At 60.7% G+C, this 205,610-nt stretch carries 194 protein-coding genes and 7 pseudogenes; 80 read left to right on the forward strand and 121 right to left on the reverse strand.

Translation table 11 applies throughout. From position 1 onward, the window contains the following. Window positions 1-202 precede the first annotated feature (202 nt). The 4 genes from pstS to M2401_RS27700 all read left to right on the forward strand — a co-directional run bounded on the left by pstS (window position 203) and on the right by M2401_RS27700 (window position 4,218). Window positions 203-1,237, forward strand: a complete 1,035-nt coding sequence (pstS, locus tag M2401_RS27685) for a phosphate ABC transporter substrate-binding protein PstS (RefSeq protein WP_259108519.1) — start codon at window positions 203-205, stop codon at window positions 1,235-1,237. A gap of 249 nt (window positions 1,238-1,486) precedes the next feature. Beyond that, entirely contained in the window at window positions 1,487-2,419 is a 933-nt protein-coding gene (locus tag M2401_RS27690) for a class I SAM-dependent methyltransferase (protein WP_259108521.1), read from the forward strand. A 286-nt stretch (window positions 2,420-2,705) separates the two neighbouring features. Continuing rightward, window positions 2,706-3,641 carry a chemotaxis protein CheV gene (locus M2401_RS27695; protein ID WP_259108523.1) on the forward strand — a complete coding sequence of 312 codons (936 nt, stop codon included), beginning with the start codon at window positions 2,706-2,708 and terminating at the stop codon, window positions 3,639-3,641. A 304-nt stretch (window positions 3,642-3,945) separates the two neighbouring features. Further along, window positions 3,946-4,218, forward strand: a complete 273-nt coding sequence (locus M2401_RS27700; protein ID WP_259108525.1) for a DUF2790 domain-containing protein — start codon at window positions 3,946-3,948, stop codon at window positions 4,216-4,218. A 215-nt stretch (window positions 4,219-4,433) separates the two neighbouring features. Here the strand turns inward: M2401_RS27700 and M2401_RS27705 are convergent, their stop codons facing one another. Next, window positions 4,434-5,336 carry a LysR family transcriptional regulator gene (locus M2401_RS27705; RefSeq protein WP_259108527.1) on the reverse strand — a complete coding sequence of 301 codons (903 nt, stop codon included), beginning with the start codon at window positions 5,334-5,336 and terminating at the stop codon, window positions 4,434-4,436. Window positions 5,337-5,435: 99 nt separating this feature from the next. Here M2401_RS27705 and M2401_RS27710 point away from each other — a divergent pair, with 99 nt between their 5' ends. From M2401_RS27710 to M2401_RS27720, 3 genes are all read left to right on the forward strand, one after another. Continuing rightward, a complete protein-coding gene (locus M2401_RS27710) occupies window positions 5,436-6,620 on the forward strand; it encodes an acetylornithine transaminase (RefSeq protein ID WP_259108537.1) in 1,185 nt (394 codons plus the stop codon). Between the two features lie 82 nt (window positions 6,621-6,702). Beyond that, window positions 6,703-7,440, forward strand: coding sequence for an ABC transporter substrate-binding protein (locus M2401_RS27715; RefSeq protein WP_259108539.1), 738 nt, complete (start codon window positions 6,703-6,705; stop codon window positions 7,438-7,440). Between the two features lie 344 nt (window positions 7,441-7,784). After that, window positions 7,785-8,045, forward strand: a complete 261-nt coding sequence (locus tag M2401_RS27720) for a DUF2790 domain-containing protein (RefSeq protein WP_259108541.1) — start codon at window positions 7,785-7,787, stop codon at window positions 8,043-8,045. Window positions 8,046-8,086: 41 nt separating this feature from the next. Here the strand turns inward: M2401_RS27720 and M2401_RS27725 are convergent, their stop codons facing one another. Then, window positions 8,087-8,959: a LysR family transcriptional regulator gene (locus M2401_RS27725; RefSeq protein ID WP_259108921.1), complete on the reverse strand. Its 873-nt coding sequence runs from the start codon at window positions 8,957-8,959 to the stop codon at window positions 8,087-8,089. A gap of 123 nt (window positions 8,960-9,082) precedes the next feature. Between M2401_RS27725 and M2401_RS27730 the strand changes: the two are divergent. Next, window positions 9,083-10,301: pseudogene (locus tag M2401_RS27730) on the forward strand (YbfB/YjiJ family MFS transporter). Window positions 10,302-10,404: 103 nt separating this feature from the next. Here M2401_RS27730 and ycaC read toward each other — a convergent pair. From ycaC to M2401_RS27775, 9 genes are all read right to left on the reverse strand, one after another. Beyond that, on the reverse strand, window positions 10,405-11,028 hold the full coding sequence (gene ycaC, locus M2401_RS27735) for an isochorismate family cysteine hydrolase YcaC (protein ID WP_259108543.1): 624 nt from the start codon (window positions 11,026-11,028) through the stop codon (window positions 10,405-10,407). Between the two features lie 72 nt (window positions 11,029-11,100). After that, window positions 11,101-12,939 (reverse strand): amidohydrolase, encoded by a 1,839-nt coding sequence (locus M2401_RS27740; protein WP_259108544.1) that lies wholly within the window; start codon window positions 12,937-12,939, stop codon window positions 11,101-11,103. A 39-nt stretch (window positions 12,940-12,978) separates the two neighbouring features. Continuing rightward, window positions 12,979-13,557, reverse strand: coding sequence for an antibiotic biosynthesis monooxygenase (locus M2401_RS27745; protein WP_259108546.1), 579 nt, complete (start codon window positions 13,555-13,557; stop codon window positions 12,979-12,981). After that, window positions 13,550-13,966, reverse strand: coding sequence for a DoxX family protein (locus tag M2401_RS27750; protein ID WP_259108548.1), 417 nt, complete (start codon window positions 13,964-13,966; stop codon window positions 13,550-13,552). Before M2401_RS27750 ends, M2401_RS27745 begins: the two co-directional genes overlap by 8 nt. A 259-nt stretch (window positions 13,967-14,225) precedes the next feature. Continuing rightward, a complete protein-coding gene (locus M2401_RS27755; RefSeq protein ID WP_259108556.1) occupies window positions 14,226-15,146 on the reverse strand; it encodes a LysR family transcriptional regulator in 921 nt (306 codons plus the stop codon). A gap of 248 nt (window positions 15,147-15,394) precedes the next feature. Next, window positions 15,395-15,808: a helix-turn-helix domain-containing protein gene (locus M2401_RS27760; RefSeq protein ID WP_259108558.1), complete on the reverse strand. Its 414-nt coding sequence runs from the start codon at window positions 15,806-15,808 to the stop codon at window positions 15,395-15,397. 138 nt (window positions 15,809-15,946) lie between these two features. Continuing rightward, entirely contained in the window at window positions 15,947-16,309 is a 363-nt protein-coding gene (locus tag M2401_RS27765) for a response regulator transcription factor (protein WP_409033994.1), read from the reverse strand. A 138-nt stretch (window positions 16,310-16,447) separates the two neighbouring features. Next, a complete protein-coding gene (locus tag M2401_RS27770; RefSeq protein ID WP_259108559.1) occupies window positions 16,448-17,062 on the reverse strand; it encodes a response regulator transcription factor in 615 nt (204 codons plus the stop codon). A gap of 23 nt (window positions 17,063-17,085) precedes the next feature. Next, the gene (locus tag M2401_RS27775) at window positions 17,086-18,600 is read right to left on the reverse strand and encodes a helix-turn-helix transcriptional regulator (RefSeq protein ID WP_259108561.1); all 1,515 of its coding nucleotides are present in this window, start codon (window positions 18,598-18,600) and stop codon (window positions 17,086-17,088) included. A gap of 344 nt (window positions 18,601-18,944) precedes the next feature. On the opposite strand from M2401_RS27775, the gene M2401_RS27780 reads away from it, so the two are divergent. Beyond that, window positions 18,945-20,153 carry an MFS transporter gene (locus tag M2401_RS27780; RefSeq protein ID WP_259108563.1) on the forward strand — a complete coding sequence of 403 codons (1,209 nt, stop codon included), beginning with the start codon at window positions 18,945-18,947 and terminating at the stop codon, window positions 20,151-20,153. A gap of 189 nt (window positions 20,154-20,342) precedes the next feature. On the opposite strand, the pseudogene M2401_RS27785 reads toward M2401_RS27780, so the two are convergent. From M2401_RS27785 to M2401_RS27805, 5 genes and pseudogenes are all read right to left on the reverse strand, one after another. Further along, window positions 20,343-22,600, reverse strand: a pseudogene (locus tag M2401_RS27785) (molybdopterin cofactor-binding domain-containing protein). Beyond that, entirely contained in the window at window positions 22,597-23,061 is a 465-nt protein-coding gene (locus M2401_RS27790; protein ID WP_259108565.1) for a (2Fe-2S)-binding protein, read from the reverse strand. Before M2401_RS27790 ends, M2401_RS27785 begins: the two are co-directional and overlap by 4 nt. Then, the gene (locus tag M2401_RS27795; protein ID WP_259108576.1) at window positions 23,058-24,335 is read right to left on the reverse strand and encodes a cytochrome c; all 1,278 of its coding nucleotides are present in this window, start codon (window positions 24,333-24,335) and stop codon (window positions 23,058-23,060) included. The genes M2401_RS27790 and M2401_RS27795 overlap by 4 nt, the downstream gene beginning before the upstream one ends. Before the next feature lie 239 nt (window positions 24,336-24,574). Beyond that, window positions 24,575-25,567: an MBL fold metallo-hydrolase gene (locus M2401_RS27800; protein ID WP_259108578.1), complete on the reverse strand. Its 993-nt coding sequence runs from the start codon at window positions 25,565-25,567 to the stop codon at window positions 24,575-24,577. A 432-nt stretch (window positions 25,568-25,999) separates the two neighbouring features. Next, the gene (locus tag M2401_RS27805) at window positions 26,000-26,887 is read right to left on the reverse strand and encodes a LysR family transcriptional regulator (protein ID WP_259108580.1); all 888 of its coding nucleotides are present in this window, start codon (window positions 26,885-26,887) and stop codon (window positions 26,000-26,002) included. Window positions 26,888-27,022: 135 nt separating this feature from the next. Here M2401_RS27805 and M2401_RS27810 point away from each other — a divergent pair, with 135 nt between their 5' ends. After that, entirely contained in the window at window positions 27,023-28,045 is a 1,023-nt protein-coding gene (locus M2401_RS27810; protein WP_259108589.1) for an alpha/beta hydrolase, read from the forward strand. Window positions 28,046-28,114: 69 nt separating this feature from the next. Beyond that, window positions 28,115-29,545, forward strand: a complete 1,431-nt coding sequence (locus M2401_RS27815) for a mechanosensitive ion channel family protein (RefSeq protein ID WP_259108591.1) — start codon at window positions 28,115-28,117, stop codon at window positions 29,543-29,545. Here M2401_RS27815 and M2401_RS27820 read toward each other — a convergent pair. Continuing rightward, on the reverse strand, window positions 29,542-30,441 hold the full coding sequence (locus M2401_RS27820) for a LysR family transcriptional regulator (protein WP_259108593.1): 900 nt from the start codon (window positions 30,439-30,441) through the stop codon (window positions 29,542-29,544). The genes M2401_RS27815 and M2401_RS27820 overlap by 4 nt on opposite strands. 125 nt (window positions 30,442-30,566) lie before the next feature. Here M2401_RS27820 and M2401_RS27825 point away from each other — a divergent pair, with 125 nt between their 5' ends. Then, window positions 30,567-31,547, forward strand: a complete 981-nt coding sequence (locus M2401_RS27825; protein ID WP_259108595.1) for an NAD(P)H-quinone oxidoreductase — start codon at window positions 30,567-30,569, stop codon at window positions 31,545-31,547. A 114-nt stretch (window positions 31,548-31,661) separates the two neighbouring features. Here M2401_RS27825 and M2401_RS27830 read toward each other — a convergent pair whose 3' ends face one another. The 3 genes from M2401_RS27830 to M2401_RS27840 all read right to left on the reverse strand — a co-directional run bounded on the left by M2401_RS27830 (window position 31,662) and on the right by M2401_RS27840 (window position 33,818). After that, on the reverse strand, window positions 31,662-32,438 hold the full coding sequence (locus M2401_RS27830) for an alpha/beta hydrolase (RefSeq protein ID WP_259108597.1): 777 nt from the start codon (window positions 32,436-32,438) through the stop codon (window positions 31,662-31,664). Window positions 32,439-32,587: 149 nt separating this feature from the next. After that, a complete protein-coding gene (locus M2401_RS27835) occupies window positions 32,588-33,310 on the reverse strand; it encodes a LuxR family transcriptional regulator (protein ID WP_259108599.1) in 723 nt (240 codons plus the stop codon). 244 nt (window positions 33,311-33,554) lie between these two features. After that, window positions 33,555-33,818, reverse strand: a complete 264-nt coding sequence (locus M2401_RS27840; protein ID WP_259108601.1) for a hypothetical protein — start codon at window positions 33,816-33,818, stop codon at window positions 33,555-33,557. Window positions 33,819-34,155: 337 nt separating this feature from the next. Between M2401_RS27840 and M2401_RS27845 the strand changes: the two genes are divergently transcribed. Next, window positions 34,156-34,596: a CBS domain-containing protein gene (locus tag M2401_RS27845; protein ID WP_259108602.1), complete on the forward strand. Its 441-nt coding sequence runs from the start codon at window positions 34,156-34,158 to the stop codon at window positions 34,594-34,596. 1 nt (window position 34,597) lies between these two features. On the opposite strand, the gene M2401_RS27850 is transcribed toward M2401_RS27845, so the two are convergent. From M2401_RS27850 to M2401_RS27860, 3 genes are all read right to left on the reverse strand, one after another. Further along, window positions 34,598-36,424: a CocE/NonD family hydrolase gene (locus M2401_RS27850; RefSeq protein ID WP_259108925.1), complete on the reverse strand. Its 1,827-nt coding sequence runs from the start codon at window positions 36,422-36,424 to the stop codon at window positions 34,598-34,600. Between the two features lie 52 nt (window positions 36,425-36,476). After that, window positions 36,477-37,931: a YfcC family protein gene (locus tag M2401_RS27855; RefSeq protein WP_259108604.1), complete on the reverse strand. Its 1,455-nt coding sequence runs from the start codon at window positions 37,929-37,931 to the stop codon at window positions 36,477-36,479. 265 nt (window positions 37,932-38,196) lie between these two features. Beyond that, the gene (locus M2401_RS27860; protein WP_259108606.1) at window positions 38,197-39,138 is read right to left on the reverse strand and encodes a LysR family transcriptional regulator; all 942 of its coding nucleotides are present in this window, start codon (window positions 39,136-39,138) and stop codon (window positions 38,197-38,199) included. A 199-nt stretch (window positions 39,139-39,337) separates the two neighbouring features. Between M2401_RS27860 and M2401_RS27865 the strand changes: the two genes are divergently transcribed. Then, window positions 39,338-40,564, forward strand: a complete 1,227-nt coding sequence (locus M2401_RS27865) for an OprD family porin (RefSeq protein WP_409033995.1) — start codon at window positions 39,338-39,340, stop codon at window positions 40,562-40,564. Between the two features lie 225 nt (window positions 40,565-40,789). Next, window positions 40,790-41,947 carry a class C beta-lactamase gene (ampC, locus tag M2401_RS27870; RefSeq protein WP_259108607.1) on the forward strand — a complete coding sequence of 386 codons (1,158 nt, stop codon included), beginning with the start codon at window positions 40,790-40,792 and terminating at the stop codon, window positions 41,945-41,947. Between the two features lie 69 nt (window positions 41,948-42,016). Here the strand turns inward: ampC and M2401_RS27875 are convergent, their stop codons facing one another. From M2401_RS27875 to M2401_RS27885, 3 genes are read right to left on the reverse strand one after another with little or no spacing between them, the layout of a single operon-like run. Then, complete coding sequence (locus tag M2401_RS27875) at window positions 42,017-42,403, reverse strand: hypothetical protein (RefSeq protein WP_259108609.1); 387 nt, start codon at window positions 42,401-42,403, stop codon at window positions 42,017-42,019. A 24-nt stretch (window positions 42,404-42,427) separates the two neighbouring features. Further along, window positions 42,428-43,351, reverse strand: a complete 924-nt coding sequence (gene dmeF, locus M2401_RS27880) for a CDF family Co(II)/Ni(II) efflux transporter DmeF (protein ID WP_259108619.1) — start codon at window positions 43,349-43,351, stop codon at window positions 42,428-42,430. A gap of 9 nt (window positions 43,352-43,360) precedes the next feature. Then, window positions 43,361-43,636 (reverse strand): metal/formaldehyde-sensitive transcriptional repressor, encoded by a 276-nt coding sequence (locus M2401_RS27885; protein ID WP_259108621.1) that lies wholly within the window; start codon window positions 43,634-43,636, stop codon window positions 43,361-43,363. A 221-nt stretch (window positions 43,637-43,857) separates the two neighbouring features. Here M2401_RS27885 and ehuB point away from each other — a divergent pair, with 221 nt between their 5' ends. From ehuB to M2401_RS27920, 7 genes are all read left to right on the forward strand, one after another. Continuing rightward, window positions 43,858-44,730 carry an ectoine/hydroxyectoine ABC transporter substrate-binding protein EhuB gene (ehuB, locus tag M2401_RS27890; protein ID WP_259108622.1) on the forward strand — a complete coding sequence of 291 codons (873 nt, stop codon included), beginning with the start codon at window positions 43,858-43,860 and terminating at the stop codon, window positions 44,728-44,730. Between the two features lie 223 nt (window positions 44,731-44,953). Beyond that, on the forward strand, window positions 44,954-45,637 hold the full coding sequence (ehuC, locus tag M2401_RS27895; protein WP_259108624.1) for an ectoine/hydroxyectoine ABC transporter permease subunit EhuC: 684 nt from the start codon (window positions 44,954-44,956) through the stop codon (window positions 45,635-45,637). Then, complete coding sequence (gene ehuD, locus M2401_RS27900; protein WP_259108626.1) at window positions 45,634-46,284, forward strand: ectoine/hydroxyectoine ABC transporter permease subunit EhuD; 651 nt, start codon at window positions 45,634-45,636, stop codon at window positions 46,282-46,284. The genes ehuC and ehuD overlap by 4 nt, the downstream gene beginning before the upstream one ends. Next, window positions 46,277-47,068, forward strand: a complete 792-nt coding sequence (locus tag M2401_RS27905; RefSeq protein ID WP_310504157.1) for an amino acid ABC transporter ATP-binding protein — start codon at window positions 46,277-46,279, stop codon at window positions 47,066-47,068. The genes ehuD and M2401_RS27905 overlap by 8 nt, the downstream gene beginning before the upstream one ends. Window positions 47,069-47,263: 195 nt before the next feature. After that, complete coding sequence (locus M2401_RS27910) at window positions 47,264-48,364, forward strand: alkene reductase (protein WP_259108628.1); 1,101 nt, start codon at window positions 47,264-47,266, stop codon at window positions 48,362-48,364. Between the two features lie 72 nt (window positions 48,365-48,436). Further along, the gene (locus M2401_RS27915) at window positions 48,437-49,771 is read left to right on the forward strand and encodes an LLM class flavin-dependent oxidoreductase (RefSeq protein WP_259108630.1); all 1,335 of its coding nucleotides are present in this window, start codon (window positions 48,437-48,439) and stop codon (window positions 49,769-49,771) included. Between the two features lie 108 nt (window positions 49,772-49,879). Next, on the forward strand, window positions 49,880-52,312 hold the full coding sequence (locus M2401_RS27920; protein ID WP_259108631.1) for a TonB-dependent siderophore receptor: 2,433 nt from the start codon (window positions 49,880-49,882) through the stop codon (window positions 52,310-52,312). Window positions 52,313-52,315: 3 nt separating this feature from the next. On the opposite strand, the gene M2401_RS27925 is transcribed toward M2401_RS27920, so the two are convergent. From M2401_RS27925 to M2401_RS27935, 4 genes are all read right to left on the reverse strand, one after another. Next, a complete protein-coding gene (locus M2401_RS27925) occupies window positions 52,316-52,687 on the reverse strand; it encodes a cytochrome c family protein (RefSeq protein ID WP_259108640.1) in 372 nt (123 codons plus the stop codon). A 387-nt stretch (window positions 52,688-53,074) separates the two neighbouring features. Continuing rightward, window positions 53,075-53,788, reverse strand: a complete 714-nt coding sequence (locus M2401_RS34780; RefSeq protein ID WP_409033996.1) for a methyl-accepting chemotaxis protein — start codon at window positions 53,786-53,788, stop codon at window positions 53,075-53,077. Continuing rightward, the gene (locus tag M2401_RS34785; RefSeq protein WP_409033997.1) at window positions 53,691-54,689 is read right to left on the reverse strand and encodes a HAMP domain-containing protein; all 999 of its coding nucleotides are present in this window, start codon (window positions 54,687-54,689) and stop codon (window positions 53,691-53,693) included. The genes M2401_RS34780 and M2401_RS34785 overlap by 98 nt, the downstream gene beginning before the upstream one ends. 308 nt (window positions 54,690-54,997) lie before the next feature. Continuing rightward, window positions 54,998-55,837 carry an IclR family transcriptional regulator gene (locus M2401_RS27935; RefSeq protein WP_259108642.1) on the reverse strand — a complete coding sequence of 280 codons (840 nt, stop codon included), beginning with the start codon at window positions 55,835-55,837 and terminating at the stop codon, window positions 54,998-55,000. Between the two features lie 241 nt (window positions 55,838-56,078). Between M2401_RS27935 and M2401_RS27940 the strand changes: the two genes are divergently transcribed. From M2401_RS27940 to M2401_RS27970, 7 genes are all read left to right on the forward strand, one after another. Continuing rightward, entirely contained in the window at window positions 56,079-57,107 is a 1,029-nt protein-coding gene (locus tag M2401_RS27940) for an ABC transporter ATP-binding protein (RefSeq protein WP_259108644.1), read from the forward strand. Beyond that, window positions 57,104-57,976, forward strand: a complete 873-nt coding sequence (locus M2401_RS27945; RefSeq protein ID WP_259108646.1) for an ABC transporter permease — start codon at window positions 57,104-57,106, stop codon at window positions 57,974-57,976. Before M2401_RS27940 ends, M2401_RS27945 begins: the two co-directional genes overlap by 4 nt. A gap of 2 nt (window positions 57,977-57,978) precedes the next feature. Next, window positions 57,979-58,773: an ABC transporter permease gene (locus M2401_RS27950; protein ID WP_259108648.1), complete on the forward strand. Its 795-nt coding sequence runs from the start codon at window positions 57,979-57,981 to the stop codon at window positions 58,771-58,773. Between the two features lie 9 nt (window positions 58,774-58,782). Continuing rightward, window positions 58,783-59,073 (forward strand): (2Fe-2S)-binding protein, encoded by a 291-nt coding sequence (locus M2401_RS27955; protein WP_259108649.1) that lies wholly within the window; start codon window positions 58,783-58,785, stop codon window positions 59,071-59,073. A gap of 195 nt (window positions 59,074-59,268) precedes the next feature. After that, on the forward strand, window positions 59,269-60,630 hold the full coding sequence (locus M2401_RS27960; RefSeq protein ID WP_259108651.1) for an NAD(P)/FAD-dependent oxidoreductase: 1,362 nt from the start codon (window positions 59,269-59,271) through the stop codon (window positions 60,628-60,630). Beyond that, on the forward strand, window positions 60,627-61,811 hold the full coding sequence (locus M2401_RS27965) for an FAD-binding oxidoreductase (RefSeq protein ID WP_259108653.1): 1,185 nt from the start codon (window positions 60,627-60,629) through the stop codon (window positions 61,809-61,811). The genes M2401_RS27960 and M2401_RS27965 overlap by 4 nt, the downstream gene beginning before the upstream one ends. After that, window positions 61,808-62,860, forward strand: coding sequence for an ABC transporter substrate-binding protein (locus M2401_RS27970; RefSeq protein WP_259108654.1), 1,053 nt, complete (start codon window positions 61,808-61,810; stop codon window positions 62,858-62,860). Before M2401_RS27965 ends, M2401_RS27970 begins: the two co-directional genes overlap by 4 nt. A 200-nt stretch (window positions 62,861-63,060) precedes the next feature. Here the strand turns inward: M2401_RS27970 and M2401_RS27975 are convergent, their stop codons facing one another. The 16 genes from M2401_RS27975 to phnC form a co-directional block, all read right to left on the reverse strand. Continuing rightward, window positions 63,061-63,336 carry a hypothetical protein gene (locus M2401_RS27975; protein ID WP_259108655.1) on the reverse strand — a complete coding sequence of 92 codons (276 nt, stop codon included), beginning with the start codon at window positions 63,334-63,336 and terminating at the stop codon, window positions 63,061-63,063. A 666-nt stretch (window positions 63,337-64,002) separates the two neighbouring features. Then, complete coding sequence (locus M2401_RS27980) at window positions 64,003-65,349, reverse strand: OprD family porin (RefSeq protein WP_259108656.1); 1,347 nt, start codon at window positions 65,347-65,349, stop codon at window positions 64,003-64,005. Window positions 65,350-65,510: 161 nt separating this feature from the next. Continuing rightward, on the reverse strand, window positions 65,511-65,735 hold the full coding sequence (locus tag M2401_RS27985) for a hypothetical protein (protein ID WP_259108657.1): 225 nt from the start codon (window positions 65,733-65,735) through the stop codon (window positions 65,511-65,513). A gap of 197 nt (window positions 65,736-65,932) precedes the next feature. Next, window positions 65,933-66,682: a phosphonate metabolism protein PhnP gene (gene phnP, locus M2401_RS27990; RefSeq protein WP_259108658.1), complete on the reverse strand. Its 750-nt coding sequence runs from the start codon at window positions 66,680-66,682 to the stop codon at window positions 65,933-65,935. After that, a complete protein-coding gene (phnN, locus tag M2401_RS27995; RefSeq protein WP_259108660.1) occupies window positions 66,673-67,239 on the reverse strand; it encodes a phosphonate metabolism protein/1,5-bisphosphokinase (PRPP-forming) PhnN in 567 nt (188 codons plus the stop codon). The genes phnP and phnN overlap by 10 nt, the downstream gene beginning before the upstream one ends. Beyond that, window positions 67,239-68,384, reverse strand: a complete 1,146-nt coding sequence (locus tag M2401_RS28000; protein WP_259108662.1) for an alpha-D-ribose 1-methylphosphonate 5-triphosphate diphosphatase — start codon at window positions 68,382-68,384, stop codon at window positions 67,239-67,241. Before M2401_RS28000 ends, phnN begins: the two co-directional genes overlap by 1 nt. Then, a complete protein-coding gene (phnL, locus tag M2401_RS28005) occupies window positions 68,378-69,085 on the reverse strand; it encodes a phosphonate C-P lyase system protein PhnL (RefSeq protein WP_259108664.1) in 708 nt (235 codons plus the stop codon). The genes M2401_RS28000 and phnL overlap by 7 nt, the downstream gene beginning before the upstream one ends. Before the next feature lie 22 nt (window positions 69,086-69,107). Beyond that, complete coding sequence (gene phnK, locus M2401_RS28010) at window positions 69,108-69,908, reverse strand: phosphonate C-P lyase system protein PhnK (RefSeq protein ID WP_259108666.1); 801 nt, start codon at window positions 69,906-69,908, stop codon at window positions 69,108-69,110. Beyond that, window positions 69,905-70,780, reverse strand: coding sequence for an alpha-D-ribose 1-methylphosphonate 5-phosphate C-P-lyase PhnJ (locus M2401_RS28015; RefSeq protein ID WP_259108668.1), 876 nt, complete (start codon window positions 70,778-70,780; stop codon window positions 69,905-69,907). Before M2401_RS28015 ends, phnK begins: the two co-directional genes overlap by 4 nt. After that, window positions 70,777-71,862 (reverse strand): carbon-phosphorus lyase complex subunit PhnI, encoded by a 1,086-nt coding sequence (locus tag M2401_RS28020; protein WP_259108678.1) that lies wholly within the window; start codon window positions 71,860-71,862, stop codon window positions 70,777-70,779. Before M2401_RS28020 ends, M2401_RS28015 begins: the two co-directional genes overlap by 4 nt. Beyond that, entirely contained in the window at window positions 71,862-72,458 is a 597-nt protein-coding gene (phnH, locus tag M2401_RS28025; protein ID WP_259108680.1) for a phosphonate C-P lyase system protein PhnH, read from the reverse strand. The genes M2401_RS28020 and phnH overlap by 1 nt, the downstream gene beginning before the upstream one ends. Further along, the gene (phnG, locus tag M2401_RS28030; protein ID WP_259108681.1) at window positions 72,458-72,913 is read right to left on the reverse strand and encodes a phosphonate C-P lyase system protein PhnG; all 456 of its coding nucleotides are present in this window, start codon (window positions 72,911-72,913) and stop codon (window positions 72,458-72,460) included. Before phnG ends, phnH begins: the two co-directional genes overlap by 1 nt. A 14-nt stretch (window positions 72,914-72,927) precedes the next feature. Then, on the reverse strand, window positions 72,928-73,632 hold the full coding sequence (gene phnF, locus M2401_RS28035; protein WP_259108683.1) for a phosphonate metabolism transcriptional regulator PhnF: 705 nt from the start codon (window positions 73,630-73,632) through the stop codon (window positions 72,928-72,930). Between the two features lie 44 nt (window positions 73,633-73,676). Further along, entirely contained in the window at window positions 73,677-74,465 is a 789-nt protein-coding gene (phnE, locus tag M2401_RS28040) for a phosphonate ABC transporter, permease protein PhnE (RefSeq protein WP_259108685.1), read from the reverse strand. Between the two features lie 212 nt (window positions 74,466-74,677). Then, the gene (phnD, locus tag M2401_RS28045; protein ID WP_259108687.1) at window positions 74,678-75,682 is read right to left on the reverse strand and encodes a phosphonate ABC transporter substrate-binding protein; all 1,005 of its coding nucleotides are present in this window, start codon (window positions 75,680-75,682) and stop codon (window positions 74,678-74,680) included. Window positions 75,683-75,726: 44 nt separating this feature from the next. Beyond that, on the reverse strand, window positions 75,727-76,560 hold the full coding sequence (gene phnC, locus M2401_RS28050) for a phosphonate ABC transporter ATP-binding protein (protein ID WP_259108689.1): 834 nt from the start codon (window positions 76,558-76,560) through the stop codon (window positions 75,727-75,729). A 306-nt stretch (window positions 76,561-76,866) separates the two neighbouring features. Here phnC and M2401_RS28055 point away from each other — a divergent pair, with 306 nt between their 5' ends. Then, the gene (locus M2401_RS28055; protein ID WP_259108691.1) at window positions 76,867-77,721 is read left to right on the forward strand and encodes an alpha/beta hydrolase; all 855 of its coding nucleotides are present in this window, start codon (window positions 76,867-76,869) and stop codon (window positions 77,719-77,721) included. Here M2401_RS28055 and M2401_RS28060 read toward each other — a convergent pair. The 10 genes from M2401_RS28060 to poxB form a co-directional block, all read right to left on the reverse strand. After that, window positions 77,718-79,610, reverse strand: a complete 1,893-nt coding sequence (locus M2401_RS28060) for a methyl-accepting chemotaxis protein (RefSeq protein WP_259108693.1) — start codon at window positions 79,608-79,610, stop codon at window positions 77,718-77,720. The genes M2401_RS28055 and M2401_RS28060 overlap by 4 nt on opposite strands. Window positions 79,611-80,004: 394 nt before the next feature. After that, entirely contained in the window at window positions 80,005-81,585 is a 1,581-nt protein-coding gene (locus M2401_RS28065; protein WP_259108695.1) for a sensor domain-containing diguanylate cyclase, read from the reverse strand. Window positions 81,586-81,937: 352 nt separating this feature from the next. Continuing rightward, a complete protein-coding gene (locus M2401_RS28070) occupies window positions 81,938-82,906 on the reverse strand; it encodes an oligopeptide/dipeptide ABC transporter ATP-binding protein (protein ID WP_259108697.1) in 969 nt (322 codons plus the stop codon). Then, window positions 82,903-83,889 (reverse strand): ABC transporter ATP-binding protein, encoded by a 987-nt coding sequence (locus tag M2401_RS28075; RefSeq protein ID WP_409033998.1) that lies wholly within the window; start codon window positions 83,887-83,889, stop codon window positions 82,903-82,905. Before M2401_RS28075 ends, M2401_RS28070 begins: the two co-directional genes overlap by 4 nt. Window positions 83,890-83,891: 2 nt before the next feature. Next, window positions 83,892-84,782, reverse strand: a complete 891-nt coding sequence (ddpC, locus tag M2401_RS28080; protein WP_259108701.1) for a D,D-dipeptide ABC transporter permease — start codon at window positions 84,780-84,782, stop codon at window positions 83,892-83,894. Between the two features lies 1 nt (window position 84,783). Then, on the reverse strand, window positions 84,784-85,800 hold the full coding sequence (locus tag M2401_RS28085; RefSeq protein ID WP_259108703.1) for an ABC transporter permease: 1,017 nt from the start codon (window positions 85,798-85,800) through the stop codon (window positions 84,784-84,786). Between the two features lie 81 nt (window positions 85,801-85,881). After that, entirely contained in the window at window positions 85,882-87,438 is a 1,557-nt protein-coding gene (locus tag M2401_RS28090; protein WP_259108705.1) for an ABC transporter substrate-binding protein, read from the reverse strand. Between the two features lie 174 nt (window positions 87,439-87,612). Next, window positions 87,613-88,173, reverse strand: coding sequence for a D-alanyl-D-alanine dipeptidase (gene ddpX / locus M2401_RS28095; protein WP_259108707.1), 561 nt, complete (start codon window positions 88,171-88,173; stop codon window positions 87,613-87,615). A 66-nt stretch (window positions 88,174-88,239) separates the two neighbouring features. Continuing rightward, the gene (locus M2401_RS28100) at window positions 88,240-89,100 is read right to left on the reverse strand and encodes a MurR/RpiR family transcriptional regulator (protein WP_259108709.1); all 861 of its coding nucleotides are present in this window, start codon (window positions 89,098-89,100) and stop codon (window positions 88,240-88,242) included. Window positions 89,101-89,435: 335 nt separating this feature from the next. Then, a complete protein-coding gene (gene poxB / locus M2401_RS28105) occupies window positions 89,436-91,154 on the reverse strand; it encodes a ubiquinone-dependent pyruvate dehydrogenase (RefSeq protein ID WP_259108711.1) in 1,719 nt (572 codons plus the stop codon). A 216-nt stretch (window positions 91,155-91,370) separates the two neighbouring features. Here poxB and M2401_RS34790 point away from each other — a divergent pair. The 3 pseudogenes from M2401_RS34790 to M2401_RS28115 form a co-directional block, all read left to right on the forward strand. Further along, window positions 91,371-92,501 (forward strand): annotated as a pseudogene (locus M2401_RS34790) (cache domain-containing protein); the annotation flags it as partial. A 270-nt stretch (window positions 92,502-92,771) separates the two neighbouring features. Beyond that, window positions 92,772-93,362, forward strand: a pseudogene (locus M2401_RS34795) (methyl-accepting chemotaxis protein); the annotation flags it as partial. Window positions 93,363-93,519: 157 nt separating this feature from the next. After that, window positions 93,520-94,290 (forward strand): annotated as a pseudogene (locus M2401_RS28115) (N-acetylmuramoyl-L-alanine amidase). 148 nt (window positions 94,291-94,438) lie between these two features. Here the strand turns inward: M2401_RS28115 and mrdA are convergent. Beyond that, window positions 94,439-96,331, reverse strand: a complete 1,893-nt coding sequence (mrdA, locus tag M2401_RS28120) for a penicillin-binding protein 2 (protein WP_259108715.1) — start codon at window positions 96,329-96,331, stop codon at window positions 94,439-94,441. Window positions 96,332-96,769: 438 nt separating this feature from the next. Between mrdA and M2401_RS28125 the strand changes: the two genes are divergently transcribed. The 7 genes from M2401_RS28125 to M2401_RS28155 all read left to right on the forward strand — a co-directional run bounded on the left by M2401_RS28125 (window position 96,770) and on the right by M2401_RS28155 (window position 104,923). Beyond that, on the forward strand, window positions 96,770-97,519 hold the full coding sequence (locus M2401_RS28125) for a gluconate 2-dehydrogenase subunit 3 family protein (RefSeq protein WP_259108717.1): 750 nt from the start codon (window positions 96,770-96,772) through the stop codon (window positions 97,517-97,519). A gap of 6 nt (window positions 97,520-97,525) precedes the next feature. Beyond that, window positions 97,526-99,289: a GMC family oxidoreductase gene (locus M2401_RS28130; protein WP_259108719.1), complete on the forward strand. Its 1,764-nt coding sequence runs from the start codon at window positions 97,526-97,528 to the stop codon at window positions 99,287-99,289. After that, entirely contained in the window at window positions 99,286-100,512 is a 1,227-nt protein-coding gene (locus tag M2401_RS28135) for a cytochrome c (protein ID WP_259108720.1), read from the forward strand. Before M2401_RS28130 ends, M2401_RS28135 begins: the two co-directional genes overlap by 4 nt. Window positions 100,513-100,883: 371 nt before the next feature. Continuing rightward, entirely contained in the window at window positions 100,884-101,792 is a 909-nt protein-coding gene (locus tag M2401_RS28140) for a LysR family transcriptional regulator (RefSeq protein ID WP_259108722.1), read from the forward strand. A gap of 108 nt (window positions 101,793-101,900) precedes the next feature. Beyond that, window positions 101,901-102,530: a DsbA family oxidoreductase gene (locus tag M2401_RS28145; protein WP_259108724.1), complete on the forward strand. Its 630-nt coding sequence runs from the start codon at window positions 101,901-101,903 to the stop codon at window positions 102,528-102,530. Window positions 102,531-102,654: 124 nt separating this feature from the next. Further along, window positions 102,655-103,767: an alkene reductase gene (locus tag M2401_RS28150; RefSeq protein WP_259108726.1), complete on the forward strand. Its 1,113-nt coding sequence runs from the start codon at window positions 102,655-102,657 to the stop codon at window positions 103,765-103,767. A gap of 10 nt (window positions 103,768-103,777) precedes the next feature. After that, window positions 103,778-104,923, forward strand: coding sequence for an FAD binding domain-containing protein (locus M2401_RS28155; protein WP_259108728.1), 1,146 nt, complete (start codon window positions 103,778-103,780; stop codon window positions 104,921-104,923). Window positions 104,924-104,926: 3 nt separating this feature from the next. Here M2401_RS28155 and M2401_RS28160 read toward each other — a convergent pair whose 3' ends face one another. Then, complete coding sequence (locus M2401_RS28160) at window positions 104,927-105,364, reverse strand: helix-turn-helix domain-containing protein (RefSeq protein ID WP_259108730.1); 438 nt, start codon at window positions 105,362-105,364, stop codon at window positions 104,927-104,929. Between the two features lie 88 nt (window positions 105,365-105,452). On the opposite strand from M2401_RS28160, the gene M2401_RS28165 reads away from it, so the two are divergent. Then, window positions 105,453-106,310, forward strand: a complete 858-nt coding sequence (locus M2401_RS28165) for an SDR family oxidoreductase (protein WP_259108732.1) — start codon at window positions 105,453-105,455, stop codon at window positions 106,308-106,310. A 235-nt stretch (window positions 106,311-106,545) separates the two neighbouring features. On the opposite strand, the gene M2401_RS28170 is transcribed toward M2401_RS28165, so the two are convergent. The 5 genes from M2401_RS28170 to M2401_RS28190 are packed head-to-tail and all read right to left on the reverse strand — an operon-like array spanning window position 106,546 to window position 111,002. Then, a complete protein-coding gene (locus tag M2401_RS28170) occupies window positions 106,546-107,286 on the reverse strand; it encodes an amino acid ABC transporter ATP-binding protein (protein WP_310504158.1) in 741 nt (246 codons plus the stop codon). Continuing rightward, window positions 107,283-108,785 carry an argininosuccinate lyase gene (gene argH / locus M2401_RS28175; protein WP_259108734.1) on the reverse strand — a complete coding sequence of 501 codons (1,503 nt, stop codon included), beginning with the start codon at window positions 108,783-108,785 and terminating at the stop codon, window positions 107,283-107,285. Before argH ends, M2401_RS28170 begins: the two co-directional genes overlap by 4 nt. Window positions 108,786-108,795: 10 nt before the next feature. Then, a complete protein-coding gene (locus M2401_RS28180; protein WP_259108736.1) occupies window positions 108,796-109,473 on the reverse strand; it encodes an amino acid ABC transporter permease in 678 nt (225 codons plus the stop codon). 7 nt (window positions 109,474-109,480) lie between these two features. Continuing rightward, window positions 109,481-110,143, reverse strand: a complete 663-nt coding sequence (locus M2401_RS28185; protein ID WP_259108738.1) for an amino acid ABC transporter permease — start codon at window positions 110,141-110,143, stop codon at window positions 109,481-109,483. A 13-nt stretch (window positions 110,144-110,156) separates the two neighbouring features. After that, complete coding sequence (locus tag M2401_RS28190) at window positions 110,157-111,002, reverse strand: transporter substrate-binding domain-containing protein (protein ID WP_259108741.1); 846 nt, start codon at window positions 111,000-111,002, stop codon at window positions 110,157-110,159. 226 nt (window positions 111,003-111,228) lie between these two features. Between M2401_RS28190 and M2401_RS28195 the strand changes: the two genes are divergently transcribed. Then, window positions 111,229-112,131 (forward strand): LysR substrate-binding domain-containing protein, encoded by a 903-nt coding sequence (locus M2401_RS28195; RefSeq protein ID WP_259108743.1) that lies wholly within the window; start codon window positions 111,229-111,231, stop codon window positions 112,129-112,131. A 201-nt stretch (window positions 112,132-112,332) separates the two neighbouring features. Further along, complete coding sequence (locus M2401_RS28200; protein WP_259108745.1) at window positions 112,333-112,644, forward strand: RcnB family protein; 312 nt, start codon at window positions 112,333-112,335, stop codon at window positions 112,642-112,644. A gap of 113 nt (window positions 112,645-112,757) precedes the next feature. Here M2401_RS28200 and M2401_RS28205 read toward each other — a convergent pair whose 3' ends face one another. Further along, the gene (locus tag M2401_RS28205) at window positions 112,758-113,516 is read right to left on the reverse strand and encodes an SDR family NAD(P)-dependent oxidoreductase (RefSeq protein ID WP_259108747.1); all 759 of its coding nucleotides are present in this window, start codon (window positions 113,514-113,516) and stop codon (window positions 112,758-112,760) included. 114 nt (window positions 113,517-113,630) lie between these two features. Here M2401_RS28205 and M2401_RS28210 point away from each other — a divergent pair, with 114 nt between their 5' ends. The 4 genes from M2401_RS28210 (at window position 113,631) to M2401_RS28225 (ending at window position 118,550) form a co-directional block, all read left to right on the forward strand. Then, entirely contained in the window at window positions 113,631-114,536 is a 906-nt protein-coding gene (locus tag M2401_RS28210; protein WP_259108749.1) for a LysR family transcriptional regulator, read from the forward strand. A 26-nt stretch (window positions 114,537-114,562) separates the two neighbouring features. Continuing rightward, window positions 114,563-115,996, forward strand: coding sequence for a PLP-dependent aminotransferase family protein (locus tag M2401_RS28215; protein ID WP_259108751.1), 1,434 nt, complete (start codon window positions 114,563-114,565; stop codon window positions 115,994-115,996). 39 nt (window positions 115,997-116,035) lie between these two features. Beyond that, a complete protein-coding gene (locus tag M2401_RS28220; protein WP_259108753.1) occupies window positions 116,036-116,869 on the forward strand; it encodes an AraC family transcriptional regulator in 834 nt (277 codons plus the stop codon). A 79-nt stretch (window positions 116,870-116,948) separates the two neighbouring features. Further along, window positions 116,949-118,550, forward strand: a complete 1,602-nt coding sequence (locus tag M2401_RS28225) for a hypothetical protein (RefSeq protein ID WP_259108755.1) — start codon at window positions 116,949-116,951, stop codon at window positions 118,548-118,550. Here M2401_RS28225 and M2401_RS28230 read toward each other — a convergent pair. Continuing rightward, window positions 118,501-119,088: a LysE family translocator gene (locus M2401_RS28230; protein WP_259108756.1), complete on the reverse strand. Its 588-nt coding sequence runs from the start codon at window positions 119,086-119,088 to the stop codon at window positions 118,501-118,503. The two genes, M2401_RS28225 and M2401_RS28230, sit on opposite strands and share 50 nt — an antisense overlap. Window positions 119,089-120,117: 1,029 nt before the next feature. Between M2401_RS28230 and M2401_RS34800 the strand changes: the two are divergent. The 3 genes and pseudogenes from M2401_RS34800 to M2401_RS28245 form a co-directional block, all read left to right on the forward strand. Continuing rightward, a pseudogene (locus M2401_RS34800) lies at window positions 120,118-120,594 on the forward strand (methyl-accepting chemotaxis protein); the annotation flags it as partial. Further along, window positions 120,591-121,187 (forward strand): hypothetical protein, encoded by a 597-nt coding sequence (locus M2401_RS28240; RefSeq protein WP_259108760.1) that lies wholly within the window; start codon window positions 120,591-120,593, stop codon window positions 121,185-121,187. The pseudogene M2401_RS34800 and the gene M2401_RS28240, both read left to right, overlap by 4 nt. Before the next feature lie 68 nt (window positions 121,188-121,255). Next, window positions 121,256-121,738: a DUF3828 domain-containing protein gene (locus M2401_RS28245; RefSeq protein ID WP_259108762.1), complete on the forward strand. Its 483-nt coding sequence runs from the start codon at window positions 121,256-121,258 to the stop codon at window positions 121,736-121,738. Between the two features lie 159 nt (window positions 121,739-121,897). Here the strand turns inward: M2401_RS28245 and M2401_RS34805 are convergent, their stop codons facing one another. Both M2401_RS34805 and M2401_RS34810 read right to left on the reverse strand, forming a co-directional pair. Then, window positions 121,898-122,353 (reverse strand): methyl-accepting chemotaxis protein, encoded by a 456-nt coding sequence (locus M2401_RS34805; protein WP_409034000.1) that lies wholly within the window; start codon window positions 122,351-122,353, stop codon window positions 121,898-121,900. A gap of 81 nt (window positions 122,354-122,434) precedes the next feature. Then, window positions 122,435-123,211 (reverse strand): annotated as a pseudogene (locus tag M2401_RS34810) (PAS domain-containing protein); the annotation flags it as partial. A 187-nt stretch (window positions 123,212-123,398) separates the two neighbouring features. Between M2401_RS34810 and M2401_RS28260 the strand changes: the two are divergent. Next, window positions 123,399-123,620 carry a hypothetical protein gene (locus tag M2401_RS28260; RefSeq protein WP_259108764.1) on the forward strand — a complete coding sequence of 74 codons (222 nt, stop codon included), beginning with the start codon at window positions 123,399-123,401 and terminating at the stop codon, window positions 123,618-123,620. A 63-nt stretch (window positions 123,621-123,683) separates the two neighbouring features. Here M2401_RS28260 and M2401_RS28265 read toward each other — a convergent pair whose 3' ends face one another. After that, window positions 123,684-124,325 (reverse strand): hydrolase, encoded by a 642-nt coding sequence (locus M2401_RS28265; protein ID WP_259108766.1) that lies wholly within the window; start codon window positions 124,323-124,325, stop codon window positions 123,684-123,686. 158 nt (window positions 124,326-124,483) lie between these two features. Here M2401_RS28265 and M2401_RS28270 point away from each other — a divergent pair, with 158 nt between their 5' ends. The 4 genes from M2401_RS28270 (at window position 124,484) to M2401_RS28285 (ending at window position 127,981) form a co-directional block, all read left to right on the forward strand. Beyond that, window positions 124,484-125,371, forward strand: coding sequence for a LysR family transcriptional regulator (locus tag M2401_RS28270; protein ID WP_259108768.1), 888 nt, complete (start codon window positions 124,484-124,486; stop codon window positions 125,369-125,371). A gap of 138 nt (window positions 125,372-125,509) precedes the next feature. Next, window positions 125,510-126,244 (forward strand): hypothetical protein, encoded by a 735-nt coding sequence (locus tag M2401_RS28275; RefSeq protein ID WP_259108770.1) that lies wholly within the window; start codon window positions 125,510-125,512, stop codon window positions 126,242-126,244. Further along, a complete protein-coding gene (locus tag M2401_RS28280; RefSeq protein WP_259108771.1) occupies window positions 126,244-127,134 on the forward strand; it encodes an XAC2610-related protein in 891 nt (296 codons plus the stop codon). The genes M2401_RS28275 and M2401_RS28280 overlap by 1 nt, the downstream gene beginning before the upstream one ends. Before the next feature lie 142 nt (window positions 127,135-127,276). Then, on the forward strand, window positions 127,277-127,981 hold the full coding sequence (locus M2401_RS28285; protein WP_259108773.1) for a hypothetical protein: 705 nt from the start codon (window positions 127,277-127,279) through the stop codon (window positions 127,979-127,981). A 137-nt stretch (window positions 127,982-128,118) separates the two neighbouring features. On the opposite strand, the gene pcaC is transcribed toward M2401_RS28285, so the two are convergent. The 7 genes from pcaC to M2401_RS28320 form a co-directional block, all read right to left on the reverse strand. Further along, window positions 128,119-128,514 carry a 4-carboxymuconolactone decarboxylase gene (gene pcaC, locus M2401_RS28290; RefSeq protein WP_259108775.1) on the reverse strand — a complete coding sequence of 132 codons (396 nt, stop codon included), beginning with the start codon at window positions 128,512-128,514 and terminating at the stop codon, window positions 128,119-128,121. Next, complete coding sequence (locus tag M2401_RS28295; RefSeq protein ID WP_259108777.1) at window positions 128,511-129,881, reverse strand: 3-carboxy-cis,cis-muconate cycloisomerase; 1,371 nt, start codon at window positions 129,879-129,881, stop codon at window positions 128,511-128,513. The genes pcaC and M2401_RS28295 overlap by 4 nt, the downstream gene beginning before the upstream one ends. A gap of 160 nt (window positions 129,882-130,041) precedes the next feature. Further along, window positions 130,042-130,629, reverse strand: a complete 588-nt coding sequence (pcaG, locus tag M2401_RS28300) for a protocatechuate 3,4-dioxygenase subunit alpha (protein WP_259108779.1) — start codon at window positions 130,627-130,629, stop codon at window positions 130,042-130,044. A 10-nt stretch (window positions 130,630-130,639) separates the two neighbouring features. Further along, complete coding sequence (gene pcaH / locus M2401_RS28305; RefSeq protein ID WP_259108787.1) at window positions 130,640-131,359, reverse strand: protocatechuate 3,4-dioxygenase subunit beta; 720 nt, start codon at window positions 131,357-131,359, stop codon at window positions 130,640-130,642. Between the two features lie 342 nt (window positions 131,360-131,701). Further along, window positions 131,702-132,616, reverse strand: coding sequence for a pca operon transcription factor PcaQ (gene pcaQ / locus M2401_RS28310; protein WP_259108789.1), 915 nt, complete (start codon window positions 132,614-132,616; stop codon window positions 131,702-131,704). Window positions 132,617-132,731: 115 nt separating this feature from the next. Continuing rightward, window positions 132,732-133,703: a nitrilase-related carbon-nitrogen hydrolase gene (locus M2401_RS28315; RefSeq protein ID WP_259108791.1), complete on the reverse strand. Its 972-nt coding sequence runs from the start codon at window positions 133,701-133,703 to the stop codon at window positions 132,732-132,734. A gap of 117 nt (window positions 133,704-133,820) precedes the next feature. Next, window positions 133,821-134,738, reverse strand: coding sequence for a GlxA family transcriptional regulator (locus tag M2401_RS28320; RefSeq protein ID WP_259108793.1), 918 nt, complete (start codon window positions 134,736-134,738; stop codon window positions 133,821-133,823). Between the two features lie 103 nt (window positions 134,739-134,841). Between M2401_RS28320 and M2401_RS28325 the strand changes: the two genes are divergently transcribed. After that, window positions 134,842-136,374 carry an MFS transporter gene (locus M2401_RS28325; RefSeq protein WP_259108795.1) on the forward strand — a complete coding sequence of 511 codons (1,533 nt, stop codon included), beginning with the start codon at window positions 134,842-134,844 and terminating at the stop codon, window positions 136,372-136,374. A gap of 2 nt (window positions 136,375-136,376) precedes the next feature. Here M2401_RS28325 and M2401_RS28330 read toward each other — a convergent pair whose 3' ends face one another. The 4 genes from M2401_RS28330 to M2401_RS28345 all read right to left on the reverse strand — a co-directional run bounded on the left by M2401_RS28330 (window position 136,377) and on the right by M2401_RS28345 (window position 139,599). Further along, window positions 136,377-137,309 carry a GlxA family transcriptional regulator gene (locus M2401_RS28330; RefSeq protein WP_259108796.1) on the reverse strand — a complete coding sequence of 311 codons (933 nt, stop codon included), beginning with the start codon at window positions 137,307-137,309 and terminating at the stop codon, window positions 136,377-136,379. Window positions 137,310-137,381: 72 nt separating this feature from the next. Beyond that, window positions 137,382-137,738, reverse strand: a complete 357-nt coding sequence (locus M2401_RS28335; RefSeq protein ID WP_259108798.1) for a hypothetical protein — start codon at window positions 137,736-137,738, stop codon at window positions 137,382-137,384. Window positions 137,739-137,912: 174 nt separating this feature from the next. After that, window positions 137,913-138,449 carry a carbonic anhydrase gene (locus tag M2401_RS28340; RefSeq protein ID WP_259108800.1) on the reverse strand — a complete coding sequence of 179 codons (537 nt, stop codon included), beginning with the start codon at window positions 138,447-138,449 and terminating at the stop codon, window positions 137,913-137,915. A gap of 214 nt (window positions 138,450-138,663) precedes the next feature. Next, the gene (locus M2401_RS28345; protein WP_259108802.1) at window positions 138,664-139,599 is read right to left on the reverse strand and encodes a LysR substrate-binding domain-containing protein; all 936 of its coding nucleotides are present in this window, start codon (window positions 139,597-139,599) and stop codon (window positions 138,664-138,666) included. Window positions 139,600-139,766: 167 nt separating this feature from the next. Here M2401_RS28345 and M2401_RS28350 point away from each other — a divergent pair, with 167 nt between their 5' ends. Beyond that, the gene (locus M2401_RS28350) at window positions 139,767-140,999 is read left to right on the forward strand and encodes an MFS transporter (protein ID WP_259108804.1); all 1,233 of its coding nucleotides are present in this window, start codon (window positions 139,767-139,769) and stop codon (window positions 140,997-140,999) included. Between the two features lie 144 nt (window positions 141,000-141,143). On the opposite strand, the gene M2401_RS28355 is transcribed toward M2401_RS28350, so the two are convergent. Both M2401_RS28355 and M2401_RS28360 read right to left on the reverse strand, forming a co-directional pair. Beyond that, complete coding sequence (locus M2401_RS28355) at window positions 141,144-141,416, reverse strand: alpha/beta hydrolase (RefSeq protein WP_259108806.1); 273 nt, start codon at window positions 141,414-141,416, stop codon at window positions 141,144-141,146. Next, window positions 141,406-141,693 (reverse strand): hypothetical protein, encoded by a 288-nt coding sequence (locus tag M2401_RS28360; RefSeq protein ID WP_259108808.1) that lies wholly within the window; start codon window positions 141,691-141,693, stop codon window positions 141,406-141,408. Before M2401_RS28360 ends, M2401_RS28355 begins: the two co-directional genes overlap by 11 nt. A 226-nt stretch (window positions 141,694-141,919) precedes the next feature. Here M2401_RS28360 and M2401_RS28365 point away from each other — a divergent pair, with 226 nt between their 5' ends. From M2401_RS28365 to M2401_RS28375, 3 genes are all read left to right on the forward strand, one after another. Then, on the forward strand, window positions 141,920-142,453 hold the full coding sequence (locus M2401_RS28365) for an NfeD family protein (RefSeq protein ID WP_259108810.1): 534 nt from the start codon (window positions 141,920-141,922) through the stop codon (window positions 142,451-142,453). A 20-nt stretch (window positions 142,454-142,473) separates the two neighbouring features. Further along, window positions 142,474-143,226 (forward strand): slipin family protein, encoded by a 753-nt coding sequence (locus M2401_RS28370; protein WP_409034001.1) that lies wholly within the window; start codon window positions 142,474-142,476, stop codon window positions 143,224-143,226. 181 nt (window positions 143,227-143,407) lie between these two features. Then, complete coding sequence (locus tag M2401_RS28375) at window positions 143,408-143,887, forward strand: VOC family protein (protein ID WP_259108812.1); 480 nt, start codon at window positions 143,408-143,410, stop codon at window positions 143,885-143,887. A gap of 19 nt (window positions 143,888-143,906) precedes the next feature. Here M2401_RS28375 and M2401_RS28380 read toward each other — a convergent pair whose 3' ends face one another. Together M2401_RS28380 and M2401_RS28385 are read right to left on the reverse strand one after the other, a co-directional pair. Next, a complete protein-coding gene (locus M2401_RS28380) occupies window positions 143,907-144,542 on the reverse strand; it encodes a LysE family translocator (RefSeq protein WP_259108814.1) in 636 nt (211 codons plus the stop codon). A 257-nt stretch (window positions 144,543-144,799) separates the two neighbouring features. Further along, window positions 144,800-145,624, reverse strand: coding sequence for a helix-turn-helix domain-containing protein (locus M2401_RS28385; RefSeq protein ID WP_259108816.1), 825 nt, complete (start codon window positions 145,622-145,624; stop codon window positions 144,800-144,802). A gap of 125 nt (window positions 145,625-145,749) precedes the next feature. Here M2401_RS28385 and M2401_RS28390 point away from each other — a divergent pair, with 125 nt between their 5' ends. Next, the gene (locus tag M2401_RS28390) at window positions 145,750-146,436 is read left to right on the forward strand and encodes an O-methyltransferase (protein ID WP_259108818.1); all 687 of its coding nucleotides are present in this window, start codon (window positions 145,750-145,752) and stop codon (window positions 146,434-146,436) included. Next, entirely contained in the window at window positions 146,433-147,158 is a 726-nt protein-coding gene (locus M2401_RS28395; protein ID WP_259108820.1) for a siderophore-interacting protein, read from the forward strand. Before M2401_RS28390 ends, M2401_RS28395 begins: the two co-directional genes overlap by 4 nt. 274 nt (window positions 147,159-147,432) lie before the next feature. Here the strand turns inward: M2401_RS28395 and M2401_RS28400 are convergent, their stop codons facing one another. Further along, a complete protein-coding gene (locus M2401_RS28400; protein ID WP_259108821.1) occupies window positions 147,433-148,587 on the reverse strand; it encodes a gamma-butyrobetaine dioxygenase in 1,155 nt (384 codons plus the stop codon). Beyond that, on the reverse strand, window positions 148,571-149,566 hold the full coding sequence (locus tag M2401_RS28405) for a DMT family transporter (protein ID WP_259108823.1): 996 nt from the start codon (window positions 149,564-149,566) through the stop codon (window positions 148,571-148,573). Before M2401_RS28405 ends, M2401_RS28400 begins: the two co-directional genes overlap by 17 nt. Window positions 149,567-149,669: 103 nt before the next feature. Between M2401_RS28405 and M2401_RS28410 the strand changes: the two genes are divergently transcribed. Then, a complete protein-coding gene (locus M2401_RS28410; RefSeq protein ID WP_259108826.1) occupies window positions 149,670-150,578 on the forward strand; it encodes a LysR substrate-binding domain-containing protein in 909 nt (302 codons plus the stop codon). Between the two features lie 165 nt (window positions 150,579-150,743). Here M2401_RS28410 and M2401_RS28415 read toward each other — a convergent pair whose 3' ends face one another. Continuing rightward, window positions 150,744-151,622, reverse strand: coding sequence for a DMT family transporter (locus M2401_RS28415; protein WP_259108828.1), 879 nt, complete (start codon window positions 151,620-151,622; stop codon window positions 150,744-150,746). A gap of 407 nt (window positions 151,623-152,029) precedes the next feature. Then, complete coding sequence (locus tag M2401_RS28420; protein WP_259108837.1) at window positions 152,030-152,656, reverse strand: LysE family translocator; 627 nt, start codon at window positions 152,654-152,656, stop codon at window positions 152,030-152,032. A gap of 124 nt (window positions 152,657-152,780) precedes the next feature. Between M2401_RS28420 and M2401_RS28425 the strand changes: the two genes are divergently transcribed. Continuing rightward, entirely contained in the window at window positions 152,781-153,119 is a 339-nt protein-coding gene (locus M2401_RS28425; protein WP_259108839.1) for a hypothetical protein, read from the forward strand. Between the two features lie 128 nt (window positions 153,120-153,247). Here the strand turns inward: M2401_RS28425 and M2401_RS28430 are convergent, their stop codons facing one another. Further along, window positions 153,248-153,976, reverse strand: coding sequence for an SDR family oxidoreductase (locus M2401_RS28430; RefSeq protein WP_259108841.1), 729 nt, complete (start codon window positions 153,974-153,976; stop codon window positions 153,248-153,250). Window positions 153,977-154,076: 100 nt separating this feature from the next. Between M2401_RS28430 and M2401_RS28435 the strand changes: the two genes are divergently transcribed. Both M2401_RS28435 and M2401_RS28440 read left to right on the forward strand, forming a co-directional pair. Next, window positions 154,077-154,997 carry an AraC family transcriptional regulator gene (locus M2401_RS28435; RefSeq protein WP_259108843.1) on the forward strand — a complete coding sequence of 307 codons (921 nt, stop codon included), beginning with the start codon at window positions 154,077-154,079 and terminating at the stop codon, window positions 154,995-154,997. Between the two features lie 2 nt (window positions 154,998-154,999). Beyond that, entirely contained in the window at window positions 155,000-155,206 is a 207-nt protein-coding gene (locus M2401_RS28440; RefSeq protein ID WP_259108936.1) for a hypothetical protein, read from the forward strand. A gap of 110 nt (window positions 155,207-155,316) precedes the next feature. Here M2401_RS28440 and M2401_RS28445 read toward each other — a convergent pair whose 3' ends face one another. Then, window positions 155,317-155,928, reverse strand: coding sequence for a TetR/AcrR family transcriptional regulator (locus tag M2401_RS28445; RefSeq protein WP_259108845.1), 612 nt, complete (start codon window positions 155,926-155,928; stop codon window positions 155,317-155,319). 187 nt (window positions 155,929-156,115) lie between these two features. Between M2401_RS28445 and M2401_RS28450 the strand changes: the two genes are divergently transcribed. Beyond that, on the forward strand, window positions 156,116-157,264 hold the full coding sequence (locus tag M2401_RS28450; RefSeq protein ID WP_259108938.1) for an MFS transporter: 1,149 nt from the start codon (window positions 156,116-156,118) through the stop codon (window positions 157,262-157,264). 6 nt (window positions 157,265-157,270) lie between these two features. On the opposite strand, the gene M2401_RS28455 is transcribed toward M2401_RS28450, so the two are convergent. After that, window positions 157,271-157,960 (reverse strand): CerR family C-terminal domain-containing protein, encoded by a 690-nt coding sequence (locus M2401_RS28455; RefSeq protein ID WP_259108847.1) that lies wholly within the window; start codon window positions 157,958-157,960, stop codon window positions 157,271-157,273. 98 nt (window positions 157,961-158,058) lie between these two features. On the opposite strand from M2401_RS28455, the gene M2401_RS28460 reads away from it, so the two are divergent. Genes M2401_RS28460 through M2401_RS28470 form a run of 3 tightly spaced genes read left to right on the forward strand, consistent with a single transcriptional unit; the run spans window position 158,059 to window position 162,168 of the window. Beyond that, complete coding sequence (locus M2401_RS28460; RefSeq protein ID WP_259108849.1) at window positions 158,059-159,168, forward strand: HlyD family secretion protein; 1,110 nt, start codon at window positions 158,059-158,061, stop codon at window positions 159,166-159,168. Next, a complete protein-coding gene (locus M2401_RS28465; RefSeq protein WP_259108851.1) occupies window positions 159,161-160,741 on the forward strand; it encodes a DHA2 family efflux MFS transporter permease subunit in 1,581 nt (526 codons plus the stop codon). The genes M2401_RS28460 and M2401_RS28465 overlap by 8 nt, the downstream gene beginning before the upstream one ends. Beyond that, on the forward strand, window positions 160,738-162,168 hold the full coding sequence (locus M2401_RS28470; protein ID WP_259108853.1) for an efflux transporter outer membrane subunit: 1,431 nt from the start codon (window positions 160,738-160,740) through the stop codon (window positions 162,166-162,168). The genes M2401_RS28465 and M2401_RS28470 overlap by 4 nt, the downstream gene beginning before the upstream one ends. Window positions 162,169-162,304: 136 nt before the next feature. Here the strand turns inward: M2401_RS28470 and M2401_RS28475 are convergent, their stop codons facing one another. The 8 genes from M2401_RS28475 to M2401_RS28510 all read right to left on the reverse strand — a co-directional run bounded on the left by M2401_RS28475 (window position 162,305) and on the right by M2401_RS28510 (window position 171,340). Next, window positions 162,305-163,462, reverse strand: coding sequence for an OmpP1/FadL family transporter (locus M2401_RS28475; RefSeq protein WP_259108855.1), 1,158 nt, complete (start codon window positions 163,460-163,462; stop codon window positions 162,305-162,307). Window positions 163,463-163,618: 156 nt separating this feature from the next. Next, window positions 163,619-164,536: an SMP-30/gluconolactonase/LRE family protein gene (locus tag M2401_RS28480; protein ID WP_259108857.1), complete on the reverse strand. Its 918-nt coding sequence runs from the start codon at window positions 164,534-164,536 to the stop codon at window positions 163,619-163,621. 124 nt (window positions 164,537-164,660) lie between these two features. Beyond that, window positions 164,661-165,845 carry an acetyl-CoA C-acyltransferase gene (locus M2401_RS28485; RefSeq protein ID WP_259108858.1) on the reverse strand — a complete coding sequence of 395 codons (1,185 nt, stop codon included), beginning with the start codon at window positions 165,843-165,845 and terminating at the stop codon, window positions 164,661-164,663. After that, entirely contained in the window at window positions 165,838-166,302 is a 465-nt protein-coding gene (locus M2401_RS28490) for a thioesterase family protein (RefSeq protein WP_259108860.1), read from the reverse strand. Before M2401_RS28490 ends, M2401_RS28485 begins: the two co-directional genes overlap by 8 nt. Next, on the reverse strand, window positions 166,299-167,459 hold the full coding sequence (locus M2401_RS28495) for an FAD-dependent monooxygenase (protein WP_259108862.1): 1,161 nt from the start codon (window positions 167,457-167,459) through the stop codon (window positions 166,299-166,301). The genes M2401_RS28490 and M2401_RS28495 overlap by 4 nt, the downstream gene beginning before the upstream one ends. Beyond that, window positions 167,456-168,304 (reverse strand): VOC family protein, encoded by an 849-nt coding sequence (locus M2401_RS28500; protein ID WP_259108864.1) that lies wholly within the window; start codon window positions 168,302-168,304, stop codon window positions 167,456-167,458. The genes M2401_RS28495 and M2401_RS28500 overlap by 4 nt, the downstream gene beginning before the upstream one ends. A gap of 25 nt (window positions 168,305-168,329) precedes the next feature. Beyond that, window positions 168,330-170,069, reverse strand: coding sequence for an AMP-binding protein (locus tag M2401_RS28505; RefSeq protein ID WP_259108866.1), 1,740 nt, complete (start codon window positions 170,067-170,069; stop codon window positions 168,330-168,332). Window positions 170,070-170,089: 20 nt separating this feature from the next. After that, the gene (locus M2401_RS28510; RefSeq protein ID WP_259108868.1) at window positions 170,090-171,340 is read right to left on the reverse strand and encodes an alpha/beta hydrolase; all 1,251 of its coding nucleotides are present in this window, start codon (window positions 171,338-171,340) and stop codon (window positions 170,090-170,092) included. A 193-nt stretch (window positions 171,341-171,533) separates the two neighbouring features. Between M2401_RS28510 and M2401_RS28515 the strand changes: the two genes are divergently transcribed. The 4 genes from M2401_RS28515 to M2401_RS28530 all read left to right on the forward strand — a co-directional run bounded on the left by M2401_RS28515 (window position 171,534) and on the right by M2401_RS28530 (window position 176,293). After that, the gene (locus M2401_RS28515) at window positions 171,534-172,280 is read left to right on the forward strand and encodes a TetR/AcrR family transcriptional regulator (protein ID WP_259108870.1); all 747 of its coding nucleotides are present in this window, start codon (window positions 171,534-171,536) and stop codon (window positions 172,278-172,280) included. A gap of 348 nt (window positions 172,281-172,628) precedes the next feature. After that, a complete protein-coding gene (locus tag M2401_RS28520; RefSeq protein ID WP_259108873.1) occupies window positions 172,629-173,309 on the forward strand; it encodes a hypothetical protein in 681 nt (226 codons plus the stop codon). A 307-nt stretch (window positions 173,310-173,616) separates the two neighbouring features. Then, entirely contained in the window at window positions 173,617-175,677 is a 2,061-nt protein-coding gene (locus tag M2401_RS28525; RefSeq protein ID WP_409033999.1) for an ATP-binding protein, read from the forward strand. Between the two features lie 103 nt (window positions 175,678-175,780). Beyond that, window positions 175,781-176,293: a GNAT family N-acetyltransferase gene (locus tag M2401_RS28530; RefSeq protein WP_259108875.1), complete on the forward strand. Its 513-nt coding sequence runs from the start codon at window positions 175,781-175,783 to the stop codon at window positions 176,291-176,293. A 9-nt stretch (window positions 176,294-176,302) separates the two neighbouring features. Here the strand turns inward: M2401_RS28530 and M2401_RS28535 are convergent, their stop codons facing one another. Continuing rightward, window positions 176,303-176,566 (reverse strand): DUF2798 domain-containing protein, encoded by a 264-nt coding sequence (locus M2401_RS28535; protein ID WP_259108877.1) that lies wholly within the window; start codon window positions 176,564-176,566, stop codon window positions 176,303-176,305. Between the two features lie 128 nt (window positions 176,567-176,694). Between M2401_RS28535 and M2401_RS28540 the strand changes: the two genes are divergently transcribed. Next, entirely contained in the window at window positions 176,695-177,606 is a 912-nt protein-coding gene (locus M2401_RS28540) for a LysR family transcriptional regulator (protein ID WP_259108879.1), read from the forward strand. A gap of 15 nt (window positions 177,607-177,621) precedes the next feature. Here the strand turns inward: M2401_RS28540 and M2401_RS28545 are convergent, their stop codons facing one another. Next, complete coding sequence (locus M2401_RS28545; protein ID WP_259108881.1) at window positions 177,622-178,485, reverse strand: NAD(P)-dependent oxidoreductase; 864 nt, start codon at window positions 178,483-178,485, stop codon at window positions 177,622-177,624. Between the two features lie 308 nt (window positions 178,486-178,793). Between M2401_RS28545 and M2401_RS28550 the strand changes: the two genes are divergently transcribed. Further along, entirely contained in the window at window positions 178,794-179,489 is a 696-nt protein-coding gene (locus M2401_RS28550; protein WP_259108883.1) for a tRNA (adenine(22)-N(1))-methyltransferase TrmK, read from the forward strand. Between the two features lie 33 nt (window positions 179,490-179,522). Here M2401_RS28550 and M2401_RS28555 read toward each other — a convergent pair whose 3' ends face one another. The 5 genes from M2401_RS28555 to M2401_RS28575 all read right to left on the reverse strand — a co-directional run bounded on the left by M2401_RS28555 (window position 179,523) and on the right by M2401_RS28575 (window position 184,159). Further along, entirely contained in the window at window positions 179,523-181,064 is a 1,542-nt protein-coding gene (locus M2401_RS28555) for a class I SAM-dependent methyltransferase (RefSeq protein ID WP_259108885.1), read from the reverse strand. A gap of 96 nt (window positions 181,065-181,160) precedes the next feature. Continuing rightward, window positions 181,161-181,601, reverse strand: a complete 441-nt coding sequence (locus tag M2401_RS28560) for a hypothetical protein (protein ID WP_259108887.1) — start codon at window positions 181,599-181,601, stop codon at window positions 181,161-181,163. Then, window positions 181,598-182,134, reverse strand: a complete 537-nt coding sequence (locus M2401_RS28565; protein WP_259108889.1) for a DUF6891 domain-containing protein — start codon at window positions 182,132-182,134, stop codon at window positions 181,598-181,600. Before M2401_RS28565 ends, M2401_RS28560 begins: the two co-directional genes overlap by 4 nt. Before the next feature lie 142 nt (window positions 182,135-182,276). After that, a complete protein-coding gene (locus M2401_RS28570) occupies window positions 182,277-183,518 on the reverse strand; it encodes a DUF1835 domain-containing protein (RefSeq protein WP_259108891.1) in 1,242 nt (413 codons plus the stop codon). 161 nt (window positions 183,519-183,679) lie between these two features. Then, the gene (locus M2401_RS28575) at window positions 183,680-184,159 is read right to left on the reverse strand and encodes an isochorismatase family cysteine hydrolase (protein WP_259108894.1); all 480 of its coding nucleotides are present in this window, start codon (window positions 184,157-184,159) and stop codon (window positions 183,680-183,682) included. Between the two features lie 156 nt (window positions 184,160-184,315). On the opposite strand from M2401_RS28575, the gene M2401_RS28580 reads away from it, so the two are divergent. Then, window positions 184,316-184,681: a VOC family protein gene (locus tag M2401_RS28580; RefSeq protein ID WP_259108895.1), complete on the forward strand. Its 366-nt coding sequence runs from the start codon at window positions 184,316-184,318 to the stop codon at window positions 184,679-184,681. Window positions 184,682-184,707: 26 nt separating this feature from the next. Here the strand turns inward: M2401_RS28580 and M2401_RS28585 are convergent, their stop codons facing one another. After that, window positions 184,708-185,634, reverse strand: coding sequence for an AraC family transcriptional regulator (locus tag M2401_RS28585; RefSeq protein WP_259108897.1), 927 nt, complete (start codon window positions 185,632-185,634; stop codon window positions 184,708-184,710). Between the two features lie 295 nt (window positions 185,635-185,929). On the opposite strand from M2401_RS28585, the gene M2401_RS28590 reads away from it, so the two are divergent. Together M2401_RS28590 and M2401_RS28595 are read left to right on the forward strand one after the other, a co-directional pair. Further along, window positions 185,930-187,240, forward strand: coding sequence for a sugar ABC transporter substrate-binding protein (locus M2401_RS28590; protein ID WP_259108899.1), 1,311 nt, complete (start codon window positions 185,930-185,932; stop codon window positions 187,238-187,240). 63 nt (window positions 187,241-187,303) lie between these two features. Next, window positions 187,304-188,077 carry an L-iditol 2-dehydrogenase gene (locus M2401_RS28595; protein WP_259108901.1) on the forward strand — a complete coding sequence of 258 codons (774 nt, stop codon included), beginning with the start codon at window positions 187,304-187,306 and terminating at the stop codon, window positions 188,075-188,077. 19 nt (window positions 188,078-188,096) lie between these two features. Here the strand turns inward: M2401_RS28595 and M2401_RS28600 are convergent, their stop codons facing one another. Next, the gene (locus M2401_RS28600) at window positions 188,097-188,423 is read right to left on the reverse strand and encodes a hypothetical protein (RefSeq protein WP_259108902.1); all 327 of its coding nucleotides are present in this window, start codon (window positions 188,421-188,423) and stop codon (window positions 188,097-188,099) included. A 238-nt stretch (window positions 188,424-188,661) separates the two neighbouring features. On the opposite strand from M2401_RS28600, the gene M2401_RS28605 reads away from it, so the two are divergent. After that, window positions 188,662-188,994: a hypothetical protein gene (locus M2401_RS28605; protein ID WP_259108904.1), complete on the forward strand. Its 333-nt coding sequence runs from the start codon at window positions 188,662-188,664 to the stop codon at window positions 188,992-188,994. A gap of 140 nt (window positions 188,995-189,134) precedes the next feature. Here M2401_RS28605 and M2401_RS28610 read toward each other — a convergent pair whose 3' ends face one another. The 14 genes from M2401_RS28610 to M2401_RS28675 form a co-directional block, all read right to left on the reverse strand. After that, on the reverse strand, window positions 189,135-189,596 hold the full coding sequence (locus M2401_RS28610; protein WP_259108905.1) for a hypothetical protein: 462 nt from the start codon (window positions 189,594-189,596) through the stop codon (window positions 189,135-189,137). Between the two features lie 141 nt (window positions 189,597-189,737). Continuing rightward, window positions 189,738-190,640 (reverse strand): FecR family protein, encoded by a 903-nt coding sequence (locus M2401_RS28615; protein WP_259108940.1) that lies wholly within the window; start codon window positions 190,638-190,640, stop codon window positions 189,738-189,740. A 16-nt stretch (window positions 190,641-190,656) separates the two neighbouring features. Continuing rightward, window positions 190,657-192,918, reverse strand: coding sequence for a filamentous hemagglutinin N-terminal domain-containing protein (locus M2401_RS28620; RefSeq protein WP_259108906.1), 2,262 nt, complete (start codon window positions 192,916-192,918; stop codon window positions 190,657-190,659). A gap of 7 nt (window positions 192,919-192,925) precedes the next feature. Beyond that, window positions 192,926-194,521, reverse strand: coding sequence for a ShlB/FhaC/HecB family hemolysin secretion/activation protein (locus tag M2401_RS28625; RefSeq protein ID WP_259108907.1), 1,596 nt, complete (start codon window positions 194,519-194,521; stop codon window positions 192,926-192,928). A gap of 239 nt (window positions 194,522-194,760) precedes the next feature. Then, window positions 194,761-196,956 carry an OsmC domain/YcaO domain-containing protein gene (locus tag M2401_RS28630; protein WP_259108908.1) on the reverse strand — a complete coding sequence of 732 codons (2,196 nt, stop codon included), beginning with the start codon at window positions 196,954-196,956 and terminating at the stop codon, window positions 194,761-194,763. 298 nt (window positions 196,957-197,254) lie between these two features. Then, window positions 197,255-197,410, reverse strand: a complete 156-nt coding sequence (locus M2401_RS28635) for a hypothetical protein (protein WP_259108909.1) — start codon at window positions 197,408-197,410, stop codon at window positions 197,255-197,257. Window positions 197,411-197,437: 27 nt separating this feature from the next. After that, on the reverse strand, window positions 197,438-198,574 hold the full coding sequence (locus M2401_RS28640; RefSeq protein ID WP_259108910.1) for a hypothetical protein: 1,137 nt from the start codon (window positions 198,572-198,574) through the stop codon (window positions 197,438-197,440). Continuing rightward, window positions 198,571-199,713: a hypothetical protein gene (locus M2401_RS28645; protein ID WP_259108911.1), complete on the reverse strand. Its 1,143-nt coding sequence runs from the start codon at window positions 199,711-199,713 to the stop codon at window positions 198,571-198,573. Before M2401_RS28645 ends, M2401_RS28640 begins: the two co-directional genes overlap by 4 nt. Continuing rightward, window positions 199,710-199,967: a PAAR domain-containing protein gene (locus tag M2401_RS28650; protein WP_259108912.1), complete on the reverse strand. Its 258-nt coding sequence runs from the start codon at window positions 199,965-199,967 to the stop codon at window positions 199,710-199,712. Before M2401_RS28650 ends, M2401_RS28645 begins: the two co-directional genes overlap by 4 nt. After that, window positions 199,964-200,491, reverse strand: coding sequence for a DUF3304 domain-containing protein (locus M2401_RS28655; protein ID WP_259108942.1), 528 nt, complete (start codon window positions 200,489-200,491; stop codon window positions 199,964-199,966). The genes M2401_RS28650 and M2401_RS28655 overlap by 4 nt, the downstream gene beginning before the upstream one ends. Before the next feature lie 46 nt (window positions 200,492-200,537). After that, window positions 200,538-202,886: a DUF2235 domain-containing protein gene (locus M2401_RS28660; RefSeq protein ID WP_259108913.1), complete on the reverse strand. Its 2,349-nt coding sequence runs from the start codon at window positions 202,884-202,886 to the stop codon at window positions 200,538-200,540. Next, window positions 202,874-203,395, reverse strand: a complete 522-nt coding sequence (locus M2401_RS28665) for a DUF3304 domain-containing protein (RefSeq protein ID WP_259108915.1) — start codon at window positions 203,393-203,395, stop codon at window positions 202,874-202,876. Before M2401_RS28665 ends, M2401_RS28660 begins: the two co-directional genes overlap by 13 nt. Next, entirely contained in the window at window positions 203,388-204,161 is a 774-nt protein-coding gene (locus tag M2401_RS28670) for a DUF4123 domain-containing protein (RefSeq protein WP_259108917.1), read from the reverse strand. Before M2401_RS28670 ends, M2401_RS28665 begins: the two co-directional genes overlap by 8 nt. Next, window positions 204,158-205,610 (reverse strand): type VI secretion system Vgr family protein (locus tag M2401_RS28675; RefSeq protein WP_259108919.1); only part of this gene is annotated, 1,453 nt, incomplete at its 5' end. The genes M2401_RS28670 and M2401_RS28675, both read right to left, overlap by 4 nt.

A 205,610-nucleotide genomic window follows, 5' to 3' on the forward strand; every position in this document is an offset into this window, starting at 1 on the left:
CCCGCCGCCCCCGCCCCCCCCCCCCCCCACCCCCCCCCCCCACCCCCCCACCCCCCCCCCCCCCCCCCCCCCCCCCCCCACCCCACCCCCCCCCCCCCCCCCCCCCCCCCCCGCTCCCACTGACAAATCCAGTGGCGGGCAAGCGAGACCGCCCGCCCCTATTTATCCCCTTTGCCTATATTGACCGACCGGGAGTCGTCGCATGTTCGAGTTTTCCAAAACACTGATGGCCGCAAGCCTGGGCCTGGTGTTGAGTCTCACCCTTGTCAACCAGGCCAGCGCCGTAGAAGAAGTGACCGGAGCCGGATCAACTTTCGTTTATCCAATCCTCTCCAAGTGGGCGGCAGACTATAACCAGAAGACCGGCAAGCGCATCAACTACCAGGCCATCGGCTCCGGCGGCGGTATTGCCCAGATCAAGGCCGATGCCGTGGACTTCGGCGCCAGTGACATGCCGCTCAAGTCCGAAGAACTGGCCAGCCACGGCCTGGGTCAATTTCCACTGGTGATTGGCGGCGTCGTCCCGGTCATGAACCTGAGTGGTATTGCCCCGGGCACTCTGAAGTTCAGCGGCGCCGTAATGGCCGATATTTTCATGGGCAAGATCAAACAGTGGAATGACCCGGCGATCGTTGCACTCAATCCCGGCGTTACGTTGCCGAACAAGAAGATAGTCGTGGTCTACCGCTCCGATGATTCGGGCACTACTTATAACTGGGTCAACTACCTGTCCAGTGTCAGCCCAGCGTGGCAAGGCACTATCGGCAGCGGCGTGTCAGTGAAGTGGCCAACCGGTTTCGGCGCCAAGGGCAGTGAAGGCGTAGCCACTTACATCAAGCAGATGCCTGACTCCATCAGTTATCTGGAATACGCCTATATCAAACAGAACAACCTGAACTTCGGTCTGCTGCAAAACAAGGCGGGGAACTTCGTACCGCCCACCGTGGCCAGTTTCCAGGCCGCAGCGGCGGCAGCCAACTGGGACAGCGCCCAGGACTTCAATACCTCGATGATCAATGCGGCGGGTGACAATGCCTATCCGGTAACGGCGACCACCTTCGTGGTCATGCCGAAACTGGCCAAGGATCCGGAGCGGCGCAAACTGGTACTGGACTTCTTCAAGTGGTCCCTGGAAGACGGCAAGGCCCAGACCAACGCCCTTAACTTTGTGCCGCTGCCCGATGCGCTGACCCAACAGGTCGAAGCCTATTGGACAGAGAACAAGATGAGGCCGTAAATACAGTCCGAACGGCCGCGCCCATTAAGCCAGGCTGTCTAATTTCAGACAGAGGACTCGTGGGAGCCGCCTTGGTGGCGATCGAGTGCGAAGCGCTCGCAACAATGCCGGTGACCTCACCGACGCCATCGCCAGCAAGCCGGCTCCCACCCTTCATTCCAATTCATTCTGTTGGTTTATCGCAGGCCGAAGCACAAGCCGCCCGATAGGTTTAGAATGCCGCGCTCTTTTATCGACTGATGCGCCTTCATGAACTCCGAAGCACTCGCGACCCTGCACCAGCACCTGATCAGCGCCCTGATCACACCCCCTGAGGAAACCCGCCGCCTGTTCCACGGCCGTGGGCGACTGTGGGCCGGGCTTGAGCAGATCACCGTCGACTGGATGGAAGGCGTGGTGCTGGTGTCGCTGTTCCGTGAGCCGCCTGCCGACGAACTGCTCGCGTTGAAAGCGTTGCTGATGGAGCTGAGCATCTCGCAGACCTGGCGCCAGGCTCAGGCCCACACCCTGCTGTTGCAGCATCGCTATTTGCCAGACAGCACTACCGAGTGGCTGTGCGGTGAAGTGGTCAATGAATGGCTGATTCATGAGAGCGGCCTGACCTATAAGGTCGACTTCGGTAAAAAACAGAACTCCGGGCTGTTCCTCGATATGCGCTACGGCCGCGACTGGGTCCGCGCCCAGGCTCAGGGCAAGCGCATCCTCAACCTGTTCGCTTATACCTGCGGGTTTTCCGTGGCGGCCATTGCCGGTGGCGCGGAACAGGTACTGAATCTGGACATGGCCCGTGGCGCGCTGAACCGCGGTCGCGGCAACCATCGCCTGAACGACCACGATCTGAGCCGCGTCGGTTTCATGGGACATGACCTGTTCAAGTCATGGGGCATGGTGAAGAAATCCGGCCCCTATGATCTGGTAATCATCGATCCACCCTCGTTCCAGAAAGGCAGCTTCGAACTCGACAAGGATTACCGGCGTGTCCTGCGCCGCCTGCCGGAGTTGCTCACTGCCGACGGCTGCGTGCTCGCCTGCATGAACGATCCCAGCGTCGGCCCGGACTTTCTCATTGAACAGATGGCGATTGAGGCGCCCGGGCTGCATTTCGAACAACGCCTGGATAATCCGCCAGAATTTATCGACGCCGATAGTAACGGTGGCCTGAAAGCGTTGATATTTCGGTAAAAAAGCCTTTGATCCGATTATGGATAGCGCGAATAGACTTTCGCGCGATTACCAAATGCACGGGAATTCAGGAGGATTTGGATCCAAATTAATGTTTATTTTTCGCTCAATGTTTTTTTCCCGACGAATCACCTACTCTGGCCTTAACAACAGCGAAAGCGTGCCGATACACGCTAGAGTGAGCTGAAATAACTCACCTGCACACGGACCCGTGCCGCTCACCAGTGCCTGCACCTGATGCCATGATCAGCGGGCCCTGCTCACTTGAATACTGTCAGAGGTACCTATGGCCGGGATAATGGACGCTGTTAATAGTCGCACTCAATTGGTCGGCCAGAACCGCCTCGAACTATTGCTATTCAAGTTCAATGAACATCAACTCTATGGCATCAACGTATTCAAGGTCCGGGAAGTCCTTAAATGCCCGCACCTGTCCCTGATCCCAGGCTCTAACTCAAACATCTGCGGCGTTGCCAATATTCGCGGTGTGTCTATCCCGATCCTCGACCTGGCCCTGGCCACCGGCCTGCCCGGTCTCGCGGATCCGGCGTCGGCCTACGTCATCATCACCGAATACAACCGCAAGACCCAGGGCTTCCTGGTCTACTCGGTCGAGCATATCGTCAACCTCAACTGGGAAGACATCCACTCGCCACCTCGCGGCAGCGGCACCAACAACTACCTGACTGCCGTGACCAAGGTGAACGACAAACTGGTGGAAATCATCGACGTGGAGAAAGTCCTGGCCAAGGTGTCTCCTGTGGCCGAGGAAATCTCCGCCGGCGTTATCGATGAGCAGGTACAGGAAAAGGCCAAGACCATTCGCGTGCTCACCGTCGACGACTCCTCCGTGGCGCGTAAGCAGGTCAGCCGTTGCCTGGAAAAGATCGGCGTCGAAGTAGTCGCCCTGAACGACGGGCGTCAGGCCCTGGAATATCTCAAGGCCATGGTGGACGAAGGCAAGAAGCCCACCGAAGAGTTCCTGATGATGATTTCCGATATCGAGATGCCGGAAATGGACGGCTATACCCTGACTGCCGAAGTGCGCAATGACTCACGCATGCATGGCTTGCATATTGTCCTGCACAGTTCGCTGTCCGGGGTATTCAACCAGGCCATGGTGAAGAAAGTCGGGGCCAATGATTTTCTCGCCAAGTTCCACCCGGATGACTTGGCACAACGGGTAATTGATCACATGAACCTGCGCTTTCCAAACCAGTAATCAAACAGCGTCGTGGATAATCGAGCCATAAAGGGTCGATTATCCATTTCTTAAAAACCGAAGTGTCGACCAAAGTCTACTATCCCGCCCTTTCTCTCGGCTGATGCGAATAACCCACTCGGGATTGTTGCAGCTTTTGCAAAAAGTGTTTATCAAAAACACCTCTACCCCTCTTTCTTTCGGCGCCCTACCATTCGCGCCATGAAAACGCCTGACGACAAAAGACCCTCTCAGAATAAAACAGACAACTAACAGTCTCGTCACTTGCGCGACCGATTTATTATCACTGCCAAGGAAAACTGTAATGAACGTTAACGCCCTGCTGATCGCGGCCGCTGTCTCCTGCCTAAGTATTTCCGCCATGGCCGATGACACAACAGCGCATCAGCCAGTGCAGGATGTTGTTGCGCAAGACTATACCTACGGTATGAACCTGGATATTCATAAAGTTATTTCAACCACGGAAGTGGCCAATGTCTGCGCCGTTGTCCCAATGGAAATGACTTACGAGGATTCCCGGGGCCAGCGTCATATCCTCAAGTATCAAGTCATGGGCAATGGCTGTTCGAACGGCTGAACACCGGTGAGAAAGAATAAGCTACCGCTCTTTATGCCCTGAATAATATGCACGACGAGAGCGAACCTTGTGCAGGGCGAACCTTGTGGGAGCGAATTCATTCGCGAATGCGGTATTTCAGACGATGACTGTCTATCGGATGTACCGGCCTCTTCGCGAATGAATTCGCTCCCACGAAATCGCTCCCACAATGTTCGCTCCCATACACACCCAGCTTACTTGCCCCACAAACTCATCGCATGATCAACAAAGTGTTTGAGTTTGGGCAGCCGATAACGATCCGGCGAATACACCAGATGCATGGGTCGGCTGGGCGGCTGATAGCCCGGCAGTAGATCGATCAAACGCCCCTCGCGTATATCCGGCAATACCAGCGCATCCGGCAGCATCACCACGCCCATCCCGGCCAGGGCTGCCCGATGCAGGCCCGCCGAGCTATTGATTACTAGCGATCCATTGACCGGCACGAAGATATCGCCGTCAGGACTGCTGAACTGCCATTGCTTGATCACCGAACTCCAGTCATCTCCCGCCGGGTAGGCAAAGGCCAGGCAGTTATGTTCCTGCAGGTCCTCGGGGTGGCTGGGCGTGCCGTTGCGTTGCAGGTATTCGGGTGAGGCGCAGATCTTCAGGACGTAGTCCTCCAGCGGCCGGGCAATCAGCCCCGGTGCTTCCACGGCGCCAAGGCGCACCGCCACATCGAAGCTGTTACCGATCAGATCCGGGCGCTGGTTAGTCAGCACCACGTCCAGTTTGACCTGAGGATAGCGTTGGGAATATTCGCTCAGGGCCGGGGCCAGACGCTCCGAGCCGAAGGTCAGTGGCGCGGTGATGCGCAACGTGCCCTGGGGCTCGCCCTGCTGCTGTTCGGCAAGACGCTCGGAGTCCGCCACCAGTCCAAGCACTTCCTGACAACGCTGGTAATACGCGGTGCCGAACTCTGTCAGGCTTTGCCGCCGGGTGGTGCGATTCAACAGGCTGACGCCCAGACGCTGCTCCAGCGCCCGCAGATGATTGCCCACCATGGTCGTGGACATCCCGCAGTGCTGGGCCGCTGCAGTCATGCTGCCGCCCTCCACCACTTTTATGTAAACCGTCATCGCCTGGAACAGATCCATTATCAATCCTGGATTTAAAATGTTTGAACAATACCAGTGTTTATCCATCATGACTGGCTAACGATACTGCAAGCTCACATCCTCAAGGAGCTTGATCCCATGTCCACCGCCTGCCTGATGACCACTTACCAACCTCTGCCGCTGTGCTTCGAGCGCGGTCTGGGCAGCCGTCTGTGGGATCAGGACGGCCGTGAATACCTGGACGCCGTGGCTGGCGTGGCGGTGACCAATGTCGGCCACAGCCATCCCGACGTGGTCGAAGCGATCCGCGATCAGGCCGGCCTACTGTTGCACACCTCCAATCTGTACAGCATTGACTGGCAGCAACGGCTTGCGCAAAAGCTGACCGAACTGTCCGGCATGGAACGGGCGTTCTTCAATAACTCGGGGGCCGAAGCCAATGAAACCGCGTTGAAACTGGCGCGGCTGTTTGCCTGGCATAAAGGTGTCGAGAAGCCGCTGATCGTGGTCATGGGCAATGCTTTCCATGGCCGCACCCTGGGTACGCTGTCGGCCAGCGACGGCCCGGCGGTGCGGGTGGGTTTCAACTCACTGCCGGGGGACTTCCTGAAAGTGCCGTTCGGTGATCTGGACGCCCTGGACCACGCCTGTGAAACCTGGGGCTCGCGCATCGTCGCCGTACTGCTGGAACCGATCCAGGGCGAGAGCGGCGTGCAGACCGCGCCCGCCGGTTACCTCAAGGCCCTGCGCGAGCGTTGCAACCGGCGCAACTGGCTGCTGATGCTCGATGAAATCCAGACCGGTCTGGGCCGAACCGGCCAGTGGTTTGCCTTTCAACATGAAGGGGTAGTGCCGGACGTGATGACCCTGGCCAAAGGCCTGGGCAACGGCATCCCCATCGGTGCGTGCCTGGCCAGGGGCAAGGCCGCGCAATTGTTTACCCCCGGCAGTCACGGCAGCACCTTCGGCGGCAACCCCTTCGCCTGCCGTGTGGCCTGCACCGTACTGGATGTGATCGAACGGCAAGGTCTGGTTGATAATGCCCGGATTCAGGGCGAACGGCTGCTCAGCGGTCTGCAGGCGGCATTGGCTGAACATCCTGGGGTGGTGGCAATTCGGGGTCAGGGCTTGATGATCGGCATCGAATTGGGCAAGCCCTGTCGCGATCTGGCACTGATTGCAGCACGCGACCATGGGCTGCTGATCAATATTACCCGCAGCACGACCATTCGCCTGTTGCCGCCGCTGATCATCGATGAACAGGACGTCGACAGCATCATCAGCGGCGTCTGCAAGACCCTGGAAACAGCCTGGGGTGCCTGAAAACGGGCAAAGTGTGCGGCACTGCTTCATGGCGGTTACAGGTTGCGCTAACCTGCCCTCACGATTTCTATGAGGGGACACCATGAGTCAAGTGCCAGCCACTTCCCGGATGCTGTATGAACTGGCCCCGAGCGGGACTTTGCGGGTAGCGATCAACCTTGGTAACCCGGTGCTTGCTCAGCCCGGCCCGGTCGGTGGCGACCCGCTTGGCGTCTCGGTGGAGCTGGCCCGGGCCCTGGCCAAGCAATTGGGCCTGCCTCTGCGTCTGATCACCTTTGACGCAGCGGGCAAGGTCTTCGCCGCGCTCAGCCAGGACCAATGGGACCTGGCCTTTCTCGCGATTGAGCCCGAACGCGCCGAGCAACTGGCGTTCTCCAGACCCTACGTGACCATCGAAGGCACTTATCTCGTTCGCCGCGAAAGTCCTGACCAACATACTCGTGACCTCGATCAGCCGGGGCGACGCATCGCCGTCGGCCACGGTGCCGCTTATGATCTCTTTCTGTCACGCACGCTGGCCCACGCCGACCTGATTCGCGGCCCGACCTCCGCCGCCGCCGTGGACCTGTTCCTCGAACGCGCCCTTGATGCCGCTGCCGGCGTACGCCAGCCGCTGGAACAGATCGCCAAGGCCCACCCGCAAGTCAGGGTGCTGGCGGACAGTTTTACCGAGATCCGCCAGGCCATGGCCGTGCCCAGGGAGCGTGAGCTGGCTGCTGCTTATATCGACAGCTTTGTCGAGGAACAGATTCGCAATGGCTTTGTGGCCAAGGGCCTGGAGTTCAGTGGTCAGAGGGATGTGCAGGTGCCTGCGCCGTAATCCTCCCGCGTTTTCGGCGCAACAAACACAGGACCGTAGGACCGGCTTTAGCCGGGAGGAAGCTCTCGCGGCTAAAGCCGCTCCTATGGAAAAAGAGAGGTATCGGCCGTACCAAAGTCCTCCTGACTAAAGCCAGTCCTACATTATTGCCCGGCATCAATTAAACTTGTTTCATGAACTAAAGTTTAACCCTCCTATCCCGCTGCCTTACAAAGAAAAATCATTTATAAAATAATGTTTATCAGTTTATAAAACTTAATCCGATAGACACTTCCAACGCTCAGTCCTAGCCTGTTTCTACGCACTGTTAATTATCAACTTCCCGCGCAGAATGAGGTGTCACCATGAAAAAGTTCCTGTTCGCCACTGCAATGATCTTTGCCGCCGGCCATGCCATGGCTGCCGAATCAACTAATAACAGCACGCCTGTTACCGAGCCGTACCACTACGGCACCCATCTGGATATCGCCAAGGTGATTTCCGTCAGCCGCAGCCATAACGACTGCGAAGTGGGCACCCAGCGCATGGTCTATGTCGACTCCCAGGGCGCGGAGCACGCCATTCGTTATGACGTGGTGGATAACGGCAACGGCTGCAATAGCTGAGAACAAATGGATGGCGTGCCCGCGTCATGGGCACGCCCCAGTCAGATCAAAGCACCAAAGGCTTCAACGATCTTGTCGATCACCACCCGCACCCGTGCGGTATGGCGCAGATCCTGATGGGTCACCAGCCAGACATCGTAGGTCGTCCCCCGGCTGCGTTCCGGCCACAGTCGCAGCAAGCCATCCAGTTCGCCCAGACGCACCGGCAGTTCACCGACACCGACGCCCGCAGCGATGGCCCGACGCATCATCAGGCCCGAGCTTACGGTTGCCGCAATGCGCCCACGGGTGATTGGCTCGGCCGCCAGCGTCACCGGCTTGCCACTGTCCAGATAGGGCTGATAAATCACCATATCGTGCCCGGCAAAAGCCTCTCCCTGCACCGGCTCACCATATTGTTCGACATAACCCGGCGCGGCATACAGCGCCAACGGCCATTTAGCGATACAGCGTGCCACCAGGTCGGGGTTCTCCGGCTTCTGGTTGCGGATGGCGATATCTGCTTCACGTCGCGAAAGGCTTAAAATCTGTGATGAAGCATCCAGACGTACCCGCACATCCGGGTGTTCTCGATGGACACTGGCAATGGCCGGAATCACGAAGTCCACGGCCAGGGAGTCGGTGGTAGTGATCCGCACCTCGCCACTGAGGCGGTTGTCCAGGCCCTGGATCTGCCGCTGCAATTCCAGGGCTGCGCCTTCCATCAACTGCGCCGAGGCGTAGGCCGCTTCCCCCGGTGCGGTCAGCACATAGCCTTCGGAGGTGCGCAGGAACAGGGTGGTGCCCAGGTCCTTTTCCAGGGCATTGATGCGGCGCCCGACGGTGGCCTGATCCACCCCCAGCAGGCGCCCGGCGCCGCGCAGTGTCGCCTGGCGGCAGACCGCCAGAAAGATTCGCGTATCGTCCCAGTTCATAAATTCCCTGCGATGCATTTCTGCATCCCTGAAGCGTGAATTAACAGCGAGCCTGCATCATCGATCATGGTTAACCTGATGCCAATCCGTCGTTTTCAACGACCACTCTTTGGACATCGAACCATGACTCCGAAAACCGCTCCTCTGGCCGCCTCGCGCAATGCGATGTGGCTGCATATATTCGCTGGCCTGTGTGCCAGTCTGGTCAGTATCGGCCTGGCGCGCTTTGCCTATACGCCGTTGATTCCTTCGCTGATCCAGGCCCACTGGTTTTCCGCTGCCGACGTGATCTACCTCGGTGCCGCCAACCTGATCGGCTATCTGATCGGCGCCCTCACCGGCCGACCCATCGCCAAACGGCTGTCCAACAGCCACACACTGCGCCTGATGATGTTGTTGGTCACGGCGTCGTTCTTTGCCTGTGCCTTTCCCCTGTCGATCAGCTGGTTCTTCGGCTGGCGTCTGGTGTCCGGCATCGCCGGTGGCGCGATCATGGTACTGGTGGCCGCGACCGTGATTCCCCATGTGCCTGCGGCCCGTAAAGGCCTGGCCAGTGGCGCGATCTTCCTCGGTGTCGGCGTCGGCATTGCCGGTTCCGGGACCATAGTGCCCCTGCTGTTGTCCCTGGGACTGCACGATGCCTGGATCGGCCTTGGCTTTGTCGCCCTGCTGCTGACCGCCCTGAGCTGGTTCGGCTGGCCCTCCCGTGAAGCGGCCGCAGCCGTTGCCACACCGGCCCCGGAAAAAACTGAAAAGGTACAACCGCTGGGCGCGGCCATGTACCTGCTGTTCGGTCAGTATGCCTTGATGGCGGTGGGCCTGGTGCCGGCCATGGTCTTTCTGGTGGATTACATCACCCGTGGCCTGGGCGCCAGTGCCCATGTCGGGGCGCTGATCTGGATCATGTACGGCGTCGGCTCGATCCTTGGCCCGGTGGTATATGGCTGGCTCGCCGACCGTTTCGGCGCGCGCCCTTCGATTCGTCTGGTATTGCTGGTGCAAGCGATAGCCGTGAGCCTGCTCTGCGTGAGTTCGTCTTATTGGGTATTGGCCTTGCTGGCCGTGATCATCGGTTCGTTCCCGCCGGGCATCGTGCCCCTGGCCCTGGCGCGGGTGCATGAGCTGGTGCCGCATCATCACCAGCAGCAACTGGCCTGGAGCCGTGCCACCGTATCGTTCGCCACCTTTCAGGCGCTGGCCGGGTATGCCAGTTCGGCGATCTTCAACGCTACAGGGGGGTCAGCATGTGCTGTTGTTCGTGATGGCGAGTGTGGCGATTGTCATCGCCCTGGTGGCGGACCTGATCATGCCGCTGCGGGCGCGGCAGACGCAGACCGCGTAAAGACCGGCATACCGCGTCAAGACGTTCGCGGGCAAGCCTCGCTCCAACGGGATAACTCAGATCCGTTGGAGCGAGGCTTGCCCGCGAAGCATCCGGACTGTTGTTACTTATTGAACGCCGAGTAGCTGTTCATCAGGTTGCGGTAGTTCGGAATGCGCGGCGACAGCAGGTTGGCCAGGCCTTCCATGTCGTTGCGCCAGTCAACCTGCAGCTCGCAGGCAACCGAGAACCAGTTGACCAGTTGCGCACCGGCAGCGCTCATGCGAGCCCAGGAAGCGCGCTGTACGGTCTCGTTGAAGGTGCCGGAAGCGTCAGTCACGACAAACACTTCGAAACCTTCAGCCAGGGCCGACAGGGTTGGGAACGCCACGCAGACGTCAGTCACGACACCGGCGATGATCAGTTGCTTGCGACCGGTCGCTTTAACAGCCTTGACGAAATCTTCGTTGTCCCAGGCGTTGATCTGGCCAGGGCGCGGGATGTACGGCGCATCCGGGAACAGCTCTTTGAGCTCTGGAACCAGCGGGCCGTTGGGGCCGGTTTCGAAGCTGGTGGTGAGGATGGTCGGCAGCTTGAAGAACTTGGCAAGATCCGCCAGGGCCAGCACGTTGTTCTTGAACTCGTTGGGCGAGAAGTCCTGCACCAGGGAGATCAGGCCGGTCTGGTGATCGACCAACAGAACGACGGCGTCATCTTTGTTGATACGCTTCCAAGGGGTGAGGCTCATGGTTTTCTCCTTTCGAGGGGTCTTGCAAATGACGCCGCCACACGCAAGGCGACAGCGTCAGGTGGGTAACAATCAGAATGCGAAACAGGAACAGCCAAACGCGCCCCAGAAACCCTGGAAGTCGCTGACCGGCACACTCGACATGCGCGCCTTGTCATGGCTGTGGGAGTGCACGCCGCAGGGACCGCTGCACTGGTGAACCTGGGCCTGCATAGGCGAGGAAGCACGCCAGTGACCTGGCACCTTGACCACCGGCGACCAGTCCGGCAGCACCGGCAATGCGGTCGGCGCCAGGTTCTCGAAATCGCCGTCGCCGTAGACCACACGGCCATTGACCACGGTGAGCACCGACTCGATGCCCTTGATGTCTTCTTCGGCCACGGTGAAATAGTCCGCCGACAGCGCCACCACATCGGCCAGTTGACCGACCTTGATCTGGCCTTTCTTGCCTTGCTCCGACGAGAACCAGGCGCTGCCGTGGGTGTACAGCTCCAGCGCGGTGGCGCGGGACAGGCCTTCCGGATACAGGGCCAGGCCACCGACGGTGCGACCGCTGACCATCCAGTACAGCGAAGTCCAGGGGTTGTAACTCGACACTCGGGTGGCGTCTGTACCGGCGCCCACCGGTACGCCTTCGGCGAGCATGCGTTTGATCGGTGGCGTGTGTTCAGCGGCTTTCTTGCCGTAGCGATCGACGAAGTACTCACCCTGGAACGCCATACGGTCCTGAATGGCAATGCCGCCGCCCAGCGCTTTTACGCGCTCGATGTTCTTCGGCGTGATGGTTTCGCAATGGTCGAAGAACCACGGCAGACCGGCGAACGGAATGTCCAGGTTGACCTTCTCGAACACGTCGAGCATGCGCGAGATGGATTCGTCATAGGTGGCGTGCAGGCGGAACGGCCAGCGATGCTCGACCAGATGACGCACCACAGGCTCCAGATCCTGCTCCATACCGGCAGGCAGGTCCGGGCGCGGCTCGAGGAAGTCTTCGAAGTCGGCAGCCGAAAAGGTCAGCATCTCGCCCGCGCCGTTGTGGCGCAGGAAGTCGTCGCCCTGATGCAGGGTGACGGTGCTGGTCCAGTTCTTGAAATCGGTGAGTTCTTCTTTCGGCTTTTGGGTAAACAGGTTGTAGGCGATGCGTACGGTCAGTTGCTTTTCCTTGGCCAACTGCTCGATCACCGCATAGTCATCGGGGTAGTTCTGGAAACCGCCGCCGGCGTCGATGGCACTGGTCACGCCCAGGCGATTGAGCTCACGCATGAACTGGCGAGTGGAGTTGACTTGATATTCCAGCGGCAACTTAGGCCCCTTGGCCAGGGTCGAGTACAGAATCATCGCGTTGGGCTTGGCCACCAGCATGCCGGTCGGATCGCCATTGGCATCACGCTGGATCTCGCCGCCCGGCGGGTTCGGCGTATCGCGGGTATAACCGGCCACGCGCAAGGCGGCGCGGTTAAGCAGCGCACGGTCGTACAGGTGCAAAACGAAAACCGGAGTATCGGGCGCAGCCTGGTTCAGTTCTTCCAGGGTCGGCATGCGCTTTTCAGCAAACTGAAATTCGTTCCAGCCGCCCACCACACGTACCCATTGCGGGGTCGGCGTACGGTCGGCCTGGGCCTTGAGCATGCGCAGGGCATCGGCCAGGGACGGCACGCCTTCCCAGCGCAGTTCCAGGTTATAGTTCAGACCGCCGCGAATCAGGTGCAGGTGCGAGTCGTTGAGACCCGGAATCACCCGGCGGCCCTTGAGGTCGATGACCTGGGTCGCACTGCCGCGCAGGGCCATGACTTCGGCTTCGGTGCCGACGGCAATGAAACGGCCGTCGCTGATGGCAACCGCGTCAGCCTTGGGTTTTTCGCGGTCGACCGTATGAAAATTACCGTTAAACAGAATCAGCTCAGCATTCATGACAGTTCCTTCGACTGGAGTGAAAAGACAGAAACAGCATCATTGGTCCTGGCGCGCCGTCAGCCAGGGCGCAAACAGACGCGTGGCCAGGGGCATGCACAGGTAGACCACCAGCAGGACAATGGTCGCGGTGATCAGGATGTTGCTGACCAGGTAGCTGGACAGGATGGCGTGCAGAGAAAACACCGGCCCCCAGAGCAGCGGGATCAGCATGCTCAGGGGCAGGATCACCAGGAAACTCACCACGGCCTGCTTCCAGCGCGGCGGCTGTGGCGCGTCTTCACTTGGGTTGAACCAGAACTGGCTGTCGGTGTTGACCTCGGTGACATCGCCATCGGCAAGTAAAGGCGCCACTTCTTTGATCAACTCTCGACGTTCGTCGGAATCGAGCCAGCGTTGCATGGCCTCAGTGGTACTGAAGCGCAGCACACTGGTGAACAGATGCAGGCCACCGGCCTTGCCCCGTACCACGTCGACGCCCAGATGGCCGTGATAACCCGCAGCGATACCGACGACCCGGCGCAGCCAGGCTTCATATTGGTCCTCGGAGCCAGCCCTGATCCGGTGCTTGATCAGCAGCGTGACCGTTTCCTGATTGAACGGCGTGGTGTCAGACATTGCGAAGCACTCCGGGCAAACGTGCGTTGAGGGCGAACCGACCCGGCCCGGCGATCAACAAAGTGGTAAAAACCATCAGCAGCAGCCAGCCGAACTGGCCCTGCTCCAGACTCCACTCCGGATGCACCACCCACAACGCAACCCCGAGAAGAAACAGAATAGGCAAGCAGGACAATCGCGCCAGCAGGCCGACAGCGATAAACAGCGGACAAATGACTTCGGCGAAAATCGCCAGGATCAGGGTGAGATTGGCACCCAGATGGAAAGGGTCTTCGATGCTCAGTAACTGATTACTGTAGTCCAGCAACTTGGGCAGGCCGTGGACCTTAAGCAGAAACAGCGCGCCGCTGAGCCGAAGAAACAACAGGCCCAGGTCATGGGCCATGGCTGTTGATGGGGAGTCTTTCATTGCGCACCCGTCTGTCCTTGAGGCCCGCTCCTTTCAGAGCGGACTTATTTTCAGACTCGATTGTGCAAGGGGTGGGCATGGGGAGATTGAATGGTTGTGCTTTTTCAGAGACCTGGCGAGCGAGCATCCTGACACCACCCACCTGTGGGACCGGCTTTAGCCGGGAAGACATTGGTGCGGGCGCTAGAAATTTATCGATCTTACCTACGCCTTCCCGGCTAACGCCGGTCCCACATTAGGGCTGCGAATACAATTGGAATCAGGCCTGGTCAACCAAGGCTCCGGACATGAACTGGCTGATCCGCGAGCGCAGCCAGCGTTCGGCCGGGTCGTTGTCATGCACCCCGCTCCAGACCATGGACAACTCGGCAGCGACAATTGGAAACGGCGGTTCGTCGGCACGCAGGGCGCAGCCTTCGACCAGGGCACAGGCGGCATAATCCGGCACGGTAGCGATCAGTTCGGTGCCCGCCAGCAAGGCGCGCAGACCGTTGAACTGCGGTACACCCAACACCACCTTGCGCGAACGGCCGACCTTGGCCAGATCCAGGTCGATATTGCCGCTCAGATCACCAGAGAACGAGACCATGGCGTGGGGGCGTTCGCAGTATTCATCCAGGGTCAGGGCGCCGGGCCGGGAGTCACCGCGCAGCACCTTGCAGGTGATATCGCGCAGCTTCTTGCGCTTGGCATTGGCGGGCAGATCGGTGGTGTAGCTGACACCCACGGAAATTTCCCCGGAGGCCAGCATGGACGGCATCAGCAGGTAGTTGGCCCGGCGCACGACGATAATGATATTGGGCGCCTCTTCACGCAGCTGTGTCAGCAGCGGCGGTAACAGGCCGAATTCGGCGTCATCGGACAGACCGATGCGAAAGACCTCGCAACTGGTCGAGGGATCGAAATCCTTGGCCCGGCTCACCGCGCCGGAAATGGTATCCAGGGCGGGCTGGATTTCCTTGAGGATATCCAGCGCCCGCGCCGTCGGCTCCATACCCCGGCCATTGCGCAGCAACAGCGGATCGTCGAACAGATCACGCAGACGGGCCAGCGCGGCACTGACCGCTGGCTGCCCCATGAACAGCTTCTCGGCGACACGGGTCAGATTGCGCTCGAACATCAGCGCTTCAAAGATCACCAGCAGGTTGAGGTCGACACGGCGCAGATCGTTGCGGTTCATGGAGAGGTCCAGGTCTGAAAGATGTGAAGGCAAACCGTGAAAACTGTGGCGGTGAATCTTGTGGGAGCAAACGGTGGAAGCAGATTCTGTGGGAGCGAATTCATTCGCGAAAGCGATATTTCAGCACTACGCATGCGCCGAATGTACCGACCTCTTCGCGAATGAATTCGCTCCCACATACTTCGCTACATAAGAATCGCTCCTACAGGGCCCCCTGTAAGGCTGCTTCAACAGGGCAAGCTCCGGTCTCACGCCAGTAAAGCACGGCGCCAGCTGAAAGGTGTCGAACCGATGATACGGGTAAATACCCGGGTGAAATGGGACTGATCAGCAAAACCGCAGTCCAAGCTGATACGGGAGATGCTCAAATCGGACTCGGTCAACAGGCGCTTGGCCTTTTCCAGGCGAATGCGCAAAAACCAGTCCCTCGGCGAAACACCGGTGTTCTTCTTGAATGCCCGGGAAAAATGACTGCGCGACAGCGAGCACTCACTGGCGATACGGGCGATCGACAGGCCGCGACCCATATGGCTGGCCATGATTTCCTTGGCCCGGCGCTCCTGCCAGGGTGACAGCGCAACCCGTTCGAGGGCTTGCGGTTCGATCATGACAAGGGCTGGCAAAGTAACGCGATGCAACGAAGACGAACTGACAGTATTCATTCCTGGCTCTCCTGTTCAGAGGGGATGACACACTGCAAGTCTGGATCGAGCGCTTCCTTAAAGTCCTTTGCCGGGTATTAATCGTTCTTAAATCGACACTAAATTCCGCATTTTCGCTACAGGGTTATTTAGTGAAACTCATATCACAATGCCAGCCAACTCCAGCGCATCGATTAATTGCTCCTCACAGAATGGCTTGGCGAGAAAGGCCAGGGCTCCGGCAACCATTACTCTGGAGACCGTCTGTTGGTCGCCGTGAGCGGACATGCACACCACCGGTGGATGCGGGTCACTGGCACGCAGATGCCGCAAGACGTCGAGCCCTTGCATGCCCTGCATACGCAAATCGAGCAGGACACAGGCGGCCTGACTGACTTCGCTGGAGGCCAGAAACGCTTCCCCCGAAGCGAAACCAACGCTGTGACAGCCCAGGGATTTGAGCAGGTTGCCAAGACTGCTGCGCATAGACACGTCGTCGTCGACAACGCAGATCAGAACCATAAGCTGAACTTCTTGGCCTTTGGGTAGTTAGAAAAGTAGCGTACGCGCAACAGCGCGGAACGGGGATTGACTCTATGTATAGTTGTGCCGCTCGCCGTCATTTGTAGAACTTTTGTACGAAAAACCTCACGCATGGAGTTATTCGACGGCATTCAACCGATCAGCCATTTTCACCAGATCAATCAGGGTTCGCGCCTGCATCTTGGTCATTAAATGGCGTTTGTGAACTTTGGCGGTAATCTCACTGGTGCCCAGTTCATGGGCAATCTGCTTGATCATCTTGCCGGTGATCGCCAGGGCCATGACTTCCCGTTCGCGGGGCGTCAGGGTATCGAAGCGGCGGCGACAGCTTTCGGTCTCCAGGCGCCGGATCAGATTGCCACGATCCTGCTCCAGAGCCTGACCGATCAGGTCCAGCAGATAGTCGGGCTCGAAGGGTTTGGTCAGGAACTCATGGGCACCGGCCTTGATGGCCCGCACCGACATGGGAATGGTGCCGTAGCCGGTCATGAAAATGATCGGGAAATGCAGGCCCCGGCGCATCAGTTCACTCTGCACGTCGAAACCGCTATCTGCCGCCAGGTTGACGTCCAGCAGCAGGCAGGTCGGCCGCTCGATGAAGTTTTCCTGCAAGAAGTCCTGGGCCGAGGCAAAGCTCTTGCTGACCAGGTCGGCCGAACTGAGCAGGCGGGTCAGCGACGTGCACATCGTCGGCTCGTCATCGACCACATAAACCACGGGTGTTGCGCTCATAAATCGGTTATCCGTAAACCCGGCTACTGGCTGGTGGCCAGAATCCGTTGATGATGCAGGTGATAGATATCGGGCAGTGTCGCCTCGACAGAGCCCTTGGCACGCAGATCGCTCAGGGAAACACCGAGCGCACGCGGTGCGGAAGCCTCAGGACTGCGTAACAACGGGACCTTGCCCGTACGTTGCAGAATGCACAGGCGGGTCACGTCGAGCAAGCGATAGAACTTGAACGGACCTTCGGCGGTGACCACCAGCAGCGACTTCAGCGCCAGGCCAACGATGCAGTCCATCACCTGGGTGCGGGATATGCCTGGCAATATGGCCACCTCGCAGGCCTGATACAGCGTGAAGCGCCCTTGCAGCTCGGCAATCCGCCGCAGCACCGCCTTTTCATCGCTGCTGAGCAGACGGTAACTCCATTGCAACGAAGCTTCCAGGCTCTGATGGCGATCCGGCGCGGTGCGCAGGCCGGCGCCAAGCAGATGCAGGTGCTCCTGCAGGTTGCTCGCCAGCTCGAACAGCCCCAGGGTCGAGGCCCGTGCCGCAGCCATTTCCAGCGCCAGGGGAATACCATCGAGGCGACGGCAGACCTCCCCGACCAGGGCCACGCTCTGATCATCCAGGGCCGCGCCGTCGTTCTGCGGGAAGAACCAGTCCAGCGCCCGCAAGCGCTTGAGGAATAGCTGCGCCGAAGTGCTACGCAACACGGTCTGGCGATCCGCGCCCTCCGGCGCCAGCGCCAAAGGCGGCACTACCATGCTGCGTTCGCCATTGATACGCAGCGATTCGCGACTGGTAGCGAGGAAGGTCGACGCAGGACAGGCCTGAATCAAGCATTCGCCCAGCGCGGCTACCGCCTCGATGACGTGCTCACAGTTGTCGAGCACAACCAGTCGGGGCTTGCGGTTGAGTTCGTCGATAGTCGCTTCCAGCAACGAGGACGGCGCCGTGCAGCCGACACCCAGGCTGCAGGCCAGGGCGTCGAGCACACGCTCGGGGCAGGTCAGTTGCGCCAGGCAGACGAAGCTGACCGCCTGGGCATCATCGCGGCAATAGCGATGAGCCACAGCCACGGCCAGGGTGGTCTTGCCAATGCCTCCGGCACCGACCAGCGTCAACAACGTTGTGTCCTGCAGCGCCTGGCATATCTCATCGAGCAGGCTTTCGCGCCCCACCAGCGGCGTGGCATAGGGCAGGCGCGCCTGGCACGCCAGGGGCAACTGTTCGGCTTCTTCGGCCTCGGCGCCCTCCTCGGCCAGCATCAGCATGTAGCCGCGCCCGGGAATGGTACGGATCAGGTCACGGTCGGCACCCAAAGCCTTGCGCAAGGCCGAGATATGCACTTGCAGGTTGTTTTCCTCGACCACCGTATCCGGCCAGACCCGCTGCAGGATTTCATCCTTGCTCACCAGGCGGCCGGGACAGTTGACCAACAGTTCAAGAATATCGAACGCGCGGGTGCCGATACGCAGCGGCAGACCGCTCTTGAAAAGGTCTCTTAGTTCAAGGGAGACATGGACTTGGCCGAGGCTGATCATTGAATTCACTCTTTCCCTAAGTAGTGACAGGCGACTGCCGAACGGCGCTGGCAAAGCCTGGCAATGGGTTTCAACAATGGCTGTATTGACGCATCTAATCAGCTAAAGCCCTTAGCCGATATTATCTATAGGGATAGTCCGACTAATACGCACAGGTAAAAACTAACGCTTTGGTTTAGTCCACGCCGGCACAGGTCCCGTGCAGCGCTCTAAACCGGGGCCTTTGCCTTTTACGCAAGGCTACTTTGCAGCGTGGCGGGATACCCTTGGGCGGCGCGCTCCTCTAAGGTGGCGTCCATTGGCGAGCAACCCCACTGCCTCGCCCCTGACTTGAGCCCTTGCACATGACCCGGACAAGCACTGTATCCGTCGAAACACCACCCCATACCCTGACCCGCGGCCTGGTGCTGCTGTTCGCCTTTTGCTGTGGCGCCATCGTCGCCAATATTTATTACGCCCAGCCCATCGTCGAGCTGATCGCACCGGACATCGGTCTGTCGGCCCATAGCGCCAGCCTGATCGTATCCCTGACCCAGATCGGCTATGCCCTGGGCCTGCTGTTCCTGGTGCCATTGGCCGATCTGGTCGAGAACCGCAAATTGATGCTGGCTACCGCTGTGGTGGCTACCATCGCCCTGCTCTGCGCCGGCCTGGCCGAGCATGCCAACCTGTTTCTCGCCATCTCTCTGCTGATCGGCCTGAGTTCGGTCTCGGTACAGATGCTGATCCCCCTGGCCGCGCACCTGGCACCCGAGCAGACCCGCGGGCAAGTGGTCGGCAATATCATGGGCGGCCTGCTGCTCGGTATTCTCCTGGCCCGGCCACTGTCCAGTGTAGTGGCCGACCATTTCGGCTGGCGCGTGGTGTTCATGGGCGCTGCAGTGATTATGCTGGCGATTACCTTGGTCATGGCTTTGACCATTCCCGGCCGTACTCCGGACCATAAGGCCAGCTACGGGCAACTGCTCGGCTCGCTGTTTACCCTGCTGCGCAAACACCCGCTGCTGCGTCAGCGCGCGCTGTATCAGGGCCTGCTGTTCGCGGCCTTCAGCCTGTTCTGGACCTCGGCGCCGATTGAACTGGCGCGCCAGCACGGCCTGTCACAAAGCCAGATCGCGATCTTCGCCCTGGTCGGAGCCATCGGCGCCATCGCCGCGCCCTTCGCCGGTCGCCTGGCCGACGCCGGACACACCCAGCGCGCCTCCCTGGTAGCAATGATCCTGGCACCAGTGGCGTTCCTGATCGGCCTGACGTCGCCTGGCTATAGCGTGATCGGCCTGGCTGTCACGGGTATCCTGCTCGACTTCGCCGTGCAACTGAATATGGTTCTTGGCCAGCGTGCGGTCTACGCCCTCGACCCGGCCAGCCGTGGCCGCTTGAACGCGCTATACATGACCAGCATCTTCATCGGTGGCTCCATCGGCTCGGCCCTGGCCAGCAGCATTTACGAACAGGCTGGCTGGCACGGCGTGATCATGCTCGGCGCAGGCCTGCCCGCGATCGCCCTGGTGGTGTTCCTGATCGTTGAACGGGGCCTGAGCGTACGCGCCTGATCCCGACAGCAAAAACAAAGCCCCCGACCTTGCGGCCGGGGGCTTTTTTTATCTGTCGCACAGGGACCGCATGATCGGCCGTAGGGCCGGCTTTAGCCGGGAGAGCGTCATCAGCTTCAAAGACGCCCTCCCGGCTAAAGCCGGTCCTACAGAAAGCGCATATCTTCAGATGGCTATCTATCTACCACTCTACCCTTCCAACCCTTTCTGCCAGCCACTCCGGGCCAACGGCAGATCCAGCAGCCGCTTGCCCGTGGCATCGGCCATGGCATTACCCAGAGCCGCCGCCATCGGCCCCTGGACAATCTCGGCAGCGCCCAGGAAAGGCTGTCCCGGCTGATCGAGCAGATGCACTTCGACACTGCCCGGCACCGCCGGAAAGCGGATGATCGGGTAACCGCTCCAGTCAAAACTGCGTACTCCGGCCGGGTCGTACAGGACCTTTTCGTACAGTGTCCAACTGGCCGACTGGACGATCCCGCCCTCCACCTGATTGCGCAAGCCATCGGGGCTTACGATCTGCCCGCAATCCACCGCCGTCACCACCCGGTCGATGATCACTTCACCGGTCTGGCGCTGCACATGCAACTGCACGGCAATGGCACAGTAACCCATGACGTTCTTGTAGCGGGCAAACGCAAAGCCGATGCCGCTGCCCGGCCCCGTCGCCTTGTGCGGCCAGCCAAAGGCGCTGGCGGCGCTCTTGACCACGGCAATGGCCCGGGGATCGCTCAGGTGTTGCAGGCGGAACTGCACCGGATCTACACCGGCACGGGCCGCCAGTTCATCCAGGGCGCTTTCGATAGAGAACACATTGACATGAGCCCCCAGCGAGCGTTGCGCCGAGGTGCGAAATGGCATGGTCGTGACGAAGTTCATATCGATCTGCGTGTTGGCAATGTCATACAGCGGCACCGCATTGCGATCACCGTCGCCTTCGGGCTGGGCAATCGGCACCGAGGGCGCAGGGGTAAAGGGCCGGGCCAGCAACCACGCGGGCATCAGCCGTCCGGCATTGACGATACGTTCGTTATGGGGCGTGCTCCACAATTCGTATTTCCAGTTGCGTACCTTGCCTGACGCATCCAGGTCCGCTTGCACCTCGGTGAGCATTGCCGAGCTGTAAGGCTCCCAGAGGTTTTCCTGTTCGCGCATCCATTGCACCCGCACCGGCTGGCCCGGCAGCGCCATGGCTACCAGAGCGGCATCGGCCGCCGCATCGTCGGCACCGTTATGCCCGTAGCAACCGGAACCCTCGACATGAATGCAGCGCACTTTCGCCACCGGCAGCCCGAGCATCTCGGCAATCCCGGCACGCAACGGATAGACCCCTTGGGTGTGGGTCCAGACCGTCAGCAGGTCGTCCTTGTACCAGGCCACCGAGCAGGACGGCCCGATGGAGCCGTGCATCAGATATTGCTTGGTGACCCTGGCGCGATAGGCCTTGGTCGACGGTGCATCAAGGCTGCCCTTACTGCCCACCGGGTAGTGCTTTTTCGGCAGCCGAGTCAGCAGCTCATGAATATGCTTTTCATCCGGCAAGGCATTGCCTTCAGTCCAGCGTGCCGAGGCATAACCTTCGCGCATGGCCTTGACTGCCTGCCATTCATCCTTCGCCACCACGGCCAGATAACTGCCATTGCGTACCAGCTTGACCACCCCAGGCAGCTTTTCCAGGGCTGGCTGATCAACGTCGACAAGGTACTGCCGCGCCGGGGCGGACGGATCACCCGCGCATGGAGCATGCCCGGCAGGCGCATGTCCTGCACATAACTGGCGCCACCGCTGACCTTGGCCGGAATATCCAGGCGTGGCAACGAGTGACCGATCAGCTTGAACTGTGCGGGCTCGGCAACCGGTGACTGGACACTGGCGTAACGGTGCAGATCGACCCCGGCAATGGCTTCGGTGTAAGGCATGCTGCGGCCGTCAGCGGCAACTATCACTGCGTCCCGGGTGCTCAGGGTGGAGGGCTCCAGCTGCCACTGACGAGCCGCAGACTCGACCAGCAACTGGCGCACTTGCGCCGCCGCATTGAACAAGGCCGTACCGCTGTCGAGAATGGTATGGCTGCCAGCGGTATAGCCTTCATTGGGCGTCAGGGCGGTGTCAGCAGTGATGAAGTTGATCAGGCCAGGATTCACCTCAAGACGCTCGGCGGCGATCTGCAACAACGCCGTACGCACGCCGGTGCCCAATTCAACCTTGCCCGTATAGACAGTAACGCCGTGTTCCTTGTCGATTCGCACCCAGGCATCGAGAAAGGGTGTGGCGCGCAGGCTGCCGGGAAGATTCGGGTCCAGCACCACGGTGCCCAGGGTATCCACCTCGGTATCGGCAAAGGCCTGACGCGCGCCCGGCACCATGGCGAAACCCACCACCAGCGCGCCGCCGATGAGGAAGGAACGACGTCCCGGACCGACGGGCAAATCCTCTCGGCGCGTCATACCCGCACCCCGCTGGCGACCACAGACTGGATCGCTTCGATAATGCGCATATGGGTGCCGCAGCGGCACAGGTTGGGCGCCATATGCTCGCGAATCTGCTGTTCATCCGGCTGAGGGTTGTCTTGCAATAACGATTGAGCGCGCATGATCATACCGGCGATGCAGTAACCGCACTGGGCCGCCTGTTTGTCGATAAAGGCTTGTTGCAAAGGCCCCGGCGCCTGCTGGCTGCCCAGGCCTTCAACGGTACGAATGCTGCGCCCGGCCGCTGCCGAGCACGGCAACAGGCAGGAGAACACCGGTTTGTCGGCGACCATCACGGTACAGGCGCCACACTGGCCCAGGCCGCAGCCGTACTTGGCGCCATTGAGTTCAAGGTGGTTGCGCAAGGCGTACAGCAGCGGCATATCCGGGTCGATATCCAGGGCATGGTCACGACCATTGACGTTCAGGTTGATCATTTCGCGTGTCCCTCTTGGCGCAGGCTGCTGATGGTTTTATCCAGATCGGCCCAGGGACGGGCGGAACAGGTTTGCTCGCGCAGATAGCCGGCAATCGCCGCTATCTGGCTATCGTTCAGGCTATTGGCGAAGGCCGGCATGTAATGACTGGCGTCACCCCGTGACAACGGGATGCCGTCGAGCACGGTCTTGATCAGGTTGCGCGGGCTGTCGGCGCGCAGGGCCGAAGACTGCTCAAGGCCAGGCCGACCATCGACCATGCGCATCGGCGCTGCCGGGCCATGGCAGCCGGCGCAGGCCCCGGCAAATAGCGTGGCACCCTCACTCGCCACCGCGACCGCAGGTTGTGCCAGCGCGCAAGGCGCCGCCCTGGATTTGTCAGCGTCGGGCTTGAGGCTGAGAATGTAATCGGCAATCGCCTGCACATCAGCGCTGGGCAATTGCGCCAGGCTCAGGCTGACCGGCAGCATCGGCCCGGCCGCCGCGCCATGCCCCTCGGCGACCTGACCACGCAGATAGGCTTGCAGCTGCTCGGTATTCCAGGGGTGAGGGCCTTCGCTGAGGCCACGCAACGACGGTGCATCCCAGCCATCGACGACACCGCCATTGAACAGCTCGCTGCCCTTCTCGCCGCCGATGAAATTCAGCGGTGAATGGCAGGACGAACAATGCCCTGCGCCCTCCACCAGATAGCGCCCGCGATTCCATTGCGTCGATTGCCCGGCCACGTCCTGCAACGGCGCGCCATGCAGAAACAGCAGATTCCAGAACGCGACCAGCGGACGGAAATTCATCGGGAACATCATCTGGTTGGGCGGCGCATGGGCTTGGACAGGGTCCACGCTCATCAGGAAGGCGTAAGCATCGCGGATATCCCGCTCCGACATGCGGCTGTAATGCACATAAGGGAACGCCGGATAAAGCAGGTGCCCGTCGCGGGCGATGCCGTTGCGCATGGCGCGGATAAACGCCTCTTCCGGCCACAGGCCGATGCCGCTGGCAGGGTCCGGGGTGATATTGGTGGTGTACAGGGTGCCGAATGGCGTCACCAAAGGCAGACCACCTGCCATATAGGCGCCACCCGGACGGGTATGGCAGACCGCACAGTCGCCCTGCTCCACGACCCTGGCGCCGCGACGGATGCTTTCAGCGTCGTGACCGGCAATGGCTTGTGGCAATGGCGCAATCGCCGGGCGCCACATCAACGCAAAGGCAATCACCAGACCTGCGACGGCTAACGCAAGCCCGCCCTGAACAAGGGTTTTACGCCTCATGTACGCTCCTCGAAATGCGCACGTCCTGGTTGGAACCGTGCAAACACTTCACGTTAGGGGGAGCCCTGGATCGAGAGAATGTACCTGCGCCGCAACACTGATTTGCGCTTTGCACAACGCCCGTCCAAGGCCATGCCTTAACCTTAGAGTCCGTACGTGTATCAGGCTTGAATGGGCGTGCTCAAAAGAGGTCAATGCGGCGCTCAATAACACTCAACGCCGCAGTACAGAGGACGAGGTTATTCGAGCAGCGGTACTTTGGCCGCCCGTTGGTACGGGCCGTACTCAACCGGTATCCACTGGAAATGCTTGTCCTGTTGGCCGATGTGGCCCATGCCTGGAAATGGCAGGTGCGCCGCTGCAACCCAGATTTTGCTCTTCGCTGCAGCACTGAACACCTGCTCGCGACTGGCAATGGCCTCTTTACCACTGGTATCGAAGCCGATCGACACTTCCGGATGCTCGAACTGCACCGCCAGGTTATGGATCAGGTCGCCCATGAACAGAATGGTCTGGCCTTTGGACGTGAACTGATAGGTGGTGCTGCCTGGCGTGTGCCCGGCCTCCAGGGTGGTCTTCACCTCAGGCACTGGCGACTCGCCCGGCGTAAAGGTCTTGAAGTGCGCCGCCGCGATATAAGACGCGGTGGACTCCTGGGCGATCTTGAAAAAAATCCGGGCCGCTTCCGGCACCTTGTTCATGGCATCAGGATCCAGCCAGTAGTCAGCTTCCGGCTTGGCGGCATAGACCATGGCATTGGCGAATACCGGTTTCTTCTGGGCATCAACCAGTCCGCAGACGTGATCCAGGTGAAGGTGGGTCAGCAGGATGGTATCGACCTGCTCCGGCTGATAACCCGCCGCGCGGATATTCGCCGACAGCCAGCCGGCCGTTTCCCCCATGCATTGCCCGGCGCCGGTATCGACCAGAATCAGATGCTCGCCGGTATTGATCAGGAAAGCGTTGAACGCGGTCTGCACACCCGGCGAATCGATGTCGCGACGGGCAAGCAGCGCTCGAATCTTGCTTTGGGTCATGCCCTGGAGCAGCTTGGGCGACAGGTCGTTGTAACCATCAAATAGCGCAGTAACTTCGTAGTCGCCCACGGCCAGGCGGAAGTAACCGGGCACCTGGGTCTTCTGCTGTGCCGGTGCCTGTGCCATGGCGGCGCTGGAAGCCAGTAGCAGCGACAGGCCCAGCCCGCGAATGAGGGGAGATAAGGATAACGGCATGGCGTCCTCGCACTTGGATTCATCACCACACGCCGGGGTGGCGTGTGCATTGGCGGGGATCATGGCTGCGTGAGGACAACGGGGGATTGAATGGCTGTGCTGGTTTTGCGAGGTGATCGAATATTCGGTAGGAGCGAGGCTTGACCGCGAAGACATTGGTGCAGCCGCTACACCTGCTGCGCCTGATCCATAGCCTTCGCGGGCAAGCCTCGCTCTCATCAAACAACGCGTAACGTACTGAATGACAAAGACTCTGTGGGAGCGAATTCATTCGCGAAAGCGGTGTTCCCGGCGATGAAGATGCGTCGAATGTACCGGCCTCTTCGCGAATGAATTCGCTCCCACACGATTGGCCACCTACCCCGGTTAGTGTTTGCTGCGTGACAGCGCGGCGTCGTAGACGGGACGGGATCTCCCACAGTACAAGCAAACCTAGCCCAACTCGATAAGGTGCTCCTTGAGAAACTCGATCAACGCCTGCACCGGTCGCGAGCTTTGGCGGTGTTGCGGGTACACCGCCGACAGCACCAGTGGCTCGGTGCGGTATTCGTCCAACACCCGCACCAGGCGACCGTCCTTCAATTGCTCACCGACAATAAACAGTGGCAGGTAGGTAATGCCCAAACCAGCCACCGCGGCATCGCGCAGCAGGTCGCCGTTATTGGCGCGCATGCGTCCGCACAGGTTGATGGTCAGCGGCTTGCCGTTGCGTTCGAAGCGCCATTGCACCTGGCGGCTGTGGCCATAGGGCAGGCAGTCGTGATCCTTGAGTTCCTCAGGTGCCTGGGGCGCGCTGCGTGAGGCCAGGTAATCCGGGCTGCAGCAGTAGACCCGGTCGATCAGGGCGAGGCGGCGGGCAATAAGCGTCGAGTCTTCCAGCAGGCCGATACGCAGGGCCAGGTCATAGCCCTCCCCCAGCAAGTCCACCGAACGGTCGCTCAGGTCCAGCTCCACCGAGACCTCGGGATAACGTTGCAGAAACAACGGCAGCAGGCAGCCGAGATGAGCCATGGCAAAGGACAGCGGTGCGCTCAGGCGGATGGTGCCCCGTGGCTGCGCGTTCTGCCCGGCGATGCTCTGCTCGGCTTGCTCCACTTCGGCGACCAGGCGCAGGGCCGACTCGTAATAAGCCTGACCCAGTGGCGTGACATCCAGGCGGCGAGTGGAGCGGTTGAGCAGGCGCACGCCGAGGCGCTCTTCCAGCTGCATCAGGCGGCGGCTGATGAACTGCTTGGACAGGCCCAACTGATCGGCCGCTGCTGTGAAACTGCCCGACTCCATCACCTGGGCAAAAATACGCATATCTTCAAACTGATTCATTGTCACGCTCAGGTGGACAGTCAAACGCCTTTCAGCGGATTTATCACAGCATGGCAGCCCATTAATCTGTGTCCATCGCGCTGCAACAGCCAGCGCAACAAACCAGACAGATTATTTGCTCACAAGGAATTGCCCATGAACATCTTCAAGAAAGCCGCCACCGTAACCGTACTGGCACTGGCCATCAACTCGGCCTTCGCCTCGACGCCGACCACCCAGGTCGAACACCAGACCCAGACATTCCTCAATGCCCTGAACGCAGGTGGCGGTCGCCCTCTTGAAGAACTCAGCCCTGCCGATGCCCGCGCTGTGCTCACCGGTGCGCAAAAATCGGTGAAAGTCGATGTCTCCGGCACCGAAGTCAGCGACCGTACCATTCAGGTCGACGGTCAGTCGGTTGCCCTGAAAATCGTCCGTCCGGCCCACGTCAAAGGCAACCTGCCGGTGTTCATGTTCTTTCACGGTGGTGGCTGGGTTCTCGGCGACTACCCGACTCACGAACGCCTGATCCATGACCTGGTGGTGGGCTCTGGCGCAGTGGCGGTCTATGTCGGCTACACACCGTCGCCCGAAGCGCACTACCCGACAGCGATCAACCAGGCCTACGCCGCCACCCGCTGGGTCGCCGAGCATGGCAAGGAAATCGGTGTCGACGGCACTCGCCTGGCCGTGGCTGGCAACAGCGTCGGTGGCAATATGGCCGCCGTGGTCGCCCTGATGGCCAAGGAACAACACGCCCCGAATCTGCGCTTCCAGCTGCTGCTGTGGCCGGTGACCGATGCCAAATTCGATACCGCCTCGTACAACGAATTTGCCGACGGCCACTTCCTGACCAAGAACATGATGAAATGGTTCTGGGACAACTACACCACCGACGCCGGGCAACGTGCGCAGATCCATGCCTCGCCGTTGCAGGCGACTCTGGAGCAGTTGCAAGGCCTGCCACCTGCATTGGTACAGACCGCCGGTGCTGACGTGCTGCGTGACGAAGGCGAGGCCTATGCCCGTAAACTGGATGCCGCCGGTGTCGATGTCACTGCGGTGCGCTACAACGGTATGATCCACGACTACGGCCTGCTCAACCCCCTGAGCCAGATCCCCGAGGTCAAGGCGGCGATGCGTCAGGCGGCCGGCGAGCTCAAAGCCCACCTCAACTAAACGCACTAATGTTCAAGACAGCCCACGGTACGTGGGCTGTTCTGTATCAGCCCTTCAGGAAGATCAACCATGTCGTTCATTCAAAACTACCCGTTTGTTGCCAGCGTCATTGTTCTGTTGATCGACCTGTTGAGCTGGCAACTGCTGCCGTTCAAATACCGGATTTATAAAGTCGCGGCGCGCCTGGTGTTGTTTCTGGCCTATAGCGCCGTGATCGTCAGCGCCGGCATGAGCCCGCTGGATGCAGCGCCCTGGCCGGAGGACGGCCCACGTCACCTCGCCGCCATCGCCCTGAGCATTCTCTGGTGGCTGCTCGCGGCACGAACCCTGACCGGCGTGCTCGGCATTCTCCTGACCCGGCGCATCGGCCATAGCGGCCGCTTGTTGCAGGAAGTCATGGGCGCAGTGATTTTCCTCATTGCTGCCGTCGCCGCAGCGGGCTACGTCCTGCAACTGCCAGTGCAAGGCTTGCTCGCCACTTCGGGGGCCATGGCGATCATCGTCGGCCTGGCCTTGCAGAGCACTTTGAGCGATGTGTTTTCCGGCATCGTGCTCAATACCACCAAGCCCTATCAGGTGGACGACGTGGTCAGCATCGATGGCGTCGAAGGCAAGGTCGTCGATATCGACTGGCGCGCCACCCATTTGCTCACTGGCACCGGCAGTACTGCCGTGGTGCCCAACTCGGTGGCGGCCAAGGCCAAGATCGTCAACCTCAGCCGACCCAGTGATTGCTTCGGCATTTCCGTGACCATCATGGTCTCGCCGAATATCCGCCCGCGCAGGGTGCTCGACGCCCTTGAGCGCGCCCTGCAAGGCAGCAGTGCACTATTGCCGTCGCCCAAGCCAAGAGCCATGGTCAAGGAAGCCAGCCCGACCACAATCGAATACAGCATCACCGGCTCGATCCGTTCACTGGACAGCAAGATCGATGTACGCAACCTGCTGTTCGACCTGGCGTATCGTCATCTGGAAGCCGCCGGCATTGCCTGGCAGTCGGATATCAGCACCGATAACAGCATGTCCCGGGCCCGGGCCTTGCTGGAAGATGTGAAGATCTTCAAGTCGGTCAACGCCGAAGAGAAAAATCATCTGGCACAGAATCTGGTGCCCCACGAATATGCAGCCGACCAGGTGATTCTTGAAGCCGGGGAAGTCAGTGATAGTCTGTTGGTGATTGCCACAGGCGTGGTTTCGGCGACGGTTTCGGATGGCAATCGCTTTATCGAAGCCGGACGCATGGGGCCAACCGAGGTCATGGGCGAACAGAGCATCCTTGCCGATACACCGTCAAATGCGCGTTTTACCGCCCTCACCTCTTGCGTGGTCTATCGCCTGGAAAAATCCGTGGTGCGCAGTGCCATGGAGCATCAGGCGGAAATCACCCGGGCCCTGAAAAAGCTCCAGGCTGTGCGCCAGCATGGCAGTGAAAGCTTGCTGCTACAGAGGCCGACTGCCGTGCGCAAGGCCGGGTTCCTCGGCTGGCTGAAAACTCGCTAGAAGATTGGACGCTGCGCCATCATCACCTTTAACTCGTCGATGAACAGTCGCAGGTTAGGGGCTGGCTGGGCCAGGGCACGCAGGATATGGATACCGGTTTGCGCGCAGGGCCGCTGGGCCAGTTCGGGCAAAAGATGCACCAGGCTGCCGTCGAGCACATCGTCGCCGACCACCCAGTCCGGCAGGTAGGCAATCCCGCGCCCGCCAACGGCAGCCAGACGCATGGCTTCGAAATCATCGCAGCGCAATACCGCCTGTTCCACCGGCTGCCCCAGCACATCGCGCCAACCGAGCAGATCGGCGCCATGCAGCTTGTCGAGCAAGCGATGTTCGCTCAGTTGGGCGGTGGATTGCGGCGTCCCCATAACCCGCAGATAAGCAGGGCTGGCGCATAACAACCGCCGCTGCGTGGCGATGCGGGTAGCGATCAGCGAACTGTCGGCCAGCTCGCCAATGCGTACAACCGCGTCGAGACGATCAACCACCGGATCCTCGACCCGCTCGGTCAGGTCCAGCTCCACGCGCAGGGACGGATGCCTGTCGCTCAAGCGGCAGATCAGCGGAATTACGTAACGCTTGCCGAAAGTGGGGAAACAGGCCACCCGCAACAGGCCGCCCAGCTCGCCCTTCATCGAGGCGATTTCCTGCTGGGCGTCGTCCAGTTCGTCGAGGATGCGCCGCGCCCTGATCAATAAGGCACGACCACTGTCGGTCAGGCTCAGGGCCCGGGTCGAACGCTGGAACAACGTGGTGTCGAGTTGGGTTTCCAGGGCAGTGATCTGCCGCGCCACGGATGACGGCGCCACACCACGACGGCGCGCGGCGCCGGAAAAACTGCCCTCACGGGCTACTTCAGTGAAGATGCCGAGGAAATCGGCAAATCCTTCGATTCTCATCGTGCGCTCCACGCAAAGCTGTTTGGCGACTACAGTCGATTATCGACAGGAGCCAAAGTGTCTATGGTGTTCGCAACCTGCAACTTATGCAAACAGCGCACAGCTGCGACCTCAAGGAACACCTTATGCGAGCTATCCATTTCCCCGAATTCGGCGACGCCGACGTCCTGCAACTGCACGAACTGCCGGACCCGGTCCTGCGCCCCACCGATCTGCTGATCCGCAACCACGCCGTGGGCGTCAACCGCGCCGATATCACCCATCGCAAGGGTGGCTACGGGCGCTCAGACTTTGGCGACTCCACCCTGATGGGCCTGGAAGTGGCCGGCGAGGTGATCGATATCGGTGAGAGTGTGGTTGGTTTTCAGCGCGGCGACCGGGTCATGGCGATCGTTGGCGGCGGCGCCTATGCCGAACTGTCGCGCCTGGACTACCGCATGGCCATGCCGATTCCCCAGGGCCTGGACTATATCCAGGCGGCTGCGATTCCTGAAGTCTTTGTCACGGCGCATGAAGCGCTGATCCACCTGGGTCGCCTGCACAGCGGTGAAAGCGTGCTGATTCATGCTGCCGCAGGCGGCGTCGGTTCGGCCGCCGTGCAATTGGCCCATGCCAGCGGTGCCCGGGTATTCGCCACAGCGGGTACGCAAAAGCTGCAACAAGTGCGCGATCTCGGCGCTGATGAGGTGATTGATTACAAGCAGGAAGACTATGCCAAGGTTATTGAGCAAGCGACCGATGGCGAGGGCGTGGATGTGGTCATCGACTTTGTTGGAGCCCCGTATCTTGAGCGCAATATCCGCGCACTCAAGGCCGGTGGCCGGTTGATTCAGGTGGGGATTCTGGGTGGCACGAAAGACGCAATCCTGCCGCTGGAACAGGTGCTGTACAAACATTTGCAAATCATTGGCACGGTGATGAAATCACGCCCACAGGCGGTCAAGCAGGCCATGACCCAGCGTTTCCGTGATCGCTGGCTGGAAACCTTCACCGCCAGCGGTCTGAAGCCGATCATCGACAGCGTATTCCCCCTGGCCAGAGCCGCCGATGCGCATCGGCGTATGGAGTCGAACGAGAGTGTCGGCAAGATCATTCTGACGCCCTGATCCCTGCCACAGCCCTGCAAGGCAGGGAGAAAATCCCACAGAGTCTCTGTGATTCAGTGGGTTATGCGTTGATTTATAAGAGCGAGGCAAGCCTCGCTCCCAAAAATGCCGGTCTTATTTCCCGTCAAGCGCATGCTGCGCAGCCTGTTCGATCAGCGCCGCCACTTCTTTCGGATGGGACTCGTACACTGCATGGCTGGCGCCATCGATCTCGATGGTGTGGGCATTGGCGCGCTTGGCGTACATGCGCTCCAGGTCCGGGTTGATGATGCGGTCGGACTTGGCCACGGCATACCAGCTTGGCTTGGTTTTCCAGGCGGCATTGGTCGCGGCGGTAGTGAAGACCGAAGCCGAGGTCAGCGCCTGAGCGTTGGCTTCGAATTCAGCCTGGGCCTTGGGCAGGTCGGCGGCAAAGTCAGCCGGGTAGAACGCCGGATCCAGATAGAGGAAACCATCTGAGGTCTTCTTCACTGCCTTGGTGGCGTTGGGGAATTTCTTGCCGTTTTCGGCTTCGGTTTCACCGACATCCAGAGCGTGCGCGGCGATGTATACCAGGCCCGCAACGTGATCGTCAGTCCCGGCATCGGAAATCACCGCACCGCCATAGCTGTGCCCTACCAGAATGGTCGGGCCATCCTGCATCGCCAGAATGCGTTTGACCGCAGTCACGTCCTCGGCAAAGCCGGTCAGGGGATGCTGGGCAATAGAGACGTGATAACCGTCTTTTTGCAGAATGTCATACACCGGCTTCCAGCCTGCGCCGGTCACGAAGGCACCGTGTACCAGTACGATGTTGTGGATCGGTGCGGCAGGCGCGGCCTGGGCCATACCGGCGGCGAGCAGGGTCAGGGATGCGGCGGCAAACAAAGTGCGGGCGCTGAGCATTTTCATGGAATTCGTCTCGACAGAGTGATCGTTAAGGCCAGCCGATGTTGGCCAGTTGTGAGTCGGACGAACGCCGAAAAGACTTATTCCATGCCGATGAAATTATTTTGTGGCGCCGCGCGAAACGCCATGAATCGCCGCGAATCGCCGCTTACTCACTCCACTGCAATCAAGCCTCGGGCCATTGCCACACAGACGGCCTGACGACGATTGGTGGCACCGAGTTTGCGAATGGCATTGGCAATATGAAAATTGATGGTGCGCTCCGAACATCCGAGGATGCAGCTTATTTCCCAGGTGGTTTTGCCCGCACCGGACCATTTCAACACTTCAAACTCGCGCAGGGTCAGGTCGCTGTGGAATTCATCCGGATGACTCAGATGTTTGCGCGCGCCCTCCAGCATAAAGGGAATAAGCATAAACAGTTTACCGAGCGGGCCATCCAGATCCTGATCAAACTCATAGTCTGGCTTTATGCGTTGGACAACACTGAGTGATCCACTCATATCGTTGTAACGCAGTGGAATGCTCACCCCGTGGATAAGGCCATGTCGTTCGTAGGTACGCCAGAACCCCACGGATCCGCCGCGTGCACGCCTGCGCGCCGGGCCCCAGAACAAGGGGACGAAATGGCGGCGGCAATGCCTGAGTATCGGGTCTACGACAATAAGGTTTTCATCTTTATAACTACGGATCCATTCGACAGGATAATTGGTCACGGTATTATGGAAGGGATCATTGATCGTCGAAAATCCGGGATTCATCAGATAATGCTCATATCCGATTCGTTGTAACACTGCGCGCAATTGACTGTCCCAGTCACGCTTATATGCCGTCCGGGCAAGCACAGAGAAGTCGTCCAACATCTCTTTGTTCATTTTCATGCCTATGGGGAATGACACACGAAGGTCACCCGTGCAGGCGGCGATGATAACGTGTTCTCCAAGTTGAAATGTAAGGCCGAGATGACCAACGAAGTAAGATTTTTCCTACCTTAACGTATGAATTTGCGATAACGAATGCGCGAGCCATCTTGTTTTCCGGCAGCCTGGTTCGCAATCGCCAGACAGCAAAAAGCCCGGCAAGCCGGGCTTTTTTTTTCAACCGCATGGGCGGTCGCAATCAGTAGCGCTGGTACTGCGAACCGAACTCGCGACGGTTCTCGGCAACCAGGACCTTGCCCTGTTCCAGGGACTGGCTGAACGCTTTGTCACCAGTCTGGGCAACACGGACTTGCTTGCCATCGGCGTGGACACGATCAACCAGACGCAGGCTGCTCGCGGCGCTGGCCATCGAAGGCTGGCTGGTGACGGTTTGTGGGCTGGCCATGGCTGCAGTAGCGGTCAGGACAGAAAGGGCAAAACCAAAGGCAATGGCGCGTTTCATGATGTTTCTCCAAGAGGCTTGATGAAGTGGTGAGTCGCTAAGTGATGGGCCAAATCTACGGCCACTCACCCTCGATGAAAAACCACCCGTACGCATACCAACTATCGATAGCGCTGATCCACCCCCGCAAAGGCTCTAGCCCGATGATTGCGGGGCCAAGGGCTGACTCGCCATCCACTTAAGTCCAATTGGAAACCCGCATCATGACGTTTTCCCACTGCCCGATGCCGTATTCACGCTTGCTCTGCGGGCTTGTGTCTATGATTCTGTAGGAGCCCCCAGGCAATCAATAACAAGGGCACGCCGCCCCTATACAAAGCCACACCGGAGAATGCCCATGAAGACCGTTGCCCAGCTCCTCAAGCTCAAAGCCCTGGACCACCAGCAAGTCCATACCATCGGCCCCGACCAGATGGTTCTCGAAGCATTGCAGTTGATGGCCGAGAAAAACATCGGTGCCCTGCCGGTGGTACAAGGAGGCAAGGTCGTCGGTGTGGTCAGTGAGCGTGACTACGCGCGCAAGATGATTCTCAAGGGTCGTTCCTCCGTGGGTACGCCGGTCAGCGCGATCATGAGTTCGCCGGTTTTCACCGTCGACTCGGCCTACACCGTCGCGGCCTGCATGGAGTTAATGACCAACAAACACCTGCGCCACTTGCCGGTGGTGGACAACGACCAGTTGCTCGGCCTGCTGTCCATCGGTGACCTGGTCAAGGAAGCTATTGATGAACAAGCCAGCCTGATCAAGCAGATGGAGGGATACATTCGCGGCGAATGACCTACTCCTGGCGCCGCAGCACCCGCACCAGCAATCGCGACGGGCTCTGCGGCCCCAGGTGCAGGCTGTTGCGCGCCACCCGTCGTTGCACAGCCTGCCCCTCCGGCTCACCGCTGTTGGGGTTGACGTCGAAGTGCGGGAAATTGCTGCTGGCGATATCCAGGCGCAAACGATGGCCCTGTTTGAACAGATTGCAGGTGGCAAACGGCTCGATAGTGATCGCCACCTTGTGCCCTGGCTCCAGCAGGCTCGGCTGCTGCCATGAGTCCCGGTACCGGCAACGTAAAATGCCGTCGGTGATATTCATCGCGTAGCCCTGGGGATAGTCGCCACTGGGTGGGTAGACATCCACCAGCTTGGCAGTGAAATCAGTGTCCAGGCCATCGCTGTCGACCCACAACTGCACCGTCACCGGCCCGGCGATGATCAAATCCTCGGCCAGCGGCTCAGTCTGAAAACTCAATACGTCGCCCCGCTCGCACAACGCGCGGCCATCCCCCGCAGTGCCGAAGAACTCGGCAGTTTCGCGCTGATCGAAGGCACCGCCGGCAAAGATCGGCGCTCCAGAGGTCAGCGCACCACCGATGGTCGGCACCGGGTTATCGGGGTCACTGGTATAGCTCAACACCGCCTCAACTACTGGCGCCGCCGTATCCAGGCCAAGTTCGGGCTGCAGATAAAACCCGACCTCTTGGCTCTGCGGCAACGGCCATTGCGTTGCCTCGATCCACTTGCCGCCATGCTCCAGACGGCCTTGCCCATCACGCCGCCCCGTGCCACCGCCCATGAGGAACAGCTGCACCGCCGCACCCGGTTCTTCTGCGCCCGGTTCGCCCTTGAGATGCTGTTCGAACCACTTCAGGCGGCAGGCCAGCCAGTCGCTGTCCAGATGCCCATCGAAGGCTGCCGCCGGACCAAACTCGGCGTTGCCGCTATGGGTGATGTTACGGTCGCCGTGCAGCCAGGGGCCCATGATCAGCCGCTGCGGCGCCTTGCGCCCGTCCCTGAAGGCGGTGTAATTGGCCAGGGTCGAGCTGACATAGGCGTCATACCAGCTGGACATGAACAGCACCGGAATATCGGGAATCTGCGCGTAATGCCCCTCGGCATAGATGCCCAGTTGCTGCCAGTACTCATCGAAGCGCCCCCGGGACCATTGCTCCAGCAGATAGTCCTCGTACTCCGGCAGATGGCGCAGCGGCGAATGCCCGCTGCCCCAGGGCATGCGCTTGAACCAGGCATGGATATCCTCATCCTGCAGGGCTTGCAGAATGGCCGGATCAGCCTTGGCCGCCGGGCTTTCCATGGCCCGGCGATAAGCCCAGGTCGCCTGCTTGAGTTCGAAGGCGCCGCCCTGGCGCACGCCACACTGGTAGGCGTTATAGAAGCCGCCGGAGTCCAGCACCATGGTGGTCAGCCCCGGTGGGTTGAGGCAGGCCATGGCCAGTTGCGTATGGGCCGCGTAGGACAGGCCCATGCTGCCGACCCGACCATTGCACCATGGCTGTTCGATGATCCAGGCCAGGGTGTCGTAGCCGTCCTCGCCTTCATTAATGTACTTGGTAAAAGTGCCCTGAGAGCCGTGACGCCCACGGCAATCCTGGAAGATCACCACGAAACCGGCCAGGGTGAAGGCAGCGGCCATTTCCTCGCGAGTCAGATGATGACCGTCGAGGCGTTTTTCCGAGCGCGATGGCTGGCTTTTGTCGTAAGGCGTACGTTCGATAATCACCGGCCATGGACCGGGTTGCTTAGTCGGCAGGTAGATATCGGTTGCCAGTTGCACGCCATCGCGCAGGCACACGGCGACGTCGCGCAGCACCGTCATGGCTGCGCTGGAGTTGGAAATCATCATGACAAAACCTTGCAGGAAGTGAGTTTCAGTAACCAATCAGGACAGCGAGCATCAGCAATGCAATGGCGATCACCGAGAACACCAGCATCAGCGGCAGGATCATCCGCGCCCACTGCCCCCAGCCAACCTGGGCGGCGGCAAGCAATACCAGCAAGCCGCTGGAGGTGGGGCTGATCATGTTGGTCAGGCCATGGCCGAGCAGGAAGGCGTAGACCGTGGTCTGGGGCGTTACTCCGGACAACTGCGCCAACGGGCCGAAGATCGGCATGGTCACCGCCGCCTGCCCGGAGGTGGACGGGATCAGCAGTTCCAACAGCAACTGGCTGAAGAACATGCCCAAGGCCGAGACAAACGGGCCGTGGCTGCCAATCAGTTGCGCCAGCCAGTTGACGATGCTGTCGAGCACATCGCCAGTGGCGAGGATGATTTGCACCGCCGTGGCCAGACCGATCATCACCCCGGCGATCAGCACCTTCTGCATGCCTTCGATAAAAGCATTGGCCGCATCACTGGGACGCAAGCCAGCCACTGCCGCGAACAGCATGCCCAACACCAGGTAATAGGCCGACAGCGCCGGATAGTGCCAATGCCAGGTATTGGAGGCGTAGATCAGAAAGCCGATACCGGCACCCAACAGCAGCAGATTCAAAGCCTGGCGTACAGTCAGGCGACCGCCTTCGAACTGAGCGGCCACCGCCCGGTTGAAGCCGTAGCGACGCAACAGCAGAAACATGAAACCGGTGCCGACAATCAACAGGATCACATAGGCCAGCAAGCGCATGCCCATACCGCTGAATACCGGCAGGCCGACGATGGGCTGGGCCACCGACAATGCCACCGGGCTGGTCACCGAAGCGAGGTAGCCGATCTTCAGCGGCACCACTACCAAGGCCAGGCCGACAATATTCGGCAGGCCCATGCGATTCGCCAGGGCGACCATCAGGGGCACAATGACGATGTATTCCTTGGCCATGCCCATAAAGGTACTGCCTGCGGAAAACGCCAGCATCAGGCACGGCACCAGTACGTACACATTGCCCTTGGTCGCGCCCAGCAGGCGCTCAAGCCCTGCGGTGATGGTGCCGGTACGGCTGAGAATGCCGAGCATGCCGCCGATAAACAGCACCATGAAAATCAGCCCGACACTTTTCTCGATACCCTGAGGAATGGCGAGGAAGGCTTCGGTCAGGCTCACCGGACGCGCCGCCTTGTCTTCGGGTTTACGCTCTGCGGTAGACCACAGCTGGGCCGGGGAAGCGTCTTTTTCCAGGGTCTGGTAGGAACCAGGCACCACCAGAATACCTTTGCGCTGGTATTCACCCGAGGTCACGACATAGGTCATGAACATGGCCAGGAAGACGATCACCAGCAGGATGATCGCCGGGTTCAACTGGCGATGCTCCACTTGGTGATGCTTCGCCTGGCGTTTTGGCGTATCGACGCTGCCGACCGGCAACGTGGGGTTCAGGGATTCATTCATGTTTGGCGCTCTGGCAAATGTTGGAGTGGAGCTGGCCCGACGCAGACAACGCGCCCTGGCCGGTCAACGGCAGACACATACAAATGCGCCGGAAAACGGCGCCAGAACGACCTGGGTAACACATGCAGATAGCGACATGACAGGCTCTCGTCTTGTTCTTGTTGGTATTCGCCCGCTGCGCATTTTTTCACTGCGCAGAGCAGGCGATGGAGAACTTAAGACAACCGCACAGGGGCACACAACGTTATGCGTAAAGCGGGTAAGGCTAGCTGTTTTGTGAGTTGTGCAAGGCCGCGTCAGACGCTTCACGCAACTGCGCAACGATGAAGTCGGCGAAATGTTCCAGCATCAACGAGCGCGGCTGGCCGCTGCGAAAGATCAAGCCAAAGGCATGGGGCAGGCTCGGTAAGAACGGCCGGGTGACAATCGGCAGATCACGAAAATGGCTGACCAGGAACTCGTTGACGATGGACACTCCCACGCCCTCGGCGACAAAGGCACAGGCCGCACTGACCGAGTGCACCTCGACCCGCACCTGGGGCGCAACGCGGGCGCCGCGCATCAGCAGATCCAGCTCCGCACGCAAGGTGCGCTGGCGGCCAAGCATCACCAGCGGCACGCCGCGCAAGTCGGTGATGTCGATCACCTCCTTGGCGGTCAGCGGGTGCCCCACGGGCAACACGCAGACGCCATTGGCTTCCACTACCGGCACCACTTCCAGCCCGTCCAGTTCGGTGGGCAGGCGGACCAGGGCCAGATCCGCCGAATGCTCCAGCACCGCGCGTTCCAGGTAGCTGTTGGAGCCCGTCAGCAACTCCACCACCACCTCGTCCCGCTCGCGCAGATAGCTTGAGACCAGTCGCGGTATCAGCTGTTGGGTCATGCTTGGCGGTACGCCCAGTTTGAGCAGGGTCTTGCGCGAACGGCCCAGGCGCAACTGGTCGGCCATGCGTTGCACGCGCTGCATGCCATCGATCACGCCGGTGATATCGGCCAACAGTTCTTCGGCCTCCGGGGTCGCCGTCAGACGCCCGTTGCGGCGCAGGAACAGCGCCACTCCAAGGCTCTCTTCGAGCTGACCGAGCAAGCGGCTGACCGCCGATTGCGACAGCTCCATATGCGCCGCTGCGCCGATGGTCGACCCCGTCGCCATGATCGCCTTGAAGGCTTCCAACTGTTTGAAATTCAATATCTTTTCGCTCGCCATGCCACCCCCGCCACACCCCTGAAAACCGCCTTTTCGCATAGCCCGATGCGCCCTGCGCATAACGTTGTAAGGGCTTTTGCGAGCCGCTAGTGTCCGCCGCAAAGCAACCTGGCGTCCAGTTTCACGACTGTCCGAAGACCGGGGCTTTCTGCACTTTTTCCGCTGCCATAAAAACCCTTATCCCGTAGAGGACAGCGTCATGCGATACCTGTTTGCGACCTCACTGATTGCCTGCTCGAGCTTCGTTCCGCTTATGGGTAGCGACGCCCGCGCCGAAGGCTTTTTCAGTGACTCCCATGGCTCTCTGGAGCTGCATAACTACTACTTCAACGACGGCTATCGCGACGGTGGAGATGACCGCAAGGAGTGGGCCCAGGGCCTGCTGCTTGACGTGCAGTCCGGCTTTACGCCCGGACCGGTGGGCTTCGGCGTTGATGCCCTGGGCCTGCTCGGCATCAAGCTCGATTCCAGCCCGACTCACAATGACACTGGCCTGCTGCCGATCCACGACGACGGCCGGGCTGCCGACGAGTATGGCTCTCTGGGCCTGACGGCAAAGATTCGCTACGGCGATGCGCTTATCAAGAGTGGCACCCTGCTGACCAAAATCCCGGTACTGGTGTTCAACGATGGTCGCCTGGTACCGCAGACATTCCGCGGCACCCAGATCGAATACACCGGCGTCGACAATCTCTATCTGCATGCCGGGCATATCGACAAGAACAAGGTACGTAACTCCACCGACAGCGTGGACATGACGCCCAACGGCTACTCCGGCGACCAGGGCACTGATTTCGACTTTGCCGGAGCCACCTACAAGCTCACGCCAAACCTGAGCCTGACCGGCTACCACGGTGAGATGCGCGACTTCTATCGGCAGGAATTCATCGGTGCGGTGCACAAATGGAATCTTGGCGCGGGCAGCCTGACCACCGACCTGCGTTATTTCAGCAGCGCCGACAGCGGCCGCGCCATTGCCGGGCGCGTCGATGCCGACATGTTCAGCGGCCTGCTCACCTGGCGCCAGGGCGGTAGCGCCGTGGGTTTCGGCTACCAGAAACTGCATGGCGACACCGCCCTGCCCTACGTCACCGGCGGCTCGGTGTATTCCTTCAGCAACGCCAGCGTCGGCAAGTTCATTCAGGCCGGGGAAAAGACCTGGATGGCCCGTTATGACTACGATTTCGCTGCCGTGGGCGTACCCGGCCTGACCTTCATGACCCGCTACTACAAGGGCGACGACGGTATTTATAAAAACCGTCAGGCGCGGGAACACGAGACCAATACCAGTTTGAAATACGTGATCCAGGACGGTTATTTCAAAGGTCTGGGCACCCAGTTCAGCCATGCCATTTCGCGCTCAACCTATTCGGATGACCGGGATAACTACCGCATCTACCTGACCTATGAAATCGCTCTTTGGTAGATGAAGGCGTCACTCATTTGCCGATTCGCGGGCAAGCCTCGCTCCAACGAATGCGGATGATTGCGTGGGAGCGAGGCTTGCCCGCGAAGAACGATGACGCGGTGCACCTGACTCACCGCGTCACCCGACTCCAGGGCCAGCCCACCCCCAACAAGCGTATATTGTCCCATTGGAGCGAGCGCGAAAGTGGCGCTCGTGCAAATGAATCAATGGACCTTTTCATTCATGCAAACCCGTCTAAAAATCACCACAGGGATCTTCGCTGCCACCGCTTTGCTGCTGTCGCTCGGCGCCAGCGCCCAGACCCCGGACACCCTGCAAACCCTGGTCAGCCACGCCGTCCAGCCCACCATGAAAGCCCAGAATATCGCCGGCATGGCCGTCGCAGTGATCAAGGATGGCAAACCCCATTATTTCTATTTCGGCCTGAGTTCCCGGGACACCATGGAGCCCTTGAACCGTCATACCCTGTTCGAACTGGGCTCGATCAGCAAAACCTACACCGCCACTCTCGCCGGCTGGGCCCAGGCCCAAGGCAAGCTGCAATTGACCGACGTGGCGAGCCAGCACCTTCCTGCACTCAAGAACACGGCCTTCGCCGGCATCCGCCTGCTCAACCTGGCCACCTACACCGCTGGCGGCCTGCCGTTGCAGTTCCCGGACGCCTACGACAGTCACGACAAGATGCTCGACTACTTCACGATCTGGAAACCCACCGAAGCCGTGGGCGCCCGCCGCCAGTATTCAAACCCCAGCATCGGCCTGTTCGGCTACCTGGCGGCGCAAAGCCTGGGCAAGCCATTCAACGAGTTGATGGAAGGCAGCCTGTTTCCCGAACTGGGTTTGAAGAGCAGCTATATCGATGTGCCCCAGGACGAAATGAGCTTCTATGCCCAGGGCTACACCAAGACCGATCAGCCGACTCGCCTGAAGGGTGGCGCGCTGGATGCCGAGGCTTATGGCGTCAAGACCAACCTGGAAGACATGGCCCGCTTCCTTCAGCTCAACATGCAACCCACAGAGCTGCCCGCGCCTCTGCAACAGGCCATCGCCAGCACCCATGCCGGGTATTACCGTGTAGGCGAGATGAGCCAGGGTCTGGGCTGGGAATCCTATGCCTGGCCTGTGAACCTGGACACCCTGCAAACCGGCAATGCCCCGGAAATGGTCAGCCAGCCCCATGCGGTGCAATGGCTCAACCCGCCACAGGCACCGGAAGGTGACGTGCTGTTCAACAAGACTGGCTCAACCAACGGCTTCGGCAACTATGTGGCCTTCGTGCCGGGCAAGGGATTGGGCGTGGTGATACTGGCGAACAAGAATTACCCCAATGCCGATCGCGTGAAGATTGCTTACGAGCTCCTTGGCGCTGCAAGCCGCTAGCTTCACGCCTCAAGCTAAATGCGGTCTGCTTCTAACTCGCAGCTCATCGCTTGCCGCTTGCAACTGCTTTCAAGCATCCCTGAGCAAGTCATGGGCATTGAGCAGGGTGTAGGCGATTTCCGGCCGCTTCTCCATGCCCCGGCGAATCGCAGCGGGGATGGAGGCCCGGGTCTTGCGACACAGGCCCGGCAGTTCATGAATCTGGATCTGGATACCACGCATGCTGCGCACTTCGTTGAAACCGGGGGCGATTTCCAGGCGAATGCCCAGTTGCTCATAGAGCTTGCGCTGCATGTGTTCCAGATCCGGCAGGCTGCTGATGTTTTCCAGGCGCTCGAGCAGGCGCTTTTCCTCCTGCCGGGTGAGGCAGAGGATGCGCAGTTCGGCGCCTGACAGCTGTTCCCTTCCGCAGTCGCAGGCGCCGGGCGGACAAGGTTGACGAATGGGCTGGGTCATTCTGCCGATCATAGCCCAAGTCGATCAGATTGCCTGCAGGCGCCGATACTCGACAGTCAGGTGGGAAACCTCATGCACGGGCGCCAGGCGTCGACGAATGCTGTCGGCATCGCTGGCGGCATTGCCCAGCACGCTGACAATGGCCGCGCAGACACCGGGGCCGACCCGCCACACGTGCAGGTCGGTAATCCGCGCCTCCCCACCCGCCTCCACCAGCTCGCGAATTTCCTCGGCCACGTGGGCATCGGTACGATCCAGCAGCACCCCTGCGGTATCACGCATCAAGGTCATGGCCCAGCGCGCAATCACCAGGGCGCCGACAATGCCCATCGCCGGATCCAGCCACACCCAGCCCAGATAGCGCCCGGCCAGCAAAGCGGCGATGGCCAGGATCGAGGTCACGGCATCGGCCAGTACATGGACGTAGGCCGAGCGCAGGTTATTGTCATGGCCATGACTGTGCTCATGGTCATGATCATGCTCGTGATGATGCTGGTGATGGCCGCCGGACAGCAGCAGCGCACTGACGATATTGACCAGCAGCCCGACCACGGCGATCAGGGTCGCGGTGGCGAACTCGACCCGGGTAGGCTCAAACAGGCGCAGCAGCGACTCGATGCCGATGCCGATGGAAATCAGCCCGAGGATCAGCGCCGAAGCGAAGCCGCCCAGATCACCCACCTTGCCGGTGCCGAAGCTGAAAGCGCTGCTCGCCGCATGACGCCGGGCGTAGGCGTAGGCCGCTGCGGCAATCGCCAGGGCACCGGCGTGGGTGGCCATGTGAAAACCATCGGCCAACAGCGCCATGGAGCCGGTGAGATAACCGGCGGCAATCTCGCCGACCATCATCACCACGGTCAGGGCCACGACCCACAGCGTACGCTGGGCATTGGCGTCGTGGGCCTCGCCGAGGAAGACGTGGCTGTGGGTGCCAGTTGCATCAGTCATGTTGGTTTCCTATTTCGTGTAACGGCGAATGGCGGTGATCAACTCTTCAACGCCCTGGGCGCGCTCGGCGTCGCTCAAACCGGCTGCGGCGACATGCTCGCGGGCGTGGGCTTCGACGATTTCATCCATCAGGCCATTGATGGCGCCGCGAGTCGCGGCAACCAGATGCAGCGTCTTGGCACAGTCGTGCTCGCCCTCGATGGCCCGTTCGACGGCCTGAATCTGCCCGGCGATGCGTCTGACCCGCTTGAGCAATTCATCCTTGCCGTCTGTAATATGCGACATACCATACCCCCCCTACCTATATGGCGCGCATCTTTGCAGAATCGGTGCCGTGACGCAATCGGCACCGATTGCAGGCATATGCTTATTACCTAAAGATATTTAAATAAAAATTCTTATAGCCTTAAAGTCGACATCCAGTTCCGCGCAATGGTTTGCGTCCTGCTATCAGCAACGATCAGGTCCACTCCTCTCCTATTTCCCCGACCCTCCAGGCACCTGTGATGAAAGGCATTAAAGCGCTGTCGTTTTCCGCTGTTCTCGGTTCCGCCGTTCTGCTGAACGCGGTGTTCTCATTGTCGGCTTCGGCCGGGTTACTGGAGAAAGGTCGCAGCAGCGGCTTGACCGCCGGGATTGCCAATGAGCAGCCCTACGCCTACATCGGTACCGATGGCAAAGTCACCGGCGCCAATATCGAAGTCCTGCAGGCGATCCTCACGCCGCTGGGCATCAGCAAGATCGATACGCCGATCACCGATTTCGGCTCTCTGGTCCCCGGCCTTGCCGCCGGACGTTTCGATCTGATCGGCGCAGGCCTGTTCATCAACAGCGCCCGCTGCAAAGTGATTGGCTACTCCAACCCGGTGACCCGCTCCGGCGGCGCCTTTATCGTCAAGGCCGGTAACCCGCTGAAGCTGCACAGCCTCAAGGACGTGGCCAGCAACGGCAAGGCGCGCCTGGCCACCCAACCGGGCAGCAACCAGGTGCAGGAGGCCAAGGACAGCGGCATTGCCACCGCCAACGTGGTGCTGTTCGACAAGGACACCGAAGCCGTCGCCGCTCTGGAAGCCGGTCGCGTCGACGTGGTGTATTTTCCCGATGCCGAAATCATCAGCCTGGTGAAGAAAACCAATAGCCCGACCATCGAACGCGCCCTGCCCTTCGAGCAGATCCCCGATGCCGAAGGCAAGCCGAGCTGGAATTACCACGCCTACGGCCTGCCGAAAAACGACCCTGCGTTCATCGCGGCCTTCAACGAACAACTGGCCAAGCTGCGCGCGTCCGGCGAGCTGCTGAAAATCCTGCAAAAGTACGGCTACACCGAAAATGAGCTGCCTGCGGCAGATATCACTGCCGAGCAGCGTTGCGCGCGTTGAGGCAACCCTGGCGCCAATATGATTTGCTATGACAATGGGCAGGAGCTGCCGACGGCTGCGAAAGCGAGGTATAGGTTCGCCCCATTCGCAGCCTTCGGCAGCGCCTGGCTGAATGAAATGCTTTTCCCGCAGGAGTGGCTTCAGCCGCGAGGGCGTCCTCCCGGCTAAAGCCGGTCCCACATCCTGCACCTCCCACATGCCTTAACCCACACGAGTACAGGCCATGTTCTTCGATTCTCCGGCCATGGATACGGCCCGCTTTATCGCCAGTCAACTGGCGAGCGGTGCCTGGGTCACGCTGAAGATCACTTTCTTCGCCGAGCTGATTGTATTGCTGCTGTCCTTCGTCATCGCCTTGATGCGCCTGTCGCCGTGGCGGGTCGTGCGTTGGGTGGCGACGCTGTATGTCGAGGTCCTGCGCGGGATTTCCGCCCTGGTCCTGCTGTTCTACCTGTTCTTTATCCTGCCGCTGTTCGGTATCAGCCTGTCGCCCATGACCACCGGGATACTCGGCCTGGGCCTGACCTTCTCGGCCTATGGGTCGGAGATCGTCCGCTCGGCCCTGGTCAATGTCAGCCATGGCCAGCGTGATGCCGTGCGTGCCCTGGACTTCAGCCCGCTGACCGCTCTGCGCCGGATCATCCTGCCTCAGGCTCTGCCGTTCATGCTGCCACCGCTGGGTAACCAACTGGTGGAGCTGATGAAGACCACCTCGCTGGTCTCGCTGATTACCCTCACCGACCTGACCTTCTCCGGCGCGCAACTGGTCACCACCCTGGGCCAGCAGAGCCTGATCTGGAGCATCGTGCTGGTCTGCTACTTCGTCATGGCCTGGCCGCTGAGCTGGGCGGTACGCCGCTACGAACAACACATCAGCGCCTGGCGGCGTGCCGGGAGCAGCGCATGAATTTCGATTTCGCCTTTGCCTGGTCGATCGTCCCGGAACTGCTGCAAGGCCTGCTGGTGACAGTGCAAGTCGTGCTTCTCGGTTTTCTGCTGGCGGTACTGGTCGGCCTGCTGCTGGCGCTGGCACAACGCGCCCTCGGCAAGCTGCTGCCAAGGCTGTGCCGCGCCTACCTGAGCTTCTTTCGCAATACACCCTTGATGGTGCAACTCTACGTGCTGTTCTTCGCCCTGCCGCTTGCCGGTCTCACCTTGCCCGCCTTCAGCACCGGAGTCATCGGTCTGGGTCTGTATTACGGCGCCTACATTGCCGAAGCCTTTCGCGGCGCCATCGACGGTGTTCCCGCCGGGCAATGGCAAGCCGCCCGGGCATTGGACTTCGACCCTGCTACCACCTGGCGCCGGATCATCCTGCCGCAGACCGTCAAACCCATGCTGCCGATCCTCGGCAACTACCTAATCGGCATGTTCAAGGAAACGCCGCTGCTGGCGGTGATCACCATTCCCGAGCTGTTCCAGGCCGCCAAGCAGGTGGCAGGCATGACCTATCGCTACAACGAGCCCTACACCCTGATGGCGCTGATGTTCCTGCTGATCAGCGTGCCGACTTCCCTGTTCTTCAACTACCTGGAGCGCCGCCGCCATGTCTGATTTCGAACCCGTCCCGCGCATGGCACCCGCGCAGATCCAGCTGCACCAAGTGGTCAAGGATTTCGGTGCGACCAGGGTCATCGACCATCTCGACCTGAGCATCCCCCAGGGCCAGAAAGTCGCCCTGATCGGCCCCAGCGGCTCGGGCAAATCCACGGTCCTGCGCCTGATCAAGGGTCTGGAAAGCTACCAGCACGGCAGCATCGAAGTGGCCGGTGATCCGGTCCCGGCGCGTAAAAGCCGCTGGCGCTGGCCCGGCACGACCAAGCCTGCCGCGGTTCATCGGGTCGGCATGGTCTTTCAGCAATTCAACCTGTTCCCGCACCTGAGCGTGCGGGAAAACATCACCGAGGCGCCGCTTCAGGTACTGCAAGTCAGCCGTGAGGAAGCCCTGGATCGTGCCGCCCATTACCTGGGTCTGGTCGGGCTGGCGCACAAGGCCGATGCCTACCCCAGCCAGCTATCCGGCGGCCAACAGCAGCGTGTGGCCATCGCCCGCGCCCTGGCCATGCGTCCGCAAGTCATGCTGTTCGATGAAGTGACCTCGGCCCTCGATCCGGAACTGGTCGGCGAAGTACTGGCGGTGATCCGTGCCATCGCCCATGAGCAGCAGATGACCATGCTGCTGGTCACCCACGAGATGAAATTCGCCCAGGATATCGCCGACCGGGTGCTGTTCATGGAAGGCGGACGCATCGTTGCCGACGGTTCTGCAGAACAAATCCTGCTCAATCCGGACAACGAACGTACCCGGCGGTTTCTCAATCGTGTAGAGCAGCGTTGAGCGAAAAATCACACCATCTGAAATAATTATAAAAATATATGAATTTATTAAAACAATAAAATACGTTTAATTCATAATTAACTTATTCCAAAAAAGACTTTCACTCCAGTTTTTTATAGAGATATGTTCACTCCATAGAGACCGACCCCATGCCTGGCGGAGGCCGTAACCCAAGCCCCCCAGGAGCAATCCCTCATGAGTTCACCTCTGCACCAGAGCGCCGCCCTCGGCGCCCTTAGCCTGCCCAACCGCATCATCATGGCGCCGCTGGGCCGCGCCCGCTCCGACCACGATAATCGTCAGCCCCTGCCCCGCGTCCGCACTTACTACGAGCAGCGCGCCAGCGCCGGGCTAATCATCTCCGAAGCCACTCACGTATCCGCCGAAAGCGTCAGCCGCCCTGGTGGCTCGGCCATTCACGATGACGCTCAGGTCGAAGCCTGGAAGCCCGTCACGAAAGCGGTGCATGACGCAGGCGGGCGGATCTTCCAGCAACTGTTTCACCTAGGGCGCAAGGCGCACTCCTCGCGCCTGCCCGGCAACGCCCTGCCCGTCGCGCCTTCGGCCATTGCGGCCGTCGGTGAAGTACCGACCGCTGACGGCTTGCAACCCTTTCCCGTGCCGCGCGCCCTGAGCCGGGACGAAATCGCCCAACGGGTCAACGACTTCCGCCTGGCCGTACGCAACTCAGGCCGTGCCGGCTTCGATGGCGTGGAAATCCACGGCGCCAACGGCTACCTGATCGATCAGTTCCTGCGTGACGGCAGCAATCAGCGTGACGATGACTACGGTGGCTCGGTGGAGAATCGCGCGCGCTTTCTGCTGGAGATAGTCGACGGCGCGATTGCCGAGTTGGGTGCGGCCCGGGTCGGCGTGCGGATCTCGCCGCATTTCGCCGTGGACGGCATCAGTGATAGCGACCCCGTTGCGCTCTACAGCCACGTCGCCCGGGAATTACAGGCACGCGCGATTGCCTATCTGCACCTGATCGAACCGGACGCCATCGCCCCGCAAAAGCGTTTGGCGCCAAGGCTGCGCGAGCTGTTCAAGGGTGCGCTGATTCTCGCCGGAGAGTTTGACCAGGACAGCGCACAACGGGCTATCGAACAGGGTCGTGCCGACTTTGTTGCCTTCGGCCGGTTGTTTATCGCCAATCCGGATCTGGTCGCGCGTTTTCGTCAACGGGCAGCACTCAATAGCGCCGACGAAGCCAGTTTCTACGTCGGCGGTGACCAGGGCTATATCGATTATCCGTTTCTGCAAGACCTGCGCAGCAAACAGCCCCTCACAGCCTGACCCGGCTTAATTTCCAACGGGTCCGCGGACTTCCAACAGGCCTCAACACATCCACTCACGAAGGACATGAACATGAGCAAACGTCAGCTGCATTTCGGCGCCATCCTCACCGGCGTCGGCACCGATCAACAGGAATGGCTGCACCCGGAAATCCCCGGTGATGCCAGCATCAATATCGACTGGTACAAGCAACAGGCCCGGGCCGCCGAGGCCGCGCATTTTGACTTCGTGTTTATCGTCGACAGCCCCTACATCACGCCTGACTCGGCGCCGCACTTCCTCAATCGCCTGGAGCCCCTGACGCTGCTTTCGGCCCTGGCCGGGGCCACTGACAAGATCGGCCTGGTGGCGACCCTGACCACCTCCTACACCGAACCTTTCAACGTCGCCCGCCAGTTCGCCTCCCTGGACCAGATCAGCCACGGTCGCGCGGGCTGGAATGTGGTGACCACCGGGCTGGAAGGCGCGGCAGGCAACTTCGGCCGCGAGCAACATATCGATCACGGCGAGCGCTATCGCCGGGCTCTGGAGCATGTGCAGGTGGTTCAGGGCCTGTGGGACAGCTACGAGGACGACGCTTTTCCTCGCGACAAGGCCCACAAGCGCTTTATCGACCCGAGCAAGCAGCATCGCCTGAATCATCGCGGCGAGTTCTTCTCGGTCACCGGGCCGCTGAATATCTCCCGCTCGGCCCAGGGCCAGCCGGTGATTTTCCAGGCCGGGGTGTCTGAATCCGGGCGTAGCCTGGCAGCCAATATCGCCGAGGGAATTTTCGCCGGGGTCGATAACTTCGAGGACGCAAAGGAGTACTACGCCGACATCAAGAAGCGCACCGCCCAGGCTGGCCGCGATCCGGCGCAGGTTCTGCTGTTCCCCGGCATCAGCCCGATCATCGCCGATACCGATGAAGAGGCCCTGGCGATTCAGCGTGAGCGCGACGGCGAAATCGATCTAGGCAAAGCCTTGGTCCAACTGGGCCGCCCCTTCAACTACCACGATTTCAAGCAATACCAACTGGACGCCCCCTTCCCGGAACTGGGCGATCTGGGCAGTAACGGTTATCGCGGCCATGCCGAACGCATCAAGCGTGTCGCCAAAGAGAAAGGCCTGACCTTGCGCGAAACCGCGCTACGCTTTGCCCGGCCGTTTACCGGTTTTGCCGGCTCGCCCCTGACCGTGGCCAACGAGATCGAGCGCTGGTTTACCGAGGGCGCAGTGGACGGCTTCAATATCCGCATCGGCGCACCCAGCGAGTTCGCCCGTTTCACTGAGCAAGTCCTGCCGATCCTGCGCGAGCGCGGCCTGTTCCGCACTGAATACGAGACCAGCACCCTGCGCGGCCATCTGGGCATCGACGTCCCGCAGAACCGCCACAGCGTGCAGACGCTCCTGGCCGCCAGCGCCTGACACCCTCTGCTGCCCCTGAGCGGGGCAGCGCCTCACTGACTCTCACCTGACTTTGCCAGCTGTACCCGCACCAAGGGCCAGTGCCAGTTTTAATGGACTATTGCCGACATGCCCGACACTTTTACGCCTGCTGCACACAAGCCTTTCCCCTTTTCCGCCTTGACTGCTTCCCTGCTGCTGGCCGCCGCCTCGCCCTTCGCCGAAGCCGCCAGCGATGACACTCACCTGGATACCGTCACAGTGATTTCCACCGGTGTACGCGGCCAGCAGCGCACGGTGGCCGACAGCCCGGCGCCCATCGATGTGATCAACAGCGACCAGTTGCTCAAGACCGGCCGCGCCGAGTTGTCCGAGGCAATTTCCAAGCTGCTGCCCTCGTTCAACTTCGGCACCAATATCGCGGGCTATAACTCGGTGACCCGCCCCCTGAGCAACCGCAGCCTGGGTCCGGCCTACACATTGGTATTGGTCAACGGCAAGCGGCGACACAATGGCGCCACCGGCCAGCGTGGCTCTATCGATAATAGCGGCGCCAATGCCGTGGATATCGATCTGATTCCGGTCAGCGCGGTGGACCATATCGAAGTGCTCAAGGACAGCGCCGCCGCTCAATACGGCTCGGACGCCGTGGCCGGGGTGATCAATATCATCCTCAAGTCCGGCAGTTCCGGCGGTCATCTGGAAAGCACCTACGGCAAGCTGTTTTCCGGCCAGGGCGAGAGCATCAAGGTGGCCGGTGACGAAGGTTTCAAGCTGGGCGAAAGCGGCTATTTTCACTTCGCCGCCGATGCCCGCAAGCGCGGTGATGCCTCGTGGAACGGCAAGGCTGACAGCAGCGTCAAGGCCTTCAAGGACCCGGTCAAGGAAGCGGCCTGGGACCGGGTAGCGATCAAGAATGGCGACCCCGATCTCAAGGCCTTCAACCTGGCCTACAACGCCGAATTGCCGCTGGATAACCTGACCCTGTACTCCTTCTCCACCTACGGCGAACGCGATGCCGAGGCCGCCAACTATTTCCGCCTGCCCACCGGCACCGCAGCGGTGCCCGAGGTGTTCCCCGATGGTTACTACCCGCTGAACAATATCAAGGACCGCGACTACCAGTTCCTGTTTGGCGGCAAAGGTGAAGTGGCCGACTGGAACTGGGACCTGAGCACCACCTACGGGCGCAACAACGTTCATCACTCCAGCGACCTGAATATCAACCCGTCCCTGGGTACCGCGTCACCGACCAAATTCGATAACCTGGCAACCTTTCGCTTCGAGCAGTGGGTCAACAACCTCGACTTCACCCGTCGCTATGACAGCCTGTTCAACCTGACTTCACCGGTGCAGGTGTCGGCCGGGGTCGAGCATCGCTGGGAGCATTTCAGTACCTTTGCCGGGGAGCCGGACGCCTACATCACCGGCAGTTACCCGGCGGCGTCCGGCGCCCAGGCGGCAGTGACCATTCGCCCGGAAGATGAAGTCAGCCTGATCCGCAATAACTACGCGGGTTATCTGGACCTGGGTTTCGACCTCACTGAGCGCTGGTTCCTCGATGTGGCCGGGCGGGTCGAGCATTACGACGATGATTCCGGCAATACCTTCGGCCTGAAAGTGAACTCGCGCTATGAACTGACCGACAGCGTCGCCGTGCGCGGCACCGTCGGCACCGGTTTTCGTGCGCCTTCACTGACCCAGATCGGTTACACAGTGGCGGACAACCGGGTCGCCACCGACGTCAACGGCAACGTGGTCCCGGCTGTTACCCGCCTGACGCCCTCGGGCAGCAACCTGGCCAAGGCCCTCGGCGGCGATGACCTCAAGCCGGAGAAGTCGCGCAACGCCGGCCTGGGCCTGACCTGGCAACCGGCGCCACGCACCAGTATCACCGCCGATGCCTACCTGATCGATATCGACGACCGCATCGCCCTGACCAGCAATATCTACGACCAGGGCAATGGCGTGATCAACAGCATCCTGCGTGCCCAGGGCGTGCCCACCGGCACCTGGGTCAACTACTACACCAACGCCTTCGACACCCGCACCCGCGGCCTGGATATCGTCGCCGACCACAGCACGCCACTGGACGCCTGGGGCGATGTGCGCTGGAGCCTGGGTTTCAACTGGAACAAGACCACCATCGAAGGCGTGCGCGATACCCCGTCATCCCTGAGCAATTCCGGTGTGGTACTGGTCGGTCGTGACCGTGAAGGCGACCTCACCGAAGCGTCGCCCAAGACCAAATGGATTCTCGGCGCCAACTGGAAGCTCGACGACCTGGCGGTCAACCTGCAGACCAGCCGCTATGGCGCGGTCAAGACCCTGGCGGTCAACCCCACGGGCGACCGCAGCTTCGGCGCCAAATGGATCACCGACCTGGACGTCAGCTACACCTTCATCGACCATCTGACCGTCAGCCTCGGCGGCACCAATATCTTCGATGTACGCCCGGACAAACACGCGGTGTACAGCAACCTGGGCCTGGCGCCGTACGGCAACCCGCCGTTCTATCCGGGGGGTGGGTACTGGTATACGAAGATTGCCTATGATTTTTAACCGCTAAGGGTGATCCGCCTTCAAAAACTCCAGCAAGTCAGCAATCTTGTCATCGTCGCTGATGCCCCAGTAACTCATGCGCGTGCCAGGCACCACGGCGGTCGGGTCCTTGATAAAGGCTGGCAGGGTATCGGCGCCCCAGACAATGCCCGAGGCTTTCAATTGCGGGGTGTAGTTGTAGTCGGCGGTGCTCCCGGCCTTGCGCCCGAACAGACCGTTCAACTCCGGCCCGAATGCAGCGCGGGCTTCGGGGCCGACCTTGTGGCAACGATTGCAGATGCGCATGTAGGTCGCCTTGCCCGCCTCGAAATCGGCGGCATGGGAGGTGACGGTCAAGGCGGCCAGGGCCAGGGCGAACAGGGCCTTGGTTTTCATTGGGCAGATTCCGGACGTGCAAACTGGCAATGATGCCAGCTGTGGCGCAGGATTTCATTGATGCACGCTAATCTAATATTGTGGGAGCGAGGCTTGCCCGCGAAGAGGCCGGGACAGCTGCACAATTTCCTTCAACCGGAATATGGCTTTCGCGTGCAAGCCTCGCTCTCATCAAACAACGCGCACGTACTGAATGACAAAGACTCTGTGTGAGCGAATTCATTCGCGAAAGCGGTGTTCCAGGCGATGAAGATGCGTCGAATGTACCGCCCTCTTCGCGAATGAATTCGCTCCCACACGATTTGCCTCCTGCCCCGGTTGGTTTTTGCTGCGTGACAGCGCAGCGTCGTAGACGGGGCGGGATCTCCCACAAGGTCACACGGTGCTTTACGCACTCAACCGCGAAATCACATCATTCAAGCCCACCGACAATTCATGCAGGTCTCGACTGGCGCCCTGGGTGCGTTTGACGTTGTCCTGGTTGGTGCTGGCAATGGCGGTGATTTCGGTGAGGTTGCGCGAGATATCTTCGGCCACCGAGGTCTGTTCTTCGGCTGCCGTGGCGATCTGGCGGTTCATGTCGCGGATGGCTTCCACCGCCGTGGTGATGCGTTGCAGGGTGGTGCCGGCGTGGGTTACCTGTTCGACGCTTTCTTCGCTACGGCTCTGGCCGGTCTGGATGGCCAGGACCGCATCGGTGGCGCCGGTCTGTACCGAGTTGATGATCTGATTGATCTCGGCAGTCGACACCGCCGTGCGCTGGGCCAGGGTACGGACTTCGTCGGCGACCACGGCAAAACCGCGCCCGGCTTCACCGGCACGGGCCGCCTCGATGGCGGCGTTAAGGGCCAGCAGGTTGGTCTGCTCGGCGATGCCACGAATCACTTCCAGTACCTTGCCGATGCGCCCGCTGTCAGCTTCCAGACGTTGAATCACGTTGGCGGTATTGGTGATTTCGTTGCGCATCTGGGTGATGGTATGGATGGTCGCCTGCATCACTTTCTCACCGGCCTGAGCGCTGTGATCGGCTTCGTCCGCAGCCTTGGCCGCATCGGCGGCATGCCGGGCGACTTCCTGGGCGGTGGCGGACATTTCGGTCATGGCCGTGGCCACCTGATCGGTGCGCTCGAACTGCTCGACCCTGAGCCATGAGGCTGGCGATGGCATTCAGCTCGCCACCGGCGGTATCCAGGTCGGCGGTACTGCGTTTGAGCCGGGTAAAAGTGTCAGCGAGAAAATCGCGCAGGGTGTTGGCCGCCACGGCCAGGCGGCCCAGCTCATCCTGGCGGGTGACCTCGACACGGGCGCCGAACTTGCCTTCGCTCAGTTGCGCTACGTAGTCGATCAAGGCGCGAATCGGCGCAATCAGGTTGCGATTGACCATCCACAGGGTCAGCAGGCCGACCAGTACGGCCGACACCAGCATCACCAAAGTGCCGATCAGAATGGTGCGGTCCGCTTCGCTGCTGATGCTTTGCGACTGCGCGTTACTGTACTGGCGCAGCTGCTCGACCAATTGGGTCATCTGCTCACTGGCAGCGCGGTCCACGCCCTTGACCGCCTGATCACCGGCCACCGGGTCGCCACCGGCGGCAACGAACGCATCGCGGCCTTTGCGATAGGCGACACCGAGGGTGCGGTGCTCGTCACGCAGCATTTGCACCTTGCCCTTGAGCGCGGCATCGCTGCCCGCCATATCGGACAACTTGCCCAGGGCGTCCTGGACCAGGCGCTCCTGCTCTTCAAACTGGCCCCAGAACTTGTCGCGGTCGGCGGGCAGCTTGCCGCGCAGCAGCACGTTCTTCCACTCCTGGACCTGGATCTTGAACTGCAGGTTGGCCTCGTCGACCAGTTGCGACGCGTGCAACGGCCCGTCCAGCAAGCCGCGATAGGCCTGAACGTTATTGGACAGGAAGTGGAAGCAGGCCAGTGCAATCAGTAGCACCAGCACCAGGCTGCCGCTGAGCAGGCTCAGGATCTGAAGCCTCAGGGATCGGGACATAGGGGTGACCTCGGGAGCAGGAACTCAGAAGTTGGCGATGTAACTTCCCTGTCAGGTCGTATCGCGCGAGCACACGAATACAAGGCCATTACCTGATACATCGGCCTGGTTTTGCCCTTCTTTAAGTCCGCTTATCGGCAATACACCTGTCTTCGCGCCCCGTTGGAGCGAGGCTTGCCCGCGAATTGGGCGACGTGATAATCCAGGCTCACCGCGTCCAGATCTTCGCGGGCAAGCCTCGCTCCAACGGCTCAGTGTTTGCTACCCGACCGCGCAGTGTCAGAGGCGCTGCCAGATCTCAGACCAATTCAGAGCTCCTGCTGCCCAAACACCTGAGAAGGTCGCCGCAACAGTGGATCAAACGGGTTGATCCGCGCGCTGATGGTCAGTGCCTCGCGCTTGAGCATCTCCACCACGGTGGGCATGCGCTCCGGGTTGAGCCGGTCGCTGATGGTCGCCACACTCAGGGCGGCCACGGCGCGGCCTTCGCGGTCGAGGATCGGCACCGCCAGGCCGGCCATGCCCGGCAAAACCCCGGTATTGCGCGCGGCATAACCCAGGCGGCGCACATTATCGACTTCCGAGCGCAGGAACACTTCGTCATACAGATGAAAATCCCGCAGGCGCGGCAGGTTGTAGTGGATCACTGTTTCACGCTCGTCCTCGGGCAGGAAGGCGAGGATTGCCAGGCTGCCCTGGCCTACGCCCAACGCCACACGGCCGCCGATATCGCCGGTAAAGGTGCGGATTGGGTACGGCCCTTCGCTGCGATCCAGGCAGATCGCGTCAAAGCCACTGCGCGCCAGCAGAAACAGCGAATCCCCAAGCGACGCCGACAAACGTAACAGGCTCGGCCGCGCCAGTTCGCGCAGGTTACCGGCCTTGCCCGCGTTGGCCGCCAGGGCAAAGAACTCAAGGCTCAGACGATAACGTTTGCTGCGCTGATCCTGCTCGACCATGCCTTCTTCCATCAGGCTGCGCAGCAAGCGATGGGTGGTGGGCTGGGACAGGCCAACCTGCTGGGCCAGTTGCGTGACCCGTTCGCCGTCACCGCTGCCATTACCCAGGCTACGCAGCACGGCAAACAGACGAGAGACCGCACCAACGCCGACTTCTTTTACCTCTTCATTCCGGTCAGTGGAATTCATATGTACCTTTTTAACCTTTTAATTCACTCATCGAATGAAACTGAAAATACTCGTTGATTCAGTGAAATTCCCTCTTTCGCGCATCCTAGCCTTCGTCCTACTCTGCGTCCACAGGGGCGATTTGAACAATCATCGGCAGCCGTCACAGAACGAGCGCCAACGTCCAAAGCGGTAAGTCATTTCGCATCTGCCCATAACAAACGCACGCGTTGCCGTGCACGCAAAAAGGTGGAACGCAGCTATGGCTTTTCTGCAACTCGAACGTCTGGGCAAGCGCTATGGCGCAATCGACGCCGTGGTCGCCACTGGCCTGGCCGTGGACAAAGGCGAATTCGTTTCCCTGCTTGGCCCCTCCGGCTGCGGCAAGACCACCACCCTGCAAATGATCGCCGGCTTCGTCGAAGTCAGCAGCGGTCGCATCCTCCTCGATGGCCGTGACATCACCCACGCCAAACCCGCCAGCCGCGGCCTGGGCGTGGTGTTCCAGAGCTATGCCCTGTTCCCCCATATGACCGTGGCCGACAACGTCGCCTTCGGCCTGCGCATGCGCAAAGTCAGCGCAGCCGATATCCAGCAGCGCGTGGCCCGGGTGCTGAAACTGGTGCGTCTGGACATGCACGCCACCCGCTATCCCCGTGAACTGTCCGGCGGCCAGCGTCAGCGCGTGGCCCTGGCCCGGGCCCTGGTGATCGAGCCGCCGGTGCTGCTGCTCGACGAGCCGCTGTCCAACCTCGACGCCAACCTGCGCGAAGAAATGCAGTTCGAGATCCGCCGCATCCAGCGCGAAGTCGGCATCACCACCCTGATGGTCACTCACGATCAGGCCGAAGCCCTGTCCATCAGCGACCGGGTGGTGGTCATGCAGGCCGGGCGCATCACCCAGATAGACGCGCCCTACGACCTCTACGAACACCCGCGCACCGAGTTCATCTCCGGTTTCGTCGGCAAGGCCAACCTGTTGCAGGGCGACCACGACAGCGACGGCCGTGCGCAAGTCCGCCAGAGCAGCGGCACCGGCGCCCTGACCCTGAGCCTGCGCCCGGAGAAAATCGACCTGGTGCCTGCGGGCGAAGGCCGTTTGCAGGGCAAGGTATTGACCCGCTATTTCCTCGGCAGCCAATGGCTGTATCGCATCGACACCCTGATCGGCGAAGTCACCGTGGTGCGCCGCAACAATGGCGATGCCCCGTTGGCAGAAGGCATCGCCGTCGGCCTGGACTGGCCAGCGGAGCTGCTGCGCGTACTGGCCTCCGATGAGGCCCGGCCATGAGCATGATCACTGCCATGCGCCGGGGCGGGCGCGGTTATCTGCTGTCGGCTCCGGCGCTGATCCTGTTCGTCAGCCTGTTGGTGCTGCCGTTGGTGCTGACCCTGGTCCTGTCGTTCAACGTGTTCGACTACGACAAAGGGGTCAAGGACGGCGCCTACACCCTGGCCAACTACCTGGCCGTGGTCAGCGACTCTTACTTCTACGAGATTTTCTTCCGCACCTTCTGGATCAGCGCCCTGGTCACCCTGCTCTGCGTGGTGATCGGCGTGCCCGAGGCCTACATCCTCAGCCGCATGGGCACGCCCTGGCGTTCGATTTTCCTGATCCTGATCCTTACCCCGCTGCTGATCTCGGTGGTGGTGCGGGCCTTTGGCTGGAGCCTGTTGCTCGGCGCAGACGGCCTGATCAATCAGGCGATCCAGGCCCTGGGCGGCACTCCGGTGAAGCTGCTCTATACGCCGTTCGCCGTGGTGCTGGCGCTGGTCCATGTGATGCTGCCGTTCATGATCATTCCGGTATGGACCTCGCTGCAGAAGCTCGACCCTGCCGCCGAACAGGCCGCGCTGTCCCTCGGCGCCAGCCAGGCTCGGGTGATGCGCAGTGTTGTGCTGCCCCAGGTCATGCCCGGCGTGCTGTCCGGCACCCTGATCGTGTTCGGCCTGTCGGCCAGCTCCTTTGCCATCCCCGGCCTGCTCGGCGGACGACGGCTGAAGATGGTCGCCACGGTGGTCTACGACCAGTACCTCTCCGAACTGAACTGGCCCATGGGCGCGGCGATTGCCGTGGCCCTGTTGCTGATCAACCTGCTGGTCATGCTGTCATGGAACCGCATGGTCGAAGGCCGCTACAAAAAGACCCTGGGGGAATGAGCATGTCGAGAAACGGCCCTCTGGCCCTGTCCTTTCACGCCCTGGTGGTGGTGTTCATGCTGGCGCCGCTGGTGGTGGTCTGCCTGGTGGCCTTCACCCCGGAAAACACCCTGAGCCTGCCGACGGCGGGCTTCTCCCTGCGCTGGTTCAAGGCGGTATTCGAACGCGCCGACTTCATCACCGCGTTCTATAACAGCCTGACCCTGGCCTTTGTCTCGGCGAGCCTGGCGACCCTGATCGCGGTTCCGGCGGCCCTGGCCATCACCCGCCATAAATTCCCCGGCCGCGACTTTCTCAACGGTTTGTTCCTGTCCCCAATCATTATCCCGCACCTGGTACTGGGTGTGGCTCTGCTGCGCCTGTTTGCCCTGATGGGCGTCAACGGCAGCTTTGCCTGGCTGATGCTGGCCCACGTGGTGATCATCGTGCCTTACGTGCTGCGTCTGGTGATTGCTGCCGCCATCGGCATCGACCGCAGCGCCGAACAGGCCGCCGAGTCCCTGGGTGCCAGCCGCTTCACCCTGTTTCGCCTGATCACCCTGCCAATGATCCTGCCCGGTGTGGCCGGGGGCTGGTTGCTGGCGTTCATCAACAGCTTCGATGAGGTGACCCTGTCGATCTTCGTCACCTCCCCGGCGACCCAGACCCTGCCGGTGCGCATGTATGTCTACGCCACTGAATCCATCGACCCAATGATGGCCGCCGTCTCGGCGCTGGTCATCGCCCTGACCGCCGCCGCGATGATCCTGCTCGACCGTATCTACGGGCTCGACCGCGTGCTGGTCGGTAAACATTAAGGAAGGCTCATGGCCCTGTTCAAACGCCTGGTCGAACGCGACCGCCCGGCCCTGGCCTTCACCCTCGACGGCCAGCCTGCCAGCGGCCTGCTTGGCGACACCCTGCTGACCGCCGTGCTGACCAGCGCAGAGCATCTGCGCGGCAGCGACTTCAGCGCCCAGCCCCGGGCCGGTTTCTGCCTGATGGGCGCCTGCCAGGACTGCTGGGTACGCCTGGCCGATGGCTCGCGGGTCCGGGCCTGCTCGACGCTGCTGGAGGCAGGGCATGAAGTGAGTCGGGAGCCGGGGAGATGCCTGTGACCGCGCACGTGCAAAGCCACTGCAGGAGAGCGTTCTGTGGGAGCGAATTCATTCGCGAATGCAGTATTTCAGAGCGCAGATATGCATTGGATTTACCCGCCTCTTCGCGAATGAATTCGCTCCCACACATTTCACCCTCAAAGAATTCGCTCCCGAAAAGCAGCCGTCTTAACTTTCAGAGTAATAGGCAGTGCGATGAATAAGTCCCAGGTCGTAATAGTTGGCGCAGGCCCTGCCGGCATCACCGCCGCCCGGACCCTGCTCGACCATGGCATACGCCCCTGCCTGATCGACGAAGGCCTGCGCGGTGGCGGGCAGATCTACCGGCGCCAGCCGCAGAACTTCAAGCGCGCACCCAAGGATCTTTACGGCTTCGAAGCCGCCAAGGCCGTGGCCCTGCACGACACCCTCGACCAACTGGCCGGACAGATCGACTACCGCCCCCAGACCCTGGTATGGAACGCCGAAGACCATCGCCTGGACACCGTGCGTGAAAAGCGCGCCGGGCAGGTCGAGTTCTCCCGGCTGATCGTCGCCAGCGGCGCCACCGACCGCATTCTGCCGGTGCCAGGCTGGACCCTGCCGGGTGTCTATAGCCTGGGTGCCGCGCAAATCGCCTTGAAATACCAGGGCTGCGCCATCGGCCAGGACGTGGTGTTAGCTGGCAGCGGACCATTGCTCTATCTGGTCGCCTACCAGTACGCCAAAGCCGGCGCCAAGGTTCGCGCCGTGCTCGACAGCGCGCCTTTCAGCGCCCAGTGCCGCGCCCTGCCCGCCCTGCTCGGGCAACCAGCGACCCTGGCCAAGGGCATTTACTACCGCAGCTGGCTGACCGCCCGTGGCATCCCGGTGCATCAAGGCGCCGACCTTTTGCGTATCGACGGTGAACGGCGGGTCAGCCGGGTTTACTGGCGCCAGAACGGTCAGGAGAAACACCTGGACTGCGACGCCGTGGCCTTCGCCCATGCCCTGCGCAGCGAAACCCAACTGGCCGATCTGCTCGGCTGTGACTTCAACTGGAACCCGCTCAATCGCGCCTGGCTGCCAGCGCGCGACGCCGAGGGCCGCAGCAGTGTCAGCACTGTCTACCTGGCCGGTGACGGCGCCGGGATCATGGGCGCCGATGCCGCACAAATGGCCGGTGAACTGGCGGCCCTGAGCCTGCTGGCTGACGAGGGCCATGCCATCGACCGCACTCGCAGCGAAGATCTGCAACAGGAACTGGCGCGCATCAACCGTTTCCGCCAGGGCCTGGAAACCGCCTTCCCCTTCCCCGAGGACTGGGCAACTAACACTGCGGACGACACCCTGATCTGCCGCTGCGAAGAAATCAGCGCCGGGCAAATTCGCGCCGTGGTCGACAACGGCCATTGGGAAATCAACCGGGTCAAGGCCATGTGCCGGGTCGGCATGGGCCGGTGTCAGGGGCGTATGTGCGGTTCGGCGGCGGCGGAAATCGTCGCCCAGCGTTGCGCCTTGCCGGTGGAAAGTGTCGGCCGCCTGCGCGCCCAGGCGCCGATCAAACCCCTGCCATTCGGGCTGGAGACTGAACAATGAGCGGTGTGATCAATGTCGATGCCGTGGTCATGGGCGGTGGAATCGTCGGCAGCTCTGCCGCCCTGGCCCTGGCGCTGAAGGGCCAGCGCGTGGTCCTGCTGGAGCGGGATTTCTGTGGCTCCCACTCCAGTGGCGTCAACTACGGCGGCGTGCGTCGTCAGGGCCGTCCGCTGTCGCAACTGCCGCTGTCGCAACGGGCCCATGCCATCTGGGGCGGGCTGCGCGAGCTGATCGGCATCGACGGCGAATACCTGCGCTCCGGTCACCTGAAACTGGCCCGCAGCGAACAGGACATGGACGCCCTGCGTGCCTACGCCGAGGCCAGCCAGGGCTTTGGCCTGGACCTGCAACTGCTTGATCGCCAGCAACTGCGCGCGCGCTTTCCCTGGGCCGGTGATGTGGCGGTTGGTGCGTCCTTGTGTGCCGATGACGGCCACGCCAACCCGCGCCTGGTCTCTCCGGCCTTTGCCCAGGCGGCCAGGCGCGCAGGCGCCCATGTCTTCGAACAGGCTGAAGTGGTCGAAGTTGAACACGACGGCCAGGCCTTCCTGATTCGTACCGCCTCCGGCCTGCACCTGCGTGCCCCTTGGCTGCTGAACTGCGCCGGGGCCTGGGCGGCGAAACTGGCCGGGCAATTTGGCGAGCCGGTGCCGATGCACTCCGGCCACCCGGCCATGCTGGTCACTGAACCACTGCCGATGTTCATGGACGTCAGCACCGGCGTCGAAGGCGGTGGTATTTATGCCCGGCAAGTGGCCCGGGGCAACTGCGTGCTCGGTGGCGGCCAGGGCTTTGCCCTCGACGCGGCGCGGGCCCGCCCCGGTCAGGCGGCGGTGCTGGAGATCCTGCGCAACGCCGCTGAACTCTATCCACCCCTGGCCGGCGCCCAGGCCATCCGCACCTGGAGCGGCACCGAAGGCTACCTGCCCGACCGTGAACCGGTACTCGGCCCGAGCCTCAAGCAACCCGGCCTGCTCCACGGTTTCGGCTTTGCCGGCTCCGGCTTCCAGATCGGCCCGGCTGCAGGCGAAGCCCTGGCCGAGTGGGTCTGCGCCGGTCAATCAGCCATTAACCTGGATGCCTTTTCCATCGGGCGCTTTCAACCTGCGCCTGTAGCTGAATCGCCATTCGTCTTACCCCATAACGTCATCCCATTGCACAGAGGAAGGTCGTCAACATGAAAAACATGCAACGCATCGCACTCACAGGCCTGTCATGCCTGCCCCTGGCCGCCCTGCTCGCGTCCGCCCCCGCAGTGGCCGAACCGACGCTGTACCTGGGCATGAACGGCGGCACCATGGAGCGCCTCTACGCCGACCAGATCCTGCCGGCCTTCGAGAAGGCCAATAACGTCAAGGTGGTGATCGTGCCCGGCACCTCCTCGGACATCCTGGCCAAGGTCCAGGCCAACAAGGACAACCCGCAGATGCACGTCATCTTCCTCGATGACGGCATCATGTACCGGGCCATTTCCATGGGCCTGTGCGACAAGCTGCAAGACAGCGCGCCGCTGGCCGACATCCCGGCCAAGGGCAAGATCAAGGACCAGGCAGTGGCAGTGAACCTGGGCGTGACGGGCCTGGCGTACAACACCAAGATGTTCAAGGAAAACGGCTGGAGCGCCCCCACCTCCTGGATGGACATGGCCGACAAGCGCTACAAGGAAAAGCTGGTGTTCCAGTCGATGTCGTCCTCGACCTTCGGCCTGCACGGTTTCCTGATGTTCAACCGCATTCAGGGCGGCAGCGAAACCAACGTCGAACCGGGCTTCAAGGCCTGGCCGAAAACCATCGGCCCTAACGTGCTGGAATATATTGCCAGCTCGGCGAAAATCTCCGAGATGGTCCAGACCGGCGAAGCCGCAATCTTCCCCCTGACCCCGACCGGCGTCACCGCCCTCAAGCTCAAGGGCATCCCGGTGGAATACGCACCACCGAAAGAAGGCGCCGTGGTACTCAACGTCGCCGAATGCGTGATCGCCAAGAACGACCAGCCGGAACTGGCACAAAAACTCGCCGCCTTCCTCCTCACCCCCGAAGCCCAGGCCCCTGCGCTGGAACTCGGCGACCAGATCCCCTCCAACCCGAAAACCCCGACCAGCGACCGTACTCGCGGCCAGGTCGAGGCGATGAACAAGTATCTGGAAACGGCGGTGACCATTGATTGGGATCAGGTGAATCAACTGCGTCCGGAGTGGAATGCGCGGTGGAACAAGACCATTGAGCGATAGAAGCCTGATATAGGAATCCGTAGGACCGGCGCCGCTCCTATCAAACAACGCAAAGTCTACGGATTAACCAAAAACCTGTGGGAGCGAATTCATTCGCGAATGGGCCAGTACATCCGACGCATTAATAGCGTCTGAAGTCCGGCTTTCGCGAATGAATTCGCTCCCACCAGATTTGCTCCTGCCCCCTGTCAAGCGTTCGGCTACAGTGCCTGGCGCACCCTCTGCGTGCGAATCACTTCCAACACATCCACCCCATCACGCAGCAGCAGATACGCCGCATTGGCGAAGCGTGGCAGATCGCGGTCGCAGGTATTGCTGAGGCTCAGACAAGTCACGCTTTCGAGCAGATCGGTGGCGACCTGGATGCGTTGGGTGGCGTAGTCGTGGAGGTCCCGGGGATCGGCGTGGGTGTCGATATGCAGAGGGGGTGTGGCGCTGGTGAGGGCGGTGAGTGGGATATAGCGATTCGTATGCATAATTGCGGTTCTCATGAGTTCAAGAACCGCCACCATCGTGACCAAACGATGGGTGGCGGACTGTGCACAGGTTGGTCAACCGGAGAACACGCAGCCGGCACGCCCGAAGGCGTCCCATACACAGCCGCCATGAAGCATGCCGACATCGAAGATGCCTGCCTTTCAAGGAGACGCATACGCGTGTTCTGACGGGTGACCAAACCCGGTCGCTGATTTTGCAGCGACGGCGCGAACTATAAGGATGAGAAGTAAGACACGCAAGCTGGAATACGATCCGTTGGAGCGCCGCTCGGTCGTTCCTACAGAACGTCAAGATCTCGAACCTGTAGGACTTTTCCTTTTTTCTCCATATTCAGCACTCATAGACATTTTTATATACGCAGCGTTGCCACATAGTCGAGAAACTATTAAACCTTGTCATGCACTCACTCGACTATTCGATGAACATGATAAGAGCCCATAATTACGCAATACTTTATTTTGAAAACCACAGATATGCAGACCTGATAGAAACCAACTCATCCGCAGCAAAATTTATTGAAGAGCGGCTTGCCAGTGGAGACGACAGTTCGGATCCGGATGATCCGTCGGATGTACCGGCCTCTTCGCGGGCAAGCCTCGCTCCCACAGGGGGTGGCGGCAATTCAGGGAGCTAATTAAACACGATCAAAATATATTGATTGGATAATCAACAATCACCCGATACTCATCGATATTGTGGTCCACGGTTTTATACCCCTCGCCGCCTCTATTGGTTGCCCAGCGCAAGCGCACGCCGAGGTTTTTCGCCGGGCCGCCCTGTACAACGTATTTGAGATCGACATCGCGTTCCCAGTGTTTGGCGTCGCTGCCGTCGGCGTTGTAGTAATAGTTGTAGCCGGAGTCGGCGGCGTTGCTGGCTTTGGTAAGGTCCATAGTGCCGCGGGTGTAGGACACTGCCGAAGTCAGGCCGGGCATGTTCCAACCGGCGAAGTCATAGCCGTATTGCAGTTTCCAGGATTTCTCGCCGGGGGCGTTGAAGTCGGAGTATTGCTGGGAGTTATCCAGGTAGATGCTGTCGCCGTCCTGGATATAGTCGAACGGGGTGTTGCCGTTGACCTTCTGGAACGAGGTCACCAGGCTCTGATGACCGACGGTGACGCCGAAATGCAGGCTGTAGGTGTTGTTGTCGATGCTGCCGAGCAATGCCTGGCCGCTGTCCTGGGTGCGGTAGTAATGTAAGCCGGGGTTGAGGCTGACCAGATCGTTGAGCGCCCAAGTGTAGTCCAGGTCGTAGTAGTACTGGTTCCAGATGTCCTTGAGTTGCGCAGCGTAGAGGCTGGAGGTCAGGCCTGGAATACCGGTGTAGGTGCCGCCGGCCCAACTCAGGTGCTTGCTTTCGCCGTTGTCCGGCAGCACGCCGTAATAAGTACCGATCCGGCCGTTGCCGCTCTGGTTGAACAGTTTGTCGAAGCTGACCTGCCCGGCATCCAGTACCAGATGATCGAAGCTGGTGTTATTCAGGCTGAAGCCGCGAAAGGTCATGGGCAGCATGCGCGAAGCGCCACCGGCGATGACGGGGTTGTTGAGAAACAGGTCACCGGCCTTGAGCACCGTATCGAATGCGCGCATTTTCACGGCGCCACCCGCTGACGAGAACGAGTCCGGAGCATCGCCGTAAAGGTTGCTTTTGTTCGGATTGGGCGCGGTGGTCGGCAGGATGCTGGAGCCGCCGCTGCCGCCACCGCCGTCCAGTTTCAGGCCAAGCATGGCGTTGGCATCAATACCGAAGCCGACCGGCCCCTGAGTGAAGCCGGATTGAAATACGCCAATAAAGCCCTGGCCCCACTCCTTGCTGTCCTGCTTGCCGTCGTGTCGGTCGTGGTTGAAATAGTAATTTTTCAGGTCCAGGGTCAGGCTTGAACCGTCGATGAAACCCTCTTTGGTTGCGCTACTGTCGTCGGCGTGGGCCACGACAGGCAAGGATGCGGCGAGCGCGATAAACAACGGACTGAGTCGAAATGGGCGCATCATGATATATAAACCCCTTGGTAAATATTATTTAACTTTGGCAGTCTTTTATTTTCATCAGCCAGGTATTTTTATTAGCCGGATCTTTATGCAGGCCGGTCTTCACAACTTATAAAAAGGCCGCTAAAACAGCGGCCTGATAACGTTTCGACAACAGCCAGGGATCAGGTATGACTGCCCTTGACGGTATCCGTCGGTGCAGCCGAAGCCTGCTGGGTCTTCAGGTCGTCTTTCTTGCTGTTCTCATAGGCCAACTGCTGTTGCTCAACCTTCTGTTCCTGAGCCATTGCCCGGGAGGCAAAGACCGGCGACTCTTCAGCCATGGCCAGGGGTGAAAAAAGAAAGGACGATAATACCAATGCGCCAGCAATACGAATGGAGCGTGACATGATAACAACCTTCTTGCGCGTGCAAGTTTTGTGTGGACGAATTCAATATAGAAATCATCGGCACATGAACCAAGTGAAGAGAAAGTTAGGGATATTTATATTATTTAAAGGGGAGCGAATAAACAGGCCTGCAAAGCACGGTTTTAAACGCATTGATGATTTCATGCAGGAGCCAGCTTGCTGGCTCCCACAGGACCTCAGAAAACCACGCCATCACGCCCGACGACGACATTCCCCGGCAAACTGCGCGGCTGTTCCATCAGCCAGGCATCCAGGGTATGGCCGATATGGGTCAGCACCGCCTGCCGGGGTTGCAGGCGGGCAATGCTGTCCAGGGCCAGGGTCAGGTCATTGTGGTTGCGCGGCGCCTGGGGTTGCGGCGGCATGGAGCAGTCCAACACCAACAGGTCCAGTGGCCGCTGTTGCAGCAGCTCAAGGGTGTCGTCCGGCAGGCCGACGGTGTCGGTGAGGTAGGCGATCAGGCGGCCATCGCCTTCGATCAGGTAGCCAAAGGTAGGTTTGGAATGGGTCAACGGCAATGCCGTGACCTTGATCGCGCCCAAGTCGCGCTGTTCAAAGGCACTGAATGGCTGGCTGAAATCGAGAATCCCCGGATGTTTGTACAGGTCGGCCAGCCCTTCCGGGTCGGCCGGGCCATGCACCGGAATGATCAATCCCTGGCCCCAGCGCAGATGCAGCAGGCCTTGGGCGTGATCGGCATGATAGTGGGTTTGCAGGATGCCACTCAGGCTATGGGGCGGGAAGCGCTCGCAGAGGTCGGGCAAGCCGCTGTCGATCAACCAGCGTTGCCCGGCGCATTCGATCAGGGCGCTGCATGGCAGGCGGCGCAGGCCCCGGTCGGCAGTGGCTGCCTGGCAAGCCGGACACTGGCAGCCGTAGACCGGCACCTGGCGGGCATCGCCGGTGCCGAGCAGGGTCAGGCGCATAGGCGGGCGTGGGTAACGTGGTGCAGCAGCCGGGCGACGGTTTGTTGCAGGTCGCCAGAGTTATCCAGCACCAGCAGCCCCGGATGCTCGGCCAGCAGTTCCACGGTAAAGCGACCGTTGCGGGCCAGGCGGGCCTCGATCTCATCCTGAGTCTCGCGGCCACGGGCCAGCAGACGCTGACGCAGCACGGCATCATCGACCTTGAGCAACACTGCCAACAGGTGCGGATAGCGCTGCAAGGCCTGGGGCAGATAGCCACGGGAGCCGTTGACCAGTACATCCAGGCCCTGGGCCAGCCAGTCGTCGATCTCCTTGGGGATACCGTAGTGCAAGCCGTTGGCCTGCCAGCTCATGGCGAATTCGCCCCGGGCCTGCATGGCGCTGAATTGCTCCACGGTGACCGCCTGCGCGGCCTCCCCCACTGCCTCGGCCGAGCGGGTAATCACCCGGCGCACGATCCGACAGCCGTTGGCCGCAAGATCGTCCCGTGCAGCGTCCAGCAGGCTGTCCTTGCCTGAACCGGACGGCCCGATGAGATAGATCAACCTGCCTGTCATCAAAACACCCTCTTTGCCTGCCGCCAGACCTGCTGGATCACGGGCAGCGAACCCTGGGTCCGTGCCTGCAACAGGTCGGCACGCAGCCCGACGCGAATTTCCCCGCGATCCTCAAGCCCGGCAGAGCGGGCGGGAGCGCGGCTGACCATGTTCATCGCCTGGGGCAAGTCACAATGGCCGTCCTCTGCTGCCAGGACAAACGCAGCCTGCAGCAGGCTGGCGGGATAATAGTCGCTGGACAGAATATCCAATAGCCCTTGTTGCGCCAGACCCGCCGCCGCCACGTTGCCCGAGTGCGAACCGCCGCGGACCACATTGGGCGCACCCATCAGCACATTCATGCCCAAGCGACGACAGGCTTCAGCCGCCTCCAGTGTGGTAGGGAACTCGGCGATGGACATGCCATAACCGGCCGACTCCTCGACATGAGCCAGCGTTGCATCGTCGTGACTGGCCACCGACAGGCCGCGCTCAAGGCAGATCTCGACGATAGCGCGGCGATACCGATCGCTGTACTCACGGGAGTTGCCTACCTGTTCGACGATAAAGCCGTCCATTTCCGCCGCCGACAGGTGGTATTTACCCATGTAGTATTCGCGGTACTTGGACTCCAGGGCAAACTGGCGCTGCCCCGGCGCGTGGTCCATCACCGAGACCAGTTGCACCAGCGGTTGCTCCACCAGGTCGCGGAACACGCTCAGGGTGTCCGGGTGGCTGACTTCACAACGCAGGTGCAACAGGTGCTCGGCGCGGGTCTGCCCGGCAGCCTGGGCCTTGGCAATGGCCTCGAGCATGGATGGCAGCTGCTGCATGCGCTTGCCCTTGGGGTTCACATCGCCGATGGACAGTGCATCGAATACCGTGGTGATGCCTGCGGCGACTATCTGCGCATCGTGGCTAAGCACGGCCGAGGCCGACGGCCAGTCGACACCGGGGCGCGGTGACAGGTGTTTTTCCAGGTTGTCGGTATGCAGCTCGACCAACCCCGGCAGCAGGTAATCGCCCTGCAGGTCCACAGCCTGGGGTAGCTGGCTGCGGCCCTCTTCCACCGCGCTGATCAGGCCGTCGCTCAGAACTACGGTGCCGAGGAACACGCGGTCAGCGGTGACCACCTGGGCATTGGTCAGGATCTGTTCGTTCAGCATGGCAGGGGCTCCTTGGCAAGGGCGGTCATGTCCAGGTGGCGGTCGGCAATGGCTTGGCGCACGTTCTGGTCGTGGAAAATACCGATCAGGGCGGCACCGGCCTGACGGGCTTCATGCATCAGTTCCAGCACCACCTGGCGATTATTGTCGTCCAGAGAGGCAGTGGGTTCGTCCAGCAGCAAAATCGGCCAGGGCACCATGAAGCCCCGGGCGATATTGATACGCTGTTGCTCGCCGCCGGAGAAGGTCCCCGGCGCCAGCTGCCACAGGCGCCGGGGAATATTCAGGCGGCTCAGCAGGGATTCGGCGCGCTCGCGCGCTTCGGCCTTCGACCAGCCACGGGCCAGGGCGGGCTCCATGACTACATCCAGGCTGGCCACCCGTGGAATCACCCGCAGGAACTGGCTGACATAGCCCAAGGTCTGGCGGCGCACGGCCAGCACGTCACGGGGCTCGGCGCCGACCAGTTCCAGCCAGTCGCCGTCATGTTGCACACGGATGCTGCCACCCGCTGGCAGATAGTTGCCGTACAGGGTGCGCAGCAAGGTACTTTTACCGGCACCGGAGTCGCCGTGCAGGACCAGGCATTCTGCGCCGCGCACGACAAAATTCAAGCGGTCGAGGACATTCAGCACCACACCGTTCTGCTGATGCAGGGTGAAGGTTTTCGAGAGGTCGCGGACCTCGATCAGGTTGCTCATCAGGCATCTCCCCTGGGCCGGTTCACGGTTGCAGTACCGAAGAAACCAGCAGTTGCGAATACGGATGCTGCGGGTCGTCGAGGATCTGGTCGGTCAGGCCGCTCTCCACCACGCGGGAGCGGCGCATGACCATCAGCCGGTCGGCCAGCAGCCGGGCCACGGCCAGGTCGTGGGTGACGATCACCACCGCCAGATCCAGCTCACGCACCAGTCCGCGCAGCAGGTCGAGCAGGCGTGCCTGCACCGACACATCGAGGCCGCCGGTAGGCTCATCCATGAACACCAGGCGCGGGTTCGACACCAGGTTGCGGGCGATCTGCAGGCGTTGCTGCATGCCACCGGAGAAAGTCCGTGGCAGGTCGTCGATGCGCAGCGGGTCAATTTCCACCTGGCTCAACCAGTCGATCCCGGCGTTGCGCAGCTGTTGGTAATTGCGCACGCCCTGGGCCATCAGCCGCTCGCCGATATTGGCCCCGGCCGACACGCCCATGCGCAGGCCGTCGCGGGGGCTTTGCTCAACGAAGCCCCACTCGGTCCTTAACAAAGTGCGGCGCTCGGCTTCGCTGGCGCTGTACAAGTCGAGCCAGCGACCGTCGCTGCGCCGGTAATCGATGCCGCCGCGATCCGGCGGGCAGCGGCCGCTGAGCAGCGACAGCAAGGTGGACTTGCCCGAACCGGACTCGCCAACGATGCCCAGCACTTCGCCTGGGTACAGCTCGAAACCGACGCCGTCACAGCCCTTTTCCGGGCCGTACAGCCGGGTCAGGTCGCGCACCCGCAACAACGGCTCAACCTTGAGCCTTGGCTTGATCATGCTGTTCATGGGCGCTCCTTGAGGGTCTCGACGCGCTGGGCGCAGTAGTCGGTATCCGAGCAGACGAAGCTCTGGGTCCCGGCATCGTCGAGGATCAGTTCGTCGAGGAAGGAATCGTGACTGCCGCAGATGGCGCAGCTCTGTTCCCAACGCTGCACTTCGAAGGGGTGATCCTCGAAGTCCAGGCTCGCCACCTGGGTGTAGGGCGGTACGGCATACAGGCGCTTTTCCCGGCCCGCACCGAACAGCATTAACGCCGGGCTCATATCGAGCTTCGGGTTGTCGAATTTGGGAATCGGCGACGGGTCCATCACGTAGCGCCCGTCCACCATCACCGGGTAGGCGTAAGCGGTAGCGATGTGGCCGAAGGTAGCGATGTCCTCGTACAGCTTGACGTGCATCACCCCGTAATCATTCAGCGCATGCAGGGTGCGGGTTTCGTTTTCCGAGGGTTCGATAAAGCGCAGCGGCTCGGGAATCGGCACCTGATAGACCATGATCTGATCGGCATGCAGGGGTGTTTCCGGAATGCGGTGGCGGGTCTGGATCACCGTCGCATCGGGGGTGCGCTCGGTGGTGGCGACGCCGGCGGTGCGGGCGAAGAAGCGGCGGATCGACACAGCATTGGTGGTGTCATCGGCGCCCTGGTCGATGACCTTGAGTACGTCTTCGGCACCGAGGATCGCGGCGGTCAGTTGCATGCCGCCGGTGCCCCAGCCATAGGGCAACGGCATCTCACGGCCGCCGAACGGCACCTGGTAACCGGGAATGGCCACGGCCTTGAGCAAGGCGCGGCGGATCATGCGTTTGGTCTGCTCGTCCAGGTAGGCGAAGTTATAGGCTTCGTCGCGCTCCTGACGCGGCGGATTGTAGGCATTCATGGCTTGGGCTCCTTGTCGGCAGGGCCGACGGGGTTGCGCAACTTGCGGATCAGCTCCAGTTCCGCCTGGAAATCAACGTAGTGCGGCAGCTTGAGATGGGAGACAAAACCGGCCGCCTCTACGTTGTCGCAGTGAGCCAGGACAAACTCCTGCTGCTGCGCCGGGGACTGGATTTCTTCGTTGTATTCCTCGGCGCGCAAAGAGCGGTCAACCAGCGCCATGGCCATGGCCTTGCGCTCGGCATGCCCGAAGGCCAGGCCGTAGCCGCGGGTGAACTGCGCGGGCTCGTCGCCGCTGCCGACGAACTGGTTGACCATCTCGCACTCGGTCACTTCCAGGCTGCCGATGGCGATGGGGAAACCCAACTCGTCCGGTTCGATCCACACGTCCACTTCACCGATGCGAATCTCCCCGGCAAAGGGGTGATTGCGCCCGTAGCCGCGCTGGGTCGAATAACTCAGGGCCAGCAGGAAGCCTTCGTCGCCACGGGCCAGAGCCTGCAGGCGCTGGGCACGGTCGGCCGGGTACTCGATGGGCTCGCGGGTGATATCGGCCACGGCGGCGCCATGGTCGTGCTCTTCCTTGATCAGGCCTTCCTTGGCCAGCAGGTCCAGCACGCGCGGGCAGCTTTCCGGGGCTGCCCCCTCCTTCACCTGCGGCCCCGGAAACTCACCTTCGGCCAGCAGGCTGAAATCCAGCAGGCGGTGGGTGTAGTCAAAGGTCGGGCCGAGCAGTTGCCCGCCCGGCAGGTCTTTGAAGGTCGCGGACAGACGCCGCTTGAGCTGCATGGCGCCGGTGTCCAGCGGCAAGCTGGCATTGAAGCGCGGCAAGGTGGTGCGGTAGGCACGCAGCAGGAAGATGGCTTCGATCAGGTCGCCTGCGGCCTGCTTGATTGCCAGTGCGGCCAATTGTTCGTCGTACAGCGAACCCTCGGTCATGACCCGGGCCACGGCCAGGGGCAGTTGCTGACGGATCTGTTCGACATCCAGTTCGGCAACGGAAAGATCGCCCCGGCGTTGCTTGGCCAGCAGGCGGTGGGCGTTATCGATGGCTTGTTCGCCACCCTTGACGGCGACATACATCAGGCGCCCTCCTCTACACGGGTGCTGCGCGGCAGGCCGAGCAGTTCGCTGCCTGCCAGGAAAAACACATCCAGGCCACGGGGAAAGTCGTTGTGCAGCCCGCGTTGCTGCCAGAAGCTGTCCTGCAGCGGCAATGCCACGCGGTTTTCATACTGGATGCCCGGCCCGCGCCAGCTCAAAGTGCGGCCACCATTGAGGCTCGGCAACTGGATCAGCAAGGTGCAGGACTGATCGGGATAGCGGTCATTGCCCAGATCGAAGCCGCTGAGGTCGCTCAACTGGTTTTCGTCGAGCAAGGCAAAGCGTGCGTTCTGCCGGTCGCCGACGATCGGGCAACCGCAATGGAACGACAGGTTGGCGCGAATCGCCGGGGTGTCGAAGGCCGGGGCCAGCCACAGCGGGGTGTCCAAGTCCAGCAGGGCCAGACACAGGGCGTGGGTGGCGGCGGCCAGGCCCGGCAAGGCCGGTGGCTGATGAGCCGGTTGCAGGCAATGGGTCACACCTGGGCCGGCCAGGGCCTTGAGGGCCACGCGAAAACTGCGCTGGGCGTCCAGCGCCGGGTCGGCAAATGCCGGTTGCAGCAGGGTTGCACTCATCAGTTCTCTCCTCTGACCAGGGTGAAGAATTCCACTTTGGTCGCAGCGGTTTCAGCGTCCTGGCGGGCCCGGCGCGCAGCCTGTGCCAACGCCAGGGGTTCGATCAGTTCGCTCAGCCAGTGCTGTTTCTGCGGGCCTTGCAGATGGGCGTCGGCCAGGGCGGCCAGCTCAGCGCGGGCCTTGTCGCGCCCGGCCAGGTAGCTGTAGCCGGTGCGACCGTCGGCCAGGCGCACCACGCAACGGGTCACGCTCATTTCGCCGAGGTTGAACGGCGCGCCGCTGCCGCCCATGCGGCTACGGACCAGGGTCATGCCGATTTCCGGGGCGCGGATCAGCTGGTATTCGGCATCACGCAGGGCCGATTCATGACGGCGCAGTTCGGCGCCCTCGGCCTTGGCCAGCACGCCGATCCAGCGTTGCCGGTCGGCGATGGTGTGAGGCAGTTCAGGTGGCATAGTCGGCATCTCCATCATGTGATGACCTGATACTGGAAGCGGTCGGAGCGGCTGGTGGAATGGCTCAATTCCACCGGCTGACCGCTGCGGTCGTGGGATACGGTGAGCACGGTGACTGCGGGCAGATGCCGCGGCATCATCAGCAGGTCGGCTTCTTCACGGGTCGGCAGGCGTGCGCCGATCAGGCTGAACGTGCGGCTTAACGGCAGTTCTCGGGCAGCCAGGTACTGGCGCAACGAACCACCCTTGTAGGCACTGAGCAGTTCGCTGCGGCTGCCACAGAAACGGTGGCGAATCAGGCTGACCGGCTGGCCGTCGAGCTTGCGCAGGGTGCGCAGTTCGATCAGCGGTGCGTCGGGTTCGAGTTTCAGATGCCCGGCATCCTCCACCGTGGCCAGGCAGTTCTGGCGCTGGATCAGAATGGCTTCGACGCCGATGCCCTGAGCCGACAGCGACTGGCTGTAGGCGCTGTCCACGGCCATGGGGTAAATCAGCGGCCGCTCCAGCACCTGGGTGCCGCGACCCTGGCGGCGCAACACGCTGCCTTCGCGCACCAACTCGTCGATGGCACGGCGGATGGTGTGGCGGTTGACGTCGAAGCGTGCGGCCAGTTGCACCTCGGCAGGCAGGTAGTCGCCGGGCAGGTAACCAGGCAACTCGCGGCGCAGGGTGTCGGCCAGCTCGCGGTAAATCGGTTCTGCTTGTCTAGACAATTCCATGCTTTAAAAAAGTGCCTCAGGGCACCCTCTCCTACAGGCAATGGTTAGATAAAAAGCTTGCGCAAACGCTGTGACAAAATGTCGATCACGCTGACCACGCAGATGATCACCAGCAACACGGCGCAGGTCTGGACGAACTGGAAGGCGCGGATGTTCTCCCACAGAATCACGCCGATACCGCCGGCACCGACCATGCCCACCACCGTCGCCGAGCGCACGTTGGATTCGAAGCGGTACAGCGCGTAGGAAATCCACAGCGGCATGACCTGGGGAATCACCCCGAAAATCACTTCCTGCAAGGCACTGGCGCCGGTGGCACGCACGCCTTCGACCGGGCCCGGATCAATGGCTTCCACGGCTTCGGCGAACAGCTTGGCCAGGACTCCGGTGGTGCTGATCCACAGCGCCAGGACCCCGGCAAACGGGCCGAGACCGACAGCGACCACGAACAGCATGGCGAAGACCATTTCATTGATGGAGCGAAAGGAATCCATGACCCGGCGCAGTGGCTGGTGAATCCACCACGGCGTGATGTTGTCGGCGCAGAGCACGCCCAGCGGCACGGAACAGACAATCGCCAGCAAGGTGCCCCACAGGGCGATATGCACGGTGACAATCATTTCCTTGAGGTAGGCGCGCCATTCGTGGAAGTCCGGCGGGAAGAAATCGGCGGCGAAGGTCGCCATGTTGCCCGAGTCGCGGTACAGCGCCAGTGGGTTCATTTCGGCGCCATGCCAGGCCCAGGCCATCATCGCCAGAAACAGGCCCCAGCCCAGGTATTGCGGCCAGGTGCGCTTGCCGACGGCCTGCAGGGAAGCTGCGTGAGTGGTCATAGTCAGATCTCGGTTGCTGCGGTAAAGGGTCTTGCGCGATCTCACAGCAGCTTTTTTGGAGGCGGATCCTGTGGGAGCGAATTCATTCGCGAAAGCGGTGTTCATGAGAAGCAGATACGCTGAATGTACCTGCCTCTTCGCGAATGAATTCGCTCCCACAATTCGCCCCACAAAATCTCACTGCAATGCAGAAAGCGGTGCTGCCTGCTCAATCACCCCGCGCTGACGGTGTTCTTCTTGTCCAGCTCGCTGATGCGGTCCTGCAACTTGGTCAGGCCGGCATCGATATCCTTGAGCTTCTGGGTCTTCTCTTCGGCGCTGAGGCCGGTGCTGGCGGTGACTTCAGTGCGCTGCTTGAACAGTTCGAGCTGGCGAATGGTCAGCAACTGGTCATCCGAGGACTTGAGGAACTTGCCCATCTGCATGTTCTTCAGCACTTCCTTTTCTGCATCGGTATTGCCGTAGTCAGTGAAAAAGGTGCGGATCTTGTTTTTCTCGTCATCGGACAGCGACTTGCTCCAGACCATCGGGTCGGCCGGGATGATTGGCGACTTCCAGATCACCTTGAGCATGGCGGCCTTGTCCGGTTGGGTTACAGCCAGGCGGTCCCAGCTTTCGGTGTTGAAGGTGGCGACATCCAGTTGGCCCTTGGCGACGCTTAGGGCGTTGACTTCGTGGCTGGAGTTAAGGGTCCGTTTGAAGGCGGTGGCAGCATCGACGTTGTTCTTGGCGAACACGTAATAGCCAGGCACCAGATAGCCGGAGGTAGAGTTAGGATCGCCATTGCCGAAGGTCAGGCTCTTGGCATTCTTGAGCATGTCATCCACGGAATTGATCGGGCTGTCCTTGCGCACGATCAGCACGCTCCAATAGCCAGGGGCGCCATTGGCGGCCGAGGTCTGGGCGAAGATTTCGCCGTTGGAGCGATCCACCGCTTCCATTGCCGCCTTATTGCCCAGCCAGGCTACATCGACCTTGTTGAAGCGCATGCCCTGGATCAGCCCGGCATAGTCAGAGGCGAAGGTCGCGTTGATCTTGAGCCCGGTTTTCTTGCCCATGTCATCGAGAAACGGCTGCCAGATGCTCTTGAGGTTCTGCGATGATTCGGTGGACATGATGCCAAAATTGATGACTTTCTCTTCTGCCTGCGCATTGCCCAGCAGTGCGCCGGTCAGCAGGACGGCAGACGCGAATACGCGACCGATACGATTCAACATGGAAGGACTCCTGTAGATACGTTCATGGATTACAGAGGGTTGATTCAGCGCGCTGCCACAAGGCGCGGCGCCGGGGTTTCGTGACGCGAGGCGGCACCTGCGACCATCAGGCTGGTGTCGACGTCGGCGCCGTAGAGCTCGTTGAGGAACTGGCCGCAGAGTTCTTCACCGCGACCGTCGAAATGAATGCGCCCGCCCTTGAGGGCTACGGCGCGTGGGCAATAGCGAATGGCGTAATCGACCTGATGCAGGGTCACCACCACGGTCTTGCCATCGCGGCGGTTGATATCGGCGAGGATTTCCATGACCTTGCGCGCGGACTCGGGGTCCAGGGAGGCAATGGGTTCGTCAGCAAGAATGACTTCGGCCTGCTGGGTCAGGGCGCGGGCAATGGCGACGCGCTGCTGCTGACCGCCGGACAGGGTCGAGGCGCGCTGGGCGGCCAGATCGGCGAGGCCGACGCGGTCCAGATTGGCCATGGCGCGCTGTTTCTCTTGCGCATTGAACAGGCCCAGGCTGCCACGCCAGCGCGGCATGCGCCCAAGGCCGCCGAGCAGGACGTTGTCCAGCACGCTGAGGCGATTGACCAGGTTGAACTGCTGGAAGATATAGCCGATGTCGGCACGCAGGCGGCGCACCTTGCCATTCAAGCGGCCGGCAGCCTGCACTTCCCGGCCCAGCACCTCGACCCGACCGCCATTGTTGCGGTCGCAGCAGGCCAGACCGGCCAGGTGGCGCAACAGAGTGGATTTGCCGGAACCGGACGCACCGATCAACGCCACCATTTCGCCCTGTTGTATAGACAACGCCAGATCAACCAAAGCGGATTTTCGGGAGAACGTCTTGTTCAGATGCTCGACATGGATAGCTGCGTTCATGGGGGCTTCTCGGTCAGGTTCTGGAAAACAGCCTGGATGGCCGCCTTGTTGTGTCATCGAAACTAGACCGAGCATGTTGCAGCGACGTGATGTGTCAGTGACGCGGGAGTAACCGTTTTGTGAAAGGTTGAGTCAGGATGTTTCATAGTCATCGACGATAAGTCTTGATCGGCAGGTCCTTGTGGGAGCGAATTCATTCGCGAAAGGGCCGTAACATCCGCTACATTTCCGTGGTCTGACAGACCGCTTTCGCGGATAAATCCGCTCCTACCCAGCAAGACCTCACCCCGAATTCATAGGTCCTCCATGCACTGGCTCCCCCTTCTCAAACACCTTCCCCTGCTCTTCCTCAGTTGCCTGCCCCTGCTGGCCCGCGCCGCGCCGGAGTCTTCGGTCTACCGCTTCGAACGCCTGCAACTGGACTCTGCGGACGGCAGCCTGCATTACCGTCTGGACCTGGCCATCCCGCGCAAGGCGCCGCCTGCGGCCGGTTATCCGGTGATGTACCTGCTGGACGGTAACAATGCCCTGGCGGAACTGAAGGAAGACTGGCTCAAGGAACTGGACGGCGGCAATCCACCGCTACTGGTGATGATCGGCTACGAAATGGACGGCCTCTACGATATGGAACAGCGCACCCGCGACTACACCGGGGCCAGTTCCGCCGCCTTCCTTGAGCTGATCCAGACCCGAATCAAGCCGCTGGTGCAATCACGCTTGCCGGTCGATCAGGCACAGCAAAGCCTGTGGGGCCATTCATTTGGTGGTTTGTTTGTGCTGTACGCGCTGTTCGAACAGCCCCTGGCCTTCAACAATTGGTTCGCCGCCAGTGCCTCGCTGTGGTATCAGCCGCCGACCTATGACAAGGCCATGGCCTTCGCTGGCATCAAGGACGGGCCTGTGCGTCAGGTGTTGATCATGCGCGGTTCGAAGGAAGGCAAGTTGCCGATCAAGAGCTTCGACGGCGGTTCGATGGAGCAGCGCAAGGCCATGGAGGCCGTGCCGATCGAGGCCAATCGCGAAGTTGCCCGACACCTCAGTGAAGTGCCGGGTATCCAGGCCCGTTATCGGAACTTCGACGGGTTGAATCACAGTGAGGTATTCAGCGCTGCCCTGCATCCAGCGCTGAGGCTGGCTGCAGGGTTGAAGGCTGACTTTTAGATGCGGAAGGTACCCACCAGATGTTGCAGACGCGCGGCCTGCTCTTCCAGGTAGGAACAGGCATCCAGCGTCAGCTTGAGGTTTTCCACGCCGCGCTGGTTGAGATCGTTGATCTGGGTGATGTCCATATTGATCGACTCGACCACAGCGGTCTGCTCTTCGGTGGCGGTGGCCACTGACTGGTTCATGCCGTTGATCTCGTCGATGCGCCGGGTGACGCTGCCCAGACGCTCGCCCGCTGTGTTGGCGATGGTCACGCTGGACTCACTCTGACGCTGGCTTTCGGTCATGGTGCTCACCGCACTGCGGGCGCCGACCTGCAACTCTTCGATCATTTTCTGTACTTGTTGCGCCGAGTCCTGGGTGCGATGCGCCAGGTTGCGCACCTCATCGGCGACCACGGCAAAACCGCGCCCTGCTTCCCCGGCCCGTGCGGCCTCGATGGCAGCGTTGAGCGCCAGCAGGTTGGTCTGCTGGGAAATACTGGTGATCACTTCAAGGATCTGACCGATATTGACCGTCTTGTCGTTGAGGCTTTCGATATTGACGCACGACTCGCTGATCTTCTCCGACAGCTCGTTCATCGCCTTGATGGTCTGCTGCACCACGCTCTGGCCGTCAGTGGCCAGGCCGCTGGCATCGGCCGACTGCTGTGAAGTACGCGCGGCGTTCTGGGCGATTTCCTGAGCAGCGGCGCCCAGTTCGTTGATCGCCGCGGCCACGCTTTCAGTACGGCTGGCCTGCTCGCCAGAGTTGGTCATGGACGAGTTGGACGCCTTGACCACACGCATTGCCACATCACCCAGTTGCCCGGCAGTGGACGCCACTTCGCGGATCGAACCGTGGATACGCTCGACGAAGTGGTTGAACGACTGCGCCAGAGCACCGAATTCGTCCTGGGAAGTGATCGTCAGGCGCTTGGTCAGGTCGCCGTCGCCGTCGGCGATATCACGCATGGCTCGGCCCATCTGGTGCAAAGGCTGCATCAGTACGCGGATCAGCAGCCCCAGCAGCAGGATGATGATCACCACCGAGATGACCATCGCCGTGATGGCCGAGGTACGGAACTCGCTGAGCATCGAGTAGGCGGCGTTCTGGTCCAGCACCAGGGCCACATACCAGTTGGCCGAGGGCAGGCCTTCGATATGGGTGAAGGAAATGATTTCCGCCTTGCCGGCAGATTCAATCTCGCTCACACCCGCAGCAATTTTCGGCGTATTGGTCGGATAGGCTTCACTGATGTTTTTCAGCACCAGCTTGCTGTCCGGGTGCACCAGAATCTTGCCGTCGGCGCTGACAATGAACGCATAACCATGGCCGCCGAAGTTCAGCGAGTTGATGGTGTTGCTGATGGTGTCCAGGGACATGTCCGCGCCAGCGACACCGGCCAGGGCGTTCTGGACGTTGACCGGGGTAGCGAGTGTCACCACCAGCTTGCCCGAAGAGGCGGCGATGTAGGGTTCAGTAACAATGGTTCCCGCCGCCGCCTGGGCCGCTTTATACCAGCCACGGGCCCGTGGATCGTAATCCGCCGCGCGATTACCGGCCGGCACCGAGAACATCACCCCGGCATTGCTGCCGAAATAGCTCAGGCTGAAGTTGTCTGCATAAGCCTTGAGGCCAACGGCGCGGGGCAGTTTGGCGACGTCGGTGCCGTCCAGCGCGATCTGTTGGGCCATCGATTGCAGCAGCTGGATACGCCCGTCCATCCAGGTCTGGATGTTAAGGGTGGTCAGGCTGCCCAGTTGTTGCAGTTCCGAATGAACGTTCTCTTTTAAAGTTTGGCGTTGTCGATAGTCATTCACGACAATAAAACAAGTAAATGCGACGACCACGACCAGAGCCGCGGCGAGCAGGATTTTCCTGCTGAAACCCAAACTTTTATTCATAGGGATACTTCCATTACAAGAATCGACTTCGGAGGTACTTCTGCTCACAAACGTGCAAGACAAATGCCAAGCGGCGTTTTACGGATTCTTGTGACAAAAGGATAGGCTGGGAGTTAAATATTTTCCGGAACTCGCCTGACGGAGGGATGCAGAAACGACTCAGCCAGGAAATTGGATCCACATCACCACTCACTGCAGCGACTGCACATAAACCAGAATGGCGTCGAGTCATTAATAAAACATTCGACAAAAGGCATGTTCGATTCGGGCAATGGTTACTCTATATAAGATACGTGACCCTAATCTGACCAACCGGTCGGAGTCGTAGAATATCTACGTATAAAAGGGTTTGATGCATGCAAAATGAACGCCTCAGGCGAGTTTCAGGATGGACTCAGGCATCTATCCTATCGGGCCTGACCGATACCCTGTTACGACCCTGCTGCTTGGCCAAGTACATCTCCTCATCAGCGGCCTTGAGAACATCCGTAATGTCATCGGCGCTGCCCGGCCAATGAGCGACCCCTAGAGAGATCGTGATAGAACCGACGATATCAATCGCGTCTTGCTGCACCGCCACCCGCAGCCGCTCGGCAAACTCCGAAGCCGCATCAAGTGACACCTCAGGCAACAGGATCAGGAACTCTTCGCCGCCGACCCGGCAGGCATAATCACTGTCTCTCGAACAGGCCTGCATCAACCCGGCCAGTTTCTTCAGCACGGCGTCGCCAACATCGTGCCCGTACTGATCATTCACTTGCTTGAAGTGATCGATGTCCAGGGTCACCAACGAAAACGGCCGGTATTCAGTCCGCAGAACATCGAGCACAGCGGACAGCGCCCGGCGATTCAGCAGCCCGGTCAGTGGATCGGTCTGCACCTCTTTATTGAGCTTGACGATTCTGGCCTGCGTCAGTGCGACGCCCTGCAACAACGCCTTGCGAATCAGGGCAGACTCAAAGTACCAGGACTGCACACTGATGATTTTTTGCGAGGTTTCGGGGGCCTGCATGTTCTTCGCGCATTCAGCCAGTTGCGAAAGCGGCCGACTGATAAAACCGCTCAACCAGAACATGCCAAGGATACCGATCACAGCCATGGGCAGAATGCCGATGATGCTGCGGTAGATCAGGCTGTCCATGGGCAGCAATGCCCTCTCCACCGATTGCAGCGACACCACGCCCCAGCCCACAGACTTGACCGGCGAATAACCGGCGAGCATTTCCCGGCCTAGAAAGTTGACCACCAGCGCGCCACCGTTCTCGCCACCGAGAACCTTATCGACCACTTCATTTTCACCCACCGTCTTGCCGACCCGCTCTGGGTCGGGGTGATAAAGAATGGTTTTACTGGCGTCCACGACATAGACATAAGCGTCGTCGCGATAAAAATGGGATCCAATCAAATTGTGCAGAATACTTCTTTGTTTTAAGTAAATGGCGCCCCCGACATAACCGAGGTAAGTGCCGCCATCATCGAATACCGGGCTTGAGACGATGATCACCAGATTGCCAGCCGCAGACACATAAGGTTCGCTGATCAGCGGCTTCCTCTGAGTCAGTGCTTCAACTGCACCGGGTGTTTGCAACTTGCCACCGCGTACCTGAACGGTATCGGGAGAAACGGTAATGACATTACCCTCGGCATCGACCATGACGACGGCATTGAAACTGTCGGTCTGAAGCTTCAGACGCTTGGCTTCGGATATCGCAACTTCATGATTGTAATGACTCTTTCCGAGCAAGCTGGCGCTGAAAGAAACCTGTTGCTGTGCAGAATCAAGAAACTGATCGATCGTATCGGATAGTTTGCTGGCGTATGCGCGGTTCGCCTCGACGGTGCTCTCGATCAACTGTTCCTTCTGAACGCGATAGGTTGAATAAAGCGTGTTGGACAGCGTGGCAGCAGCAACGACCACGGACAATAATAAAATCAGACGACGCAGGTCAAGCCGGGAAGCGACTTTGGACAACATTTAAACACCATCACTTTAACCAGAGCACATTGCCATTATGCATTTAACCCAATGCAAAATAAACGCGATTCTGAAGATGATCAGTGCATTGAAGAACAACTATGGATCCAATATATAAAGTAAGCTTGTAAATAAATCGCATTACGCCAGTTCAAAAAACGCCACTTGGATCCAATCTATATTAAAACACTTAATACCTACTACTTTAGTCGCGCACAGACTGATGAAGCGCTCACTACATGGCGCAGTAATTACTTCAGATATCTTATAACTCCCCACTATTACAGTAGGAATTAGCCGAGCATTATCGCTCGGCTGATTGCATGCTGATAATTGCTGTCTGGTTTGTCGGTCAGGCCACCAAATGACACCGCACCGCCGTCTCCCCTACCGCCTTGAGCACCTGCGGCTTTTCACAGCCCGCCGTGGCCTTGGGGCAGCGATCGCGGAAGAAGCAGCCAGAAGGCAGCCTGCGGTTACCCGGCAGTTCGGTCGGCGCCGAAGCCTGGCTTTCATCCAGAGCCACGCCCAGGCGCGGTACGGCGTCGAGCAGCAGGCGCGTGTAGGGATGGCGTGGCCGTTCCAGCACTTCGGCGGCGCTGCCCAGTTCGACGATCTGCCCCAGATACATCACCGCCACCCGGTCGGCCATATGCCGCACCACCGAGACGTTGTGGGAGATGAGGATATAGGTCAGGTCGCGGCTGCGTTGCAGTTCGCCCAGCAGGTTGAGGATCTGCGCCTGCACCGAGATATCCAGAGCCGAGGTCGGTTCGTCGAGGACGATGATGTCCGGGTCCGATGACAGCGCCCGGGCAATGGCGATGCGCTGGCGCTGGCCGCCACTGAACTGGTGCGGGAAGCGGTCCATGTACTCGCTGCGAATACCGACCTGGCTGGCGACCCGGGCGGCGATCTCGCGCATTTCCTGACGCGGCGCACCGCGCTGGACGAACAGCGGCTCGGTGATGACCTTCCACACCGGCAGGCGCGGGTCGAGGGAGGACTGCGGGTCCTGGAAGACGATCTGCACGTTGCTGCGCCGTTCGCTGGGGTTGTTATAGACCCACTGCAACTGGCCGCTGGTGGGCTTGATCAGACCCATCAACAGTTGTGCCAGGGTGCTCTTGCCGCAGCCGGACTCGCCGACCACACCGAGAGTCTCCCCGGCGCGTACCTGCAAATCGATGCCGTTGAGGGCATGGGCCACGCCCTTGGGCCGACCCAGCCAGTCATTGCCAACCGGGTAATGCACACGCACATCGTCCAGGCCGAGAATCACCGGCAGTTCGCCGGCGTGTTGTTTCGGGGCACTGATCATGATGCCTGTTTCTCCATGCTCAACCAGCAGGCGCTCTTGCGCTGGCCGCTGGCATCGATGGCCAGCAAGGGGGGACGTTCGCTGCACTTGGTCATGGCGAACGCGCAACGGTCACGAAATGTGCAGCCGTCGGGCAAGGCCGACAGGTTCGGCACCTGACCGGGGATGGTCATCAGTTCCTGACCGGGCTCGACCTGCTCCGGCAGACCGCTGAGCAGCCCGCGGGTATACGGGTGTTGCGGTGCCGCCATAACCTCGGCAGTGATGCCCTGCTCCACCACGGCGCCCGTGTACATCACATAAACGCGGTCGCAGAACTGCGAGACCAGGGCCATGTCATGGGTGATCAGCAGGATCGCCGTGCCCCGCTGCCGGGCTTTTTCCCTCAGCAGCAACAACACCTGGCGCTGCACCGTGACATCCAGTGCCGTGGTCGGCTCGTCAGCAATCAGCAGTTGCGGATCGCAAGAGAACGCCAAAGCGATCATCACCCGCTGGCGCATGCCGCCGGACAGCTCGAACGGATAGCTGTCCATCACCTGTTCCGGGTCAGCGATATGCATGTCACGCAACAGGGCGACGGCCTTGGCCCGGGCCTCGGCCTTGCTCAGTTGCTGGTGATGAATGATCACGTCGGTCATCTGCCGACCGATGCGCCGGGTCGGGTTGAGCGCGGTCATGGGCTCCTGAAAGATCATCGCCGCATCGCGACCACGGACCTTGAGCAGGTCCTTTTCCTGGGCGGCGAGCATGTCGCGGCCGAGGATATGCAGGCTGCCGCTGCTGACCCGGTAACTGCGCTCCGGCAGCAAGCGCAGGCTGAGCATGGCGGTGACAGATTTGCCGGAACCGGATTCGCCGATAACTCCGACGATTTCGCCGGGCCTGACCTCCAGCGACACGCCATTAAGCGCCTTGACCGTACTGCGATAAGCCGGGAATTCGATACTCAGGTTGTCGATACTCAGCACAGGACTGTTCATGCTCATTTCCCCTGCTGCCGTGGGTCAAGCAGATCGCGTACGCCATCGCCCAACAAATTGAAACCGGTGGCGGTGACCAGAATCGCCAGCCCCGGAAAAGTCGAGTACCACCACTGATCGAGAATGTAGTTACGCCCGGTCGCGACCATGGCGCCCCACTCCGCTGTCGGCTGTTGCGCACCCAGGCCGATAAAGCCCAGGGCCGACGCCATGAGGATGGCCGCGCCGATATCCAGGCTCAGTTGCACCAGCAACGGCGGCGTGGCGTTGCGCGCCACATGCCAGAGCACGATATGCCAGCGCCCGGCACCGAAGGTCTGGGCCGCCTTGACGTAGCCCATCTGGCGGATGCTCAGGGCCTGACCGCGAGCCAGCCTCACGTAGTACGGAATCCGCACCAGGGTGATGGCCAGCATGGCATTGAACAGGCTGGCACCCAGGGCCGCAGCCAGGGCCATGATCAGCACCAGGGACGGCACCGACAGCATGATGTCCATCAGGCGCATGACCAGGCTGTCGAAACGCCCGCCAATGACCCCGGACATACAGCCCAGCAGGCCGCCGATCAGGCAGGACGCGAACGCCACGAACAGGCCGACACCCACCGACTGGCGGCTGCCGTACAGCACGCGGCTGAACAGGTCGCGGCCGACCTCGTCAGTGCCGAACCAGTGCGCCGCCGACGGTTCGGCCAGGCGCTGGGACAGGTTCAGGGCATTGGGGTCATGGGACGCAAGCCACGGGGCAAAGATCATGCACAGCAACACCAGCACAGTAATGGCGAGCCCGGCCATGGTCATGGGGCTGCGTCTGATCTGATAACTCAGGTAAGCCAGTTTTTCCGGCCAGCGCGAGGGCAAGGCAACAATGGTTGGAACGGGAGAAGCGCTCATATCAGTCAACCTCGCCGATGCGCGGATCGATCAGGCGGTACAGCAGATCGATCACCATATTGAGCAGTACATAAATGAAGGACACGACAATGGCGAAGCCCATGACGGCCGGAAAATCCAGGGACTGCACCGACTTGATCACATAAGCGCCCATGCCCGGCCAGGCAAACACCGCCTCGGTCAGCACTGCGCCGTACAGCAGGTCGCCGAGTATCAGGCCCAGCACCGTCACCGAAGGAATCAGGGCGTTGGGCAAGGCATGGCGCAGGATCACCGCCCAGCGCGACAGGCCATAGGCCCGGGCCGTGCGGATATAGTCCTCGCCCAGTTGATCGAGCATCGCCGAACGAATCTGCCGGGCGACCACGCCCAGATTGACGAAGGCCAGGGTCACAGCGGGCAGGATCAGGTGTTGCAGGCTGCTGACGAACTGTTCGCGATTGCCTGCCAGCAGCGAGTCGATCAGGTAAAAACCGGTGATGCGACTCGGCGCATCCATGCCTTCATCGATCCGGCCACTGCCCGGCAGCCAGTTCAGATGACCGTAGAACAGCACGATCAACCCCAGGCCGAGCCAGAAGGTGGGCGTGGAAATGCCGGTGACGGCCAGGGTGCGGGCGAACTGGTCGATGGCGCGGTTTTGATACACCGCCGACAGCACGCCGAGGGGCACGCCAATCAGAATCGACAGCAGCAAGGCCGTCAGGGCCAGCTCCAGGGTCGCCGGAAAAAACGCCTGCAAGTCTTCCAGCACCGGGCGACTGGTGCGGATCGACGTGCCCAGGTCGCCGTGCAGCAGGTCGAGCATGTAGCGCCCGTATTGCTGATACAGCGGCAGATCCAGGCCCAGGTTGTGGCGGATATTGGCCACGATGGCATCGCTGGCGCGGTCACCGGCAATCAGCCGCGCCGGGTCGCCGGGGATCAGGTGGGATATGGCAAAGGTGATCAACGAAACGCCGACGACCACCAATAACAGGCCGGCCAGGCGTTTACGCAGGATATTCAGGAAGGCCATCAGGCACCTCGGTCTTGCATCGATTGGGTACAGCGCGGCCCCACCCCCACGGTAAAGGGGCGTGGCCGCAATGACGCGGTACTACTTGGTGATCGTGTCGATGTTGAACACTTGTTCCAGCATCGGGTTGAACACATAGCCTTTGACCGATTCACGCATCGGCAAGGTGTAGGCCTTCTGGTACAGGTAGGCGTAGACGCTGTCGTTGAGCACGATCTTTTGCGCCTGGTGGTACAGCTCGGTGCGCTTGCCCTGGTCGTTGGTCGCGGCCGATTCGCGGATCAGCTTGTCGACTTCCGGATTGCTGTAGAACGAACGGTTACCGGCCAAACCTGGCAGCTTGGAGTCAAACCAGAAGTTCATGAACATGTAGGGGTCGGCGAAGTCCGGGCTCCAGGAACCGATGGCCAGGTCGAAGTCACCGGTATTGAGGCGCTCACGCATGGTGGCGTTGGCCAGTTTTTCCATCTTCAGGTTGATGCCCAAAGGTTGCAGGCCGGCTTGCAGGGTCAGGCCGATAGGCTCCCAGTTCGGGTCCTTGTCCGAGTACATGAAGTTCAGCCCGGTGATTTTCTCCGGCACCTTGGCCAGATCCGCCTTGGCCTGCTCGACGTTCTGCTTGAAGGTCGGCGCCTTGTTGTCGTAGGCCCACATGCCGCGTGGGATCGGGCCGTTCATGGCCTTGGCCTTGCCCTTGAGGATGCCGTTGATGATGCCGTCGTAATCCAGGGAATCGACAATCGCCCGACGCGCATCCGGGTTATTCATCGGCGCCTTTTTGGTGTTCATGTAGATCAGGGTCACGCGCAGCGACGGGTAGTCACCGACGACGATATCGGACTTCTTGGCCAGGGCTTCGAGCTGGTCCTGGGGCATGTCTTCGATGATGTCCAGGTCACCGTGTTCCAGTTGCAAGCGACGTACCGAGGCTTCGCCGATGATCTTGATCACGACTTTTTTCAGGGCCGGTTTGGTCCCGGTGAAGTAGCTGTTCTGCTCCATGGTCAGAGTCTGACCCTTCTGCCAGCCGGTCAGCTTGAACGCGCCGGAACCGGCGGTATGGGTCGACAGGTAGGCTTCAGCACCACCGGCCTCCTTGGCCACAGCCGGATTGACGATGGCCGCACCGTTGTGGGCCAGGGTCGAGAGGAACGGTGCATAGGGCGACTTGAGGGTGAAGCGCACGGTCATCGGATCGACGACAGAGATCTCCATATCATCCGGGAAGGCGCCGGACGGGCCTTGCTTGAGCTTCATCACGCGGTCGAAGGAGAACTTCACCGCGTTGGCATCGACTTCGCTGCCGTCATCGAACTTGTTGCCGGGCTTGAGCTTGAACTCCCAGACCAGGCTGTCGGCGGAGGTGGTCCAGCTGGCGGCCAGCTCGCCTTTGACTTCGGTACTGCCTTCGCCGTTTTCGACTTTGTAGGTGACCAGGCGCTGGTAGGCCGGATAGGTCACGGCCCAGTCGTTGTTATCGATGGTCACGGCCGGGTCGAGGGTCTGGGGATCGGACGGTTTGCCGATCATCAGGGTGTCCTGCGGTACGGCGGCGCTGGCGGTCTGCCAGGCACCGAGTCCCATGGCCGTGCAGAGCAATGCCATGGCCAGTTTGCGCGGGGTGAAGATAGGGTTCATGCCGGTTCCTTGATCATTCGATAAATGGAAGTTCGTCAGGTTTTTTATTGAAGCTATACCGGGCAGTACAAGCTCGGGCGCCGTGGCGTTCCGAGAACGGCCAACCCTGGTGACAGGGTCAGGCCGGATTTACGCCGGGATTCATGAGTGTCCCGGTCATGTTCAGGGTGATGCTCAGTGACTGGCGGGCTGGATCGAACCGTCGTCGATCAGTGGGTAGTCCTCGGCATCGGGCAATTCGTAGTGCCACCATTCGCTGTCGATATGGCGGAAACCGGCGCTGAGCATGATCCCCAGCAACAACAGGCGATTGCGCTGCACGGCGACGGGCAAGTCCGGGAAAAACTGGTGGGACAGCTCACGCATGTCATCGAAGCCGGTGCCCATATCCAGAGGCTGGCCGTCGGCATCGATCAGGGTCAGGTCCACCGCCACGCCACGGGTGTGATGAGAGCCGAGGCCCGGATCACGCACGTATTCCGGATTGGGCAAGGCCTGCCACAACAGCAATTGCGCATAGGGCGGCCGATAGGCGTCGAAAATCCGCAGGCTGTAGCCGGCCTGGCGCGCCAGACGACTGGCCAGGCGCAGGCACCGTTCGGCGTCGACATGCAGCAGGCAACGCGGGTCCTGATAGATCGGCTTGCCGGCCAGATTATCGGCACCGGCATAGATCAGATCGATTTCGACCTGCAGGGCTTGGGCGTCGATTTCGACAAGGGGGTTACTGGTCACGCTATATCTCCAATATGTGATACCGCTTTCCCGGCTGAAGCCGGTCCCACAACGCGGCACCATCGATTATTCAAACTGGCCGAACAGCTCTTGCAGGCGACGGTTCTTCGCCAGGCGTTCGTCCAGGTGCTGGCCGTATTTCTCGGCCACGGCAGAAACCATCAGGTTGAACAGGCAGGCCAGGGGCGCCGGGGAATCCCAGAACTGGCCGACGTCCGACTTGAGTTGCAACAGGTCCATGGGATAATCCCGCGCCCACGGACAGTGAAAATCGGTGACAAAGGCCAGGGGCAGACCCTGCTGGCTGGCCACCTCGCAGAAGGTGCGGGTGATGCTGGAATAGGTGCGGAAGTCGGCAATGATCGCGTACGGGTTGGCGAACTCGGAGTTCAGCGACTCGGCGTAAGTGCCGGACAGGCCATCGACGTAGTAGACCTTGGGCCGGATGTATTCCAGGTGGCTCAGGAAGGTGGTGAGGATGCCGCGGGTGGTCTGGATGCCGACGATAAACACCGCATCGGCGGCATGGATGCGCTCGACGATATGGCTGAACACCTCACTGCGCGCCAGAGCGTAGACATGCTGAATGGCCTCCAGCTCACGGTTGAGCGAGCGCTCCAGGGCATCGCCATGAGTGCTTTCCTCACGAAAGGCACCGAGGCGGTCGGTGAGCACCCAAGTATTGCCGGTGTCACCGCGCAGGCTCTGTTTGACGTCATCGATATTGCGATAACCCAGAGAGCGAAAGAATCGCCCCACGGAAATCCCGGTCGTGCCGGTCTGCTGGGCAATGCTGTCGGCGGTCTCGAACGGCAGCTTCTGCGGATTGGCCAACAGATAACCGGCAATGCGCTTGCCCGTCGGCGTCAGCTCGCTGAAGCGCTGCTCCAGGGCATCGATGAAGCTGCTTTTGTCCGTAGGTGTCATGGCGTAGAGCATCCTGCAGCAGGCGCAAAAAATGTTAGATACGATTCAGTTAATCGCAATGATGTTATCAACATAACATCCGATTTTATGATGGCACAACGCTTATTTTCAGAAAGTTTTTGAGTGATTCAGGGTGGTGCGGGGGGACTGGGAAATGCGCTTTTGCGGGGCAAAAAACCGTAGAAAATAAACTTTTGAACATCAATCATGAAGCAACTGTGGGAGCGAATTCATTCGCGAAAGCGGTATTTCAGACATTGAAAATTCATCGAATGCACCTGCCTCTTCGCGAATGAATTCGCTCCCACACACCGACCTGCCAATACTCGAGAACCTCAGCGCAAATTGGTCTTGATCAACTCCATCACCTCATCCCCGCGCCCGCTGAGCACCGTGCGCAGCATGTACAGGCTGAAGCCCTTGGCCTGGGCCAGTTTGATTTTCGGCGGGATGCCCAGTTCCTGTTTGGCGGTGACCACATCCACCAGTACCGGCCCCGGATGGTCGAAGGCCTTGCGCAAGGCGCCGGGCAGCTCTTCGGCGCTCTCGACGCGGATGCCGAGGATCCCGGCGCCGAGGGCGATACCGGCAAAGTTGGTCTCGTACAGATCGGTGCCATGGGGCACGTAGCCGCCCGCCTTCATCTCCATATCGACGAAGCCCAGGGAGCTGTTATTGAACACCACCAGTTTGATCGGCAGATCCAGCTGGCGAACGCTGAGCAGATCACCCAGCAGCATGGACAGGCCGCCATCGCCGCACAGGGCAACGACCTGGCGCTGCGGGTCCACCGCCTTGGCGCCCAGGGCCTGGGGCATGGCATTGGCCATGGAGCCGTGGTTGAACGAACCCAGCAGCGTGCGCTTGCCATTCATCTTCAGGTAGCGCGCCGCCCACAGTGTCGGCGTGCCGACATCGACGGTGAAGATCGCATTGTCGTCGGCCTGATCGCTGATCACTTTTGCCAGATATTGCGGATGGATCGGCTCGCCGGCGGCTGATGGCGTCGCCAGCTCGTCCAGACCTTCTCGGGCCTTGGCGTAATGTTTTAGTGCTTTGTCGAGGAAGCGGCGGTTTTCCTGGCGTTTAAGCCGGGGCAACAGGGCTGCCACGGTCTCTTTCACACCGCCAACCAGACCATGAGTCAAGGGCGTGCGACGCCCCAGAGCCGTAGGGTCGATATCGATCTGCACGATTTTGGCGTTCTCCGGATAGAAATTCCGGTAAGGAAAGTTGCTGCCCAGAATCACCAGGGTGTCGCAGGACAACATGGCGTGATAACCCGAGCTGAAGCCGATCAGGCCGGTCATGCCGACATCGAAGGGGTTGTCGTACTCCACATGCTGCTTGCCGCGCAAGGCATGCACGACTGGCGCGCCAAGGGTATCGGCCAGGGCCAGCAGTTCGTCATGGGCACTGGCGCAACCGGCGCCGCAGAGCAGGGTCACGGCGCCAGAGTCATTGAGCAATTGCGCGACCTGGTCCAGTTGCGCCGCGCCCGGCAGTACTTGCGGTGGCAGCACTTCGACCCACTTCGCCTTGGTTTCAGGTGCAGCACTCAACGCCACATCTCCCGGCAACACGATCACCGCTACACCACGCTGACTGATGGCCGCGCGCATGGCCCGCTCCAGCACCCGAGGGAATTGCTCGGCACTGCTGACCAGTTCGACGAAGTGGCTGCATTCCTTGAACAGCTCTTGAGGATGTGTTTCCTGGAAATAACCCAGGCCGATCTCCGTGGACGGGATATGCGCGGCAATGGCCAGTACTGGCACCTGATTGCGGTGACAGTCATACAGCCCATTGATCAAATGCAGATTGCCCGGCCCGCAACTGCCAGCACACACGGCCAACGTACCGGTCACCGCCGCCTCGGCCCCGGCGGCAAAGGCCGCGACCTCTTCATGCCGGGTATGCATCCAACGGATGGCCCCCAGTTTCTCCAGGCTGTCGGTCAGGCCGTTGAGACTGTCCCCGGTCACCCCCCAAATGCGGCTGACGCCGGCATCGGCGAGGGTCTGGGCGAGATGATCGGCAATCGTTCTGGACATGCGGTTTTCCTTGTCGAGGTCAATGGAAAACGCGGCTGCGAATGTGCCGCGCGCTCTAGATCGACCTGTGGTGAGACGGACAGTTCAGCGCGCCACTTGGCTCAATCAGGCCAAAACCGCCAAACCCTGTAAGAATTTTCCTACTACCCTCATGCGCGCCCGTTCGCAGCCGATGGCCCTAGAGACCCTCTTTCCATAGCGGACGGCAGCCCAATAATGAAAACAATATTCGCTCGTTACACCGCTACATTCGTCGGATTCGTGCTGTTGATCGCCATCCTCACCGGCGTTGGCATCAATCTGCTGATTACCCCGAGCCTGACCGCCACTGACGAGCGTCATTTGCTCAACGAAGCGGCGCAGATCGGTGGTGTGATCAAGACCGAGCTGGCCAAGGTTCAGGCCCAGCAGCGGGTCATTACCGAAACCGTGCCGCAACTGGACAGCGACAGCATCGATCGCCTGCTGCCCTTTCTGGTCAATCAGTACGGCGAGCTGAAGGTCTTCGGTGGCGGGGTCTGGCCGCTGCCGGACAAGCGCACGCAGGGTCGGGCCAAGCACAGTACGTTTTATCACCGCGATGCCAGCGGCAAGCTGATCGTCAACACCCACTGGAACTCGCCTGAGTCGCAGAATTATTTCGAGCAGTCCTGGTATCTCGGCGGCCTCAAGGCCCCGGCCGGGCAATGCAACTGGGCCAACGCTTATCGCGATGACGCCAGCCCCGAGCCGCGTACCAACTGCGCCATGGCCATCAGCAAGGATGGCGCGGCCTACGGCGTCTCGACCATCGACGTGACGCTGGGCTTCTTCAATGAGCTGGTGGCGCAGAAAGAGCGGGAAATCCATGCGCTGCTGATGATCGTCGAGAAAGACGGCAAGGTTCTCAGTAATCAGCCAGAGATTTCTGGCAATAATGTGCTTAAAAATCTCTCCGACCTGTCCGGCCAATCGGCGTTTGCGGCGGCCTTGCAAACCAGCCTGAAAAACGCCAGTGGCAGCGGCATCGTGCGCAGTACCTACAAAGGCAATGACGGCGACGATTACAGCCTTTTCCTGCAACCCATCGAAGGCACGCCGTGGCTGATGGCGGTGGCACAACCCACCGCTCTGCTGACCGCCCAGAGCAGCAAAGTCCTGAGCACCCTGGCCGCCCTGCAAATCCCCATGGTCATTGTGTTGCTGCTGATCATCATTGTTGCTCTGCGCCAATTGATGAATCGCCTGGCCGTACTCAAGGCCAACATCGATACGCTGTCGGCCGGTGATGCCGACCTGACCAAACGCATCGTCATCCGCGCCGAAGACGAACTGGGCGCGGTCGGCCACTCGGTCAACCGCTTCCTGGTCTACCTGCAGAAAATGGTCACCGAGGTGTCGGATTCTTCGGTACTGATTGCCGAAGGCATCGAACAACTGCGCGGCCAGGCCCGAGGCACCAGCAAAATTCTCACCCGTCATGCCAGTGAAACCGATCAGGCAGTTACCGCCGTCACCGAGATGAGTTCCACCGCTGAAGGCGTGGCCCGCAGTGCCGCGCAGACCGCGAGCATGACTCAGGTCGCCAACGAAAACGCCCGCCACTCCAAGCTGGTGGTGGAAGATGCCTCCAATAGCGTGCGCGAGTTGATCAGCGAAGTGGAGCTGGCGACCACGACGGTGCGAGCCATGGAGCAGGATGCTGAACGCATCAATTCGGTACTGGGGGTGATCGGCGAGATCGCCGGGCAAACCAACCTGCTGGCCCTTAACGCCGCCATCGAAGCTGCCCGCGCCGGTGAACAGGGCCGCGGCTTTGCGGTGGTTGCCGATGAAGTCCGCGCCCTGGCCGGCCGCACCCAGGCCAGCACCTCGGAAATCAACGAAATGCTCGCTCGTCTGCAACAAGGCGTGAGTGCGGCGGTCGTGGCCATGGAGAAAACCAAGCAGAGCTGCCAGGCCACTGCGGACAAGACCTCCAAGGTCAACGAAGGCCTGGATGGCATGACCGACTCGGTCGTGCGTATCAATGACCTGAGTACCCAGATCGCTACTGCCGCCGAAGAGCAAAGTGCGGTCAGTGACGAGATCAACCGCAATATGGTTGCCGTGCGCCATATCGTCGAAGAGCTGGTAGCCGGGGGGACGGTCAACGAACAAAGCACCGCGACCCTGGCCGCTTCCAACGAGAAGCTCAATGCCGTGGTGCGACGCTTCAAGCTGCGGTAACGCACAGCGAGAGCAAGGGCATCGGCCGTAACGGTCGGTGCCCTGAGCCCTGGCACCAATTCCAACAATCCTATTACCCGATATTTACATAGCCCACCCACGAAATTCTTTCTGATAGGGTCACCCCTCTACTAACTTCATAGAGCAGGGATTGCCCATGTACAATATTGATTACAATAGCTACCGCGCAGTAAAAAGTTACAACCAACGCGTTCGTTTTCTCGTCATGCACTATACGGCATTGAACTTTCAAGGCTCCATCAACGCACTGACCGGCTCATTAGTCAGTGCTCACTACCTGGTGCCGGAGCCCACCGATCAAACTTATATAAATGCAGGTTTCAAAGATATGAGGATCTTTAACCTGGTCAATGAACATGAGCGCTCATGGCATGCCGGGGTCAGTGAATGGGCCGGCCGTATTGGCTTGAATGACACATCCATCGGCATCGAGATCGTGAATGAGGCAACGGTCCAGGGTGGGAATTTCATCTTCCCGCCGTATAACCCGATACAAATAGAAGCTGTCAAGGAACTGGCTGCCAACATACTGCTGCGCTATCCAGATATCACACCCGTCAATGTCATCGGGCATTCGGATATCTCGCCAGGCAGAAAAAGCGATCCGGGCGCGGCATTTCCATGGAAGGCGCTTTACGATGCAGGTATTGGCGCCTGGTATGACGAGGCGACCAAACTTCGTTACCAGCAACAATTCGATCAGGCCCTGCCCGCCAGGGATGACGTTATTGGCAACTTGCGCCGCTATGGTTAAGGCACGTCCAATGCAACTACCGAAAGCGGTTACCTGACACTTTTGCGGGCATTGCAATTACACTTCAGACCGCAAAAATACGATGGCATCCTGGACAGTGAAACCGCAGCTATTTTATACGCGCTGGTAGACAAATACTTTCCGGCAATATAGTGGAAAAAGGGCATCGACACTGACCATGGTCGGACGCAGGGACTTGAGGTTGAGCAAGTCTGCGACACAGATTTGCGCGCCCAAGTCCTTCAACCTCGGGCTCACAAGATCCACATTGACCCGGCGGACTGTGCCGGGTCCAACAGCGCTAGACTTTCGGATCACCCGGCGCCTTGACCGGCGCCGCATATTCCGGCTTGAGCTTGCCGTCCTTGTCCAGCAGCCAGGCATCGAGAATCTGCCGCACCACAGGACCGGCAACCCGGCCACCGGCCTCGCCGTTTTCGATCATCACCGCCACAACGATTTTCGGATGCGCCGCAGGGGCAAAGCCGACGAACAAGGCGTTGTCACGGTTGCGCTCAAGGGTTTTCAGGCGGTCGTAACGCTCGCCCTGCTTGATCGCCACCACCTGTGCCGTACCGCTCTTGCCGGCGATGCGGTATTGCGCACCGACGGCGGCGGCGCGAGCGATGCCGCGCGGGTCGTGCATCACCATCTGCATGCCTTCATTGACCTGATTCCATTCGCCCGGGTCACGCAGCACGATATTGGGCATCGGACTTGGGTCAACCGGCGCGACATCGCCAACTTCCTTGGCCAGGTGCGGACGAATCCACACGCCCTTGTTGGCGATCAGCGAAGTGGCCTGGGCCAGTTGCAGCGGCGTGACCTGCATATAGCCCTGGCCGATGCCGAGAATCACGGTTTCCCCCGGGAACCACGCCTGACGCCGGGTGGCGCGCTTCCATTCCCGCGACGGCATCAGCCCGGAAGCTTCCTCGAACATGTCCAGGGAGACCTTCTGCCCCAGGCCGAATTCGCTCATGTAGTCGTGCAGACGGTCGATGCCCAGCTTGTGCGCCAGGGTGTAGAAGTAGGTGTCATTGGAACGCATGATCGCCGCGTCCATGTCGACCCAGCCGTCGCCGTTGTGCGCCCAGTTGCGGTACTTGTGATCGAAGTCCGGCAACTGGAAGTAGCCGGGGTCGAAGACCTTGGTCTGGGCCGTGACCACGCCCGAGTCGAGACCGGCAATCGCCACTTCCGGCTTGATCGTCGAGCCCGGCGCATACAGCCCGCGCAGCACCCGGTTGAACAGCGGCCGGTCCACCGAATCACGCAGCGCAGCGTATTCCTTGAAGCTGATGCCAGTGACGAACAGGTTTGGGTCGAAACTCGGCTTGCTGACCATGGCCAGCACTTCACCGGTCTCCGGCTCGATCGCCACCACCGAGCCACGGCGGTCGCCCAAGGCTTCTTCGGCAGCTTCTTGAAGATGAATATCCAGGCTCAGGGTAATGTTCTTGCCGGGGGTCGGGTCGGTGTGTTTGAGCACACGCAGGACCCGGCCCTGGGCGTTGGTCTCGACTTCCTCGTAGCCGACATGGCCGTGCAGCTCGGATTCGTAGAATTTCTCGATACCGGTCTTGCCCACAGACTGCGTGCCACGGTAGTCCACCGAGTCCAGTTGCTTGGTTTCTTTCTCATTGATCCGCCCGACATAACCGATGGAATGGGCGAAATGCGCGCCCAACGGGTAATGGCGTACGAACTGCGGCTCCACGTCCAGCCCCGGCAGGCGGAACTGGTTGACCGCCAACAGAGCGATCTGCTCTTCGGTCAACTCGTAGAGCAGGGTCACCGGTTCAAAGGGGTGACGCGCCTGCTTGAGATCCTTGTCGAACAGGATGCGGTCTTCGGCCGGCAGGTTGAGGATGCTCATCAATTCATTGAGCACCTCGTTGGAGTCCCCGGCGCGCTCGCGGGTCATGGTCAGGTTGAAGCTGGGCCGGTTATCGGCCAGCAGCACACCGTTGCGATCGTAGATCATGCCGCGCTCCGGAGGGATCGGCAGCACATGCACACGGTTGTTTTCGGAAATGGTCGAGTGATAGTCGAACTCGATGACCTGGAGAAAATACATGCGCGCCACCAGGCAGGCGCTGAGGATCATCACGACCAGGGCGCAAGCGATCAGCCGCCGATTGACCAGACCGGTCTCTTTCTCGTGGTCCTTTAAAGGAATTGGATCAGGCATTACTACAGCATCTCGGTGAAGGACAAAAAACAGGTAAAAAAATGTTTCCGCAGTTTTGCGCTGCGCACGATACCAAGAACTGCCGGTCAGCATGGAACTGTTGGACGATTTACCGTGGCGACAGCACGAAACCCGATTGATTGTTGCAGCACACACAAAACTGATTTACAAAATGAGTGCGGTGCAACTTTTAGTAACACATCTATCATCCTCTCACGCTTGAAAAAGATGAAGAGAGGACTCTGGCACTCCCCCGCCTAGCGTGCGCCATAAGCACACTGGCCAGCCAGAGGACCGAATGTCACAGGCAAGCGTGAGTGCTCATCGCCCGGTACCGCCAGGCGCCAGGCATGAAACCGTAATTAGTCGCGAACACTGGAAGCCTTGAACAGGCCAGCCTTGCTGTGCCTGCCAGAGAGGTGTTCGCAGGAGCCTTGAATGACAGAGAAAACCCCCAAAGGCCTGACGCGCCGGCAACTGCTGGTGTCGTCCGCCACGACCCTTGCCGCGGGCGCGGCTGCCACGGCCAAGGCCGCGACCCTCAACGGGTTGCCGCAATGGGTCCCTTTCGACCATAACGGACCAATGCACTACGACACCCCGGGCTGGCAGTTTTTCACCGCCGAAGAAGGCCGGGAAGTCGAAGCCATTGTCGAGCGCCTGATTCCCGCCGATGACCTGAGTGTCAGCGGCAAGGACGCCGGTTGCGCGGTGTTCATCGACCGGCAACTGGCCGGCGAATACGGCACCTTCGCCCGTCTCTATATGCAAGGCCCGTTCGCAAAAGGCACGCCGATGCAAGGCGACCAGTCACCGTTGGTGCCGCAGCAGCGCTACCGTCTGGGCATCGCCGCCCTGACCGGCTACTGCCAGAAGCAGTACCAGAAAGCCTTCAGCGCCCTGGCGCCGCAAGAGCGCGACAAGGTCCTGACCGGCCTGGAACATGGCGACATCGTCCTCGACGGCATCGACGCCAAGTTCTTTTTCCAGCAAGTGCTGGGCAACACCATGGAAGGCTTCTTCGCCGACCCGATCTACGGCGGCAACCGCGACATGGTGTCGTGGAAAATGATCGGTTTCCCGGGCGCCCGTTATGACTACCGCGACTACATCGCGCTGCATAACCAGAAGCTGAACCTCGTGCCGCTCTCCATCATCGGCAGCTCTGCCTGGAACAAAAAGGGTTAATCCACCATGGTCAAGAAACTACCTTCCACCGATGTCGTGGTTGTCGGACTCGGCTGGGCCGGATCCATCATCGCCAATGAACTGGCCGATGAAGGCCTGAGCGTCATCGGTTTCGAACGCGGCCCGTGGCGCGATACCGCAACCGACTTCAACGTGGCCTCCGCTGCCGACGAGTTGCGTTACAACCGTCGCCAGGAACTGATGCTGCGCACCCGGCAGAACACCACCACCATCCGCAACAATGTCACCGAAACCGCTCTGCCAATGCGTTCCTGGGGGTCGTTCCACCCCGGCAACGGCACCGGCGGCGCGGGCAACCACTGGGCCGGCATCACCTTTCGCTTCCAGCCCAATGAGTTCCGCCTGCACAGCCACCTCACCGAGCGCTACGGCAAGGAATTGTCTCCCGAGCTGACCCTGCAGGACTGGGGCACCGACTGGGAAGAGATGGAGCCGTTCTACGCCAAGTTCGACCGCCTAGCCGGGATCTCAGGCAAGGCCGGCAATATCAAGGGCGTGATTCAGGAAGGCGGCAACACCTTCGAAGGCGCGCGTTCGGAGGAATACCCGAACCCGCCGACCGCCCAGACCTACGCCCCCACCCTGTTCGCCGAAGCCGCCAAGAACCTCGGCTACAAGCCCTTCCCGGTGCCCTCGGCACTGGTGTCGCGCAGCTACACCAACCCCCTTGGCGTGACCATGGGCGCCTGCACCTTCTGTGGTTTCTGCACCAACTATGGTTGCGCCAACTACTCCAAGGCCAGCGCCATCACCACCGTCCTGCCCGCGTTGATCCGCAAGCCCAACTTCACTGCCCAGACCAACTGTGAAGTGCTGCGCGTGACCATGGACAGTACCGGCAAGCGCGCTACCGGTATCGTCTTCGTCGACGCCAACGGCGACCAGTTCGAACAACCGGCCGAGCTGGTAGTCATCAGTGCGTTCATCTTCGAAAACGTGCGCCTGATGCTGTTGTCCGGCGTCGGCAAGCCCTACGACCCGGTCACCAATACCGGCACCACGGGCCGCAATTACGCCTACCAGACCGCCAACAACGTGCGGCTGTTTTTCGATGACAAGAATTTCAACCCGTTTATCGGTGGCGGCGCCATCGGCATGGGCATCGATGAATTCAACAACGACAACTTCGACCACGCAGGCCTGGGCTTTGTCGGCGGCGGCAGCACCCGGGTCACCCCGATCGGAGCCGCGCCCATCGATTCGCGTCCGCTGCCACCGGGCACCCCGACCTGGGGCAAGGAATGGAAAAAGGCCACGGTGCAGAACTACGCCAGCACCATGTCCATCGGTTGCGAAGCGAGCAGCTACGCCACGCGCACCAACTACCTGTCCCTGGACCCGACCTACAAGGATCCCCTGGGCCGCCCGCTGCTGCGCATTACCTTCGACTTCCCGGAGAACGATCGCAAGATGGCCGCCTATGTCACCGGCAAGGTGCATGAGATCGCCAAGTCGATGAACCCGCGGCAGATGGTCGACAGTGCCCAGACCGGCCACTGGAACAGCTCGCCTTACCAGTCTTCCCACATCGTCGGCGGCTTCATCATGGGCGCCGACCCGAAGACCAGTTCGGTGAACAAATACCTGCAAGTCTGGGACGTGCCGAACCTGTTCGTGGTCGGCTCCTCGGCCTTCCCGCAGAACCCCGGCTACAACCCCACCGGCACCGTTGCGGCGCTGGCCTTCAAGGCTGCGGACGCCATTCGCACCCGCTACCTGAAACGCCCTGGGGAGATGATCACCCTATGAAAACTCTACTTGCGACCTGCATCGGCGTGCTCGGCCTGAGCCTGAATATCGCCCATGCCGCGACTGGCGCCGACTCCTACAACATCGTGGAAAAGGGCCGCTACCTGACCACCCTGGGCGACTGCGCCGCGTGCCACACCCTGCCGGGCAAACCGATGTTTTCCGGTGGCGTGGTCATCGATACGCCGTTCGGCAAACTGCTGGGGGCCAACATCACGCCTGATCAGGTCACCGGCGTCGGCCGCTGGAGCTTTGAAGACTTCCAGAATGTCATGTCCAGCGGTCATGGCCTGGACGGCAAGCTGCTCTACGGTGCCATGCCGTACACCGCCTATACCAAGGTCAGTCGCGAAGACAACCAGGCGATCTGGGCCTACCTGAAAACCGTCGATGCGGTGGACAACAAGGTCGAGACCAACCAGTTGCCCTTCCCGTTCAGCGTGCGCAGCAGCCTGATCGGCTGGAACCTGCTGAACTTCAAGCAGGGTGAATTCAAGCCCGATCCGCAGAAATCGGCGCAATGGAACCGGGGTGCCTATCTGGTCGAAGGCCTGGGTCACTGCGGCACCTGCCACACGCCGAAGGGCCTGACCGGTGGCGACAAGGCCGATCAGTTCCTCGGCGGCGCCAATCTGCAAGGCTGGGTCGCACCCAACATCACCGCCAATGGCCACAGCGGCATCGGCAGTTGGAGCGAGGCCGATATCGTCCAGTACCTGAAGACCGGCGCCAACCGCTTCGACATCGCCTCAGGACCCATGGCCGAAGAAGTCGAGCACTCGTCCCAGCACTGGCAGGACGAAGACCTGATGGCCGTGGCGGTATACCTGAAGGACGGCGCCAAGCCGAGCGAAGCGCCGAAACCTCTGGCAGCCAACACCCCGGCCATGGTCGCGGGCAAGGCGATCTACGCCGATCGCTGCTCGGCCTGCCATATCTCCAGCGGTGAAGGCGCAGCCCATCTGTTCCCGAAACTGGCCATGGCACCATTGGTCAATGGCGACGACCCGGCCTCGCTGATTCGCGTGGTCCTCAGCGGCAGCCGCGCCGGTGCCACCGACGCCGCGCCGACCGCTCCGGCCATGCCGGCGTTTGGCTGGAACCTGTCGGATGACAACGTCGCCGACGTGCTGACCTACGTACGCAACAGCTGGGGCAACGCCGCCCCGGCGGTGTCGGCCAGCGATGTGAAGAGCATGCGTGAGCAGCTGCAGCCCAAGTAACAGCGGGGTGCACTGAGGTAAAAAGAAATGCCCGGCCTGGTTTCAGGTCGGGCATTTTTTATTTCCTGTGGGAGCGAGGCTTGCCCGCGAATAATAGTTCAGGCGCTAGCGATGTAGCGGATGTACCGGCGATTCGCGGGCAAGCCTCGCTCCAACAGCGGACAGCCGCCGCGCTTTCTGCTATCACTGCCCCCATCACTACATGGGCGAATCCCGTGGGAGCGAATTCTGTGGGAGCGAATTCATTCGCGAAGCCGCTGTTTCAGACGCTATATAGGTGTCGGGTACCGGCCTCTTCGCGAATGAATTCGCTCCCACAACTGCACCACCACCACCACCACCACCACCACCACCACCGACCCGAGGCTTACATGGATAAACTGCTCGCCCTGAAGATGTTCGTCGCCAGTGTCGACGCCAAGGGCTTTTCCGCTGCCGCGCGGCAGTTGAACATTGCCACCTCTTCGGTAACGCGGATGATCGACAGCCTGGAAGCCGAGCTGGGGGCGGTGCTGCTCAATCGTTCGACTCGCCAGGTCACAGTTTCAGAAGCCGGTGCCACGTACTACCTGCGGGCGCGGCAGATTCTCGAAGACATGGCCGAAGCCGATGCGCAGATCAATGATCGCGGCGAGCTGGCGGCCGGGCAGCTGCGGGTATCGCTGCCGGTTGAGTTCGGTCGGCGCTGCATCGTGCCCTATCTGGGCAGACTGATGCAGAAGCACCCGCAACTGGAGCTGGACATCACCCTGACCGACAGCATCGTCGACCTGGTCAGCGAACGCATCGACCTGTCGATCCGCCTCGGCTCGGCGGCGCCCATGGACGGTGTGGTCAGCCGTCATCTGGGTAACTTCCAGCGTTTTGTGGTCGCCAGCCCCGCCTACCTGGCTGCAACCGGCCTGCCCGAATCCCCCCAGGACCTCACCGGCCTGAGCTGCCTGCGCTTCAACTACAGCTCGGCGCAGCAGATCTGGAACTTCGTCAGCGATGGCGAAGAACTGCGGGTGCCGGTCAGTGGCCGGGTCAAGAGCAATAACACCGAAGTGCTGCGCGAAGCGGCCCTGGCCGGCGTCGGCCTGGCCCTGCTGCCGGACTGGTTGGTCGACGGCGATATCGTCAGCGGTCAGCTGACACGATTGTTCGAGCCCTGGGCGATTACGCCCAACAACGCCATTCCAGCAATTTCCGCCCTGTACCTGCCCAACCACCGTGGCTCGAAACGGGTCAACGCCTTTATCGAATTCCTCGAAGAAGTGATGCAGCTGCGCCCGGTCTGATCAGCCTTCTTGTCATTTGCGCAACGCTGCGTTGCGCCGCCGCCGGATTCTCGAAATCAGTCAGTCACTCTAACGTGGAGGCCTGCAATCACTGACTTCGAGAACGCCATGAACCTGCAAATCATCTCCGATTTTATCTGTCCCTGGTGCTGGATCGGCGAGAGCAATCTCGACCGTGCCCTGGAACAGACCGGCCTGGAAAGCCAGGTGCGCGTGCATTTCGTGCCCTATCAGCTCAATCCCGATATGCCGGAACAAGGCATGAACCGCCGGGAATACCGCAGCGCCAAGTTCGGCAGCTGGGCGCGCAGCCAGGCCATGGATGCGCAAGTCACTCAGGCCGGTGCGGCGGCGGGTTTGCCATTCAATTACGAGTTGATCGAAAAGACCCCGAACACCTTCGCCGCCCATCGTCTGGTCTGGCGCGAGCAGCAGGACGGTGGCGATGCCCGGCCACTGGTGCGGGCGATTTTCCGCGCTTACTTCGCCCTCGGTCTGGATATCGGCGAGCCGAGCGTACTGGCCGATATCGCCGCCCCCTTCAACCGCGACCGCGACGAGACCCTGCGCTTCCTTGCCTCCGGCGAAGGCGTGGCCGAGTTGCTCAGCGAACAGAGCCAGGCGCGCCAGGACGGTGTGCAGTCGGTGCCGAGCATGCGCATCAACCAACAGATCCTTAGCGGCGCCCAGCCGGTCAGCGTGTTTGCCCAGGTGCTGAAGCTTGGGCGTGTGGCCTGAGCTGCTTTGACAAAACACAGCCCAACCAAATTGCAATGCATCCGTGGGACCGGCTTTAGCCGGGAATGCGATTTCCCGGCTAAAGCCGGTCCCACAGTGTTCTCTACTCTGCGGAATATCTGATATGACCCGTCTTCTGTTCACCCCCATCAACATCGGCCAGCTGTCCCTTGATCACCGCGTCGCCATGGCGCCCCTCACCCGCTCCCGGGCAGGCGCAGGCAACGTACCCAATGCGATGAATGTCGAGTACTACCGCCAACGCGCCTCGGCGGCACTGATCATCAGCGAGGCCACGCAAATCTCCCAGCAGGGTCAGGGCTATGCCTGGACACCGGGCATCCACAGCGCCGAGCAGGTTGCCGGCTGGAAAGCCGTGAGTGATGCCGTGCACGGTGCTGGCGGCCATATGTTCCTGCAACTCTGGCATGTCGGCCGCGTCTCTCATCCGCAGTTCCAGCCCGGCGGCGGCCTGCCGGTGGCGCCCAGCGCCCTGCCCGTTCCCGGCAAGACCTTTATCCTCGATGAACAAGGCAATGGCGTGTGGGGTGATGTACCGGTGCCTCAGGAACTGAACCTGGACGGCATCGCGGCAATCATCGATGACTACCGCCACGCCGCGCGCAACGCCATGCTCGCCGGGATGGACGGCGTCGAGATCCACGCCGGTAACGGCTATCTGCTCGACCAGTTCATCAACAGCAACAGCAATCATCGCCAGGACTGCTACGGCGGCAGCTTCGAGAACCGTGCCCGGCTGCTGCTGGAAGTGGTCAATGCCGTGGTCGAGGAAGTCGGCGCCGATCGGGTGGCTGTGCGCCTGACACCCATGGGCCGTTTCATGGGCATGGGCGACGACACGCCTAAAGCTACCTTCGGTTATATCGCCCGCCAGCTCAGCCGCCTCAACCTGGCCTACCTGCACTTGGTCGAACCCGCCATGGTCGGCACCGTGCTCGATGAAAACTACGACCCGAACTGGGATGCCATTATCAAGCAACTGCGCCATGACTATCGCGGCGTGCTGATGCTTGCCGGTGGCTACGACCAGGCCAGCGCCGAAAAAGCCCTGCTCGACGGCCGTGCCGATCTGATTGCCTTTGGCCGTCCGTTCATTGCCAACCCGGACCTGCCTGCACGCCTGTACGGCAACCACGCCCTCAACGACGCCGACGGCAGCCGTTTCTTCGGCGGCGATGCCAAGGGTTATATCGACTACCCGGTTTTGGCATCCTGAGGATCCGCACATGAGCACTTCTGCATCTGGAAAAGCCCTGATCATCGGCGGGTCCCTGGGCGGCCTGTTCATGGCAACGCTGCTGCGCGCCAGTGGCTGGGAGGTGGACGTTTACGAGCGTTCCGCCGCCGAACTGGACAGCCGTGGCGGTGGCATCGTACTGCAACCCGATGTGCTGCAAGCCCTGCGTTACGCCGGGATCAGGCCAAGCCATGCCCTGGGCGTAATGTCCCGCGAACGCCTGTACCTGCGCCGGGACGGCAGCATTGCCCATCAGCAATTGATGCCGCAGATGCAGACCTCATGGAACACCTTGTACAACACCCTGATGGCCGGTTTTCCCGAAGCCCGCTATCACCGGGGCGCCGAACTGGTCGAGCTGACTCAGCATGAACAGCGAGTCAGTGCCCGCTTCGCCGACGGTCGCGAGGCTGAGGGAGATCTGCTGATCGGTGCCGATGGTGCTGGCTCAACCGTGCGGCATCTGGTTTTACCGGGCATGCAGCCTTCGTATTCAGGCTATGTGGTCTGGCGCGGACTGATCGAAGAACGCCAGTTGCCGGAGAGCGCCGCGTATTTGCTGCGGGAGAACTTCGTGTTTCAGCAGGACCCGCAATCACTGATGCTCGAGTACATGGTGCCGGGCCTCGATGGCTCGGTGGCCGACCAGCAGCGGCGCTATAACTGGCTGTGGTATCTCAAGGCGGCCAAGGGCGCGCAACTGGATGGCGTGCTGACCGACCGTGACGGCGTACGCCGCAATCACTCGGTGCCGCCGGGCAGCCTGGCGCCGGAACGCGATGCCTGGCTGCGGGACATGGCGCAACAAAAACTGAACCCGGCGTTGCGCAGCCTCGTGGAGCTGACCGACGATATTTTCGTGCAGGCCATTCAGGATTTTCAGGTGCCGAAGATGGTGTTCAACCGCGTGTTGCTCACCGGTGACGCCGCCTTCGTACCCCGTCCCCATACAGCGGGCAGCACCGCCAAAGCAGCCGCCAATGCCCTGGCCTTGGTCCAGGCCTTGAAGAACGGCGGCGATCTCGATGCTGCCCTGCTCGTCTGGCAGCAGCGTCAGTTGCTCGAAGGCGCGCGCATGAGCGACTGGGGCATGGAGATGGGCAACCGGATCATGGGCATCGCCCAATCCGCCTGACGATCAGGACGCCGCGTCGAGGGGCTCGCTTTCCTCGCGAGCCTCGCGAACCTGCATGATGCGCGGCAGGTTGTTCTCGATCCAGCAGGCCAGGCTGACGACCTGCAAGGCCACTTCCTCGCCCATGGGCGTCAGGCGGTACTCGACATGGGGCGGCACCACCGGCAGCGAGCGGCGATCGACGAAGCCGTCCTGCTCCAGATTCTGCAGAGTCTGGGACAGCATCTTCTCGCTGACCCCGCCGATCTTGCGGCGCAATTCGCTGAAACGGTGCATGCCACTGCGCAGCACCACCAGCACCAGCACGCCCCAGCGGCTGCAGACATGGCTCAGAATCAGCCGTGACGGACATTCGCTGGCCAGGAGAAACCCCGCCTTGGCCGACTCGACATCCAGCAAGGTGGTGATGTAAGGCCGCTTGGTCGTTTCGTTATCGCTCATGACACTAACCTTTTTGTACGTACTTACGAAAGGTTAGCACCTTGTCTATGCTGGCGTCTCTTTCTGAACGACACCAAGGACAACATTCATGATCCTCGTCACAGGCGCCACCGGCCAACTGGGCCGTCTCGTTATCCAACAACTGCTGATGAACGTTCCTGCCACACAAATCGTCGCTGCCGTGCGCAGCCCGGAAAAAGCCAGCGACCTGGCCGCCCTGGGTGTGGTCGTGCGCAAGGCCGACTACTCGGATCCGGCCACACTGGCAAGCGCTCTGGAGGGCGTGGATAAAGTCCTGCTGATTTCCTCCAACGAACTCGGCCAGCGCTTCACCCAGCACAGCGCGGTCATCGATGCGGCCAAGGCTGCCGGGGTCAAGCTGCTGGCCTACACCAGTGTGCTGCATGCCGACACCTCGCTCCTGGCCCTGGCCGAAGAACATCGCCAGACCGAAGACTACCTGCGTAAATCCGGCGTGCCCTTCGCCCTGTTGCGCAATGGTTGGTATCACGAAAATTACGCCGCTTCGGTGCCATCGGCTTTGGCCCATGGCGCGCATTTCGGCAGCGCCGGTACTGGCCGTATCAGCTCGGCCGCCCGTGCCGACTACGCTGGCGCAGCCGCAGCCGTGCTCACGTCCAGCGACAGCCAGGCGGGCAAGGTCTATGAGCTGGCCGGCGACGACGCTTACACCCTGAGCGACTTCGCCGCCCTGATCGCCAAGCAATCCGGCCAGCCCGTGGTCTACACCGACCTGCCGGAAGCCGAATTCAAGGGCGCCCTGCTGGGTGCCGGTCTGCCGGAAGAGTTTGCTGAACTGCTGGCCAACTCCGACGCCGCCGCGGCCAAGGGCGCACTGTTCGATGACAGCCGTCAACTGAGCACGCTGATTGGTCGCGGGACGGCGCCGTTGTCGGCGAGTGTTGCGGCGGCGTTGCCGAAGTAAGCACACCCTGCCAGCTGGAAATAATGGTGGGAGCGAATTCGTTCACGAAATCGGTTGCAGGCGATGAAGATGCGTCGAATGTACCGACCTCTTCGCGAATGAATTCGCTCCCAAAAGTTGTGCTCCCTGCCTCGGTTAATGTTTGCTGCGTGACAGCGCGGCGTCTGAGACGGCGCGGGATCTCCCACAATTCACGCCCCATAATCCACGCATCAGAAATGTGCTCTTAACCTCGTCAATGCAGAACACTCTGCAAAAACTGCCGCGTCCGCGCCTCTTTAGGCGCGCTGAAGATTTGCGACGGCGGGCCCGTTTCAACTATCTTGCCGCCATCGAAAAACACTACGCGATCCGCCACTTCCCGGGCAAAGCCCATTTCATGGGTCACCACGATCATGGTCATGCCTTGCGCCGCCAGGCCCTTCATGACATTGAGCACGTCGCCCACGGTTTCCGGATCGAGGGCTGAAGTCGGCTCATCGAACAGCAGCAACCTGGGCTTCATCGCCAGCGCCCGCACGATTGCCACCCGCTGTTGCTGACCGCCTGACAACTCCGAAGGATAGCCCTGGGCCTTGTGACTCAGGCCGACCCGTTCCAGCAGTGCCAGTGCGGTGGCCTGGGCTTCGGCCTTGCTCGCGCGCTTGAGCTTGACCGGCGCCAGAATCATATTGGCCATGACGGTCATGTGGGGGAACAGGGTGTAATCCTGAAACACCATGCCCACCTCCTCCCTTAGCTTCGCCAGCGCCTTGCGATCCCCGGCCTTGATCGACTCACCGCCACCGATCACCACACTGCCGCCGGTCGGCTCTTCGAGACTGTTCAGGCAACGGATAAAGGTCGATTTGCCAGAACCACTGGGGCCGATGATCACCACCACTTCGCCCTCGTTGACGTCCATGTCCACGCCCTTGACCACATGGTGCTCACCGAAGTGTTTGTGCAGCCCGCGCACCTTCAGCATGGCGCTCATAGCCCGGCCTGCGCCCGGGTCGCGGCTTGCAGGCGGTCATGGGCCGCAGCCAGACGCTCGCGCCGGGCTTGGTTCGCCTGGCGCTCGGTGGCAATGCGGGCAGCGGCACGCAACAGGCTGGGTTGCAGCGAGGTCAATGCCGGACCACCCGAAGAATTGCGCGCCTGCACGTTGGCCGTCGGATCGAGACAATCACGCACCTTGTGCGCAGGCAGATTGAGGGCATGGCCCAATTGCTCCAGCGCGCAGACATCGACCATGGCCGAATCGATCTGATGTGCCGGCAGGCCCGCATCCATGGCCATGCGCACCACGCCGCCGACCACATGATGAGCCTCGCGGAACGACAGGTCGGCTTCGCGCACGATCAGGTCGGCCAGGCCGGTGGCCGTGGAGAAGTCTTCACCGGCACGTCTCACCGCCAGTTCGACATTGGGCGTGGCCGTGCGCAGCACCAGATCCAGCAGTTTCAGGCAACGCAGGCTTTCTTCCGCCGCCTCCCAGAAGCCTCGGGTGCCTTCGCGGTTGGCGTCGCCGGTATGGGAGAAGTTGCTGCCCTTGATGGTGATGCTCGCCCCCATCAACAGCCCGACGATATGCCCGCAGCGGCCCTTGAGGTATTCCAGCACCGTGGGGTTTTTCTTCTGCGGCATGATGCTCGACGTCGCCGCGACGCTGTCGGGGAAGTCGATCAGGCCGAATTCGTTGGTGCTCCAGACAAAATAGTCCTGGGCTACGCGGCTCCAGAACACCGACAACAGGCTCAGGTGCGACAGGCTTTCGAGGATGAAATCCCGCGACCCCACGGCGTCCAGGGCGTTATCCAGATAACCATCGAAGCCCAGCAGCTCGGCGGTGCGTGCGCGGTCGATGGCAAACGGCGTACCGGCAAAGGCTGCGGCGCCCAACGGGCTCTGGTTCATGCTGGCCAGGGTCTGGGTCAGGCGCTGGCAATCACGTTCAAGGGCCTGCTCCACCGCCGCCAGGTAATAGCCGTAGGTAATCGGCTGAGCCGGTTGCAGGTGGGTATAGCCGGGCATCACCACTTCGGCGTATTTACCGGCGTTGTCGAGGGCGGTCTGACGCACCTGAATCAGCGCATCGATCAGATCCAACAACACTTCCCGGCAACGCAGGCGGTCGAGGGTGGCGAGAATGTCGTTGCGGCTGCGCCCGGTGTGCAGACGGCCGCCGATATCAGTGCCGATCAGCTCGATCAGGTGCGCTTCGTAGTTGAAGTAGGCGTCTTCACGGGAAGGATCGAGGGTGACCACGTCAGGCCCCGCCGCCTCCATGTCCAGCACGCCCTTGGCCAATACCGCCGCATGTTCACCGCGAATCAGGCCCTGCTCGGAGAGCATGACAATATGTGCCTTGTTGACGTTGCCCAGGTTATCGAAGCCCGCAGCGAAACCTTCCAGACGCGGCCGGTAGATGTACTCGTTGACCTCCGGGGCGGTGGTTTCCTTCAGACGGCGACTGACTTTGGATTCTTGCATGTTCAACCCCTTAAATAGTGGCGCGCTTCGCCGGGCGACCCAGGCGGCGTTCGAGATAACGGCTGAGCCAGCTCAGCAATGAACAGATGACGAAATAGACCAGCAGCACCAGGCCGTAGACGCTGAATGCCGGGCTGACGCCGGTCATGACCGTGGCGCGCTCGATGATGATCTGGCCGACCTTGAGGAACTCGCCTACACCCACCAGCGCGCCCAGGGACGTGGCCTGCACCAGCATGGTCAGCAGCCCCGTGTAGGCCGGCAGGATTGCGCGCATCGACTGCGGCGCGATGACGTACAGGTAGATCTGCCAGGGCCGCAGCCCAAGGGCCCAGGCGCTTTTCCATTGATGACGGGCCACTGATTCAAGGCCGCCCCGGACGATCTCGATGCCGTTGGCGCTGCCCCACAGGGTCAGGCCGGTGGTCACTGCGGCGAACGGGCTCAGGTCCAGGCCGAGCATCGGTGCACCGAAGAAAATAAAGAACACGTTGACGATCAGCGGGATCGAGCGGAACAGCTCGACGTAGCCATGGATGGTCCAGAACAGCACGCGGTTCTTCACGGTCGCCAGCACGCCGAACACCGTGGAGATCAGCGTGGTGAACAACAGCACCACCAGCGCCAGGCGCAGGGTCATCCACAGGCCCTTGGAGACGAAACCCCAGTTTTCGATGAGGAAATTCATGTCAGCCTCATTGCCGGAACGGCCGTTGCAGATGAGCCGAAAGACGCCCGGTCAACAACGCCAGGATCGCCACCAGGGTCAGGTACATGACGCAGATCGCGCTGAACATCTCGATGGCGCGAAAATCCGTGGCAATACGATCCACCGCAACAAAGGTCAGCTCGGCAAGCCCAATGGCCTGCAGATAGGACGAGTTCTTCAGCAGGGAAATCGCCGTATTCAGCACGGCCGGCAAACTGGTGCGAAAGGCAATGGGCAAAGCCACCAGACAGAAGTAATGGCTCGGTTTCAGGCTTAGAGCCATGCTCGCCTCGCGCATGCCATGCTCGACTGTTGCCAGTCCGCCACGCATGTTTTCAATCTGGTAGGCCCCGGCCCACAGCGAAAGGCACAGCACCCCGGACCAGAACAACGACAGCTCAAGACCAATGGCGGGCAGGCCGTAGAAGATGAAGAACAACTGCACCAGGATCGGTGTGTTGCGGATCAGCTCGACGTACAGCACCACCAATTGCTTGACCACCGGCACGTTCATCACCCGGGCCGCACCGCCCAGCACGCCGATCAGCAACGAGAAGGTGATCGCCAGCAGCGACACCCGCAACGTCATCAGCACACCGTCGAGCAGCGCGGGCCATTGCGCCCACAGGTAGTTGAAATCGAAGTCCATGAACGGCGACCGGTCAGAGAGCTTCAGCAGGTTTGGCCTGCTCGAAGACACTCAGGTAGTAGCTCTGGATATTCGCCGGCACGTACTGCTGCACCCAGCCGCGAAACAGCTTTTCTTCATGCATGCGCGCCACGGCGGCACTCAGGTAGTCGCGCCATTGCTCGTCATTCTTGCGCACGCCGATGGCGGCATCGGAAATCAGGAACGGCTCGTTGAGCAGGCGCGCGTCCTTGTCGTTATCGGCGACCACTACCAGAGTGGCAGCGTCGTGGGTGTAGGCATCGGCGCGGCCCTGGCGGAAGGTCTGCAAGGCATCGGCGGCACTGTTCATGCGCAGCGTGGTGACATCGGGCATATGGTCCTCGAACCATTTGGCCTGTACCGAGCCCTTGAGCGTGGCCAGGGTCTTGCCCTTTAGATCAGCGATTTTCTTGATCGGGCTGTCTTTCTTCACCACCACATCACTGGCACCCCAGCGATACGGCGTGGTGAAGTCGATGACCCGCTGGCGCTCCGGGGTCACGCCCAACGTGGCGATCAGGAAGTCGACCTTGCGCCCGATCAGCTGTGGCACACGGTTCTCGGCGGTGACACAGGTGAAGGTCACCTTGTCTTTCGAACCCAGGGCCCACAGGGCGATCTGTTTCGACATCTCCACTTCGACCCCGGCGAACTCACCGTTGTTGTCCTGGAAACCGTAGGGCGGCTGGTCGCAGCGCACACCGGCACGCAATTGCCCGGCTTGTTTTATTTCAGCGGGAACAGCAGGAAGCTCGGCGGCGTGCAACTGCGCCACAGCGGCAAGGGATAGGCACGACAACGCCAACGCATTGCCAAGGATCTTGAAAGAAAACGACATGATGCCTCCTGGTTAACTACCAGCACCGCGCAGCCCGAAGGCATCACGCAACGCAATGAATTTCAAGGGCAGATCTGTAGAAGAGCAATAGCAGCGTTACGAGAGCAGAGAGCATCGCGTGCCGTCTGCGCGGTTACGTCGATGTCGAAAACAGTTATAAAGCCTCTGGCCCATGCCAACAAATGACAATACAGTAGTAGGCCATACCAAATTGATATGGGCCGTCATGAACTTCAAACAAGTCGAAGCCTTCCGCGCCGTGATGTTGAGCGGCTCGATGACGGCCGCAGCCGACTCCCTGCACACCTCACAACCCAATATCAGCCGCCTGATTGCGCAGCTGGAACGTAATAGCGGCTTCAAGCTGTTCGAGCGGGTTGGCGGGCGCCTGCTACCCACAGACGAAGGCGCGGCGCTGTTTGCTGATGTCGAGCGGGCCTTCATCGGCCTGCACAGCCTCGAGCAATCAGCGCAAAACATCCGCCGCGGTGGCACCGGGCGTTTGCGCATCGCCGCCGTGCCCTCGCTGACCCATACCGTCCTGCCTCGGGTGATCCAGCGTTTTCGCCAGCAGAATCCGGACGTGGCGATCTCGATCCATACCAACGACTCGCCGACCGTAGCGCACTGGGCCGCCTCGCAATTCTGCGACCTGGGCCTGGCGTCCTATGTGGCGGAGGGCATGCCGGGGGTGATCAGCCGGATGATGTGCGATGTGCCGGGGGTCTGCGTATTTCCTCGAGGTCATCGCCTGAGTGCGCTGACCGAAGTCAGCCCGGAGGATCTCAAGGGCGAGGAGTTCATTTCCCTGTCGCAGAACGACGGTTCTCGGGCGCGGGTCGACCGGGCCTTTCCCAACGACAAGGCCTATCGCAAGCTCAACCTGGAAACACCCCACGCGGCGACAGTCTGCTCACTGGTCGCCCTGGGGTTGGGCGTCAGTATCGTCAGCCCCATGGTGGCCCAGGAGCACCTGCATACCGGCATCGAGATCCGCCCGTTTCGCCCGCAGATCCGTTTCTCGACCTACCTGCTGCTGCCGGCGGATCGCCCGCAAAGTCTGTTGAGCCAGCGTTTTGGGCTGTTGATTGAGGAGATGCTGACGGTGGCCGCCAAAGATTGGCAGTGATCCACAGGCTGAAATGAAGCCCGAGGGACCGGCTTCAGCCGGGAAGAGGCCGGCACATTCACCACCTGACATTGATCCGGACAATGCTTTCCCGGCTAAAGCCGGTCCCACATCGCCCCCGATTGCCGAAGGAATGATTTGTTGCGAGGAAGGTCGGATGGTTAACACGCACCGAGCGCGTTTTCTCAACAAGGAGTTCCAATGAACAAAAAATCCCTGATCGCAGCCCTGGCTCTGGCCGGCTGCATGAGCGCCGTCAGCGTAACCGCCCTCGCCCAGACTCCGGCCGAACCCACCGTGCCGGAGGCTTCCAGCAGCACCACCCACGAATTGAAAGTCGGCGACCGCGCGCCACAGAAATACCAGCGCCCCGGCGAAGCCATCAAGAACTGGAAAGCCAAGGGCCTGAAACAGCCGGAGAAGGAAAGCCAGTGGGTGCGCCTGGACACCCATTACGTGCTGCTGCAGATCACCAATGGGCAGATTCTGGAAATCGTCCCGGTAAAAAAATAGCCGGAGAATAGTTGGAGCGAGGCTTGCCCGCGAAAGACTCACCGCAATGTGCCTGATACCACGCGGTGTCTCATTCGCGGGCAAGCCTCGCTCCCACAGACCGGTTGTGCTTGTTAGAGAAACATCCCCCCCGACGCCTCGATCCGTTGCCCGGTAATCCAGCGCCCGCCCTCGCCCAGCAGCATGCTCACCGCCGCGCCGATATCATCCGGCAGCCCGGCACGTCCCAATGCAGTAATCCCGGCAATATGCTGATTGATATTGGCATCGTCACGGGTGCGGCCGCCGCCGAAATCGGTCTCGATGGCGCCGGGGGCCAGGCTATTGACATTGATCTGGCGCGGGCCCAATTCCTTGGCCAGGTAGCGGGTCCAGACTTCCACGGCGCCCTTCATCGAGGCATAGGCCGAATAGCCCGGCAGGCTGAAACGTGCCAGACCGGTAGAGATATTGACGATGCTGCCACCGTCCCTGAGCAGCGGCAGCAGCTTTTGCGTGAGGAAATACGGGCCTTTGAAGTGAATGTTCATCAGCAGGTCGAACTGTTCTTCAGTGGTCTCGGTGACGCTGCCGTACAAACCGATCCCGGCATTGTTGATCAGAAAATCAAAGCGGGCAGCCCCCGACAGCGCAACCAGCGCCTCGCCGACGCGGTCGGTAAAACCGGCGAACGCCTGGCTGTCGCCGACGTCCAGTTGCAGCATCTGCGCCTTGGCGCCAAGGGCTTCGAGCTCGGCCTTGACGCTCTCGGCGTCGGACTGTTTGCTCTGGTAAGTGCCGACGATATCCACGCCCTGGGCAGCCAGGTGCAGTGCGATGCTTTTGCCCAGGCCGCGGCTGGCGCCGGTAATCAATGCGATCTTGCGGGTCATGAGTCTTTCCTCTTGGGGTAGGCAGGTGTTGAGGAAAAGTCTATTGTCCGGCGACGGCGGGATAAACCCGTACAATCCGACATGAATGGTCGATACAGCCGAACAATAGCCACCATGAATAAACTCGAACTGCTGCGTTCCTTCGTTCGCGTCACCGAGCTGTCCAGCTTCAGCCTGGCCAGCGAGGCCCTGGGCCTGCCGCGCTCAACGGTGTCGGGGCATATCCAGAGCCTGGAAAGCCTGCTCGGCGCACGCCTGCTGCAACGCACCACGCGCAAAGTCCAGGCCACGCCCGACGGCCTGGTCCTGTACGAACGCAGCAAGGACATGCTGGCGCAGATGGATGAACTCGAAGGTCTGTTTCGCCACGACGACGCGGTGCTCAGCGGCCGCCTGCGGGTGGACATGCCCACCGCCATGGCGCGCAATATCGTCATGCCCAGCCTGGGTGAGTTTCTTGCCCGGCATCCGCAGATCGATCTGGAAATCAGCAGCACCGACCGCCGTGTCGACCTGATTCGCGAAGGCTTTGATTGCGTGCTGCGGGTCGGCGAGTTGCCGGATACCTCGCTGGTTGCGCGCAATCTGGGTGAACTGCCCATGGCCAACTGCGTCAGCGCCGGGTATGCAGCGCAATGGGGCGTGCCCAAGACCCTGGAAGATTTGCCGCAGCATCGGCTGATTCACTATGTGCTGGCCTTCGGCTCCGGCGGGCCGCTGTTCGAATATGACCTTGATGGCCGCATGCAGACCGTGGCCATGCCGTGCAGCGTCACGGTAAATAACGTCGAGGCCTATCAGGCGGCCTGTCTCGGTCATCTGGGCATTGTTCAAGCGCCGCTGCTGGGCATGCGCAAATTCCTCGCCGACGGCACGCTGATCGAGGTCCTGCCGCAGTTTCGTCCGGCGCCGATGCGCGTGTCCCTGCTCTACCCCCATCGCCGCTATCTGCCCGAACGCTGCCGCGTGTTCATGGACTGGCTCCAGGCCCTGCTCGAAGCGCACAATCAGCCGTTATAAATCCGACGCCAGAAACGGAATAATCCATGGAACTGCATATCGTCATCGCCGGCCGTAAAGACCTGGCTAATCAACTGTATGAGCAACTGCGCGACGCCATTCATTCCGGACGCCTGGCCGCCGGCACGCAACTGCCGCCCAGTCGTCTGTTGGCGACGCAACTGAGCCTGTCGCGCAAAACCGTCTCCGACACTTATAGCCGCCTGACCTACGAAGGCCTACTGCTTGGCAAGATCGGCAGCGGCACCTTCGTCAACAGCCTGAACAAGCCCACGGCCAAGCGCCAGGCCAGCGGGGACCTGAACAGCTCGGCGATCCTGGAAAAATGGCAGAGCCTGTCCATGCCCCTGCGTCATCCGCTGCGCCGGGACGTGCTGCGCTGGGACTTTATCGGCGGTGCTACCACCCGCAGCCAGTTCCCCCATGATGACTGGCGCCGCTGCACCCACTATGCCCTGCGCCAGATGACCCAGACCCGGGGCTTCTACAGCCAGCCCGAGGGCGTGGCCGAACTGCGCACGGCGATTGCCGGGCATGCGGCGTTCGCCCGTGGCGTCAAATGCACGGCCGACGACGTATTGGTGTGCAACGGCGCGCAACAGGCCCTGGACCTGATCGCCCGAGTGCTGATCGAGCCCGGTTGCACCGTGGCCGTCGAAGACCCCGGCTACAGCCCGGCGCGCCTGCTGTTCGATGCACTGGGCGCAAACATCTGCAACGTGCCGGTGGACGATGAAGGCATCCGGATTGAGCACATCGCCGATGACGTGCGCTTCATCTACGTCACGCCCTCGCACCAGATGCCCCTGGGTGTGCCCATGAGCCTGGCGCGGCGCCAGGCCCTGTTGGACAAGGCCCGGCAGATCGGCGCGATCATCATCGAGGACGACTACGACAGCGAATTCCGCTACGAAGGCCGCCCCACCGATTCGCTGCAGAGTCTGGATCAGCATGGCGTGGTCGCGTACGTCGGCACCTTCTCCAAGACCCTGTTGCCGGAACTGCGCCTTGGCTACGCCATCCTGCCGGAAGCGATTTTCAGCGCTGTGGTCCACGCCAAACAGCTGACCGACTGGCACACCAGCATCCTGCCGCAATGGGCCATGGCCAAGTTCATCAGCGAAGGCTCGCTGAACAAACATATCCGCCGCTGCCATGGCGTTTATGCTGGGCGCCGGGAACGGATTCTGGCCCGGGTCAACGGCGACCTGGCGCCCTGGTTCCACGCCGTCCCGTCCACGGCAGGTTTTCATGTCGCGCTGTTGAGCAAGACCTGCGTGGATATCGAGCAACTGGTCGCCCGTGCCCGTGAGGTCGAATTGGGGTTGTATTCACTGGCGGGTTTCTATCAGGACGCCGAAGTCCGCCCCGGCCTGATCATGGGCTTCGGCGCCATCGAAACCCTTGATATCGACCCGGCCCTGGATCGCCTGCGTGAAATACTTGAAGCGATGAGCTAATCTCGGCCCTTGCTCGCCCCTTCCATGGATCAGCCCGGCATGAACAGTGTGGCCCCGCAACAACCCTCAGACACCCCGTACTTCTGGCGCGATAACGCCCTGCCGTTTATCGAGGCGCGCTCCATCGAGGACGGTCGCAAGGTCTGCTACAGCCGCCACTCCCACGAGTTCTTCTCCATTGGCGCCATCACCCATGGCCACAGCACCTACCTGCACGAAAAAAGCCGGCAGCGGATCGACACCGGCACCGTGGTGCTGATGAACCCCGGCGACGTGCACGCCTGTAACCCCATCGACGATCAACCCTGGTCCTACGTGATGTTCTACGTCGACAGCCACTGGCTGACCGCCCTGCAACATGACGTCGGCCTGGACCGCAACAACGGCTTCACGCCCCTGGCCGCCACCCATAGCCAGGACCCGGGTCTGTTTCTCGGTCTGAACCAACTGTTTGCCACCCTCGCCGACCCGCAGGCCGACACCCTGCACAAACACACCACGGCCCTGCGCTTTTTCACCGCCATACAAGACAGCCTCGGTGCAACCCGGCAGCGCCCAGGCAAACTGCCGTCACGCATTGAGCGAGCCGCCGAATATATAGACGATAACTTCCGCGCGCCGATCAAGCTCGAGGACATCTGCGCCGCCGCCAGCCTGTCGCCCTCCTACCTGATCCGCAGCTTCGAGGCGCGTTATCACATGACGCCCCACGCCTACCTGATCAACCGCCGCATCCAGCACGGCCGCGAACAACTGCGTCAGGGCCGCCTGATCGCCGATATCGCCCTGGAAACCGGCTTTGCCGACCAGGCACATTTCCAGCGGGTGTTCAAAAAACACCTGGCGGCGACGCCGGGGCAATATCGCCCGTAACCGTCTACGCTCTGCCCTGCCACTTTCAACGTACAGGGAGCATTCGTACGAAACCCTCGCTTGCATGCAGGACGTCCGAATGCCGAAATTCCTCAGCACTGCCCCGCGCCCGTTTCTTTACGCCGTCGTCATCCTCGCCCTGATGCTGTTCACCTCGTATCAATTGAGGAGCGCAGAATTCGACAGGATCGACGGCGCGCCCAATATCATTGCCACCTACCACACGCTGCTGACGGTTACCGCGCTGGATGAAAGCCCGGCCGCCGAGCACTTCTTCCTGCCGACCGTGAGCCTGGGCCGAGATATCGACAAGCACATTCCCTGGGGTGCCACCCGCCCAACGAGCAGCGGCGACTTTATCTACACCAGCTTTTACTCCCCCGGTTATGTTGCTCCTTACCTCTGGTTCAAGGCCTGGAACCTGGCGATCACCGAACACAATCTGGTGGTGTTCAACTTCGTACTGGGCTGTCTGAGCACGCTAATTCTGTTCCTGCTGCTCAATACCCTGCTCAGGTACAACGGCTTCAGCCCTGCGCTGGCGGCAATAGCCGCCGTGGCGGGATGCATCATCAGCGTCTTCAGTCGCGAGGCTTTGCTATCCAATGGCGTGACCTACTGGTGCCACAGCCTGTGGCAGCCGTTATTTCTGGGGTCGCTGTTGTGCTTTTTGCAATACCAGACCAGCCCGTCCGAGCGAGGCCGGAAATTCAGCGCGGCGGTTTTGTTGGCCCTGGCTTTTGTCGGCCCACTGACCGAATGGACCGGATATATATTCAATGCCGGGCTGATCACTCTGTTGTGGGTGAACGGACCAAAATCATCGAACTCCAGGGCGCTGGCGCTCAAGATATTGTTGGCAACCGCATTGGCCATGGCACTGATGCTGGCTCATCTGATACTGGCCCTGGGCTTGCGGGCGACCATAGGTGCCTTGCTCGCCCGCTTTGTCGCCCGGAATGCATCTTCCGGCAGCCTGACCGAACTGATTGGCGGCTATGGGCAGTCCTATGGGTTGTTCCTGATCGGCATCGTCGTGATTCTCGCCATTGCCAGTTTCAGCAGATTTCACGACGCATCGGCAACCCGCCGTAATGTCACCCTCAGCCTGCTGATCGCGTCAGCCGTGCCCCTCGCGGAAAACCTGTTGCTACTCCAGCATGCCTCGATGTTTTCCTTCGACCGGCTCAAGTTCATTGCCCCTTCGGCCTTGCTTATCGCCCTGGCCTTTGCGAGCTATAAGGTTACCGCCCGCATTGTTTTGGCCGGGGTACTGGCCGCCGCTGCCTTGCAGAATTTCCGGGCCTACCGTTCCGATATCAAACTGTTCTCTGCCTGGAGTGACATCAGCAGCAGCGACAAGCGCCTGGCCGGCGACGTCTTAAAGGAAATCGATCCGGCCTGCACGGTGTTCGCGTCCAGCTTCGAGGTCAGGGGCTATGCCAATCTGCTGTTTCATCACGGTATCCATGAGAATGCCACGCCTGAGCAGGCCATGACGTTCCTGCGTTCCGACCATGGCTGCGCCCTGGTCTATCTCGAAGGGGCTTCGGTCTTCGACGACGATCTGCCCGCCTATACCAAGGCGACCATCACCCGGACAAACGGCGAGAGCAAAACCCTGCTGGCCGCTACAACGCAAACAACGACGCCGAACATCCCACTAGCAACAACGCCATGACCCGGTTGAACAGGCGCATGCCTTTCGGGTTATCCAGGTATTGGCGCAGGAACGTGCCGACATAAGCCCAGCACGCCAACGACAGATAGCAGACGACGAAGTAGATCGCCGCAAACTGCCAGATCAGTCGAGCGTCACCATCGGCGACAAACAGCGCCATGCCCGCCACCGCCGCCAGCCAGGCCTTGGGGTTGAGCCATTGGATAATCGCGCCCTGCAGCATCGAGGGGCGCTGGCTGGCTTCACTGATCGTCAACTGACCATCGTCCCTGGCCAGTTTGAAGGCCATGTACAGTAGAAACGCAGCACCCCCCCACTGAATCACCTGGACCATGTACGGCAGGCGCAGCAGCACCTCATGCACGCCGAAACCGGCCAGTACCAGCAGCAGAATAAACCCCAGAGTCGCGCCCATGACATGGCGCATGCTCGGCCAGAAACCATAGCGGGCGCCGGAACTCAGGCCGACGATATTCACCGGTCCCGGTGTGATGGATGCGGCCAGCGCGAAGGCCGCCATGGAGATAAATACGTTCATGAACCACCTTGTCCCTTGATCGGAAATGACCCGCCCAAGGTAAGAGCCCGGCTCACACAGGTATTGAAGGAAATCACCCAATCTTGTGCTGACAGCACGCACGGGCACCAGGACAGGGCATGGCATAACGCCATTTATTCCTGACACCCCAGGCATTCAGGGCGAAACAGGTGCTGGCAGCGTTATTGCATCAGCAGGCTTATCAATTTCATGGCTACACGGACAACGGCGTCCGCTTCCACTCCCCAATGCCCCGCGCATTGAGGCGTCAGAAGCGTACGCCGTTTTTGTTTGTGCCCGAAAAATGGAGTCCGTATGTCAGCTCAACAAAGCCTCGCAGGTGCCGCGCCTGTTTCCGTAGAACGCCCTGCTCGCCGCTCGGCTCATCCGGCGTGCCGCTCATGGGCCAGCCGTGCGTTGCAACCGGGGGTCTATCTGTTCGACAGACTCGACGGCGGCGCCTGGCTGCCTTTGCTCATCGCGTTGCTGGCCTGCGGCCTGGGCACAAGCGGTTATCTGCCGGGTATGGCTACTGCCTTGGCGGTGCTGATTTATACTGCTGCGGCCTGGCGGCAGCGCGAACGTTATCAGCGCAAACTGCAGGCGTTCTGGTGCACGGAAATGGCCCGGCAACTCAACAACGCAACAGCAGCCGACAACGCTACGCTGTTGGTGGCAGGAAGCCTGCAACTGCGCCAGGGCGAGCGTCTGCGCAGTGAAGTGCAGTTTGCTTGCCGGGCCTTCGAGCAGATGACCTTGCAGGCCCGGGATCAGGGCGAAGAGCAGAGCCAGCGCCTGGCCATGATCGCCACCGCCAGCGAGCAGATCGACCAGACCTTGCACAGCATCGACGCGCTGGCCCAGGACGCCCTCGCCGCCTTCGCCGAAGCCAATCGACAAAGCGATGTCGGCTGCCAGCAAGCCCGTGACGTGGGCGCCAGTATGGTCGGTATTCAGCACAGTCTGGGCAGTACCGCCCAGGCCGTGGAAGCCTTGCTGCAACGCACCGCTGATGTGGAAAAGACCGTCGAGAGCATCCGCACACTGGCCCGACAGACCCAGTTGCTGGCTCTCAATGCCTCCATCGAAGCCGCCCGCGCGGGCGAACATGGCCGCGGTTTCGCCGTGGTCGCCGATGAAGTGCGCAACCTGGCCCAGGCCACCGACCAGGCCACCCAGGACATCACCGCCACTGCTGGCGCAATTGCCCAGGCCGTGCGGCAATTGGATCAGGATGTCGAGGAACACCGCAGCCTGCTGCAAGTCGGCAGCCAGCAAAGCGAGACCCTGGCCGCCGATCTCGATCAATTGGCCCAGAGCAGTCAGCTCAACCTGCAACAGATGAGCGCCATGCAACAGGCCTTCGGCGAGCACCGCCAGGCTAATCACGCCCTCAGCGAACAGTTGCAGCAGGTCAATACGGCGATTCAGGAGCAGAGCAGCCAGACCCGCGCCTTGCACGACCTGACCGGCTACCTCAACCAACTGACCCGGAGCCGCCCATGATGCCCGCCACTGATCACGACTTGCGTGAAGCCCTGCTGCTGGGCCTCGATCTGCTGCAAGGCGTACAGCAACATCGCGGCCTCGGCGGTCAGACCACCGGCGAAGCACGCCAGCGCTGCCAGGCACTGGGCAATCATGTCGACCGGCTCTGGGAGCAATGGCCGCAAACCGGGCAACGCCAGGACTGGCAGGCGCTGCGAGCGAAGCCGGAAGACTTCGACGGCCACTGCCGCCTGCTGCAAGCCTTGCTCGGTACCCTGCAGGAACTGGAACTGCGTCGATGTGCCTTGACCTTGCAGGTGCCACAATTGGCAGAACGCTGCTGGGCCCTGGAAGACCTGGGCCTGCTGCGCGGTCTGTCAGTACGCGCCGCCGCCCACGAACACTGCCCACTGGACATGCTGATCCAGCTGCAATACCTGAATGAACGCCTGGCCCAGAACGCCCCGCGCGCCCTTGCTGATGCCTTGCAGCGCCTGCAACGGGAGCTGCTCAACGCTGCACCGATCCGCATCAGTGCCAAGGAATGCTATGGCCTGCTGACGCCGTTGATCGATGAGCGCCTGGACGGCATCCGTGCTGATCTCACATAGCTGTTGCATTTTTTTGCGGACAGTAGGCAAATAATGGCATCGCTGTCACATGTCACGAGTCCAAGCCTATGTCCAAACGTTTTGCGATTGCCTTTATCGGCATGCTCTCCACTGCCGCCATGGCCTGCCCGGCACCGGATCCGGTCAAGACCGCCAGCTGGATCTTCAGCAATCACTACTTTTTTTACGCCAGTGGCAAGGGCAGCGCCGATTACCTGTCCAGCAATCTGTTGGCTTTGCTCAAGAACGACTGGAAATGCCAAGGCGAAGGCGATGTCTGCGCCATCGACGCCGACCCGTGGCTCAATGCTCAGGACGGCACGGCGGCGAAACCGAAGTTCGATGTGGTCTCAAGCTCCGACAAGCAAGCAGTCGTGGAGATGAAATACAGCTTCGTGATGGAAGGCTCGACGCAACCGCCCGAAAACAAGACCACGCGCCTGCTGCTGACCAAGAACAGCAGCCAGTGCTGGGTACTGGATAACCTGACCGGGCCGGACGGGGTGTCCCTGACCGGTACGTTGAAGGATTATCCGTATGATGGGGATTGAGTGACTAAAATGTCATTCCTGTGGGAGCCGGCTTGTCGGGTCGCCGCACCGTGGCGATCAAGTGCGAAGCGCTCGCATGGCGTCGGTGACTGATCCTGCGCCATCGCCAGCAAGCCGGCTCCCACACTATTTGTATTGTCATCGAAAGGTACGTGCCAATCACTTGAGCTGATTGGCAAACCGCCCCACAGCCCCCACTACCTGCTTGGCCCCATCCTGAATTTCCACGATCACATCCCCCGCCTGGCTCGCCAGGGCCAGGCCCTGCTCGGCCTGCTCGCGGCTGCTGGCCATGCCGCGCACTGCCTCGTCAGCCAGTTTCTGGTTCTGTTGCACCACCGTGACAATCTCCTCGGTAGCCGCGCTGGTGCGTCCCGCCAGCTGCCGTACCTCATCGGCCACCACGGCAAAGCCGCGCCCCTGCTCCCCGGCCCTGGCCGCCTCGATGGCGGCATTGAGCGCCAACAGATTGGTCTGCTGGGCGATGCCACCGATGGTCTGGACGATGGAGCTGATCAATAGCGACTGCTTGCCCAAAGCGCTGATGCCATCGGAGGCCGAGCGCATTTCCTCGGAAATCCGCTGCATGGTCTGCACCGTGTCCTGCACCACCATCGCCCCGCGCTGGGCGCTGACGTCGGTTTGCTGGGAGATATCGAAGGCGATGCTGGCCGCTTCGTTGACTTCCTCTTCACGGCTGACCTGGTCAGTCACAACTGTGGCGAACTTGACCACCTTATAGAGCTGCCCTTTGGTGTCGTAGACCGGGTTGTAAGTCGCCTCCAACCATATCGTCCGGCCGTTGCTGTCGACGCGTTTGAAGCGATCAGAGACGAAATCCCCGCGATTGAGCGTGGCCCAGAAGTCTTTGTAGGCCGACGATGCAACGTAATGCGGGTCGCAGAAGATGCTGTGGTGCTTGCCCTTGATCTGCCCCAGGTTATAGCCCACGGCGCGCAAAAACTGGTCGTTGGCCGTCAGAATGGTGCCGGACAGATCGAATTCGATCACGGCGGTGGAGCGCAACAGCGCCTTGATGAAACTCTCGTTCTCGGTAGCCAGTTCGACGGCTGCGGTGATGTCATTGGCAAAACACTGCACATACAGCAGGTTCCCCTGCTCATCCATGATCGGCTGCCACATGGCTCGCAGCCAGGCCAGGCCACCATCGGCACGGATAAAGCGGTAGCGGTCACTGACGTGCTCGCCGCGGCTCACCGCATTGCGCAGGTTGTTATAACAGGACATCTGTTTCACATACCCCGGCACCAGATCGTCAAGGGGTTTGCCTTGCAGTTGCGCGCGGGAATAGCCCAGCACCTCGAGAAACTGGTCGTTGACAGAGGTCACGCGATATTCGGGATCGATAGTCATGGAAAGCATTTCGCCCTGCATGCCTGAATGCAATTGCCGAAGCATGAAAAGTTCTGAGCCTTGAGTCTGTAATTCCTTTTTCAAACGGCTATTGAACATGACTACACCCTATGTTTTTGGATTCCCTGTTCTCGGCTATCGGCGCAACTGTCCGCGATATGAATACCTTTGGTCAGTTACCGCTATCCTGATGAACAGGTTAGGTCATGTCGGAGAATTCGCAGGGTTCACGGTCGTAAAAGGCGACTAGGCTCGATAGCAACGTTTTCCATAGAGGCCCACCGCCATGGCAAGCATCAAACAAATCAGCCCCTGTACCGGCTGGAACTACGTCCACAAGGACTGTGATTCCGGCAAACTGTCCATCCACCCGGTAGCCGCCTGGGCGCTGCTGGAAAGTGGCGAGGTTATCGGCATGATCTCAATCGACGAAAAGCAGGTCGGCCGCCCCGCACGCCTTAGCCAGCCCCCGGCGGGTGGCGGTTATTACGTGCCTTCCGAGTCCTGAGCGAGCCGTTGCAAAATAACAATGCCGCGACTAATCGCGGCATTGTTTGTTTAACGTCCTGCGTTACACCTTACGCTGCGGCGCCTTGTGCACCATGGTGTAGGCGTAGTCCACGCCCATGCCGTAAGCACCGCTGTGTTCACGCACCAGCGCCATGACATCGTTGTAGGTTTCCTTGTGCGCCCAGTCGCGCTGGAATTCGAGCAAGACCTGTTGCCAGGTCACGGGCACTGCACCGGCCTGAATCATGCGCTGTACAGACATGTCATGAGCCTCCTGAGTGGTGCCGCCCGAAGCGTCGGTGACGATGTACACCTCGTAACCTTCGGCGAGCGCTTCAAGGGCCGGGAAGTTCAGGCAGACCTCGGTCCACAGCGCCGCCATGATCAGTTTCTTGCGCCCGGTGGCCTTGACGGCCTCGACCAGCTTCTTGTCTTCCCAGGAGTTCATGGAAGTGCGTTCGATGGGCTGATGATCCGGGAACACGCTGAGCAGTTCTGGCCAGATATAGCCGCTGAAGCTCTCGGTCTCCACCGATGTCAGGATGGTCGGCACGTTAAAGATCTTCGCCGACTTGGCCAGGGCCACGGTGTTGTTCTTCAGGGTCTGGCGGTCGATGGACTGCACTCCGAAGGACATCTGTGGCTGATGATCGATCAGGATCAGGGCGGAGTTGGTCGGGTTCAGCAGTTCGCGAATAGACATGTGGAGTTCCTTTTGACAGTCGGTCTTGAGTTGAATCATCGGGTTGGCTCGCTTCAGCGCTTGCTGTGCTTGCCGGCTTGGAAACAACTTTAGGGCCTCGCCATATTCGAAACAATTCCATAGAATCGGGAATCATTGATTCTAAAAAAGGGACAGTCATGGATCGCATTGAATGCATGCGCGCCTTCGTCGCCACCGTGGGCGCCAATGGCTTTGCCGCCGCAGCCCGGGCCATGGGCCTGCCGCGCTCGAAAGTGAGCAAGCAGATCCAGGCCCTGGAAGAAGCCATCGGCGTGCAACTGCTGCAACGCACCACTCGCAGCCTGCATCTGACTGAAGCCGGGGTGGAATACTACGAAGCAGCACGGGAAGTCATTGCTTCGGTTGACGAAGCCGAACAGCGTGCGCGCAATGGCGTCGGAGAGTTGCGCGGAGTGCTGCGAGTCAATGCGCCGATGTCTTTTGGCCTGCGGCGCCTGGGGCGGCTGATTCCGCTGTTTCATCAGCAGCATCCGAATATCGAGTTGCAACTGGTGCTCAGCGACCAGCAGGTCGATCCGGTGCGCGGCGGTTTCGACGTGACCATCCGTATCGCCAGCATGCCCGACTCGTCCCTGATCGCGCGCCTACTGGCCCCGGCGCCGCGGATCATGGTGGCGTCCCCGGCGTATCTGGAGCGCGCCGGTGTACCGCAATCACCCAGCGACCTTGCCCTGCACCAATGCCTGAACTACGGCTACCTGCAAAGCGGCGTCAGCCTGCAACTCAGCAATGGCAAGGAAACCCAGCGCGTCCACGTCAACGGCCCGCTGCACGCCAATAACGGCGACCTGCTGGCCCAGGCGGCAGAGGGCGGCATGGGCATTGCCCTGCTGCCGGACTTCATTGTCGAAGACGCCCTGGCAGCCGGGCGCCTGGTGCCGGTGCTGTGCGAATGGCAGGCGCCGCCGATCACCATCAATGCGGTTTATCCTTCGGCGCGCCGGGTGCCACAAAAAACCCGGGCCTTCATTGAATTTCTGGTTCAGTCGCTGTCTACGTCGTAGGGGATTTTGCCCCTCCTGCAGGAGCTGCCGAAGGCTGCGAACCGGGCTATCTGACGCACCGCCTTCGCAGCCTTCGGCAGCTCCAACAATTGGTAAACGCCACCCCGCCCCATCATCTGCCCTGGTAAAGGAATCCCTATGCGCCGCGTTGTAGTATTGGCCCTGTTTTGCCTGCCCGCCCTCGCCTTCGCCGATTGCGAAGCGCAGATGCCCAAATGGGCCAAGACGCTGCACCCGGCCCTGACCTTCGATGCCGGGCACTCCATGTGCAAAGTGTCTCCGGCCGACGCCAGTCGCACCCTGGCAGCGTTGACCTTCGTCGAAGAAGGCGATGCCGACGGTGACGCCACCTACGGTCTGGAAGTACTCAGCGCCGACACCGCAAGCGGCGCCATCAAGAGTCATGTCTATCAAAGCGGCGCGATCAACTCCGATGCCGTCCAGTTTCGCAGCCTGAGCCTGGACACCGCCCGCTACCAACTGGCGCCCGGCGTTCGCGCCTTTGGCGTGCGCATGGACTACACCGGTTCGTCCCGGGTCAACCCGTACGAGGCCACTGCGCTGAACCTGTACGTCGAGGAAGGTCAGAAAATCCGCAAGGTCCTCAACAATCTGAAGATCGACGAAAGCAACGGCGAATGGGACGGCAATTGCGCAGGTGATTTCTCGGCCAGCCACCGCACCTTGTCCATCGGCAAGACCGCCAACAAGGGCTTCGCGACACTGGTGCTGGACAGCAAAACCGTCGATTCGCACAGCGTGGCCAAGGGTGACGACTGCGATCAGAAGGAAGACCCGCCCGTACTGAAGAAGACCGAACTCAGCTACAACGGCCAACAATACGACGTACCCGAAGAGTTGAATTTCCAATGATGGCCAGCAAACCCCGCGTCGCCCTGCTCGCCCTGATATTGGCCTGCGCCAGTTTTACCGCCCTCGCCGATGATGATGGCGACGCCGATCCAACCGCCAAGCTCATCAAGAGCATGGGCTTCAACGTCGCACCGGGCATCAAGGCCAGCGTCAAGCAGACCGATCTGAACACTCTGATCGTCAGCATCGACAAGGGGGCTCCCCAGACCCTGAGCGTACCGTTCGACGATGTCGGCTCGCAGCCTCGCCTGCAAATCGAAGACTTCAATTTCGATGGTCACAAGGATCTGGCCTGGGTCATGCCGGTGGGCATGGTCAATGAAACCACGCAGATTTTCCTCTATGACGCCGCCAGCAAGCAGTTCAAACCACTGCAACTGCCCAGCGACGACGGCAAGCCCCAGGGCAACTGCGACGCCATGTCGGCGGTCACCGTGGACGCCAGGCAGAAGACCCTGAGCAGCGCCTGCCGCAGCGGGCCGATCTGGTTCACCGACGCCTACCGCTTTGCCCTCTCCGGCCAGATCTACCTGTATCAACGCCAGGAAACCCTGCCGATGCAGATCGTCACCGAAGACCCGGACGGCGCCCCGGCCTGGGAGATCAGCAGCTTCGACGCCGACGGCAAGCGCATCGAAAAACACCTCACCGCCTATGGCGGCGGCAAGGCCACGCTGAAGGTGCCGATCGACCGGCTGGCACTGCATGACACGCCCGACACCACACCGTCGAAACGCTATCTGATCAAAAACGACCGGGTGGAACTCAGCGGCATCAGCGACGACCAACAGTGGCTCAAAGTGCTGTACCGCAACGCGAAGAAAGGCGTGATCGAAGGCTGGATTTCAGCGGCTGAGCTGAACCCTGAAGATGCGAGCAGCGAGCAATGACTGCGGCCATTGGCCAGCAACCTGCTGATTTGACAAGGCGGGCGCATTTCCCTAGATTTGCGCCCCTCCTGAATATGGCCTCTGCCGCGTTGCCCAACTCATTCAGTTCAACCAATTCAGTCAAAGTTTTAGTGGATTAATAATGCAAAACGCCCCGACCGAAACCACCGTTAATCCTGCGTCGTCGAAAACCGAATACGAAAACGCCATGCACCTGTCCCAGCATGTCGCCCCGGCCAAGACCATTGCCGAAATGGTCCTGGACGCCTTCCAGACCTCCCGGGAAAGCGACCAGATCCGCGATCTGCGCGCCGCCATCCGTGCCGCCAACGACGAGCATGACGATGACAAGGCCTACGAATTGATGGGCCAGCTCAAGCAACTCAAGGATGTCGAGGCCGCCAACAGCGCCGCCCTTGAAGACCTGAGCCAGCGCTACCCGATCCAGTCGATCCTGGCCAGTTTCAAGGACGATCCGGCGTTCCAGGAACTGATCTACGGCCTGGCCCTGAAAGTGCTCAACCACACTCATCAGGCAATCAAGGAACCCGCCGGCGGCAAGAGCAAGGCGTCACGGCCGAAGAAGGAAAACGAAGTCTTCACCCTGACCAAGGGCGAGGAAGTCATCAGCGTGACTCTCAAGTCGGCGCGCGCCAAGCCCCTGGCGGACCGCAGCGTGTTCGAGTTCCTCGGTTTCAACTTCATCGGCGAAGACGATCAGGCCGAACTGGAAACCCCGACCTTCACCGACAACACCGGCGCCGAACACCCGGCAACCCTGAAAAACATCATTACCGCGATTCAGCAGCAGACCGCGTTTGAAGGGTACGGAGCGATTCAGCAGTAAAGAGGACTAGTGTGGGAGCCGCCTTGGTGGCGATCGATTGCGAAGCGCTCGCAAAGGCGTCGGTGACTGATCTGGCCCCATCGCCAGCAAGCCGGCTCCCACAAGTTCTGTGACAGCCGCTCGCCCTGCTACCGCTGTTACCCCTCCAAAGACTCCACCCCCACCTCATCCCAAATCTCCTCGGCCAGATGAAACGATGCATTGGCCGCCGGAATGCCGCAGTAGATCGCGCTCTGCATCAGTACCTCCTTGATCTCGTCCCGGGTCACGCCGTTGTTTTTCGCAGCCTTGAGATGCAGGCGCAGTTCGCCTTCGCGGTTCATGCCGATCAGCATGGCGATGGTGATCAGGCTGCGGGTATGGCGCGGCAGGCCGGGACGGGTCCAGATATCGCCCCAGGCGTGACGAGTGATCATTTCCTGAAACTCTTCGTTGAATGGCGTGAGTTTCTTCAGACTGTTATCGACATGGGTATCACCCAGCACTGCCCGGCGTACCTGCATGCCGGCGGCGTAGCGTTGGTCTTCGTTCATGCGGCATTCCCCTTGAAATATTCATGTTCAGCCACGGCGCGCTCGACCCACTGACGGGACTGGCCGAGGTAATGGGCCGGATCGAGCAAGCGATCCAGTTGCTCTGGCGAGAGTTGTGCGCTGACGTCAGTGCTCTGCCCCAGGACTTCGCGCAGATGCGCGCCCTGCTCCACCGCCTGGCGACAGCATTGTTCGACCAGATGATGGGCGGCATCCCGGCCGATCAACCGGGCCAGGGCGATGCTTACAGCTTCGGCCAGCAGCAGGCCACGGGTGGTATCGAGGTTGTCGCGCATGCGTCGGGCATCGACCTGCAGCTCGGGCAGTGCCTGCAAGGCCTGATACAACGATCCGGAAATCAGGCAGCACAACTCCGGCAGCGTCTCCCACTCGGCATGCCACAGGCCCAGGCTGCGTTCGTGCTCCTGGGGCATTGCCGCAAACATGGTGGCAACCAGCCCGGGCGCACGGGTTGCGGCGCCGATCATCACTGCCGCGCCCACCGGGTTGCGTTTATGCGGCATGGTCGACGAGCCGCCTTTGCCCGGCGCCGAGGGTTCGAAGACTTCGCCGACTTCGGTTTGCATAAGCAAGCTGATATCCCGGCCGACCTTGCCCAGACTGCCCGCGAGCATGCCCAGCAGACTGGCGAACTCCACCAGACGGTCGCGCTGGGTATGCCAGGGTTGCTCGGGCAGACTCAGTCGCAGCGTCTCGGCCAGGGCCTGGGCCACCGGTAACGCCAGTTCACCCAGCGCCGCCAGGCTGCCCGACGCGCCGCCGAACTGCAGGCACAGCAGCCGCGGCTTCAACTCCTGCAAACGCTGACGATGACGGGTCAGCGCGCCCAGCCAACCAGCGATCTTCATGCCCAGGGTCACCGGGGTCGCCTGTTGCAGCCAGGTGCGCCCGGCCAGAGGCGTGTCGGCGTAACGCAGGGCCTGAGCGGCCATGACCTTGGTAAGTTGCTCGAGATCCTCCTCGATCAGCCCGATGGCTTGGCGCAATTGCAGGATCAGGCCGCTGTCCATGACATCCTGGCTGGTCGCGCCCATATGCACATAACGCTCGGCCTGCGGATTGCGCGCTGCGACCAGTTGGCCGAGGGCCTTGACCAGTGGAATTGCCGAGTTGCCTGCGCTGCCAATGGCCACGCCCAGTGCCTGAAAATCAAATAGCTCGGCCCGGCAGGCCGCAGCGATATCAGCCACCAGCGCTTCAGGGATCAGCCCCGTACGCGCCTCGGCATGGGCCAGAGCGGCTTCGAAATCGAGCATGCCCTGCACCCGCCCGGCATCGCAGAACACCTCACGCATGCTGGACTGAGTGAAGTAGCTGTCGAACAATTGATTGCTGGGTCGGTTCATTTCGTTGCTCTCATCAACCAGCGGACACCCCCTGTTGGAGCGAGGCTTGCCCGCGAAGAGGTCGGTGCATCCTATGATTTCTCGGTTTCACACATCGCTTTCGCGGGCAAGCCTCGCTCCAACAAGATCGCGTATTCAGCGAGAACCCTGCGGGACAGCCTCAGAAATCGAAGAAAACGGTTTCGCTCGCACCCTGCATATGAATATCGAAACGATAGGCCAGTTGCCCATCCACCTCGCAACGCCGCGCTACCAGGGTTTCCCGGCGTGCCGGTTGTTCGATCAGGTTGAGCACCGGGTCGGCGGCATTGGGCTGTGCCTGATCGTCGAAATACAGGCGGGTGTGCAGGTGGATATTGATGCCACGGGCAAACAGCGACAGGTTGATATGCGCGGCGCCGTTGTTGACCGGGCCGGGCTTGATGGTCTTCAAGGTCCACAGGCCATCGTCGCCCGTGGCGGTGCGGCCGAAGCCGTTGAAGAGTTTGTCGGGGTCATAGGCCGGGTCGTAGACCCCGTTATGATCGGCCTGCCAGAACTCGAGGAAGGCATCGCGAATCAGGTGGCCATTGCCGTCGTAGACATTGCCCAGCAGCAGAATATGTTCACCGGGCGCGCCGGATTTGGCCATCTCGTTCCAGATTTCCAGCTCACGGGGCGGGTTGCCGGCAGTCTCCAGGGCCAGGCCGATATGCACATAAGGGCCGGCCGTCTGCGACGGGGTTTCCATCAAGAGTTGAACGGGCATGGGGCAGTCCTCAGCGGTTTTCGAAGTGGGTCTGGCGCTGGCCGCGCAGCACGATATCAAAGCGATAAGCCAGGCTGTCCATGGGGTTGGCCATGCTCATGTCGAGCCGGGCGATCAGGCTCTGCACCGCGTCCGGGTTGGCGATGGACTTGACGATCGGGCACAGCGGGATCAGCGGGTCGCCTTCGAAATACAACTGGGTGATCAGGCGCGTGGCGATGGACGGGCCGCTGATGGACACGTGGATATGCGCCGGGCGCCAGTCGTTGGGGCCGTTGCGCCAAGGGTATGGACCGGGTTTGACGGTACGGAAACTGTAGTTGCCGTCGCGGTCGGTCAGGGTCCGGCCGACACCGCCGAAATTCGGGTCCAGGGGCGCCAGGTAGGCATCGCGCTTGTGCCGATAGCGACCACCGGCATTGGCCTGCCACATCTCTACGAGGGTATGGGGGACCGGCTTGCCATATTGATCACAGACGCGCCCCACCAGAATGATCCGCTCACCCACCGGCAGGCCGCCGTGGTTGAAGTTCAGCAGCAGGTCGTTGTCGTGTCGGCCGAGTTTGAGCTGGGAAAAGTCCGGGCCGCTGCTTTCGCTGGCCGATTGCGGGATGCTGACCAGCGCCTGGCGCGGCGAGCGGAGGATAGAAGTCTTGTAGTCAGGCGTCAGGGCTTTGGGGTGCCAGTTGCGATCACGAATGACAAAGCGACTGTGGTTCGCTTCAGACATGATGTTCTCCGTTTTTATAGTGTGGGCGTAGCTGCGGTGGAGTCTCCCGCGCCGGCCTCGTTACGAAAATTGAAATTAACCGTGATATCCATATCCAAATGGTTATGGGTTAATGCGATTTACCTTGTGGGAGATCCCGCCCCGTCTGCAACGGCGCGCTGTCACGCAGCAAACACTAACCGGGCAGGGAGCAAATCTTGTGGGAGCGAATTTATTCGCGAAGAGGTCGGTACATTCGACGCATCTGCATCGCCTGGAACACCGCCTTCGCGAATGAATTCGCTCCCACAGAGTCTCTGTGATTCAGTAAGTTGCGCGTTGTTTGTGCTCCCACAAGACCTTTTACTGATACAACGCGCCTACAGCCCGCAACTCATCCACACACCACTGCGCCGCCCGGGACAGCGGCAGCGCCGGATTGCTGCACAGCCCCACCGAACCGCCCGGCTCGCGAATCCCAAGCTGTAACTCCACCAGCAGCCCGGTGTGCAGCTCTTCCAGCACTGCGTCCAATGGCGCGATCCACACCGCATCGCTGCATTGCACATAACGGCGGCTAAGGCTCAGGGACAGGGTTTCCAGGCGTTGGCGCGGCGGGTTGATGCCGTACTGGACGAACAGGCTGTCGGCAAACTTGCGGATCGTGGTACCAGCCAGAGGCAGGACCATGGGGAACTCCTCCAGACTCTCGCGACGCGGCGCCGCCGTGAGCAACGGATGTCCGGCACGCACCACCAGGGTCATGGATTCGCTGTACAGATGCTCGAAGGCCAGGCCCTGGATCTGCGGGCTGTCGGTCATGCGCCCGACCACCAGGTCCAGCTCACCGACCCGCAACTGCGACAGCAGATAGGCGCTTGGCCCGGTCATGACACTGACCACCAGCGCCGGATGCCGCTCATGCAGACGCTTGATCACCTCCGGCACCAACAGGCTTTCAGCGGTGGACAGTACGCCCAGGCGCGCCGTCACCGGATCATGCTCGCCGGAACGCAGGCTGCTGACCCCTTCACGCAACGACTGCACGCTCGGCCCGGCAAAGCGCAGAAACGCCACTCCGGCTTCGGTCAGCGCCGCGCCCTGCTTGCTGCGCGTAAACAGGGTGGTTTCCAGCAGGCTTTCCAGCTCCTTGAGCGCTTTGGACAAGGCCGGTTGACTGATCGCCAGCTTATCCGCCGCCCGGGACAGACTGCCCTGGCGCGCCACTTCGAGAAAGCACACCAGATGGCGGAATTTGATGCGGGTATCGATATTCAAGGGCGCCTCACGCACGAGCATTGTGGCGAGATTATAGAGGGGCAAAACCCACCACGAACCGGGCCAGGCAGATGAATTCATCTGCCCGGCCCGGCCCGCATTCAGCCGACGGCGCTCAGAGGCTGTCAGCCTGCCTTTCCTGCTCCACTTTCTTGGGCTGATCATTACGCTCGTGAACATGGCGATGGGGGGTGCGATCGATGTTCAGGCTCAGCAGTTCCGGGCGACTGTAATGGCCCCGGGAATCCATCTGGCGCTTGCGCTTGTCGATTTCGAAGAGGTCCAGATCAGCAATGACTTCGCCCTCGCCTTCGGTCATCGAACCGATGATTTCGCCTTGGGGGTCGATGATGGCGGTGAAGCAGCCGCCGGAAATCGGGCCGATGTCACAACCGGTGTCGGCCATGATCTGGGCTTGTTGTTCCGGATACAGCCAGGCAGTGGAATTGACCACGAAGCAGGCCGATTCCAGGGCGTGCATGCGGATGCTCACTTCCATCTGGCGGGTGAACAGGTCACCGGCGAAGGAGCCTGGGTACATGGCGGCGTGAATCTGTTCGCCATCTTCGATCAGGGCATAGCGCGCCAGGGGGTTGTAGTGTTCCCAGCAGGCCAGTTGGCCGATACGACCCACCGCGCTGTCCACCGCCTTGAGGCCCGAGCCGTCGCCCATGCCCCAGATCATGCGCTCGTGGTAGGTCGGCGAAATTTTGCGGCGCGCCTGAATCAGGGAGCCATCGGCATCGAACAGCAATTGGGTGTTGTACAGCGTGCTGCCATCGCGCTCGTTGACGCCGATGGAAACCACCATGTTGGCGGCCTTGGCGGCTTTGCCGATGGCGTCGGTGGCAGCCGATGGCACGGTCACGGCCTGTTCAAGCAACTTGTAGTGTTCGGCGCCCATTTCGAACGGCGTCTGCACGAACGAGAAGTAGGGGTAGTACGGCACGATGGTCTCAGGGAAAACAGCGAACTCGACGCCTTTCTTGCCGAGTTCGGCGATCTTCTGCACTACTTTTTCTACGGTGCCTTCGCGGCTGTAGAGGACAGGGGCGATTTGTACGGCGGCGGCTTTGACGATAGTCATGGGGAAGATCCTCACTGGGGGTTGGTTAGTCAGTGAGGTAGAGATTACGGACATAATTTAATGTCCGTATGTCGCTGTTGCCACCTTTTAGGTCATCTTCAAAAACAGGTTTTTATACTATTGAAAGGCCTGGGGTGGTTGGCCGAACGCCCTGATGAATGAACGACGCATGCGCTCGCGATCACCGAAACCGGTTTCGCTGGCAATAACATCAATGGAATGACTGCCCTCGGCCATCATCAGCCGCGCCGACTCGACCCGCAGGTTCTCCACGGCCTTGGCCGGGGATTTGCCGGTCTCACTCTGGAACACCCGGCTGAACTGCCGAGGGCTGAGATTGGCCACGTACGCAAGCCTTTCCACGGACAGATCCGCCTTGAGGTTCTGCCGGGCATAGGTCAGGGCTGTCTGCACCCGGTCGGTCTTGGGATCGAGATCACTCATTACCGAAAACTGCGACTGCCCGCCAGCACGCCGGTGATAGATCACCAGATGCCGGGATACCAGGCGCGTGATCTCGCTGCCCAGATCGTTGTCGACCAGGGCCAGGGCGAGGTCCAGGCAAGCACTCATGCCCGCAGCCGTCCAGATGGGCCCGTCGTTGATAAAGATGCGGTCCTCGTCGACCCGGATATCCGGATAGGCCTGCTTGAGCTCCGGGGCGTGCTGCCAGTGCGTGGTGACCCGTCGGCCATTGAGCAGCCCCGCTTCGGCCAGCGCCGCCGACCCAGTGCAGATCGAACACAGGCGCCGGGTATCGGTGCAGACGTCGAGCAAGTAACTGATCAGCCCTGCCGAGGCCGGCCTGACAATATTGTCGCCCAGCACCACCAGGGTATCGAAGCGACGCTGATCGAAGGCTTCGGTTTCAACGCCAAACCCCGCAGAGGTCTGCACCACACCGCCCTGTTCGGACAGCAGCGTGATGCTGTAGACCTGCCGCTTGGCCATGATATTGGCCACTTCGAACGTCGCAGACATCGACAAGCCAAGGACCTGAAAACCGGGATAAAGAATCATGCCGATGTTTTGCATCACATTTTCGCCCTATGACCGTAAAGGTGGCCTATTTGACCTCGGCGTTATTGTATTTCACCTGTAATCTTAAGTCCCTTCAATCCCGCGTGAGCGATCGATCATGAGTAGCCAGGCTCCTTTAGTCCGCGACAGCACCCATCGTCTGCTGATCCTGCTGTGCGTATCCGTCCCGTCCTTCATGATCAACCTCGACTCCAATATAGTCGCCGTTTCCCTGTCCTCCATTGCCCACTCATTGAACGCCAGCTTTGCCGACATTGAATGGGTCATCAGTGCTTATACGCTGTGTTTCGCCTCTTTTCTGCTACCGGCCGGTGCCCTGGCTGATCGTTACGGGCGCAAGCGCATGCTGATCTTCGGCCTGATCGTCTTCACGGTCGCTTCATTGATCTGCGGTGCGGCGCCCAATGCCACCGTGCTCAAGCTGGCGCGGGCACTGCAAGGCATTGGCGCGGCGTTTCAGCTCAGCGCCGCCCTGGCCAGCCTGTCCCACGCCTTTCGTGGCCCCGAACGCGCCCGGGCATTCGCCTTCTGGGGCACGGTGATCGGCATTGCCGTGGCCCTGGGGCCTGTCGCCGGTGGTTTTATCACCGAGCATTTTGGCTGGGAGTGGGCGTTCTATATCAATATTCCCATCGGTGTGGCCATGGTGCTGATGGTTGCTCGCAGCCTGCCGGAATCCCGGGATCCGGCCGCTGTCAGTGTCGATATCGCAGGCTCCGTGACCTTCAGTGGCAGCCTGTTCCTGCTGACCCTGGCCCTGATCAGCGGCAACCACCAAGGCTGGAGCAGTACCCTGGTCAGGTCAGAACTGCTCGGCGCGGCGTTGCTGTTCGGCTTGTTTATCCTCGCCGAAAAATTGCAGCAAAGGCCCATGGTGGATTTCAGCTTCTTCCGCCAGCGCACCTACCTGGGCGCCACCGCGTCAGGGCTGGCATTTGCAGTCTGCCTGCTGACCATGCTGAGTTACCTGCCGATGTTCTTTCAGAGTGGGTTGGGCTTTGCTCCGCAACAGGCGGGCCTGCTGATGCTGCCCATCGCGATTCCGCTGTTTGTCGTGCCGCGCCTGGTCGCCGCCCACCTGACTCACCGTTTGAGCGGCCGCACGCTGTTGACCATCGGCCTGTCACTCATTGCGGCAGGCCTGTCTTGGGTCGGCCTGGAGATACCGCAACTGCACTATCTGGCGTTGCTTCCGGGCCTGCTGCTGATGGGCATTGGCGCCGGGTTGCTCAATGGCGAAACGGCCAAGGTCAGCATGTCGGCGATACCGCCGGAGCGCGCGGGCATGGCCTCGGGCATTTCCGGCACCCTGCGCTTCAGCGGCATCGTCATCGGCTTTGCGGTGTTCGGCGCCATTCTGTTTGCCCGCATCGGTGAACGAGTGACTGCGGGGTTGCCCACCGCTTCCGAGGTAGACGCGCCCACCCTGATCCACGCCATAGGCACCGGCAACCTCTCCGGCTTCAACGCCCCGGCCCTGCATGAGCTGGCACTGAACAGCTTCGGCGCGGGCTATCAGTCGGTGATGTACGTGGCGGCGTGCTTCGCCCTAGTGGCTGCCGTACTGGCCTGGACCCTGATCAGCAGCGCCGATACTGCGGCTGCCGATCATCGCGTGCGGGCTTCCTGAATTCAGGCGCGACTGGCGCGCTGAATCACCTGCGGTGGCTGGCCGTATGCGCGGATAAACGCCCGGCGCATGCGCTCGCGGTCACCGAAACCGGTGATCATCGCCACGCTGTCGATCAAATGGCCACCGCTCTCCATCATCAACCGGGCGGACTCGACGCGCAGGTTCTCGATGGCCTTGGCCGGTGATTGCCCGGTCTCGGCCTGGAACACCCGGCTGAACTGTCGCGGGCTCAGATGAGCAACCTCGGCCAGGTCATTGACCGACAACTCAGCCTTGAGATTCTCCTTGGCGTAGGCCAGCGCCGCCTGAATCCGGTCGGTCCTGGGCTGCAACTCCAGCATCACCGAAAACTGCGACTGCCCGCCTGCCCTTCGGTGATAGACCACCAGTTGCCGGGACACCTGGCGGGCGACGTCGCTGCCCAGATCCTGCTCAACCAACGCCAGGGCCAGATCGACACAGGCACTCATCCCGGCGGAGGTCCAGATTTTGCCATCGTTGATGAAAATACGGTCCTCCTCGACCTTGATCCGTGGGTAGCTGCGCTGAAAATCCCTGGCGTGGCACCAATGGGTCGTGGCGCGCCGACCATCGAGCAGACCCGCCTCGGCCAGGGCAAATGCACCGGTGCAAATCGAACCGAAGCGGCGGCTGGCAGGTGCGCAGCGCCCGAGGTAAGCGACCAGTTGCGCCGAGATAGACGTCGCGTGGTTATCACCCATGACGATCAAGGTATCGAAGCTGCGCGTCAACAGAGGCTGGGTATCGACGGCAAAACCCGCCGAGGTCCTGACCAACCCGCCACCGTCGGACAGCAGGCTGACCCGATAGACCTCACGCCCGGCGATGGCATTGGCCAGCTCAAACGCCGCGCACATGGAAAGTCCCAACACTTGAAAGTCGGGATACACAATCAGTCCTATTTCTTGCATGACAGCTTCACTACCAGAAGGGTTACCGCAGTACCGGTCGGCGCCGCGATCGGGCGCCACCAGCAGGAGGGATCAATGCGCCGCAGGGGCAATCAGCAACGACAGGGGCGACAGCGGGCCCACCGGAATGAACTCGAAGCTGATCAGGCCGGCCCGGTCCAGAGGCATTTTGGCGAAGATCGCCTTGGCTTCGTCGACGTTGGTCATGTTCAGCACGAACACCACGCCGAGTTTGTCGTTACGCACATTCCACTGCTCGATCTTGCCGTCCAGATGCAGCTGCACGGTCTCCTTGACCTCCTGGGGCAGAACCGCACTGATGGCCTCCTGGGTTGTGCCGGGGGTGATACTGCCGATGGCGATGATCTTGGTGGTCGGCACCTGGGGCAAGGGCGCTGCGACAACGGCACCGGAAAGAGCAACGGTCATACCAACAGTCGTCATGAGTGAACGCAGTAAGGACTTGCCTTTGTTTATTGAACTGAAACTTTCAAGGTTATATTTCATGACTTTTCTCAGGGCGTGATAAACCGTGCCACCGATTAATACCGGGGCGTTATAAAGGATGTTTTAATTTCAGAAAGTGCTTAAGCAGACGCCCGTTTATGGCCGCAACAAGGCCGAAGGCACCACAGTCTCAACCTTGCCGGTCGCCACGTCGTAGACCATGCCGGTTACCAGGAAACCACCCGGCAACTGGGGGTTGGCCTTGAGTGCGGCGACATCAATGGCCACAGCGGCATAAGGGTCGGCGATAGCCAGCTTGTCCAGGTCGGCCGGCTCTACGCCGAGGTTCTTGGCCAGCAAGGCAGGCGCATGGGCCAGGCACGGGGTAATGCCGCAGTCGGTGTGATGCAGCACAATCAGGTTCCAGCCCGGCCCCACATCCTTGCCCTCGGCAACCGCCACCGAACGCACGATGGCCATATTCTGCAAGGTCGCCGGATTGATACGGCCACCCACATTACGAATGACCGCCACTTCACCCGGCTTGAGGCCAAAGATATTTGCCGGATCCACTCGTGGGTCGACACAGCCGATAATCACCGTTTTCATCGACGGCATGATGTTCAGTTGTGAATCAAAATCGCCATTGGCAAAAGCTTCATTGCGTTGCACAAGATCGTCTATGACGTTCATGAAAGTTCTCTCGTAGGAAACAGGAAGTTTGCTTATTGCAGCGATGCAATCCGCAGAACTTCAGGTCGTTGCGGATGGCTTTATGGTGCGGCGGGCAGGCGCTGACGGCAATGTCATTCATGCCACCTTTTAGGACGTGTGGATGGCAGGCGATATCTGGAGATTTTTGGGCAGGCTCTTATTTTTGCTCGCAGCGCAAGATCTCCTATCGGGCTTAACGCTCAACCCTCTGCAATGCAATCTGCTCCTGCAACCAATCAAAAAACGCCTCGATCTCCGGCGTTTTCTCCTTGCCCGGCGTGCACAGGAAGTAATAGCCGCTGTTGGTATCGACCTCTTCGTTCCACAATTTCTGCAACTTGCCCGTCTCGAACTCGTCGGCAATATGCGACGTGCGCGCCATGGCCACACCCAGGCCGCGCATGGCGGCCAGCACGGCCATGGCGGTATAGGGCACGCTCAAGGTGCGATTCAGCGGGGTCAGGGGCACGTTGGTTCGCTTCAGCCAGTTATCCCAGGACGGTGTGTCCACCACTTCGCCGTTCAGACGGTTGCGCACGCGGAAAATCAGCGGGTAGCGCATGATGTCCGCCGCGCAGGTCGGCAAGCCGTAAGTCTCGACCAACGACGGGCTGCACACCGGAAAAATCTGCTCGGCCATGACGAACACCGAATGCAGCCCCGGCCAGGCGCTGCCCTTGGGCGCTATCCTGATCGCCACTTGCGTAGCCGGATTATCGAAACGGGAAAACTCCACCGTGGAAATCTTGATATCGATATGCGGCCAGCGCGCATAAAACCCGGCCAGGCGCGGTAACAGCCAGGTCGTGGCAAAAGAATCGTGAACAAAGACTTCCAGCACGGTCTTTTGCCGGTCATTGTTTTCGAACTTCTCGACAATCGTACTCATGCCCTGAAAGAAACTTCGCACCACCGGCAATAACGCCGCACCGTTCTCACTTAGTGTCATGGCGCCGGCACTTCGGTCGAACAGAGTTACCCCGAGGGACTCTTCCAACTGCCTGATTTGATGGCTGATCGCGCTCTGGGTGACGTGCAGCTCGGCCGCTGCCTGGGAGAAATTCAGCAGTCTGGCGCAGGCCTCAAAGCCTTTCAGCGAGGCCACCGAAGGAAGTTTCTTTAATGCCATGGATACCGCCCGCAAAAACCGTCATGGGGTATGAATTCGTTTCACTACCCGGACTTTCGAGGCTCATTCTAGAATGAAGCCATTGCAGCCTTCACTCTCTTTCCACTTTCCCTTTAAACAGGGCCGGGCGCGAACTATCGCGTCGGGTAAAAGCGCGGGCCACATTCATGAATTCTGCGGCGACTCCGGCAGCAACCCCATCGACACAGACCAGACCGGCGAAAAGAACCCTGGTCGCCGCGTGTCTGGCCCATGCCACCCATGACGGTCTCAGTGACCTGGTCTACGTGTTCCTGCCCGTATGGCAGGAGCGCTTCCTGCTGAGTTTCACCCTGCTGAGCCTGTTGCGCAGTGCCTATTCCCTGACATTGGCGGCGCTGCAAATCCCGGCGTCGTCCCTGGCCATGAAACTGCCGCGCCCGGAATACCTGCTGATTGTCGCCACGGTCCTGACCGGCATTGGCTGGTTTATCGGCGGCCTCACTGACAGCGTGGTGCTGCTGGGCCTGGCCCTGGTGGTGTCCGGCATCGGTGCCAGCACGCAACACCCCATTGCCTCGGCCATGGTCTCCCGGGCCTACGGCCGTAACGCGAAAAAGCCCCTGGGCGTGTACAACTTTGCCGGTGACCTGGGCAAATCCCTGCTCCCGGCCGGCGCGGCCTTTCTGCTGACCTACACCACCTATAGCCATACCGTCAGCCTGTACGCCGGTATCGCCGTGCTGTCGGCGCTATTGATCGCCCTGTTGCTGCGCGCCCCCGCTGCCGCCGTGGTGGTAGCGCCCAAAGCCGCAGCGACAGAACCAGAAGCTCACCATCCTGGCGATCCGGTTGCCTTTTACGCCCTGCTGGCCACCGGTATCCTGGACAGCGCCGTGCGCATGGGTTTCCTGACCTTCCTGCCGTTTATCCTCAAGGCCAACGGCGCCTCCCTGACCCAGACCGGCATCGCACTGACCCTGGTATTCATTGGCGGTGCGGTGGGCAAATTTGTCTGCGGCTGGCTGTCGGAATCCCTGGGCATCATCAAGACCGTATTCGTCACCGAACTGGCCACCGCCCTGCTGATCGCCATCGTCCTGTTCGCCCCGCTGGGCGCCGGGATGCTCGTGCTGCCGCTGCTCGGTGCGGTGCTCAATGGCACTTCATCGGTGCTGTATGGCGCCGTCGCCGACGTGGTCGACTCACGCAAACTGGAGCGCGCCTTCGCCATCTTCTATACCGGCACCATTGGTTCGGGCGCCCTGGCACCGGTGCTCTACGGCTATGGCGGCGACCACTTCGGCGTCACCACCATTACTTTGATCATTGCCCTGACAGCTGTGGTTACGCTGGTGCCGGTAACGGTGTTCAATGGCAGGCAGGTCAGGGAGCATGAGGGGACTAGGGCGAAGGGCTAGCTATCCAAAATCCACTGAATCACCAGAACTCTGTGGGAGCGAATTCATTCGCGAAGAGGCCAGTACACCCGACGCATTTGTATCGCCTGTAATACCGCTTTCGCGAATGAATTCGCCCACAAAGATTCGATCCCGCAGGATCTCCTACAACCCCAGCACCGGCCCCAACCACCCACGAAAATCCACCACCTCCTGCTCACATAACTCATGCCCCATAGCATAAATCTCGACGCGATGGCTGACCTGCAACTTATCCAGCCACTGATGGGCGCGCTCGGCCCAGGCCAACGGTAACTTGTCGTCAAACCGGCCATGGGCAACGATATGGCGAAGAACATCAGTGATGACACTCTGACGGAGATTGCCAGGACGCGAGGTACTGCCGACTGACGAGCTTTGAGGAGCGTCAGCGCCCAAACGCTTTCGCTCCTCTCAGGACTCGCCAGAGCAATCCCAGACCAATAGTGGTCATGAGCAAGCACCTGACTCCATCGCCCAAAAGGCTGATCAGAAAATTGAGCGGGTCTTCGCGATAGACCAGATGCTCACGGATACGATGGCTGCGGGGGCCGGTCATGGTGTCGAGCTCTCCGGTGCTTAGCGCTGGATAAAGGTCGAAGCCCATACCCAAACCGATACCCAGGAAAAACAGCGCGCCGATCAGGCAGTAGAATTTGACTCGATATTCCGGCATCGAGAGAAGGGCCTTGCAGATGGATTGAAGATGTCGACGTACAGTTTAGTGGTGCTAGCAATCAAACTGCCATCACCCGCACAGAAATTGTTTGAATTGAAATACAGTTCTGCAAATAAATCGTATTGCCAACGCCACATCCACTCGGCGGCCAACCGCCCTCACCTCTTGCCCCTCAACTAAGCTTTAGCCAGAGCCAACAAAAATGACTCTCCCGGAGGGTCAGGTGAACACTCGTTACTTACTTGTCGTACTGCTGCCATTGTTGAGCGCCCCGCTCTACGCAGCCGATACCATCATTCTGCTTACCCCCAATCCGCTTGGCTGGTGGCTGATCATCTTTGGCGTGGCGTTTCTGATTGCCGAGGCAACGCTGCCCAATTACGGCGTGATCGGCCTGGGCGGGATTGTGCTGTTTGTGATTGGCGCGATCATCCTCAATAACGTCGATGTACCGCTGCCGTTGATGCTCGGGCTAGGCGCACTTAGCGCGTTGCTGCTGATCGTGCTGCTGATTCATGCCCTGAAAACCCGACCTCGGCAGACGGTCAGTGGCGACGCTGGTTTGCTTGGCAGCGTTGCGTCCGTTACGCGGTTGCAGGCCGACGATGCCTGTGGCGGCTGGGTAATGTTGCAGGGTGAATGGTGGCGGGTTTTGTGCACAACGCCTTTGCAGTCAGGGCAACGGGTGCAGGTGGTGGCTCGCAAGGGCTTATTGTTGCGGGTAACCGCAGCTGACGCGGCACTGGCGGGAGACTGATCATGGGCCTGCAATTGGGTATGGTTGCACTGTTGTTGTTGATGATTGTGCTGGCAGCAGCGACGTTCCGGATCCTGCGCGAATATGAGCGCGGCGTGGTGTTCCAGCTCGGGCGCTTCTGGCAGGTCAAGGGGCCGGGGCTGATCCTGCTGATTCCGGTGATCCAGCAGATGGTTCGGGTCGATCTGCGCACGGTGGTGCTGGACATTCCGGCTCAGGATGTCATCACTCGCGACAACGTCTCGGTCAAGGTCAATGCCGTGCTGTATTTCCGCGTACTGGATGCACAGAGGGCCATTATCCAGGTGGAAGACTTTCTCATGGCCACCAGCCAGCTGGCGCAAACCACCTTGCGCGCGGTATTGGGCAAGCATGAACTGGATGAGCTGCTGGCCGAGCGGGAACGCCTGAATTTCGATATTCAGCAGGTGCTCGATGCGCAGACCGATGCCTGGGGCATCAAAGTGGCGAATGTCGAGATCAAGCACGTCGATCTCAATGAATCGATGATCCGCGCCATCGCCAAACAGGCCGAAGCCGAGCGCGAGCGCCGGGCCAAGGTGATTCATGCCGAAGGCGAATTGCAGGCCTCGGAAAAACTCATGCAGGCCGCCGAAATGCTGGGCCGCCAGCCGGGGGCCATGCAGTTGCGCTACATGCAGACCCTGAGTTCGATTGCCGGGGACAAAAGCTCGACCATTGTCTTTCCATTGCCGATCGAGTTGCTCAGGGGCATGGCCGAGCTGGCTTCGAATGGCCAGGCTTCGGGCTGAACAGGTAACACATACAGCGTTGAGAATGAGGTTTATGGGAGCGAATTTATTCGCGAAAGCGATATTTCAGACCGTGCAGATGTGTTGAATGGATCGACCCCTTCGCGAATGAATTCGCTCCCACTGAATTCGCTTCCACCTCGTTGACAGTATCGTCGTGACAAAAACAAGGAGACCCCATATGACGCCAAAAAACACTATTTGCCTGTGGTTCGATGGCGCTGCACTGGACGCCGCCACCTTCTACGCCAAAACCTTCCCTGACAGCGCCGTGGGCGCCATTTTCCGCGCACCGGGTGATTATCCGTCGGGCAAACAGGGCGACGTATTGACGGTGCAATTCACCGTGATGGGCATCCCCTGCCTGGGCCTCAATGGCGGGCCGGAGTTCAAGCACAGCGAAGCATTTTCGTTTCAGGTAGCAACCGACGATCAGGCCGAAACCGATCGTTTATGGGATGCGATTATCAGCAATGGAGGCGAAGCCAGCGTTTGCGGTTGGTGTCGGGACAAATGGGGACTGTCGTGGCAGATCACACCACGAGCGTTGACCGAGGCGATTGCCCATCCTGATCAGGCCACGGCCAAGCGCGCGTTCGACGCCATGATGACCATGACCAGAATCGACATCGCGGCTATCGAGGCTGCCGTGGCAGGCTGATCACCCGCGCGAAAACGCTTTAGCGCCGCCCTTCCACCGCCATGCGCACGGCTAGGCCGGTAAGGACCGTGCCCATCAACCAGCGTTGTACCACCTGCCAGACCGGACGGCTGACGAAGAACGCGGCGATGGAACCGGCCATCACGGCAATCAGTGCGTTGACGCTGACGCTGATAACGATCTGGGTAAAGCCCAGCAACAGGGATTGCGCCAGCACGCTGCCGTGGCCGACCGGGTCGATGAACTGCGGCAGCAGCGACAGGTACATGACCGCAATTTTCGGGTTAAGCAGGTTGGTGACAAAGCCCATCATGAACAGCTTGCGCGGGCTGTCCTTGGGCAGGTCGCGTACCTGGAACGGCGAACGGCCGCCGGGCTTGACCGCCTGCCAGGCCAGGTACAGCAGGTACAATGCGCCGCCCAATCGCAGGGCGTCATAGGCATAAGGAACCGCCAGCAACAGCGCCGTGATGCCCACTGCGGCGCAAAACATATAGACAACGAAACCCAAGGCTACCCCGCCCAGGGAAATCAGCCCCGCCATTCGCCCCTGACAGATCGAGCGCGAGATCAGGTAGATCATGTTCGGGCCGGGAGTCAGCACCATGCCGAGGGAAATCAGGCCATAGGCAAGCAGGTTGGACAAGTCGGGCATGGTACGGCTCCTGATATGGGGGAAGGCCGGGCCATGGTAGGAAGGTCACAGGGCGGGCGCCAGACACAGATTGGTCGGGAAAATGGCATACAGAGAGGGCGCCGCACTTATCCGGCACGATGCAACCGGCGGATCTGGAATGAGAATCTGTAGGAGCTGCCGAAGGCGGCGATAACGGTATATCTAACGACACTCTTCGCAGCCTTCGGCAGCTCCTGCAGACCGTATTTGCTTCCCGGCAGATAGGTGTTCCGCTGCTAACCGCCTCCCCGCCGCTGCGCCATATACCGCCCCGGCGACGTCCCCAGCGCCTTGCGAAACATGGTCACGAAACTCCCCGCGCTTTCATACCCCAGGTCGTCGGCCACCTGCTGTACCGACACGCCAGTGCCAAGCCATTTCACCGCGAGCATCAGCTGAATCTGTTGGCGCCAACGACCGAAGCTCATGCCGGTTTCACGGCTGAGCAGGCGGGCCATGGTCCGTTCGCTCAGGCCTGCGCGATGCGCCCAAACCTGCATGGTGCCGGGTGCTGCGGGTTCGTCGGTGAGCATCTGGGCCAGTTTGCGCAGCCGCGCGTCCCTGGGCATTGGCAGGTGCAGGTTGCCGGTGGGCATGGCGGCGATTTCATCCAGCAGCAGTGTGACCAGATGGGTCTCTACACCGCCTTGCGGGTAAAGCAGCGGGAAGCTGGCAGAGCGGATCAGCAGCTCGCGCAGCAACGGCGTTACGCTGATCGCGCAGCATTGCCGTGGCAGATCAGCGGCCAGGTCGGGCTCGATAAAAGCACTGTAGCCCTCGATGGCGCCGGCAATCCTGACGTTGTGCAGCACATCTCCCGGCACCCACAGCGCGCTTTGCGGCGGCACTATCCATAGGCCGTCTTCCAGCTCACAACTGAGGACCCCGTGCATCAGCAGGATCAGTTGGCTTTTGCGATGACGATGGAACTCGGTTTCCATGCTCCCCAGATCGCCACTGAGAAAACCGTAGGTCACGATGGGGCGTGGCACGTCGTCGGGCTCTACCCAACCCGCTTTGTCACGGTCGGTAGCCAGCGCGGGATCATTGAGGATGGGCATGGGTCTTGGCGACACCACAGGATGGATTGGCAGGATTTCAAAACATTCTGGCGTTATTGCCCAATGTCAGCAAGCCGGGCGAATTCTATGCTGCGCCACGACCACCTCACTCGAAGGCGCACAGCATGAACTCATTGAACGCAGGACCGGTAGCCGACACCTTGCAACGGCTGTTTCAACAGGCGGAACAGGCCGACCGAGGATTGATGGTGCAGTTCGCCCAGGCCGAAAGCATCGACCAGTTGCTCAGTCACCACCTCGCCGAAGAGCGCCGGGATCTTGCGGGTGTTTATCGCGGTTATGTCGACAATTACCTGAATGTCACCCAAGAGTACGGTCGTTTTATCTATCAATGCGTGCGCGCCCGGCGAGCGACGCGGATCGTCGAGTTTGGTACGTCTATGGGCGTCTCCACCTTGCACCTGGCGGCTGCGCTGCGGGATATGGGCGGCGGCCGTTTGATCAGCACCGAGCTTGAACCGAGCAAGGCGGCCAGGGCGCAGGCCAATCTCGAAGCGGCGGGCCTGGCCGCCTTGGTAGAAATTCGCGTGGGCGATGCCCGGCAAACCCTTAGCGATATCGGCGGCGAGATTGATTTCGTTCTGCTCGATGGCGCCTTCAGCCTGTACTTGCCCGTGCTCAAATTACTCGAACCCCATTTGCAGAGCGGCACGCCGATCCTGGCGGAAAACGCTTTTGATCACGACAACGAGTACCTGGCCTATGTTCGCGATCCGTTGAATGGCTACCTGTCACAGCCGCTGGCGATCAATGAAGGCAGGGGCAACGAATTTTCGGTGTTCACGCGATGAATACGACAGCGACAGCGCCGGGACGCTTGAGTCAGACCCTGATCCGCATGTTCATGAAACAGGCCCGGGTGAGCGCAATGGAATCGGTTGCCGGGGGTTTTCATCTGATCACCTTGCAAGGTTCGGCGCTCAAAGGCGTTGCCTGGGCGCCTGGACAAAAGATCCAGATCGCCATGGGCTCCGTCTTCGTCTCGCGCACCTACACGCCCATCGAGTGGGATGCTGCGCAAGGCCGCACGCGGCTGCTCGGCTACGCCCACGGCGACGGCCCCGGCAGCGCCTGGCTTGGCGACCTCAAGGTGGGTGATGAATGCGCGATCTTCGGCCCGCGCGCATCCCTCGATGTCGGTCACATCAGCGGTTTGCGTGTCGTACTGGGTGATGAGACTTCGCTAGGGCTGATCCACACCCTCGCCCGCCACTCAGCGGGTAACCCGCTGCAATCGCTGCTGGAGGTGGCGTCTGTCGATGACGTTTCGCGAGTTCGCGACCGCCTCAATCTACATGCCGTCGAACTGTTCGCGCGAACACCAGACGAAGAGCATCTGCAGGGCATCGAAGCGCGTTTGCCCGTCCTTGCTGCGGCCGGGGCCAGCTTTATCCTGACCGGCAAAGCGACCTCCATCCAGCGGCTGCAGCGAGCGTTGAAGGCACAAGGCGTGCCGCGCTCGCGGCTGCTGACCAAGGCGTATTGGGCACCTGGCAAGACCGGGCTGGATTGAGCCAGATTCTGTGGGCGATCCAGTCTTCGACGCCGCCCAGCAACCACCTGGCAAAAGGTGGGATTAAATCTGGTGGGAGCGAATTCATTCGCGAAGAGGCCAGTACATGCCACACGTTTGTGTCGCCTGAAATACCGCTTTCGCGAATGAATTCGCTCCCACAGGTTTTCGGTCATTCAGCAGGTTTGTCGTAGTTTGATAGAGCGAAAGTGTTGACGGGGCGACGGCCTCTGACACACCGCGTTGGCCTGCCAAACCGCGCCCGCCCCTATATTCAACGCTGCAATACTAGAATGCGCGACAACAACTCATCCCGATCCACATAACATCCTTGCAGGTGTCGGGCGCCGCTGGCCGGGTCAAACGCGTCACGGGCGTGCAGCACGCGACGGTTGTCAAAGCACCACATCTGTCCTGCTTCCAGGCGTTTGCTAAAGCGAAAACGCTGATCACGGGTCAGCTCGATAAAGCGCCGGTAGGCGTTGTAGTACGGCAGCATCTGCTCGGACGGCAAGTCGTAGGGGCCGCGCAGGAAATTGGCCATACGCACTTCGGCCACGGCGCCGCTGGCATCCAAGGCAATGATCGGGGCCAGGAAGCGGTAATCGCTGTTGCGGCCCTTATTGCGAAACTCCACCGGCGTCTGGCAGAGAATGCGATACAGCTCGGGCTCCTCGCGGCTCAGGTATTCGGCCACGGCAAAGCCATCGACAAAGGTGTTGTCGCCGCCCTGGGCATCGTTGACCAGGCAATGAAGAAATTGCAGCCCCGGTTGCAGTTCCCGGGTCGGCAAGTCAGTGTGAAGCGGCAGATTGAAGGCGGTGTAAGCATTGCTGTCGGCTTCGACCTTGGATTGCACATCGAACAGCACACCGAAGTTGGTCTCGCGAATAAACGAGATGCGCCGGGCGATGGTCGTCAACGCACCCTGCTCCACCGGCATGCCGGTGACCTGGGTCAGGCCGCAATCGCGCACCGCAATCAGCCAGACCAGCAGATGGGCGTCGTCGGCCATGATATCGGCGTAGGCGAAAACCTGAAGTTGCAGATCGGCACGCCACAGTTGCTTCTGCGGCCTGGCGCTTTTGCGTTCCAGACGCGACGCCTCGTCATAGGCATGGGCCCGCAGCCAACCGGGATCGAGCTGGCTGCGGTGGCCGTCCTGCCAAACCAGCGACAGTGTGCCTTGGGCGGTGAGCTGTGCCGATTCCACGCGCAAATCAGCGGATACATCAGCGATCTGGAACACCTGCTCACGGGTCACCGCATAAACGCACGCCGAACACGGGCAGTTATCGCGCAGCCAGGGTTCGTGAAACGGGCTGACCCGGCCGTCACCCCATTCGACTTCAACATAGCCGGCCATGGCGCGCACCGCGGCGATGGGGCTGACCATGGGGAAGGTGCGGAAGTCAGCGATCATATTCATGGGCGATCTCCTCAAGCAGCGCAGGTGATGGGACGTCGATATCCTTCGACGCCAGGATGATGTGCAGGGAACGCGCGGCACCGAGTACAACAAGCGCCATTCCGATGATTTCCGATAGGCCTGGCCATTGGCCGAGAAAGGCGTAGCCCAGCACGGTGGCGAACAGCGATTCGAGGGCAACGAACTGGCCGCTGAGGACCATGGGCAGGCGCCGGGTCGCGGCATTCCAGGCCCCCGCCCCCAATACCGAGGACGAAAAGGCAATGATCAAGGCCCAGGCGTAGAACAGCAGCACCGGCGCATTCAGCAGATCAGGCTCCCGGACCAATGCCTTCCCGGCCCCCACCGCTAACGGCAGGAGCACAAGGGCGCCGATACCGGCACCTATCATCATCAGACAGGTCCAGACCTCGGTCGTGGCCGGTGCCAGCTTCGCCACGGCCTTTTGATTGATCACACTGAACGACAGCCACGAAGCAACCGCGCCCAGGGCAAAGGCCAGGCCCGACAGCGGATGACCTGCGGCCGGCCCTGCCGCCAGTGCGCGCATATTCAGCAGCGCCAGGCCGGCAATGATCAGGATCATGGGAATGACAATGGACTTCCAGCGCAGCCGGCGGCTCTGCAGATTGCCGATCACCGTCTGCAACAGCGGCACCAGGCCGACAAACGCGGCAATCAGCGCCGGGCCGCTGCAGATCACGCTGCCAGCAATGCAGATGCTGTAGAGCAGATAACCGTTAACCCCAAGTGCCATGCCACTCAGGCGCTGACCCAGACTCATGCCGCGCAGTTGCCTGCGATAGAACAGCAAGAAGATGAGGCCCATGACCCCGGCGATGACGTAGCGCGCCAGCACCATGTCTTCGATGCTGTAGGGGCCGGTGACATAGGGCGCGATGAAGTTGAAGGCCCAGAAAAAGGTCGCGACGATGGCGAACAGTGTGCCTTGAATGATCTGTCGGTTCGCAACCACCATGGAGCCTCCGAGGGGGAAATAACGCTGACCCTTTCGGCAGATGTTGCGGCAGGCACTTGTATGCTACAAATGATCTTTCGGCCCGAACCCATTACCTGAGCGTATGAATAAACTCGGAAAGTCACTGCCGCCCCTGGCCTGTCTGCTGCCCTTTGAAGCCGCCGCGAGGCTGGGCAGTTTTTCCCGGGCGGCCGAGGAGCTGCATATCACCCAAGCTGCGATCAGCCGGCAGATTCGCGCACTGGAAGAAGACCTCGGCACATCCCTGTTCGAGCGCCGTAACCGCGCGGTTTTCCTGACCGAGGCCGGGCGCCGCTTTGCCTACTCCCTGGGTAATGCATTGGGCGAGATCGCCGAGCAGGCCAACCGCATTCGCGGCGTCGCGGCCACCAACGAAGTGGTGCTGGTCTGCCAGATGTGCGAAGCCTTCCACTGGCTGATGCCGCGCCTGTCGGACTTTCACCAGCGCTACCCGGAGATCGAGCTGCGGGTCGCCACCCTGACCCGACCGTTGCCCGATTACGACAGCTATTTCGACATCGCCATGCAGAGCAGCAATCGCGAAACCGGCCAGCACCCGTTGCTGTTCTCGGCGTCGGATGAAGTCTTCCCGGTGTGCAGCCCGCGTTATCTGGAAAAAACGGGCACACCCTGCATCAGCCTCGATCAACTCGAGGGGCACACCTTCCTGCACCACCAGACCCTGCCGCCCTATCAACTGGAATGGGACAGCTGGCTGGCCGAACATCAACACACACTGCCAGCCAAGGCGCGGATACTGACCTTCGATACCTACTCGCTGATGCTACAGGCCGCTGTCGCCGGGCACGGCCTGGCCATGGGCTGGCGCCGCACGTCCCAGGGCATGCTCGATAACGGCGAGTTGGTGGCGCCGTTTGCCGAGACGGTGTATTTGCCGGATGCGCTGTCGCTGTACGGGCGCAATGGCCCGGTCAAGCGCCGGGAAGCGGCGTTGCTGGAGGGGTGGTTGCGGGAGATGCTGGGCTGTTGATCCGCAATGGAAAGGCTGAGCAAAAATCTGTGGGAGCGAATTCATTCGCGAAGAGGCCACTACAGTCGACGCATTTGTAGGGATCTGAAATACCCATTTCGCGAATGAATTCGCTCCCACAGGGTTGCGGTGAACCAATAGGTTTGCGTCGTTAATCGAGGGCGGTCAGGCCGCCTCCAACACCACCGTCCGCCGCCCATACACCAACAACCCACTGATGAAGATCAGCCCGATCCCCAGCAACGACGACAGCACTGGATAGCCGTTGAACAACAGCACGCCGTAGATGGTCGCGAAGATGATCTGCAGATACCCCAAAGGCGCCAGCACGGTCGACGACGCATAGCAATAGGACTTGGCCAGCAGAAAATGCGCAGCCAGCCCCAGGCTGCCAAGCACTACCAGTAATAACCACTGCCAATTGTCGGGAGTAGCCCAATAGAACGGCACCACCAGACTCATGATCGAAGTGCTGAAGACACCGACATAAAAACTGCATACCGCAGGACTGTCGGTTTCCCCCGCCAACTGAGTGAGCAATTGATACACCGCAAAAAAGAACGCCGACGCCAGGGGAAACAGCATCCACAGCGAAAAGGCATCACTGGCCGGGTTAATGATGATCAACACACCGGTGAAGCCGAGGATCACCGATAACCATTGATAACGGCTGGCCTTGATCCCGAACAACAGCGGCGACAGGATGGTGACAAAGGCAGGCGCGAGAAACACCAGGGCGGTGGATTCGGCGATCGGCACATGGGTCAGGCCGAACATAAAGGTCAGGCTGTCACCCAACAGACAGAAGGCCCGGAGCAGGTGCAGCCACGGCCGTTTGGTATGAAAAACCCTGGGGCCCTTGCTGCTGAGAATCATCCCCGTGACCAACAGCGTATGGATGCAATAGCGCACCCAGGCCACGAAGATGACCGGAAGCGAGAAGATCAGGATTTTGGAAATGCTGTCATGGCTGGCAAAGACCAGGCCCACGCAGGCCATCAACCACATCCCGATAACATGGGCCTGAGGCCGAAACAGGCTCATAGATCCACACCTTTACTGACTGCCCTGAAACGGCTCAATCCCCTTGGCACTGCAAATTCCCCTGTAAACAATCAAAGTGCAGCGCCCGTGGCGGTGCCGCGAACAAGAAGTACAGACAGTGAGCGATGGTGTAAAGATCGATTCACGGATCATTTCGTTCCCCAGGACGATCAGTGAAGCAGCTCAGCAGGCATTGCGGCAGTTGACAGGCGACGGCGGCGTGCCCCGCAACGCCCTTTGCATGTAATCAGGGCCATGTTCAAAAGAACCTGTTGGAGCCGGGCTTGCCCGCGAATTCGGTCCTTCCAGCACAGAATATGCGCTGGATGTACCGGTGTATTCGCGGGCAAGCCTCGCTCCAACGGGTTATGCATTTTTTTTGCGCAATAACGCCGTGTCCAAGGCTTTTATCGATGCTGCAACGCGACCCTCAAACCCAGGGACACAAACAGCGTCCCGATGATCTTGCCCTCCCAGCGCCGCAGCCCGGACAGGCCCTTGCCCCAGCGGCTCAGCGGGCGCATCGCCAACACGATGAAACTGGTGTACAGCGCGCTCAACCCCGAGAAAATCAGGCCCAATACGGCAAACTGACTCAGTGAAGAGCCCGATTGCGGATGGATAAACTGTGGCAGGAAAGCCAGGAAGAAAATTGCCGTCTTGGGGTTCAACACCTCGGCCCCCACCGCCTGGAAAAACGCATTGCCCGGCGTCACCGCAGCCAGTGTCAGTTGCGTCGATGCCCCTGGCCGGGCCATGAACGCGCGCACGCCGAGATAGATCAGGTAACAGGCGCCGACAATCTTCACCACGTTAAAGGCCAGCGCCGAGGTCATCAGCAACGCCGACAGCCCCAGCGCCGCGCACAGCGTATGGATGAGATCACCGCAGGCAATCCCCAACCCCGAATAGATACCGACTTTACGACCGCCTTGCAGCGTGCGGGTAATCACCAATAACACCGCCGGGCCGGGAATCAGAAACATACCGATCACCACAGCCACGTAGGTGACCACAGATTGCAGGTCGAACATGTTTTCTCACCGGATAAGACAGAATGTTTCAGTTATCCTGAGTTGCGGCAGGAAAGCAATCTGCGCAGACATGAGAATCGGGCATGCATTTGATTTGGTCGATAACCTTGAAGAACTCATTGCGATGAGCACCTCACCGGCCCCTGAAGTGCTCAAGGTCGAAGGTCGCATCACCTTCGCCGGCACCAAGCCCCGGCTCGACGGGTTAAACGGGGTGGGCGCGATGCGCCTGGTGACGTTCAGCTACAGCGTCGAGGGCCAGCACTTCCACAAAATCCACGATATCGGCACCTCTCCCGAACGACGCAGAATAGCCAACGCCTATAAGGTCGGCGACAAGGTGGAGGTCTGGTGCCTGAAGTCCGATCCGACTGTCGGTGGTATCAGCGAGATCCCGGTGCACAGCTTATCCGCTTGGGACTGGATCAGTGGCGTGGCGGATTTCCTGAATATTTTTTCCTGAAATCGATTGGTTTTTGGTGGGACCGGCTTTAGCCGGGAAGGCGTCATTACAGTCGATACATTTATATCGTCTAACACATCGCTTTCCCGGCTAAAGCCGGTCCCACACTGTCAGCCGCCAACCTCGCCTTACATCAACGCCACTGCATCCTCCCCGGCCGCAATATGCAGCGGTGCCGTCGGATCGGTCGCTGCGCGCCACACCGCTTCACTGACATCGATCGAGCGAGTGATTTCAGTCGGCTTGGTCAGTTCGGCAAACACCCCTTTGGCCAGCTCGGCGTATTCCTCGGGAATAATCACGCGGGCCTGGGCGTTACTGCCGAAACTGGTTTCCGGTGCCCGTCCCGGCAGTACCACGCTGACGCGCACATTGAACGGCGCCAGTTCCAGCGCCAGGCACTCACTGAAGGCGTTGACCGCTGCCTTGCTCGCGGTATAGACGGCCAGCAGTGTCAGCGGCTTGAGGGTCACGCTCGATGTCACATTGATGATGTGCCCCGCCTGGCGCTGACGGAACTGCGGCAGCACGGCCTGGGTCATGGCGATGGTGCCCAGGGTATTGGTCTCGAAGATTTCCCGGGCGGCGTCCAGGGGGATGCCTTCCACAGCGCCAAGCATGCCGATCCCGGCATTGTTGACCAGCACATCGATGGGGCCGGCGGCCGCCACGGCCTGGCGGATGCTTTGTGCATCGGTCACATCCAGCGCCAGTACGCGCAGGTGCTCCGAGCGTGGCAAGAGATCTTCGCGTGGCGTGCGCATGGTGGCGACGACCTTCCAGTCGCGTTCGAGAAAGTAACGCGCCAGGTCCAGGCCAAAGCCCGATGAGCAGCCAGTGATCAGTACGGTTTTCATCTGCAATTCCTTCACGTCATTTGCGGTAAACAAACGATAGAACTCAGCGACAGGACTGACTACAATCGGAAGTCCTTATCTCATTCGCCAGAGTCCTGCAATGGATAGCACAGCCACTATCGACCCCTTGGCGGAAGTCGTCACCCTGCTCCAGCCCCGCACGCCCTACTCCAAGGTAGTCAGAGGCGCCGGTCGCTGGCGGGTCCGTCGCGCAGAACCGGGTTCGCCGTTTTACTGCGTGGTGCTTGAAGGCTCATCGCGCCTGACTGTCGATGGCCATGATGAACTTCACCTGCAAGCCGGCGACTTCGTGCTGATCCCCTCATCCTTCGGCTTCACCATGACCAGCGCCGAGCCGCCTGCGCACGACGTGCAAAGCGTCCCGGTAGCGCAATTGCAGGGTGAGTTCCGCCTGGGCGAACAGAGCGGCCCGACCGATGTGCTGACCCTGGTCGGTCACTGTGTGTTCGGCTCGCCGGACGCGGCGCTGCTGGTCTCGTTGCTGCCGCAACTCATTCATGTCCGTGGCCAACAACGTCTTGCGACCCTGGTGCAATTGGTGAGCGACGAGTCCCGTGCCCAGCGTCCGGCTCGGGAGATGATTCTCGAGCGCCTGCTCGAAGTGCTGCTGATTGAAGCCCTGCGCTCAAGCTCCGGCCCGACCACCTCCCCCGGCTTGCTGCGCGGCCTGGCCGACGAGCGCCTGGCCCAGGCTATCCGCCGCCTGCATGAAAGCCCGACCCAGGCCTGGACCGTGGTGCAACTGGCCAGGGAAGCTGCGCTCTCGCGCTCGGCCTTCTTCGAACGCTTCAACCGCGCCGTGGGCATGGCGCCCATGGCCTACCTGCTGGCTTGGCGCATGGCCCTGGCCAAGAACCTGCTGCGCCGTCGGGAAAGCCGCCTGGCAGAGATCGCCGAGCGCGTCGGCTACAGCTCGGCCAGCGCCTTCAGCGTGGCCTTTACTCGACATGTCGGGCTATCGCCGACGCGGTATATTCAGGGTGAACTGGAGGCGGTGTGAATATGTTGGATCTACTGCTCGAACCGGTCTTTCGCGCCATCTGCTTTCCCATCGGCTGGCCTTTCATAAAGCTGATGACATGGGGCCGTTATCCCACCAAAGGCGCCTGGTTCGCCCAGCGCCAGGAATCGGACTGGACTGCCGGAATAGGTCTCGCCGTGCTGGCGGTGATCATGATGGCGGTGTTGAAACAGTTTGTTTTTCCGTAGAGATCCACCTAAGCGAGCAAATTGTTGATTCGAATGAGACTCCTTAGGAGCTGCCGCAGGCTGCGAAAGCGGTTGATCTGACAGATCCCATTCGCAGCCTGCGGCAGCGCCTACAAGGTGGCCCCATCCCATACCCGCATCACCTGCCCGATCGCCGCTTCGATCTGCCCGCACGCCACGCCGTCCCGGGCCAGGGTCGAGATGCCCGTCAGAAAGCTGTCGAAGACTGTGGCCAATGCCCCGGCGTTGGTGTCGGCGGCCAGTTCTCCACTGAGCACACCGCGCTCCACACAATGGCGCAATCCGGCGCGGGTGCGCTCACGGGATTCGGTGAGCGGTTGGGTCACGCTGGCGAATTCGGCACTCGGTGCGCTCATGACTCCGAGGCTGACCATGCAGCCCCTTGGATGCCCGGCCTCACACTGCATGCGGGTGGACTGGAGCAGTGCCCGTTCGATGGCCTGGCGTGGCGGCAGATCATCGTCCCACAGGCATTCGGTGACCTGGCCGTGGCTGCCCAGATAGCGCTGCACCACTTCCTGGAACAGCGCCTCCTTGGAGCCAAACGCCGCATAAAAACTGGGCGCGGAAATGCCACCGCCTATGCTCGCCTTGAGCTGGCTAAGGGAGGTCGATTCGTAGCCCTGCTCCCAGAACAGCTGCAAGGCCTGCTCGACGGCCTGGTCACGATCAAAGGTACGGGGGCGGCCCATTTGCGCCATGGCGGACTCCAGTGGAGAGGAAAGCGACTTAAATACTAGTCGATACATAAATCATTGACAACGACACCCTGACTCTGACTACATATATATCGACTGGTACATAAACCACCTTCAATCCACAAGGACTCCCCGTGTGAATCATTCTTCCAACACCGGCCTGCCCATCGCCGCCTTGCTGGCCCTGGCCATGACCGGCTTTCTGTGCATTGTCACTGAAACCCTGCCCGCCGGCCTGTTGCCGCAAATCAGCCAGGGCCTGGATATTTCTGCGGCGCTGGCCGGGCAGATGGTCAGTGCCTACGCATTGGGTTCGCTGCTGGCCGCTATCCCGTTGACCATCGCCACCCGTAGTTGGTCGCGGCGCAAGGTGCTGCTGACCAGCATCCTCGGCTTTCTGCTGTTCAACTCCATCACCGCGCTGTCCAGCCATTACCTGCTGACCCTGTTCGCCCGTTTCGGTGCGGGCATGGCGGCGGGCCTGGCGTGGAGCCTGCTGGCCGGTTATGCGCGGCGCATGGTCCTGCCCCGGCAGCAGGGCAAGGCGATGGCCCTGGCCATGGTCGGCACGCCCATTGCGCTGTCGTTGGGTGTGCCCCTGGGCACCTGGCTGGGTACGCTGTTGGGCTGGCGGGCGACCTTCTGGGTGATGTCGGCGCTGACCCTCGGGCTGGTCGGTTGGGTTTTGGCCAAGGTGCCGGACTACCCCGGCCAGGCCAGCCACGAACACTTGCCGCTGCGTCGCGTATTGACCACACCCGGCGTACGCCCGGTACTGGCGGTGGTGATAACCTGGATGCTGGCTCATAACATTCTCTACACCTACATCGCGCCGTTCGTAGAGCGTGCCGGGCTGGGTGAGCGGGTCGATGTCGTGCTACTGGCCTTCGGCCTGACGGCGCTATTGGGGATATGGATCACCGGGCGCCTGGTCGATCACTACCTGCGCCGGGCGGTGTTGGCCAGCCTGCTGCTATTTGGGGTCATCGCGCTGTTGCTCGGTGTGGCCGGTACGCAGCCGCTGGTAGTGGGTGTGGCGGTGCTGTTCTGGGGCCTGAGCTTCGGCGGCGCCGCTACCTTGCTGCAAACCGCCCTGGCCGACAGCGCCGGGTCGGGGGCCGATGTCGCGTTGTCGATGAACGTGGTGGCCTGGAACGGCGCGATTGCCGGGGCCGGTGTGATGGGCGGCCTGCTGCTGGAATATGCCGGTGCACAGGTATTTCCCTGGGCCGTCGCGGCGCTGCTAGGCATCGCCCTGCTGATCGCCTGGAACGCCCGCAGCCACGGTTTCCGCCCCGGCGAGCGCGACCATGGGGCTGCGGCACAAACGGTGCACTAAAGCCGGTTATTTACTGCGCGCCAAGCCTTCCAGGGTGAAGCGTGCCTGGGTCAGCACCACGTCCCTGACCAGTTGCATTTCCTTCTCATTGATGGCGCTCCACTTCAGCGCCGTCAACAATTTGGAACGCTGCGCCCGAAAGGCCAGCCCCTGGGTAAACAGGGCCATCGAGTGAATGATGGCCCTTTCATCCTGCACTTCCAGACCCGCCAGCCGGGCAATCAGCACGCGAATCACGCCGCCCACGCGTACCTTGAACTTGGTCTCGAACAGCGTTGCGGCACTTTGCAGCCTGAAACCTTCCTGATGACAGTCAAGGAACTCACGCCAGACCACGGCTTTGTCCTCGATCAAGGAAATCACCGCACCAAGGATGTCCAGGGTGGCTTCGATCAGTTGTCCGTCGTCGACATTCGGCTCCAGCAGGGCTTTTTCCGCCGCCTCTACCGGTTCCCCCATGCGCAGCCAGAGAAACTCGATCAACTGTTCGACGCACTGCAGATACACACCTTCCTTGCCATCGAAGTAGTACTGGATCGCAGGCGCATTGACCCCGGCCGCTGCGGCAATATCCCGGGTAGAGGCGCCCTCGTAGCCGCGCTCGCCGAACACCGCCACTGCTGCCTCGATGATCCGCGCGCGGGTTTCTTCGCCGCGCTGGTAGCCACCCTCGGCGGCTGGTTTGTGTCGAGCCATGGGCACTCCAGTCAAGTTGAGAAACAAAAATATACCAGTTGACAAATTTTCGCGAAAATTCGATTTTATTCCGACTGGTATAAATTCGGAGTTTGACGATGTCCGCTGTCCGTGACGAAGCACAAGCCACCCCTGAGCCAACCGGCAACGGCCAACGCGGCAAGGCACGCCGGATTCTCTTGCTGATGGCCGGTGCGGCGGTGATCGGCGGGGTTGCCTGGGGCGCCTACTGGTGGCTCGAAGGCCGCTTCATCGAATCCACCGACGATGCTTACCTGCAAGCGGACAGCATCAGCGTGGCGCCCAAGATCAGTGGTTACGTCGGCGAAGTGCTGGTGGCAGACAACCAGAAGGTCCATCGCGGCGACATCCTCGTGCGTCTCGACGCGCGCAAATACCAGGCCGCCACCGACGAAGCCTCTGCCACCATCGCCGCTCGCCAGGCGGATCTGGCCAAGGCCGAGGCGGACCTCGTCCAGCAGGACTCGACCATTGCCGAAGCCCGCGCCCAGCTCCAGGGCGCGCAAGCCGACGCCCGTCATGCCCAGGGCGAAGTCACCCGCTACGCCCCGCTCGCCCGCTCCGGCGCCGAACCCGAAGAACATCTGGCACAACTGAATAACCAGTCGCTGCAGGCCCGCGCCACCCTGGCCGCCAAGGAAGCCGCGCTGCGCTCCAGTGAAACCCGTTACGGTACTTTGCAGGCCCAACTGAAACAGGCCCAGGCGCAACTCGGTGTAGCCCGGGCGCAAGCGGCACAATCCCAACTGGACGTAGACGACGCGGTGATTCGCAGCCCCCTCGACGGGCGCATTGCCGACCGTGGCGTGCGGGTCGGCCAGTATGTGCAGCCCGGCACCCGGTTGCTGACCGTGGTGCCGGTGAGCGACGTCTACCTGACCGCCAACTACAAGGAAACCCAGATCGGCGGCCTGCGTTCCGGGCAGAGCGTGACCATTCATGTCGACGCCTGGCCGGGTCATGACCTCAATGGCCGGGTCGACAGCCTGTCCCCCGGCACCGGCGCGCAGTTCGCTCTGCTGCCGCCGTCCAACGCCACTGGCAACTTCACCAAGATCGTCCAGCGCGTGCCGGTGCGGATCGTCCTGGACGTCTCCGATGAACAGCGCCAGACGCTGGTTCCGGGCCTGTCGGCCACCGTCGATATCGACACCCGTACCGGCCAGGCGGACACCCACCATGGCTGAGGCCCTCGCCGGGGCCGTACCCCATGAAGCACCGCGCAACGCCTCGCTGACCGACTGGATTGCCGTCGCCGCCGGTTCCATGGGCGCCTTGCTGGCGACCCTGGATATCTCCATCACCAACTCGGCCCTGCCGCAGATCCAGGGCCAGATCGGCGCCACCGGCACCGAGGGCACCTGGATTGCCACCGGCTACCTGATGTCAGAAATCGTCATGATTCCCTTGGCGGCATGGCTGACCCGGGTCTTTGGCCTGCGCCGTTTTCTGATCGGCACGGCCTTGATGTTCACCTTCTTTTCCATGTTCTGCGGGCTCTCGTCCAGCCTAGGGGCGATGATCGCCGGGCGCATCGGCCAGGGTTTTGCCGGGGGCGCGATGATCCCCACAGCCCAGACCATCGTGCGCACCCGCCTGCCCGCGCATCAGATGGCCATTGGCACCACCTTGTTCGGCATGACGGCCATTCTCGGACCCTTGCTCGGCCCGGTGATCGGCGGCTGGCTGACGGAGAACATCAACTGGCGCTGGTGTTTCTTCCTCAATCTGCCCATCAGCATTGCCTTGATCACCCTGCTGCTGGTCGGGCTGCCTGCCGAGAAGATGAACCTGGAGCGCTTTATCAAGGCCGACTGGCTGGGCATCATCGGCCTGGCCATGGGCCTCAGCTCCCTGACCGTGGTGCTGGAAGAGGGTCAGCGCGAACACTGGTTCGACTCCCTACTGATCTGCTGGCTGAGTGTCACCATGGTGGTCGGTTTCTTCGGTATTGCCCTAGGCCAGCTCAGGTCCGCAACCCCGATACTGAACCTGCGCCTGATGACCAACAGCGCCTTCGGCAGCGTCCTGCTGATCGCCACCGCCGTGGGTGCGGGGCTCTATGGCACCGCCTATCTGGTGCCGCAGTTCCTCGGCATCCTTTCGGGCTACAACGCCCAACAGGCTGGCTCGATCATGCTGCTGTCCGGCATCCCGGCGTTTTTCGTGCTGCCGTTGCTGCCGCGGATACTCGGGCGCTACGACCTGCGCTGGCTGGTCGGCATCGGCCTGCTGTTGTACTGGGCCAGTTGTTTTCTCGATACCAGCCTGACCGCCGCCAGTGTCGGCCATGACTTTACCGTCTCGCAGCTGTTGCGCGGCTTCGGCCAGATTCTGGTGATGCTGCCGTTGAGTCAACTGTCGATGCGCTCGGTGCAGGCCCACGAGGCGGGAGACGCCGCGGGGCTGTACAACATGTCGCGCAACCTCGGCGGCACCATCGGCCTGGCACTACTTGGGGTGCTGATGGACCGGCGCAGCCATTTCCATGACGACATGCTGCGCGAAGGCATACCTGCCAATAGCCAACTGGCCCAAGACCATATGGCCAGCAGCACGGCCAGCTACCTGGCGCAGAGCGGCGACCCTTCAACAGCGTCGCTCCAGGCTTTGACCCAGGTTGCCAGCGACATTGCCCAGCAAGCTGCGGTCATGGCCTACAACGATGCGTTCCATGCCCTGGGCCTGGCCATGCTGACCTGTCTACCCCTGATCTTTATCCTGAAATCGCGCGCAGCGCAGGCAGGCTCCCGAAAATGATTGCTCGTTCATTACCCTTTCTCCTGAGCCTTGGCTTGCTCTCGGCCTGTACCGTCGGCCCCGACTACCACGGCGCCCCCGGCGTCGCGCCGAAAACCCTGGCCGCCGGGCGCCTGCCCAATGCCCCTGCCGAACCCAACGCGCCCTCCCCGGCAAGCTGGTGGCAGGCCCTGAATGACCAGCAACTCAACGAACTGGTCAGCCTGGCCTTCGCCAACAGCCCCGATATCGCCACGGCCCAGGCCCGTCTGCGCCAGTCCCGGGCCAGCCTGAGCGGCGCCCATGCCGATGCCATGCCCAAAGTCAGCGGCGATGCGGCCATGTTGAAACTGCGCTCCCCCGACACGTCTGCACTCAGCAGCGGTGACAGTGGCGGCGGTGGCGGTGGTCGCGGCCCGTTGACTCTGTACCTGGCCGGTTTCGATGCCAGTTGGGAGGTCGATATGTTTGGCGGCACCCGTCGCGCCATCGAAGCGGCCCAGGCTGAAGCCGAGTCGTCCCGGGCGCAACTGGCCGATACCCAGGTGCAACTGGCCGCCGAAGTGGTGCAGGCCTATGCCGACCTGCGCGATCAGCAGACACGCCTGGCCCTGGTCGATGCCACGATGGAAATGGACAGCCAGGCCCTGGACCTGACGCAACAGCGCCGTGAGCGCGGCGTGGCCTCGCAGCTGCAATTGGAACAGGTGCTGACCCAGGTGGAAAACACCCGCTCGCAACGCCTGCCGCTGCAAGCCTCAATCATCGAGTCCATGGATCAACTGGGCTTGCTCTGCGGCCTTGAGCCAGGAGAACTGCAAAGCCGACTGAGCCCGCCACAAGCCATGCCGGGCATTCCCGGACATGTGCCCTTTGCCAACCCGAGGGCGATCCTCCAGGCCCGCCCGGACATCCGCGCCGCCGAGCGCAAACTGGCCTCCAGCAACGCACAGATCGGCGAGAAACAGGCCGACTGGTTTCCCAAACTGAGCCTGATGGGCGACCTGTCGTTCTCCGCCGCCGACCCCGGTCATCTGGCGCGTAAAGAAAACGGCACCTGGCTGGTGCTGCCACGCCTGACCTGGAACTTCCTCGATTTCGGCCGCGTCGCCGCCAGCGTCGAAGGTGCCCAGGGTGCTCGCGACGAAGCCCTGGCCCAGTACCGCAGCGTGGTGCTGACCGCCCTGCGCGACGCCGACGTGGCCCTGGCCCGCTATGGCCACGATCGGCAGAACGTCGTGCTGCTGCGCAACGTCGAAGCCTCTGCCGTGCGCGCCGCCGACCTGACCCAGCAACGCTACCGCGCCGGCACCGCCAGCACCCTGGACTGGCTGGACGCCGAGCGCACCCGCTTCCAGGCCCAGGAAAAGCGCATTTCCGGTGACGCCACACTGCTCAAGGATTTTGCTTCGTTGCATAAATCCTTGGGCTTGGGGTGGAGTTTGTAGCGCAAAGACCAAACAGTGCAGGACCGGCTTCAGCCGGGAAGCTTAGGTATGATCGACACACCTCTATCGCAGGTCACCTACCGCCTTCCCGGCTAAAGCCGGTCCCACATGAGGCTGATTTTTTGCAGGAAGTTGTTCAGAACTTGTAGCCCACTCCAACCGTCAGCATATGCAACTCTCCGCCGGCCTCGGTGCCCTCGCTTGCCCCGGTCCCTTTGCTGATATGGCGCAAGTCGTACATATAGGCACCGGTCAGCTCCAGGTCGTCAGACAGCTTATAGGTCAGGCCCAGGTGCGCGCTTTTCGGTTGGTCGCAAGGCGCCACGGCAATCAGCGTCGCCTCGCGTTCCGGCACCTGATGGTTGGCCAGGGACAGGCCAGTACGCACTTGCAGGCGTTCATTGACCTTGTAGTTAACCCCGAAACGGAAGACGTTCTGGTCGCGCCAGCCGAACCCCGGCCCGTTGCTCGCTCCCGGCGCGCCGCCTTCGGTCAGGGAGTTGGCGAAGGTTTTCTGGCTGGCCCAGTTGATCCATACGTAGTCGAAGGCAAAGGTCCAGTCGCCCAGGTCGTAGGCCAGTCCCGCGCCCGCCTGCTGCGGCGCGTTCAAGCGGCCGTCGGGGATGATGTCGTCATGGGCATCGAGTTTCTGAAACCAGACCGGCGACGAATAGGTCACGCCCAGCCTCAAGCCCGGAGCGATAGTACCCATGTAGCCGACGCCCACGCCGATACCCAGGGCATGATCCGTATCGTTAGTCGCGCCGAAATTTTCCAGGCCATGCAGCATCAGGCTTTCATAACCGAGTTTGACTGACAGCCCGAAATAGTGACCCGGGGCAAACTCGTAAGTGGCGGTTGGCGCAATCAACATCTGCGCCAATGTCGACTTCACCTTCGAGGTGCCAAAGGCCGGGATGGATTTACCGTAATCGACCCCCGCACCGTAGCCAGAAACCGCAAGCCCCAGGGTAATGTCCGGACGATATTGATAATTGACCCCGAACCCAGGAAGAAAGACCAACACATCGTCGCTGTTTTTCGCGCCGTGCACGTTGGAGCGCAACTGCCCACCGGTGGCCATCAGGCTGCCGTCCACTCGCGTCCCCACCGCTCCCATGCCCGCCGGGTTATTCACCGCCGCCGTCGAGTCTGTAGGGTTGGCGATGGAGGCCCCGCCCATGCCCATGGCCTGGGCGCCATAACCAGCATATTGAGATCCATTGGAGGCCTCTACTACCTTGGCCGATAACACCATTACGCCCGCAAGAACGATTGCAAACAACTTTCTCATGACCCTGATTCCTTATATTTATTTTAGACAGGTCAATGTCCATGGCTTTGCACCGGACAAGCCGAGCCCGCAACGCCTGTCTGTGCAGACGCCGTTGGACACAATCAATGGCTTTGGAACGGGGCAGTCAGCCTGCCCCGTGACAGACGCAGGGCGTTATGGGCGCCCGTCGCCGCGGCCTACGGCAACGCGGGTGGTGTAGATGGTTGTCTCGGTATCCAGGGCGACCATAGCTTCGAAGATGTTCTTGTGCTGCCCCTTGATCCGGGTCGCCGCCATGAACAGGGTCTTGCCGTCTTCGCCGCCCAGGGTGCAGGCCACCACTTCATGGTCGGGAACATGAATGCGATCGGTGACTTGGCCAGTGCTGTCAATGCGCATGAATTGTGCGGAACGCAGCACGCTCAGCCAGATACCGCCCTCGGCATCGATGGCGATGCCGTCCACGCAGCCACGGCTATGCGCACGGTCCTCGGCACTGGCAAAAACCTCTTTCATGTCCAACAGGATACGGCGGTTCACCAGCTTGCCGTCGACGATATCCACCGTCGTAAGGCGCTCGGCAAAGGTCTCGGAAAACACCATGCGCTGCTTGTCCGGCGTGATCACGATACCGTTGGGAAAATTGCACTCTTCCAGGGCCACGGATATTTCGCCGTTGGGTTCGACGACCACAATGCGCCCGGGCTTCAGCGCCTCGCCTTCGAAAACCCGCGCGCCCACGTCGTCGACATAGATACGGCCCTCGTCGTCGATCACCATGTCGCCGATATAACCGGTGAACACGCCGGACAGGTCTGCATACAGCTCAAGCCCATTTGGAGTATGGCGGTACAGGCGCGTGTCATGCATGGAGCTGAGGATCAACTCGCCGTTGGGCAGGAACCCCAGGCCGTTTGGCTTGAGGGGCATTTCGGCAATCACGGTCTTGTTACCCGCGCCGTCAATGGCGTAGACCTTCTTGCCCAGCATGTCGGAAATGTACAGGGTGCCGTCCCGCCAGCGAGGGCTTTCCCCGAAGTACAAACCGCTGGTCAACACATTCAGCTCGTATTGTTTTTGTTCTGAAGACATGTCGCATACCACCTTGGTTATTGGAGTTGTGTTGTAAGGCATCGTGCAGCGACACGACGCCCTTTCATGCACGCAAGAGTCCGCTTCGGACCTCCTGTCCAGGCAGCGTCCCGACCTTCCAGGGTCAGGCGATTTCAAACAGCCCCGCCGCCCCCATTCCACCGCCCACACACATCGACACCACGGCATAGCGTGCCTTGCGGCGTTTACCTTCGATCAGCACATGCCCGACCTGGCGCGCGCCGGTCATGCCGTAGGGGTGCCCGATGGAAATCGCACCACCGTTGACGTTGCACAGGCCCGGATCGATGCCCAGCTGTTGCTGGCAATACAGCGCCTGACAGGCGAATGCTTCGTTGAGCTCCCAGAGATCGATATCCTCGATCCGCAAACCGTGCTGGCGCAGCAGCCTGGGAATGGCGAGCAAAGGGCCGATACCCATTTCCTCGGGAGCCAGCCCGGCCACGGCCATGCCTCGATAGACGCCCAAAGGCGTCACACCCTGTTGCGCGGCGTAGACGCTGTCCATGAGCACACAGGCGCTGGCACCATCGGACAGTTGGCTGGCATTGCCTGCGGTGACGCTGCCGCCTTCCAGCACCGGCGTCAGGCGCGCGAGGCTGTCCAGGGTGGTCTGCGGCCGGTTGCCTTCATCACGCTCCAGCACAACCTCTTGCAGGTGGGCCACCCCGGTGTCCTTGTCGACGACTCGCTGCCTGGCAGTAATCGGCACTATCTCGTCGCTCATGCGTCCCTGTGCCTGGGCAAGGGCAGTACGTTGCTGAGAAGCCAGGGCATAAAGATCCTGGGCTTCACGGGAGATACCGTAGCGACGCGCGACGTTCTCGGCGGTCTGCAGCATCGGCATGTAGGCACCAGGCACCGCCTGAATAACCGCCGGGTCCTGTTCCTCGGCGACCCAGCGGAAGTAGCCGTGCTGCACTGCGGAGATATTCTCCTGCCCGCCTGCGGCAACGACCTGCATGCCGTCGTGGACGATCTGTCTGGCGGCCGTGGCAATCGCCATCAGGCCCGAAGAGCACTGGCGATCCAGGGTCATGCCACTTACGGTCAACGGCAGACCGGCGGCGAACACAGCATTGCGGGCCAGATTGGAGCCGGCCGTACCAGCGGCCAGCACCGTCCCTATGACCACGTCCTCGATCAGCGCCGGGTCGATACCGGCACGTGCCACTGCATGGCGCAAGGCGTGCCCCATCAGGGTCGGCGACTTGATGTTATTGAGCGCCCCTCGGCTGGCTTTGCCGATGGGTGTTCGGGCTGTCGAAACGATCAGCGCTTCACGCATGTTCGTCTCCTGAGATCCGCTGGTGCTGCTGCAATGCATCGCGCAATGCCTGGGGCAGCGCCAGGCTGCGCATCTCGTGAGGCGTCACGCAGATCGGCGAAAACACGCCCTCGAACGCCAATTGGCCATCCGGCAGGAAAGCATGGGCATGCAGGTCGAAGGTCCTTACGCGGATGTCACCCACCTGAATGCGAATATCCACCACTGACCCCGGCGGCAGGCTTTTGTGGAAGGTCAGCGACATATGCTTGCAGGCCAGGCCACCGTTGCCGCCGCCCTTTGCGCTGGCCTCAGGCCCCCAGCCGATATGCGCGTAGAAATGCATGACCGCGCCGATCAGGTAGTCGGTGAAGCGGCCGGTGTAGGCCACGCCAGCCGGATCGCAATCGACCCAGCGTACCGTGCGCCGGACCATGAACGGCCGTTGCTCGATGACGTACTCGATGCCCCCGCTCATGCCGCACTTCCCGCTCGCCCGAGGCGCACCATCAGCTCGGGGTACTGTTCGCGCAGGCGTTCATCATTGACCCGCCCGGTGCGAGTCATGAACTGATAGACAAATTCCTCGGGGGAGTAAGTGTCCATCCACTGCCCCATCCGCTCATACCAGAGATAGGAACGCTCTGAGGCGCCAATCAGCTTCTGCTTGCTCGGCCGATGTGTGCGCTCATAAGCCGCCAGGCCTGCACCGGCATCGCCATTACAGGCCAGCAGTGCCTCGGCCAGGGCAATGGCATCGTTCATGGCAATGCGCGTGCCGGAACCTATGGAGAAATGCGCGCTGGCCAGTGCATCACCCACCAGTACATGACGGCCGTGGGTCCAGTGGGCATTGCGGATCACCGGGAATTGCCGCCAGACGACGCGGGCGTTGCCACTGATCAGCGGCGCACCCTCCAGCTCAGGCGCGAAGATTTCCTCCATAAGGGCCTGACGCTGCCCTTCAGTCATCTGGCCGAGGGCGAGACGCTCCCAGGTAGCATCGTCACACTCGGCGACAAAGGTGCTCATCTCGTCGCTGTAGGCATAGTAATGAGCGACGAAATGGCCACCCTGATATTTGCGAAAGACCAGGGCCGAGGCGGCAAAGACTTTGCTCGTCCCGTACCAGGCGAAATGATTGCCCAGCGTATTGCTGGTCGTGGCGAAACCCTGCTCGAACTCGCGACGAATCACTGAGTTGATGCCGTCGGCGCCCACCACTACATCGGCATCCTGCAAGCCGAGCCGAGCCAGGTCTGCGGTGCTTTCAATACGCTCGCGATAGTGCACCACCACGCCAGCCTGCTCGGCGTGCTGCTCAAGGATCTGCAACAGCGTGAGCCTGGGAATCGCCCCGCCCTTGACCGGCAGGCGAAAGCCGATCGGAGTTTCCGCCTGGACAATAATCTGGTGCTGATGCTGTCGGGTTGCTTCGGATAGCGCGTCATAAGAGTCGGCATCGGCCTCGCGCAGCTGTTGCAAGCCACTGTCGGCCAGCACTACGCCAAAACCGAAGGTGGCGTCCGCCGCGTTCTGCTCAATGACTTCGACGGTCCACCGGGGTGCGCGGCGCTTGAGTAGCAAGGCAAGGTACAGGCCGGACGGACCGCCGCCGACGATAGCTACTTTCATCGCTGGGCTCCCCGACTGATCTGCAAGCGATAGCGACCGAACTCGGTGACCTCGCCGACGAAACCACCCGTCAGCGCCGCGTTCCACAATGCCGGGACAAAGCCGAGCTTCTTGCGTTCGAACACCAGCGCGTCGGTGGCCGTGATCTTCCAGTAGCCATTGTCCAGACGCTCGAGGCCGTACTCCGGATTGTCCCGGGCAGCCTCCACCAGGGGCTGAAACTCGGGCGCGTCGAGCACGAACAGGGCGATTTCATCGGTGTTATCCGGTGCGATGGCACTGGCCTTGTCCAGCCAGACCTGATCGATGCCGATGAAAGGCCTGCCGCCGGCAAGATGGGCATCTTCTTGGGCCATAGCTGCTTCCAGGGTACGGGTCGCATCCTCGCCATCCAGGGCGTTCATTGGTCGTTCCTGAATGGTGATCTCCATGTAGTAGCCGTTCGGGTCGTTGAAATAGATCGACTCGATCAGTTCGTGGCGAATCTGGAAAATCAGCGCGATACCTTGGTTTTCCAGGCGATCACGCCATTCCAGCAACTCTTCACGAGTGTTTACGCGCCACGCGGTATGGGTCGCCTCGTAACGATAATCGGCCACCGGCCTGGTGTAATCGGGCTGTTCGGTGTCGATGTAATAGAAGAACGCGATGGTGCTGTGATTACCGCTGTCGAAAAAGAAATGCAGGAAGTCCGGATGGTTGGAAGGACCCCAGGCACGCGCGGAAATGGCGTGCACCAGTGGCAGGCCCAACTTGTCCCGATAGAACTCTACGGTTTCACGCAGCTTCCAAGTGGGTCTGGCGGTGTGATGAACGCCTTTGAGAATGGGCTGTTTGACAGTCATTTGAATCTCTCCTCTGAACAGAGTTTCAGTTGGCGTATTGAGCCCGCTCGCGCTCGACGTTTTCCTTGACGATCTCGCGCAGCCTTTCCTTGCTGAGCTTTCCTGAGGCGCTGAGGGGGAAGGCTTCGAGCACCTCGACACGCTCCGGCCACTTGAACTTGGCCAGGCCGTAGTCCTGCAGGAACTCGCCCAATTGTGCGACCGTCGGTACCGTGAAGCCCTGGCGCAGGACAATTGCCACGCACAGACGCTCGTCGAAGACCGGGTCCGGATATCCCACGGCGGCAATGGCAGCGACTGCCGGATGGCCGGACACCGCCATTTCCACTTCTTCGCAATTGATCTTTTCGCCGCCGCGACTGACCAGATCCTTCAGGCGCCCGCAGAACACGTAGTAGGTCTTGCCGTCGATCAGCTTGGTGTACATGAGGTCGCCGGAGCGGTAGTAGCCGTCGCTGGTGAAGGTCTCGCGATTGCGCTCTTCGGCGTTGTAGTAGCCGTGAATGGTGTACGGCCCCTTGAACACCGGCTCGCCGATTTCCCCCGGCTGGGCATCCTGTTCGGTGCCGGGAACCACAATGCGGATCTCATCGAACTCCGAGACCGGGCGGCCGTTGGTAGTGGCGTGAGCTTCATCGGGGTCATCCCTGTGAGTGAGCGCGATCACACCCTCGGTGATGCCGAAAATATTGTGGGTACGCACGCCCAACAGCTTCTGCAGCTTGGCGGCGCTGTTGGCGACGATCACGCCACGGGCGTTGGACAGGTCCACGCGCCCTTCATGGATCGCCGACTCAAGGCGGGCAATGATCGGCCCGCCGAGCATCAGCCAGGTCGGCCGCGTCGTCGCGATCAACGAGATCAGCGTCTCGGGCAGCAGATCCGGGGTCACTGTGACCGTGCCGCCGGTCATCAGGAAGGGGCCGAAGCAACAGCCCATATTCAGGTTGTGGACCATGGGCTGGGGCATGAACAGCGTGTCGTCAGGCTCGAAGCCCAGCCAGTTGGCCACGGCGCGCATGTTGTAGAGGTATTCGTTATGAAAGCGCGGAATGATCTTCGGCACCCCGGTAGTCCCGCCGGACAACTGGAAGACAGCGACCTGAAAAGGATCCAGACATACGTCTGCCAGCAAGGCTTGCGCCTCATCCAGCGAGATCCCGGCGATCAGCCCATCCTGCAGCAGCACGCCGGCCTGCGGCTCACCGCGCACCTGCATGATCAGTCGCAGGGACGGGGTAAGCGCCTGCATCTTGCGGGCGAAGGCAACACTGTCGAACTTTGCATCATCGCCCTGGACGATATGCAGCTTGGCCTCGCCCAGTTCGGCCAGATAACCGATTTCGCGCTCGCGATGGGCGGCCATGGTGCAGATGGGAATCAGCCCCGCCTTGAGGCAGGCAAAGAAGGCGATGACCAGTTGTTCGCTGTCGCGCAGCTGGAAGATCACTCGATCCAGCGGCTGCAGGCCCTGCTGGAGGAAAGCCCCTGCCAGGCGCGTCGACAGGCTATCGAGTTGCGCGTAAGTGACATGCAGGTCCGGCCCTAGGAGCGCGACATTGTCCGGGAACTGGCGGACGACGCTGCTGAACCCGTCTACCAGGGTCTCAAAACCCAAGGCGCCCTGGGCGACATAACGGTCAAGCTCGCTTGGCCTTGGATAGACCACGCCAGGAATCGGCGCCGCCACTTGAGTCAGTCTTGCGCCTGCGCCAGCGTTGAACTGCTTGGCAGTGGTAGCGGTTTCATTTGTTGTAATTGTCATGAGTGCACGCTCTGGTCTTGTTAGAAGTTGTGCTGAAGCCAACGTTGTAAATGCCTGCCGGCAAGGACTTGCCCGGACGTTTCTCCCTCTTCAAGGGCCTGGCCATGGTGATTGCCGCGAACCCGGTGGCGCTCTTTGTTCGAGGTCGCCAGCGCTGCGAAAATAGCCTCCGCGTCCTCGGGAAATACGCAGTTATCTCCTGTGTACTCGATGAGCAACGTGGGTTGCTCGATGGCATGAGCGCACTTATCCAATGATGCATTCGAGGACAACCCCGACCACGTCGACAGCCAGGACTCCGGCGTGACGATCCGGCCGAAGCCGACACTGCCCAGATTGGAGACAAAAGGGTCGCTGCCCCACAGCGAACCCACGAAACGGTCGGACGGATCCAGAGAAGTGTCCCAGCAGCGCAGGTCGGCATCGGTCCGCCAGACCTGGAATATCGCGCCATGGGCAGCCAGTGCCCGGTCCTCTGCACCAGCACCGGACTTGAGGCGATTGCGCGCAGCCTGGCGACGCTCCACCAGCGCCCTGGCGTGAGCGTCGATACGTGCGACTCGCTGCCGCTGTGCGGTGCGATAGCGCTCGATAAACCCGGCGCGGTAGCTGGCAGAGTCGGGCGGCAGGCAGAATCCATTCGCTTCGCTGAAGGGGTCCAGGGCCGGATCGACCGAGAATGCATCCAGTTCGTCGACCACCGATGGGTCCATGGCATTCATCAGCAGAATGCCCTGCCCCGGATGGGGCGAGACCAGGGCGATGCCGTCAGCCACTGGAAAGTCCGCGCTGTCGAATCGGGTAACGCGCCCGGCCGGAGTCTTGGCGATACGCTCCTGCGGCGCACACAACGACTGCTGGTTGTAATAGGCAAACAGACCGGCGCCACCCGAGTTACCCAGCAGCACGATCGTCTCGAAACCCTGCGCCCGCAGGTAGCGCATGCCGGCCGCCACGTCATAGAGGGCAAATTCGTGCTCCAGGCGCAGGTCGTTGCCAATGGAGCGCGCGCCCTGCACCCAGCAGGCCCACCCGGCGTCAAGGGCATCCGGAACCAGGTAGTGAGTCACCACCAGTTCCCGTGGATGCATGATGAACACCACCTTGCGTTCGCCGCCCCGGGAAAACAGCACCCCTAACGCACCCTGACCGTCCTGAGTGGTCAACGGGCTGGGGGTCGCGCTGAAAGGAACGGTCATGCGCTCTCCTTGCCAGGATGCGCCACGCAAACCGGCAGTAACCGCGACTTTCTTGTTATTGGGGTTCGCCATCTTGGGCTCTCCTGCATGATCCCGAAAGATCGTTCGAATGAGTTTTTTGAGATAGCCTCAATTAACTCTGAAGCAAAGATAAAACCAAATCTGAGAGGGTGTCAATTAGCATCGATAAAAAATTTCGAGGCGACCAGAACCTTCGCCAGGTGATAATCTGAGGCGGTATCAATTAAGCCCAAGGAAAGCCGGGATGCCTGAAAAGACCAAAGCTGCCGCCACAGCCAAGACGACACCGACGAAGAGAGTCGGGCGTCGCCCCAAGAGCGGTCAGGATGTTTCGCGCGACGCCATGGTCGAATGCGCCATCAGGATTGCTCGTACCGAGTCCCTGAGCGAAGTCAGCATGGTCAGGATCGGCAAGGAACTGGGGGTGGCGGCCGGCATGGTCCACTATCACTTGGGAAGCCGCGATGAATTGATCAGTGCGGTGATCAACGCCGCGTTCAAGGAACGCCTCGAACGCCTGCCTACGCCCACCGGCCAGTGGCGCACCGATCTTGAGCAGTTCGCGCGCTCATCCCTCGATACCATGGGGCGTTGGCCGGGCCTGGCAACTTACATCCTCACGGAAAACAAATTTCGCCTGTTCCAACGCGTGCAACCGGGCGAAATCGACTACGGCCTGGCCTATTTCGACCATATGGGGCGAATTCTCATGGCAATGGGTCTGGCCGGTCCGATGGCGGCCATGGCCTATCACCTGTTGCTGCTGTTCGTTTCGGTCATCGCCGCCGAAAAAGAAAACCGCCAGTCACCGCAGACCCACGGTGATTTCATCAGCGGCTATCTGGCGAAATTCGCCCAGGACAGCTATCCGGGCGCCGCCTATCTCGCCGCCCCCTTCTCTGCGCTCGACAGTCCCGCAGCCTATGACGCGGGAGTTGCGATCATGCTGGATGGTTTTGCCAAGTGGATCGGGTCGCCCGCGGTCGCCTGACCCAGGTGATCGAAGTGGTGATCGTGACTGAGCGATGTCGCGCCAAGGTGCTTGATCTGAACTGTCGCTGACTTTCTTTCCCGCACCTTCGCCAATGAAAGAGCATTGTTCGACTAATATATTCGGGCATAAATCGCGGGAAAATAGCGCTTCTCGCCAGGACCTCGCCAGCCAGAACCATAGCTAACAACCATTATTCATTGCAATCCCAAGGCTGGCAGCCTGCCATTACGGCAAAACCCCTACCCTGCAAGGGTTTCATCATTTTTTAGACAAAAAAAACAAAATTGCACCTACCCAAAAGCTGGCTATATTCCTTTCTCCATCACTCATTTGAAAGGACGCAACATGACCTCATCCGGCGTTTCGCAATCTTCTATTCAGGGACTGATTAAGTTCACAGGTTTTTACATGGTGGACTCGACGATCGGCTCCTTTGTCATGATTGACACTGAGCTGGTCAGCACGTCCGGTTTGGCGACTTACAAGGCCACTCTCACCGTTTCCTGGGATGGGCAGACCTCCCAACAAGTCTCGCTGCAGGACAATTACACTTTCAGCAGCGACACTCTGGTCATCACTCCTACTCTACTTGGCGGTATAAGCGCTACGCTCGCCTTCAGCCAAAATCCGGGTTTCAACGCAGTATCCGGCACTGTCAGCAACGGGACCGCGCAATCGCTTCAGGTATCGGGCACATCGCAGTTCATGCCGATCGAGCTGAATTTGTGGAGCGGCACCTACTACGCACAAGGCGCAGAGGACAACGGCGTATACCCCTATACCGCGACCTTGCAGGTCAAGGGAGATGGAACCGTATATTACGCAGCAGATGGGGCTTCTCTGACCCAGGTGCAGGACTATAGCTACGACTACGCCATGTTTGTCATCGCGCTGATACTCGATTCCGGCAAAGTCACCCTCTTCGAAATGGGCACCGCCTCCGGCTGGGGCCGCGTGGCAGGTAATGCCGAGCATGGTCAGTTGCTGGTGAGCATCAAGTTGCAGCAGCAAGTGAAAAATCTCTGATAGCGAGAGAGGGTCCGCAGCCTTCGCTGTGGTTTTTTGCAGATCACACAACCCTTACCGACTCCAGGGCCGGCTTCAGCCGGGAGTGCATCATCGGCTTTAACAACTCCCTCCCGGCTAAAACCGGTCCTACGGGTCCGCGCAGTGTCGTTTTCGGTTCACCCGCAATCCAGGTGCAACTTTCCAGCGTTTCTGATTTCATTGTTCATACGCAATTGAAAGTCAAAATCCGGCGCAGGAAAGAACGATGCATGATCGGCGGGCAGATCTGGAATGCCTTACCAGGGAAGAGTTAGAGGCCGAGGTCTTGAGCCTGCGCACAAGCGAAAAGACTCTGCGCCAGAGCGAAGAGCGTTTCAGGATGATCCTGGAAACCATCGAAGCGGCGTTCGCTATTGTCGAGGTCAAGTACGACGCCGACGATCACCCCATCGACTACCGCTTCGTCGAGGCCAACCCGGCTTTTGAACAGCAGGCCGGGGTCAATCTGCGAGGCAAGTGGGTCACCGAATTCGCGCCTGACCTGGAAAGTTTCTGGTTCGAAACCTATGGCCATGTCGCCAAGACCGGGGAGCCGGCGAATTTCGAGAATTACGCCAAAGCGTTCGAACGCTGGTTCGACGTACGGGCGATTCGTGTCGGCGATCCGGCTGATCGGCAGATCGCGATCTTCTTCAGCGATGTCACCGAACGCCGCATCGCCCAGGAACGCCTGCTCGCCAGCGAGGCGATTGCCCGGGAAAACGTCGAGCGCGTACAGTTGGCCCTGGCGGCCGGGGCAATCATCGGCACCTGGCACTGGGACCTGCCCAGCGATTGCTTCGTCGTCGACGAAGCCTTTGCCCGGGCATTTGGCCTGGATCCGGCTCTGGGTCGCGAAGGCCTCAGCCTCGAACAGGTGATTGCCACCGTGCACCCGGACGACCGCGACGGGCTCAAGGCCGCCATTGCCGAGGCGATCAGCCGCGGCAGTGCCTACGCCCATCAGTATCGGGTGCGACGCACTGACGGCAAATATTACTGGCTCGAAGCCAACGGCCGCGTGGAACGGGGGGTCGACGGCACCCCGCTGCGCTTTCCCGGCGTACTCATCGACGTTGAAGAACGACGTTTCGTCGAGGGCGAACGTGATCGTGCAACGGCGGCACTGCGCGCACTCAACGAAACACTGGAACAGCGTGTAGCCGAGCGTACGAGTGAACTGATGCAGGCCGAGGAAAAGCTGCGTCAGTCCCAGAAAATGGAAGCTGTGGGCCAGTTGACCGGCGGTATTGCCCATGACTTCAACAACCTGCTGGCCGGCATATCCGGCTCCCTGGAACTGATCAGCAGCAGAATCCTCAAGGGCCGAGTGGAAGAAGTCGACAAATACATCCAGGCTGCCCAGGCCGCCACCAAACGCGCCGCCGCACTGACCCATCGGCTGCTGGCGTTCTCTCGCCGTCAGACCCTCGACCCGCGACCGACCGACGTCAACACACTGATGACAGGCATCACCGAACTGGTGCAACGCACCGTAGGCCCGGGCATTCGCGTCGAGACCATCGGTGCTTGCGGCCTGTGGTCGACCCTGGTCGATGCGGGCCAGCTGGAAAACGCCCTGCTGAACCTGTGCATCAACGCCCGTGACGCCATGCCTGATGGCGGCAGCATTACCATCGCCACCGCTAACCAGTGGATGGATCGCGAAGTCGCTGGCGCCCATGACATTCCCGTAGGCGAGTACGTGGCATTGTCTGTCAGCGATACCGGCACCGGCATGACGCCCGATGTCATGTCCAAGGCCTTCGACCCCTTCTTCACCACCAAACCGCTCGGCCAGGGCACGGGCCTGGGCCTGTCGATGATCTACGGGTTTGCCAAGCAGTCCGGCGGGCAAGTCCGGGCCTACTCGCAAGTCGGTCAGGGCACCACCATGTGCATCTACCTGCCGCGCCATGCCGGTGAGGTGGCAACGGTCGAGGTCGATCCAGGCCAGGCGCAAGGGCTGACATCCAAGGGTAGCGAGACCATTCTCATCGTCGACGACGAACCCACGGTTCGCATGCTGCTGACCGATGCCCTCGGCGAACTGGGTTACACCCTGATCGAGGCGGCTGACAGCGTCGCAGGCCTGAAAGTGCTGCGCTCCGACGTGCATATCGACCTGCTGATTACCGATGTCGGCTTGCCGGGCGGCATGAATGGCCGACAAATGGCCGATGCGGGACGCGAAGTCCGGCCCGGCCTCAAGACCCTCTTTATTACCGGATACGCGGAGAACGCAGCGCTGGGCAATAGCCACTTGGGCACAGGCATGTGGGTGCTGACCAAGCCGTTCGCGGTCGAGGCCTTGACATCCCGTGTGCGTGAATTGATGGGCGATTAATATCAAACACCGCACAGCCCCATGGGCTGAAATGACATTTTGTAGGACCCTGTCTACTGCACAACAGCGCAGTGTCAGGGAAACTTATATTGGGATGTAAACAATGACAGCCTTCACCGTTCGCGAGCTGAGCCGTACGGATACACAGGCGTTGCTCGCCTTCGAAATCGACAACCGTGAGTGGTTCGAATCCCATATCGAAGCCCGCGCCCCGGCTTTCTACTCATCCCAAGGCGTCGCCGAGCACATCGACCGCTACTTGAGCGACTTTGCCCGCGGCGTCTGGCATCCCCTTGTCATCGAAGACGCCGACGGCGAAATCGTTGGCCGGGCGAATCTGAAGAACATTGACTCACCCGGGCATTCTGCCGAAGTCGGTTATCGAGTCGGCCAGCGCGCCTGCGGCCAGGGGCTGGCGACCCTGGCACTGCGGCACTTGATCGAGCAGGCGAAAAACCGCTGGGGGCTGACGCAACTGGTGGCGTATGTCTATGACGACAATGTCGGTTCACAGAAAGTACTGCAGCGTTGCGGTTTTCTGCCCTCGCCTCCCTCCCAAGGTGACGAAACCGCGAAGGAGCGACGGTTCGAGCTTGCACTCCAGGCCGCTCAATAACAGACCGCCTCAATGACCGTGCACCGTCCAGGCCACCAGCCTGGCAACGATCGGGCGCACGATCAGCACGCAGAAAAATGCTGACGGCATGGCCACTCGGTAGGCATTCATCACATTTTTCATGTAATTTTCGTCCAGACCGAATTCGGCCAAGGTAATCACCAGACACATGAGAAACGCCATGATGGTTGCCATATAGAGGGCGAATACATAGGGCGTCGCGTGTTTGGGGAAGCGGATACGTAGGGTATTTTTTGCTGCGCGGTCGGTCATCGATCAGTCCTGGTCAAAGGTAAATGGCGAAACAGCGGCTAACCTAGCAATCTGCCTGACATGTCGGTAGAGCCGTCACACTTGAATCATCCGTAAGTAAAACTGACGAATTCGTTGACAGGAGCCCGATGGATATCCTCGGCTTGATCAATACGTTTATCCGGGTCGTCGAAAACGGCAGCATCGCAGCGGCAGCCCGGGCCCAGGGCATGAGCGCGGCGGCGGTAAGCCAGAGCATCACGCGGCTTGAAACGCACTTGGGCGTGCGACTGCTGTCACGCACGACCCGCAGCATGGCCCTGACCGAAAGCGGCACGCGCTATTTCGACAAGGTGCGCCATATACCTCGCGATATCGACCTGGCTTCCCAGGCAGCGACGGTCGCCAGCGAGCCCCAGGGGCCTCTGCGCATCGCGACCACCGCCGCCTTTGGCCGTCACGTACTGGCCCCGCTGCTGCCCGCGTTCAGCGCCGCCTATCCACGCATCGACATTGAACTCATCAGCACCGATCGGCGGGTCGATCATCGGCTGGAGGGGATCGACGTCAGTATCCGTATCAAGGCGCAGTTGACCGATCAGATGATCGCCCGGCATATCGCCTCACGCCCGTTCCTGTTCTGCGCTTCACCCGCCTATCTGGACCGCGCAGGCATCCCGGCCACCCCGCAAGACCTGCAGGAACACGCCTGCCTGGTCTTTCGTTACCCCACCGATGGCCGCTTCCTGCCCTGGACTTTCATCCGCGACGGCAAGCGCTTCGAGGCCAGGGTCAAGCCAGGCTTCGTCTGCGACGACATCGACATCATCGCCCGGATCGCCGCTAACGGCGGCGGTATCGCCCGCCTCGCCAGCTTCGTCGCCCAGCCCTTCATCGACAGCGGCCAACTGCTCCAGCTGTTTCAACCCGACAGCCGCAACCTCGCCTGCGCGGAGCCGGAACCGATGGACATCTATGCCTGCGTCACCGAGCGCTCGGCGCTGAATGCCAAGGTGCGAGCATTCATCGACTTTCTGGCAGAGGCGCTGCGCAGCGACTGACTACTCGGCTCTCGATCAGGCCAGCTTATACAAGCTCACCACCGAGGTCATATTCAGCCCGCCCAGACCCTGCTCAATGGCGCTGCTGAACACCTGGCGCGCTGCGGTTATCGTCGGCGCGGCACCGCTTTGCGCCGCCTCTATGAAATAGCCGAAGTCCTTTTCGATCAGGGCCACCGGAAACTGCGGCGTGAAACTTTCCGTCGCCATCGAACTGGCACTGCGCCGCGCCGCCGCGCTGAAGACCGGAGTGGCAGCCATGGCCTCAAACGCGCTGTCCAGGTTGACTGCATTCGCAGCCAGCATGGCGAACATCTCCGCCAGGGCCGTTACCTGAACGCCCAGCAGCGCGTTGGTTGCCAGCTTGACCAGCGCACCGCAGCCCAGTGCACCGACATGGTGAAGCGACGAGCCCATGGCGGCGAGCACTGGCTTCGCGGCCTCTACCGCAGCGTTCTCACCGCCGACCAGAAAGACCAACTCTCCTGCTTCTGCTTGAGGCAGCGACCCGGAAACCGGCGCATCGATCAAGGGAATGCCCAGTGCCTGCGCCCTTTTACCCAACGCCACAATCCAGTCGTGGGACACCGTGGAACACTCAATGGCGACACTGGCGGCGCCCATCCCGCTCAGCGCCCCGGATAGCGGGTTCAGCCACACTTCCTGGGAAGCGGCGTTGTCGCGCAGCATGCTCAGGACAAACTCAGCACCTTGTGCAGCTTCGCGTGGCGTACTCGCCAACGTTGCTCCGGCCTTGACGAGGGGCTCAGCCGCCTGCGGTGAACGGTTCCAGACACTCACGGCATGACCCGCCGCCAACAGTCTGCTCGCCATGCGCGAGCCCATGGCCCCAAGGCCCAATACAGCGATATTTGCCATTTTCCAATTCCTCTTTTTACCGGTATCCCACGTTACGCCAAGTCAACCACCCTGGCGTTGCCAGATCCTCGACGTTCCATGCCTATTCCTCCGTAGCCGGAAACATTTGAAATGCGCGACGTTGACCGACACAATCGCGCCCGTCCGGCCAAAAAGCCTTTGGAACCTGGATGTGGGAGCCGCCTTGGTGGCGATCGAGTGCAAAGCACTCGCAATGGCGTGGGTGACCGATCCATCGCCAGCAAGCCGGCTCCTGCCGAACCCCGGTCCCATTCAGATATCTGCTTTGCGTTTGATAGAGGTCAGCGTTGAACGAACATACCTTGTCCCTGCGCCTGGAACGCGTCGCGGCCCATGTACCCGCAGGTGCGCGTCTGGCCGATATCGGCTCGGACCACGGCTACCTGCCAGTAGCCCTGCTGCGCCGTGGCGCCATCGTCGCGGCAGTGGCGGGAGAAGTCGCGCTGACGCCGTTCCGGGCGGCCGAGCGCACCGTGGCCGACAACGATCTGGGCGATCAGATCAGCGTACGCCTGGCCGATGGCCTGGCAGCAATCGAGGCGCAGGATGGCATCACCGCGATCAGTATCTGCGGCATGGGCGGCGAAACCATTCGCGATATCCTCGACAATGGCAAAGCCCGCCTGAGTGGCCGGGAGCGGCTGATCCTGCAACCCAACGGCGGCGAACCGCCACTGCGCCAATGGCTGATGGATAACGACTACCGCATCCTTGCCGAAGAACTGCTGCGGGAAAACCGTTTCGACTACGAAATCATCGTCGCCGAGCCCGCAACGCGGCAGCCATACAGCGCCGAGGAACTGTATTTCGGCCCGCTGCTGCTGCAGGCGCGCAGCCCGCAACTCTTGGCCAAATGGCAACGCAGGCTGCGCCATAAACAGCGCACCCTGGCCAGCTTCGCCCACGCACAGCAGGCAGTGCCCGAGGACAAGGTGCAGGACCTGGCCCGGGAAGTTCGCTGGATCAGCGAACTGCTGGCCTGAGCCTCCCCTGATCAAATGGCCAACACGACGGGATCAAGCGATCTTCAGCGCCCTCAGGATAACCAGGGACGTCTCGGCAAACGCTTCAGCCTGCTCGGTCAATGCCGCAACGTTCTCTGCGGCTGTGGTCAGTGCCTTGCCGTCCTTGACCAGCCCTTCGCCTTGATCACCGATGATGTCCCATGCCAGTTGCGCCCATTCCGCAGGCTGCTTTTTGCCTTGCTTGATCGCGATCAGGAACATCTGCTGGAAACGGCCAACGGGCACGCCACCGCCGGTCAACGGGCTGGCCAGGGTCTGGATCTGATCGTTGAGCAGCGAGCGTTTGCACAGTTGCAGGTTGAGGGTGGTGCAGCGCGCCTGTACCAGTTTCTCCGCTGCCTCGCTCTGGCACGGAGCCGCTGCGCCCATGCCGACCAACACATTGATCGCCTGCTCCAGGGCGTCATAGGTCAACTGCGGTACAGCGCCCGCCAGTTGACGCAAGGTTTTCGGTGCGTAGGCCTTGGCCGCCAGTGCTTCGAGCACCGGACCGTAGATTTCGACCTGAAGTGAAGCCTCACCCGCAGCCCCCTTGACGGTGTTCGATACGCTTTCTGCCACTTGCAGCATGACAAAGCGGGTATTGAGCATGCCCTCACGCTGTTCTGACGCGGACAGTCGCTGGGTGCCTCGCTGATACAAATCACGACGAAATGGCTGGTTGACGAAATAGTCACGCACTTGCTCGCGCATGATCGGGTGGTCGATAGCCTCCAATACGTCCATGCCTTCGTTGCTCAGGTTGAGCGGGTCTACTGCGTCCAGCGGTACGGCGGTCGTGGCGTAGTCCAGCTTGGCATCGGCCAGAGCATCCACGACATCGGTGAAGTAGACACAGTCCCAATCGCGGTTGAAGTATTCATGGGCAACATACTGGCGATTTTCGCCCTTGATGCTCTGCAGCTTGGCGTCAAGGTTCGGGGCTGTCTTGGCATAATTGGGGTTGGCCGCCAGTACCACTTCGGAGAATTGCAGGGCCGCCTCGATGCGCTCGGCCGGGCGAACCGCGTGGGACGCAAAACGGTCGTGCAGACTGAACAATTTGCGCAACGGCGCCAGCGGCGACCACCCCGGCAGGCAGTTATAGCTGACGTACAACAGACCACCTGGCTTGAGATAGCGCTGGGCAAATTCGACGATCAGTTTCTGATTATCGCGGCTGACCCAGCTCCAGATACCGTGCAGGCTGATGCTGTCGAATTGCGGCAGATCGGCACGGGCCAGCAGCTGTTCGAAGCTGTCGTCATATAGCCGCGCAGTACTGCCAAACGTGGCGCCCAGGGCATTGGCATGGGCGGCCTGGGACGGGGTGAAGTCCGTGCCTATGTAAGTTCCTGGGTTTGCGGCTGCGTGGATATTGATCGAAACACCCTGACCAAAGCCCAGTTCGCAATGCCAGGCGTCAGTACTCTCCAGAGTGTGAAAACCGCGCAGCAGCAGGCAGTAACGTTGGAATACAGGATTGATCTCGCGGCAATATCCGAAGACATAACCCTCGTCTGTAAAATAACCTTCGTTCCAGGAATTACTCATTGGCCATCCTTTTCTCGTGGGCGTTATTACTGTCCTCTTATAAAGTAGAGCAATCCCCTACCACAAGCTTGAAGACAGCCAACGAGCGCGCCGGCTTCAGCCCTTCATCGCACTCAATCCCTCCTTGAGCATGATCCAGAACAGCCCCGCGAGGATCACCGACAGCACCAGTCCAACGGCAAACACCACCTTGGCCACCTTTGACCAGGTGCGTTGCGTCGCCTGAAACACTTCGAGGCTGCTCCAACGCTTGTGGGCCCACGCCAATGAGCGCCCGCGGGCTGCCAGGTAAAGCCACACACCCACGCCAAACAGGGTGATCAAGGCGACCAATGGGGTAATGCGCGGCGCCAGCAAGGGCGTCAGCACGGCCAGAAAGCTCAAGGCACCGAACCAGACCCCGTTGCACAACGCCCAAATGCCGCCAAACACAAACGCCCCCCAACTGCCGCCTCGAGCCTGGGGCGGGACGGCACGGGAGCGTTTGCCCGAGTTGTTGGCGATATCGATTTCATCGGCTACAGGCTGATCAATCATGGCGATCTGCGCTGCCACTTGAAGGCTGGCAGCTGGATGCGTTGCTCGATCGCATTTTCCCAATGCACGTCAAAGCCTGCATTTTTCAGTACCTCGACCACCCGCTGGCCGACCTTGAGGCTGCGTTGCGGATCATCATCGAGTGAACCGAAGGCGATCATCAGATCATCGGCTTGCACAGCACGCTCGACATCCTGCCCGTGATAAAAGCAGTAGCCGTGATAGTGGCCGTCAGGGGCTTCATGAACGGCTTGCGCGACATCCGAGAAGCCGTCCGACATCGTGTAGCCAGCGTTGGACAATGCGCAGATACCGTCCTCATGCAGGTGATAGAACACCTTATCGAGTCGATCACAGGCGGTGATCTGCGGCCATGAGCGCTCGGTTTCGCGCTTGCGCTTTACCTCAGGCAGGATCAGCGCCTTGAGCGCCGAGACATCGCAGTCATCGTCAATGATGTCATCGACCATCTCGTCCATTTCTTGTGGCGTATAAAAGCCGGACCAGACCCACGTCTTGATGCTGTCGGCCACTTACTCGTCACTGTCGGACATTGGTGTTTCTCCCTGGAAAACGTGCCCATGATGGACTCACACAGAGCGTTTGAGTTCGAGTACGACTGCTCTCCATGACATGGATGAGCAGCCGTTCACATTCAACCGTGGTCCATTCAGATCAACGCCGCCATACCCGCCCTTCGCCACTCACCAGCCAAGGCGCCTGATCGGCGACGATACGCACCCCGCCGACCCAACGCTCGGCGGGCTGCAGGTCAAGCCAGTGGGCGTGCCCGCCCAGGACCTGCTCGCCAAGCGCCGTCAGACTCAGCAGACGTTGCTGCCAGTGTTCGCCCGGCATCTCGTTGATCAACGGCAGCGGTGTCTCGATCAGTGCGCGCAGCAACGCGTGAAACATCAGGTCGCCCAGATAAGGCAACGGTTCGTAACTCATCATCAGGTGGCCGAATACCTTGCCAGCCGGTAATTGGCCATGGGTCGAAAGGATGCGCAAGGTCAGGCGCTGGGTGAGGCTCAGGCCATCGTCTGCACCCGGCAGCTCTTGCAGCTGCCGGGCCAGGGCAGGCGCCAACAAAGGCAATACCGGGTGATCCTGAGCGGCCAGAAGCGCCCAGGCCGTTGGCTCGGCGGCGGTATAGGCCGCCCATGCCCGGCGTGCCAAAGCCAGGGCGTCTTCACCCAGCGGGCGGCGTTGCGGCCATAGCCAGGCGAGCAGGTCCGGGGCCAGTTGGCCGATGCCGATAAAGCGCTCGATACCGGGCACCTGGGTAATTTCGATCAATTCGAGTCGGCGCGGCAGCGCAGGCAGGCTGGCCAACAGGCGGATCAGGAACAACTGGTCATAGGCATCCCCCTCGCACCAGAGCACCAGTTCACTGTCGGCGTTCAACTGGGCCAGGGCGGCGCGCTGCACGTTCTGTCGTTGCTGGATATCGCGCTCGGACAGCCCGAACGCCTGCTGCGCAAAAGCCGCGCGCACCGCCCAGTAATCATCCTCAGGCAATGCCGGCACCGGCCCCATCACCATGGGGTCATCGAACATATGAAACGCGCCGGATAAACCTGCGGTGCGCAGGCTGTGCTCGATGTCATTACCGCAGCGCCAGTGTTGCACCGTCGCCTCCCCGTCCGCCGTAAAGCCCGGGTGACGTGCCGCGAAAGCGACGGCGTCGGCATGGGCGATCAGCTTGGGCCAGCTGGAAAAACCGGCCTCCCGGGCCACCAGCCATTGGCTGTCGGCTAGGCGATAGTCGGGCCCGGTTATACCGAGACTGCGCAGTTGTTGGCTGATATTGTCAGCCTCGTGATTTTTCAGGGCCTTGAGCAAACGCTTGGCGCGCTTGCGCAGTGCAGGCAGGTCGAGCAGACCGTGATGACGGGAAGCAAGAATAGCGGGCATGCCAACTCCTTACAGGGCTCGGTCCGCCGACAAGCCGGGAGCTGGAATGAAAAATGGTGCAAAAATGCCTGGGTTACCCCTTCGCGCGGACCGCAGGCGCAGCAAAACGCCCGGGGCCAGACTTTAGCCGCAAGCGGTTATCGACGCAATATGTGTCGTGGCTAGACATCCAGCCCGGCAATCACCTCTGCCCGGGTGGTCACCTGGCGGAAATGATGCTCCCACAGGCTGATACCCAACTTGCCGGAGCGGTCCAGGGATGAGCCTATGGTCAGGTCGGTAATCAGCGTCGGAGTCAGCCCGGCATCGAACAGGGCAAACCCGGCTGCCAGCACACAGGTCTCGGTCTGCAGGCCGCAGACCAACACCCGGTCCACGCCAAGCTGTTTGATGTATTCGATGGTTTCTGCGCTTTGCCCGTAGCCGTGCTTGACGAAAACCCTGTCCGCTTCGACCAGGCTCTCGTCTTGCGCCGCCGGGTGCCAACCCAGTTGCCGATTGAACGGGGTAACCTGTTCGTCATGCAGCTCGATGGACGCAATGGTGGGAATATTCGCCGACAAGGCCCGCACGCCATCAACCAGCCATTCGGGCGGGCTGAAGGTGGACTGGACATCAACGATAAGTAACACCTGCCGCATGAATTGCTCCCGAACGCTTGCTGAGGGCGCCGAGTATATCGAGGTGGGCCGCCAAGGGTGAGCTTGAGCACACCCTGCACTCGACATTCCCCCGTCAGCCCACAGAGAATGCGCAGCGCTCACAATCAATCATCCGCATTACTCAAGGAAGACGCCATGACCCCGATCCTCAATCGCATCGTGCTGTACGTCAGAGATATGCAGGCCACCTGCGACTTCTACGAACGTCATTTCGGCTTTGTCGCCCACCGCAAGGACGGCGACCGTATCGTCGAGCTGCGAGCGGCAGGTGGCGGCGCGATCCTGATGCTGCATCTGGCGGGCAAAGCCGTCAAAACCGGACAGGTCACGGTCAAGCTGGGCTTTGATATCGAGGATGTGGAAGGCTTCAAGCAGCAATGTCTGGCCCAGGGTCTGGAGTTTGGCTCCACCCACCAGGCGGACGGTTATTGCTTTGCCAATGCCAAGGACCCCAACGGCAATAACATCATGATCGGCAACCGGGCGTTTGTTGCGCAGTAGGCAGAACGTTGCAAACCCGCTGCCAATTACGCCCCACCCGTATTGAGCCTGAACATCGTGACTTCTGTACCCTGCCGATATTCCGAGGGCGTGAGGTTCATCTCATAACGAAAGTGGCGGTTGAAGTTGGATAAGTTGCTGTAACCCACCTCAAAGCAGATATCCGCCACGGACATCCGGGTTTGCAGCAATAACCGGCAGGCTCGCTGGACTCGTAGCTTACGCATCAAGTCGATGAAACCATGGCCTGTCGTACGCTTGAAGAAACGCGAAAAACCTGGCTCGCTCATATGCAGACGATCAGCGATGACCGAAACCCGAATGTCCCCCGCCAGCTCGCCTTGTAAATATTCGAAAGCTTTATGAATGCGCTCGGCGCTTTTGGCATCGAGCGAAGGCGCATAACAGGCGCTGGCCAGGCACTTGGTATTTTTCTGCGGCGCCTGGCACAAGACGTTGAGCAATTGCATGAACAGAATCAGGCGGTGCAAGCCCTGTGCGGGACCGATGGCTTCGAGCAGTTGTGCCGCTTGTGGTGCCGTCTCCCCGGAGAACTCCAGACCACGCCGGGCGCGTTCGAACAAGGGTTGCAGATCGCCCAGTTCGGGAAGCAAGTGGCGAAGGGCGAGCAATGCACCACCGTCGAATTGCAAGACAACATCACGCCCCTCCAGATGCTCACCCGGTGCCAGGTCGCCCATCCAGTCATGGGGCAGGTCCGGGCCGATCATCGAGACATGACCGGCAGCAAAGGCGCCGATATAGTCGCCCGCCACCAGTTTTCCGCTGCCGTGGCGGATCAGATGAATCTCGAATTCAGGGTGATGATTCCAGCGCGCGAGCGGGTAAGGATAGTCGTGCTCGTACCAGCGAAAGCTCTGCTGCGGCTGCGGCAGGATGATTTCCAGTTCGGCCGGCGAATGCTCGAAAAGACGGGTGAGACTGACAGGCATGGCCCGCTCCTGTTTCTTGTCGTTATTAGGTCTGCACAGTCAACCATACGCTCCAACCGCAGCACGCTGCCACTCTCCAGAACAGCCTTGGCTGATACTTTTTTAACCCGACCGGCTGAACAGGCTGAAGGTTAAAAAAGTATCAGTTCGTTGTGTCTGCCGCGTTTGAGTCTCCTCCCCCACGCCTGCTGTAATCGGCACGTCATGCCGCTATCAGCCAACCATGCGCAGATCGGCAGCCGTTCATAACAACAACAATGCTAATTCCGCGTCATGGCGCGGAGTGGAGAACATCATGACGACAATCCCCAAAACGCTTCTGCTCTGTGCCGGGCTGTTTGCGGTCGGAGCCAGTCAGGCGGCGCAAACAATCACCATCGCAACCGTCAATAACGGCGACATGATCCGCATGCAAAGGCTTTCGAAAGTCTTTGAGAAACAGCATCCCGACCTGAAGCTCAATTGGGTCGTACTGGAAGAAAACGTGTTGCGGCAACGGCTGACCACCGACATTGCCACACAGGGCGGGCAATTCGACGTGCTGACCATCGGCACCTACGAAACCCCGCTGTGGGGCGCAAAGAATTGGCTTGAGCCCATGAGGGATCTGCCAGCCAGCTATGACTTGGAGGACATCATCCCCTCGGTTCGTCAGGGCCTGTCGGTCAAAGACACGCTCTATGCCCTGCCCTTTTACGGCGAAAGCACCGTCACTTATTACCGCACCGATCTATTCAAACAGGCCGGCCTGAGCATGCCCGAACACCCGACCTGGAGCCAGCTCGGCGAATTTGCCGCAAAGCTGCATCATCCGGATAAAGAACAGTACGGCATGTGCCTGCGCGGCAAAGCCGGTTGGGGCGAGAACATGGCGCTGCTCAGCACCATGGCCAACAGCTTCGGCGCCCGCTGGTTCGATGAACAATGGCAGCCGGAACTGACCAGTCCTGAATGGACAGCGGCAGCCAACTTCTACGTCAACACCCTCAGAAACTATGGCCCGCCGGGGGTTTCCAGCAACGGTTTCAATGAAACCCTGGCCCTGTTCAACAGCGGCAAGTGCGCGATCTGGGTCGACGCCAGCGTCGCCGGATCCTTCACCACGGACAAAACCCAAAGTCGTGTGGCCGATAGCGTGGGCTTTGCTCCGGCCCCCGTTGAAGTCACAGATAAGGGTTCGTCGTGGCTGTACGCCTGGTCCCTGGCGATCCCTGCCACGTCCCGACACAAGGACGCCGCCATGGCCTTTATCACCTGGGCTACCTCCAAGGACTACATCCAGGTGGTCGCCCGGGAAGACGGCATTACCAACGTCCCGCCGGGCACCCGTACTTCGACCTACAACGAGGCCTATCTGAAAGCGGCGCCCTTCGCCAAAGTCACCCTGCAAATGATGCAGCACGCCGACCCCACGCACCCTTCAGCCAAGCCGGTGCCGTATGTCGGCATCCAGTACGTGACCATTGGCGAGTTCCAGGCGATTGGCACCGCCGTCGGCAAACTGTTTTCAGCGGCGCTTACCGGCCAGATGCCTGTCGAGCAGGCACTGAGCAGCGCGCAGACCACAACCAGCCGGGAAATGAAGCGCGCGGGCTACCCGAAATAACCGCTGATACCGGTCAGGCCGACTCCCCCCACGAATCCGAACAAAGTTGACGGAAGACTTCATATGAAACGACTTGCAGGCAAAAGCGCCTTGATCACTGGATCTGCCCGCGGCATCGGCCAAGCCTTCGCCCAGGCCTACATTGGCGAAGGGGCGACGGTCGCCATCGCCGACATCAACCTCGAACGCGCCCGGGCGACGGCCAGCGAACTGGGACCACAGGCTTATCCGGTCAGGATGGATGTCACCGAGCAGGCGTCCATCGACGCCGCGTTCGCTGAAGTAATCAGCAAAACCGGGAAACTGGACATTCTGGTCAACAATGCGGCGCTATTCGATCTGGCGCCGATCACGCAAATCACTCGGGACAGCTACGAGCGCCTGTTTTCAATCAACGTGGCCGGTACTTTATTCACCCTGCAGGCCGCGGCACGGCAGATGATAAGCCAGGGCCATGGCGGCAAGATCATCAATATGGCAAGCCAGGCAGGTCGTCGTGGCGAGGCGCTGGTTGGTGTGTATTGCGCGAGCAAGGCGGCCGTGATCAGCCTGACACAATCGGCAGGCCTGAATCTGATCAAGCACGGGATCAACGTCAACGCGATCGCGCCCGGCGTTGTCGACGGAGAACACTGGGACGGTGTCGATGCGCTGTTTGCGAAATATGAAAACCGCCCGGCTGGCGAGAAGAAAAGGCTCGTCGGCCAGGAAGTCCCCTATGGTCGCATGGGCACCGCAGAGGATCTGACTGGCATGGCAATCTTTCTGGCCTCCAGCGAAAGTGACTATATCGTCGCGCAGACCTACAACGTGGACGGTGGCAACTGGATGAGCTGACACTGCGGCGGCAGGAGACTTACAAACATTCCTGCGCCGCGTGTTTGAAACTGTTGGCCAGCAGGCCGCGTTCATACAGGAAAATCTTGCCCCCCGTGGGCGCCTTATATGCCTCAAGGATGTTGTCGGCGGTGAGCGCACTGGCAACGACAATCTTGTAGTGACGCTGCGTCTGGGTCAGGGTCGGCACCTGGGTCGGGCCCTGCAACTTGGGCATGACGCAGTCGGTGTACGCTTCAGGGCTCTTGCTGGTGTGCAAGGTCTCCGTCGGCTGATTCGGCGTGGAGGCGCAGGCAGCCAGCAGCGAGCTGGCGAGGGCGAGAACCGGGATAAGCAAACGACGCATGGGCGGGATCCTGGACGATATTCTGCTGATAGAGCAGGGTCTTCTATGCAGGCTATTTTCCAGTTATATGCACAGAACAGAACTGATAAAGCGTGATGCTCACTATCATCGACACCGATAATTGCAGTGACTCACCCACGCTTTACCTGATCTTTACCGAATCCAGACCTTTCTTTACATGAATCGGGTGTTAGATACGTCCATGGCGAACCCACTTATCTCGCCAAAGGAGACACCCATGTTTTCGAAGATAACCCAAGCCTTGATCCTGTCCGGTTGCCTTATTGCAGCAGGTACGGCATCCGCCAGCGAGCGCGATGTAATAGTGCCTGTTATCGCCGGAGCAGCAGTGGGAGCCGTCGTGGCCACGGTGCTCAGCGGCCCGAGTCATGATCACTATCGCCCTGAATATCGGGCCTACCCGCCACAACCACGTTACTACCAGCCAGTTGCTTATGTGCCGGTAACCCGGGTCGTCGAATACCGCCGCGCCCCGCCGCCGCACTACGGTTATTACGACCGGGGCCATGACCGCGGTTACGATCATGGGCGTGACTACGGTCGCTGGTAATTTAACGGGTTTTTGTGGGAGCGGATTTATCCGCGAAGAGGATTGCCCAGTCACATTGATGATGAATGTGCTGGCGCCTTCGCGAATAAATTCGCTGCCACATTGTTTGATAACCCTCAGGGCACCATGAAGAACAACTATCAGTTACTAGGCCGTTGCTTGGTGGAATCCAGCTCGGCCTTTTTGCCCGTGGTGATCTCGGTGATCTGCGCCGACTTGGCGATAGCCAGGTCGAAGGTGTCCTGCATCTTGGCGATGGCGTCGGTCGGCGTGCCGTTGAGTCCGCCACTGGCAGCCCAATCGAAGTTCCAGACACCGGAAAGGTTGTCGGCACCGGCGACATCGTGGGTTTCGATGGCGGTGAAAACATCCGGATGGCGCTGCATATATTGCGCAGCAGCAGAAACATCGGCCGGCACCTTGCCCGAGGTGTTATTGGCCAGTTGCGCCAGCTCCTGCCCGGAAATGGCCGACTTGCCGTTCTGGCGCATGTAGTCGGCAACGGTCTTGCTGGACTTGGCGATATTGAGTTTGTCGTCGAAGGCCGACGTCGTGGATTTCTGTGGCGTCGGGTTGCTGCCAGCGGGCGATACGGTCGACATCGGCTCTGCTCCTTCATGGATTTGTGGCATATCGCGATTACGATGCCTACGTCCGGACGGTAGCATGAAGCCATTAGCGCCGATGGCGGGGCTTCACAGCAATTCGCAAAGCCACAGAGATTTCACAGTAATTCACACCGCTTAGCGCACGATGCAGTCCACTGCCCCGCCTTTCGGCGCGGTCGACGCCGCACTGCTCGCAGAGGTCGAAGCATTGAACACAGGCGGCGGCGAAAACTGCATGCCCGGATTGGTCGGTACCAGCACCGGCGGTTGAGTGACCGCCGGGGTAAAACCGAACTGCCCGGCGGTGAAGCTGGTCGTACCGCCTTTATTGGCCAAAGTGATTTGCCCGTCGGTAACGGCCACGTACAACCCAGGCGGCAGTGCAGGCGCCGTCAGCCCCGATGGCGTAGTGACCGCGACCGTCGTGCCTCCCCCCGTTACCCAGGACTCCAGCCAGGCGGCGACATGGGCCAGGCGATAGGCATAGCGTGCCGCGATAACCTGCATGAATGCCGCAACCGGCGAATCATTGGCCATTGCCGATGCTTCAAGCCCCGACGCCAGCACCGCCAGACGATAGGCTACGCGCGGCGCGGTGATGGCCGCACTGGCCTGTTCCGGCTGATACTGCACCACCGCCCCACCCGCCTGCAGGCCGATACTGGCCAGTGGCGTCAGCAGTGTCACCCGCTCCTTGCTGCGCTGCGCCAGCTTGCCCGGCTGCGCACGCAGGCCGCCCTGCCTGAGGGTCATGACGACCTCATCCCCCCCAGGTGCAGCGGCGTCGTAGGCGTATTTGTCCACGGTCATGACGGTATCCGGCTGTAAGGTCAGCAGGCTGTCGTCGCTGAAGCGGATTTGCGCGTAGCCCTTGGCCTGGGTCGATACGGTATCGCCGACTTCCACCTTCGATTGCTCACCGAGGATGCGCACGGAGCCGTCCTGTTTCTTCACCAACAGCGGCCCGCTCAGATGGGCGATGGTGCCCGCGCTGTTGCCGGGGGCGGCCTGCACCCACGCCGCCGAGCCCAGCAGCACTGCCAACAGCAGCGACTTAATTGCAGAACATCTGTTTCTTGGCGGCATCGGTTTTGCTCGAGTCGGTGGTGGCAAGGATATCGACGGTTTTATCCGACTTGGCGGCATCGCTTACAGGTGAGCTTTCACTGCTCCTGCTGCCCGTACTGCTCTGGGTCGAGAACAATGAAGTCTGACTGGTGCCGGCTTTCGGCGCGCTGCTCGTGACCGTCTTGATCACTTCGTTGCTCGCCTGCTGTACAGGGCTGAGCGGCTCACTGGCAGTCGGCGGTGACAGGACCTGGCACAGCGCCGAGTTAGGCGCGATCGTGCAGATATCCGCCGACGCAGGTGTGGCGGCAGGAGCCGGAGTGGGTGCTACGACCACAGGCGCCGGTGTCGGCACCGGCGTTGGCGTTGGCACCGGTGTCGGTACGGGAGTCGGTACAGGCACCGGGTCAGGCGTGGGCACCGGTACTGGCACTGGCACCGGCGTCGGCGTCGGCACAGGCACAGGTGTGGGATCGGGCACGGGTGTGGGTACCGGGTCCGGAACGGGCGGTACAGGATCCATCACAGGCGGCGTCACTGGTGGCGTCACCGGAGTGGTCGGTGGCGTTGTGTCCGGCGGCGTCACCGGAGTGGTCGGTGGCGTGGTATCCGGTGGTGTTGTCGGCGTCGTTGGTGGTGTGGTATCCGGTGGCGTCGTTGGAGTAGTCGGTGGTGTAACCACCGTCTGGCTGTCAGTAATGGTCAGCGTCCCTCCCACTACCGGTTGCGCCTCTTTCAATACCCTGCCCGTCCCGCTCGCTGTCACGACCGCACCGCTGTAGTTGGCCGCCAGGGTGACACTCCCGGCGAAATTCAGCTGGGAATAGACCTTGATGTCATTGCCCGCCTGAGCCGTCAGGTTCACGGCACTGTTGGTATTGCTGAAACCGCTATAAAAGGTGATGTCGTTGGTGGCCTGCAACATGATGCTCGACGTGGCGTTGGCCAGCAGGTCCGAATCGATCTCACTGGATTCGCCGGTATCAGTGGCAAAGGCCGATACGTCGTTCAGGGTCTTGCCCGACGTGGTCGTGGTGACCGTGATATTGGCCGGATCCAGCAGCCAGGTGCCGCTCTTGCCGTTCGCCGCCCGGGTATCGACGCGTGCACCTGCAACATCCAGGGTGTGCCCGGAAGTTTCGACGAAGCCGCCGTCGCCGGAGGCTGTACCACCACGAGCGGAGATCGAACCATAGACGCGGGAGGTCTGGGTGCCCCAGACAATCACCTTGCCACCTTTGCCACTGGTAACAGCATCAGCGAAAATCTGCGCGTCCTTGCTGACATAAGCCTGCTGGGCGTTCATCACCGCAGGGTTCTTGCCCTGATAGTCGCCCCCCACCAATACCTTGCCGCCGCCCAGCTTGCCGCTGACATCGACCCGAGCATTGGCCATCAGTCCGACCTGCTCGCCCAGCACCTGGATTTCACCGCCCTGTCCGGCACCGGTGGCCGTGGTGGTGCTGCCAGCGTCCAGCAGGGTCTTGCCACTGGCCTTGAGCACTATCTTGCCATTGACGCCAACAGTGGCACTGTTGGCGTTGACCGTGCCGCGCTGGTTGACCAGGGCACCGTAGATGCCCACCGAACCGCCCTGGGCAATCACACTGCCGAGGTTGAGTGCCTGGTCCTGAGCCGCCGATACCACCACATGCATGCCCGGATTGCTGGAGTCCACCAGTTGCACCGAACGCCCCGCCGCCAGCACCGTCTCGCCTTCAGGCGTGTTGATAATCCCGGTGTTGGTGACATCCGGCGCGATCAGATAGACCTGCCCTCCGGATGGCGTGGTAATCGCGCCCTGGTTGCTCACCGCTGCCGCCGAGTCGCCCGCGGCAAAACGCCGGTTGCCCGCGAGGAAGTCCTCGTTGGAAATCGCCAGGCTCGATGCCACCAGCCCGCCGACATTGATCTGCGAACCGGCGCCGAAAATCACGCCATTGGGGTTGATCAGGTAGATATGCCCATTGGATTGCAGGGTGCCCATGATCACGCTCGGGTCCTGGCCGGTGATGCGGTTGAGCACCGCGCTGTTACCGCTCTGCTGCAGGAAGCGAACGATCTCGCCCTGAGCCACGGAAAAGCTCGACCAGTTGATGATGGTATTGGGGCTGTTGGTGATCGTCAGCTGATTGCCCTGCTGCGCAAAAGTAGCCTGCCCGGCCACTACCACGGGGTTACCCGGCGCAGCGAGGCTGTGAGTGGCCACTGTCAGGGACGCCGCCATTAAGGTCATTTTCAGTTTCATGATTTCCTCAGAACGCCAGGCCGACGCGGACATGCAGGCGGTTATCACCGCGCTCGGTCTCGCTGGCCTCGGCAAGCAGGGCGTGGCCGTAGTCGACCTGCAGGTTGAGACTCTTCTGATAAGTCATGCGCAGGCCCAGGCCGACGCTGCTCAGGGCAATATGACGGAACTCACCCGGCAGGGCATCGTTACGGGTCAGGTAGGCATTGTCATAGAAGGCCAGGGCCCGGCACTGCCAGGCACCGCTGCACAGCGGCGGCGTATAGGCTTCCAGATTACCGGTTACGCCGGAGTCGTTGGACACCTCGCGCTCGCGAAAGCCGCGCACCGACATCGCCCCGCCCGCGCCAAACTGCTCGCCGGGAATCAACGCATCCTTGCTGTACTGACCATTGATCACGCCACGCAGTTGAAAGGCGCCGGGCAATGCCTGGGTGATATTGGCGGCAAAGCGCAGCGCGGAGTAATCATCCGGCGCATGGGTCCGCGCCAGCTCGAAATCACTCTGGCGCCCGCGCGCACCGCCGGGAATGTTGTGCACCAGCGAGACCGCAACGTTGGCATCACCATCCAGACGCACCCAGGTGCCCTGGTAACCGACGCTCAGCGGCCGTACGGTGATGTCGTTGCCAAGCTGGACGTTGCCCTGCTCCGCGTCTTCCAGCTCCAGATTGTTCTTGTAGGCCTTGTAATCGATGCCGTAGACAATCTTCGATTGATAGTTACCGTCGGTAGCCAGATTGTGGTTGTAGCGGGCACCGAAAATGGAACCCTTGCCGCTGACTGCCAGGTCGAAGATACCTGCCGTCACCATGCCGCTATCCACGTCCGAGTAGCTGCTGTAGAGATCGACGGAATCACCCAGCTCGTACAACGGCAGGTGATAACCCAGGCCATAAACGGAGACGCGGTTGGGCTTCTCCGCCGTGGTGGTGTATTGCACGCTCATGACGTGATCGAGGCCGAACAGATTGGCGTTCTGCAACACGCCGCCCACGTAAGTCCGGCCGGTCTGTTTCGAGCCGCTGTTATCGACGTTGAGCGCTGCGCTCCAGGGTGACTCGTCCGCGACCTGCAAGTCGGCGTCGACCGCATCTTGCGTCTGGCTGTTCTGCAGTTTCATCACGGTCTGGCGTGCCGGGTTTTCATTGGCCAGTTTCAGGCTTTTGGACAGCGCATTCAGGTTCGGCGTCTGGCCTTCCTGCAAACCCGGCAAAGCATGACGCACGTTGCTCTCGCTGAAGTGCTGATTGCCGGCGATACGCACCTGGCCGATGCGGATTTCCACCACCTGGAACACCACCACGCCGCCGTCGAGTTCCTGCTCCGGCAGATCGACGCGCACCAGTTGATAGCCATGCTGGTGGTAGACCGCTTCCAGTGCCTGCTGGGCCTGTACCACATCGCCAAAATCACGCAGCCGACCAACGAATGCGGCTAGGCTTCGTTCAAGTTCTGCGGTGGGCAACAGGGTATTGCCACGCACGTCGAAGCGGTTGATATCAAACCGCGGCGAGGCAGGCGCTTCTTCACCTGCAACGGCGATACCGGCACAGGCAACCAGAGATGCTGGAGCCAGAAACAGCAACGAACGGTAGAACATGAATAAGCCCTTGGGCAGCGTGAAAAAAATACGCAAATACACGCTGCATGCCAGGCCAGCACGGTCTCCGCGCGGCGAGTGTAGCCATTAAATTGCCATGATGGAATCTGCGGATTCACCGGCCGACGAGTTGCCTTTATAAGCCCGTGCGCCAGAGCTTGCGGGGCTTCACGCCATAAGAATGGCGCCACAAAAAAAGCACCAAAAGGTGCTTTTTTTGTTCAACGCTTGCGGCCGAATCAACCTGCCAATCGAGCCCGCGCCTCATGCAGCTTTTTATAGCTGTCGATCAGGCGCAGATGCCGGTCGAGGCCTTCGAGCTTCATGCTGGTCGGGGTCAGGCCATAGAAGCGCACACTGCCGTCCACTGAACCCAGCACGGCGTCCATGCGCTCATTGCCGAACATGCGCCGGAAATTGACTTCGTAGTCCTGCATGTCCAGGTCGCTGTCCAGTTGCACTTCCAGCGCCGCATTCAACGCCTGATAGAACAGGCCGCGCTCGGCGGTGTTGTCGTTGTACTGCAGGAAGGCTTCGACCAGCTCTTTGGTGTCGTCGTATTTCTTCAGAGCCAGCTGGATCAGCAGTTTCAGCTCGAGGATCGTCAGCTGACCCCAGGCGGTGTTGTCGTCGAACTCGATGCCGATCAGCGTAGTGATGTCGGTGTAATCATCCAGTTCGCTTTCGTCCAGGCGCTTGAGCAACCCTTTCAGGTCACGGTTATCCAGGCTGTGCAGATTGAGGATGTCTTCGCGGAAGAACAGCGCCTTGTTGGTGTTATCCCAGATCAAATCCTCGATCGGATAAATCTCCGAGTACGCTGGCACCAAAATGCGGCAGGCTTTGGCGCCCAGGTGTTCGTAGACTGCCATATAGGCTTCCTTGCCCAGCTCTTCGAGAATACCGAACAAGGTCGCAGCTTCCTCGGCATTGGAGTTTTCGCCCTGGCCGGAGAAATCCCACTCGACGAATTCATGATCGGCCTTGGCACTGAAGAAGCGCCACGACACCACTCCACTGGAGTCGATAAAGTGCTCGACGAAGTTGTTCGGTTCCATCACCGCATGACTCTCAAAAGTCGGCTGCGGCAGATCGTTAAGGCCTTCAAAGCTACGGCCCTGAAGCAGTTCGGTAAGGCTGCGTTCCAGCGCCACTTCCATGCTCGGGTGCGCGCCGAACGAAGCGAACACGCCGCCGGTGCGCGGGTTCATCAGGGTCACGCACATGACCGGGAACTGGCCGCCCAACGAGGCATCCTTGACCAGCACCGGAAAGCCCTGCTCTTCCAGGCCCTGGATACCAGCGAGAATGCCGGGATACTTGGCCAGCACTTCCTGCGGCACATCGGGCAACGCCAGTTCGCCTTCGAGAATCTCGCGCTTGACCGCGCGTTCGAAGATTTCCGACAGGCACTGCACTTGGGCTTCGGCCAGGGTATTACCAGCGCTCATGCCGTTGCTCAGGTACAGATTTTCGATCAGGTTGGAGGGGAAATACACCACTTCGCCGTCGGACTGGCGCACAAACGGCAGCGAGCAGATACCGCGCTCGATATTGCCGGAGTTGGTGTCGTACAGATGGGAGCCAAACAACTCGCCATCAGGGTTGAAAATCTCCAGGCAGTATTCGTCGAGAATCTCCCTCGGCAGTTCATCCTTCGGACCCGGCTGGAACCAGCGCTCGTCCGGATAATGCACGAACGGCGCATTGGCGATCTCTTCGCCCCAGAACTGATCGTTATAGAAGAAGTTGCAGTTCAGCCGTTCGATAAACTCGCCCAGCGCCGAAGCCAGTGCGCCTTCCTTGGTCGAACCCTTGCCGTTGGTGAAGCACATGGGAGAATGGGCGTCGCGGATATGCAGCGACCAGACGTTGGGCACGATATTGCGCCATGAGGCAATTTCGATCTTCATCCCCAGGCCCGCAAGGATGCCGGACATATTGGCGATGGTTTCTTCCAGCGGCAGGTCCTTGCCTGCAATAAAGGTGCTGGCCCCGGACGCCAGGCTCGGCATCAGCAGCGCCTGGGCATCGGCATCGAGGTTTTCCACTTCTTCGATCACGAATTCAGGCCCGGCCTGCACCACCTTCTTGACCGTGCAACGGTCGATGGAACGCAGGATGCCCTGGCGGTCCTTGGCCGAGATGTCAGCTGGCAACTCGACCTGGATCTTGAAGATCTGGTTGTAGCGGTTTTCCGGGTCGACAATATTGTTTTGCGACAGGCGAATATTATCCGTGGGGATATTGCGGGTGTCGCAGTACAACTTGACGAAGTAAGCCGCACACAGAGCCGACGAAGCCAGGAAGTAATCGAATGGCCCCGGTGCCGAACCGTCGCCCTTGTAACGAATGGGCTGATCGGCGATCACCGTGAAGTCATCGAACTTGGCTTCAAGTCGCAGGTTGTCGAGAAAATTAACCTTGATTTCCATGTGGCATTACCATCAATAAGCGAGCAAACGAATGGCCGCCATTATCCGGTTTTTCTGAGGGAAGTCTTTGGCTATGTGTTGTGGGTCGATGATCTTTCCTGTTAACACGCCAAAACCTGCTGAATCGCCGGAACCCTGTGGGAGATCCCGCGCCGTCGCGCAGCAAACACTTGGCAGGGCGCGAGAGTAAATCCTGTGGGAGCGAATTCATTCGCGAAGGCGGTGTTTCAGGCGATGAAAATACATCGGCTGTACCGGCCTCTTCGCGAATGAATTCGCTCCCACAGACTCGGCGGTATCAGGTCAACAACCGCTCCAACACCACTTCCAACGGATGGCGCATCTGCCGGTCGGCCATGCGCTTGACCTGGCTGCGGCACGAATAGCCGGTTGCCAGGTGCTCACCGTCTTTGCCACTACCCCAAGCCAGGACCACGCCCGGATGATCGCCCAACCCGACCCGTTGAAGTTTTACGCGTTTTCAAATGCTTGAGTCATCAGGTTTCACGACTCCCAGGGTCAAGGTGTGATGAGGGTCATTGCCCAGCCAGGCGCAAGGCACGCCATGGGCCTGGGCATAAGCGGCGGCCAGGGTCTGCACGACCATGGCTTCCAGGCTGCCCAGGGCGCCGAAGTTGGCGTCCTGCACGAACGGGCGGATATTCCAGTTCAAGGCCGACAGTTCGGTGATTTCAGGTTGGGAAAACGACACGCAGGCAGGCGCGGGTTTATCCAGCTCGCTCTGTTGCAATACCCGCTCGGCCACCGTCGCCAGGTCTTCGGACTCGGCGGCGAACCATTCGCCACGGCAAAAGCGCACACCGCCCTGCGTGCCGAGCAGCCACAGCACCGCCGCTTCCCCGGCAGGTAGGTGGCTATTGGCTTGCGGTGGCAACGACGCACAGCCGGCACAGAGAATCCGCGCATCGGCGGCCGCGCCCTGCAACTGATCGATGATCACGTCCAGGCTGGCCAGGCCTTGCCAGGGTTCCGGATGCTCCGGCAGTTTTACCTGCGGGCAGGAGCTGGCCATTTGTTCAACGAAGGCGGCCCAGGCGCTGGCGGTGCCTTGCCAGTAGCAGCGCAGGGGTTGTAAGTCGATGGGGGCTTCGTGTTGTTCTTTCCACTGCATCGCAAGCAGCATCGCCAGTTTTCGTTCGCGCCCGGCGATACCGTTATCCGTGAGCTGACGCAGACGCATCACCAGGCCGCCATCGACTTTTTCCGCAACGGGCGGCTGGTGATCCGGGGTAAACAGTTTCATGCGCGATTCAACGGAGTTACAAACCGGCCCGACCAGCACCGCGTCGACCAGCGCAACCTGCTGCCGATGGCGCGTCCACCAGGCACGCTGAATCTGCCGCGCCGTCTCCGTATAAGTGTGGGCAAAGTGCTGATTGAAATGGACGTACAGCACCCGCAGCAGAAACACCGTCAGCCACAACAAAAGCACGCCGACCATGCCGACAATCATCACCCTTGGCTCGTACAGATCGGCCAGGAATAACTTGCCGCCCACGATCAAAACGCTTAGCAATGCAGCGCCACTGAGCCACCAGCGTGAGTAGACCGGAGAGCGCGCTCGTGGGTAAGGCGCGAAATAGGGGGCCTCGTTCATGGGGCCACCGAGAAGTCAGGCTTTGATAATTTGGGTCTGATAAACCCGAGTACTGGAGGGCGTCCCCTCGATTTGCGCGTACTCCCTGCGCAAGGAGTGCCATGGCGTACGACCTCCCATGCGGCGCGCGTCGTCGAAACCATGTCTGGCAGGTCCTCCAGCGTTTCAACCTTGGCATCGTTCATATGTGCTCTGTTGTGCCAACCACGGTCGAACAGGCGCGGTAAATAGCAGTCAGCCAACGACACGCAAATTTGAGCGGGCAAATGATCCGTGCTCAGTTGCGGCAGTTGTATTGCCCCGGAAGGAAGATTCTCAGAGGCGGAAACCAGCCATTCGTCCAGGGAAAAAAACAGCTTGCCTTCCGGACCGAACAACCAGAGCAGCGCTTCGTCTTTTTCAGGATGGCCGTTGCCGCTGTGGCGAGGTGAAGAATGGCAACCGGCGCATAGAATGCGAGTGCCGACAGGCGCGCCCTGTAACTGATCGATGATTGAGTACAGGCTATCAATGCCTTGCCAGGGGTCGGGTTGTTCAGGGAGCTGGAGTGTTGGCCAGACTTGCGTCATCTGCTTCGCAAAGGCCTGCCAGGCGACCCGTGACCCAAGCCAGTAGCAACGCAATGGCTGTAATTCGGTAGGCACGGCTTGCCGCTCATGCCATTGCTTGGCGAGTAGTATCGCCAATTGTTGCTCGCGTTCGGCGCAATCGAACCCGGACACCTGTACTGAGTGAATGGCTAGCCATTCAGGGTTTTCTTTCGGTTTGCCGGCTTGATGGTATGGACTGATCGATACTTGCCTGCCCTCGCGCGGTGTACCCGATGCCTCCACCAGCACCGCCTCTACGAGCGCTGCTTTATATCGATCGCGAACACCCCAATCCCGCTGCATCTGCCCCTCTGCTTCCTCGAAGGCACATGGAGCGCGCTGCTTTGCGTACCGCAATAATAAAAAGGCTAATGGGAGCACTACAAAAACAATGAGCCACACAGCGAAGAGGGGGACTGCGACCATCGCCGCTAGCATCAAGACGTACCCGTCCCAAGGGATAAATACGGCAATGCAAGCGAACAACCCCATTAACCCAAGACCAACCAGCATCCATTCGACATAGTCGAGTTCAGGCTTCTTATTCATGACATTACGGTTCCTTCACCCATGGAGCTGACCAACGTGCAACCACACGCACAACGATGCCCCGCCAGCGCCACCGCACAGCCGTCGGCTTCGTACAGATCACTGCCTTCGGCGATGGCGTTCAGTCCATGCAGAGTGCAGAGCACCGCATCGCCCTGGCAGGCAATGGGCTTGCCGTAATAGGGGTAATGCCCCTCCAGCACCTCACCACCAAACTCACACAAGGCGTCGCCTTGTCGAATCACGAACTTCATGGCATCACCTCGCGCACTCGGGCGCTCTCGGGTTGTGGGCAGGACTGCGGCTCCGGCAGGCGCAGCGGCGTCTTGATCGGGTAGTCGGGGCTGCCATAGGCGTAGCAGGACGTCGTGACCTCAAGCTCGTCGCAGGGCAGGAAATGCACGGTGATGCCGCAGACTTTTTGGTCGGTGTAGTCGGGCACGGCTACTTCTTTAGTGTGTTTGCGTGTTTGAGCTTCGACTTTGTCAACCCAGGCGAAATACTTGGCCTCATCAGCAAAGCCAGGGAAGCCCGGGGTATATGCCGAGCCCGTCTCCCAATCCACCCGCACCGTCATCCCCGGCTGCCAGCGTTTCGGCGCGATATAGCAGCAACCTCCGCCGCCGCCTTGCCAAGGGCCAATGATGTCGATCCCCGAACGGTCATCGACACTAAAGCGGTTAATGGCCCAGTGGGTATGGTTGATGGCTTCAATGGTGCCGGCTTCGGTGTGCAGGGCAAGCACCGTGGCGGCCAGCCCGCACAGGGCGGCGAGCATCGGACGCAAGGGGGATGTTCTGCGGGCCGAGTAGCAACGAATGGATTCAGACTGACGCATCGTTCACCTCGCTGGCCTGTGCGTAATAAGCCTCCCAGCGGTCGGCAATGGCTTTTTGCGCTTGGGCCATGCGCTCGGCAGTCATGGGCTCGGGTTGTTCCGGTAGCCTCTGTTCAAGGCCGTGCAGGCGCGGGTCCCCGGCCAGTACCAACTGATCATTGGCGTCATAAAGCGCCAGCTTTCTGGAGTTGGTATTGCCGAAAAACACCATGCGCTCGCGCAGGTAGCTGCCACCGGGCTCTCGACCACCTTTGCTCACCTGTTTCAAGTTGAAGGCATAGAGAAACCAGGCGCGGGAATCGTGGACCTGATCGTCGAACAGTGCGCGCAACAGCCCTTCGGGGGCATTGACATTGCGCCATTCGGCGACGTTGCCGCGCCGGTGTTGGTCTGTATGGTTTTTCTCCGGCCAAGGCGGCGGAAACAGTTGGCTGACCCTGGCTCGCCCGGCGGCTATCATCTTTTCCCGCTCGGCCGAGGTTTCTGCGTTCAACTGCGCGGCGGGCAGCCGTATTGGCAGCGCCGTCAGCAGCCCCTGCTTCGCCAGCCTGATATGCCGGTCGGTGCGGTAATCCTCGGCGAATTCCTCGGCGGCCTCGCGCAACTGGGTCTGCGCCATGTCCGGGTCATAATCCTTGACGCCGGGTTCCAGCGGCTGCCTGGCCTTGATGCCCTTGCGCTCGTCGTACAGTTGCACTTCGCGTCGCTTGCTGAGGGCGTCTTGTCGCGCATCGCGTTTATCCTCGGCGCTTCTGCGTTGATCTGCCGGGGCCTCGGTATCGCTCGCCAATTTATAGAATGCCTGCTCTTTCAGGCTTTGCTCGGCAAAGGCGTAGCGGTCGATGCGCCAGGCAGTGATCCACGCCATCTGTTCGCGCAGAGCGTCCTCCAGCGTAACGCTGGCAGGGAGTGGTTCGTAGTGCTCGGCCTGTTCGATGGGCTGCGATTGCGAGTCGGCGGGCAGGCCGAGAGTGACCTGGCGCCAGGCGTTGAAGCGGGTGACTAGTTCTGATTTGACAAAAAAATCTCGTACCAACGCATCCTCCATTACGCGCCACCGCTGATAGTGAAGCCCCTGTGACAAGGCCTCTTTCGGCACTTTCAATGGAGCGCCATGAGCGAAAGCATCGGCATACAGATCGTTCAGGGCAATCTGTGACAGCAATAGCCCGTCTCCCACCCGTGGATCCGCGCTGATGGCCTTGCCCTGATCCCCCGGCGGATAGCCCCCACCCTGATCCGAGTGCATACCGGGATGCAGCACCTCCACGCTATTGGCCGGGTAGCTGCCATCCTCGCGTCGGATCGAGTCCAGCGGAAAGCACAGGCGCTGCTCATGGCTGGCCACAATATGCAGGCAGCGTTTGACCAGATTGCCGTCAGGCAGTTGCTGATTGCCCTCGGCCCAGCCCATATGGCCTTCAGGCCCGGGCAACAGATTGGCGATGCCTACCGAGGCCACGGTGTCCAACAGCCCGAGGTATTCGACGCTGATGGGCAGGGTGATATCGAGCATCTGCAGGCAAGGAGTTGGATCGCCTTCAGACAGTATCTGATTGAGCCAGCTTACAAAGGCCCTTGCCGCCGCCGCACCACGGGAAAAGCCATAGACATACAACCTGACCCCCAGCAAGCGGCTTTGGCCGGGCTGTGCACGCATGGCATTACGCAGCGGGATGATCAGCGCCTCGGCGTGCTTGCGCCATTCCAGGCCCCGGTTGGCGTAACCGGTTATGCCCAAGATCGTGCCCATGGCCTTGACCGATTTCAGCAAGGTGTCATCGTCCAGGCGAGGCAGTTTCAGGGCACGGCGAAGGGCGTCGACGATCATCAGCAGGGCCCAATTGATCCGTTCTTCACCGTACCCGGCCAGGGCCAGGCCGAAACTGCTGTAATCCAGATCACCGACTTCCGGGAAGGGCGTGCCGACACCGGGCATGTAGTACTTGAAATACTGGTTGTTGACGGTGTCCCCTTCATCGGTCAACCGCCTGGCCTTGCTGCCAGAATGGTGGGTGCCGCCGACGTAACCGGCGCCGATACTGGCGCGGAACAACCGGGCGATATTGGTCGGGTGCGGTTTATCACCGGACTCGTACAGGTCGTTATTGAGGTTATTGCCGGTGCCGTCGAAAAACAGGCTGATATGCAGGGTTTTGCAGCATGGCAGCTCGACCCGGCGCCCGGCTGCAATAGACAAGGCAGTCTGATATTCACTCTCCAGCCGGGACTGGAGTTTGATATTTTGCTGGACCTGCTCGGGACGGCTGGGCAAGCGCCCCTGTACGGGAAATTGTGGGGGATACCAAAGAGGGGCATGTGTCATTGCGGACATGATTGTGGCTCCGGCAGTTGCAGAGGCGTCTTGATCGGGTATTCAGGGCTGCCATAGGCGTAACAAGAGGTTGTGACCTGTAGCTCGTCGCACGGCAGGAAGTGCACGGTGAGGCCGCAGACTTTTTGGTGGGTGTAGTCGGGGACGGCTACTTCTTTGCTGTGTTTGCGTTTTTGCGCTTTGATTTTTCTTTCCCACGCCAAATATTTAGGCCAGTCGGCATATCCAGGATTGTCGTAGGCATATGCCACACCCGTCTCCCAATCCACCCGCACCGTCATCCCCGGCTGCCAGCGTTTTGGCGCGATATAGCAACAACCACCGCCTCCACCCTGGTACGGACCAATGATGTCGATCCCCGAACGGCCATCGACACTAAAGCGGTTAATGGCCCAGTGGGTATGGTTGATGGCTTCAATGGTGCTGGCCTGGACGCTCGGGGCGAGTACGTTGATTGCCAGGCAGCAAAGCGTGGCCAACAGCGCCCGGCCTATTGAGGTTTTAGGCATCGGGCTTCTCCTGTCCATGCTGTTGGTCGAGGGCGAAAGCTTCGCGCTCGGAATCCGCCAACAACCCGGCCTGACTTGCCTCAAGCAGCGCGGCAAAGCAATTTTGAAAACGCTGTTCCGCGTTGGGGGCGCGAGGCAGGGTGTTCAACAGCAGAGCCGCTTCAGCAGCACAACTGAGGACGTCCATTTGGCGGTCGTTAAACGCGATGGGGCCGCAGCCCTCCAGATGCTCAAGCGCGGCACCCGACCCAGGCAGATAGTGCGGAACGCCATCTCGATCCAGCCAACTCCAGAACACCGCAGGGCGCAGCCAAAGCTGTTGCTGCTCAGGGTTCAGGACATGACTTAGCAGTTGCGGGAACAGACGTGAGTCATAGAAGCGAAACAACCCCGAGCTCTTGCCATGACGCATGTGTACGCAACCAGCAAAGTGTTCGACCAACGCCTGAAAGGGCCAGCGCGAAGCCAGCAGCAAGAGCGGCAGATCAGCTTGGTAATACTCGATCAGATTGATCAGCCAGAACCGCTGCAGCGGCCGCGCCAGATCAACCCGCACCAGCAGCGGCACCAAATCCTCGTCGCCTTCTTCCGCCAACCCGCTGAATAACGGGTGCCAGAGTAGCGGCGGCTCGACGCTTGCCACGCTGCGCATCAGGAAGTCAGCGTTGCGGGCCTGATCGATAATTAGGTCGATGCTGGTGATGGTCGCATCGGCACAGCTGTCTTCGAGCAATTTGAACCAGGTATCGATATGAGTAGCGGTCATGCTTTTCCCTCCAGGGCTACGAAACCGTTGATGGCCGCAGCGGCCCTTTTTTGGCATTCCCGACACAGCGACCCTGGCAACGCTGGCAGCGCAAACACCTGCCCCTGCGGCCCCTCGACCCGATGCCGGCCCTTGATACTCACCAGCCCCGGCCCATGAATCTGGATCTCGCCACTGGGGGTGATGCGGATGTAGCCGCCGCCACTGGCCAGGGTGATGCCGTTCTTGGCGGTCAGTTGCAGGTGGCCTTGCACCGATTGCACGGTGATGTCCTGCTGGGCGATGAGGTTGAGCAGGTCGCCGTGGGACTCGATTTCCAGCGGGCCTTTGCCCGAGACCAGGCGCATGCCTTCCTGTTGGGCCAACAGGGAGATGGCCTGGTTGGACTGGGCCGAAAGGCGTTGGGCGGCGGCCAGGTGGATGTCGTCCCGGCTTTGCAGGTACAGGGCCTTGCCGCTGTTGAGCAGCAGGCTGGCGGGAGTGACAGCAGCGATGCCGCTCGGGGCGCTGAGGAGGATGGCCGGGGCGTGCAGGTTCTTGGCGTCGGTCTGCAACTGGCGCAGCCCGTCAACGGCGGGCTCGTGGCTGTGGTGGGCCTGGGCGACGGTTTGCCAGCCGGCCATTTGTGCATTCGCGCCCTCGATCAGGTGGGTCGCCGGGGTCATGTCCAGCGCTTGGCCCTGGGCCTTGGCCTGTTCATCGGCACTGATAAACACACCCTTGCCGCCACGAATCGCCCCCCAGCCATCGCTGCGCAGTTCAAAACCTTCGCCGCGTTTTTTCTTCTCGGCATTGACCAGATGCCCGAGATTGAGCTGGCTCTTGCCGCTGTACTCGGTGCTGAGCTTGACGTGCTCCTGGCCGCGTTTGTCTTCCATGCGCAGTTTGTTATTGGCCGGGGTGCGCAGCACGTTGCGGCTGTCGTCGCGTCGGGCCAGGGTGACGTGGTCGGGGTGTTCGCTGTCGTGCAGGGCGTGGGCGATGTAGGGGCGGTCGGGGTCGCCATTTTCGAAGGCCACGGCCACTTCGGTGCCGCAGATCAGTGGCAGGTGCAGGCCGTAGGTGTCACCGGCGTAGGGCCGCGCCAGGCGCAGCCACATGCTGGTGCGGCCCTTTTCCCACTGGTCGCGGTCGAACAGGAAGTTGACCCGGTAGCGGCCTTCCTTATCGATATCGGCGTAGGTGGTGTTGGCGTCGCCACTGGTGACTCGTGCGGGAATGGTCCCGGCCATGTGCGGTTTGGCCAGGCGCGGTGGTCGGAAGCAGATGTTTTCCGCGTAGGGAATACCTTCGAAGCGGACTTCCAGGCTGCGGTCACGGGCGGCGCTGAGGCGTACTTTGGTCACCAGCGCACCGGGCTCGAAGGCCTGCAGGGTAGCCTCGGTGATCTCCAGTACCTGGCCCGGCATCAGGCTGGCCAGGGTGCTGATGCCACTGAGACGGGTCTGG

Origin of the sequence: Pseudomonas sp. JUb42, from assembly GCF_024807945.1 — a bacterium.
GTDB lineage: Bacteria > Pseudomonadota > Gammaproteobacteria > Pseudomonadales > Pseudomonadaceae > Aquipseudomonas.

Coding starts and splice junctions, on each gene's coding strand:
- pstS (WP_259108519.1), top strand. CDS start 203: ATGTTCGAGTTTTCCAAAACACTGATGGCCGCAAGCCTGGGCCTGGTG.
- M2401_RS27690 (WP_259108521.1), top strand. CDS start 1,487: ATGAACTCCGAAGCACTCGCGACCCTGCACCAGCACCTGATCAGCGCC.
- M2401_RS27695 (WP_259108523.1), top strand. CDS start 2,706: ATGGCCGGGATAATGGACGCTGTTAATAGTCGCACTCAATTGGTCGGC.
- M2401_RS27700 (WP_259108525.1), top strand. CDS start 3,946: ATGAACGTTAACGCCCTGCTGATCGCGGCCGCTGTCTCCTGCCTAAGT.
- M2401_RS27705 (WP_259108527.1), bottom strand. CDS start 5,336: ATGGATCTGTTCCAGGCGATGACGGTTTACATAAAAGTGGTGGAGGGC.
- M2401_RS27710 (WP_259108537.1), top strand. CDS start 5,436: ATGTCCACCGCCTGCCTGATGACCACTTACCAACCTCTGCCGCTGTGC.
- M2401_RS27715 (WP_259108539.1), top strand. CDS start 6,703: ATGAGTCAAGTGCCAGCCACTTCCCGGATGCTGTATGAACTGGCCCCG.
- M2401_RS27720 (WP_259108541.1), top strand. CDS start 7,785: ATGAAAAAGTTCCTGTTCGCCACTGCAATGATCTTTGCCGCCGGCCAT.
- M2401_RS27725 (WP_259108921.1), bottom strand. CDS start 8,959: ATGAACTGGGACGATACGCGAATCTTTCTGGCGGTCTGCCGCCAGGCG.
- ycaC (WP_259108543.1), bottom strand. CDS start 11,028: ATGAGCCTCACCCCTTGGAAGCGTATCAACAAAGATGACGCCGTCGTT.
- M2401_RS27740 (WP_259108544.1), bottom strand. CDS start 12,939: ATGAATGCTGAGCTGATTCTGTTTAACGGTAATTTTCATACGGTCGAC.
- M2401_RS27745 (WP_259108546.1), bottom strand. CDS start 13,557: ATGTCTGACACCACGCCGTTCAATCAGGAAACGGTCACGCTGCTGATC.
- M2401_RS27750 (WP_259108548.1), bottom strand. CDS start 13,966: ATGAAAGACTCCCCATCAACAGCCATGGCCCATGACCTGGGCCTGTTG.
- M2401_RS27755 (WP_259108556.1), bottom strand. CDS start 15,146: ATGAACCGCAACGATCTGCGCCGTGTCGACCTCAACCTGCTGGTGATC.
- M2401_RS27760 (WP_259108558.1), bottom strand. CDS start 15,808: ATGAATACTGTCAGTTCGTCTTCGTTGCATCGCGTTACTTTGCCAGCC.
- M2401_RS27765 (WP_409033994.1), bottom strand. CDS start 16,309: ATGGTTCTGATCTGCGTTGTCGACGACGACGTGTCTATGCGCAGCAGT.
- M2401_RS27770 (WP_259108559.1), bottom strand. CDS start 17,062: ATGAGCGCAACACCCGTGGTTTATGTGGTCGATGACGAGCCGACGATG.
- M2401_RS27775 (WP_259108561.1), bottom strand. CDS start 18,600: ATGATCAGCCTCGGCCAAGTCCATGTCTCCCTTGAACTAAGAGACCTT.
- M2401_RS27780 (WP_259108563.1), top strand. CDS start 18,945: ATGACCCGGACAAGCACTGTATCCGTCGAAACACCACCCCATACCCTG.
- M2401_RS27790 (WP_259108565.1), bottom strand. CDS start 23,061: ATGATCAACCTGAACGTCAATGGTCGTGACCATGCCCTGGATATCGAC.
- M2401_RS27795 (WP_259108576.1), bottom strand. CDS start 24,335: ATGAGGCGTAAAACCCTTGTTCAGGGCGGGCTTGCGTTAGCCGTCGCA.
- M2401_RS27800 (WP_259108578.1), bottom strand. CDS start 25,567: ATGCCGTTATCCTTATCTCCCCTCATTCGCGGGCTGGGCCTGTCGCTG.
- M2401_RS27805 (WP_259108580.1), bottom strand. CDS start 26,887: ATGAATCAGTTTGAAGATATGCGTATTTTTGCCCAGGTGATGGAGTCG.
- M2401_RS27810 (WP_259108589.1), top strand. CDS start 27,023: ATGAACATCTTCAAGAAAGCCGCCACCGTAACCGTACTGGCACTGGCC.
- M2401_RS27815 (WP_259108591.1), top strand. CDS start 28,115: ATGTCGTTCATTCAAAACTACCCGTTTGTTGCCAGCGTCATTGTTCTG.
- M2401_RS27820 (WP_259108593.1), bottom strand. CDS start 30,441: ATGAGAATCGAAGGATTTGCCGATTTCCTCGGCATCTTCACTGAAGTA.
- M2401_RS27825 (WP_259108595.1), top strand. CDS start 30,567: ATGCGAGCTATCCATTTCCCCGAATTCGGCGACGCCGACGTCCTGCAA.
- M2401_RS27830 (WP_259108597.1), bottom strand. CDS start 32,438: ATGAAAATGCTCAGCGCCCGCACTTTGTTTGCCGCCGCATCCCTGACC.
- M2401_RS27835 (WP_259108599.1), bottom strand. CDS start 33,310: ATGAACAAAGAGATGTTGGACGACTTCTCTGTGCTTGCCCGGACGGCA.
- M2401_RS27840 (WP_259108601.1), bottom strand. CDS start 33,818: ATGAAACGCGCCATTGCCTTTGGTTTTGCCCTTTCTGTCCTGACCGCT.
- M2401_RS27845 (WP_259108602.1), top strand. CDS start 34,156: ATGAAGACCGTTGCCCAGCTCCTCAAGCTCAAAGCCCTGGACCACCAG.
- M2401_RS27850 (WP_259108925.1), bottom strand. CDS start 36,424: ATGACGGTGCTGCGCGACGTCGCCGTGTGCCTGCGCGATGGCGTGCAA.
- M2401_RS27855 (WP_259108604.1), bottom strand. CDS start 37,931: ATGAATGAATCCCTGAACCCCACGTTGCCGGTCGGCAGCGTCGATACG.
- M2401_RS27860 (WP_259108606.1), bottom strand. CDS start 39,138: ATGGCGAGCGAAAAGATATTGAATTTCAAACAGTTGGAAGCCTTCAAG.
- M2401_RS27865 (WP_409033995.1), top strand. CDS start 39,338: ATGCGATACCTGTTTGCGACCTCACTGATTGCCTGCTCGAGCTTCGTT.
- ampC (WP_259108607.1), top strand. CDS start 40,790: ATGCAAACCCGTCTAAAAATCACCACAGGGATCTTCGCTGCCACCGCT.
- M2401_RS27875 (WP_259108609.1), bottom strand. CDS start 42,403: ATGACCCAGCCCATTCGTCAACCTTGTCCGCCCGGCGCCTGCGACTGC.
- dmeF (WP_259108619.1), bottom strand. CDS start 43,351: ATGACTGATGCAACTGGCACCCACAGCCACGTCTTCCTCGGCGAGGCC.
- M2401_RS27885 (WP_259108621.1), bottom strand. CDS start 43,636: ATGTCGCATATTACAGACGGCAAGGATGAATTGCTCAAGCGGGTCAGA.
- ehuB (WP_259108622.1), top strand. CDS start 43,858: ATGAAAGGCATTAAAGCGCTGTCGTTTTCCGCTGTTCTCGGTTCCGCC.
- ehuC (WP_259108624.1), top strand. CDS start 44,954: ATGTTCTTCGATTCTCCGGCCATGGATACGGCCCGCTTTATCGCCAGT.
- ehuD (WP_259108626.1), top strand. CDS start 45,634: ATGAATTTCGATTTCGCCTTTGCCTGGTCGATCGTCCCGGAACTGCTG.
- M2401_RS27905 (WP_310504157.1), top strand. CDS start 46,277: ATGTCTGATTTCGAACCCGTCCCGCGCATGGCACCCGCGCAGATCCAG.
- M2401_RS27910 (WP_259108628.1), top strand. CDS start 47,264: ATGAGTTCACCTCTGCACCAGAGCGCCGCCCTCGGCGCCCTTAGCCTG.
- M2401_RS27915 (WP_259108630.1), top strand. CDS start 48,437: ATGAGCAAACGTCAGCTGCATTTCGGCGCCATCCTCACCGGCGTCGGC.
- M2401_RS27920 (WP_259108631.1), top strand. CDS start 49,880: ATGCCCGACACTTTTACGCCTGCTGCACACAAGCCTTTCCCCTTTTCC.
- M2401_RS27925 (WP_259108640.1), bottom strand. CDS start 52,687: ATGAAAACCAAGGCCCTGTTCGCCCTGGCCCTGGCCGCCTTGACCGTC.
- M2401_RS34780 (WP_409033996.1), bottom strand. CDS start 53,788: ATGACCGAAATGTCCGCCACCGCCCAGGAAGTCGCCCGGCATGCCGCC.
- M2401_RS34785 (WP_409033997.1), bottom strand. CDS start 54,689: ATGTCCCGATCCCTGAGGCTTCAGATCCTGAGCCTGCTCAGCGGCAGC.
- M2401_RS27935 (WP_259108642.1), bottom strand. CDS start 55,837: ATGAATTCCACTGACCGGAATGAAGAGGTAAAAGAAGTCGGCGTTGGT.
- M2401_RS27940 (WP_259108644.1), top strand. CDS start 56,079: ATGGCTTTTCTGCAACTCGAACGTCTGGGCAAGCGCTATGGCGCAATC.
- M2401_RS27945 (WP_259108646.1), top strand. CDS start 57,104: ATGAGCATGATCACTGCCATGCGCCGGGGCGGGCGCGGTTATCTGCTG.
- M2401_RS27950 (WP_259108648.1), top strand. CDS start 57,979: ATGTCGAGAAACGGCCCTCTGGCCCTGTCCTTTCACGCCCTGGTGGTG.
- M2401_RS27955 (WP_259108649.1), top strand. CDS start 58,783: ATGGCCCTGTTCAAACGCCTGGTCGAACGCGACCGCCCGGCCCTGGCC.
- M2401_RS27960 (WP_259108651.1), top strand. CDS start 59,269: ATGAATAAGTCCCAGGTCGTAATAGTTGGCGCAGGCCCTGCCGGCATC.
- M2401_RS27965 (WP_259108653.1), top strand. CDS start 60,627: ATGAGCGGTGTGATCAATGTCGATGCCGTGGTCATGGGCGGTGGAATC.
- M2401_RS27970 (WP_259108654.1), top strand. CDS start 61,808: ATGAAAAACATGCAACGCATCGCACTCACAGGCCTGTCATGCCTGCCC.
- M2401_RS27975 (WP_259108655.1), bottom strand. CDS start 63,336: ATGCATACGAATCGCTATATCCCACTCACCGCCCTCACCAGCGCCACA.
- M2401_RS27980 (WP_259108656.1), bottom strand. CDS start 65,349: ATGATGCGCCCATTTCGACTCAGTCCGTTGTTTATCGCGCTCGCCGCA.
- M2401_RS27985 (WP_259108657.1), bottom strand. CDS start 65,735: ATGTCACGCTCCATTCGTATTGCTGGCGCATTGGTATTATCGTCCTTT.
- phnP (WP_259108658.1), bottom strand. CDS start 66,682: ATGCGCCTGACCCTGCTCGGCACCGGCGATGCCCGCCAGGTGCCGGTC.
- phnN (WP_259108660.1), bottom strand. CDS start 67,239: ATGACAGGCAGGTTGATCTATCTCATCGGGCCGTCCGGTTCAGGCAAG.
- M2401_RS28000 (WP_259108662.1), bottom strand. CDS start 68,384: ATGCTGAACGAACAGATCCTGACCAATGCCCAGGTGGTCACCGCTGAC.
- phnL (WP_259108664.1), bottom strand. CDS start 69,085: ATGAGCAACCTGATCGAGGTCCGCGACCTCTCGAAAACCTTCACCCTG.
- phnK (WP_259108666.1), bottom strand. CDS start 69,908: ATGAACAGCATGATCAAGCCAAGGCTCAAGGTTGAGCCGTTGTTGCGG.
- M2401_RS28015 (WP_259108668.1), bottom strand. CDS start 70,780: ATGAATGCCTACAATCCGCCGCGTCAGGAGCGCGACGAAGCCTATAAC.
- M2401_RS28020 (WP_259108678.1), bottom strand. CDS start 71,862: ATGTATGTCGCCGTCAAGGGTGGCGAACAAGCCATCGATAACGCCCAC.
- phnH (WP_259108680.1), bottom strand. CDS start 72,458: ATGAGTGCAACCCTGCTGCAACCGGCATTTGCCGACCCGGCGCTGGAC.
- phnG (WP_259108681.1), bottom strand. CDS start 72,913: ATGCCACCTGAACTGCCTCACACCATCGCCGACCGGCAACGCTGGATC.
- phnF (WP_259108683.1), bottom strand. CDS start 73,632: ATGGAATTGTCTAGACAAGCAGAACCGATTTACCGCGAGCTGGCCGAC.
- phnE (WP_259108685.1), bottom strand. CDS start 74,465: ATGACCACTCACGCAGCTTCCCTGCAGGCCGTCGGCAAGCGCACCTGG.
- phnD (WP_259108687.1), bottom strand. CDS start 75,682: ATGTTGAATCGTATCGGTCGCGTATTCGCGTCTGCCGTCCTGCTGACC.
- phnC (WP_259108689.1), bottom strand. CDS start 76,560: ATGAACGCAGCTATCCATGTCGAGCATCTGAACAAGACGTTCTCCCGA.
- M2401_RS28055 (WP_259108691.1), top strand. CDS start 76,867: ATGCACTGGCTCCCCCTTCTCAAACACCTTCCCCTGCTCTTCCTCAGT.
- M2401_RS28060 (WP_259108693.1), bottom strand. CDS start 79,610: ATGAATAAAAGTTTGGGTTTCAGCAGGAAAATCCTGCTCGCCGCGGCT.
- M2401_RS28065 (WP_259108695.1), bottom strand. CDS start 81,585: ATGTTGTCCAAAGTCGCTTCCCGGCTTGACCTGCGTCGTCTGATTTTA.
- M2401_RS28070 (WP_259108697.1), bottom strand. CDS start 82,906: ATGATCAGTGCCCCGAAACAACACGCCGGCGAACTGCCGGTGATTCTC.
- M2401_RS28075 (WP_409033998.1), bottom strand. CDS start 83,889: ATGAACAGTCCTGTGCTGAGTATCGACAACCTGAGTATCGAATTCCCG.
- ddpC (WP_259108701.1), bottom strand. CDS start 84,782: ATGAGCGCTTCTCCCGTTCCAACCATTGTTGCCTTGCCCTCGCGCTGG.
- M2401_RS28085 (WP_259108703.1), bottom strand. CDS start 85,800: ATGGCCTTCCTGAATATCCTGCGTAAACGCCTGGCCGGCCTGTTATTG.
- M2401_RS28090 (WP_259108705.1), bottom strand. CDS start 87,438: ATGAACCCTATCTTCACCCCGCGCAAACTGGCCATGGCATTGCTCTGC.
- M2401_RS28100 (WP_259108709.1), bottom strand. CDS start 89,100: ATGACACCTACGGACAAAAGCAGCTTCATCGATGCCCTGGAGCAGCGC.
- poxB (WP_259108711.1), bottom strand. CDS start 91,154: ATGTCCAGAACGATTGCCGATCATCTCGCCCAGACCCTCGCCGATGCC.
- mrdA (WP_259108715.1), bottom strand. CDS start 96,331: ATGCCTGATCCAATTCCTTTAAAGGACCACGAGAAAGAGACCGGTCTG.
- M2401_RS28125 (WP_259108717.1), top strand. CDS start 96,770: ATGACAGAGAAAACCCCCAAAGGCCTGACGCGCCGGCAACTGCTGGTG.
- M2401_RS28130 (WP_259108719.1), top strand. CDS start 97,526: ATGGTCAAGAAACTACCTTCCACCGATGTCGTGGTTGTCGGACTCGGC.
- M2401_RS28135 (WP_259108720.1), top strand. CDS start 99,286: ATGAAAACTCTACTTGCGACCTGCATCGGCGTGCTCGGCCTGAGCCTG.
- M2401_RS28140 (WP_259108722.1), top strand. CDS start 100,884: ATGGATAAACTGCTCGCCCTGAAGATGTTCGTCGCCAGTGTCGACGCC.
- M2401_RS28145 (WP_259108724.1), top strand. CDS start 101,901: ATGAACCTGCAAATCATCTCCGATTTTATCTGTCCCTGGTGCTGGATC.
- M2401_RS28150 (WP_259108726.1), top strand. CDS start 102,655: ATGACCCGTCTTCTGTTCACCCCCATCAACATCGGCCAGCTGTCCCTT.
- M2401_RS28155 (WP_259108728.1), top strand. CDS start 103,778: ATGAGCACTTCTGCATCTGGAAAAGCCCTGATCATCGGCGGGTCCCTG.
- M2401_RS28160 (WP_259108730.1), bottom strand. CDS start 105,364: ATGAGCGATAACGAAACGACCAAGCGGCCTTACATCACCACCTTGCTG.
- M2401_RS28165 (WP_259108732.1), top strand. CDS start 105,453: ATGATCCTCGTCACAGGCGCCACCGGCCAACTGGGCCGTCTCGTTATC.
- M2401_RS28170 (WP_310504158.1), bottom strand. CDS start 107,286: ATGAGCGCCATGCTGAAGGTGCGCGGGCTGCACAAACACTTCGGTGAG.
- argH (WP_259108734.1), bottom strand. CDS start 108,785: ATGCAAGAATCCAAAGTCAGTCGCCGTCTGAAGGAAACCACCGCCCCG.
- M2401_RS28180 (WP_259108736.1), bottom strand. CDS start 109,473: ATGAATTTCCTCATCGAAAACTGGGGTTTCGTCTCCAAGGGCCTGTGG.
- M2401_RS28185 (WP_259108738.1), bottom strand. CDS start 110,143: ATGGACTTCGATTTCAACTACCTGTGGGCGCAATGGCCCGCGCTGCTC.
- M2401_RS28190 (WP_259108741.1), bottom strand. CDS start 111,002: ATGTCGTTTTCTTTCAAGATCCTTGGCAATGCGTTGGCGTTGTCGTGC.
- M2401_RS28195 (WP_259108743.1), top strand. CDS start 111,229: ATGAACTTCAAACAAGTCGAAGCCTTCCGCGCCGTGATGTTGAGCGGC.
- M2401_RS28200 (WP_259108745.1), top strand. CDS start 112,333: ATGAACAAAAAATCCCTGATCGCAGCCCTGGCTCTGGCCGGCTGCATG.
- M2401_RS28205 (WP_259108747.1), bottom strand. CDS start 113,516: ATGACCCGCAAGATCGCATTGATTACCGGCGCCAGCCGCGGCCTGGGC.
- M2401_RS28210 (WP_259108749.1), top strand. CDS start 113,631: ATGAATAAACTCGAACTGCTGCGTTCCTTCGTTCGCGTCACCGAGCTG.
- M2401_RS28215 (WP_259108751.1), top strand. CDS start 114,563: ATGGAACTGCATATCGTCATCGCCGGCCGTAAAGACCTGGCTAATCAA.
- M2401_RS28220 (WP_259108753.1), top strand. CDS start 116,036: ATGAACAGTGTGGCCCCGCAACAACCCTCAGACACCCCGTACTTCTGG.
- M2401_RS28225 (WP_259108755.1), top strand. CDS start 116,949: ATGCCGAAATTCCTCAGCACTGCCCCGCGCCCGTTTCTTTACGCCGTC.
- M2401_RS28230 (WP_259108756.1), bottom strand. CDS start 119,088: ATGAACGTATTTATCTCCATGGCGGCCTTCGCGCTGGCCGCATCCATC.
- M2401_RS28240 (WP_259108760.1), top strand. CDS start 120,591: ATGATGCCCGCCACTGATCACGACTTGCGTGAAGCCCTGCTGCTGGGC.
- M2401_RS28245 (WP_259108762.1), top strand. CDS start 121,256: ATGTCCAAACGTTTTGCGATTGCCTTTATCGGCATGCTCTCCACTGCC.
- M2401_RS34805 (WP_409034000.1), bottom strand. CDS start 122,353: ATGGTGGTGCAGGACACGGTGCAGACCATGCAGCGGATTTCCGAGGAA.
- M2401_RS28260 (WP_259108764.1), top strand. CDS start 123,399: ATGGCAAGCATCAAACAAATCAGCCCCTGTACCGGCTGGAACTACGTC.
- M2401_RS28265 (WP_259108766.1), bottom strand. CDS start 124,325: ATGTCTATTCGCGAACTGCTGAACCCGACCAACTCCGCCCTGATCCTG.
- M2401_RS28270 (WP_259108768.1), top strand. CDS start 124,484: ATGGATCGCATTGAATGCATGCGCGCCTTCGTCGCCACCGTGGGCGCC.
- M2401_RS28275 (WP_259108770.1), top strand. CDS start 125,510: ATGCGCCGCGTTGTAGTATTGGCCCTGTTTTGCCTGCCCGCCCTCGCC.
- M2401_RS28280 (WP_259108771.1), top strand. CDS start 126,244: ATGGCCAGCAAACCCCGCGTCGCCCTGCTCGCCCTGATATTGGCCTGC.
- M2401_RS28285 (WP_259108773.1), top strand. CDS start 127,277: ATGCAAAACGCCCCGACCGAAACCACCGTTAATCCTGCGTCGTCGAAA.
- pcaC (WP_259108775.1), bottom strand. CDS start 128,514: ATGAACGAAGACCAACGCTACGCCGCCGGCATGCAGGTACGCCGGGCA.
- M2401_RS28295 (WP_259108777.1), bottom strand. CDS start 129,881: ATGAACCGACCCAGCAATCAATTGTTCGACAGCTACTTCACTCAGTCC.
- pcaG (WP_259108779.1), bottom strand. CDS start 130,629: ATGCCCGTTCAACTCTTGATGGAAACCCCGTCGCAGACGGCCGGCCCT.
- pcaH (WP_259108787.1), bottom strand. CDS start 131,359: ATGTCTGAAGCGAACCACAGTCGCTTTGTCATTCGTGATCGCAACTGG.
- M2401_RS28315 (WP_259108791.1), bottom strand. CDS start 133,703: ATGACTATCGTCAAAGCCGCCGCCGTACAAATCGCCCCTGTCCTCTAC.
- M2401_RS28320 (WP_259108793.1), bottom strand. CDS start 134,738: ATGCAAAACATCGGCATGATTCTTTATCCCGGTTTTCAGGTCCTTGGC.
- M2401_RS28325 (WP_259108795.1), top strand. CDS start 134,842: ATGAGTAGCCAGGCTCCTTTAGTCCGCGACAGCACCCATCGTCTGCTG.
- M2401_RS28330 (WP_259108796.1), bottom strand. CDS start 137,309: ATGCAAGAAATAGGACTGATTGTGTATCCCGACTTTCAAGTGTTGGGA.
- M2401_RS28335 (WP_259108798.1), bottom strand. CDS start 137,738: ATGACCGTTGCTCTTTCCGGTGCCGTTGTCGCAGCGCCCTTGCCCCAG.
- M2401_RS28340 (WP_259108800.1), bottom strand. CDS start 138,449: ATGAACGTCATAGACGATCTTGTGCAACGCAATGAAGCTTTTGCCAAT.
- M2401_RS28345 (WP_259108802.1), bottom strand. CDS start 139,599: ATGGCATTAAAGAAACTTCCTTCGGTGGCCTCGCTGAAAGGCTTTGAG.
- M2401_RS28350 (WP_259108804.1), top strand. CDS start 139,767: ATGAATTCTGCGGCGACTCCGGCAGCAACCCCATCGACACAGACCAGA.
- M2401_RS28360 (WP_259108808.1), bottom strand. CDS start 141,693: ATGCCGGAATATCGAGTCAAATTCTACTGCCTGATCGGCGCGCTGTTT.
- M2401_RS28370 (WP_409034001.1), top strand. CDS start 142,474: ATGGTTGCACTGTTGTTGTTGATGATTGTGCTGGCAGCAGCGACGTTC.
- M2401_RS28375 (WP_259108812.1), top strand. CDS start 143,408: ATGACGCCAAAAAACACTATTTGCCTGTGGTTCGATGGCGCTGCACTG.
- M2401_RS28380 (WP_259108814.1), bottom strand. CDS start 144,542: ATGCCCGACTTGTCCAACCTGCTTGCCTATGGCCTGATTTCCCTCGGC.
- M2401_RS28385 (WP_259108816.1), bottom strand. CDS start 145,624: ATGCCCATCCTCAATGATCCCGCGCTGGCTACCGACCGTGACAAAGCG.
- M2401_RS28390 (WP_259108818.1), top strand. CDS start 145,750: ATGAACTCATTGAACGCAGGACCGGTAGCCGACACCTTGCAACGGCTG.
- M2401_RS28395 (WP_259108820.1), top strand. CDS start 146,433: ATGAATACGACAGCGACAGCGCCGGGACGCTTGAGTCAGACCCTGATC.
- M2401_RS28400 (WP_259108821.1), bottom strand. CDS start 148,587: ATGAATATGATCGCTGACTTCCGCACCTTCCCCATGGTCAGCCCCATC.
- M2401_RS28405 (WP_259108823.1), bottom strand. CDS start 149,566: ATGGTGGTTGCGAACCGACAGATCATTCAAGGCACACTGTTCGCCATC.
- M2401_RS28410 (WP_259108826.1), top strand. CDS start 149,670: ATGAATAAACTCGGAAAGTCACTGCCGCCCCTGGCCTGTCTGCTGCCC.
- M2401_RS28415 (WP_259108828.1), bottom strand. CDS start 151,622: ATGAGCCTGTTTCGGCCTCAGGCCCATGTTATCGGGATGTGGTTGATG.
- M2401_RS28420 (WP_259108837.1), bottom strand. CDS start 152,656: ATGTTCGACCTGCAATCTGTGGTCACCTACGTGGCTGTGGTGATCGGT.
- M2401_RS28425 (WP_259108839.1), top strand. CDS start 152,781: ATGAGCACCTCACCGGCCCCTGAAGTGCTCAAGGTCGAAGGTCGCATC.
- M2401_RS28430 (WP_259108841.1), bottom strand. CDS start 153,976: ATGAAAACCGTACTGATCACTGGCTGCTCATCGGGCTTTGGCCTGGAC.
- M2401_RS28435 (WP_259108843.1), top strand. CDS start 154,077: ATGGATAGCACAGCCACTATCGACCCCTTGGCGGAAGTCGTCACCCTG.
- M2401_RS28440 (WP_259108936.1), top strand. CDS start 155,000: ATGTTGGATCTACTGCTCGAACCGGTCTTTCGCGCCATCTGCTTTCCC.
- M2401_RS28445 (WP_259108845.1), bottom strand. CDS start 155,928: ATGGCGCAAATGGGCCGCCCCCGTACCTTTGATCGTGACCAGGCCGTC.
- M2401_RS28450 (WP_259108938.1), top strand. CDS start 156,116: ATGACCGGCTTTCTGTGCATTGTCACTGAAACCCTGCCCGCCGGCCTG.
- M2401_RS28455 (WP_259108847.1), bottom strand. CDS start 157,960: ATGGCTCGACACAAACCAGCCGCCGAGGGTGGCTACCAGCGCGGCGAA.
- M2401_RS28460 (WP_259108849.1), top strand. CDS start 158,059: ATGTCCGCTGTCCGTGACGAAGCACAAGCCACCCCTGAGCCAACCGGC.
- M2401_RS28465 (WP_259108851.1), top strand. CDS start 159,161: ATGGCTGAGGCCCTCGCCGGGGCCGTACCCCATGAAGCACCGCGCAAC.
- M2401_RS28470 (WP_259108853.1), top strand. CDS start 160,738: ATGATTGCTCGTTCATTACCCTTTCTCCTGAGCCTTGGCTTGCTCTCG.
- M2401_RS28475 (WP_259108855.1), bottom strand. CDS start 163,462: ATGAGAAAGTTGTTTGCAATCGTTCTTGCGGGCGTAATGGTGTTATCG.
- M2401_RS28480 (WP_259108857.1), bottom strand. CDS start 164,536: ATGTCTTCAGAACAAAAACAATACGAGCTGAATGTGTTGACCAGCGGT.
- M2401_RS28485 (WP_259108858.1), bottom strand. CDS start 165,845: ATGCGTGAAGCGCTGATCGTTTCGACAGCCCGAACACCCATCGGCAAA.
- M2401_RS28490 (WP_259108860.1), bottom strand. CDS start 166,302: ATGAGCGGGGGCATCGAGTACGTCATCGAGCAACGGCCGTTCATGGTC.
- M2401_RS28495 (WP_259108862.1), bottom strand. CDS start 167,459: ATGAAAGTAGCTATCGTCGGCGGCGGTCCGTCCGGCCTGTACCTTGCC.
- M2401_RS28500 (WP_259108864.1), bottom strand. CDS start 168,304: ATGACTGTCAAACAGCCCATTCTCAAAGGCGTTCATCACACCGCCAGA.
- M2401_RS28505 (WP_259108866.1), bottom strand. CDS start 170,069: ATGACAATTACAACAAATGAAACCGCTACCACTGCCAAGCAGTTCAAC.
- M2401_RS28510 (WP_259108868.1), bottom strand. CDS start 171,340: ATGGCGAACCCCAATAACAAGAAAGTCGCGGTTACTGCCGGTTTGCGT.
- M2401_RS28515 (WP_259108870.1), top strand. CDS start 171,534: ATGCCTGAAAAGACCAAAGCTGCCGCCACAGCCAAGACGACACCGACG.
- M2401_RS28520 (WP_259108873.1), top strand. CDS start 172,629: ATGACCTCATCCGGCGTTTCGCAATCTTCTATTCAGGGACTGATTAAG.
- M2401_RS28530 (WP_259108875.1), top strand. CDS start 175,781: ATGACAGCCTTCACCGTTCGCGAGCTGAGCCGTACGGATACACAGGCG.
- M2401_RS28535 (WP_259108877.1), bottom strand. CDS start 176,566: ATGACCGACCGCGCAGCAAAAAATACCCTACGTATCCGCTTCCCCAAA.
- M2401_RS28540 (WP_259108879.1), top strand. CDS start 176,695: ATGGATATCCTCGGCTTGATCAATACGTTTATCCGGGTCGTCGAAAAC.
- M2401_RS28545 (WP_259108881.1), bottom strand. CDS start 178,485: ATGGCAAATATCGCTGTATTGGGCCTTGGGGCCATGGGCTCGCGCATG.
- M2401_RS28555 (WP_259108885.1), bottom strand. CDS start 181,064: ATGAGTAATTCCTGGAACGAAGGTTATTTTACAGACGAGGGTTATGTC.
- M2401_RS28560 (WP_259108887.1), bottom strand. CDS start 181,601: ATGATTGATCAGCCTGTAGCCGATGAAATCGATATCGCCAACAACTCG.
- M2401_RS28570 (WP_259108891.1), bottom strand. CDS start 183,518: ATGCCCGCTATTCTTGCTTCCCGTCATCACGGTCTGCTCGACCTGCCT.
- M2401_RS28575 (WP_259108894.1), bottom strand. CDS start 184,159: ATGCGGCAGGTGTTACTTATCGTTGATGTCCAGTCCACCTTCAGCCCG.
- M2401_RS28580 (WP_259108895.1), top strand. CDS start 184,316: ATGACCCCGATCCTCAATCGCATCGTGCTGTACGTCAGAGATATGCAG.
- M2401_RS28585 (WP_259108897.1), bottom strand. CDS start 185,634: ATGCCTGTCAGTCTCACCCGTCTTTTCGAGCATTCGCCGGCCGAACTG.
- M2401_RS28590 (WP_259108899.1), top strand. CDS start 185,930: ATGACGACAATCCCCAAAACGCTTCTGCTCTGTGCCGGGCTGTTTGCG.
- M2401_RS28595 (WP_259108901.1), top strand. CDS start 187,304: ATGAAACGACTTGCAGGCAAAAGCGCCTTGATCACTGGATCTGCCCGC.
- M2401_RS28600 (WP_259108902.1), bottom strand. CDS start 188,423: ATGCGTCGTTTGCTTATCCCGGTTCTCGCCCTCGCCAGCTCGCTGCTG.
- M2401_RS28605 (WP_259108904.1), top strand. CDS start 188,662: ATGTTTTCGAAGATAACCCAAGCCTTGATCCTGTCCGGTTGCCTTATT.
- M2401_RS28610 (WP_259108905.1), bottom strand. CDS start 189,596: ATGTCGACCGTATCGCCCGCTGGCAGCAACCCGACGCCACAGAAATCC.
- M2401_RS28620 (WP_259108906.1), bottom strand. CDS start 192,918: ATGAAACTGAAAATGACCTTAATGGCGGCGTCCCTGACAGTGGCCACT.
- M2401_RS28625 (WP_259108907.1), bottom strand. CDS start 194,521: ATGTTCTACCGTTCGTTGCTGTTTCTGGCTCCAGCATCTCTGGTTGCC.
- M2401_RS28630 (WP_259108908.1), bottom strand. CDS start 196,956: ATGGAAATCAAGGTTAATTTTCTCGACAACCTGCGACTTGAAGCCAAG.
- M2401_RS28640 (WP_259108910.1), bottom strand. CDS start 198,574: ATGAACGAGGCCCCCTATTTCGCGCCTTACCCACGAGCGCGCTCTCCG.
- M2401_RS28645 (WP_259108911.1), bottom strand. CDS start 199,713: ATGAATAAGAAGCCTGAACTCGACTATGTCGAATGGATGCTGGTTGGT.
- M2401_RS28650 (WP_259108912.1), bottom strand. CDS start 199,967: ATGAAGTTCGTGATTCGACAAGGCGACGCCTTGTGTGAGTTTGGTGGT.
- M2401_RS28655 (WP_259108942.1), bottom strand. CDS start 200,491: ATGCTCGCCGCCCTGTGCGGGCTGGCCGCCACGGTGCTTGCCCTGCAC.
- M2401_RS28660 (WP_259108913.1), bottom strand. CDS start 202,886: ATGTCCGCAATGACACATGCCCCTCTTTGGTATCCCCCACAATTTCCC.
- M2401_RS28665 (WP_259108915.1), bottom strand. CDS start 203,395: ATGCCTAAAACCTCAATAGGCCGGGCGCTGTTGGCCACGCTTTGCTGC.
- M2401_RS28670 (WP_259108917.1), bottom strand. CDS start 204,161: ATGACCGCTACTCATATCGATACCTGGTTCAAATTGCTCGAAGACAGC.